General features: G+C 39.8%; 219 protein-coding genes, 9 tRNA genes and 2 pseudogenes. 165 read left to right on the top strand and 65 right to left on the bottom strand.

What is annotated here, in order from left to right; all coding sequences use genetic code 11:
- Positions 1-83: 83 nt before the first annotated feature.
- Entirely contained in the window at positions 84-710 is a 627-nt protein-coding gene (locus OXPF_RS18320) for a TetR/AcrR family transcriptional regulator (protein WP_160317267.1), read from the bottom strand.
- A 785-nt stretch (positions 711-1,495) separates the two neighbouring features.
- On the opposite strand from OXPF_RS18320, the gene OXPF_RS18315 reads away from it, so the two are divergent.
- The 5 genes from OXPF_RS18315 (at position 1,496) to OXPF_RS18295 (ending at position 7,258) form a co-directional block, all read left to right on the top strand.
- Positions 1,496-2,323: a hypothetical protein gene (locus tag OXPF_RS18315; protein WP_054876664.1), complete on the top strand. Its 828-nt coding sequence runs from the start codon at positions 1,496-1,498 to the stop codon at positions 2,321-2,323.
- Positions 2,324-2,355: 32 nt separating this feature from the next.
- Positions 2,356-3,036: a response regulator transcription factor gene (locus OXPF_RS18310; protein WP_054876663.1), complete on the top strand. Its 681-nt coding sequence runs from the start codon at positions 2,356-2,358 to the stop codon at positions 3,034-3,036.
- A gap of 2 nt (positions 3,037-3,038) precedes the next feature.
- Complete coding sequence (locus tag OXPF_RS18305; RefSeq protein WP_054876662.1) at positions 3,039-3,956, top strand: sensor histidine kinase; 918 nt, start codon at positions 3,039-3,041, stop codon at positions 3,954-3,956.
- A 70-nt stretch (positions 3,957-4,026) separates the two neighbouring features.
- Complete coding sequence (locus OXPF_RS18300) at positions 4,027-4,701, top strand: ABC transporter ATP-binding protein (RefSeq protein WP_054876661.1); 675 nt, start codon at positions 4,027-4,029, stop codon at positions 4,699-4,701.
- Positions 4,702-4,705: 4 nt separating this feature from the next.
- Positions 4,706-7,258: an ABC transporter permease gene (locus OXPF_RS18295; RefSeq protein ID WP_054876660.1), complete on the top strand. Its 2,553-nt coding sequence runs from the start codon at positions 4,706-4,708 to the stop codon at positions 7,256-7,258.
- Positions 7,259-7,458: 200 nt separating this feature from the next.
- Here OXPF_RS18295 and OXPF_RS18290 read toward each other — a convergent pair whose 3' ends face one another.
- From OXPF_RS18290 to OXPF_RS18280, 3 genes are read right to left on the bottom strand one after another with little or no spacing between them, the layout of a single operon-like run.
- On the bottom strand, positions 7,459-9,039 hold the full coding sequence (locus OXPF_RS18290; protein WP_054876659.1) for an ABC transporter permease: 1,581 nt from the start codon (positions 9,037-9,039) through the stop codon (positions 7,459-7,461).
- Positions 9,036-9,776, bottom strand: coding sequence for an ABC transporter ATP-binding protein (locus tag OXPF_RS18285; RefSeq protein ID WP_083480034.1), 741 nt, complete (start codon positions 9,774-9,776; stop codon positions 9,036-9,038). The genes OXPF_RS18290 and OXPF_RS18285 overlap by 4 nt, the downstream gene beginning before the upstream one ends.
- A 13-nt stretch (positions 9,777-9,789) precedes the next feature.
- A complete protein-coding gene (locus tag OXPF_RS18280) occupies positions 9,790-10,416 on the bottom strand; it encodes a TetR/AcrR family transcriptional regulator (RefSeq protein WP_054876657.1) in 627 nt (208 codons plus the stop codon).
- Positions 10,417-10,700: 284 nt separating this feature from the next.
- Between OXPF_RS18280 and OXPF_RS22650 the strand changes: the two genes are divergently transcribed.
- Both OXPF_RS22650 and OXPF_RS18275 read left to right on the top strand, forming a co-directional pair.
- Entirely contained in the window at positions 10,701-10,853 is a 153-nt protein-coding gene (locus OXPF_RS22650) for a hypothetical protein (RefSeq protein WP_160317266.1), read from the top strand.
- Positions 10,854-10,882: 29 nt separating this feature from the next.
- Complete coding sequence (locus OXPF_RS18275; protein WP_054876656.1) at positions 10,883-11,791, top strand: AraC family transcriptional regulator; 909 nt, start codon at positions 10,883-10,885, stop codon at positions 11,789-11,791.
- A gap of 435 nt (positions 11,792-12,226) precedes the next feature.
- On the opposite strand, the gene OXPF_RS18270 is transcribed toward OXPF_RS18275, so the two are convergent.
- The 4 genes from OXPF_RS18270 to OXPF_RS18255 all read right to left on the bottom strand — a co-directional run bounded on the left by OXPF_RS18270 (position 12,227) and on the right by OXPF_RS18255 (position 15,490).
- Positions 12,227-12,763: a ClbS/DfsB family four-helix bundle protein gene (locus tag OXPF_RS18270; protein ID WP_054876655.1), complete on the bottom strand. Its 537-nt coding sequence runs from the start codon at positions 12,761-12,763 to the stop codon at positions 12,227-12,229.
- A gap of 183 nt (positions 12,764-12,946) precedes the next feature.
- Positions 12,947-13,849, bottom strand: coding sequence for a helix-turn-helix transcriptional regulator (locus tag OXPF_RS18265; protein ID WP_054876654.1), 903 nt, complete (start codon positions 13,847-13,849; stop codon positions 12,947-12,949).
- A gap of 278 nt (positions 13,850-14,127) precedes the next feature.
- Complete coding sequence (locus OXPF_RS18260) at positions 14,128-15,120, bottom strand: M56 family metallopeptidase (protein ID WP_054876653.1); 993 nt, start codon at positions 15,118-15,120, stop codon at positions 14,128-14,130.
- The gene (locus tag OXPF_RS18255; RefSeq protein WP_054876652.1) at positions 15,110-15,490 is read right to left on the bottom strand and encodes a BlaI/MecI/CopY family transcriptional regulator; all 381 of its coding nucleotides are present in this window, start codon (positions 15,488-15,490) and stop codon (positions 15,110-15,112) included. Before OXPF_RS18255 ends, OXPF_RS18260 begins: the two co-directional genes overlap by 11 nt.
- A 319-nt stretch (positions 15,491-15,809) precedes the next feature.
- On the opposite strand from OXPF_RS18255, the gene OXPF_RS18250 reads away from it, so the two are divergent.
- Together OXPF_RS18250 and OXPF_RS18245 are read left to right on the top strand one after the other, a co-directional pair.
- Positions 15,810-16,358, top strand: a complete 549-nt coding sequence (locus OXPF_RS18250) for an RNA polymerase sigma factor (protein WP_054876651.1) — start codon at positions 15,810-15,812, stop codon at positions 16,356-16,358.
- 109 nt (positions 16,359-16,467) lie between these two features.
- Entirely contained in the window at positions 16,468-17,523 is a 1,056-nt protein-coding gene (locus OXPF_RS18245; RefSeq protein WP_152967801.1) for a DUF4179 domain-containing protein, read from the top strand.
- 229 nt (positions 17,524-17,752) lie between these two features.
- Here OXPF_RS18245 and OXPF_RS18240 read toward each other — a convergent pair whose 3' ends face one another.
- Complete coding sequence (locus OXPF_RS18240; protein WP_054876649.1) at positions 17,753-17,965, bottom strand: TOBE domain-containing protein; 213 nt, start codon at positions 17,963-17,965, stop codon at positions 17,753-17,755.
- An 87-nt stretch (positions 17,966-18,052) separates the two neighbouring features.
- Positions 18,053-18,898, bottom strand: coding sequence for a ModD protein (modD, locus tag OXPF_RS18235; protein WP_054876648.1), 846 nt, complete (start codon positions 18,896-18,898; stop codon positions 18,053-18,055).
- Positions 18,899-19,166: 268 nt separating this feature from the next.
- On the opposite strand from modD, the gene modA reads away from it, so the two are divergent.
- Genes modA through OXPF_RS18220 form a run of 3 tightly spaced genes read left to right on the top strand, consistent with a single transcriptional unit; the run spans position 19,167 to position 21,543 of the window.
- A complete protein-coding gene (gene modA / locus OXPF_RS18230) occupies positions 19,167-19,979 on the top strand; it encodes a molybdate ABC transporter substrate-binding protein (RefSeq protein WP_341442906.1) in 813 nt (270 codons plus the stop codon).
- A gap of 26 nt (positions 19,980-20,005) precedes the next feature.
- Positions 20,006-20,824, top strand: a complete 819-nt coding sequence (locus tag OXPF_RS18225) for an ABC transporter permease (protein ID WP_054876646.1) — start codon at positions 20,006-20,008, stop codon at positions 20,822-20,824.
- The gene (locus tag OXPF_RS18220; protein WP_054876645.1) at positions 20,821-21,543 is read left to right on the top strand and encodes an ATP-binding cassette domain-containing protein; all 723 of its coding nucleotides are present in this window, start codon (positions 20,821-20,823) and stop codon (positions 21,541-21,543) included. The genes OXPF_RS18225 and OXPF_RS18220 overlap by 4 nt, the downstream gene beginning before the upstream one ends.
- Positions 21,544-21,560: 17 nt before the next feature.
- On the opposite strand, the pseudogene OXPF_RS23220 reads toward OXPF_RS18220, so the two are convergent.
- Positions 21,561-21,754, bottom strand: a pseudogene (locus OXPF_RS23220) (ATPase); the annotation flags it as partial.
- A 69-nt stretch (positions 21,755-21,823) separates the two neighbouring features.
- Positions 21,824-22,408 (bottom strand): TetR/AcrR family transcriptional regulator, encoded by a 585-nt coding sequence (locus OXPF_RS18215; RefSeq protein ID WP_054876644.1) that lies wholly within the window; start codon positions 22,406-22,408, stop codon positions 21,824-21,826.
- A gap of 141 nt (positions 22,409-22,549) precedes the next feature.
- Between OXPF_RS18215 and ppsA the strand changes: the two genes are divergently transcribed.
- The 15 genes from ppsA (at position 22,550) to OXPF_RS18140 (ending at position 36,273) form a co-directional block, all read left to right on the top strand.
- Complete coding sequence (gene ppsA, locus OXPF_RS18210) at positions 22,550-25,171, top strand: phosphoenolpyruvate synthase (protein ID WP_054876643.1); 2,622 nt, start codon at positions 22,550-22,552, stop codon at positions 25,169-25,171.
- 400 nt (positions 25,172-25,571) lie between these two features.
- Positions 25,572-25,751 (top strand): hypothetical protein, encoded by a 180-nt coding sequence (locus tag OXPF_RS18205; RefSeq protein WP_160317265.1) that lies wholly within the window; start codon positions 25,572-25,574, stop codon positions 25,749-25,751.
- Between the two features lie 10 nt (positions 25,752-25,761).
- Positions 25,762-26,349, top strand: coding sequence for a Fic family protein (locus OXPF_RS18200; RefSeq protein WP_341442916.1), 588 nt, complete (start codon positions 25,762-25,764; stop codon positions 26,347-26,349).
- 67 nt (positions 26,350-26,416) lie between these two features.
- Positions 26,417-27,271, top strand: a complete 855-nt coding sequence (locus OXPF_RS18195; RefSeq protein ID WP_054876640.1) for a mechanosensitive ion channel family protein — start codon at positions 26,417-26,419, stop codon at positions 27,269-27,271.
- Positions 27,272-27,283: 12 nt separating this feature from the next.
- A complete protein-coding gene (locus OXPF_RS18190) occupies positions 27,284-27,502 on the top strand; it encodes a DUF951 domain-containing protein (RefSeq protein WP_054876639.1) in 219 nt (72 codons plus the stop codon).
- Positions 27,503-27,602: 100 nt separating this feature from the next.
- The gene (rpsF, locus tag OXPF_RS18185) at positions 27,603-27,890 is read left to right on the top strand and encodes a 30S ribosomal protein S6 (protein WP_054876638.1); all 288 of its coding nucleotides are present in this window, start codon (positions 27,603-27,605) and stop codon (positions 27,888-27,890) included.
- Positions 27,891-27,904: 14 nt separating this feature from the next.
- Complete coding sequence (locus OXPF_RS18180; protein WP_054876637.1) at positions 27,905-28,336, top strand: single-stranded DNA-binding protein; 432 nt, start codon at positions 27,905-27,907, stop codon at positions 28,334-28,336.
- A gap of 73 nt (positions 28,337-28,409) precedes the next feature.
- Positions 28,410-28,649 carry a 30S ribosomal protein S18 gene (gene rpsR / locus OXPF_RS18175; protein WP_054876636.1) on the top strand — a complete coding sequence of 80 codons (240 nt, stop codon included), beginning with the start codon at positions 28,410-28,412 and terminating at the stop codon, positions 28,647-28,649.
- 233 nt (positions 28,650-28,882) lie between these two features.
- Positions 28,883-29,203 (top strand): MazG-like family protein, encoded by a 321-nt coding sequence (locus OXPF_RS18170; RefSeq protein ID WP_054876635.1) that lies wholly within the window; start codon positions 28,883-28,885, stop codon positions 29,201-29,203.
- Positions 29,204-29,215: 12 nt separating this feature from the next.
- On the top strand, positions 29,216-30,196 hold the full coding sequence (locus tag OXPF_RS18165; protein WP_054876634.1) for a YybS family protein: 981 nt from the start codon (positions 29,216-29,218) through the stop codon (positions 30,194-30,196).
- Position 30,197: 1 nt separating this feature from the next.
- Positions 30,198-32,204 carry a DHH family phosphoesterase gene (locus OXPF_RS18160; RefSeq protein WP_054876633.1) on the top strand — a complete coding sequence of 669 codons (2,007 nt, stop codon included), beginning with the start codon at positions 30,198-30,200 and terminating at the stop codon, positions 32,202-32,204.
- Positions 32,201-32,647 (top strand): 50S ribosomal protein L9, encoded by a 447-nt coding sequence (gene rplI, locus OXPF_RS18155; protein WP_054876632.1) that lies wholly within the window; start codon positions 32,201-32,203, stop codon positions 32,645-32,647. Before OXPF_RS18160 ends, rplI begins: the two co-directional genes overlap by 4 nt.
- A gap of 16 nt (positions 32,648-32,663) precedes the next feature.
- Entirely contained in the window at positions 32,664-34,580 is a 1,917-nt protein-coding gene (lonC, locus tag OXPF_RS18150) for a Lon family ATP-dependent protease (protein ID WP_423230587.1), read from the top strand.
- Positions 34,580-35,911, top strand: a complete 1,332-nt coding sequence (dnaB, locus tag OXPF_RS18145) for a replicative DNA helicase (RefSeq protein ID WP_054876631.1) — start codon at positions 34,580-34,582, stop codon at positions 35,909-35,911. The genes lonC and dnaB overlap by 1 nt, the downstream gene beginning before the upstream one ends.
- Positions 35,912-36,198: 287 nt before the next feature.
- Positions 36,199-36,273 (top strand) — tRNA-Thr (locus tag OXPF_RS18140).
- A 185-nt stretch (positions 36,274-36,458) separates the two neighbouring features.
- Here the strand turns inward: OXPF_RS18140 and OXPF_RS22645 are convergent.
- Positions 36,459-36,635 carry a hypothetical protein gene (locus OXPF_RS22645; RefSeq protein WP_160317264.1) on the bottom strand — a complete coding sequence of 59 codons (177 nt, stop codon included), beginning with the start codon at positions 36,633-36,635 and terminating at the stop codon, positions 36,459-36,461.
- Between the two features lie 257 nt (positions 36,636-36,892).
- Here OXPF_RS22645 and OXPF_RS18135 point away from each other — a divergent pair, with 257 nt between their 5' ends.
- Together OXPF_RS18135 and OXPF_RS18130 are read left to right on the top strand one after the other, a co-directional pair.
- Positions 36,893-37,510 carry a DUF4143 domain-containing protein gene (locus OXPF_RS18135; protein WP_054876630.1) on the top strand — a complete coding sequence of 206 codons (618 nt, stop codon included), beginning with the start codon at positions 36,893-36,895 and terminating at the stop codon, positions 37,508-37,510.
- 142 nt (positions 37,511-37,652) lie between these two features.
- Positions 37,653-38,033, top strand: a complete 381-nt coding sequence (locus OXPF_RS18130; protein WP_054876629.1) for a pyridoxamine 5'-phosphate oxidase family protein — start codon at positions 37,653-37,655, stop codon at positions 38,031-38,033.
- Between the two features lie 92 nt (positions 38,034-38,125).
- Here the strand turns inward: OXPF_RS18130 and OXPF_RS18125 are convergent, their stop codons facing one another.
- Complete coding sequence (locus tag OXPF_RS18125) at positions 38,126-39,832, bottom strand: flavin monoamine oxidase family protein (RefSeq protein ID WP_054876628.1); 1,707 nt, start codon at positions 39,830-39,832, stop codon at positions 38,126-38,128.
- Positions 39,833-40,453: 621 nt separating this feature from the next.
- Between OXPF_RS18125 and OXPF_RS18120 the strand changes: the two genes are divergently transcribed.
- The 6 genes from OXPF_RS18120 to OXPF_RS18095 all read left to right on the top strand — a co-directional run bounded on the left by OXPF_RS18120 (position 40,454) and on the right by OXPF_RS18095 (position 46,042).
- Positions 40,454-40,939, top strand: a complete 486-nt coding sequence (locus OXPF_RS18120; RefSeq protein WP_054876627.1) for a putative immunity protein — start codon at positions 40,454-40,456, stop codon at positions 40,937-40,939.
- A gap of 96 nt (positions 40,940-41,035) precedes the next feature.
- A complete protein-coding gene (locus OXPF_RS18115) occupies positions 41,036-41,713 on the top strand; it encodes a DUF6273 domain-containing protein (protein WP_201779742.1) in 678 nt (225 codons plus the stop codon).
- A gap of 158 nt (positions 41,714-41,871) precedes the next feature.
- Positions 41,872-42,282: a Fur family transcriptional regulator gene (locus OXPF_RS18110; protein ID WP_054876626.1), complete on the top strand. Its 411-nt coding sequence runs from the start codon at positions 41,872-41,874 to the stop codon at positions 42,280-42,282.
- 35 nt (positions 42,283-42,317) lie between these two features.
- Positions 42,318-44,510 (top strand): catalase/peroxidase HPI, encoded by a 2,193-nt coding sequence (gene katG / locus OXPF_RS18105; RefSeq protein ID WP_054876625.1) that lies wholly within the window; start codon positions 42,318-42,320, stop codon positions 44,508-44,510.
- 119 nt (positions 44,511-44,629) lie between these two features.
- Positions 44,630-45,073 carry a YbaN family protein gene (locus tag OXPF_RS18100; protein WP_152967800.1) on the top strand — a complete coding sequence of 148 codons (444 nt, stop codon included), beginning with the start codon at positions 44,630-44,632 and terminating at the stop codon, positions 45,071-45,073.
- A gap of 27 nt (positions 45,074-45,100) precedes the next feature.
- A complete protein-coding gene (locus tag OXPF_RS18095; protein WP_054876624.1) occupies positions 45,101-46,042 on the top strand; it encodes a DUF1848 domain-containing protein in 942 nt (313 codons plus the stop codon).
- 45 nt (positions 46,043-46,087) lie between these two features.
- Here the strand turns inward: OXPF_RS18095 and OXPF_RS18090 are convergent, their stop codons facing one another.
- From OXPF_RS18090 to OXPF_RS18060, 7 genes are all read right to left on the bottom strand, one after another.
- The gene (locus OXPF_RS18090) at positions 46,088-46,975 is read right to left on the bottom strand and encodes a phosphatase PAP2 family protein (protein WP_054876623.1); all 888 of its coding nucleotides are present in this window, start codon (positions 46,973-46,975) and stop codon (positions 46,088-46,090) included.
- A gap of 209 nt (positions 46,976-47,184) precedes the next feature.
- Positions 47,185-47,952, bottom strand: a complete 768-nt coding sequence (locus tag OXPF_RS18085; RefSeq protein WP_054876622.1) for an ABC transporter permease — start codon at positions 47,950-47,952, stop codon at positions 47,185-47,187.
- Positions 47,953-48,711 carry an ABC transporter ATP-binding protein gene (locus tag OXPF_RS18080; RefSeq protein WP_054876621.1) on the bottom strand — a complete coding sequence of 253 codons (759 nt, stop codon included), beginning with the start codon at positions 48,709-48,711 and terminating at the stop codon, positions 47,953-47,955.
- Positions 48,712-48,725: 14 nt separating this feature from the next.
- Complete coding sequence (locus OXPF_RS18075) at positions 48,726-49,076, bottom strand: DUF1048 domain-containing protein (RefSeq protein WP_054876620.1); 351 nt, start codon at positions 49,074-49,076, stop codon at positions 48,726-48,728.
- 9 nt (positions 49,077-49,085) lie between these two features.
- Complete coding sequence (locus OXPF_RS18070; RefSeq protein ID WP_054876619.1) at positions 49,086-49,433, bottom strand: DUF1048 domain-containing protein; 348 nt, start codon at positions 49,431-49,433, stop codon at positions 49,086-49,088.
- The gene (locus tag OXPF_RS18065) at positions 49,433-49,756 is read right to left on the bottom strand and encodes a PadR family transcriptional regulator (RefSeq protein WP_054876710.1); all 324 of its coding nucleotides are present in this window, start codon (positions 49,754-49,756) and stop codon (positions 49,433-49,435) included. Before OXPF_RS18065 ends, OXPF_RS18070 begins: the two co-directional genes overlap by 1 nt.
- 170 nt (positions 49,757-49,926) lie before the next feature.
- Positions 49,927-50,106 (bottom strand): helix-turn-helix domain-containing protein, encoded by a 180-nt coding sequence (locus OXPF_RS18060; protein WP_054876618.1) that lies wholly within the window; start codon positions 50,104-50,106, stop codon positions 49,927-49,929.
- A 169-nt stretch (positions 50,107-50,275) separates the two neighbouring features.
- Here OXPF_RS18060 and OXPF_RS18055 point away from each other — a divergent pair, with 169 nt between their 5' ends.
- Positions 50,276-50,848 carry a DUF4275 family protein gene (locus tag OXPF_RS18055; protein WP_054876617.1) on the top strand — a complete coding sequence of 191 codons (573 nt, stop codon included), beginning with the start codon at positions 50,276-50,278 and terminating at the stop codon, positions 50,846-50,848.
- 76 nt (positions 50,849-50,924) lie between these two features.
- Positions 50,925-50,996 (top strand): annotated as a pseudogene (locus tag OXPF_RS23675) (SEC-C metal-binding domain-containing protein); the annotation flags it as partial.
- 1,235 nt (positions 50,997-52,231) lie between these two features.
- On the opposite strand, the gene OXPF_RS18045 reads toward OXPF_RS23675, so the two are convergent.
- A complete protein-coding gene (locus tag OXPF_RS18045) occupies positions 52,232-52,444 on the bottom strand; it encodes a cold-shock protein (RefSeq protein ID WP_054876615.1) in 213 nt (70 codons plus the stop codon).
- A gap of 510 nt (positions 52,445-52,954) precedes the next feature.
- On the opposite strand from OXPF_RS18045, the gene OXPF_RS18040 reads away from it, so the two are divergent.
- From OXPF_RS18040 to OXPF_RS17975, 14 genes are all read left to right on the top strand, one after another.
- A complete protein-coding gene (locus OXPF_RS18040; RefSeq protein ID WP_054876614.1) occupies positions 52,955-53,836 on the top strand; it encodes an MBL fold metallo-hydrolase in 882 nt (293 codons plus the stop codon).
- 116 nt (positions 53,837-53,952) lie between these two features.
- A complete protein-coding gene (locus OXPF_RS18035; protein WP_054876613.1) occupies positions 53,953-55,614 on the top strand; it encodes a DUF2207 family protein in 1,662 nt (553 codons plus the stop codon).
- 466 nt (positions 55,615-56,080) lie between these two features.
- A complete protein-coding gene (locus OXPF_RS23435; protein ID WP_278308409.1) occupies positions 56,081-56,215 on the top strand; it encodes a DUF6904 family protein in 135 nt (44 codons plus the stop codon).
- 65 nt (positions 56,216-56,280) lie between these two features.
- Positions 56,281-56,850: a DUF6904 family protein gene (locus tag OXPF_RS18030; RefSeq protein ID WP_054876612.1), complete on the top strand. Its 570-nt coding sequence runs from the start codon at positions 56,281-56,283 to the stop codon at positions 56,848-56,850.
- A gap of 159 nt (positions 56,851-57,009) precedes the next feature.
- On the top strand, positions 57,010-57,210 hold the full coding sequence (locus tag OXPF_RS18025; RefSeq protein ID WP_054876611.1) for a hypothetical protein: 201 nt from the start codon (positions 57,010-57,012) through the stop codon (positions 57,208-57,210).
- Positions 57,211-57,399: 189 nt separating this feature from the next.
- The gene (locus OXPF_RS18020) at positions 57,400-57,876 is read left to right on the top strand and encodes an MGMT family protein (RefSeq protein ID WP_054876610.1); all 477 of its coding nucleotides are present in this window, start codon (positions 57,400-57,402) and stop codon (positions 57,874-57,876) included.
- A 61-nt stretch (positions 57,877-57,937) separates the two neighbouring features.
- Positions 57,938-58,636, top strand: a complete 699-nt coding sequence (locus OXPF_RS18015) for a response regulator transcription factor (RefSeq protein ID WP_054876609.1) — start codon at positions 57,938-57,940, stop codon at positions 58,634-58,636.
- A complete protein-coding gene (locus OXPF_RS18010) occupies positions 58,633-60,036 on the top strand; it encodes a HAMP domain-containing sensor histidine kinase (protein WP_054876608.1) in 1,404 nt (467 codons plus the stop codon). The genes OXPF_RS18015 and OXPF_RS18010 overlap by 4 nt, the downstream gene beginning before the upstream one ends.
- A gap of 98 nt (positions 60,037-60,134) precedes the next feature.
- Positions 60,135-60,710, top strand: coding sequence for a class I SAM-dependent methyltransferase (locus OXPF_RS18005; protein WP_054876607.1), 576 nt, complete (start codon positions 60,135-60,137; stop codon positions 60,708-60,710).
- 23 nt (positions 60,711-60,733) lie between these two features.
- On the top strand, positions 60,734-61,924 hold the full coding sequence (locus OXPF_RS18000; RefSeq protein WP_054876606.1) for an alpha/beta fold hydrolase: 1,191 nt from the start codon (positions 60,734-60,736) through the stop codon (positions 61,922-61,924).
- A gap of 37 nt (positions 61,925-61,961) precedes the next feature.
- Complete coding sequence (locus OXPF_RS17995; RefSeq protein WP_054876605.1) at positions 61,962-62,339, top strand: hypothetical protein; 378 nt, start codon at positions 61,962-61,964, stop codon at positions 62,337-62,339.
- A 73-nt stretch (positions 62,340-62,412) separates the two neighbouring features.
- On the top strand, positions 62,413-63,225 hold the full coding sequence (locus OXPF_RS17990) for a hypothetical protein (protein ID WP_152967799.1): 813 nt from the start codon (positions 62,413-62,415) through the stop codon (positions 63,223-63,225).
- A 297-nt stretch (positions 63,226-63,522) separates the two neighbouring features.
- A complete protein-coding gene (locus OXPF_RS17980; protein WP_054876602.1) occupies positions 63,523-65,247 on the top strand; it encodes a methyl-accepting chemotaxis protein in 1,725 nt (574 codons plus the stop codon).
- A 381-nt stretch (positions 65,248-65,628) separates the two neighbouring features.
- Complete coding sequence (locus OXPF_RS17975; protein WP_054876601.1) at positions 65,629-66,210, top strand: hypothetical protein; 582 nt, start codon at positions 65,629-65,631, stop codon at positions 66,208-66,210.
- Positions 66,211-66,259: 49 nt separating this feature from the next.
- Here the strand turns inward: OXPF_RS17975 and OXPF_RS17970 are convergent, their stop codons facing one another.
- Positions 66,260-67,087: a CPBP family intramembrane glutamic endopeptidase gene (locus OXPF_RS17970; protein ID WP_054876600.1), complete on the bottom strand. Its 828-nt coding sequence runs from the start codon at positions 67,085-67,087 to the stop codon at positions 66,260-66,262.
- Between the two features lie 205 nt (positions 67,088-67,292).
- On the opposite strand from OXPF_RS17970, the gene OXPF_RS17965 reads away from it, so the two are divergent.
- Positions 67,293-69,134 (top strand): DUF5667 domain-containing protein, encoded by a 1,842-nt coding sequence (locus tag OXPF_RS17965; RefSeq protein WP_054876599.1) that lies wholly within the window; start codon positions 67,293-67,295, stop codon positions 69,132-69,134.
- A gap of 75 nt (positions 69,135-69,209) precedes the next feature.
- Here the strand turns inward: OXPF_RS17965 and pgsA are convergent, their stop codons facing one another.
- Entirely contained in the window at positions 69,210-69,728 is a 519-nt protein-coding gene (pgsA, locus tag OXPF_RS17960; RefSeq protein ID WP_054876598.1) for a CDP-diacylglycerol--glycerol-3-phosphate 3-phosphatidyltransferase, read from the bottom strand.
- A 483-nt stretch (positions 69,729-70,211) separates the two neighbouring features.
- On the opposite strand from pgsA, the gene OXPF_RS17955 reads away from it, so the two are divergent.
- The 6 genes from OXPF_RS17955 (at position 70,212) to OXPF_RS17930 (ending at position 73,399) form a co-directional block, all read left to right on the top strand.
- Positions 70,212-71,600 carry an NAD(P)/FAD-dependent oxidoreductase gene (locus OXPF_RS17955; RefSeq protein WP_054876597.1) on the top strand — a complete coding sequence of 463 codons (1,389 nt, stop codon included), beginning with the start codon at positions 70,212-70,214 and terminating at the stop codon, positions 71,598-71,600.
- Between the two features lie 26 nt (positions 71,601-71,626).
- A complete protein-coding gene (locus OXPF_RS17950) occupies positions 71,627-72,898 on the top strand; it encodes an adenylosuccinate synthase (RefSeq protein WP_054876596.1) in 1,272 nt (423 codons plus the stop codon).
- Positions 72,899-73,079: 181 nt separating this feature from the next.
- Positions 73,080-73,154: transfer RNA gene (locus OXPF_RS17945), tRNA-Glu, on the top strand.
- Between the two features lie 5 nt (positions 73,155-73,159).
- Positions 73,160-73,235, top strand: a tRNA-Val gene (locus OXPF_RS17940).
- Positions 73,236-73,240: 5 nt separating this feature from the next.
- Positions 73,241-73,317 (top strand) — tRNA-Asp (locus tag OXPF_RS17935).
- 6 nt (positions 73,318-73,323) lie between these two features.
- Positions 73,324-73,399, top strand: a tRNA-Thr gene (locus OXPF_RS17930).
- A gap of 35 nt (positions 73,400-73,434) precedes the next feature.
- Here OXPF_RS17930 and OXPF_RS17925 read toward each other — a convergent pair.
- The gene (locus OXPF_RS17925) at positions 73,435-74,442 is read right to left on the bottom strand and encodes an ATP-binding protein (RefSeq protein ID WP_054876595.1); all 1,008 of its coding nucleotides are present in this window, start codon (positions 74,440-74,442) and stop codon (positions 73,435-73,437) included.
- Positions 74,435-75,529: a DnaD domain protein gene (locus OXPF_RS17920; protein WP_160317263.1), complete on the bottom strand. Its 1,095-nt coding sequence runs from the start codon at positions 75,527-75,529 to the stop codon at positions 74,435-74,437. Before OXPF_RS17920 ends, OXPF_RS17925 begins: the two co-directional genes overlap by 8 nt.
- Before the next feature lie 251 nt (positions 75,530-75,780).
- Here OXPF_RS17920 and OXPF_RS17915 point away from each other — a divergent pair, with 251 nt between their 5' ends.
- Positions 75,781-76,995, top strand: coding sequence for a M23 family metallopeptidase (locus OXPF_RS17915; RefSeq protein ID WP_054876593.1), 1,215 nt, complete (start codon positions 75,781-75,783; stop codon positions 76,993-76,995).
- A gap of 23 nt (positions 76,996-77,018) precedes the next feature.
- On the opposite strand, the gene OXPF_RS17910 is transcribed toward OXPF_RS17915, so the two are convergent.
- The gene (locus OXPF_RS17910) at positions 77,019-78,233 is read right to left on the bottom strand and encodes a S8 family peptidase (protein ID WP_054876592.1); all 1,215 of its coding nucleotides are present in this window, start codon (positions 78,231-78,233) and stop codon (positions 77,019-77,021) included.
- A 75-nt stretch (positions 78,234-78,308) separates the two neighbouring features.
- On the bottom strand, positions 78,309-79,211 hold the full coding sequence (locus tag OXPF_RS17905) for a selenium metabolism-associated LysR family transcriptional regulator (protein ID WP_054876591.1): 903 nt from the start codon (positions 79,209-79,211) through the stop codon (positions 78,309-78,311).
- 261 nt (positions 79,212-79,472) lie between these two features.
- On the opposite strand from OXPF_RS17905, the gene OXPF_RS17900 reads away from it, so the two are divergent.
- The gene (locus OXPF_RS17900) at positions 79,473-80,747 is read left to right on the top strand and encodes a UDP-N-acetylglucosamine 1-carboxyvinyltransferase (protein WP_054876709.1); all 1,275 of its coding nucleotides are present in this window, start codon (positions 79,473-79,475) and stop codon (positions 80,745-80,747) included.
- Between the two features lie 21 nt (positions 80,748-80,768).
- On the opposite strand, the gene OXPF_RS17895 is transcribed toward OXPF_RS17900, so the two are convergent.
- Positions 80,769-81,317 carry a Fe-S-containing hydro-lyase gene (locus OXPF_RS17895; protein ID WP_054876590.1) on the bottom strand — a complete coding sequence of 183 codons (549 nt, stop codon included), beginning with the start codon at positions 81,315-81,317 and terminating at the stop codon, positions 80,769-80,771.
- Between the two features lie 11 nt (positions 81,318-81,328).
- Complete coding sequence (locus tag OXPF_RS17890) at positions 81,329-82,171, bottom strand: fumarate hydratase (RefSeq protein WP_054876589.1); 843 nt, start codon at positions 82,169-82,171, stop codon at positions 81,329-81,331.
- 183 nt (positions 82,172-82,354) lie between these two features.
- On the opposite strand from OXPF_RS17890, the gene OXPF_RS17885 reads away from it, so the two are divergent.
- The 6 genes from OXPF_RS17885 (at position 82,355) to nifJ (ending at position 90,633) form a co-directional block, all read left to right on the top strand.
- Positions 82,355-83,143: an MBL fold metallo-hydrolase gene (locus OXPF_RS17885; protein WP_054876588.1), complete on the top strand. Its 789-nt coding sequence runs from the start codon at positions 82,355-82,357 to the stop codon at positions 83,141-83,143.
- A gap of 32 nt (positions 83,144-83,175) precedes the next feature.
- Positions 83,176-83,727, top strand: a complete 552-nt coding sequence (locus tag OXPF_RS17880) for a GerMN domain-containing protein (protein WP_054876587.1) — start codon at positions 83,176-83,178, stop codon at positions 83,725-83,727.
- A 25-nt stretch (positions 83,728-83,752) separates the two neighbouring features.
- Positions 83,753-84,232: a 23S rRNA (pseudouridine(1915)-N(3))-methyltransferase RlmH gene (gene rlmH, locus OXPF_RS17875; RefSeq protein ID WP_054876586.1), complete on the top strand. Its 480-nt coding sequence runs from the start codon at positions 83,753-83,755 to the stop codon at positions 84,230-84,232.
- 441 nt (positions 84,233-84,673) lie between these two features.
- Positions 84,674-85,333, top strand: a complete 660-nt coding sequence (locus OXPF_RS17870) for a site-2 protease family protein (RefSeq protein ID WP_083480029.1) — start codon at positions 84,674-84,676, stop codon at positions 85,331-85,333.
- Positions 85,334-85,525: 192 nt separating this feature from the next.
- Positions 85,526-86,869, top strand: coding sequence for a magnesium transporter (gene mgtE / locus OXPF_RS17865; RefSeq protein ID WP_054876585.1), 1,344 nt, complete (start codon positions 85,526-85,528; stop codon positions 86,867-86,869).
- A gap of 251 nt (positions 86,870-87,120) precedes the next feature.
- Positions 87,121-90,633 (top strand): pyruvate:ferredoxin (flavodoxin) oxidoreductase, encoded by a 3,513-nt coding sequence (gene nifJ, locus OXPF_RS17860; protein WP_054876584.1) that lies wholly within the window; start codon positions 87,121-87,123, stop codon positions 90,631-90,633.
- Between the two features lie 36 nt (positions 90,634-90,669).
- Here the strand turns inward: nifJ and OXPF_RS17855 are convergent, their stop codons facing one another.
- On the bottom strand, positions 90,670-91,572 hold the full coding sequence (locus OXPF_RS17855; protein WP_054876583.1) for a radical SAM protein: 903 nt from the start codon (positions 91,570-91,572) through the stop codon (positions 90,670-90,672).
- A gap of 148 nt (positions 91,573-91,720) precedes the next feature.
- Positions 91,721-91,888, bottom strand: coding sequence for a hypothetical protein (locus OXPF_RS22640; protein ID WP_160317262.1), 168 nt, complete (start codon positions 91,886-91,888; stop codon positions 91,721-91,723).
- 216 nt (positions 91,889-92,104) lie between these two features.
- Here OXPF_RS22640 and OXPF_RS17850 point away from each other — a divergent pair, with 216 nt between their 5' ends.
- Positions 92,105-92,413 carry a hypothetical protein gene (locus OXPF_RS17850; RefSeq protein WP_054876582.1) on the top strand — a complete coding sequence of 103 codons (309 nt, stop codon included), beginning with the start codon at positions 92,105-92,107 and terminating at the stop codon, positions 92,411-92,413.
- A gap of 76 nt (positions 92,414-92,489) precedes the next feature.
- Here OXPF_RS17850 and OXPF_RS17845 read toward each other — a convergent pair whose 3' ends face one another.
- Entirely contained in the window at positions 92,490-92,804 is a 315-nt protein-coding gene (locus OXPF_RS17845; protein ID WP_054876581.1) for a YmaF family protein, read from the bottom strand.
- Between the two features lie 91 nt (positions 92,805-92,895).
- Positions 92,896-93,954 (bottom strand): YkvI family membrane protein, encoded by a 1,059-nt coding sequence (locus OXPF_RS17840; RefSeq protein WP_054876580.1) that lies wholly within the window; start codon positions 93,952-93,954, stop codon positions 92,896-92,898.
- Between the two features lie 298 nt (positions 93,955-94,252).
- Here OXPF_RS17840 and galU point away from each other — a divergent pair, with 298 nt between their 5' ends.
- The 5 genes from galU to OXPF_RS17815 all read left to right on the top strand — a co-directional run bounded on the left by galU (position 94,253) and on the right by OXPF_RS17815 (position 99,032).
- On the top strand, positions 94,253-95,131 hold the full coding sequence (galU, locus tag OXPF_RS17835; protein ID WP_054876579.1) for a UTP--glucose-1-phosphate uridylyltransferase GalU: 879 nt from the start codon (positions 94,253-94,255) through the stop codon (positions 95,129-95,131).
- Between the two features lie 110 nt (positions 95,132-95,241).
- The gene (locus tag OXPF_RS17830; protein WP_054876578.1) at positions 95,242-96,252 is read left to right on the top strand and encodes a hypothetical protein; all 1,011 of its coding nucleotides are present in this window, start codon (positions 95,242-95,244) and stop codon (positions 96,250-96,252) included.
- A 178-nt stretch (positions 96,253-96,430) separates the two neighbouring features.
- Positions 96,431-97,681 (top strand): adenosylhomocysteinase, encoded by a 1,251-nt coding sequence (locus OXPF_RS17825; RefSeq protein WP_054876577.1) that lies wholly within the window; start codon positions 96,431-96,433, stop codon positions 97,679-97,681.
- An 11-nt stretch (positions 97,682-97,692) separates the two neighbouring features.
- A complete protein-coding gene (locus OXPF_RS17820; protein WP_054876576.1) occupies positions 97,693-98,145 on the top strand; it encodes a VanZ family protein in 453 nt (150 codons plus the stop codon).
- Between the two features lie 71 nt (positions 98,146-98,216).
- The gene (locus OXPF_RS17815) at positions 98,217-99,032 is read left to right on the top strand and encodes a hypothetical protein (protein WP_054876575.1); all 816 of its coding nucleotides are present in this window, start codon (positions 98,217-98,219) and stop codon (positions 99,030-99,032) included.
- A gap of 23 nt (positions 99,033-99,055) precedes the next feature.
- On the opposite strand, the gene OXPF_RS17810 is transcribed toward OXPF_RS17815, so the two are convergent.
- Positions 99,056-100,360, bottom strand: coding sequence for an anti-sigma factor domain-containing protein (locus tag OXPF_RS17810; protein WP_054876574.1), 1,305 nt, complete (start codon positions 100,358-100,360; stop codon positions 99,056-99,058).
- Positions 100,360-101,073, bottom strand: a complete 714-nt coding sequence (sigI, locus tag OXPF_RS17805; RefSeq protein WP_054876573.1) for an RNA polymerase sigma-I factor — start codon at positions 101,071-101,073, stop codon at positions 100,360-100,362. Before sigI ends, OXPF_RS17810 begins: the two co-directional genes overlap by 1 nt.
- 275 nt (positions 101,074-101,348) lie before the next feature.
- Here sigI and OXPF_RS17800 point away from each other — a divergent pair, with 275 nt between their 5' ends.
- On the top strand, positions 101,349-101,534 hold the full coding sequence (locus OXPF_RS17800) for a hypothetical protein (RefSeq protein WP_054876572.1): 186 nt from the start codon (positions 101,349-101,351) through the stop codon (positions 101,532-101,534).
- Between the two features lie 65 nt (positions 101,535-101,599).
- Here OXPF_RS17800 and OXPF_RS17795 read toward each other — a convergent pair whose 3' ends face one another.
- Together OXPF_RS17795 and OXPF_RS17790 are read right to left on the bottom strand one after the other, a co-directional pair.
- Entirely contained in the window at positions 101,600-102,772 is a 1,173-nt protein-coding gene (locus tag OXPF_RS17795) for a class I SAM-dependent rRNA methyltransferase (RefSeq protein ID WP_054876571.1), read from the bottom strand.
- A 60-nt stretch (positions 102,773-102,832) separates the two neighbouring features.
- Positions 102,833-104,440: a M20/M25/M40 family metallo-hydrolase gene (locus tag OXPF_RS17790; RefSeq protein WP_054876570.1), complete on the bottom strand. Its 1,608-nt coding sequence runs from the start codon at positions 104,438-104,440 to the stop codon at positions 102,833-102,835.
- 131 nt (positions 104,441-104,571) lie between these two features.
- Between OXPF_RS17790 and OXPF_RS22190 the strand changes: the two genes are divergently transcribed.
- The 3 genes from OXPF_RS22190 (at position 104,572) to OXPF_RS17775 (ending at position 106,571) form a co-directional block, all read left to right on the top strand.
- The gene (locus OXPF_RS22190; RefSeq protein ID WP_054876569.1) at positions 104,572-104,895 is read left to right on the top strand and encodes a hypothetical protein; all 324 of its coding nucleotides are present in this window, start codon (positions 104,572-104,574) and stop codon (positions 104,893-104,895) included.
- A 44-nt stretch (positions 104,896-104,939) separates the two neighbouring features.
- Positions 104,940-105,015, top strand: a tRNA-Pro gene (locus tag OXPF_RS17780).
- Positions 105,016-105,188: 173 nt separating this feature from the next.
- The gene (locus OXPF_RS17775; protein ID WP_054876568.1) at positions 105,189-106,571 is read left to right on the top strand and encodes a hypothetical protein; all 1,383 of its coding nucleotides are present in this window, start codon (positions 105,189-105,191) and stop codon (positions 106,569-106,571) included.
- Between the two features lie 340 nt (positions 106,572-106,911).
- On the opposite strand, the gene OXPF_RS17770 is transcribed toward OXPF_RS17775, so the two are convergent.
- From OXPF_RS17770 to OXPF_RS17755, 4 genes are all read right to left on the bottom strand, one after another.
- Entirely contained in the window at positions 106,912-109,494 is a 2,583-nt protein-coding gene (locus tag OXPF_RS17770) for a RyR domain-containing protein (protein WP_054876567.1), read from the bottom strand.
- Between the two features lie 597 nt (positions 109,495-110,091).
- A complete protein-coding gene (locus OXPF_RS17765) occupies positions 110,092-110,727 on the bottom strand; it encodes a DedA family protein (protein ID WP_054876566.1) in 636 nt (211 codons plus the stop codon).
- A gap of 100 nt (positions 110,728-110,827) precedes the next feature.
- Entirely contained in the window at positions 110,828-111,442 is a 615-nt protein-coding gene (locus tag OXPF_RS17760; RefSeq protein WP_054876565.1) for a hypothetical protein, read from the bottom strand.
- Between the two features lie 12 nt (positions 111,443-111,454).
- On the bottom strand, positions 111,455-111,778 hold the full coding sequence (locus OXPF_RS17755; RefSeq protein ID WP_242854452.1) for a PadR family transcriptional regulator: 324 nt from the start codon (positions 111,776-111,778) through the stop codon (positions 111,455-111,457).
- A gap of 196 nt (positions 111,779-111,974) precedes the next feature.
- Here OXPF_RS17755 and OXPF_RS17750 point away from each other — a divergent pair, with 196 nt between their 5' ends.
- The 6 genes from OXPF_RS17750 to OXPF_RS21935 all read left to right on the top strand — a co-directional run bounded on the left by OXPF_RS17750 (position 111,975) and on the right by OXPF_RS21935 (position 121,555).
- A complete protein-coding gene (locus tag OXPF_RS17750; protein ID WP_054876563.1) occupies positions 111,975-113,315 on the top strand; it encodes an FAD-dependent oxidoreductase in 1,341 nt (446 codons plus the stop codon).
- A gap of 79 nt (positions 113,316-113,394) precedes the next feature.
- Positions 113,395-114,216: a MerR family transcriptional regulator gene (locus OXPF_RS17745; protein ID WP_083480026.1), complete on the top strand. Its 822-nt coding sequence runs from the start codon at positions 113,395-113,397 to the stop codon at positions 114,214-114,216.
- A gap of 395 nt (positions 114,217-114,611) precedes the next feature.
- Positions 114,612-116,015, top strand: a complete 1,404-nt coding sequence (locus OXPF_RS17740; protein ID WP_054876561.1) for an MFS transporter — start codon at positions 114,612-114,614, stop codon at positions 116,013-116,015.
- Positions 116,016-116,085: 70 nt separating this feature from the next.
- Positions 116,086-117,327: a glycine/sarcosine/betaine reductase component B subunit gene (locus tag OXPF_RS17735; RefSeq protein WP_054876560.1), complete on the top strand. Its 1,242-nt coding sequence runs from the start codon at positions 116,086-116,088 to the stop codon at positions 117,325-117,327.
- Between the two features lie 35 nt (positions 117,328-117,362).
- Positions 117,363-118,646: a glycine/betaine/sarcosine/D-proline family reductase selenoprotein B gene (locus OXPF_RS17730; RefSeq protein ID WP_242854450.1), complete on the top strand. Its 1,284-nt coding sequence runs from the start codon at positions 117,363-117,365 to the stop codon at positions 118,644-118,646.
- Positions 118,647-119,071: 425 nt separating this feature from the next.
- Positions 119,072-121,555 carry a sensor histidine kinase gene (locus tag OXPF_RS21935; protein WP_083480024.1) on the top strand — a complete coding sequence of 828 codons (2,484 nt, stop codon included), beginning with the start codon at positions 119,072-119,074 and terminating at the stop codon, positions 121,553-121,555.
- A gap of 131 nt (positions 121,556-121,686) precedes the next feature.
- Here OXPF_RS21935 and OXPF_RS17715 read toward each other — a convergent pair whose 3' ends face one another.
- Together OXPF_RS17715 and OXPF_RS17710 are read right to left on the bottom strand one after the other, a co-directional pair.
- Positions 121,687-122,757, bottom strand: coding sequence for a uroporphyrinogen decarboxylase family protein (locus tag OXPF_RS17715; RefSeq protein WP_054876558.1), 1,071 nt, complete (start codon positions 122,755-122,757; stop codon positions 121,687-121,689).
- 56 nt (positions 122,758-122,813) lie between these two features.
- Positions 122,814-123,164: an MFS transporter gene (locus OXPF_RS17710; RefSeq protein WP_054876557.1), complete on the bottom strand. Its 351-nt coding sequence runs from the start codon at positions 123,162-123,164 to the stop codon at positions 122,814-122,816.
- 568 nt (positions 123,165-123,732) lie between these two features.
- Here OXPF_RS17710 and OXPF_RS17705 point away from each other — a divergent pair.
- The 6 genes from OXPF_RS17705 to OXPF_RS17680 all read left to right on the top strand — a co-directional run bounded on the left by OXPF_RS17705 (position 123,733) and on the right by OXPF_RS17680 (position 130,235).
- Positions 123,733-124,827, top strand: coding sequence for a TetR/AcrR family transcriptional regulator (locus OXPF_RS17705; protein WP_054876556.1), 1,095 nt, complete (start codon positions 123,733-123,735; stop codon positions 124,825-124,827).
- Between the two features lie 712 nt (positions 124,828-125,539).
- Positions 125,540-126,913, top strand: coding sequence for an MFS transporter (locus OXPF_RS17700; RefSeq protein WP_054876555.1), 1,374 nt, complete (start codon positions 125,540-125,542; stop codon positions 126,911-126,913).
- 384 nt (positions 126,914-127,297) lie between these two features.
- Entirely contained in the window at positions 127,298-127,636 is a 339-nt protein-coding gene (locus OXPF_RS17695) for a P-II family nitrogen regulator (RefSeq protein WP_054876554.1), read from the top strand.
- A 250-nt stretch (positions 127,637-127,886) separates the two neighbouring features.
- Positions 127,887-129,140 (top strand): ammonium transporter, encoded by a 1,254-nt coding sequence (locus tag OXPF_RS17690; protein ID WP_201779743.1) that lies wholly within the window; start codon positions 127,887-127,889, stop codon positions 129,138-129,140.
- A gap of 91 nt (positions 129,141-129,231) precedes the next feature.
- The gene (locus OXPF_RS17685; RefSeq protein ID WP_152967798.1) at positions 129,232-129,465 is read left to right on the top strand and encodes a hypothetical protein; all 234 of its coding nucleotides are present in this window, start codon (positions 129,232-129,234) and stop codon (positions 129,463-129,465) included.
- 395 nt (positions 129,466-129,860) lie between these two features.
- Entirely contained in the window at positions 129,861-130,235 is a 375-nt protein-coding gene (locus tag OXPF_RS17680; RefSeq protein WP_054876551.1) for a GtrA family protein, read from the top strand.
- Positions 130,236-130,323: 88 nt separating this feature from the next.
- Here OXPF_RS17680 and OXPF_RS17675 read toward each other — a convergent pair whose 3' ends face one another.
- Positions 130,324-130,902 (bottom strand): nitroreductase family protein, encoded by a 579-nt coding sequence (locus tag OXPF_RS17675; protein ID WP_054876550.1) that lies wholly within the window; start codon positions 130,900-130,902, stop codon positions 130,324-130,326.
- 343 nt (positions 130,903-131,245) lie between these two features.
- Between OXPF_RS17675 and gltB the strand changes: the two genes are divergently transcribed.
- A complete protein-coding gene (gene gltB / locus OXPF_RS17670) occupies positions 131,246-135,781 on the top strand; it encodes a glutamate synthase large subunit (protein WP_054876549.1) in 4,536 nt (1,511 codons plus the stop codon).
- Position 135,782: 1 nt separating this feature from the next.
- Positions 135,783-137,201 (top strand): glutamate synthase subunit beta, encoded by a 1,419-nt coding sequence (locus tag OXPF_RS17665; protein WP_054876548.1) that lies wholly within the window; start codon positions 135,783-135,785, stop codon positions 137,199-137,201.
- Positions 137,202-137,245: 44 nt separating this feature from the next.
- On the opposite strand, the gene OXPF_RS17660 is transcribed toward OXPF_RS17665, so the two are convergent.
- Together OXPF_RS17660 and murC are read right to left on the bottom strand one after the other, a co-directional pair.
- A complete protein-coding gene (locus OXPF_RS17660) occupies positions 137,246-139,051 on the bottom strand; it encodes a methyl-accepting chemotaxis protein (RefSeq protein WP_054876547.1) in 1,806 nt (601 codons plus the stop codon).
- Positions 139,052-139,198: 147 nt separating this feature from the next.
- Positions 139,199-140,587 (bottom strand): UDP-N-acetylmuramate--L-alanine ligase, encoded by a 1,389-nt coding sequence (murC, locus tag OXPF_RS17655; RefSeq protein WP_054876706.1) that lies wholly within the window; start codon positions 140,585-140,587, stop codon positions 139,199-139,201.
- 328 nt (positions 140,588-140,915) lie between these two features.
- Here murC and purR point away from each other — a divergent pair, with 328 nt between their 5' ends.
- The 8 genes from purR (at position 140,916) to dltD (ending at position 149,233) form a co-directional block, all read left to right on the top strand.
- Positions 140,916-141,734, top strand: a complete 819-nt coding sequence (gene purR, locus OXPF_RS17650) for a pur operon repressor (protein ID WP_054876546.1) — start codon at positions 140,916-140,918, stop codon at positions 141,732-141,734.
- 115 nt (positions 141,735-141,849) lie between these two features.
- Entirely contained in the window at positions 141,850-142,125 is a 276-nt protein-coding gene (gene spoVG, locus OXPF_RS17645; protein WP_054876545.1) for a septation regulator SpoVG, read from the top strand.
- A gap of 372 nt (positions 142,126-142,497) precedes the next feature.
- Complete coding sequence (glmU, locus tag OXPF_RS17640; protein WP_054876544.1) at positions 142,498-143,874, top strand: bifunctional UDP-N-acetylglucosamine diphosphorylase/glucosamine-1-phosphate N-acetyltransferase GlmU; 1,377 nt, start codon at positions 142,498-142,500, stop codon at positions 143,872-143,874.
- A 46-nt stretch (positions 143,875-143,920) separates the two neighbouring features.
- Positions 143,921-144,871, top strand: coding sequence for a ribose-phosphate diphosphokinase (locus tag OXPF_RS17635; protein ID WP_054876543.1), 951 nt, complete (start codon positions 143,921-143,923; stop codon positions 144,869-144,871).
- A gap of 217 nt (positions 144,872-145,088) precedes the next feature.
- Positions 145,089-146,618 carry a D-alanine--poly(phosphoribitol) ligase subunit DltA gene (dltA, locus tag OXPF_RS17630; RefSeq protein ID WP_054876542.1) on the top strand — a complete coding sequence of 510 codons (1,530 nt, stop codon included), beginning with the start codon at positions 145,089-145,091 and terminating at the stop codon, positions 146,616-146,618.
- Positions 146,615-147,757: a D-alanyl-lipoteichoic acid biosynthesis protein DltB gene (dltB, locus tag OXPF_RS17625; protein ID WP_054876541.1), complete on the top strand. Its 1,143-nt coding sequence runs from the start codon at positions 146,615-146,617 to the stop codon at positions 147,755-147,757. The genes dltA and dltB overlap by 4 nt, the downstream gene beginning before the upstream one ends.
- A 37-nt stretch (positions 147,758-147,794) precedes the next feature.
- The gene (dltC, locus tag OXPF_RS17620) at positions 147,795-148,025 is read left to right on the top strand and encodes a D-alanine--poly(phosphoribitol) ligase subunit DltC (RefSeq protein ID WP_054876540.1); all 231 of its coding nucleotides are present in this window, start codon (positions 147,795-147,797) and stop codon (positions 148,023-148,025) included.
- A 2-nt stretch (positions 148,026-148,027) separates the two neighbouring features.
- The gene (gene dltD / locus OXPF_RS17615) at positions 148,028-149,233 is read left to right on the top strand and encodes a D-alanyl-lipoteichoic acid biosynthesis protein DltD (protein WP_054876539.1); all 1,206 of its coding nucleotides are present in this window, start codon (positions 148,028-148,030) and stop codon (positions 149,231-149,233) included.
- A gap of 321 nt (positions 149,234-149,554) precedes the next feature.
- Here dltD and OXPF_RS17610 read toward each other — a convergent pair whose 3' ends face one another.
- The 4 genes from OXPF_RS17610 to OXPF_RS17595 are packed head-to-tail and all read right to left on the bottom strand — an operon-like array spanning position 149,555 to position 152,153.
- Positions 149,555-150,220: an ABC-2 transporter permease gene (locus OXPF_RS17610; protein WP_054876538.1), complete on the bottom strand. Its 666-nt coding sequence runs from the start codon at positions 150,218-150,220 to the stop codon at positions 149,555-149,557.
- 24 nt (positions 150,221-150,244) lie between these two features.
- Positions 150,245-150,916, bottom strand: coding sequence for an ABC-2 transporter permease (locus OXPF_RS17605; protein ID WP_054876537.1), 672 nt, complete (start codon positions 150,914-150,916; stop codon positions 150,245-150,247).
- Positions 150,916-151,776, bottom strand: a complete 861-nt coding sequence (locus OXPF_RS17600) for an ABC transporter ATP-binding protein (protein WP_054876536.1) — start codon at positions 151,774-151,776, stop codon at positions 150,916-150,918. The genes OXPF_RS17605 and OXPF_RS17600 overlap by 1 nt, the downstream gene beginning before the upstream one ends.
- Positions 151,773-152,153 carry a GntR family transcriptional regulator gene (locus OXPF_RS17595; protein ID WP_054876535.1) on the bottom strand — a complete coding sequence of 127 codons (381 nt, stop codon included), beginning with the start codon at positions 152,151-152,153 and terminating at the stop codon, positions 151,773-151,775. Before OXPF_RS17595 ends, OXPF_RS17600 begins: the two co-directional genes overlap by 4 nt.
- Before the next feature lie 229 nt (positions 152,154-152,382).
- Between OXPF_RS17595 and OXPF_RS17590 the strand changes: the two genes are divergently transcribed.
- The 18 genes from OXPF_RS17590 (at position 152,383) to OXPF_RS17505 (ending at position 169,912) form a co-directional block, all read left to right on the top strand.
- On the top strand, positions 152,383-153,063 hold the full coding sequence (locus tag OXPF_RS17590) for a response regulator transcription factor (protein WP_054876534.1): 681 nt from the start codon (positions 152,383-152,385) through the stop codon (positions 153,061-153,063).
- On the top strand, positions 153,063-154,556 hold the full coding sequence (locus OXPF_RS17585) for a sensor histidine kinase (protein WP_054876533.1): 1,494 nt from the start codon (positions 153,063-153,065) through the stop codon (positions 154,554-154,556). Before OXPF_RS17590 ends, OXPF_RS17585 begins: the two co-directional genes overlap by 1 nt.
- Positions 154,557-154,654: 98 nt before the next feature.
- Positions 154,655-155,953 carry a S1C family serine protease gene (locus OXPF_RS17580; RefSeq protein WP_160317261.1) on the top strand — a complete coding sequence of 433 codons (1,299 nt, stop codon included), beginning with the start codon at positions 154,655-154,657 and terminating at the stop codon, positions 155,951-155,953.
- A 280-nt stretch (positions 155,954-156,233) separates the two neighbouring features.
- Complete coding sequence (locus tag OXPF_RS17575; RefSeq protein WP_054876532.1) at positions 156,234-156,809, top strand: hypothetical protein; 576 nt, start codon at positions 156,234-156,236, stop codon at positions 156,807-156,809.
- 152 nt (positions 156,810-156,961) lie between these two features.
- Positions 156,962-157,549, top strand: a complete 588-nt coding sequence (gene pth, locus OXPF_RS17570; protein ID WP_054876531.1) for an aminoacyl-tRNA hydrolase — start codon at positions 156,962-156,964, stop codon at positions 157,547-157,549.
- Positions 157,550-157,686: 137 nt separating this feature from the next.
- Positions 157,687-161,196: a transcription-repair coupling factor gene (gene mfd, locus OXPF_RS17565; RefSeq protein ID WP_054876530.1), complete on the top strand. Its 3,510-nt coding sequence runs from the start codon at positions 157,687-157,689 to the stop codon at positions 161,194-161,196.
- Positions 161,197-161,297: 101 nt separating this feature from the next.
- Complete coding sequence (locus tag OXPF_RS17560; RefSeq protein WP_054876529.1) at positions 161,298-162,308, top strand: peptidylprolyl isomerase; 1,011 nt, start codon at positions 161,298-161,300, stop codon at positions 162,306-162,308.
- 198 nt (positions 162,309-162,506) lie between these two features.
- On the top strand, positions 162,507-163,064 hold the full coding sequence (spoVT, locus tag OXPF_RS17555) for a stage V sporulation protein T (protein WP_054876528.1): 558 nt from the start codon (positions 162,507-162,509) through the stop codon (positions 163,062-163,064).
- Between the two features lie 99 nt (positions 163,065-163,163).
- Entirely contained in the window at positions 163,164-164,723 is a 1,560-nt protein-coding gene (locus OXPF_RS17550; protein WP_054876527.1) for a putative polysaccharide biosynthesis protein, read from the top strand.
- Between the two features lie 14 nt (positions 164,724-164,737).
- Positions 164,738-166,213, top strand: a complete 1,476-nt coding sequence (gene yabN / locus OXPF_RS17545; RefSeq protein ID WP_054876704.1) for a bifunctional methyltransferase/pyrophosphohydrolase YabN — start codon at positions 164,738-164,740, stop codon at positions 166,211-166,213.
- Between the two features lie 55 nt (positions 166,214-166,268).
- Positions 166,269-166,580 (top strand): HU family DNA-binding protein, encoded by a 312-nt coding sequence (locus OXPF_RS17540; protein WP_160317260.1) that lies wholly within the window; start codon positions 166,269-166,271, stop codon positions 166,578-166,580.
- A 78-nt stretch (positions 166,581-166,658) separates the two neighbouring features.
- Positions 166,659-166,916, top strand: coding sequence for an RNA-binding S4 domain-containing protein (locus OXPF_RS17535; protein ID WP_054876525.1), 258 nt, complete (start codon positions 166,659-166,661; stop codon positions 166,914-166,916).
- Between the two features lie 112 nt (positions 166,917-167,028).
- Positions 167,029-167,358 (top strand): sporulation protein YabP, encoded by a 330-nt coding sequence (gene yabP, locus OXPF_RS17530; protein ID WP_083480023.1) that lies wholly within the window; start codon positions 167,029-167,031, stop codon positions 167,356-167,358.
- Positions 167,359-167,382: 24 nt separating this feature from the next.
- A complete protein-coding gene (gene yabQ, locus OXPF_RS17525) occupies positions 167,383-167,862 on the top strand; it encodes a spore cortex biosynthesis protein YabQ (protein WP_054876524.1) in 480 nt (159 codons plus the stop codon).
- Positions 167,863-167,934: 72 nt separating this feature from the next.
- Positions 167,935-168,210 carry an FtsB family cell division protein gene (locus OXPF_RS17520; RefSeq protein ID WP_054876523.1) on the top strand — a complete coding sequence of 92 codons (276 nt, stop codon included), beginning with the start codon at positions 167,935-167,937 and terminating at the stop codon, positions 168,208-168,210.
- Positions 168,211-168,330: 120 nt separating this feature from the next.
- A complete protein-coding gene (locus OXPF_RS17515) occupies positions 168,331-168,756 on the top strand; it encodes a S1 domain-containing RNA-binding protein (RefSeq protein ID WP_054876522.1) in 426 nt (141 codons plus the stop codon).
- 60 nt (positions 168,757-168,816) lie between these two features.
- Positions 168,817-169,719 carry a Ppx/GppA phosphatase family protein gene (locus OXPF_RS17510; RefSeq protein ID WP_054876521.1) on the top strand — a complete coding sequence of 301 codons (903 nt, stop codon included), beginning with the start codon at positions 168,817-168,819 and terminating at the stop codon, positions 169,717-169,719.
- 104 nt (positions 169,720-169,823) lie between these two features.
- A tRNA-Leu gene (locus OXPF_RS17505) sits at positions 169,824-169,912 on the top strand.
- An 84-nt stretch (positions 169,913-169,996) separates the two neighbouring features.
- Here OXPF_RS17505 and OXPF_RS17500 read toward each other — a convergent pair.
- The 5 genes from OXPF_RS17500 to OXPF_RS17480 all read right to left on the bottom strand — a co-directional run bounded on the left by OXPF_RS17500 (position 169,997) and on the right by OXPF_RS17480 (position 175,162).
- Positions 169,997-171,712, bottom strand: coding sequence for a flavin monoamine oxidase family protein (locus OXPF_RS17500; RefSeq protein ID WP_054876520.1), 1,716 nt, complete (start codon positions 171,710-171,712; stop codon positions 169,997-169,999).
- Between the two features lie 139 nt (positions 171,713-171,851).
- Complete coding sequence (locus OXPF_RS17495; RefSeq protein ID WP_054876519.1) at positions 171,852-173,570, bottom strand: flavin monoamine oxidase family protein; 1,719 nt, start codon at positions 173,568-173,570, stop codon at positions 171,852-171,854.
- Positions 173,571-173,662: 92 nt separating this feature from the next.
- Entirely contained in the window at positions 173,663-174,073 is a 411-nt protein-coding gene (locus OXPF_RS23545) for a CBO0543 family protein (RefSeq protein ID WP_341442912.1), read from the bottom strand.
- A 110-nt stretch (positions 174,074-174,183) separates the two neighbouring features.
- On the bottom strand, positions 174,184-174,414 hold the full coding sequence (locus tag OXPF_RS17485; protein WP_054876517.1) for an aspartyl-phosphate phosphatase Spo0E family protein: 231 nt from the start codon (positions 174,412-174,414) through the stop codon (positions 174,184-174,186).
- Positions 174,415-174,481: 67 nt separating this feature from the next.
- A complete protein-coding gene (locus OXPF_RS17480) occupies positions 174,482-175,162 on the bottom strand; it encodes a GGDEF domain-containing protein (RefSeq protein ID WP_054876516.1) in 681 nt (226 codons plus the stop codon).
- A gap of 167 nt (positions 175,163-175,329) precedes the next feature.
- Between OXPF_RS17480 and OXPF_RS17475 the strand changes: the two genes are divergently transcribed.
- From OXPF_RS17475 to OXPF_RS17465, 3 genes are all read left to right on the top strand, one after another.
- Entirely contained in the window at positions 175,330-175,668 is a 339-nt protein-coding gene (locus tag OXPF_RS17475) for a helix-turn-helix domain-containing protein (protein ID WP_054876515.1), read from the top strand.
- A 301-nt stretch (positions 175,669-175,969) separates the two neighbouring features.
- A tRNA-Met gene (locus OXPF_RS17470) sits at positions 175,970-176,046 on the top strand.
- A gap of 5 nt (positions 176,047-176,051) precedes the next feature.
- A tRNA-Met gene (locus OXPF_RS17465) sits at positions 176,052-176,128 on the top strand.
- 132 nt (positions 176,129-176,260) lie between these two features.
- Here OXPF_RS17465 and OXPF_RS17460 read toward each other — a convergent pair.
- From OXPF_RS17460 to OXPF_RS17445, 6 genes are read right to left on the bottom strand one after another with little or no spacing between them, the layout of a single operon-like run.
- On the bottom strand, positions 176,261-177,079 hold the full coding sequence (locus OXPF_RS17460) for an ArsR/SmtB family transcription factor (RefSeq protein WP_054876514.1): 819 nt from the start codon (positions 177,077-177,079) through the stop codon (positions 176,261-176,263).
- A gap of 35 nt (positions 177,080-177,114) precedes the next feature.
- A complete protein-coding gene (locus tag OXPF_RS22635; protein ID WP_160317259.1) occupies positions 177,115-177,282 on the bottom strand; it encodes a hypothetical protein in 168 nt (55 codons plus the stop codon).
- Between the two features lie 35 nt (positions 177,283-177,317).
- Positions 177,318-178,127 (bottom strand): ABC transporter permease, encoded by an 810-nt coding sequence (locus tag OXPF_RS17455; protein ID WP_054876513.1) that lies wholly within the window; start codon positions 178,125-178,127, stop codon positions 177,318-177,320.
- Positions 178,111-178,818 carry an ABC transporter ATP-binding protein gene (locus OXPF_RS17450; RefSeq protein WP_278308408.1) on the bottom strand — a complete coding sequence of 236 codons (708 nt, stop codon included), beginning with the start codon at positions 178,816-178,818 and terminating at the stop codon, positions 178,111-178,113. The genes OXPF_RS17455 and OXPF_RS17450 overlap by 17 nt, the downstream gene beginning before the upstream one ends.
- Positions 178,800-179,108: an ATP-binding cassette domain-containing protein gene (locus tag OXPF_RS23430; protein ID WP_278308407.1), complete on the bottom strand. Its 309-nt coding sequence runs from the start codon at positions 179,106-179,108 to the stop codon at positions 178,800-178,802. The genes OXPF_RS17450 and OXPF_RS23430 overlap by 19 nt, the downstream gene beginning before the upstream one ends.
- 11 nt (positions 179,109-179,119) lie before the next feature.
- On the bottom strand, positions 179,120-179,932 hold the full coding sequence (locus tag OXPF_RS17445; protein ID WP_054876512.1) for an ABC transporter permease: 813 nt from the start codon (positions 179,930-179,932) through the stop codon (positions 179,120-179,122).
- Between the two features lie 484 nt (positions 179,933-180,416).
- Between OXPF_RS17445 and spoIIE the strand changes: the two genes are divergently transcribed.
- From spoIIE to ftsH, 4 genes are all read left to right on the top strand, one after another.
- Entirely contained in the window at positions 180,417-182,816 is a 2,400-nt protein-coding gene (gene spoIIE / locus OXPF_RS17440; RefSeq protein ID WP_054876511.1) for a stage II sporulation protein E, read from the top strand.
- A gap of 251 nt (positions 182,817-183,067) precedes the next feature.
- The gene (gene tilS / locus OXPF_RS17435) at positions 183,068-184,459 is read left to right on the top strand and encodes a tRNA lysidine(34) synthetase TilS (RefSeq protein WP_054876510.1); all 1,392 of its coding nucleotides are present in this window, start codon (positions 183,068-183,070) and stop codon (positions 184,457-184,459) included.
- Position 184,460: 1 nt separating this feature from the next.
- Positions 184,461-185,003, top strand: a complete 543-nt coding sequence (gene hpt, locus OXPF_RS17430; RefSeq protein WP_054876509.1) for a hypoxanthine phosphoribosyltransferase — start codon at positions 184,461-184,463, stop codon at positions 185,001-185,003.
- A 74-nt stretch (positions 185,004-185,077) separates the two neighbouring features.
- The gene (gene ftsH, locus OXPF_RS17425) at positions 185,078-186,898 is read left to right on the top strand and encodes an ATP-dependent zinc metalloprotease FtsH (protein ID WP_054876508.1); all 1,821 of its coding nucleotides are present in this window, start codon (positions 185,078-185,080) and stop codon (positions 186,896-186,898) included.
- A gap of 56 nt (positions 186,899-186,954) precedes the next feature.
- Here ftsH and coaD read toward each other — a convergent pair whose 3' ends face one another.
- A complete protein-coding gene (gene coaD, locus OXPF_RS17420) occupies positions 186,955-187,458 on the bottom strand; it encodes a pantetheine-phosphate adenylyltransferase (RefSeq protein ID WP_054876507.1) in 504 nt (167 codons plus the stop codon).
- A gap of 330 nt (positions 187,459-187,788) precedes the next feature.
- Here coaD and yqeC point away from each other — a divergent pair, with 330 nt between their 5' ends.
- From yqeC to OXPF_RS22630, 26 genes are all read left to right on the top strand, one after another.
- Entirely contained in the window at positions 187,789-188,535 is a 747-nt protein-coding gene (gene yqeC / locus OXPF_RS17415) for a selenium cofactor biosynthesis protein YqeC (RefSeq protein WP_160317258.1), read from the top strand.
- Between the two features lies 1 nt (position 188,536).
- Positions 188,537-189,139 (top strand): molybdenum cofactor cytidylyltransferase, encoded by a 603-nt coding sequence (gene mocA / locus OXPF_RS17410; protein WP_054876505.1) that lies wholly within the window; start codon positions 188,537-188,539, stop codon positions 189,137-189,139.
- Entirely contained in the window at positions 189,120-189,881 is a 762-nt protein-coding gene (murI, locus tag OXPF_RS17405; protein WP_054876504.1) for a glutamate racemase, read from the top strand. The genes mocA and murI overlap by 20 nt, the downstream gene beginning before the upstream one ends.
- Positions 189,882-189,907: 26 nt before the next feature.
- Complete coding sequence (locus tag OXPF_RS17400; protein ID WP_054876503.1) at positions 189,908-190,489, top strand: DJ-1/PfpI family protein; 582 nt, start codon at positions 189,908-189,910, stop codon at positions 190,487-190,489.
- A 29-nt stretch (positions 190,490-190,518) separates the two neighbouring features.
- A complete protein-coding gene (locus tag OXPF_RS17395; protein WP_054876502.1) occupies positions 190,519-191,034 on the top strand; it encodes a GNAT family N-acetyltransferase in 516 nt (171 codons plus the stop codon).
- A 27-nt stretch (positions 191,035-191,061) separates the two neighbouring features.
- Positions 191,062-192,231: an ArgE/DapE family deacylase gene (locus OXPF_RS17390; protein ID WP_054876501.1), complete on the top strand. Its 1,170-nt coding sequence runs from the start codon at positions 191,062-191,064 to the stop codon at positions 192,229-192,231.
- A gap of 30 nt (positions 192,232-192,261) precedes the next feature.
- Positions 192,262-194,283, top strand: a complete 2,022-nt coding sequence (locus OXPF_RS17385) for a urocanate hydratase (RefSeq protein ID WP_054876500.1) — start codon at positions 192,262-192,264, stop codon at positions 194,281-194,283.
- 15 nt (positions 194,284-194,298) lie between these two features.
- Entirely contained in the window at positions 194,299-195,195 is an 897-nt protein-coding gene (gene ftcD, locus OXPF_RS17380; RefSeq protein WP_054876499.1) for a glutamate formimidoyltransferase, read from the top strand.
- Between the two features lie 10 nt (positions 195,196-195,205).
- A complete protein-coding gene (locus OXPF_RS17375) occupies positions 195,206-195,832 on the top strand; it encodes a cyclodeaminase/cyclohydrolase family protein (protein ID WP_054876498.1) in 627 nt (208 codons plus the stop codon).
- Between the two features lie 11 nt (positions 195,833-195,843).
- Positions 195,844-197,094, top strand: coding sequence for an imidazolonepropionase (gene hutI / locus OXPF_RS17370; RefSeq protein WP_341442846.1), 1,251 nt, complete (start codon positions 195,844-195,846; stop codon positions 197,092-197,094).
- Positions 197,095-197,208: 114 nt separating this feature from the next.
- Complete coding sequence (locus OXPF_RS17365) at positions 197,209-198,744, top strand: carboxyl transferase domain-containing protein (RefSeq protein ID WP_054876701.1); 1,536 nt, start codon at positions 197,209-197,211, stop codon at positions 198,742-198,744.
- A 15-nt stretch (positions 198,745-198,759) separates the two neighbouring features.
- Entirely contained in the window at positions 198,760-199,104 is a 345-nt protein-coding gene (locus tag OXPF_RS17360) for an OadG family protein (RefSeq protein WP_054876497.1), read from the top strand.
- A gap of 13 nt (positions 199,105-199,117) precedes the next feature.
- Positions 199,118-199,543, top strand: a complete 426-nt coding sequence (locus OXPF_RS17355) for a biotin/lipoyl-containing protein (RefSeq protein ID WP_054876496.1) — start codon at positions 199,118-199,120, stop codon at positions 199,541-199,543.
- Positions 199,544-199,689: 146 nt separating this feature from the next.
- Positions 199,690-200,847, top strand: coding sequence for a pyridoxal phosphate-dependent aminotransferase (locus OXPF_RS17350; protein WP_054876495.1), 1,158 nt, complete (start codon positions 199,690-199,692; stop codon positions 200,845-200,847).
- A 190-nt stretch (positions 200,848-201,037) separates the two neighbouring features.
- Entirely contained in the window at positions 201,038-201,706 is a 669-nt protein-coding gene (locus OXPF_RS17345; RefSeq protein WP_054876494.1) for an ABC transporter permease, read from the top strand.
- Between the two features lie 2 nt (positions 201,707-201,708).
- Positions 201,709-202,404, top strand: a complete 696-nt coding sequence (locus OXPF_RS17340) for an ATP-binding cassette domain-containing protein (RefSeq protein ID WP_054876493.1) — start codon at positions 201,709-201,711, stop codon at positions 202,402-202,404.
- Between the two features lie 21 nt (positions 202,405-202,425).
- The gene (locus tag OXPF_RS17335) at positions 202,426-202,914 is read left to right on the top strand and encodes a MogA/MoaB family molybdenum cofactor biosynthesis protein (RefSeq protein ID WP_054876492.1); all 489 of its coding nucleotides are present in this window, start codon (positions 202,426-202,428) and stop codon (positions 202,912-202,914) included.
- An 11-nt stretch (positions 202,915-202,925) separates the two neighbouring features.
- On the top strand, positions 202,926-204,152 hold the full coding sequence (locus OXPF_RS17330; protein ID WP_054876491.1) for a molybdopterin molybdotransferase MoeA: 1,227 nt from the start codon (positions 202,926-202,928) through the stop codon (positions 204,150-204,152).
- 9 nt (positions 204,153-204,161) lie between these two features.
- Complete coding sequence (locus OXPF_RS17325; protein WP_054876490.1) at positions 204,162-206,078, top strand: molybdopterin biosynthesis protein; 1,917 nt, start codon at positions 204,162-204,164, stop codon at positions 206,076-206,078.
- 4 nt (positions 206,079-206,082) lie between these two features.
- Positions 206,083-207,039, top strand: a complete 957-nt coding sequence (gene moaA / locus OXPF_RS17320) for a GTP 3',8-cyclase MoaA (protein ID WP_054876489.1) — start codon at positions 206,083-206,085, stop codon at positions 207,037-207,039.
- Between the two features lies 1 nt (position 207,040).
- Positions 207,041-207,517, top strand: a complete 477-nt coding sequence (moaC, locus tag OXPF_RS17315) for a cyclic pyranopterin monophosphate synthase MoaC (RefSeq protein ID WP_054876488.1) — start codon at positions 207,041-207,043, stop codon at positions 207,515-207,517.
- Between the two features lies 1 nt (position 207,518).
- The gene (locus OXPF_RS17310; protein ID WP_054876487.1) at positions 207,519-207,950 is read left to right on the top strand and encodes an MOSC domain-containing protein; all 432 of its coding nucleotides are present in this window, start codon (positions 207,519-207,521) and stop codon (positions 207,948-207,950) included.
- A 164-nt stretch (positions 207,951-208,114) separates the two neighbouring features.
- Positions 208,115-208,552 (top strand): MarR family winged helix-turn-helix transcriptional regulator, encoded by a 438-nt coding sequence (locus OXPF_RS17305; protein WP_054876486.1) that lies wholly within the window; start codon positions 208,115-208,117, stop codon positions 208,550-208,552.
- 93 nt (positions 208,553-208,645) lie between these two features.
- Positions 208,646-210,025 carry an MATE family efflux transporter gene (locus OXPF_RS17300; protein ID WP_054876485.1) on the top strand — a complete coding sequence of 460 codons (1,380 nt, stop codon included), beginning with the start codon at positions 208,646-208,648 and terminating at the stop codon, positions 210,023-210,025.
- A 284-nt stretch (positions 210,026-210,309) separates the two neighbouring features.
- Positions 210,310-210,978, top strand: coding sequence for a phosphatase PAP2 family protein (locus OXPF_RS17295; RefSeq protein ID WP_054876484.1), 669 nt, complete (start codon positions 210,310-210,312; stop codon positions 210,976-210,978).
- A gap of 30 nt (positions 210,979-211,008) precedes the next feature.
- A complete protein-coding gene (locus OXPF_RS22630) occupies positions 211,009-211,161 on the top strand; it encodes a hypothetical protein (RefSeq protein ID WP_160317257.1) in 153 nt (50 codons plus the stop codon).
- 26 nt (positions 211,162-211,187) lie between these two features.
- On the opposite strand, the gene asnB is transcribed toward OXPF_RS22630, so the two are convergent.
- Positions 211,188-213,029 (bottom strand): asparagine synthase (glutamine-hydrolyzing), encoded by a 1,842-nt coding sequence (asnB, locus tag OXPF_RS17290; RefSeq protein WP_054876483.1) that lies wholly within the window; start codon positions 213,027-213,029, stop codon positions 211,188-211,190.
- Positions 213,030-213,182: 153 nt separating this feature from the next.
- Positions 213,183-214,037: a homocysteine S-methyltransferase family protein gene (locus OXPF_RS17285; RefSeq protein WP_054876482.1), complete on the bottom strand. Its 855-nt coding sequence runs from the start codon at positions 214,035-214,037 to the stop codon at positions 213,183-213,185.
- 182 nt (positions 214,038-214,219) lie between these two features.
- On the opposite strand from OXPF_RS17285, the gene OXPF_RS17280 reads away from it, so the two are divergent.
- From OXPF_RS17280 to OXPF_RS17205, 16 genes are all read left to right on the top strand, one after another.
- Positions 214,220-215,197, top strand: a complete 978-nt coding sequence (locus OXPF_RS17280) for a biotin--[acetyl-CoA-carboxylase] ligase (protein WP_054876481.1) — start codon at positions 214,220-214,222, stop codon at positions 215,195-215,197.
- Between the two features lie 194 nt (positions 215,198-215,391).
- Positions 215,392-216,324 carry an aspartate carbamoyltransferase gene (gene pyrB, locus OXPF_RS17275; protein WP_054876480.1) on the top strand — a complete coding sequence of 311 codons (933 nt, stop codon included), beginning with the start codon at positions 215,392-215,394 and terminating at the stop codon, positions 216,322-216,324.
- On the top strand, positions 216,318-216,740 hold the full coding sequence (locus tag OXPF_RS17270; RefSeq protein ID WP_054876479.1) for an aspartate carbamoyltransferase regulatory subunit: 423 nt from the start codon (positions 216,318-216,320) through the stop codon (positions 216,738-216,740). Before pyrB ends, OXPF_RS17270 begins: the two co-directional genes overlap by 7 nt.
- An 11-nt stretch (positions 216,741-216,751) precedes the next feature.
- Entirely contained in the window at positions 216,752-217,942 is a 1,191-nt protein-coding gene (locus OXPF_RS17265) for a dihydroorotase (RefSeq protein WP_054876478.1), read from the top strand.
- Between the two features lie 2 nt (positions 217,943-217,944).
- Entirely contained in the window at positions 217,945-218,682 is a 738-nt protein-coding gene (locus OXPF_RS17260; RefSeq protein WP_054876477.1) for a dihydroorotate dehydrogenase electron transfer subunit, read from the top strand.
- Positions 218,675-219,571 (top strand): dihydroorotate dehydrogenase, encoded by an 897-nt coding sequence (locus tag OXPF_RS17255; protein ID WP_054876476.1) that lies wholly within the window; start codon positions 218,675-218,677, stop codon positions 219,569-219,571. Before OXPF_RS17260 ends, OXPF_RS17255 begins: the two co-directional genes overlap by 8 nt.
- A gap of 218 nt (positions 219,572-219,789) precedes the next feature.
- Positions 219,790-220,359, top strand: a complete 570-nt coding sequence (locus OXPF_RS17250; RefSeq protein WP_054876475.1) for an ECF transporter S component — start codon at positions 219,790-219,792, stop codon at positions 220,357-220,359.
- Between the two features lie 46 nt (positions 220,360-220,405).
- Positions 220,406-221,185, top strand: coding sequence for a type III pantothenate kinase (locus OXPF_RS17245; protein WP_054876474.1), 780 nt, complete (start codon positions 220,406-220,408; stop codon positions 221,183-221,185).
- Between the two features lie 15 nt (positions 221,186-221,200).
- Entirely contained in the window at positions 221,201-222,172 is a 972-nt protein-coding gene (gene dusB / locus OXPF_RS17240) for a tRNA dihydrouridine synthase DusB (protein WP_054876473.1), read from the top strand.
- A 105-nt stretch (positions 222,173-222,277) separates the two neighbouring features.
- Positions 222,278-223,204, top strand: coding sequence for a hypothetical protein (locus OXPF_RS17235; protein WP_054876472.1), 927 nt, complete (start codon positions 222,278-222,280; stop codon positions 223,202-223,204).
- Between the two features lie 35 nt (positions 223,205-223,239).
- Positions 223,240-224,202: a hypothetical protein gene (locus tag OXPF_RS17230; protein ID WP_054876471.1), complete on the top strand. Its 963-nt coding sequence runs from the start codon at positions 223,240-223,242 to the stop codon at positions 224,200-224,202.
- Between the two features lie 426 nt (positions 224,203-224,628).
- Complete coding sequence (greA, locus tag OXPF_RS17225) at positions 224,629-225,111, top strand: transcription elongation factor GreA (RefSeq protein WP_054876470.1); 483 nt, start codon at positions 224,629-224,631, stop codon at positions 225,109-225,111.
- A 17-nt stretch (positions 225,112-225,128) separates the two neighbouring features.
- Positions 225,129-226,634 (top strand): lysine--tRNA ligase, encoded by a 1,506-nt coding sequence (lysS, locus tag OXPF_RS17220; RefSeq protein WP_054876469.1) that lies wholly within the window; start codon positions 225,129-225,131, stop codon positions 226,632-226,634.
- 121 nt (positions 226,635-226,755) lie between these two features.
- A complete protein-coding gene (locus tag OXPF_RS17215) occupies positions 226,756-227,694 on the top strand; it encodes a transketolase (RefSeq protein ID WP_054876468.1) in 939 nt (312 codons plus the stop codon).
- A gap of 15 nt (positions 227,695-227,709) precedes the next feature.
- Positions 227,710-228,717: a transketolase family protein gene (locus OXPF_RS17210; RefSeq protein WP_054876467.1), complete on the top strand. Its 1,008-nt coding sequence runs from the start codon at positions 227,710-227,712 to the stop codon at positions 228,715-228,717.
- Between the two features lie 28 nt (positions 228,718-228,745).
- Positions 228,746-229,897, top strand: a complete 1,152-nt coding sequence (locus OXPF_RS17205) for a RuBisCO large subunit C-terminal-like domain-containing protein (protein WP_242854449.1) — start codon at positions 228,746-228,748, stop codon at positions 229,895-229,897.
- Positions 229,898-230,686 lie beyond the last annotated feature (789 nt).

Genomic DNA, 230,686 nt, shown 5'->3' with positions numbered 1-230,686 from the left:
ATTAATTGAAATTCACAGATATGACAGAGAAAAGCCTCCGGTGGACAAATTAGCAAAAAACCATATGTTCTTCGCCATATTGATTAACAATAGAACGCCTGCCTGATGATCTCGATATACTTTTCATAGTCGTTCATTAGCTCATCGATTGCCGTATCCTGTATGTCCTGCCCTTTGTAGTTATCTTGCAGCTCCTTTGCACACCCTTCAAAAGCCCATCGAATCAGTTTGATTGTATTTTCGTCTCTGAACTCCGGTTTAAAAAGGTTGATATTGAGATTGTCAAACAGAAAGTTTTCTCTTAGTTGGTAGCCCCGGACTTTCTCTATTTTCTCTAAATTTTCACGGACTTCCGGTGACTTTTCACGTTTTGCTTGAGCGATAAAGTCCGTCATTCCTGGGTGGCGTTTCAGCACTTCCAGTTTTTTAATTCCAAGCTGTTTGAGAATAGAATGTAAATCACCGCTGCTTGTGTCTATTTGGCTCATAATTTCCTTATCCATAATGTCTCGAACATATTTATATAGGTATAGATACAGGTTTTTCTTACTCCCAAAATATCGAAAGAGTATCCCTTTGCTGATTTGCGCTGCAGCCACAATATTGTTTGTGGAAGCATCCGCATATTCCTTATTGGCAAACTCGTTCAATGCTGCGTTTAATATACGCTCTTTTTTATCTTGTCCAAGGTTTTCAAATGTTTCATTCATCAGGCCACCGCTTTCCTCCATTGTTGACCACAATGGTCACTATAATAATAAACTCAAGTGACCATTGTGGTCAATAGTTTTTTAAAAATTTAAAAAAACTCGGTGAGGGGCGAACTTCAGGCCAATCCCGCCTAAGCGACGCTCGCGACAGTGAACGAAACAGGGATAAAGAGGTATAATATGGAGCCTGCGATATAGCGGGTAATAGGCTTTTAATAGGGTTAGTTTATTTTGAATTTTGGCTGTGCAGTCGAACTATAATTGACGTACCGTGGCTTATTTTACTTTTTACATGGACTGTTCTTTGATAATCTATCTGGCAATAGCTATGTCAAGTCAGGTACCGCCTGACGGAGTATACGTGGAAGTTACGCGATAATACCGGTCAAAGAGGCGGTTCGCGTTGTGTTCATCCACTCCTTTTCAATTATACGTAACCTTCACTTCAGCCCAGGGTTAAGTCCGCTGACAGGCTCATCCAAAATCAGAAGAGAGAGGCGGTGTAAAAGTGCCTGTATACAATCCACTTTCCATTAAGGCAGCAACTCAGGAGTTCCAGAAGGGGCAAGAATGCAGCCGATATTCAACCTGCTGAATATCAAAAGAAAGTTTCTACTTAAGGATCCACATATGCTGTATAATTAAGTTATGTCAATATAAAGCTATATAACAAAAGTTATACCGGATTCAACGGAAGTCGTTTGTGCTCCTTATAGCCTGCCTTAAGTGGTTCTAACCTATAGAAGCCCGGCGGTAATTATGGAGTCGAAAAGGAGGACAGCCCAATGAAAAAGCAGTTGATATTTATTACAGTTGTATTTGCCGTATTGGTTCTAGCCGGCTGCAAAGATAGCCAGGGTTCAGAAGGCACAAAAAATTCAAAGGAAAACCAATCCATAGAAGCAGAAAATAAAATAGGCACTCCTGCACTAACGGGAGCAGTGACGGATATACAAGGCGTGGGAGAGCTTGTAACCATAAAGGAGGCAGTGAACAAGGAGGCGGCTGCTCCAAACGGAGATACGGCTCAATATATATATGAGGTACCTGTCATTAACATTAATAAGCCTGGAGCGCAAAAAATAAACAGCATGTTTTCTGATCTGGAAAAGGATATGGAGGAACGTATCGGGAATGGACAGAATATGACCCTTTTCATAGGCTCAAAAGCATTTTTAAATGATGGTATTTTGTCGGTTATTATGGAAATAAAAAACCCCGGACCCTATGGAATACATACAGTTAATTATGATATAGCAACTGACAGGGAGATTGGCACCAAAGAATTACTTGAGAAATATGATTTTGATCCTCAAAATCTCATAGCCGAAATAAACAGGCAAAGGGAAGAAGAGAAAAGCAGACCTGCTGAAAAACGGCGCTTTAACGGAGATGTAATAGATTTATTTACTTATACTATTATAACAAATATCTATACTTTAGAGGAGCATAACGTCAAACAGCAGGAAATAGAGAATAAATCAAAAGAGGAAAAAGAAAGATATGTCATGGAGAACATCGGCAAAATAAAAGCTTATATCAATGGCGGCGGCAAATTTGTGTTTATTCACCGCGGAGTGCTGGAAGATAAGGAACTTGTTGTTGATAACTAAAGAATCATGGGAAGATAACGGCGGAGGTTACTATGAAAAGTATTTTGATTTTGGAAGATGACGAAAATTTAAGCCGGGGCATGGCCTTTACCTTTGAAAAAGACGGCTATATCACCCTTGCGGCAGGCTGCATAACTGAAGGGAAACAGGTGCTTAAGCAGCATAATATTGACCTTGTCATACTGGATTTAGGGCTGCCGGACGGAAACGGCATAGATTTATGCAGGGAAATCAGGACATATTCAAAAATTCCTATCATCATGCTGACGGCCCGGGATCTGGAAACCGACGAGGTGTCCGGCCTCTTAGCCGGCGCCGACGATTATATTACAAAGCCCTTTTCCCTCTCTGTTCTTAAGGCAAGGGTGCAGGCTCTGCTCCGCCGGACCGGGGAGGGAAGCCGCCATGTTATCTATTGCGGCAAATTCAGGCTGGATACCGATCTTTGCAAGCTTTTCAAGGAGGATGAGGAAATCCCCATCAGCGCCACGGAATACAGGCTCCTTTCTTTTTTAATGACAAATGCCGGGCAGGTGCTCTCCAAGGAACAGATATTATCTTCCCTGTGGGACAATGAAGGGAATTTCGTGGATGAAAACACACTGGCCGTCAACATCAGCCGGCTGCGGGCAAAGCTGGAGGGCGACCCGAAAAATCCCCGGACCATTAAAACTATTCACGGCATCGGATACATTTGGACGGGAGGGGTGTAAGGATGGCCCTTGCAGTTACCATTATCATCGCCGTTATTTTATGCTTTCTCACCGTATTTTTCAGTTACCGGTATGTTAAAAAAGCCTTCGATTCCATCGATATGGTTTTAGATTGCGTACTGGAGAAGAAGGCAGAGATTCCCTTTGAAGGGGCAGAAGACAGCCGGCTTTCCAAGGTTACAAATAAAGCCGTAAAAATCATTCAAATGAACACCATGGATATCTCCCAAACCAGGCGGGAGAAGGAAATTATCCAGAGCTTTATATCGGATATGTCCCACCAGATGAAAACTCCTTTGTCCGGCGTTGCCATGTATACCGACCTTCTGCTGGAGGGAAACATCACTGCCGTAGAGCAGCAGGAATTTCTATGGCGCATAAAAAAGGGGACGGAAAAATTGCAATGGATGATGGACAGCCTTGTAAAAATGTCAAGGCTGGAGGTAGGGGCAATTGAATTGTCCCCGGTTACAGCAGGCATCAAGCAAACCATTTCTGAGAGCATAAGCTCCGTTCTGGCGGCGGCGGCCAGGAAAAACATTTCCATTCAGACGGATTATTTTGAGGATGTTCCTTTGCTGCAGGACCGCAAATGGACATGTGAGGCAATAACAAATGTCCTGGAAAACGCCGTCAAATATTCTCCACAGGACGGAGAAATCAATATATCTGTGGAAACCCTGCCTATCTATACAAAAGTCAGCATTACCGATGGCGGTATAGGCATTGACCCTGACGAGTGGAACTCTATTTTCAAGCGCTTTTACCGGGGGCGGAGCGCTAAGGGCGTAGAGGGAGCCGGGTTAGGGCTCTATCTGGCATCCTTGATCCTTCAAAAACAGGGAGGTTATATCCTCGTGGACTCCAGGCCAGGACTGTATACGACTTTCTCAATGTTCTTACAAAACTGTAAGAAATAAACCTTAACCTGTCAGGCGCCTGTAAGAACTAAGGGTTATGATAAGACCATAGAGAAAGGAGGCATATAGTATGCCGGTATTGAAAGTACAGCATTTAAAGAAATATTACGGAAAAGAGCCCAATGTGGTCAGAGCCCTGGATGGCGTTGACCTTGAGATACAGGAAGGTGAATTTGTGGCTGTTGTGGGAACATCCGGATCGGGAAAAAGCACCCTGCTGCATATGCTGGGCGGTTTGGATACGCCCACCAGCGGCAAGGTTACTGTGGCAGGCCGGGATATTTCAGGAATGACCGATGAACAGCTTACCATCTTCCGCCGCAGGAATGTAGGCTTTGTATTTCAGAATTATAACCTTGTTCCAATTCTGAATGTCTATGAAAATATCGTGCTGCCCATTGAACTGGACGGAAACGCCGTAGACCAAGGTTTTGTAGACAGCATAATTGAAACCCTGGGATTAGGAGAGAAAAAAAGCAGCCTGCCTAACAACCTTTCCGGCGGACAACAGCAGCGGGTGGCTATTGCCCGGGCTCTTGCAACAAAGCCGGCCATACTTCTTGCCGACGAACCTACCGGCAACTTGGACAGTAAAACCAGCCAGGACGTTTTAGGGGTCTTGAAAATGACATCCACCAAGTTCCACCAGACCATGGTGATGATAACACATAACGAGCAAATTGCCCAGCTTGCCGACCGGGTGATCCAGATCGAGGACGGCAAAATCGCCACGGAAGGGCGGTGATGGCATGAGGAACAATAACCAGGCTGTCGTAATGAAGCTATCCAAACGAAGCTTTCAGGCCAACAAAAGCCGGAACATATTTGCGCTGGTTGCCATTGTGCTGACCACCGTTCTGATTACGGCGGTGTTCACCATTGGCATCAGCCTCTCCGACGGTATGCAGCAGATGCTGATACACAGTTACGGGCGCAGTACGGAGGTGGATTTTCAATACCTCACCGAGGACGAGGCCCGGCGCGTGGCTGAACACCCGCTGATTAAGGAATACGGCCTGTCAAGGCTTATTACCGTCACGGCTGAGGGAGCCTTCCGCCAGGCCCAGGGAGAAATTCATACGGCAGACGAGAATTTTGCCGGGTTTACCTTTAGCAAGCCGGCGACAGGCCGGCTGCCCCAAGGGGAAAACGAAATTGCCCTAATGAGCTGGATATTAGACGCCATGGGGTTGCCCCGGGAATTGGGGCAGGTGGTGCGCCTGGATTTTGAGGTGGACGGTACCCCTTACAGCATGGATTTTACCGTCTGCGGATTCTGGGACAACGACTTAAACCTTCAGCCCTACGGGATGCTGTATATATCCGACGCTCTGGCAGACAAACTGCTTAAGGGTGTGGATCCGGCGCAAACACGGCTGGGCGGCGGTTATTACGGTGTAACCAAGATTACCGCCAATATACACGGAAAGCTGTCCGAGCTTGAGGAAAATGTCAATACCATCCTCAAAGATACCGGAATTGACGCCGAGGCTGCAGGTGTCCTATTTAACGGGGCTTACGGCAAAAGGGGCGCGGACACGGGAATCATCGCGGCAATGGCAGTTATTATCGCCATTATACTGGTAAGCGGCTATCTTCTCATCTACAATATTTTCTACATTTCAGTTATGCGGGACGTGCGGTTTTACGGCCTTTTAAAAACCATCGGTACTACGCAAAAGCAGCTCATGCGCGTCGTCAACTTTCAGGCGCTGCTGCTCTGCACCACCGGTATTCCTGCAGGCCTTATCTTTGGGTATCTGCTGGGCATAGTGATGATCCCCGTGCTGCTTGGCTTTCTCAGCATCGACTACATGCCGGCGCCCCCAAATCCCTGGATCTTCCTGCTGGGGGCGGCGCTGGCCCTCTTTACGGTTCTTGTAAGCTGCTACGGCCCCGCCAAAAAAGCAGGTAGGGTAACTCCCGTGGAGGCGGTGCGGTATACGGGCGTTGCCGCAGCTCCTGCAAAAAAGACAAAAGGCGGCAGCAGCGGGGCCAAAATATCCCGCATGGCCTGGTCCAATATTTTCCGCAGCAGGAAAAAGGCATCCCTTGTCATCGCTTCCCTGTCTGTGGGGCTGATTTTATTCAACATTGTCTATACTCTGGTTAACAGCTTTGACGTAAACAAGTTTCTGCAAAGCCATATTAACGGTGATTTTCTGATTGCCGACGCGGATTATTTCAGTTTTGCCAGGCCTTATGCGCCAAGCTATACATTAAGCGGAGACTTGCTGGCGGACGTGAAGGAACTGGACGGCGTACAGGAGGTTGCCAAAGTCTATTATGCCAACGGCTTTGCTCCCATAGAGGGAAATATCAAGGACGGCCTTATTAATTCTCAGCGCAGAAGGATTTTGTCTAAGAAGCCTTCCCTGACGGAGCAGGAAGTCGAGGAAATCATTGAAAAGACGGATTTCAGCGCCTACGGGGATTTCATAGACGCCCAGGTTTACGGCTTTGACAGCTATTGGCTGGATAAGCTGGAGGAAAATATGGTCGAAGGAACCTTTGAACGGGAGAAGTTTTTGTCCGGGGATTACCTGCTGCTTGGATTTGACGGTGAAGGCATGGTCCGGGTGGGTGATACCGTCACATTCTCTTTGGAGGGTAAGGACCGAGAAGAACGCAGCTATGAGGTCATGGGCCGGGTGGATTATCATGCACTCAATTCTTTAGGCGCCCATTTTGTTTCCATGCCCGGGTTTTCCGTCTATCTTCCGTCCTCGGAGTTTGAAAGACTTGCAAACCCCGATATCATGTCGGCTACGGTCATCGCGGAGGAAGCCTACATTGACCGCCTTCAGGCAGAAATTGAGCTGCTGCTTGTAGGGCATCCTCAAGTGGACTTTCGTTCCCGGGCTGATTACATTGACGAGATGAAAAGTGACAACCAGCAATTGGCCCTCATCGGCTTTACGCTGTGTACCGTGATTTTACTGATCGGTATGCTGAATTTCGTCAATACCACCATGACCAACATTTTTTCCCGCAAACAGGAGCTTGCCATGCTCCAGAGCGTGGGCATGACCGCCAAACAAGGCAAAAAGATGCTTGTATTGGAAGGCATATACTATATGGCGCTGGTACTGATTGCTTTTGTAACAATAGGCTATATAGTCAGCTACTTTACCGTAAACACCATAACCCAGGGCAGCGCCGCATATACCTATCAATTCACCTCTGCGCCTCTTATGATCTGCTTCCCGGTACTGCTGCTTCTAGCCTGCATACTGCCTATCCGGGTGTATAAAAATATTTCCCGGGAAAGCGTGGTGCAGCGGCTGCGGGAAAACCAATAATACAGGCGGATATGTAGAAAAGGGCGGTTCATGTGAGCCGCCCTTTTCAGCTATTTAGATTTTCAGCATAGTTTCAGCACTTCGGCTAACTTGACCCGAAGTGATCAGCTTTGGTGGTAAGACCTGCTAACAACGCATAAAATTACATGTGGCTCAGTTTAATCAAAGCGAATGATCCTTAGTCGTCCTGCTTTCCAATATTACAGCGCCGCGTCTCTTAGGCGGAACAGGGCAATCCCCGTTCCGGCCAGTATAGTTGTTACAACACACAGCACCAGCGGCGCGGCTGCCGGCTGGACGGCTTTCAGCGGCGTGATCCAGGAGAAAGGCGAAAGGGCGTAGAGTACTTCGGGAATCTGCTGCTGCTCCCAAAAAATCTCCATCAGGACGAACAGGGTGAGCAGGCCGTAGCTGATCCCGGTCATCCACTTCGGCAGTGCGCCGAAGAGCAGCAGCGCGATACCGCCAATGACCCAGATCGCAGGGATCATCCCCGCCATTTCAAAAAAGAGCCGAGAAAGCGCTCCGCTGTCCCCGGTGCCAATTACTGCACCCAGGCCCACGCAGAAGCCGGACACCAGCAGAATGGCCGCCGAGCCGCCGAAAATGTAGGCCATATGACTCAAAACCAGCTTCTCTCGGCGCAGGGGCATGGACAACAGTGTCTCTCCTTTGACCGCTTCCTCCCGGCGCAGAATGCCCGCCGCCATCATCACATAGACGGAGATCAGTATTCCGAAAACGTAGAGCATCAGCGATAAAAACGCCCGATCTATGCCGCCCAGCCGCTCAATCAGTCCGGCTAACGCCTCCGCCGAGCTGACCGCGCTCACCATCAGATAGCTGGCATAGCCCAGCGCTAAGGAAAAGATGGCGTAGAAGCAAAACCAGGCGAGAAACAGCCCCCTTTGGTTGCGCCAGGCAAGGGCGGAAAGACCTCGCAAGCTCGGCTTGGCAAAAGCCCGTCCCGGTCGCTGGGGTACAAGCCCCGCGCCTACATCCCGCCGCGCCGTCAGCCACAAGGACAGCGCCATGAGCGCTGCGCCCAAGGCCAGCGGAATCAGCAGCAGAGGGAACCGTTCGACCGCAAAGGGGCGGATAAGCAGTGGCCACTCCAACGGGTTGAGGAAAGCCAGGAGATTTTCCCCGCCGCTCACGTTCCACAAAATATGCAGGCCGAACAACAGCCCCAACAGGCCAAAGGACATCCCACGGGCCGCCGTGGCGCTCACAAAGAACTGCGCGACTACCCCCGCCACAATCCCCAGCACACAGGAGGCAGCGAAAAAGCCCAGGCAATGAGCCAGTGAGCCAACGAATCCAAGGCCAAGGGCAATCATTGCGAATATGGTCAGTACCGCCGCCATGGCGTTGATTAAGACCATACTCACCAGCGCTGCTGCCAGGGTCGCCAGGCTGCCGGTGACGTTGGCGCCGAGCAATTCCCTCTTGCCCTGTTCCTCTGCCAGCCGGGTATGGCGAATTATATAGACCATGCTGAAAATTCCGCCGACCAGCGCCAAAAACACCTTGGTGCGCCAGGTGACGAAGCCGGCCACCGAGATATCCAGCAGCGGGCCGTGCATGGCCACGGTAAGGGGATCGATGAGGCTGACACCCATCTCTATGAGGGCCTCCTGGGTGGGGAACAGCACCAGCGACGACACTGTGTTAATCGCCACCCACGCCCCAGGTAGCAGCAGCCATACAAGGGTGAAGATGCGGTTTTGCCGCAGGTACAGCCTCATTAGAGAAAGTGTGCCGTGAAAATATCTCTTCACCTTAAGCCCTCCTTTTTAGCATCCTTCTTGTAGTAGTTTAAGAACAGCGCTTCCAATGTGGGTGGTTCCTGTTTATGGATGAGTGCTTTCAGTTCCTCCATGCTGCCCTCTTCGATAACTTTCCCCCCACGGATGACGCCGATCTGGTCGCAGACGGCTTCCACCTCCGAAAGAATGTGGCTGGAGAGAAAGACTGTCTTTCCAGCGTCCCGCGCCTCTTTGATGCACTGCTGGAATACGCCCTCCATCAGGGGATCGAGACCGGTTGTGGGCTCGTCGAGGACAAGCAGCTCCACATCGGACACAAAAGCCGAGATCAGCGCCACTTTCTGGCGGTTGCCTTTGGAATAGGCTTTGCATTTTTTAGTGGGGTCGAGATCAAAGCGGTCGATGAATTGCTCCCGGCGCTCCTTGGAATAGCTCCCCCGCAGCCGGCCAAGAAAATCGATGACCTCGCCGCCGGTCATGTTATCCCAGAGCTGTACGTCGCTGGGCACATAGGCCAGGCGCTTGTGCAGCTCCATCGCATCCTGCCAGGGGTCGCCGCCTAAAAGCTTCACCTGCCCGCCGTTCTTTTTCAGCAAGCCAAGCAAAATGCGGATGGCAGTGGATTTACCTGCTCCGTTGGGGCCGATAAAACCGTAAATACTGCCCTGGGGTACGGAAAGCTCAAGGCCGTTTAAGGCGGCAGTTTTACCGAACCGCTTGATTAAACCATGAATTTTGATAGCAGACATATCTTTTCCCTCCTTACTGTTTGTAAAAGCATTTGCGCAGCACATCCAGGTATTTGTCAAAGTCGGCGTTGAGGGCCTCCACGTTGATGTCCTCAACTTTTTGATCTCCAATCAATTCCAACGAACGGTGGCCGTAGTTTTCTAGCGCCCAGATAATCAAGTCCCGGATTTTGTCCGACGGCACATCCTGCCGGAACAAAGAGATATCCAAGTTGCCCAGCAGGCACTCATATCCATAGCTCATCATCTTCTCAAGCCGCTCTTTCAGTTCGGCGGCGATCTCGGCTGACTTTTCTGTGGTCAGCCGCTTGATAAACTCGAAGATAGGGGGGTAGCGCTGGTAAACCGTTCCTTTTAGCATGGCAGCCCGGCGGTAACGGGTAAGAAGGTCGCCGCCGCAGTGGCCGATTTGCTCGTAGAATTCCCGGCTGACCACCCCGAACACATAGTCGCAGAGGAACAGGAACAAGTCCTTTTTGCTGGCGAAGTAGTGGAACAGCGCCCCCTTTGAGATGCTCGCCGCCTTTACCATCTCATTGGTAGAGGCTAGATCGTAGCCCTTTGTAGCAAACTCCATCAGAGCTGCATTGATGATAACATCCCGCTTTTCTTCCTTTAGGCTGATGAAGTTTTCGTGCATTTTTACCACGTCCTTTTTACAGATTGACCATATTGGTCGGTATCTGCAGTATAGCACAACCGACCGAAGTGGTCAATAATAAAAGGCAAGATTGAGAAAGAATTGACCAGGCATCAAAGTCGTATATATCTCGTATGTTGACCGTCTTTTATGTTGTTCCTCTATAGTTGCTTCCTTATGCACCCTGTCCGCCAGCTACCGATTTGAAGCAGCGCAAAAAGAATGGCTGCAATATAATTGTATTTATAAAAAAGGTACAGGTTGGATACCAGAGGAGGGCAATATTGAAAATGTGTTCGAAGGAAGCTTTGGCTGACTTCCGAAAATTCTTTAATCCTGATATAATAGTTGCAATAATTATGGCTATAACGGGTGCCAAAGAGAAAAAGTGTAAAATAAGAGCAGAGCAGGTCAAGCGCACAAATTGTATTGGGTGATATGCTATCTATAAAAGGAGGTGCATATCATGCACGCATGGGAATCTATACAAAAAACATTGGATTACATTGAAGCAAATATGAGTGAGGAGATTGATATTGAGCAGATTGCGAAAGAATCATCATTATCTGTTTTTTATTATCAGCGCTTGTTCTCACGTCTTGTTAAAAGACCATTTCGAGAATATATAAAGCTGCGCCGATTAGCCCGCGCCTGCGAGTTGCTTGCCGATAAACAACGCCGCATTTTGGATATTGCGCTGGACTGCGGATTTGGAAGCCATGAGACATTTACAAGGGCATTCAAAGAAGCCTACAAAATGACGCCGGAAGAATACCGCGAGCATCCGGTGATGCTTAATCAGTTTGATAAGCCTGACTTATTGTTAAACTACACAATGATTGACGAAGGTGTTCCGCTTATTAGCGATGGCCTTGTGCTGGAGTTTAACCGTAAAACAATCTCTGAGCCAATTCCTTTTATGGGTGTAACAGGAATTATTCCAATTGAGGGGCAAATGCCGCTTGGTGAAGCTACAGGTGTGGATATGCCTGGTGAGGTCTGGAAAAAATTCCACAAAGAAAAACATACCATTCCTCGGGCAAAGGATAGCCGTGAACTGGGAGTTGCTTATCTTGGAGATGTACCTGAAGGGTATTTTACTTACTTTGCTGGTGCGGAAGTGGCACAAGGAGCAGAAGATGCCCGCTTTGTTAATTGGGAACTTCCGGCAAGAGAATATATTGTCTGCGGATTTGAGGCAGAAAACTTTGAACAACTTGTAACCGTAGCTATTAATAAGGCTGTAAAATATAGCGGTCTTTGGCTTGAAAAACACGGATTGACTATGGATGTTTATTCTCCCGAAGTGTACTACGACAGTTCTCCTGACGGGAACTACATGGAATTGTGGATGCCAGTAAAGGAAAAGAAATAACAATGGTTTGGTATTATCGTAATGATGTCAAGTCCGCAATTGTCCGATAATGTGCAATAACCTTATTCTAAAGTTGGAACACGTTATCCATATAATATTAATCTGTTAAAAAGGGGCTGTGGCATTAGTCACTTCAGTGGGTTAAAGCCAGAACAAAAGCACCCCGTTTCCTAATCTATGAACTGCTCCCTTCATGATTAACAGTGTTTTTATATTTCACCGTCTCTCATAAAGGGAGCAGTTCACTATGTGGAGCGAGGTGCTTAATTTCATTATTTTAATATGTTTTGTGGAGACTGCTTTTTATAAGTTTGACTTATGAAACAGCCCTTTTGCTTTGCATAAACATTTACCAACATTCATCTGCTTTTGGGAATATAGGCTTTGTCAACGCCTCTAAGTTGGGCTGAAGCTTCACAACATATTTTCAAGCCATTACCGGCAGGTTTTGATGTGCTTCTTAACCTTTTTCATCGCCCAGTCATAGTGGCTGGAAGTGGCTGAAACGCAATAGCTGCCAAGTGTACTCGTTCCTGTCCACGAAAAATGGTTTTTTGTAAATAATTCTTCATTTGAAAATGATTCAATCATAGCCATTACTGCGGTATGGCTTTCTTTGACCATTTTTTGCGACTGGGCATATGGCGTAGCCTGATGTTTATTCCAAAACCCCACGTTCATTTGGGAATATGTCTTCCAGTTATAGGGCTCCGGCAGAAAGGGCTTTGGTTTCCCGCCCTGATTGGCTTTCACCCAATTTAGCAGCAACTGGTGCCATTCGTAAAGATGGACCAATACGTCCCGCAGATTTTTATCCCGATCCCAGTGTGACTCTTTTTTATTGAAGCCGTTACCGAAATTGAAGGAGGCATTCTGCTCATGGTCCGTCATAGTGTCAATGAGCTGTTCCAGCTTTTCAAACTGTTCCTTTGCCGTTTTAATTAAATCCGGCTTTGTTGCAGGTCTTGACATAGGTTAACCTCCTTCTTAACTTTACTCCCATTTGTGCTTGTTCCGTACATTCCATCTGTACTGCCCGTTGGAAGGGCTTTGGCGATAACTTTATTTCATGGCTGAACCAGCATTTTTAGTGTCTTTGACTGCATATTTATCATACCGCACATAACATGACAACAGTACTTCATGTTATGTGCTCTAATAAAAATCTTTTATCTTCTCGATTTCCCCCAGCAAATTATCCTTTACGCTTTGGGGATCCAAAACCTGAACAGCCCTTCCAAAGGACAGCAAAAATCCATACAGCCAATAATCCTCCGGTAAGTCAACTGATACAAGAAATGTTCCGTCTTCATTTTTTATAACATTTTTTGTATCAAATTCATCATAGACCCTATGGGCCATGTAAGAAGAAAATTTCATTATGATATGGATAAGCGCCTCTGATGAGGCGTCCGGTGTTTCTATGGCAGGCGGTGAAAGTTCCTTGTCCGCAAATGTTTCCGGCATTACTTTAACAGCTGATATTCTGTTAATCTTAAAGGTCCTGTAATCCTGTTTTAAAAGGCAGTAGCCTTGCAAATACCATGCCTTTGATTTAAAAATAAGTTTTAGAGGATATACCATTCTGCTTGTTGTTTCTCCGTAGGTGCTTGAATAGGTAAATTCAATAGCCTGCTTTTTTATAATTGACAGCTTGAGTATCTCAAAGCGTTCCTTATCCCGCTTTGCATTCCCCCAGCGTGAAAAATCAACCTCAATCCAGTTTGTATCTGTTTTATCAAAAAGAGTCCGCAATTTTGAAAGGATATTGCTGACATCAATATGCTCGGTGGATGTCAGGCTTTGCAAGGCAAATAGTATTTGATTTTGTTCTTCCTCTGAAATGGTAGTTTTGTTCAAGACGTAGTTATCCAAAATAGAGATACCCCCGCCTTTACCCTGCACGGTGTATATGGGAATGCCCGCCGCCGACAGTATTTCAATATCACGCAATACTGTTCTGACAGAAACCTCAAAGCGTTCTGCCAGCTCTTTGGCTGTTGTGCTTTTCTTATCCAGTAACAAATACACAATTTCAAAAAGCCTGTTTATCTGCATACAATCACCTCATGGTTAATTATACTACGGTAACATGACAACAGAAAGTCATGTTATAAGCAACTATATTTGAATAAAAAACCAGGATATACTTTTAGGTTAATGTGATAAAACGGCGGTCAAAGATATGGATAAAAAACACCTTAAGGGAAAATCCCTGAAAGGCGCCGAAGAAAAAATGGGCGTAATTACCGCCCGTTAATTTCTGTTGTGATTGTCCTATGTTCTTGAGTCGAAACCTCTTTACAGCAAAAGCCCATGCGACAAACTCCAAATAATCAAAATAATAAAGGCCTAGGCGTATCAGGGCTTTCGCCAAAGGAGAGATTAAATCCGTTCTCTTCCAGTAAAGCTTTTACCGCCGCCTCTAAACCTCCGTTTTTTTCTGATATCTCTGCCGTCCGAAGTAGGCCAATTAATTCCGCGTTACCTTCTTGTTCGAATACGACAATTAATGGCTGCCCCATACTGCTCCATTCTGTAAGCCAGCCTTTTTCATCTATACGCATACCTCCGGCTAATATTACCTTGCTTAAATCCTTCGGCAACAGGCGGTATTCCAGTAGATATACATATATGGTTCTATCGGCAAGATTATCGAATTCATTTACCAGTTCTAAAAACGAAATTTTGCTATCAATTATTTCAACTTCGGAAGTCTGTTCATAATTAAGAATTTCATTATTTATAACCTCCCAGGCAATGGATTCGATACTCGAATTGCCATCGTTTGGGGAACTTTTTTGCATTCCGGAAGCGCCCAAAAGTACAGTAGTGAAGAGGGTTGCTGCAAAGAATACAGAAGAAAATATTAGCACCTTTCGCGTGAAGTTCTTACTTTTCATAATTGCGCCGAGCCGCTCCTTAAGAGCCTTTTTTTCCTCACACATAGTTGTGGATAAAACTGTCTTCGGTGTTTTGGCTTCGGCTACCATTGCAATCAGAGTATCGCCGTAATTCTGCCTGCCAACGGTATCAAGGCACTTTATTACCGCTCCGTCACAAGCCAGTTCACAAGCCCGGTCTATTTCACGGCGCACAAGGTAAACAACGGGGTTAAACCAATGCAACTCGCCCTCCAGTACCGATAGCCACTTTACAATCAGGTCGTGCCGCCGTAAATGAGTGAGCTCGTGAAGAAGAATATTTTGAAGCTGTATTTCAGAATATTCCCTGTCCGGCAGCAGGATAACAGGACGTAACATCCCGATGAGCATGGGTGTGGGTGCAAGAGTATTGCGGTAGAGCCGGGGCATGCGTTCATTTCTCATTTTCTCCCATTTGAAAATATGCTTTGAGCTCGTCAATGTCAGCTTCGGATAATTTACCGCGGTGGCAAAGCGCGGCGACAAAGTTTTTTGCGTTTCCGTCATATAGTTTGTCAATCATGTTCTGCTCTTCAGCCTGAATATATTCCGCCTCGGAAATATTTGGAGTATAATACAGTACATCTTGTTTTTGCGCAGTAATAGCCCCCTTATCTGCAAGGCGGCGTATCAGGATATTGATTGTGGATTTTTCCCAACCTTTTGTATTTTGCAATTCAACGCGGATGTTTGTAAACGATATGGGCTTTTTCTCGCGCCATAGGATTCTCATAATTTCAAGCTCCGCATTGGATATCTTTTCTGCCAAACTCATTTTACTACCTCCGTGTTACAAACGTAATACATTATATGTGTTACGCTTGTAGCACGGATTTGTCAATCTTGTTTTTGATAGTTGATTCTTATGAACCCTGTCCGCCGGCTGCCTATTTGAAGCAGCGCAAAAAGAATGATTGCAATATAATGTATTTATAAAAGAGATACAGGTTGTGTACCGCATTATATGTAATCTGCAATGGAAAACCAATAAAATAATGATAAACAAGCAACGGTTAAAAAATTTATTTAAAAATGAACCATTTGAAATGTGGCGACTATTTACAGGTATACGGGATTTAGAGAGGAGGTCAATATTGAAAATATGGTCCGCAATAAAATTTAGACAACCCCCCCAGCGTTATATGTTTGCGGATCTGGTGGATGAGTACGGCGGTTCGATTTACAAGTTTTGCCGGAGCCTTACTTATTCCAGGGAAGATGCAGACGATTTATTCCAGGAAACATTCTTAAAAGCCTTTGAACAACTGCCAAAACTAAGCGCCTCGGACAATCCGAAGGGTTTCCTCTTTTCTACCACGTTATATATCTGGAAAAGCTGGAAGCGTAAGTATGCCCGCCGTAAAAGGTTGGCCCCAATTGAAAGTCTGGATGATAATAGCGCAGTAGGCGTACATATGGAAGATAGTTTTATGGCACAGGAAGAAGCCCGTATTGTCCGGGAATTGGTTGAGTCCTTGCCGGATAAGTTCAAAATCCCCATTATCCTATACTATACCGTTGAAATGAGCGTGTCAGATATTGCCGCCGCCCTAAAACTTCCAGCGGGTACAGTTAAAAGCAGATTGTTCAAGGCCCGGAAACTTGTTGAGAAAGGATTGGTTGCGATTCATTATGAAAAATAAAAATTATAATGTGGATCTGCTGCTTAAAAATGCTTTGAGCAGCACGGAAATCCCTCCCACGGATTTAGTGCAAAAAGTGAAATATGAGTTGAGCAAGGAGGAACCTATTTTGAGAAAATCTGCTATAAGGCCTTCTTTCAGCGCGGCTGCCGCCGTTGTTATGGCCCTTGTGTTTGTTACCACTACCGCATTTGCGGCCTGGTATTTCCTCTCACCCTCGGATGTGGCAGACAGGTTGGAATCCCCTGTTTTAGCCGAAGCATTCCGCAGTGACGATGCCTTGCTGGTAAATGAAACAAAGTTCAAGGGCGGTTATGATGTGACTTTCCTTGGCATTGTGTCCGGCAAAGGCTTGACTGAATTGGACGGTACGGTGGATACTGCAAAATCCTACGCAGTAGTCGCAATTGCAAAACAGGAAGGCTCCATGCCTGATACAAGTGGCGAGGACTTTGGCAATGTTCCCTTTTTTGTCTCGCCGCTTATCAAAGGCCAAAAGCCTTGGCTTTATAACATTGCCAGTATGAACGGCGGATACTCGGCCTGTGTGGTAGACGGCGTCATGTATCGCTTAATCGACTGCGACAGTCTGGAGATGTTTGCCGACCGGGGACTTGAGCTGATTGTCAGCTCTACTAATTTCTACAGCACCAAAGCCTACAACTATGATGAAGCCACCGGCCTTGTTACTCCAAACCCCGATTTTGACGGAGTCAACCTGGTATTTGATCTTCCCCTTGATCCTGCTAAAGGCGACTTTGAAAAAGCCCGGCAGTATCTTGACACCTTATGGGATGACAAGGAAACGGACGGTAGGAAAGATGCTCTGGAGAAAACAAGCAGCGATGATAAATCCTATGAGCTTTATGAAGATGGAGAAAAAGGTATCGGTATAAGCCAGGTTATGACCTATGAAGAATATAAAGCATGGATGGAGCAAAAGCTTGCCGAAACCCAGGAATTAGTGGATAAAGGTGACTATTCAGCGTCATCAATGGAGCTGGACCGCCGTGATTATGAGGATAAGCTGGAAAAGGTCAGAAAGGGTGCAACGCTTACCATTACAGAGTTTAAGGATGGCAGTTACAGTGTGATAATTACTTATCCTAAAACTGGGGGTTCCATAACCCGGGACGCCGGTGGCAGTATTATTGTCGGCAACTGATTATGCTGTTGTTATTGAAAGCTGGCGGCAACTGCCGCCAGCTTGATGATTTAGTAAGAAGCCTGTATATAAAAGGGAGAGCCTATAGCATATAAAAAGTTTGGCTACGCTCCTCTTTTCATATGTGCTTTATGTATTGGCCATTTTTAAGGGACTAAAGTAATCCCTTAAAAAGCTCTTGACAGCCATTTTTGATGAAAAAAATATGTAAAGAAAAATTTAAATTCTTTTAATCATCGATTCCAACCATTACCGAAGTTGCTTTAATAATGGCGTAAGCTTCTTTGCCCACCTCCAAGTTCAGTTCTTTTACTGCCTCCATTGAAATTGTGGCGCTGATTTTATTGCCCCCGCCTATATCAATAGTAACAATGTCGTTAACAGCCCCTTCTTTTATTGATTCGATTTTGCCTTTGATTTGATTTCTTGCACTGAGTCTCATTAATATCTCATCCTTCCTATGTAATATTCATATTTAGAATGTCAACATAGTAAAGAAATATACATACATTTTAAGCCTTGCATATGCTTATGCCCTCTCGATTTTTGCGCCTATATCTATAGGCTTGGCAGTAAAAAGGCTGGTTGTCACCAGGGCGTCTACTCCCGTAACAGCATAAAGTGCGGCATTAGTTTCATTTATGCCGCCTGAGGCTAAAAGGGTAACTGATGGTGAAATCTCCTGCAATTGAGGCACGCCCTCTGAGAGGACTTCCGGCGGTAGCTTATCAAACTGGATTCCGTCCACACCGGCCTTGCATAAGGCTATGGCTTCCTCCATGCTCTCTGCCTCAACAAATACCTTCTTTTCGCAGGAATGCTCTTTTATTGCAGGTATGCGCTCAATCAACCCATCTATTCCGCCTATAAAGTTCATATGCTGCTTGAATATAAGCACGGTTTCCGATAATCCCAGACGGTGAGGAAAGGCGCCTCCGCACAATACGGCTTTAAGGGTCAGTGCTTTAATACCGGGAAAGCTCTTGCGCGTGGTGACTACCGGCATTTTAGGATTTACAGAATGAACAATATCCACCATCCGTTTTGTTTTTGTGGCGATTGCCGAACAGTTATCAAGAAGGCTCTGACAAATCTTCCAGCCGGCATGCAGTGATCCTGCATTTCCATACCCTTCTAAAAAAAATTCACCCGGTTTAACAACAGTTCCCGAAGGAAAGGAATTTGTCACTTCTACTCCCAGCTTATTCAGGATGCGCACCGCTTCTTCGGTGCCGCAGATTACCGCCTCTTCACGGCAAACATAACGTATAGTGCCTTCTTTGCCGGATATACCTAAAAGATGGGTTGTCAAATCAAAATAGGGCATATCCTCAGAGATTAATCCGTCAAGGAACTCATCCGGTATAAAGACCATGGTTACCACTCCTCTTAATTCGTATTTGTACAATATTTATCACATTTAATTTGATATTTTATCAAGACTTGTTTATCTTTGCTCTCTATACTGTATTATACTAGTATGAACAGTCACAGTAAATAAAAAAAGCCGCGCTGTTAATGTATTTTGTTATGTTGTATAATTTTTTATTATCGATTTGACATTTGAATTTTTGATATTTACATGTTAAAATTAATAAAATATTAACAAAACGTTATAAAACATAACGATTAGGAGGATGTTTATGAAAAAACTGGTCAGGTTGTTGCTTTCTTTAATGTTGGTTTTAAGTCTTATAGGCTGCGGTGCAAAACCGGTGCCTTCCCAATCCACTCCACCGGTTACCGAAACTCCTAAAGTTACAGAAGCTCTAAAAAGTGGACTGGCTGGGCACACATTGTCTATATATTGCGGAGCAGGCATGACCAAGCCCTTTGAAGAAATAGCCAAGCTGTTTCAGGATGAGAGCGGCTGTGCTATGGAAGTTACTTACGGAAATGCCGCACAAATTCAAACCCAGATAAATACATCAAAGGAAGGCGATTTGTTTATAGCCGGCTCTGCCGACGAACTTCAGCCGGTAAAGGATGCGGTTACACAAAGCACGGACCTGGTAAAGCACATACCCGTTCTTGCGGTCAAAAGCGGAAATCCTCTTGGTATCACCGGACTCAATGACCTGGTAAAAGAAGGAGTTCGTGTGGTTCTAGGAGACGCAGAATCAACGCCCATAGGTAAAATTGCAAATAAGGCGCTGACTGACTCAGGAATCCTTGACAAGGTTGACGTTATTGCCAGGACAGCCACAGCGCCGGAAATATTTAACGCATTAAAAATGGATCAGTGCGATGCCATCATTGTCTGGAAGGAAAATGCCGGCGGAGACGGCGTGGAAATAGTTAATACGCCGGATATGGGAAAATATATAAAGACCGTGCCTGCCGCGTCGCTTTCATACAGCGATGATGCCGAAGCACTTTCCGTGTTTTTGGAATTCCTTGACACAGAGGATGCAAAGGCCATATGGACCAAATACGGTTATGAACTTATGAACTAAACTGTTAACAATGGAGGAGGAGCTGGATGAAAAGAAAAAGTACTTTAAACCTGTTTGATATCACGGCAATAATCATTGCGGCAGCCATCGCTTTCTTTATAATATCAGCTCTTTTAACCATAGTCTTAGGAGGAGCGCCTTATTTAAAGAAGGCCCTTTTATCCGATGAGATACGCCATGCAATTTTACTCAGCATTTATACTGCAAGTGTATCAACGGTTATTTGCGTAATCCTTGCCGTTCCGGCAGCATATGCCCTGACAAGAACATCCCTGCCCTTTAAAAAGACCCTTCAAATTATAATAGAGCTTCCTCTGTCCCTTCCCTACCTGGTATTGGGCTTATGCCTCTTAATTGTATTTTCCTCTGATTTCGGAAGGGCTTTAAAGGACTTGGGCCTAAAGGTTGTATTTGATAAAAATGGTATTATTATGGCTCAGATTTTTGTCAATCTTCCCTTTGCCGTGCACTTAATGAGGGCAGCCATTGATTTGGTGGATGCCCGCCTGGAATTTATTGCAGGAAGCTTAGGAGCATCCCGCTTAGAAAGGTTTACTACCATAACCCTTCCCCTGTGCTTATCTTCAGTTCTTATGATGGTTATATTAGTATGGTCCAGAGCTTTAGGGGAGTTTGGAGCAACGCTTATGCTGGTCGGCGTCACCCGCATGAAGACCGAAACGCTGCCGGCCAGCATTTATCTTAACATCTCCACCGGCGATAACGGCATGGCTATGGCAGCAGCAATAATAATCCTAATTATTGCTGCCGTATCGCTTACCATCACAACAGTACTGCGTAAGTATACCGGTATAAAAAGCCGTATAAGTGAGGTGGTCTTATGAGCAGCGTAAGCATTGAACTGCGTAATTTTGCGCTGAAAAAAGGGGATTTCCATCTGGGAGGTATCTCTTTGGAAATCCAAAAACGTGAAATTTTTGCCCTCCTTGGCAAAACCGGATCGGGTAAAACCCTTCTTTTGGAGTCCATAGCCGGGTATTATAAAAATTTTGAAGGTGATATTTTACTTAACGGCACATCGGTTCTCCATACTCCTCTGGAAGAGAGAAAACTTGGTTTTGTATATCAGGATTACGGTTTATTCCCCCATATGACAATAGGACAAAATATCGCCTATGGCCTTAAGATGCGAAAAAAGAACCATAAAGTAATTTCTGAGGAAGTATCCCGCCTGGCGGGATTGCTGTCTATAAGCCATATATTAAGCCAGTATCCCGGAACTGTAAGCGGGGGAGAGAGACAGCGGACGGCTCTTGCAAGAGCTCTTATTCTTTCCCCCGATATTCTCCTTTTGGATGAGCCCTTCTCAGCCCTTGATACGGTGACAAAGCAGTCCCTGTACAGGGAGCTTATCAAAATACATGGGGAATTTAAATGCACCATTATATTTGTCACCCATGATTTTAACGAGGCCCAGCTTCTGGCGGACAGGGTTGGTATTATAGATAAAGGGCGCCTCATGGCGGTGCGTCATAAGGATGCCCTCTTTGATTTATATGAAGATGATGAAGTAAATTTTTTCTTAGGGCTAAAAGAATTATAGCCAATGTTTTAGCATAATCACCTGCTGCTTTTTAAAGCCAGCCTCATTAATTTATCAGCATAGTCTGCCATAAAAAGGGGAATATTCAGTAAATCCCCGTCCAGCTGAGATCATTAAGAGAGAAGCGTATACGCAACTTGACTTTGTCACCGAACCTCTCCTTAAACTTTCTCAGGCTTATACTCTCCGTATTACCCTCAGATTTGACTTCTCAGCCAGTCGGCTCATTTATGGCGAATGGTATTGACCGTGAAGGGGATGATATATCCGATATAAAAAATCAATGATATTTTCCTAACAGTCCGTACAGAAACAATTTCAAAAGGTCTTTTTTATCCTCTGCGCTTTTTTTATAGTAATCGGGTTGGCGCATGATGGAGGCGGATGCAAGAAGAAACTTAAGGAGTGCGTCATCCGAAATAGATGGATCGAGCGCCCCTGCCTTTTTCCCGACCTGGATAAATTTTAGATATATTGATTGTGCCTGAATTGACGCCGCTTCTTCATAAATCTGCTGCAATGCCTTATCTTCCAAAGCTTGCCGGCCGAAACCAGAATGACTTAATTCTAAAATGGCGTTACGCTTTTTCGACATTATTTGTTCAATCTTCTCAGAAAAAGGAATGTCTTTATCCAATAGCTCATCATATTCTTGTACTACCTGTCCGATATAGGAAATAAACGCTTCTTTCGCCAGGTTGCTTTTATCTCCAAAATAATTATAAATCGACACCTGCGAAACACCTGCTTTTGCAGCAATCTCGCTGATGCTTACATCTGTTATGCCTCTTTCGGCGAACAGCTTAGTAGCAATTTGAAGAATGGACTCTTTCTTTAATTTAGTTCTTTTCTCATAACCATTCATAATGACATCACCCGTTATCATTATAGCATTATTTTGAAATATTTTAAATCAAATTTCAAAACACATTGACAATCATATCAGCGAAGTATATTATGAAATATAAAGTAGTATATTTCAAAACTTTGCATGGAGGGATGGAAAATGCATTCGTATGTTATCGGATTTTCCCAAATAGATGAAGCGGGTTTAATGAAGGTTGGTGGTAAGGGATTAAACTTAGGGCTGCTATCGAAAATCATTGAAATCCGGGTTCCGGAAGGATTTTGCGTCACCACTACGGCTTTCCAGGAATCTTTGGCTAATAATACCGAAATCGAAGCGTTGCTGGAAAGCCTGGAAAAGCTGAAATCAATTGACCGGGAACGAATTTCACAAATCAGCGGGAAAATACGGGCTGAGATTGAAAATATTCAACTATCCAAAGATATTGAATCTGCGATTTTGAAAGAACTATCCAATTATGACGAGCAGGAATCTTTTGCAATACGTTCCAGCGCAACGGCGGAGGACCTGCCCAATGCTTCCTTTGCCGGACAGCAGGATACTTATCTGAATATTAGGGGAAAGAAAAAAATTTTGCGGCATGTAATACTGTGCTGGGCATCCCTTTTTACAGACCGCGCGGTGACATATCGAATCCAGAACGGGTTTGAACATCGTAAAGTTTCTCTTTCCGTCGTTGTCCAAAAAATGATTTTTTCCGAGATTTCCGGAATTTTATTTACCGCCGATCCGGTGACTTCCGACAGGCGGACTCTTTCTATCGACGCAGGGCTTGGGCTGGGAGAAGCAATGGTATCCGGCCTTACAAATCCGGATATTTATAAAATACGAGATGAGAAAATCGTCTCGAAAAAGATCGGCATACAGCATTTGGAGATTCGTCCCGCAGAAAACGGAGGCACGCAGCAAAACCAGGTTGATTCAAACAGGCAAAGCAAACAGGTGTTGCCCGATGATCGGATTTTGCAGTTGGCCCGCATAGGGCGAAAAATAGAAGCCTATTTTGGATGCCCTCAGGATATTGAATGGTGCTTTTACCAGAATGAGTTTTATATTGTCCAAAGCCGGGCCATAACAACCTTGTTCCCGATCCCGGAATCTGTGGATTCCCGAAAACCCAGAGTATATATGTCTATTGGACACATTCAGATGATGACGGATGCAATACGGCCTCTTGGTATTTCATTTTTCCAGATGATCTCGGATATTACACTGACAAGATCCGGGGGCAGGCTTTACGCCGATATCACCCATGATTTGTCTTCCGCAGTAGGGCGAAACCGATTGGTTATGGCGACAGGAAAGCAGGATTTGCTGATACAGGGCGCAATCAAACAACTTTTGAATCAAAAAGAGTTTATGGTGTCCCTGCCGAAAGGCAAAAGAAACGTTAAAGGGGGGATTTTTACTCCTGCTTCTATTTTAGCCGCAATCAAAATCAAGCGAAAAAATGATCCGGAGGTTATCGATGAGCTAATCGAAAAATTTGAGTCTGAGCTTAATAGAATTGATCGGCAGTTGTTAAAGCTTTCCGGAAAAGCGGCCTTGGATTTTATAAAGGATGACCGGGGCTCATTGCTGGCAATGGCGTATCATCCCAAAATGTTAGGGCCGATCATCGCGGCCATTCTGGTGAATGATTCGATGAATAAGAATATTGAGGTCTGGCTTGGGGAGAAAAATGCGGCAGATTTGCTCTCCAAATCATTGGAACACAATGTCACCACGGAAATGGGGCTCGCGTTATGTGATTTGGCCGACGTAATCCGGGAGTATCCTCAAGTATTAAAATATTTGTCTGAAATCCCTGACGATAAAGACTTTTTTGAAAAAATGCGTACGCTTCCGGGGGGAAAAGAAGCCGAGAAAGCATTTAAGAATTTCCTTATGAGGTACGGGATGCGCTGTCCCGGTGAAATTGATATTACCAAACCCCGTTTCGAAGAAAAGCCTACGCAGCTGCTGCCTATGCTGTTAAGCAACCTTCGAATTCTAAAACCCGGTGAGCATAAAGCCAGATTTGCAAAGGGTAAAATTGAAGTAAAGGAAAAAGAGGAAGAAATTTTGCATGGTTTGGCGCAATTGCCTAAAGGCAAAAGAAATACAGAAAAGATGCGGACAGACATCCGGTTGCTTCGTAATTTTATCGGATGCCGCGAATATCCCAAATATTACATTGTCCGCCGCTATCAAGTTTACAAAAAGGCATTATTAAAAGAAGCGGACAGGTTGGTAGAAAAAGGGATTTTGCATACCTGTGATGATGTTTTTTATCTTTATTTTGACGAGCTGTACAGAGCAGTTGAAACGGGTCAGGTGGATTACGGCATAATCGAAAAGCGAAAAGGAGATTATGCTAATTTTGAAAAGCTTACTCCCCCCCGCGTAATTACCTCCGACGGTTTTGTTCCATCTTCGAATTTTTCAACAGAAAAATTTCCTGCAAATGCCTTAATGGGTATTCCGGTGTCATCCGGCATTGTGGAAGGGCGCGCACGAATTATTTTATCCGTGGAAGAAGCGGAACTGGAAGTGGGCGATATTTTAATTACCCGGTTTACCGACCCTAGCTGGACTCCGCTTTTTGCGACAATAAAGGGGTTGGTTACCGAGGTGGGCGGTTTTACGACGCACGGCGCGGTTGTTGCAAGAGAATATGGACTTCCGGGAGTTGTCGGAGTGGAAAATGCGACTGATTTAATTAAAGACGGGCAGCGGGTTCGAGTAAATGGAATGGAAGGATATGTGGAGCTGCTGTGAAGGAGCAAATTTATTATGGACGCTGGATAGGTTTCTGGGAGGGGTTTATGGTTTTTCCAGTATTACCGGTCAGCAACTGGAGGGTCAAAGTCGATGCTAAATATGATATAATTTTAATAACAAATACAAGTTATAAAATAGGATGACCGGTAAAGATTATCGACTCCAACTGCCGGAAAGGGGTCATTCACCGTAAATTCTTCAAAAGGAAGGATTATCCTCATTGATAATCGCAAATATGGATATCACGAACCTTTAGATCATCATTCTTTTGCTGACGAAATACACATGGGGCAACACATTGATTGCCTTCAGACAAGTTTAAAATGAGCAAAGTATTTTATAGTACTGTCAGATGGGTCTTATATATATATCGGTTGGAGGTGTTGAAATAATGCGTATGCCAGGGTTAAAGGATCGGACCGGAAGTGAGAACTCAGTAGAAGAAATTTTAGATGAAAAATTGAATAAATCAAAAAAGAAGCTTAAACCTTTGGAAAAAAACATTATTAATATACTCTTATGGGCAACGGGTTTTGTCGCAGCATTTTATATAATCTTTGAATTATTAACAGAATAGAAGGTTTTCCATAAAAATACGTACTCCGGCCAGCACAGAATCAGAAATGATTGCTCTCTTATCTAATCTTGAACAGTATGTTAATAATGATTATGATAATATTGATCCTCTTATGAAATTAGCAATAGTGCATTATCATTTCGAATCCATCCATCCTTTCTATGAAGGCAATGGAAGAACAGGGAGGATAATTAATGTATTATTTCTGGTGTTAAAAGAGCTTTTAGATAGCCCTATTTTGTATTTAAGCAGATTTATTATCCGAAATAAATCTGCTTATTACAGATTGCTTCAGGATATAATGGTTAAGGAGAATTGGGAAGAGTGGATTTTATTTATACTGCAGGGTATAGAAGAGACAGCAAATGAGACTCTAATATTAATAAAGAAGATAAATGGTTTACTGGAAGATACAGCTGAAAAAATCAAGGCGGAGCTTCTTAAAATATATTCAAGGGAATTAGTGGATTTGATATTTTTTGAATTTTATACAAAGATTTCATATATTGAGGATGGACTCGGAGTTTCACGAAAAACTGCGTCAAATTATTTAGCTGCCCTTGAAGAGAATGGTTTTTTAATATCTGAAAGGACCTGAATAAAGGATTGTTTCAAATAGTGAAAGATGCCGGAGTCAGAAAATAAAGTTCGAAAGGAATAATAAAATGGGGCTGGATGAAATAAAGGCTTTCTTCAACGAACAAAATATAGTTGTCAACTACGGCGGCAGAATCCTTAAGCTGCTTATAATATTAATCGGAATGAAAGTCCTTACATACTTTGGGAATATTATAATAGAAAAGTTTATTCAAAATCAAAAACAGCATAAATTAGGGATGAATGAAAGAAAGCTTGATACCTTAAGCGAGCTTTTAAAGAGCATTCTCAGGTATGCATTATATATATTAGGTATAATAAACGGCCTTGATGTACTGGGCTTTCCAATAGGCACACTTTTAGTCGGCGCAGGCTTGGGCGGAGTTGCCATAGGCTTTGGTGCCCAGAGCCTCATAAAGGATATTATAGCCGGTTTTTTCATACTCTTCGAGGATCAGTTTTCCGTGGGAGAATATGTGACCATTGAGAATATGGAGGGCATTGTCGAGGGGGTAGGCCTTCGCATAACAAAAATAAAGGATTTCTCAGGAGACCTTCATATAATACCGAACGGGCTTATAGGAAAGGTAACAAACCACTCCAGGGACAATGCAAGGGCATTGGTGGAATTTGATATAGGCTATGATGTAAATATAGATAAGGCACTATCCGTACTTAATAAGCTTTGTGAGGATATAAAAAATACAAACGAAAATATAATAGAAGGCCCAAGCGTATTAGGAGTTACGGACTTAGGGGAATACGGCGTAAAACTGAAAATTGCAGCCCGTACAAAACCCATGGAGCAATGGGGTGTAGAGAGGGAAATACGCAAAAAAGTTAAGGATGTTTTTGAGGCTGAGAATATAAATATTCCATTCCCCACTCGTGTAATAATAACAAAAAATGGTAATAATTCTTAAGGAGTTGATGTTATGCCGGGCAAATTCTATGTAGGCGACATAGTACAGATGAGAAAACAGCATCCCTGCGGAAGCTTTGAGTGGGAGGTCTTAAGAATAGGGGCGGATTTCAGAATAAAATGTGTATCCTGCGGGAGGCAGGTAATGCTTCCAAGGCCAAAGTTTGAAAAAGGCGTCAAAAAGGTAATAAAAAGCAATGCCCCCATGGAGGAGAACAGTCAACAAATGTAAAAGGTGTTGTATTTATACTGCTGTAGTGATATAATACTTAAATGTGAATCCCTGCTCTGTGAAACACAGGGCCGTTAGTCCAGGGGGAGGAGGTGACAATATGAACAGATATGAAACACTTTTCGTGTTAATCCCTACTCTTGATGAAGAAGGCGTAAAAGCCAATATCGAGAAGTTTAAGGGTGTTATCGAACAGGGTGGTACAGTATCTAATATTGATGAGTGGGGTAAAAGAAGGCTTGCCTATGAAATAAACGATATAGGCGAAGGTTTCTATATACTCATCAATTTCAAAGCTAATCCGGATCTTCCAAAGGAATTGGATAGAATATTCAGGATAAGCGATGCTGTATTAAGACATATAATAATAAACCTTGATGAAAAATAATTGGTGGTGATTATATGAATAAAGTAGTATTAATAGGCAGATTAACTCGTGACCCGGAACTCAGATTTACTGCGGGTAGCGGTACTGCAGTAGCCACCTTTACATTGGCAGTTGACAGGCAGTTTAAAAATAAAGACGGTCAAAAAGAAGCGGATTTCATCAATATAGTGGTCTGGAACAAATTAGCCGAATTAGTTTCTAACTACCTTGTAAAAGGAAGGCAGGTAGCTATTGCCGGCAGGATTCAGACAAGAAGTTATGAGGGAAATGACGGTCAGAAGAGATATGTGACGGAAGTCGTAGCTGAAGACGTGCAGTTCTTAGGTACAAGAGAAGGAACAGGCGGCGGCTCCGGTTCAAAATTCCCATCTGATGATGTTCCCGGCTTTGGCGGAGGAGACAATGATTTTTCCCCTATAGATGGAGACGACGATATTCCATTTTAACGGATAAATTCTCCCGCTCATAAAAAACTTAAGAGGGAGAGATATTCTCTCACACTGAAAAGGAGGGAAAGGGATGTTAAATAAAAGAGGAAACAAAGGCAGAAGGCCTAAGAAAAAAGTTTGTACTTTTTGTGTTGACAAGGTGGAAAGCATCGACTACAAAGATGTAAGTAAGCTTAGAAAATATATATCTGAAAGAGGAAAGATTCTTCCAAGAAGAATTTCCGGTAACTGTGCAAAGCATCAGAGACAGCTGACAATCTCAATAAAAAGAGCGAGAAATATTGCTCTGCTGCCCTTTACCACAGAGTAATAAAACTGAATTTAAATCATATGCAGCCGGGTTTATAACCCGGCTTGCTGTTTTAATTACGGGCAATTAGCATATAATCTCATATGAAGATATATTATGATGTTTATACAACTATTACAGATTTTAAAATGCAGGAATTACAAACCCAATATAGAATATAAGTTAAGGATAAAATTATACAACCGTTATAAATTTTAAATGGTTTTAGCTATATGTATTAGGGGGGCAGCAAAATGAATGACGAATTCGATGTAACAGGTAATATAAAGATCATAGAGTTTTTAAAGACAGAGCTCATAGGTTCCGTGGCAGCCTTATACAGAGTCCTCAACAAAGGCAGTAAAATTACCCAGGATGCCTTGTCAGAATGCCTTGCGGGGATAATCATAATCGCATACATACTTGCCAAAAGATTGGGCATTGAATTTTCTGCCATCGACTTGAAGGTTCAGAATCAGCTTAAAATAGGCATACTTGAAGAGGATGAAATCGAGAAGAATTACAACGATTTATCCCGTCTTTTAGGACACCTTCGAGATAGAAAAAAGGATTAGGAAGTGTTGAAGTTGAAAAATTTGAATACAAGGGCACTGGTTGAAGCCTCGCTGCTTGTCGCGCTGGCAGCAGTGATAATGTTACTTAGCGCCTATGTGCCTTTTTTTATATTGGTAGGGGTTATAATCTGGCCCATACCCATTACCCTTTTAACATTTAAATACGATTTAAAGGTAAGCATTTTATCAATGACAGCGCTTTTAATATTGGTTTCAGGCCTTATAGATCCCTACAGCGCATTTACCATGGGCCTGATGTATGGAATACCGGCAATCGTTCTTGGCTTTTGCCTGAAAAAGAAGTATACGCCCTTTACCACCGTAGTTGCAATGTCAATTACCATGTTCCTTGCATATATTGCAATTATACAGTTTGGTGCAATGCTTATGGGCATGGATGTACTGAAGGAATATTTCACTAGCCTTGAAATGACAAAGGAAATGGCCAGGGAAATGTATATAAAATTCGGGATGGATGCAAGCCAGGTGGACCAGGTATTAGACCAAGGCTTAAATCCGGAGCAGATAAGAATGCTGCTCCCCGGACTGTTCGCCATAACGGCTCTCTTTGGTTCATACATGAATTATTATGTTGTGGGGCAGATATTCAAAAGATTGAGGATAGACATAGTGAGGTTATCCCCCATTGAGGAATGGTATATAGGAAGGAATTTAAGCTTTGGCTTGTTCTTCACCTTTGCCGTAACAGGCATACTTTACTATTTCAAGGTACCCAATTCCGACATGGTATTCAACAGCATGTACATGATTTTTTCCCTCAGTTTTATTGTAAATGGATTGGCTGTTGTGGTATGGTATATAAAAAGCAAGGTTTTATCCAGGAAAATCAGGGCTATAATTTATTGTGGGATGGTTTTATACATACCCTTATTAAGCCAGGTATTTTTAATCGTCGGATTGGTGGACTATCTCTTTGATTTCAGAAAGATAAACCTATCCAGATGGGGCGGGAGGATTCCGCCGGGAGAGTAATATGAATGATTATAACAGAATATTAAAGGTGTTAATGCCCAATACCAAAATCTATCTTATTATCATTGCCGTATATACGAGCATAATATTTTTTTACAATATAAATTTGGGATTAGCAGGCCTTGTAATTTTAGGGGCTTTAATATACTACAACCTTTTAAATCTTAAAGCCAGAAAAAATGAATGGACCAAATATATAGAAAACCTTTCATCAGACCTTGGCCTGGCCACAAAGAATGCAGTTTTAAACCTTCCCCTTCCTTTGATAATTTGCGAAGAGGACGGTACCGTTTTGTGGTATAACAAATGCTTTGGAGATTTATACGTAGATACAGATTTCCTGGGTAAAAAAGTCAACGAATTTGTAAAGGATATAAACTTAAGAAAAATACTGGATAAAAATATTGAATCATTAGATAAAATCCTAATTGAAAACAAGTTCTACTCCGTCCTTATAAACCCCATAAAGGTCAAGGAAGAAAAGAAGGAAGACAAGTATATAGTAATGTTTTACTTCGTTGACAGGACGGATTATTTTAAACTGAAAGAGTTCTACAACCAAAAGAAGGCGGCGGCAGCTTTAATTGAAGTGGATAATTTTGATGAAGTTGTAAAAAACGTTGATGAAGGTAACCGTCCGGAGTTAATTGCTCAGCTAGATAAAAAAATAAACTCCTGGGCGGCGGAAATGAACGCTGCCATAAGGAAATACGATGAAGATAAATATGTGCTCTTCATGGAAGAGAAATATTTAAATATTTTACAGGAAAAAAGATTTGATATCTTAGATGATATAAGAGATATTAACCTTGGCAATAAATTTCCGGCCACGCTTAGCATTGGTGTGGGCAAAAACGGAGACAGCCCTCTGCAGCTGATGGATTTTGCAGCCTCTTCAAAGGATTTGGCATTGGGAAGAGGCGGAGACCAGGCTGTGGTTAAAGACGGGGATAAATTTCTTTTTTACGGAGGAAAGACCAGGGAAGTTGAAAAAAGGACAAAGGTTAAAGCAAGAGTGGTGGCTCATGCCCTGGCAAATTTAATGGACCAGGCAAATGAAGTCATCATAATGGGTCACGATACCCCTGATCTTGATTCTTTAGGGGCCTCTTTGGGACTTTTCAGGGCGGCTAAAAACAGGGGGAAGCCCGCCTATATAATACTGAATAAACCAAATATTTCAATACAAGCCCTGTTAAAACGTTTAGAGGCCATGGCAGAATACAGTAATATATTCATTACAAGCGACCAGGCCCAAAACAGGCTTTCTAAGGGCACGCTGCTTATAATAGTGGATGTCCATATAAAGAGCTTTACCGAATATCCGGATATAGTGGATGCGGTGGAAAAAGTAGTTGTAATTGACCATCATAGGAAAAGCGCCGATTTTATCGATAAGGCTGTATTAACTTACCATGAAACTTATGCATCTTCTGCCAGTGAGCTAGTTACTGAGATTTTGCAGTACATTTCTGATAAAATAGAAATAAACAGTATAGAAGCAGAAGCCCTGATGGCAGGAATTACTGTGGATACCAAGAATTTTTCCTTTAAAACTGGGGTAAGAACCTTTGAAGCGGCATCATTTTTACGCCGCTGGGGCGCCGATACCATGGCCGTCAAGCAGCTTTTGGCCGATGACCTTTTGACCTATACAATGCGCGCCGATGTAGTAAAAAGCGCAAAAATAATAGGCGGCAATATAGCCATAGCAGTCTGCAAGGAAGCAGGGGACAATATATCCTTGGTTGTACCCCAGGCAGCAGATGAGCTTTTAGACATAAAGGGCATAAACGCATCCTTTGTGCTTGCCGTAAACGGCAGGGACATAATGATAAGCGGAAGGTCCTTAGGCGAAATAAACGTTCAGCTTATATTGGAAACACTAGGCGGAGGCGGGCATATGACAGTTGCGGGAGCAAAACTATCCAATGTGTCCTTGGAGCAGGCCGAAGCCATGGTTATAGATGCAATAAAGAAATACCAGGAGGAAGGTGAAGCAAAATGAAAGTAATATTAACCGCAGATATTAAAGGAGTGGGGAAAAAAGGCGAAATAATTAATGCATCCGATGGATACGCCAGAAACTATCTGTTGCCAAAAGGCTTGGCAATGGAAGCTAATGAGGGCAACCTTCAATCCTTGAAAGAAAAAAAGGATTCACAGAAATTCCGCAAGGATACAGAGCTTCAGGAAGCAAAAGAGCTGGCTAAAAAGGTAAATGGGCTTTCGGTTGTTTTCAAGGTTAAAACAGGAGAAAACGGGAGGCTCTTTGGCTCCATCACCAACAAGGACATTTCAGAGCAAATAAAAAAGCAGTATGGATTTGATATAGATAAAAGAAAACTGGTACTTGAAGATACAATAAAAGCAGCAGGAATATACAATTTAGACGTAAAAATATATCCTGAAGTCACTGCCAAACTAAAGGTTGAAGTGGTTGGAGAATAAGAAGGGAGCCAAATTAGTGAAATCTATTTTGCGAAGCTACATTGATGGAGACGAAGCATTTGTTGATAATTCGTTACAGGATAAGGAACAGCTATTAAAACACGTTGAGGTACTTCAGCTGGTTGTAAATAATGTGCTTGGCAAAGAGGCCGTGCAGACAAGAGCAAATAAGCAAGATATTTTGCATTATCTGGAATGCGATGAATTGGAGAAAAAGACATATGCCCTGCAAAAGCTGGTTTTCAATAATAAATCAATCTTTGACATACCCAAGTTAGAGGATATTCCTTCAATATTGGACAAGGTTGAGGAGGAATTATCCAACATAATTGCAAAAAGATATGTGGAAAACAAAATTGAAAAAAGAGTTCAAAGGCACCTGGAAGAAAAACAGGAAAAATATATACAGGAAATAAAGCTTTCCATACTTAAAAAACAGGGCGGCCCTGAAAATGCCGGAACCCTTAAGAAGTACGCAGATCTTGAAGTCCTGGACAGCATAAAGCTTTCCAAATCTTTGATGGAAATGCTGAGGCCAAGTGAAATGAATGAAATAATAGGCCAAGAGAGGGCAATTAAGGCGCTTATATCAAAGGTGTCCTCTCCCTTTCCGCAGCATGTAATTTTATACGGTCCGCCCGGTGTGGGAAAGACGACGGCTGCCAGACTGGCGCTGGAGAAGGCTAAAGAACTTAAATATACGCCCTTTACAAAAAGGTCCAAATTTGTGGAGGTAGATGGGACAACCTTAAGGTGGGACCCAAGGGAAATAACAAACCCACTTTTAGGTTCTGTTCACGATCCCATTTATCAGGGTTCCAAAAGGGAACTGGCCGAAGGCGGAATTCCCGAGCCCAAGCCGGGGCTAGTAACCGAAGCCCACGGAGGAGTGCTCTTTATAGATGAAATAGGAGAACTGGATGAAATGCTTCAAAACAAGCTTTTGAAGGTTTTAGAGGACAAGCGTGTTGAGTTTTCATCAGCTTATTATGATCCCGATGATGAAAATGTGCCCCAATATGTTAAGAAGCTCTTTAACGAAGGAGCTCCGGCGGATTTCGTCCTTATAGGCGCGACAACCCGCCAGCCCCACGAGATAAACCCTGCCCTTCGTTCACGCTGCGCCGAGGTATTTTTTGAGCCCTTATCCAAAGAAGACATTATGGAAATAGTAAAGAATTCTTCAAATAAACTCGAAATAGTTATTGACGATGAAATTCCTGAAATCATAAGTAATTATACTATCCAGGGAAGACGCGCGGTAAACATACTGGCGGATGCCTATGGCTATGTTTTATATGAAAACCGTGACAATGAAGACTTTGGCAAAGTTTATATTTCAAAGGAAAAGCTCTACGATGTATTATCCATCGGAAGGCTGACTCCCTATGCCGAAGACAAGGCCTCTGAAACAAAAGAAACAGGCAAGATATTCGGCCTTGGAGTCAGCGGTTATATAGGCTCCGTCCTGGAAATCGAAGCCGTTGCCTTTAAGGCGGCAAAGGAAGGACAGGGAGTAATCCGGTTTAACGACCAGGCTGGAACCATGGCAAAGGATTCTGTGTTTAACGCAGCTTCAGTTATAAGAAAGCTGACAGGAAAAGATTTAAACGATTACGATATACATGTTAATGTTATTGGAGGCGGAAATGTAGACGGGCCCTCAGCCGGCGCCGCCATGGTGTGCGTAATTTTAAGCGCCATAGAAGGCAGGCCCCTATCCCAGGATATAGCCATAACAGGAGAAATATCCATCCGCGGAAACATAAAGCCCGTAGGCGGCGTCTATGAAAAAATCCACGGCGCCCACCAGGCAGGTATAAAAAAGGTAATAATACCCAAGGATAATCTTAAGGACATACAAAGCGGCATTAAAGGTGTTGAGATTATCGATGTTGACGATATAGAACAGGTTTTAAAGGTGGTATTTTAATGGATATACTTAAGATTCCTCCTAATAATATGGAGGCGGAGCAGTCGGTTATAGGAGCTATGCTCCTTGATAAAAATGCCATATCCTCTGCAGCAGAAATTCTAAGGGGAGAGGATTTTTACAAGGAAGCCCACGGCCGTATATTCGATACCATAATTGAATTATATAACCGTGACGAGCCGGTGGATCTGGTAACGCTGGTTGAAAGCTTAAGGACAAAAGGCATACTTGACGCCATAGGCGGCCTTACCTATCTTTCAAATCTGGCTGCATCTGTTCCTACCACTGCAAATATTAAATATTACGCAAAAATAGTTGAGGAAAAATCAACACTGAGGAATCTTATAAAGACCTCCTCCGAGCTTATGGATAAATGCTATTCCGAAAACGACGAGGTTCCGGCAATTTTGGAGAGCGCCGAAAAGGCTATATTTGATATCTCACAAAAAGCCATGGAACACGACTTTGAGCCCATAAGCAAGGTTTTAGAGAGAAGCTTTGACAATATAGAGAAGCTTTATAAAAGCAAGGGGGAACTGACAGGCGTTCCCACCGGCTTTGTTGACTTAGACCGAAAGACCTCGGGCATGCAAAAGGGTGATATGATACTCGTCGCCGCCAGGCCCAGTATGGGAAAGACGGCTTTTGCAATCAACATAGGCCAGTATGCCGCCACCCGCCATCCCTACAGCGTGGCAATATTCAGCCTTGAAATGTCAAAGGAGCAGCTGGTACAGAGAATGCTGTGCTCCGAGGCAAACATAGACATGCTGAAATTAAGGACAGGTAACTTGGAGGACGAGGACTGGGCAAAATTGGCCCGCTCGGCAGGACCATTAGCCTCAGCCAAGATATTTATAGATGATTCCCCTGGCATTTCCATTACCGAGATGAGGTCAAAGTGCAGAAGGCTGAAAATCGAGCACGGCCTTGACCTTATAATAATAGACTACCTTCAGCTTATGCAGGGCAAAGGAAAGACCGAAAACAGGCAGCAGGAGGTTTCGGAAATTTCCCGCTCACTTAAAGCCCTGGCAAAGGAAATGGAATCCCCGGTAATCGCACTGTCCCAGTTATCCCGTGCCCCCGAAGCAAGGGCAGACCACCGGCCCATGCTGAGTGACTTAAGGGAATCCGGCTCCATAGAGCAGGACGCTGACGTCGTATGCTTTTTATACAGGGATGAATATTATAACAAAGAGACCGACAAGAAAAACATCGCCGAAGTCATCATAGCAAAGCAAAGAAACGGCCCCACCGGCACCGTTGAATTGTTCTTCAACGGACAGTACACCAAATTTTCAAGTTTGGACAGGAGTTTTGGGCATTAGCGTTACGGTGACAACTGTGCGGAACCTTTAGTATAATATAAATATATAGATACAAACATAAAAGAATAGCATCCTTTTATGTTTGTATCTTTTATGCTTATATAACCATAAACTTATTCAAATAGATTTCCCGGGAAATATAGATGAGGCGTCAGAGAATCTTTATTGTCAGTATAAAATCAGCATGAATTTACATATGCTTTCAGGAATGCAGAGGATTGATATTGACTCAGATGAGCGTTTGATTAATAATATATATGTTAGGGTATAAATTTATATATTGATATGCTGGTGTGGCTCAGGGGCAGAGCAGCTCACTCGTAATGAGCAGGCCGTGGGTTCGATTCCCACCACCAGCTCCATGAAAAAGAATCGTTACTAACGATTCTTTTTATACTATGAATAGTGAAATGATTTTTTATCGTATGATAGAATGAATTGTTATTACGGCTCATATATTTTTCTAATTTCGTTAAACCAACTTTTTACTTATAAGCATTAATATCTTTTAAATGTTCTTTCGTCATTTTTTTAGATGCTTTACGATTCAATATAGGCTGTATAGTTTTTTCCTTTGTGCTATATCTTGCATATCCAGTTTTACTTTGTCTTTTAAAAACTGTGAGATATCAAATGTTACCCATTCTGATAAATCTTTGCTGAGTTCTATACCAAATTTTTCATTTATCAAATTAGGATGAATGTAATTTTCCATTTCCCTCATCTTTGTGTTAAGTCCATAACGCCTTCCATCACTTGTAGTGTGATTTCATCTATAAGTTCTTTATATTCAGGTCTGTCGCTATCATATAGATGAAATTCATTTGCGTTTTAATCCTTAAGATAGTCTTTATTAATCCCCATGCAATTAAGTGGCTACCATGTATTGAAATAATGGAGATATTTACTTGTATTAAATCAATGATTTCTTTAAATTTTGAAAAAACTATGTAAATTAAATCACTTATGTCATAATAGTTCATGAAAGTAGGTGACTTTATATGCCGGGGAAAATTGGTTCAAAGGCAGGTATATTTAGACTGGCTTAAAGACTGGAGAGAGCATCAGGTAATTAAGGTTATATCCGGTGTTCGAAGATGCGGCAAATCCACACTGTTTCGTCTTTATATCAACACAGTTGATAAATATCTTAATGCATTGTGCGGCAGTTATATGTTTTATAAAGTGGACCGTTATGATATCAGAAGCAGGCAGCATTTAAAAACAATAGGCAAGTATTATGCCGTGGACAACGGGCTTAGAGAACCAAAGCTCAGCACATCTTCATCCGATATGGGCCATGTTTTGGAGAATATTGTTTTTCTTGAGCTTAAAAGACGGGGCAATAAGGTGACCATAGGAAAGCTGTCACAAAAAGAGGTTGATTTTGTTGCAGAGAGCAAAGATGGAATAACGTACTATCAGGTTTCTGCAAGTGTATTGGATGAAAACACCCGTAGACGCGAGCTTGAACCGCTGCAGAAGATACCGGATTATCATCCTAAGATTCTTATTGCCATGGATGAGATACCACGCTCAGCCAACTATGGCGGCATCCGGCAGTTTCATGTCGTTGACTGGCTCCTTGGAGTGTCTTAAGTTTAATATGCTCGTATGTGTATTAAAGAATATTTTCCCTGCTTGATTAAATATCAGCACTCAAGTACAATAAAGTCAAATCAGAAAGTAAAAACGTCAGGCCCAGTCATGCAAAGAATATAATTTGAAAGGATGCGTTTCAATGAATAAAGCTACAGAAATTTTACAGCAGGCTAAAACTTTCTACATAGCCACCATGGACGGCGATCAGCCCCGTGTCCGACCCTTCGGTGCAGCCGTTGAATTTGATGGCAAAACTTACATATGCATGAACAACACTAAAAAGGTATTCCAGCAGCTTCTTAAAAATCCTAAGGTTGAAATCAGCGGCATGGTCAGCGGAAAATGGTTCCGTATTACCGGTACTCTTGTCCGTGACGACAGGAATGAGGCCAGAGCTGAATTTTTAAAGCTGCGTCCCGTTCAGATGTATGAGGCCGACGACGGTATTTTTGAGGTCTTTTATTTCTCCGAGGTATCTGGAACAATCGAATCCTTCAACGAGCCGAAGGAAACATTTTAACTTTAATACTTCTTCAGAAAGGCTGCTTAAAATGCAGCCCTTTTTAATTCTGCCTTTCTGCCGCAGCCCGCTTTATAAGACAGCATAATTTATTATTTATATCCATAGGCTTTCAGATAGTATGCCAGTGCATTAACGGCAATCATGGCTGAATTAACGGCAGCTTGAATCCATCCATTTGGAGGATAGTATGCTTCTCCGGCAAAATATATCCTGTTTTCATATTCAGGCTTTAACATATCGAATAGAAAAAGTCTCCCCTGTCCGGGTAGGAAATTGACAAATGCTCCTGTAATCCATTGATTTCTGTCCCAATCAATAGTCTTATAATTAATTACCACATTATCAAGGTAATTCTCAGGTAGGCCCTGGGTTAATTCAACTTGCCGTTTTATTAATCTAAAGCGATGAGTCAGAAAATTACCTAACCTTACTGCATCGCTACCAATGTTATATGAAGCTGTAAGTACACCGGGCCTATTAGGATTGCAATTGATATTTATACCAGTCGTATTTTGATGACATTGTGAACGGTCTGACGGATACATAATTGATTGGATAAGCAGATCAGTATTTGAAGTTCCGCCTGTTATCCCCTGCCTTTCCCAAAAACGTTCATTGCATAGGAAAAGTGTCTTTTGAGCATCCACATAATTAACTTCTCTTATTGCCTCCATCATTTCATTCGAGAATGGTGGATGTAAGGACATTTTTCTCAGCGTTGTCAGAGGTATAGTGAAAAATACATAGTCAAATTCTTCATGGTTGATTACAGGATAAGTCTCGGTAAGATACCTTAATATAACCTTTTTATCTTTGTCGGACTTGTAGACCCTCCCAACATAGCATCCCATTTTAAAGGTGACTTTTCCGAGTACATGCCTTGGAAGTTTATATTCTTGGGGGTTATCTGAGGTCAGCGATTTATAGAAGGCAAGCGGGAGGGTTATCATCCCTCCATCTATTTCATAGGTATTTTCAGTAAATACGGCATAGTTTGTTACGAGCTCGGTATAGAAAGAACCTTCTATGAATGCATTAACCGTTGGGCTAAGGCTCGTAATAAGTTCGATTGCAGCGTCACTTAACCCGGCATTTTTTAATCCCTGACGTACAGTTATGGTAACAGTATTGACATATTCAGGAGGAAGCTGGGGACTTACTAATAAAAGCTCTGATCTTAACTCGGGACTTAAACTTTTTAAAGCTTTATATAGCACTCGGTTATAAAGCTCAGGCCATGGAATATTTCTTTCTGATGGGGTGAGGTTAAACATGGGGTAAATCTTTTCCATTATATCCTTAGGGTTATTTCTTGCTCTTATACCTCTTACATGTACAAAGGTATCACCTTTTTCACCGGTGATTTTTGTAGTGTTTAAATTGAATAGATTGATATAATGCCAGACCGCTTCATGAGATGCTGGGATACGCCCTGCTCCGAGCTCACCATAAATTTTCTTGCCTTTGTCAAAATAATGAGTGTATATCCTGCCTCCGATTCTTTCATCTTCCGCTTCAAATATAGTTATATCAAAGCCAAGCTTCCTAAGCTCAAAGGCAGCAGTCAGCCCTGCAACGCCAGCCCCTACGACTGCAACCTTAGTACCTTTATATTGCCCCGGTGTTGCATAAGCTGCTATATCAGGGGGCGGACTTAGGCTTTTGATTATATATTCATAGTCTTCAGGCCTGCCTTCCTTAACCAGTGATTCCTTAACCATTTCATATCTTTGTGCGTCAGTAGGGTTATTAGGGACCTGAAGAGGAGCTTTGGATACCTTGTGAGTAAAATACATATACCATACCTCTAAGAAGTATTTTATATGATTCTATTCTTGGAACATGCTAAACATAACCAAATTCTTTTGACAGTTCTATCGGTTCAGATTATTTCAATATGCTTTTTTCTTGAAGATAATTCTATGAAAATCACTAGTGCTTGAGAATTGGTGAATATCTCTTCATACACAGCGTTGACAAACCAATTTTCTATAACTATTCTTATATCTTTAAAGCTTTAAGAGGAAATAACACTCCGGTATGGCAAATGAGGTATTTATTAAAAATATAATAAAATATAAGTTAATACTGCAGAAAAAATATTGCCCCATCTACTATCAGAAATGTCCAATAGCTTGAATAAATTAATACTTGAGAGTATTAATCAAAATTATCAGAAACCCAGAGAACAGTCTGTCAATAAAGGCAAATCAATAAATAAGCTAAATAATATTAAAATAGAATAAATACTAAATGATAGCTAAAGGCATCAGGACTTAAATTATGATTTTATCTGAAGAAATAGGGGAGCGCGATGAGCGGTTGTTGTCCTCCCTGTCTGAGGTTGAGAGTAATACGAAGGAAATGATTAACTATATAAGTGAATTAATAAACCAAAAATTTAAAGGGGTGCAATTATGAGAGGCGGAAAGAAAGATAGTTATATGGGTGATGTAGGAATAATAAAGAAAATTGATGATATTACTGAGTTAAAAGATGAACTTATTGCTGCGTTTGACAGTAAAAGTCATAGCCATAAGGCTATTTCATGTTACAGCCTGCTGTTAGCACAACATATTTTAGATTTAACCAATATACAACCTTGTGATGCAATTAATGAATGTTTTGATATCAATAGGAAATGGCAGGAAGGAAAAGCAAGGTTCCAGGAGGCAAGGGATGTAGCTGATAAGATACACAAGTTAGCCCGTGAGGAAAAAGACCCCATAAAAGTAAAGGTTTTAAGGGTTATGGGGCAGGTTGCTGCTACTCCTCATGTGAAGAGACATGCTTTAATAGCTTCAGATTATGCAATAACTTTAATTAATTTAATGTATCCAAAAAATTTAGAGGAAGTAAGCAAAGAAAGAAAAATCCAAATAGAATTAATGAAGAGTGTTTAATAAAAAAATCTAGCGTTATAAATTCAGGTTCACCGTGAGATTATGAGTGTAATGACAAGCAAAGATAATTTATATACTATGAAGGAGGAGAATGATTTGCAAATAGTTGAATGTTACCGGAATGCAAAGCCAGGAGAAATCATTACTTTTGGCACTTATCCGCAGACTGCAAGCGGAGCTGATGCAACACCAATAAAATGGCGGGTGCTGCAGAATTCAGGAAATGAGCTGTTTATCTTGAGCGAGGATATTTTAGACTGCAGGCGGTATCACGGCAGGACCATGGATATTACATGGTATGATTGCGTGGATATTACGTGGCATGACTGCGATTTGCGCAAATGGCTCAACGGTGAATTCTATAACACTGCATTTACCGCCGAAGAAAAGAAATTAATAAAAACGGCTCATTGCACGGACAACGGAGAAGACACCCCTGATACGGAGGACAAGGTTTTCCTGCTTAGTGTTAATGAGATAAAGGATACATCTGATAAACAAGGCAAGGATTTGCGGCGTACTGTTGGAACGGACTTTGCTAAATTGAAAAAACCCGATGGATGCAAATTACGTCCGTACGATAAAACAAATAAAAATAACTATATAATCAGAAACGGCGAAGAAGTTGGCTGTGCCTGGTGGTGGCTGCGGACCCAAGGGAATAAACCTTCCCGCGCATATTTTATCGGTACAAATTCCAGTATTCGCAGCTATGGGAATAACAGTATAGCCGGTTATGGCGTGCGCCCTGCCTTAAAAGTCAATCTTAGATGAACCCTGCGGATTATGTGAATATTAAAAAATTAATTTTTTAATATTTTTGATTGATTTGAACATTTTTAATCAGTATAATACAATTATAACAATATCAATTTTGTAATCATTACAAATATATATCAATTCCTTTTATTTGAGTAAAGGATGTGATTCAAATGAAACCCTCATTTGAAGATTTGAAGAAAGAATTAAAGGTTAAAAACATTCAGCTTTCGCATCAAAGATTAAAGGTTTTAGAATATCTGGTTAAAAATCAATGTCATCCTACGGTAGATATGATATTTACAGACTTGCATAAGGACATATCAACACTTTCGAAAACAACGGTTTACAACACATTGAGAATACTGGTGGAGGCGGGTTTGGTAAGAGTGATTAATATTGAGGACAATGAAGCCAGATATGACATTATAGTTGAAAACCATGGACATTTTAAGTGTGAGTGCTGTGGGACAATATATAATTTCAGTATTGATATAGATTCATTGGCATCGGAAGATTTGATCAACTTCAGGATTAATGATAAAAATGTATATTTCAAAGGCGTCTGTCCAAGATGCCTTTAAAATATAAATAAAATAAAATGAAGGGAGACTTAGTTATGGAAGAAATGAAATGTCCGGTTACGGGCAAAACACGAAAAGACATTCCTGCCGGTGGTACTACGAACAAAGAATGGTGGCCGAACCAGCTGAACCTGAAGATTCTTCATCAGAACTCAAGCTTGGGTAATCCCATGGGCGCTGACTTCAATTATGCTGGAGAATTCAAGAAACTTGATCTGGAAGCCGTGAAGAAGGACTTATATGATTTGATGACTGATTCCCAGGAATGGTGGCCCGCCGATTACGGCCACTATGGGCCTCTCTTCATCCGAATGGCGTGGCACAGTGCAGGTACGTACCGTACCGGCGACGGCCGCGGCGGCGGAGGCTCCGGGTCCCAGCGCTTTGCTCCTCTTAACAGCTGGCCGGACAATGTGAATCTGGACAAGGCTCGCCGCTTGCTTTGGCCAATTAAGAAAAAATATGGCAAAAAGATTTCCTGGGCTGACCTTATGATCCTTGCCGGCAACTGCGCTATCGAATCCATGGGATTAAAGACATTCGGTTTCGGCGGCGGCCGCCAGGATATATGGGAGCCAGAAGAAGACATTTACTGGGGAGCCGAGAAGGAGTGGCTTGGTGACAAGCGCTACTCAGGTGACCGGGATCTTGAGAATCCTCTGGCAGCCGTACAGATGGGCTTGATTTATGTTAATCCGGAAGGCCCTAACGGACAACCCAGTGCCATCGCTTCCGGGCGTGACATTCGGGAAACCTTTGCACGTATGGGGATGAACGACGAGGAAACTGTGGCACTTGTCGCAGGTGGACATACTTTTGGCAAATGCCACGGCGCCGGTCCTGCATCCCATGTGGGCAAAGAGCCAGAGGGTGCTAGTATTGAAGAACAGGGACTTGGCTGGAAGAACAGCTTCGGCAGTGGCAAAGGCTCTGATACTATCACCAGCGGAATTGAGGGAGCCTGGACTCCAAACCCTGTAAAGTGGGACAACGGTTATTTCGATATGCTGTTTGGGTACGACTGGGATTTGCGCAAGAGCCCGGCAGGGGCTTGGCAATGGGTTCCCACGGATCCGGCTGCAGCAGATATTGTACCGGATGCCCACGATCCTTCCAAAAGGCATGCACCTATGATGACAACAGCTGACCTGGCTTTAAGGATGGATCCCATTTATAGGCCCATAGCAAAGCGGTTCCATGAAAATCCCGAGGAGTTCGCAGACGCTTTTGCACGTGCGTGGTTTAAGCTGACTCACCGCGACATGGGCCCCCGCTCACGCTATCTTGGCCCGGAGGTTCCTGCGGAAGAACTGATCTGGCAGGATCCGCTACCGGCAGCCGATTATGAATTGATAGATGATAAGGATATTGCGGATCTTAAGGGTAAAATTCTGGGCTCCGGATTATCTGTTTCACAGCTGGTTTCTACAGCCTGGGCTTCAGCGTCCACATTCCGGGGTTCAGATAAGCGCGGCGGAGCCAACGGAGCCCGTATACGTCTTTCACCGCAAAAAGATTGGGAAGTCAACCAGCCGGCTCAGCTAAATACTGTTCTTCAGGCCTTAGAAAAGATCCAGGCGGAGTTCAATAATGCTCAGACAGGCTCAAAGAGGGTTTCACTGGCTGACTTAATCGTCTTGAGCGGATGTGCAGGTATAGAACAAGCTGCAAAGAATGCCGGTCACAATTTGGTGGTTCCCTTTTTGCCCGGACGAACTGATGCAACTAAGGAACAGACCGATGTGAAGTCATTTTCGGTGCTGGAACCTGCTGCAGACGGATTCAGAAACTATCTGAAAACTAAATTTTCCGTACCGGCAGAAGAACTGCTGGTTGACCGTGCGCAGCTATTGACATTGACTGCTCCGGAAATGACGGTTTTGCTTGGGGGCTTAAGGGTTTTGAATATCAATTATGATCAGTCCAAGCATGGCATGTTCACCGACAGGCCGGAGGCTCTCACCAACGACTTCTTCGTCAATTTGCTCGACATGGGCACAGTATGGAAAGCCACTTCTGAGGATGATAACGTGTATGAGGGCCGTGACCGCGTTACAGGTGAGCTTAAGTGGACCGGTACCAGGGTGGATCTGATTTTCGGTTCAAACTCCCAGCTCCGGACCATCGCGGAAGTCTATGCATGCGGCGACTCTTTGGAAAAGTTCCTGCAGGACTTTGTGTCTGCCTGGAATAAGGTGATGAATGCAGACCGTTTCGATCTTGCATAAAATAAACTTTACATCGCGTATTTCGAGAAGCTTGAGGCCCCTCTTGCTTACTCGGCTGAGAGGCAGGTAGGTGAAATAGTCACCTACCTCCTGTTCTATTTTGATAGGAGGTAGCATAGTTGGAATTATATTCGATTAAAAAATACTTACTTGTTTTTCTAGGATCATTATCTTTAGCTCTAGGGGTGGCGGGCATTATTATCCCTTTACTTCCAACCACTCCCCTTCTGCTGCTTGCCTCTTACTGTTATCTGCGAAGCTCCAAAAGGCTGTATAATTGGCTGATCAATCACAAAGTCTTTGGAAAATATATATTGTACTATTTGACTTATAAGGCTATCCCAAAGAAAACGAAAATCACTGCAATTTTTTTTCTTTGGTCAACATTGATTATTTCTATGATCCTTGTATCTTCACTGCATATCAGACTTTTCTTAATTTTGGTCGGAATAGGTGTGACCGTTCATCTTATGATGTTAAAAACACTGAGTCTTGAAGACATTAAAGCGCTTAATGACTTGCATTGTAAGCCTGAAGAACAAACCTCATTAAATGAGGAATAATACTTTGAAGTTTGAAGGAATGATTAGATGATTGTAAGTGCCAGCCGAAGGACCGATATACCTGCATATTATTCCCATTGGTTTTTAAACCGAATTAAAGAGCAATATGTTTTAGTACGCAATCCGATGAATATTCATCAAATAAGCAAAGTCAATTTATCACCTGATGTAGTAGATTGCATTGTTTTTTGGACTAAAAACCCTGAACCGATGATTGATAAACTTGATAAACTAAAAGGTTATAATTTTTATTTTCAGTTTACACTTAATTCATATAGCAATGATATTGAGAAAAACATTCCTTCAAAAAACCGCTGTTTAATTGAAACTTTCAAACGCCTTTCTGCAAAGATTGGCGCTGAAAGGACTATATGGAGGTATGATCCTATTTTTTTAAATCAAAAGTATACAGCTGAGTATCATAGTGAATACTTTGAAAAGTTAGCCAAGCATCTAAGTAATTATACGGAGAAATGCACAATAAGTTTTATGGATTTCTATCCCACAATAAAAAACAATATTGTTTCTCTTGGAATAACCGAAATGACCAAAATGCAGCAATGGGATATTGCGGAACAATTATCGAGAATTGCTTTTAAATATGGCCTTAAGATGGATACATGCTGTGAAGGTATTGATTTAAGTAAATTGGGCATCAGACATGCAAAATGCATAGATGGTGACTTGATATCCCGAATTATTGGGAGTTCTCTAAGTGTTGAAAAAGATAAAAATCAACGGTTAGAGTGCGGATGTGTTTCAAGCATTGATATAGGGTTATATAATACTTGCTGTAATGGATGTAAATATTGCTATGCAAATCACAGCTTAGCTGTATTACAGAAAAATAGGGAAGGGTATGATATGAATTCTCCTCTGCTTTGCAGTCATGCCAGACCCGGCGATATAATCAGTGAAAGAAGTGTAAGGTCATTGAAAGATAATCAGATAAGCTTATTGCCAACCTGATATAATACAGCGCTTTCGTTCTGAAAGCTGCCCGGAATAAAAAGCTTATCCCTGGATGTTAAGCTGATGGTTTGTATCAAAAAATTTTGCGCCGAACATCTTTTTAAACAACAAAGGTGCGGCGACAGTGATCCAGAATCCTATGAGAAAGTAGCGAAGGTAATTTGATGCAAGGTTTTCTCCCAGGACTTCCTTTACAAGCCCTTTTATGGATATCAGCACAGCCATACCGATAATAAACTTAGCAGCCTGCTGCCAGGCGGAACTCTTTGCCTCATAATGAATGTACCGGCAATCCAAAAGGTATCCGATGACAAAACTAGTGAAGGTCCCCGCAATTTTGTAATAGTCGTTGTCCTGTATAAAGACCATTCCCAGCGCCATGGGAATAAACATAAACAGCAGCAGAACTTTCCGGTTCGCCCTATCGGAATAGCTGAATATGAGATTGGCAACGAACGCCCAGGTAATACCCGCAACAGCTCCGACGGCCACGTCCAGAAGCGTATGAACCCCCAGATACATCCTTGACATAGCCATAAAGATAACCAGGGTGCTCCCGGCGGCATAAAGCCATTTTTTTCTGAATGCCGTTCCGATGGCTGCGCTCAAAGCCGATATGCCCTGGGTGTGGCCGCTTGGGAAGGAGTAGCCTGTGGCTGTTTCGGGACGTATGGGAATAATGCCTCTATCCAGGATAAAAGGCCGCGGAAGCTTAAAGGCCTCCTTTAAAGAAAAATTGAATATCCAGGAGGTCAGATATGCAAAGCCGATTGCATAACCGGACTTTTTATTCACACACCATAATATAAGGCATAAAACAGCGATGGCAAAATAGTCCTCTCCCAATACCGTAATAAATGTAAACGCATGGTCCAGCACAGGATTTCTTATGGACTGAATCCATTTGAGCATTTCTAGTAAATATTCCATTGATTTGGACACCTCTCTTTGTATCATTATAAATCCATTATTATTGTAAAGTAAAATTGCGCTGAAAAAACCACCCGAAGGGGTGGGAAAAGAAAATTTTATATGATATTGGTTGATTTTACTCGTAATTTTGAGGAAGCCGATTTTCATAAATGAGATTTAGAAGGAACTTCTATATATTTAAAGTACGATAGCAAAAATGTTGAATTTTACGCCCGTTTTTTATACGCCCTCATCGCAAAAATGTAAGCCACAAGCATAATCCCGATACACCACGCAAGAGCGACCCAAATGTCATTGCTGACAGGCTGACCTGACAGCAACGCGCGGATGGCGTCCACTATTGAAGTAACCGGCTGATTTTCGGCAAAAGCACGGACGACTGGCGGCATCGATTCGGTCGGCACAAATGCCGAACTGATAAACGGCAGAAAGATAAGCGGGTAGGAAAAGGCGCTTGCACCGTCCACCGATTTTGCAGTCAGTCCAGGAATCACCGCAATCCATGTCAGGGCCAGTGTAACAAGCACGAGTATACCGGCTACGGCAAGCCACGAGAGTATCCCTGACGATGAGTGGAAGCCCATAATGAGCGCCACGAGAATGATGACGACAACCGAAATAGCGTTAGATACCAGCGAGGTCAGCACATGCCCCCAAAGAGCAGCCGAGCGCGCAATCGGCATAGAATGAAACCGTTCGAAGATGCCCCGCTGCATGTCCATAAACAGACGGAAAGCCGTATAGGATATGCCGCTTGCAATAGCCATCAGCAGGATGCCGGGCAGCAGGTAATTTACATAGTTATCCGTGCCAGTTTGTATCGCCCCGCCTAAGACATAGACAAACAGCAGCATCATCGCGATCGGCATGATGGTGACCGTGATGATGGTGTCCATGCTGCGGGTAATATGGCGCATGGAGCGTCCAAGCATAACGCCCATATCACTGAAAAAGTGTTTCTTTATCGCTTCCATTTACTTTTCCTCCTTATTGCCGATTACTGCGAGGAATATCTCCTCCAATGTCGGCTGTTTTTCCACATACTCCACCTTTGCAGGCGGGAACAGTTTTTTCAGTTCCTCGAGGGTGCCGCTCACGATAATCTTTCCTTCATGAAGAATGGCAATTCGATCCGCAAGCTGCTCGGCTTCCTCCAGATACTGCGTAGTTAGGAACACCGTCGTACCAGTGTTAGCAAGCTCTTTGACAACCTTCCAGACCTCGATGCGTCCTTCGGGGTCAAGCCCGGTGGTAGGCTCATCAAGAAAAATAAGCTGCGGTTTTCCCACAAGGCTCATGGCGATGTCGAGCCTGCGGCGCATACCGCCCGAATAGGTGGAAACCCTGCGGCTGGCGGCGCCGGTCAGACCGAAGCGGTTCAGTAAATCCTCCGCGACGTCACGGGGATTGTTAAGGTGCCGCAGTTTGGCGATCATGATAAGATTTTCCCGCCCGGTCAATATCTCGTCTACGGCAGCAAATTGTCCGGTCAGGCTGATGGACTGCCGCACATAGTCCGGCTTTGCCGCAACGTCGAAGCCGTTGATGGCGGCAGTTCCGCCATCCTGTTTAAGCAGCGTGGTGAGGATTTTTACAATGGTCGTCTTGCCTGCGCCGTTGGAGCCGAGCAGAGCGAAAATACTGCCTTTTTCCACCTCGAAATCTACGCCCTTTAGAACATGAAGTTTCTTGTAGGACTTATTAAGCCCTTTTACTTCAATCGCTTTTCCCATCTCGATATCCCCCTTTACTTTGTTTTATCCGTAACCTTTTTCATGGCTTTGTTAACTTCTTGGTGAACCGATTCTTGATAGATGTCAGCGTAAGTTTTGGAATCTTTGATTAGATCGTCGCAGAAAGCCGCTACGTCACTGCCCGTCACATCGAGCACGCCTTTTCCCAAGGCCGCTCCCCCTTCAAAAAGATCGATAATTCCCGAGAGCAAACCCGTCCCGTTGGTCAGTTCAACGGGGCCGACCTTAAAGAGATATTTTTGGATCTCTTTATAAACAATCTGATAATCTCGCGGGAGCGCTTTGACACGCGCCATGTGCACACGCCACTCTTTTTTGCCTTCGATGATATCTTGTATTCTCATTTTATCCTCCTATTTTCCTAACTTTTTAGCGACATTATTGTTGAGTTGCTGGCGCCACTTGTCGCGGTAAGACTTTGCCCCTTCCTCACCGGCCAGCGCTGAACAGAAGCCTTTGATATCGTCACCAAAAACCTTTTGTACACTCTGACCATCCGCCGCCGCTTCTTCGAGCAGGCCAAGCACACCGTCAAGAATTGGCATGAGGTTGCGGCCAGTGAAATCCGAGTGGGGCCAAAGATTGGCCTTAATTTTTTCCCATGCCGCTTGATAATCAGCCGGCAGCTTTTTGGCTCGAGATTCAAAGGCTTTCAATTCTTTGGTCATGTCGCCGCCTGTAATCAATTCCCAAAAATTCATTATTTTTTCTCCTTTAACTCGTTAATTTTCGATGATACGAACTCCCACTTTTCCCAGAACTTCCGCAGTTCCTTGCGCCCCGCGTCGTTGAGGGTGAAAAACTTGCGCGGAGGTCCCATATCGGAGGGCTTTTTTTCTATATCCACGAGATTATTTTTCTCAAGCCGCACCAAAATGGTGTAGACAGTTCCATCCACAACATCTGTGAAGCCGAGGGCATTCAAACGCCGCGTGATTTCGTAGCCATAGGTTTCGCCACAGCTTATAATTTCAAGGACGCAGCCCTCAAGCACGCCTTTGAGCATTTCCGTTAGGTTTTCCAGCACAATCACTCCTTGCTATTCTGTATGACTAATATTCTGTACTACTTACTACTGCTATATAGTAACACTAAGTAGTTGGTTTGTCAATAGAGGTTGCTTTGATAATGAATTCCAACTAAAATGCAAAATGCTAACCGGCAACTGTAGCCCTCTGAAACGACTTGAACAACTTAAGATTTTTCACCTCTTGGAAGTTCATCCACTATGACATTAAAATAATCCTGCGAGTTGAGGAAGGAAAGCAACATCCGGCATGACAGGCCATTTTCCCACTTACTTACTGCCTGGGAAGAGAGGCTGGTGTGCTCTGCAAGCTGGTCCTGTATAATGCCCTTCCCAAGCCGAGCCATGATACGGGGCCTACCAGAACATTTATCAATTTGCAATTAGGCGGCTTCAGCAAATTCTAAGCAAGTATACCTGTAGGCACATTTTTTAGGTTGTTCTCTTTACCTTTATAAAATATAATTAGCATAAAGAGTGAGCGTTCACAGTATATGCCAGAGGAAGGGTTGAGTTATGTCAAGAATCTTTAGTGAGATCTTCTGGAAAGAATTTTTTAAAGAAATAGAACGGATTGATGAATTAGAGGACAATGAAGAAAAAGAAATCCGGCATCAGCTGTTGGATGAAGTGACAAACAAGATCAATGATTACAGCAGTCACATTTTTGATTATGAATATTCACAAAAGCGGCAGAAAGTCATAGAAAGAAGCGTGGTCTTTGTCCCCCAGGAAAATCTTCGCATGCTAAAAACCAGATGGAGTAAATTGTTTGCTAAATCTGTGGATGACCAGACAAAAAGTAAAATCCATTATTCACAGTTTAAGTGGCATATTTTTAGCTTTAAAGTAATTTCTTTCCTTGAGAAGGGCGAAGCCAGGAAAGCATTTGACCAATGCCAAGAAAATACAGTGTATGCATTTTACCAGGATAGAGACGAAGCTTTTTTGATAAAAAACCCATCTCTTCTCCAATCGGGGGACTTTGATATGGAGAGTGATATTTACATATTTGATACCATCGAAAAATGGACATATATCCATACCCACGAGGAACAGTGCGGGCCATACTTTTACTGTGTAAAATAAAATTGACATCTTGAAAAGCCATTTTTACAAAAGCTATATACAATATATCCATTTATTATTTAAGGAGGATAAAATGAATAAAATTGGGAGAAACGATTCCTGCCCTTGCGGCAGCGGCAAGAAGTATAAAAAATGCTGTATTGATAAACCATTGCCTGAAACGGCACAATTGGGTGTGAAAGAATACCGGGAAAGCTTCTGGTCCTATGAAGAAGTAAATGAAATGAGCATAGATGAAATCATCAGCAAATTGCTGAGCATGGGCATTGCTTTTGAAAAAGAGGAATTTTTACGGGAAGTAGAAACCTTTTATTCTGCACAACAATTATCTGAGAATTGGTTTGAAACCTTTAATGTAACGGCAAAAGATTGGGATGAGGATTTTCCGTGGATTGCTGCGTGGGTGCTATGGGAGCGGCTGGCGCCTCAAAACATTTTATCGTTGGAGCAAATGAGCGATTTAATTGATAAGGGGTTTGAAAATTTAGCTGAAAATGATTCTAAACCGGCTTGTGATACCTGGCTAACTGTCTGGGACGCAATAAAGTTCAGAATTAAGCCGGAGTTCAAAGACATGGATTATTTGGATGAGCAATACAAAGGAAGCTTCTATGTTTCAAACTTTTGTCAGGATTTGGAGAACGAACTGTATAATGCGGGATTTGATGATCCAGCCTATTTTGAAATGTGTATCGATTATTGCAAAGAGTTCTGCAGCTTTTTTCCGGATGAGGATGAGCTTATCATCCATAATATGAGAAGGACTATTGCCGATTCATATATACAGCTGGACAAAAATGAGGAAGCAAAAAAAGAGCTTGATAGCTTGATAAGCGGTTATCCCGGTAATCCCTGGAGCTATATTGCTTATGGAGACATGTATTGCTTTGGAAAGAATACAATCAAGGATACAAATAAAGCTAAGGAGCTTTATGAGAAGGCGCTTTTATTTGCAGAAAAAGAATATGATAAAAAAGCTATAGTGGAAAGGCTGGAGGATATAAAAGATTAGAACTATATGCCCCAACCACCGGAGCGGGTTCAAATCATCAGCTATAGGATTATTAAAACAAAAGGATGTGAGTATGCAGGCTTGCCTTTTGCTTATTACTGGATTCACAGCCGGAATTACTTATGTTATGATATCAGAAAAAAATATAATAATCCGGCTTATGGAATAAACTATGACGGAAAGTATTTGCTTTAAAAATCGATGAAGACAATGGTGAAGCTGATGAGCGTACTTAATTCAGATATCATCAAAGTAGAGATACCCTGTGGGCGGAAGTCCAGAGAAGGCTTTATTTGTAAAATCCCCTATAATCACTCAGAAAGGAAAAGCGCCAAGCCCATTGGGCTTGACGCTTTTGATATTTATTCTGTTTACGCAGCTTTGACGTTAACAGCACGCAGTTTGCGGCTGTCTTTGGGGTCTTGCTCGATGTCAAAGGTGACCTTGTCGCCTTCGTTGAGGGATTTGTAGCCATTGCTCTGAATTGCGGAGAAATGCACGAACACATCATCGCCACCATTCTCGTTGGTGATGAACCCAAAGCCCTTTTCAGAATTGAACCATTTTACTGTACCGTTATTCATAACTAGTACCTCCAAAATATTATTTGCACTCATAACTGCATATAAAAAATCACATGCTTTTGTAAACCATCAAATGAAATCAATGACTTACAAAAACATGTGAGACAATGCAACACTTAGAATACCTATTAAGTATACCATGCATTTTAAGAAAAAGCAACCCTTATTAATGGTAATAATTTTCTTCACAGCACATTAGGATAAGCAAGCTCTATCTCTTCCAGGCCATCGTCTGCTACATCACCTATCATTCCTGCAGCTCGGACGGCGGTGAGGATATTTGTCTGAACAGGTTCGCCAGTGGCAGTTCAACAATAATCGGCGGTGCATCTATTTTGTGCAAATGGCAAAAAATCAGAATACACATGGTATCTTCAGGATTTTTTATGTTACACTAAAGAAAATGCAGGATAAAATAACAGATAAATAATTAGGTTACCGTATAGTGGATTGAAAATTACTTATATCATTAACAATCACAAAAATTTTCATAACCGGAGGATAAAATTAATGTATGAACTAATTCAGGTAGGTGCAAACAGTTATTATGTTCAGAGCCCGGCAAAGATCGGTATTATTAAGGTAAACGATAGGGATGTATGCCTTGTAGACAGCGGAAGTGATAAAGATGCAGGAAGAAAGGTCAGGCAGATATTGGATGCAAATAGCTGGCGGCTGACAGCAATATATAATACGCATTCTAATGCCGACCACATCGGCGGCAATAAATATCTGCAAAGCCAGACAGGATGCAAAATTTATGCTCCGGGTATCGAATGTGCATTTACAAATCACCCTATCCTGGAGCCGTCCTTTTTGTATGGTGGATTTCCGCCAAAGGATTTAAAGCACAAATTTCTCATGGCCCAGGAAAGCGGCGCAGAATACCTTACACCGGATGTACTCCCAAAAGGTATGAGCATCATTGATCTTCCCGGCCATTTCTTTAATATGGCTGGTTTTAAGGATATGGACAACGTGGTTTATCTGGCAGACTGCTTATCAAGCAAAGAGACTCTGGAAAAATATCAGATTGGATTCATCTACGATGTAGCCTCTTACCTTGACACCTTAGAAATGGTCAAGACTTTAAAAGCAACTATTTTTATCCCTGCCCACGCAGAAGCGACAAGTGACATAGCGCCGCTGGCCCAGCTTAATATTGATAAGATTAACGAAATAGCTGATAAAATACTTGAGGTATGCATCAAGCCCATTATCTTTGAAAGGGTTTTGCAGCAGCTATTTAATGACTATGGCCTGACAATGAATTTTGATCAGTATGTGCTTGTAGGCAGTACAGTCCGCTCATATCTTTCCTGGCTTAAGGATACCGGACGAATGAGAGTAGCTTTTGAAAATGGGCAGCTGCTTTGGGAAACAATAAAGTAAATCACTAAATCAATGTAGAAAAGGGGAAGTTCACGTCTTGCGCATACATATAATTGAAGGGAGTAAAATAACTTTATAAGTAAAATTGTCTGACTATACAAGGAAGGGGAAGGCAAATGAAGTCAAAACAAAAAAGGCTGCTTATTTTTTCTATGCTATTCACAGTACTGCTGGTTCTGAGCACAGCTCGGGTATTTGCGGCAGAGGATGCTATACCTTCCGTTACTGTTGATGCCGTCCTTAATAATGATGGTTCTGCTGTTATAACGGAGATTTGGGAAGTGCGCGGTGTATCCAGCGGTACCGAATATTATAAGGCCCTTAATAACATGGATGGAATGAACGTCCATTCTCTTTTAGTATGGGACGAATCAGGAATGCAATATAAAACTCTTAATAACTGGGAGATAAATCTTTCCAGGGAGGAAAAGGCCGGCACCTGCGGTATTTTGAAAAAATCCGATGGATACGAGCTCTGCTGGGGCATCGGCAGTTACGGCGACCATAAATATACCATTCAATATGTACTGGAAGGCCTGGTAAAAGATTATGGCGACTACGCCGGATTTTATCATCAATTTATATCAGAGCTATCAAGCGCTCCGGAGCGTATCTCCATTAAAATCCGTATGGAGGATACTAATCTGACGGCAGATAACGCACGCATCTGGGGTTATGGCTTTACAGGGGAAGTCGAGATTGGGAACGACGGCAGCCTTAATGCTTTTTCCACCGATGCTCTGGACGGCAGTGACTACGTGAATGTGCTCTGCCGCTTTGACAGAAGCTTGTTTCCATTGGCTTCCGATGCCGATATGGCTTTTGAAAAGCTGCAGCAATCCGCAGAAAATGAAAACTCTAATGCGGCTCTTTATGTGGTTCTTGCTGTTTTAGCGGCGGTTATTATCCTGGCTGCCTTTCTGGTTGCTTTCTTTTCTTCACGGTATAAGCTGGCAGACGGTACAGCAGTGCGGCTTCCCCCGAGAAGGGAAATACGCCCGGAATGGGCGGTACCTTTTAACGGCAGCATTCCGGCCGTATATTTTGCTATGAAATTGCTGCGCAGAGTAATTACATATGAAAAGCTTATGAGCGCCTATCTCATCCGCTGGCAGCAGGCAGGATATATCCGCATCGAAGAGCGTGAAAAAGAGGGAAATATAAAAAAGCCAAAAAAAGAGGAAGCAATTGTTTTCAATCCAGAGAAAAAACCTGATAAGGGCACGGAGCAAACCCTGTATAAAATTTTAACGATTGGCACCGGTGGGGAGGGCATTCTCAGAACCTCCGATATGGAAAAACGGGCGGAAGAGTTATATGGGAAGCTTACCGCTTGGTCGGAAGAAGTAGAGAATGATGGTAAGGAATTACTGATCCGCTCCGGTGCGGCAGAAGATACAAAAGGTGTTATACGGTTTACGGCTTCGGGTTTTGATGAAGCTGTAAAAATTCTTGGATTTCAAAAGTATTTGATGGAAATGAAAGAAGAAAATGAAAACAGCATCCATCAAAGAGAACTTTGGGGAGATTATCTTGTGTTTGCCGCCCTACTCGGTCTGGGAGAGCAGGTTCTTAAAAATATGGAGGTCCTTGATCCTGCATATTTTAATACCTTCGCTGGAACCTATGGCTATAGCGCTTACAGCATGATACACTTTATGACCATGACAAATCATATTTCAAATGCTTCGACGCCGAACACAAGCGGAACCGGTGGCTCTGCAAGCTCTGTAGGCGGCGGCGGTTTTTCCGGCGGCGGCGGAGGCGGAAGCCGATAAAAAGGCAAGGCTTCCGGGTGAAGACTATTGGACTGTTTCATAAGTCAAATTTATAAAAAACGGTCTTTGCAAAACATTAAAATAAATATAAAATTAATCACCTCGCTCCATATAGATTAGGAAACGAGGTGATTTTGTTCTCACTTTAACCCACTGAAGTGACTAATGAAAAGCCCCTTTTTGTTTATTAATAGTGGGAAATATAAGTTTATAAAGCCGGAGAAAGATTGAAGGGCTATATCATCATCCCAAGATTCTGATAAATGGATGAGATACCGCGTCCGGCCAGCTACGATGGCATCCGGAAGTTTCATGTGGTTGACTGGCTCCTTGGAGTATCTTAGGTTTAAGAAAGCAATATGGAAAAAGTTGCTGTCATATATGAATTTTGATATGATTTTTATAAATAATAAAACGTCTGATATGTCTCTAATGCGGAAAACAATAAAATGCAAGGGGAATTGATATGATTAAAATTAATAATACACCAAACCTTACCGGAGTGACGATAAGCGGCGACTTTAACGACTTCTATGATCTTGTCGAGGCATTCCATGATATCACCATACCTGGATTCGGAAAAGCATCGCAGTTATTTTGATATGTCCACTCGCGTACTGGGGCTGTGCTATTGATATAAGGCATGCCTATCAGGGAGACAGAGAGGTGGAATTAGTTGAAAATCATATGGATGAGGATAAAATGAAACGGCATGGAGTCATTACGCCTAAAAGCAATGTATACTACAGCTGCAACTGTTTTTACCCCGAAATTTTTTTTATAATGATTGCTCTAAACGAGCTTATAAAACTGAGGATTATGGATTTGACCAAAACAAAATACTTATACAGAGAAGCCATGGACAGAAAAGTTATCTGGGATGAGACAATTGCAATCCTGCGGCTTTTCCAGGCCGAGTTTGTAAAATGCATCAAAGAAACTTTTTCAGCTCCTGTCTTTTCCCGATGGATGAACCTGCTTAACGCGGACTATATACATATACAGGAAATTGCGGGGCAGTATATTGATTTGCTGAATATCAAGTATATAAATATGACCAGGGAAAAGAGGCTTAAGAACCTGTCCACTATTGTCAGGAGAATAGCGGAATTCAGGTATGACAACGAGCATAATGAAATAAAAGAAGTGGTTATTGAGGTTGCAAAAGAATATAATTGCGAACCGGGAGCAATCAGATTACAGGAGGTTGAGCATCCGGAGAATATAGAATGGTAGCATGGAGCAGTATACCCGGTCAGCTTGCCAAAGAAAACAGAAAGCTCCAGTATAAGCTTATAAAAACCTGGGCAAGAGTATATAGGTATGAACTCCCCTATTGATTGGATGAAGGCGGTGGGAATTATTTATGAATGACTGAAGGTAGCAGAAGGCAAAATGCCATTATCAGCATATGCAGATAATGCATCCTTTAAAATATATATGGTGGATACAGGATTATTGTATTCTAAGTTTGATATTGCTGCCAATGTAATTATAGATGAGCTTGACTTTATAATACAAGACTCTTATGAAACAGGGTGGAAGTTGTTATCTCAGTTAAATAATTTCAAAATAAGTTTCTATGTGAACTGGTAGGGGGTAAGCCCTAAGAGAGCTAGAAATAAATAGATGCATAGAAGGGGGCACGCAAAGGTACCCCGCTTTCTTTTTTTTATTAATCTTTACATGGACATCTAATAAATCGGAGTATATAAAAAATATAAACTGTCTCATTGCATAAAAGAATAGGATACTTTATTCTTTACTCATGGGAGGTGCATTGTTATGGCAAATAAACAAAACAAGGATTTTAATGCCATGCTGAACAATAATAAGGATATGCCCAAAGTGCAAATTATTGCCGATGAAAAAAGCATTGAGAAATATGGCGGGAATAGGATGTATTTTGCCCCGCCTGCTGATTACGATCGGGTAATGAAAAAAGTACCATGGGGAAAGGTAATAACAGTAGGATATATCAGGGATTACTTCGCGAAAGTAAACAATGCGGATTTTACAGATCCAATCACCGCAGGAATTTTTATTTCTATTGTCGCATGGGCAAGCGAGCAAAAGAGCGACGACAAAACGCCATACTGGAGGACCCTTAAGTCGGATGGCGAATTGAATCCCAAGTATCCCGGCGGTATTGAGGCACAAAAGGAAAAGCTGGAGGCAGAAGGACACACCGTTATCCTGCGGGGAAGAAGTGATATCAAATATTATATGAAGGATTACCTGGATAGCCTGTATCAGCTATAACAAACAGCTTGACAATACTCTGTACTGTTATATCAAAAATATGAATGGGAGGCGTGCATAGATGAATATCCTCGTAGCGGAAGATGAAGCGGATATCAGAAACCTGCTAAAAGTAAACCTTGAAGAAAATGATTATACGGTTTTTGCTGCTGAAAATGGCCTTGATGCATGGGATATCATAAAGGCTCAGGAAGTAAATCTGGCTATTCTCGATGTAATGATGCCCATGCTGGATGGCTTTAACCTATTGAGAAAAATCCGTGAAAAAAGCACCATTCCCGTCATCTTCCTGACGGCAAGAGCCGATGATATGGACAAGCTCCTGGGGCTGGGAATGGGTGCGGACGACTATCTGGTAAAGCCCTTTTCCATGAAAGAGCTTATTGCACGGGTGGCAGCACAGCTGAGAAGAAGTAATGAATATACTCTTTCAAAACAGCAGGAGAACAATGTAATAGAATATGGAAGGCTGCGTATTGATAAGGAGGGCTGCTGTGTCTATAAGGACGGCAATCCCATAGGGTTAAACGCCAAGGAATACAAGCTGCTTCTGTATATGGCGGAGAACCCCGAAAGGGTTTTCACAAAAAAACAGCTTTACCATGCGGTATGGGACGAAGACCTTTATTATGATGATAATACCATAATGGTACATATCAGCCATATACGAAATAAAATCGAGATAAACCCACAGGAGCCGGAGTACATAAAAACAATCCGGGGGATTGGCTATAAATTTCATACAGGTGAAACAAGATGAGAAGAAGGCTGTCCAATGAGTTTTTTATGAATTATTTGATGGTATTTCTATTATCACTTCTTGCTGCTGTTTTTGCTTTCCTTATTCTTAACTTTGCAGATAATATCATTTCAAAAACCCTTGTAAAAAACATATACACAGCAAACTCCATTATGCAGTACGACTACGCTAAAATAGACGCATCACCCGTTATTCAAAACAGTGGAGGGATACAGATTATTGATAAAGAGTACCGGGTGGTATATTCCCAAGGCATGGACACCATTAAAAAACAGCAGCTTACAGCCGCTGAGTTCACGGACTTTTTAACAAACAGCAAGAGCAAGGGCATACCTTATAATTACGATATAGCCTTTAATCCTAAGGGAGAATTCTGGCTGGTTGTAACCTTTCCCACGTCAATAAGGCTGGACTTTTCCATTGTATATAACCGGGAAGCTGTGTCTAAGGACATGAAAAATGTGGCGGCTGCTTTTACTCTCGTCTTCCTGTTCTATCTTTTTTTACTTGCCGTTTTTGCCGCTGTTTACTCCAGAGTGACTGCGGTGCAAATCACAAAGCCGCTGCGAAAGCTCATTGAAGGCACAAGACTCCTTAAGGAAGGGGATTATTCCGCCAGAATTGACCTGCGCCTTAAAAACGAATTTGCCGAGCTGCAGGATACCTTTAACGACATGGCGGAAAGAATCGGGCGGGAGATGGCCTTAAGGAAACAGTCCGAGGAGGACCGGCGGAAACTGATTTTGGATATTTCCCACGACCTTAAAAATCCTCTGGCAAGCATTTCAGGCTATGCCGAGCTTTGCATGGAAAATAAGAACCTCACATTAAAGGAGCAGGGCGATTATCTGAAAATTATTCATAACAATAGCCAGAGAGTAAACAAGCTTCTCATGGAGCTGTTTGAGCTGTCAAGGCTTGAAAGCCCCCAATTTTCTATTAAACCTGTCAGGACTGACATATGCGAGTACCTCCGTCAGACATTAGGCGAGCTTTTGCCTTACTTTGAGCAGGCAGGATTTAATTATGCCTTTGATATTCCCGATGAAGCTTGCTATGCAATGGTGGATACGGTGCAGATGAGCCGTGTTTTTCATAACCTTTCGGATAATGCCATCCGGTATAATCCTGAAGGAACTGTAGTTTCTGTAAGCTTATCCAAGGGGTCAGAAGAAATTACCATAGTTTTTGAAGATGATGGAATCGGTATTCCTTCTAATGTATCTGAAAACATTTTCAAGCCTTTTGTAAGGGCGGATGATTCCCGTAACTCCAAGACCGGCGGAACGGGACTGGGGCTTTCCATTGCACAGAAAATTGTGGAAGCCCACGGCGGAAGCCTGACTCTGCGGCCCGATACCAAAGGCTGTTCCTTTAAAATTACAATTGCTGCGATTTAAGGTAGATTTAAGATAGAAATAAGCTGAATTTCAGGTTCATTTGTTACCATGATAATGAACTGAAATTCAGCTTATTTTTTTAAAGGAGTGTGGATATTATGGCGGCGCCAAATTCTCAATTGAGGGAACCTCATCTTTGTGAAATATTTATGACATGGCTGGTCTTTCGTGTTTTTGGAAGAAGCGTTTACAGGGACTTTGCCGGAAGCCTGCCTCTCACCGGCAAGGAAACCGTTCTGGATTTCGGCTGCGGAATGGGAACGGTAGCTTATTTTGTGGCAGAGAGATTACCGGAGGTGAAGCTGACCTGCGTGGACATATCGGAAAGATGGCTGGTTGCTTGTAAAAGGACCCTCAAAAACTATCAAAATGTGTCCTTTTTGCGAGGGGATATTGCCCTTTTGCCGCTTACAGACTTAAGTTTCGATATTATCTACAGCCATTTTGTTTTGCATGACATAGAGGATAGTGAGCTTAAAAGAGTTGTGCCGGTACTTGCAAGGCTCATGAAAGAAAAGGGAAAGTTCATCTTCCGGGAGCCTATGAAGGACATGGAAAAAATACGCTTTATTCAAAGTCTCATGGAGGGCAGCAACCTTTGTAGGGAGAGCAGCCGTATTACCGACATTCCGGCCATGGGCAACGCCCTAGAAAACGTATATAAAAAGGTTTAAGAGAGTTTAAGGAGGATAATAAAATGTTACAGATAATGATTTTTGCAGGGCTTATGTTTATTAATATGGCAGCTGGGATTTTCACATTGGTGCTGGGAATGCTTGGTTTAAAAAACCTCATAAGTAGAACACCAAACAACAGGTTGGTTAACCGCCTGAAAAATTCCGCCGTTTTTTTTATGATTTTATCGTTTGTAAGTCTTGGATTTGTATTTTATACGCAGTTTGCCGCAGGTACTCCTGCAATAAGAGACGAAAAGGGAAGCATCATTAAGGACAGCATTGCAGAAATGAGGAGGATAGAAATTAACGGCAGAAAACAATGGATCAGCATAAGGGGCCATAATAAAAATAACCCGGTGATATTATTTTTAGCCGGAGGCCCCGGCGGAACCCAGATGGCTGCGGTACGGCACGATCTTAAGGAGCTTGAGAAGTACTTTGTTGTGGTAAACTGGGACCAGCCCGGCTCGGGGAAGTCCTATTACGCGGAAAAAGTTTCTGATATCACCCCAAAGACGTATATCGAGGATGGATATGTACTGACGAATTACCTTAGGGAAACCTTTGAACAGCAAAAGATTTTCCTTGTAGGCGAGTCATGGGGCAGTGCCCTTGGTATTTTCCTGATTGACCGCTATCCCAACGCCTATCATGCATTTGTAGGAACGGGGCAGATGGTTGATTTCAAAGAGACGGAACGCATAGATTACCAGAAGGCCATGGAGCTCGCCAAAGCGGCAAAGGATACGGATATTATAAGGAAGCTGGAGCAAAACGGCATACCGCCTTATTACGGAGATGATGTAACCTGGAAAAGCGCTGTTTATATCAACTATCTGAGCGCATATATGTCTTCCGATACCAGGATTCACAACGCAGGCTACAATACCTTCCGGGATATTTTTTCCAGCGAATACGGGTTGATTGATAAGATGAACTATATCAGGGGAATTATAAAAACCTTCAATCATGTGTACCAGCAGCTATACGGCATTGATTTGAGAAAAGACTATGTAAGCTTAAAGGTCCCGGTCTACTTCTTTGAAGGAAGGTATGATATAAACGCCCCCCTGTCACTGGTGGAAGAGTATGTAAATACAATTGATGCCCCTGCAAAGCAAATCGTCTGGTTCGAACATTCAGGCCATAATCCCTGGATAAATGAAAGCGGCAAATTTGTGGAGGAGCTAAAAAAGCTCCTGCCCCGCTGATACCGGCTGCATAACTATCTTATAAGGAGTGTGGGGTATGAAAAGACAAAGTATTTTTACAGTTATACTTTTGTTTGTACTTGCCCTGCACCTTACTGTCTGCGGTAAGGTACAGGGTGTGATAACTGAAGAAGGGGACGAAAATGCGTATTCCATCGAGTTCAGTAAACTGAATACGGAAAAAACACATGAACTTTTGCCGGGGAAAAACTATAAGCTTCAGGTGGAGATAACCCATAAAGGAGGCAATATTAAGCTGGCCATTGAAGGAGAGAAAGGGTATAGGGCTTATACAGGCAACAACCTTACATCATGTATTTTCACGGTAGGAGTTCCTGAATCCGGAAAATACACCGTTACTGTTGGGGGAGAGAATGCCGGCGGAAAGGTAAGAGTATTTGCCATATGTGAATAAAAAGATAATTAAAGGAACAATATATATCAAATTCCCGTCAATAAATAAAAAAAAGATTACAGGAGATATGATTATGAAAAGAATATTAGCTTTATTGATATGTATGATGATGTTTATATCAACTGCGGGATGTGATAAGAAGGGAATGACAGGGGATACCGTAACATTTACAGGTATCATAGAAGAAATTTATGACAATTCCATATTGGTGTCCGTAGTTGAAGATGTGGAATTTGACAAGGCAAGAGTGCAATTTGCATCTGATTTGAAGATTCCCTTTAATTTGATTGTAGGGCAGCAGGTAAAAATAACTATACTCCCCGAAATAAGAGAAAGCTATCCCGTGCAGGTAACGGCTGTGGCTATCGAACTTGATGCGGAGCCTGCCGCACCTGACCCTGCGAAGGCTGATTACAGCGTATCCTTTTACAGGGCTGACAGCTACAAGGATAACGGGTTTGACTTTATAGCATCCAAGGCAAATAACTCAGGATCTTTGGCAATAAGCAGCAGAAAGCATATTCCGGTGATATCCGTGGAAGACAAAGCTTCCCTGGAAGAGTTCGTGAAGGGAGCAAGGGAATATTTTCAGGTAGATACTGCATATGGTGATTCTGAGGCTTTTGCAGGTATCCTTGATAAATATGATGATGAATACTTTGAAAAAAACTACCTGCTCATCCTTTATACACAGGAGCCCAGCGGTTCCATACGCCATAAAATAAAGGATACCTCAATTGACGGAGATACTCTGACCGTTATTGTTGAAGCCATAGTCCCCGAAATGGGTACTGCTGATATGGCAGACTGGTTTATGGTATTGGAGTTTAATAAGGAAGAAATAAAAGGCTGCGAAAAATTCGATGCCTATTATGAATCCAAATAATATTTATAATATTTTTCTATTTATATTCAGCGGGCTGTCAGCCCGTTTATTTTTATTGCTTGTAAGCTTGGACCTTTGTTCCGGAGGAAGCTTTAGGAGCTTGAAAAAAATAATTATAGCAATCTGCTGTATATATCATTTTATAGAAGAAACGATGATGAAGTTTAACAAAATATAATAAATTTAACCAAAAGTTAAATTATATTTGAAATTATGCTAATACTGAGAAGGAATGAAGGCTATTGTGTCGAATATAGAGTTAGAAATTGTCAAAAGTTCTAAAGAGGTGTATGAGATATGTTGAATAATGTAAAAATTAGATCGAAGCTATTGCTGCTTTCTGTTCCTTTGATGGTTATGATTATAGCAGTAGGTGCTATCGGATACTATTTTAATTCCAAGGCAAACGCCCAGGTGGGGGAGATGTATTCCAAAAGACTTGTACCTATATCATGGCTCACGGATATGGAAATCCATGTAAGAGCAAATGAGGCCAGCCTTCTAAAAATAATTACATACAACAATACATCGAATATGGTTGATTTAAATGATGTTTCTGAAGACATAAGCTCTAGGCAATCAAAAATGGAGAGTCTCATAGCCCAGTATCAGTGGGTGGCACAGACCGATTCGGAAAAAGAAATCTTAGAAAGAATAAAGTCGTTTTCATCAATAAACAAGCAAAACTTAGAGAGAATTATAAATCTGGTCAAAAATAATGAATTAGATCAGGCAAAATCCCTTTTTAACTCCTATATACCCATTGCAGAATCCTTTTATCAGGACATATTCAGCTTGAATCAATACTATGTCAATGATGCCGGCAGTGTCTACCATCAGAATGAAACCGACAACAAGGCATCCAGCATGAGCATGCTCATAGTAATTGCGGCGGCTTTGATATTTGCAATAATAGTTACCTTCATTATGTACAAAGCCATAGTACCATCATTGGTTAACATGATAAACTACTGCGGTGTTTTAGCAAAAGGAGACTTCAGCAATAAGATACCAGCCAAGTTCACAAAGTTCAAAGATGAGACCGGGAGGCTTACTGCGGCGGTTTATACAATGCAAAATTCCATAAAGGATATGATAATTGCCGTAAAAGAAAGCTCTGTAAATATCGACGGACAATCTGAGAACCTTTCCGCCATATCCCAGCAGATGTCATCATCGGCGGAAAACATAACCCTTGCAATACAGGATATTGCAAAGGGTACAGGCTCACAGGCATCGGATTTGGTAAATGTAGTTGAAATATTAAACGGATTCGGCGCAAAGCTGGATAATATAGTCAAGCTTATTATAGATGTAGACAGCAATTCAAAAGGTATCAACACCATGGCAAACGAAAGCAATGACAACATGAGAAGCTTATCAAGCTCCGTTAAACAGATGAACGGTACCTTCAAAGTATTCATGGAAAAGATATCGGGACTTGGACAAAGTGTAACTCAGATCAACGAGATTACAAACCTTATTAACAGTATCGCAGAGCAGACAAACCTTTTGGCATTAAATGCATCCATAGAAGCTGCCCGTGCCGGAGAAGCAGGAAGGGGCTTTGCCGTAGTAGCCGATGAAATAAGAAAATTAGCAGAACAGGTTAAAAAGTCTTCAGATAATATCAACCATTTGATTGGTGATATATCCAAGGATACAAAGCAGATGATAAAAACCACGGAAATCATGGATGAGGAGTTAGACAGCCAGATATCGGTAATAGATGTGGCAATGAATTCTTTTGAAAGAATAATACATGCGGTAGGCGCCATTGTACCTAAGATAGCAAATATAAATAACCTGGCTGAAAACATAAATAAAGAGAAAAATACAATATTGGAAGGTGTAGAAGGAGTATCTGCAATTGCAGAGGAAGTATCGGCATCCTCGGAAGAAATAGCCGCGTCCTCACAGGAGATGAGCGCGTCTACCCAGGAGGTAGCATCAGCGGCACAATCCTTAAGCGGCCTGACCAAGGACATGATGGAACAGGTAAATAAATTCAAATTAAAATAAAAATCCGTTATCATATATGGCAATCAAAGATTGTCAGTAGGTTCCGGGAACCTTGTTAATAAGACGAGGGTTAAAAGCCCTCGAAATTGTGCCATTGAATATAGCTTTGTTATATTCAATGGCATTCTTCATTTTTGGGACTTTTATTTAAATTCCCATGAAAGTAATTGTGTTTTATTTAACAAATTACATTATTATCCATGTATAATAAACCGGAGAAAAACGCTAAAAAACCAAGCTAATTTAAAGTTTTCTTAACAAAGTAATAAAATATTACAATATATAGAGCTTTTTCTTGGTACAAAATATATTAAGTGCATGCTATAATATTAAAGTATTTAACAATACATATTTAAAAAAGGAAGTTTAGGAGGAATTGTCATGAAATTTAAGTCAATTGTATTAACTGTTACTTTAGCAGCAACTTTACTTGCGGGTTGCGGATCAAAACCCGCGGAAAACAAGCCTGCTGAAACAACTCCATCACCAACTCAGGCAGCAGAACCTACAAAAACAGCAGACGTTGTAACAACTGCTTCAATAGTGGACAACGCAGATGCATTCGTAAAGGCAATCAGCAAAGATGGTACCTGGATAATTGCTACTCTTAATGATTTAAAAATTGACCAGGAACTAGTTTTAGACGGAGAATTCAAAAACGGTAAAAAAGACGCTAACGGAAACGATGCTATTCAACGTAAAATCGGTCTTTACACTCAGGATGATGACCACAACGTAACAGCAAGATTCACTTTAACAGCTCCAAAATTAACAATCAACAGCCCGGAAGCTAGAATTCAGAGCGGTACATTCGTCGGAGATGTTTATGTAGCAGCTAAGAACTTCCAGTTAGTAGATGCTAAAATAGAAGGAAACCTTTACTTTACAACTGAAGAAGCACAGTCAACATTCAAAATGGATGACAAGAGCTCAGTTACAGGCGTAAAAGAATTAAAGAAATAAGAAATAAATGATATAAAAAAATCAGCACCTTTAAGGAGGTGCTGATTTTTTATATGACAGAATTATTTTTTTTAAGGCCTTTATATATTCGATAGGCAAAGATAGAAGTGATGCTGCCTAAAACTAAAAGTAAAACAATACTTGCTATCAAGGACTCCTTTGAAGAGTTGGCCTGAACATTTGCCAGGCTCTGGCCCGCCTCTTCAAGGTTTTTTGAAGTAAGGTGCAATAGAGTCATCTGGGATGCATTTATGGCAAAATGGGAAGTAATTGAAGCAAATATTGAATTTGCAGCATCCACGAGATAAACAAAAATGAAACCTAATACAAAGGCATATAGTCCCTGCTGAATATTAAGATGAAGCACGGCAAACAAAAGGCCGTTAATGCATGCAGCAATCCACAACTTTTTTCCCCTGTAGCCTGACAGTACAATGCCTCTCATACAAAACTCTTCAAAGAGGGCGGGAAAAAGGGCTGTCAGCATCAGTAAAAAGGGAAAAGATACGCTGCTGTTTATTTCAGCCGTAAAATTTACAAGATAATTGGGGAAGAAAAGGCTTCCTAAGCCCGAAATACCCATAATAAGAGGCTGTATTAAAAATGTTATGGCAAGTACCCTTAATATATCGGGCAGGCTCATAAGTTCCAGACGCAAGGTTTTTCTTACCGGATCTTTTGTTATTAAAAAATATACTATTACGGGAAGCAAAAGAAAACCAAACTGGGATATGAGTAGCGAGGATACTATATCAAGGTTAAAATTTAAATAATGGCCTAAGAGTGCTATCAATATACTTCCGAATATATGAATCGGCACTAATAAAATTGCGAAAAAAGTAGCTTTAAAAGTGGCGGATGTGTTTAACTTGCTCAATAAAATCCCTTCTTTCTGCAGGTTATTAAAATTGCATATATCCATTTTAAACTATTATATGCATTTAAACAATTTTGCATTTTTCTTTTGATGCCCCTCCAAAACCAGATGCTTGTCCGAATAAGTACAAAGAGCAGCACAAGTAAGCAGTTTTTTATAGGATATCCTGTAATAATACTTAAGACACAATTATTTGGAGGTAAAAATGAAGAGAAAATTATCGCTACTATTAACGGCAGTCTTTTTGTCAACATCGGTATTTAATGGAGCATCAGCAGCAGAAAGCGGTACTTTAAAGGCTGCCGCAGGCATAACTCCGGATAGCATGATATATCCGGTGGAGAGGGCTGCGGAAGATATACATTTAGCTTTGATTAGTGACTTAGTTAAAGAAGCGCAGCTTCTTACAGGCATTGCAGGAGAAAGACTTGCAGAAGCTCAGGTAATGATAGAAAAAGGCAATGCAGAAAAGGCAGAGCAAGTGACAAAGGATTATATAGAAACAATGAACAAGATAAACCAAACAGTTCAGACAGCAGTAGATGAAGCAAGCCAGGAAGATGCGGCACAGGCTGAGGCAGCTGAAAAAACAGGAACAGAAGTTGCTGCAGCAAACACTGCAGAGACTGATGACACTGCTTCACAAAATACCTCAGCAGATAATGGAGCAGCCGAGAATACTTCGGCTGGCAGCACGGCAGCAGAAACTACTGCAGCTTCTGACGTAACAACAGCTAAGGCAGAAACTCCGACAGTTACCCCTGCTGAGGATAAAAATGAAACGCTTAATGAAATACTGGATGCAATCCTTGAAAAGAACATAGAGCTTCAGAAGAACAGCATTGACGTTTTGGCATCGGTTTTAGAAAAGCTTCCCGAAAACGCAAAGACAGAAATCACAATGATTCTTGTAAAGCAATCAATACAGACTGAAGCCGTAAAGGAATTCGTCGCTAAGAAAAAAGAATACATCGAAGCTAAAAAGGAAGTGGCAGAATCATTATTGAACTTGAGTCAGGCTTCAAAGTCCGGTGATGAGGCTTTGGTTGAAGCAGCACAGCTATCCTATGAAGCAGCTACGATAACCCTGGGGAACTCCTTGATTGCAAAGAATGAGTCATGGAATGCAAAGAAGGATATCAAAGACAAGATTGAGGCTAAAATCGAAGAAATCAACATTAAAATAACCGATATGGAATCCAGTGAATCAGAAGAGATAACAGCCGATGCTGAAACTCCTGCAGGAGAGGATTCAACGGAGGAAACAGCGAAAAATACTGAAGAATCAGTTGAAGAAGCTGAATTAAAAGCAGAAAATATCAAAGTAATCATAATCAGTTTGCAGGAAGAAGTAAGGAAGAAATTATGCGACCAGCGTAAAGCAGATTATGAAAAATGGATGGCTAAATACAGCAAAGGCAATAAATTATATGAATATCAGAAGGAACAGTTAGGACGGTGGGTGAATCCATATGTTGCCGGTTATATGCCGATGATGCAGATACCGCAGTTCAATCCATACGTATATAACCCATATGCGGCCTCAAACATTGTACAGCCGGATAACACGGATGTGACAGCTGCCGAAGATGATAAAGAAAAAGTAAAAGCTCCCGACCTTAAGGTCGATATAATAGTAAAGGATGAAAAGCTGGCTAAGAAATCAACCGATAAGAAAAATCAGCAGTACGGTAACTGGGTGGCTCCATATAACCCATGGATTACGCCGGCATCAAAGCCTGAATCAAAGACAGAAGATAATAAAAAGTCTAACACTCCTGATTTGGGAGTAAATGTAATAGTAAAAGATGAAAAGTCGGCTAAGAAATCAACTGATAAAAGCAATCAGCAGTACGGAAATTTGGGAACGCAGTACAACCCGTGGGCTGTGCCAACCCCAAAGGCCGAAAATAAGAAGGAAGACGCCAGAGGCAAAGACAGCAAAGCTGACACAGTCTCAGCTCAGAGCAAATCAGTGAAGAATTCCTACGGCCAGCAAGGCTTTGGTTACGGAACGGGAGGCAATGGCAGGAACAGTTGGAAGTAAGATAGTTTAAGAGCTTTGATTAAATAAGTGGGGACACCTCTCCGTCAGGAGAAGTGTCCCTTTCGATTGTCTCTTTTAAGTTTTTTGCCCTGCTTTTTTAAAGCTGAAAAGATATTGATACAGCGCAAAGAGGGCTGCAAACACTGTTATATACATGAATATAAGGCCTAAGGGTCTATTGATAAATTCCAGTGTAAGCACAGAAATGTAAAAAAACACTGTAGCCATTTTGCCGTGGGAGGCTGCCGAAACATAAGTACCTTTTTTCAATAATATAAGGCCGCCTATAACCATAAGTCCCTCTTTTATACCTATTATAAAAGGAACCCAAAAAGGGATAATATCCTTGATAGTAAGGCTTATGAGCACAGTCAAAGCCATCAGCTTATCCGCAAGGGGATCAAGTAAGGTGCCCCATTTTGTCACCATATTGAATTTCCGGGCTATGTATCCGTCCAGTATATCCGTAAAGCCGGCAAATATAAAAATCATGGAAGAAATAAAAGCTGCATTGGGTAAATCAGAAAAAAAGACAAATAAAAAAACGGGAACCAGTATGAAACGCAATGTTGTAAGTAAATTAGGAATATTCATGGTATATTCACCCCGTTATATAACTTCTTAAAAAAATTTTAGCAAAAGGTATATCAAAATACAACTTAATGTTAAAACAGGCATAGTTTAAGATTAGGAAAATTAATCTTTACAGTGTATTAATGCTATAATTCTTATTTGTGATGTTAATATTTTACCCAGTTAATTAAAAAGAAGACATAGTAAATACAGGCATATAAGGTAAAAAACTTGACAATTCAGTGAAATAATTATCAAAATAACCGGGTTTATGTTCAGAAATAAGCGAATATTATTATGACAATATATAATAATATTCGTATTTCGAGTTGACTATGCAATACAGTTCTGCTAATATATATAAGGGCCAGTGTGCTCTTTTTATGGTTTTAGAAGCAGCTTTAATATATGGAGGGAGTTTCTTAAAACTTTGGAAATAATACAGAATGTATGATTTATGAATCATGCAAAACGTAATGCTTCGAAAGGTCTGGAGGTATGGATATGAAATCTGAAATTATAATAGTAGGAGCAGGAGCAAGCGGCGTTTTTTCCGCCTATGAATTGGTTAAGATAAATCCTGAGGCAAAGATTACCGTCATAGAAAAAGGCCATGTACTTGATATGAGAAGGTGCCCCATAGATAATGTGAAGGTAAAATCCTGCATACACTGCAGCGTGTGCAGCATTGTAAACGGTTTTGGAGGAGCCGGCAGTTTATCTGACGGCAAATACAACATAACAAACCATTTTGGCGGAGATTTGCACAAATATGTAGGAGGCAAGGAAGCCTTAGACCTTATGGATTATGTGGATGAAGTTCTTTGCAGCATGGGCGGTGCCGGTGCAAAGCTGTATTCGACGGCCAGCACCGATTTAAAAACCAAGGCTTTAAAATACGACCTGCACTTACTTGACGCCAAGGTAAGGCATTTTGGTACCGACAGGAATGTGATAATCCTTACCAATATGTATAACTATCTTAAAGACAAGGTAAACTTTGTATTTAACTGCGAAGTTTCAGATATAGAGAAAATAGATAATGAGTTTATAGTTAAGACTAAAAATGGCGAATATTATGGCGAGAATTTAATTTTGGCCACCGGCCGTTCAGGTTCAAAGTGGATATCAAAAATTTGCGATAAATTAGGAATAAAGACAGAGAGAAACAGGGTGGACATAGGAGTCCGGGTTGAGCTTCCGGCAGAGGTTTTTGAGCACATAACCCAGGATGTTTATGAAAGCAAAATAGTTTATAGGACAGAAAAATATAACGATCTGGTAAGAACTTTTTGCATGAATCCCCATGGCGTGGTGGTCTCGGAAAATACCAACGGTATTGTAACAGTTAACGGCCACAGCTATTCCGATGAAAGTCTGCATACACAAAACACCAATTTTGCGCTTTTGGTATCCAACAGCTTCACGGAGCCTTTCAAGAACAGCAATGAATATGGTGAATCCATAGCAAAATTAAGCAATATGCTGGGCGGCGGAGTGCTGGTGCAGAGGTTCGGAGATTTGGTCAAGGGCCGCAGAACCAATGATAGAAGGATGGAAAAGAGCTTTACAAAGCCTACTTTAAGTGCTACGCCGGGAGATTTGAGCCTGGTTATACCAAAAAGGCAGCTGGATAATATAATTGAAATGATTTATGCATTGGATAAGATAGCTCCGGGTACGGCAAATGAAGATACATTATTATATGGAGTGGAAGTTAAATTTTATAACTCCAGGGTGGAAGTGGATAACAACTTAGAAACCGACATCAAAGGCTTATATATATTGGGAGACAGTTCGGGAGTGACCCACTCGCTGTCTCAAGCTTCGGCAAGCGGTGTTTATGTAGGCAGGATATTGGCCGACAAGTTAAAAAATAAAATTTTGGGTTAAGATGAAAAAGCAAAGGAGTGGCGCAAATGTCAGGAACAGTAGTTATAGGTGCTCAATGGGGCGATGAAGGAAAGGGAAAAATAACGGATTATCTTGCAGAGCATGCACAGGTGGTTGTAAGATACCAGGGCGGTAATAACGCCGGCCATACGGTGGAAACGGGGGGAAGGCAGTATAAGCTTCACCTTATACCATCGGGAGTATTGTACCCTGAAACTTTAAACATCATAGGAGACGGAGTTATAATAGACCCCCAGGCTCTTTTTGAAGAAATCGAATATCTGGAGAATTTGGGAGTCAAGGTGGATAATCTCTGCATAAGCGACAGGGCTCATATTATAATGCCTTATCACAAGGTATTGGACGGCCTTGCTGAAGAAGGCAGGGGAGATTCAGACATAGGTACCACTAAAAAAGGTATCGGTCCTTGCTATACGGATAAATTCGAAAGAACCGGAATTAGGGTCTGCGACTTTTTAAATAAAGATACCTTCGTCAAGCTGGCAGGGGATAATATAGATTTTAAAAACGCTATTATAACCAAAATATACAATGAAAAGGCATTAAACAAGCAGCAGATAATAGATGAATACCTGATTTTTGCTGACAGAATGAGGCCTTATGTAAAGGATACCACCGATGTCCTTCACAATGAGATTAAAAAGGGCAGCAAGGTATTGTTCGAAGGCGCCCAGGGCACTCTGCTTGATATAGATTACGGAACTTATCCTTACGTTACATCCTCCCACCCAATATCCGGGGGAGTGTGTGTAGGCGCAGGGGTAGGACCTAAGGCCATTGACAAAGTGGTAGGCGTGTGCAAGGCATACACCACAAGGGTAGGAAAGGGTCCCTTTCCAACAGAATTATTCGATGAAATAGGCGACGGAATAAGGGAAAAGGGCAAGGAATACGGCACTACTACAGGAAGAGCAAGGAGATGCGGCTGGCTGGATTTAGTCATATTGAAATATGCAACCAGGCTTTCCAGCATCACAGACATTGCCGTAACTAAAATAGATACCCTTGCAGGACTTAAAAAGATTAAGGTGTGCGTAGGATATGAGCTCGACGGCAAGGTAATTGATTACTTTCCTGCAAGCCTAGAGATACTTGCTAAATGCAAACCGGTATATGAAGAATTCGACGGTTGGGATGAATCCATTGAGAATGCCAGAAGCTATGATGACCTTCCGGAAAATGCAAAGAAGTATTTAAAGAGAATAGAAGAATTTGCAGAGACTAAGATATCGATAGTTTCCGTAGGACCGGGAAGAGACCATACAATAACTGTATAGATATAAGGCGGCCGATGTGCCGCCTTTAATAATATATTATAACCGTAGATTTTCACTGGGTTAAGGGTTTTTATATACCAAAAAGTGCCATAAGAAAAAGTTAATTTAATGTGTTGACAGCAATGATAATTTCTTGTATTATATAAAAGTGCCTTGACGAAGGAAGCAATAAATAAGTCATGGCCCCTTGGTCAAGCGGTTAAGACACCGCCCTTTCACGGCGGTAACAGGGGTTCGAGTCCCCTAGGGGTCACCACATATGGGAGCATAGCTCAGCTGGGAGAGCATCTGCCTTACAAGCAGAGGGTCATAGGTTCGAGCCCTATTGTTCCCACCATATGCGGCCTAGTAGCTCAGTTGGTTAGAGTGCCGGCCTGTCACGCCGGAGGTCGAGGGTTCGAGCCCCTTCTGGGTCGCCAATTATTGCTGGCTTAGCTCAATTGGCAGAGCAGCTGACTTGTAATCAGCAGGTTGAAGGTTCAATTCCTTTAGCCAGCTCCAAATTGTAAATAAAATAAACAGCTCATGTGAGCTGTTTATTTTATTTTTGCCTTCCTTCTCTTAAGTTCCGCAGTCTTGAATCTTATATCCTCTCCGTAAAACTTATATACCGAGAAATGGCCGAAAATTCTTGAGGTTATGCGCTCTGCATATGTATTATATATGTTATCCAGGGAAAAATTCGTGGATATCAAGGTCTTTTTGCCTGATAAAAGCCTTTTGTTTATTATATTGTAAAGCTCCATTTGTGTAAATTCCGTTATGTATTCGGTACCTAAATCATCTATTATAAGTAAATCGCATTCATATATATTGTCTACCTTATCCTTTGCAAGCTCATTGCTAGAGTCAAACATGCCTGTCTTTAATATCTCCATAAGGTTTGAAGCCGTCTGGTACACAACAAGCTTCCCTTTATCGATCAAATCCTTTGCTATGCAGCTTGAAAGAAAAGTTTTGCCAAGGCCTGATTTACCATAAAAAAAGAGATTTTCATCGTTTTTGTCAAAGTCCTGAACGAAGTTTATACAGGCCGCAAATATTCGCTCCATGTTCTTTCTTGGAGTAAGGGGCTCATCCTCAAATCTGTTCTGGGAGTAGTAATCAAATACAAAGGTTTCAAAATTCTCTTTGGGAAGAAGGCTCTTTAAATTTGACTGATCATACAATACATTTATTATCCTCTGCTTCAAGCAGCGGCACTTCTCCGAACCTTTATAGCCAGTATCCTGGCATTCATTACATTCAAAAATCGGTGAATCATAATTCATGGAAAGATTGTTCTGCGACAGTAGCTCCCCTTTTTCCATCTTTAAATCTATGGTTTTTTGCTTTAAATTTTCTAAAAGCACATCAATTGGCGCATCCTTTTTAAAAATGCTCCGGGCAATTTCTATTCCCACCATGGAGAGCTCGTTGTCTATTGCCTGGATGCGGGGGATTTTTTTATAAATATCCTGCTTTCTAAGCTTTGCAGCTTCCTCAGCATAAGCCCTTTTTTTATCGTAATCATTGAATATTTCGGTTATGTATTTATTATTCATCAGGCGTCACCTCTTCTATGCCCAAGAGTTTCTTTTCCAATTCCTTTATATCATATGAGCGCTGATCGTAGCTGTTAAAGGTATTTACAGGAGCTTTGAACTTCATGTTTTTGGACTTCTTCTTGGAATCCGCAGTCTCAACCTCTCTTAAGGTCTTTATTCCCTGCTTTGACCAGTTGGAAAGTATACCGTCTATATAGCTGAAATTAGGCTCATTTATTCTCAATGAGCAAATTTTGCAGGCCTCCAAAACCAGCTCTAGGCTGAAGTTCCAGTTGCTGAACCATTTATCTAAGAATTCTTCCTGGGGCTTCATCAAATCGTGCTCCTTGAGGCCTAAAAAGTCTAAAATCAGGCGGTACTTATTATATTTTTCTTCGTGCTGAGTTATGTATTTTTGGGCGTCTTCAACAGATGCTATATTGGCATCGTGCCAGGCTATGGCCACTTTCTCAAAATACCTGGAATCCACTTTCTTTTTGGATTTGCAGTATTCAATTAAGAGCGTTATCACCTCGGGAGAAAATGAATAATCATCCAGCCAGCTCAAATACATGGAAATTTCCTTGGCAGACATGGTGCGCCCTAAGGACTTTTCAATATTTTGAAACATATCCTTTATTTTTGCATTGTCCATTCTTGAACGTATGTCCTCGGGTGAATAAGTTGCTGCCATACTTACGGATGATTTATTGCTATAGAATACGTCATAAATATTTAAAAACTCAATCTGTAATTCCCCGGAGGATTTTTTGATATTAACCAGGCCCTTTGATTCCCAGTATTCCCAGGCCTTAATTATATCGCTTTCCAAAAGCTCAAGCTTTTGGGATATGAAGTCGCCGGATACCTTATTTCCGTTTATTGCTTCAATAAATCCGCAAAGATACACCTTTACGAAGTTGCCGTCGGCATTTGCCATATATTCATCGATAAAAATATTGGGTATAGGAGTTACCCCTGATTGTCTCATCTGTGCAGTAAATATGTAGTTTGCCATTTTTAAGTACCACGTTCCCTCTCTGATTTTTACAATGCAAAAAGCAATGATTGCAGCAATGTGAAATTGCCTTATATATATATCCAATTGCAATTTTTTTTAAGAACTACATCATTAAAGAAAAAACTTTCTTCATATAATTATAGCAAATTAACAAAGTGGTAACAATAAAAGGTGAATGTTATAAAATCGCTCCCCGTCACTTTTATGCAAATATATGAGTAAAAATAACATAATTTAAAGTCGAACTGGGAGTTAAAAGTAAAAAGGTTTGATTTTTAACAAGCTATAAGGTATATTATTAATGTAACCATGTGATGAAAAAAGGAGGGATGCAAATGATTGATAACAGCACAGAGCATAAAGAAAAAATTCTGGATGTTAAAAGAGCTGTTGCATGTACTCTAGGAGTAGTGTTGATAACTTCATGCGTATATCTTTACAGCCATAATAATGTAGACAAGCCTGTAACATATCTAAGCTCCAATGACGTTATTGTCAATCTTAATACATTACAGGAAATTGAGGAAATAGCAACCTTTTATGCAGTTACTATAAATGGAGAAGAGGTTGGTTATGTAGATAGCGAAGAATCTTATAACGCCGTAGTAGAAGGAATAAAAGCTTACAACAAAGAACAGGAAGAAAGTACGGGTGTAGAGGTTTTAAATATATCCATAAAGGATGAGATAGGCCTAAAGCAGGTTGAAGGTGATAAGTCCAAGGTGATGGATACACAGGCAATGATTGATTTTTTAATTGCCGGAAAAGGCCTTACAATAAAATATGAAGTAAAATCAGGGGACTCCATGTGGAGGATATCCAGAAACAACAATATAAGCATGGATGAAATTGCGGCATTGAACCCGGGGATTGACTTAGAAAAGCTGCAGATAGGACAGACTATAAATCTCGCTGTCAGCGAGCCTTATATAGATATTGAAACCACAGTTAAAGCACAATACGATGAAAAAATACCCTATACTACAAAATACATAGATGATAGCACCCTTTATCGTGGACAAACAGAGGTAAAGGAGGCCGGCAAAAACGGCATCAAGCAAGTGGTTAAAGAGATAACAAAATTAAACGGCAAGGAAGTTGTAAGCAACGTATTAAGCACTGCCGTTATTAAAGAGCCTGCAATTCGCGTCATGTCCAGAGGGACAAAAGCCCTTGTGGGCTCGGGGCAATTTTTATGGCCATTGAATGGTACGTTAACTTCCGGTTTTGGTTCAAGAAGCGGAGGTTACCATAAGGGAATAGATATAGCAGCGCCAATTGGAAGTGGTATTTATGCCTCTGACGGAGGTACGGTAACATTGGCTCAGCGTTATTATGATTACGGGCTGCTTGTAACTATAGATCATGGCAATGGATATACTACATATTATGGTCATTGCAGCAAATTATACGTGAGCAAGGGAGACACCGTGACTAAGGGTCAGAAAATTGCTGCTGTGGGAATGACCGGTTTTACAACAGGGCCCCATGTACACTTTGAAATAAGACAAAACGGAACTGCTAAAAATCCGATGAATTACTTAGACTAAATAAAGGTGCCAATTGGCACCTTTCACTCATTTAAAAGCTTTTTCATATTTATAACTCCATAGCCCTGGGCATTCTTCATATCGTTTATGGTCTGGCAGGAAAGCTTTAATATTCCCTTTAGATCCTTAGAGGTCAGATTAGGAGACTTCTCAAGATAGAGAGCTATGCATCCTGTGGCAACTGCAGCAGAAGCTGAGGTTCCAGTTACAGAGCCATAGGGAATTTCAGGAGAGGGAGGAGAAATTCTCCTGTCCCCTGCGGGTATAAAATTACTGTTTGATGCTAGGGATGTTATTCCAAATCCAGGTGCTGTGATATCAGGCTTGGTATCTCTTTCTTTTTTGCTGCCCCTTCCGGAAAAGTCCGAAATGGACCAGTTTCTGATATTTGAATCCCTGCAATTACAGCAGCCTACAGTTACAGAGGAAGGCTCGATCCCCGGAGTAGTTATGCTGTCGTTTGCCGGGCCTTTGTTTCCGGCTGAAGTTATGACAATTATCCCTGTATCCGAGGCGGCTTTGGCTCCTAAGCACAACGGATCCTCAGTATGGGGTACGATCACATCTGCGCCGAATGGCAGGCATAAAAGCTTTATATTGTACCTTTCCCTGTTTTCTACAACCCATCCCATAGATGATAAAATATCCGAAAAGGAGCCTTCTCCCACGCTGTTGAAGGCTTTTATCATGATCAGGCGGCAGCCCGGTGCTATACCTTTATATTTCCCGTCGGACATGCTTCCGCTGCCTGAAATCAATCCGCACATAAAGGTGCCATGGCCGTTGTCATCATACCATTCATTGATAGAATTTACCATATCTTTAAAATAAGTGACGGCCTTTACAGGCCGGAGGAGGTCTGCATGAGGATATACTCCTGTATCTATGATGGCGGCAGTTACATTTCTGCCAGTTAAATTGTAAGGATTGGAGTTGGTTATACCTACATAATTAATAGTCTTATCCAAAGTCACACGGGCTTTTCTGTCATAGCTTATTGAGAATACCTCGGGAAGTTCGGAGAGCCTATCTATGGTATCCAAGGTGAGCTGGGCTGCTATGGCATTCATAAAACCCAGTTCGTGTTTAATTTTGCCTTTATTTTTTATGAGGCTGGTGATAAATCCTTTAGTAAGGGAAGATTTGAATATGACTATCACAGGCAGAGTCCTCTCTGTCTTTTCCTTTAATTTTAATTTTACTATGGGGTCCAGCTTCTTATGACTGAAGAAAAGCATGTATTATACACTCCTGAACTTTGGGTGGTACTATCATTATATGATTTTAATTTAAAAAGGTTACCCTTTTTTTGCTCAAGAGTTGTATAAGGACAGGGTAAAGGCCTCAAAAGCTTTAGCTTGAGGAGATAAAGTCCGCTTCTCGCATTTTACAAGATAAATCTTTCTTAATAAGGGGAGCTCCTTAATAAAGAAACTCTTTACCATGCCGTAATCAACATATTCCTTTGCCGCATCTTTAGATAATACTGTGACTCCTAAGCCATATTTGACAAGCTGCAGGGCGGTATCTATGCCGTTTACTGTTGATAATACATTTAATTTTGCAATGCTTAACCCGTTATTTTCAAGGGCAGATTCGAATATCTGCCGGGTGGCGGAATTTTTTTCTCTTAAAATGAATTTTTCTGTCAGTATGCTCTTCAATTCTACGCTGTCATCCTTTATCTTGGCATATTTTTCAGTTGCAGGTGTTATAAGTACAAGATTGTCATCTGTAAGCTCGTAATATATAAGGCGGTCATTATCTATGACTTTACCCACTATACCAAGTTCAGCCTCAGAGCGTAAAAGGCTTGATATGACATCATTAGAGCTCATTTCGGAAATTCTGTAATTGACCTGGGGAAATTTTTTTGTGAAGCCTCCCATGATTTCGGGCAGCACGGAGCGGGTGGGGGTGGTGCTGGAGGCAAGAAACAACTCGCCTTCTATTTTTTTATAAAACTCGGCGATGGATTGAAAAGCCTGGTTTCTGGTATTATACATATTTATCGCGTAGTCATAAAAGAGTATGCCTGCGGGAGTCAGCTGAACATCTTTGCCGTATCTGTCAAAAAGCACAACATCAAGCTCGTTCTCTAAGGAATTAATATGAGTGCTTATTGTTGGCTGTGAAAGAAATACGGCCTCAGCAGCCTTGGAAAAACTTCTATATTTTGCCACGTTTATAAATGCCTCAATTTGTTTAAAATCCAAGATATCACTCCTTACTTTTGTTGCAGGGCAATTTTCATGGGAAATGAATCCTTGATTCATTATAACATAGATAATATTAATTTTTCCTATAATATATATTATAGAATTCAATAATAATATTTTTTATACAGATGTTAAAATATGCTATATTATTATTGTAATAAGGCTATTAAAAACATTGATAAAGAGTGATATAATAGTTAACGGGATATTAGGGGAAGTTCAGTTTTTGTTCATATTTTGTGAGGACGGGTGAAAGAATTGGAGAAATTTCTGATAGAAGGCGGAAATCAATTACAGGGAAGAATTGTAATTGGTGGTGCAAAGAACGCTGCGGTAGCACTGCTTCCGGCTGCCATAATGGCTGATGACAGCATTTGCACAATAGACAATTTACCTAATATAAATGATGTAAAAGTTCTTGCCGAAATAATCAAGGAATTAGGCGGCAAGGTGGATGAGAGCGACAACCAGACGTTGTCAATAGATAGCAAAGGTATTACTACATATAAAGCAATATCTGAAAACGTCAAAAAAATGAGGGCATCATACTATCTTCTTGGAGCCATGCTGGGGAAGTTTGGACATGCAGAAGTTATTTACCCCGGAGGCTGCAATATAGGTGTACGGCCTATTGATCAGCATATAAAAGGCTTTCAGGCATTAGGGGCAAAGGTTAAAACTGAGCATGGCATTATCAAGGTATATGCCGACAGGCTTGTAGGCACTTCTATATATCTGGATGTGGTAAGCGTGGGAGCCACCATTAACATAATGCTTGCAGCCTGCAGGGCAGAAGGAACAACGGAGATAGAAAACGCTGCCAAAGAGCCTCATATAGTAGATGTAGCCAATTTTCTAAACAGTATGGGGGCAAATATAAGAGGTGCAGGAACTGATGTAATCAAAATTAAAGGTGTCAGGGAATTAAAAGGATGTACATACAGCGTTATACCTGATCAGATAGAAGCAGGCACTTTCATGATAGCCGCAGCGGCAACAGGCGGCGACGTAACCATAGAAAATGTAATTCCCAAGCACTTAGAGTCCATCACGGCTAAGCTCATGGAAATGGGCGTGGAAGTTTTAGAGGACTTGGATAATATAAGAGTCAGAGGCGTGAAAAAGTCAAGGGGAATAAATTTAAAAACCCTGCCTTATCCCGGATTTCCTACGGATTTGCAGCAGCCCATGACTGCCGTACTTTCAGTTGCTGAAGGAAGAAGTATTGTAACCGAGAGTATATATGAAGCCAGATTCAAGCATGTTGACGAATTAAAACGCATGGGTGCCAATATAAAGGTAGAGGGTAGGGCAGCCATTATAGACGGTATAGACAGATTATCGGGAGCATCGGTAAAAGCCAGCGATTTAAGAGCGGGAGCCGCTCTCATGATAGCCGGCCTTATAGCTGAAGGGAATACCGAAATAAGCGACATAAAGCATATAGACAGAGGATATGAATATATAGAAGAAAAATTAAATTCCCTGGGGGCTAACATAAAAAGAATAAAATCCGAAGGGGAAGAAGATTAAAATTAAGGTAGTGCGGCTGCACTACCTTTTGTATTTCTTTATGCCTTCTACATATAAATTATTGCCCTTTGTATCAATGGCTACAATTGTGGGGAGGTTCTCAACATAAAGCCTGTATATGGCTTCTGTGCCTAAATCCTCAAAGGCCACAACGGAGGATTCCTTAACGCATTTTGCTATGAGTGATCCTGCGCCCCCAACGGCGGCGAGATAAATGGAGCTGTTTTTGATCATTGCATCTACAACTTCCTTTGAGCGAAAGCCCTTCCCTATCATAACCTTTAGTCCCATATCAAGAAGAAGAGGGGTATATTTGTCCACCCTTCCGCTGGTAGTGGGGCCGCAGGGGCCGATTATGTGCCCCGGCTTTGCAGGACAGGGTCCAACGTAATATATGGCCTGATTTTTTAATTCCACAGGAAGGGGTTTGTTCTCTGAAGCAAGTTCATAAAGCCTTTTGTGGGCGGCATCCCTTCCGGTATATATGTAACCTTTTAAGAGTACGCTGTCTCCAATATTAACGGAGGACAAATCATAATCAAAAGGGGAGCTTAATATATGCTGTGCCATTTTAATTCCTCCTATAATATTATTTCTTTGTGCCTTGAGGCATGGCATTGTATATTGACTGCCACCGGCATTCCGGCAATATGAGTGGGGTAGGACAATATACTTACACCAAGGCAGGTAACTCTGCCGCCAAGGCCCTGAGGCCCTATTCCTAAATTGTTTACCTCATTCAATATTTCCTTTTCCAATAAAGCTAGATTGGGATCGGGATTTTCTTCATCCAAATTCCTCAAAAGGGCTTGCTTTGAGAGCAACGCACATTTTTCAAAAGTACCTCCCAATCCTATACCAAGAATTATGGGCGGACATGGATTGGAGCCTGCATTATTTACAGTTTCAAAGACAAAATCTTTAATACCTTTGATTCCGTCCGAGGGCTTTAACATTTTAATTGCACTCATATTTTCGCTTCCAAAGCCCTTCGGGGCAAAGGTAATTTTAAGCTTATCCCCGGGGACAATAGAAGTATGTATGATAGCGGGGGTGTTGTCCATGGTATTTATTCTGTCTATGCCGGATAAGACTACGGATTTTCTCAAATAACCCTTGGTATAGCCCCTTCTTACGCCTTCATTTATCGCATCATAAAGATAGCCGCTGGTAATGTGTATATCCTGTCCCAATTCCAAAAAAAATACTGCCATGCCGGTATCCTGGCAAATGGGAGTGACATCTCTTCTTGAAATTTCTATATTTTCAATGAGCTGGTGCAAAATTCCCAATCCTGAAGGGGATTCTTCCATATCCATGGCTTTTTTCAAAGAATTATATACGTCATCACCTATATTGCAGCAGGCATCTATGCATAGCTTTTCAACTTCACTTGTTATGGTATCTATATGTATTTCCTTCATGATAACCTCCTGTTTAGGTTATATTTTTAAAAATAAAGGCTCTTCTTTCATAGTTTATGTAATTATTATAGTGACTAGCAGCTTAAAATGGAAGTTTTATTAATATATTAGGACTAAAAATCAGGATTTAATTTGTAAAATAGCTTTCTTAATTATATAATAAAAGGTACAGGAGGGGACATAATGTGGTTTTGTTCACTATTCAGCGGCAGCAGCGGAAACTGTCTGTACATAGGTTCCGATAGGACCCACATTTTAATAGATGCAGGCCTTAGCGGAAAGAAAATAGTCAAATCTTTAGGGGAGATAGGGGTATCTCCAAAAGATATACAAGCCTTGCTTATAACCCACGAGCATGTGGACCATACTAAGGGAGCAGGCGTATTGTCAAGAATGTTTAATATACCAATTTATGCTAATACTAATACATGGAAGGAAATGGGCGGTATTATCGGTAAAGTAAAGGAAGAGAACATGAGGGTTATAGATTCGGAAGGGGAATTTGAAATAGGGGATATAAACGTTAAATCCTATAAAACACCTCATGATGCCGTGGATCCCGTTGGATACAGCTTTTTTAAAGATGGAAAAAAGGTAAGCATAGCAACGGATATAGGACATATGAGTACAAACGTATTTAACAACATAAAGAATTCCGACCTTTTGTTGCTGGAATCCAACCATGATACGGAGATGTTGAAATTCGGACCCTACCCTTATATATTAAAGAGACGAATATTAAGTGATATAGGGCATTTATCAAATGATGATGCGGGAGAGTCCATATTAAAGCTTATGGGAAATAAATTCATGACCATAATCTTAGGCCATTTAAGCCAGCAGAATAATTATCCCGAGCTTGCATTAAAGACTGTGCTTTCGGTATTGGAGGACAATAAAGTAAACGCAGACCGTGATTTGAAAATAGATATAGCACATAGAGATACTGTAGGCACGTTCTTTGAAATATAGATTAATATATTAATTTAAAAGAGGTGATCTTAATGAGAAAATTCAGCAATGTAATTGTCATTACATTATGCATTGCAATGGTTTTTTTATTAAGCAGTTGTTCTATGTTTAAAAAAAATACCGAAAAGAAGGAAATGCAGATTAAAAATGCATATCTTCCCAGTGAAAGCAACGTCGATGTGGTGGAGTTTGAGCTTTATTTTGGCAGCCCGGATTTAAAATCCACAAAGGCAGAGACCAGATCGGTTAAAAGAGACGAGCTATTAGGAGCCGTTCTCTTAAATGAATTCATAAAGGGACCGGCTATAAAGAGCTCCCTCAAGCCTCTTTTGCCGGAGGATACAAAGGTTTTAAGCTTCAGCATAAGAGACGGCGTAGGGTATATAAACTTCAGCGGAGATATATTAAATAAGATTGATGTTACAGAAGAGCAGGAGAAAAGCATTGTGGAGGGCATTGTCAAAACTATGTGCCAGCTGTCGGAGATTAAAAAGGTTCAGCTGATGTTTGACAATGAAAAGAAGGATACCTTATCGGGCAGTGTGGATATATCTGGGCCTTTGTCACCCAGCAACTTTAAATGATTTTTAGTTTTAAGAAGGTATTACTTTGAACATCACTATAATTACTGTAGGAAAATTAAAGGAAAAATATTTAAAAGACGGCATAAACGAGTATTCAAAAAGGCTGTCAAGGTTTTGCAGGCTTGATATAATAGAGATAAATGATGAAAAAGCTCCCGATAATTTAAGCCAGAGGGAAGCTTTGCTGGTAAAAAGTAAAGAGGGAGACGCAATAGACAAATATTTAAAGGACAATACATATAAAATTGCTCTTTACATAGAAGGAAAGATGCTGTCGTCGGAGGAATTTGCAAAAACAATTGAAGATCTGAGAATTAAGGGCACAAGCAGCATAGCATTTATTATCGGAGGCTCTCTTGGGCTGTCGGAGGGCATAATAAGTAAATGCGACATGAAGCTGTCCTTTTCCAAAATGACCTTTCCTCATCAATTAATGAGACTTATTTTGTTAGAGCAGATATACAGAGGCTTTAAAATTATTTCCGGGGAAACCTATCATAAATAACTAAGGTTTCGTATGTCAGTTATATCAATGAATATATATGGTCAGCATATGTTTATGAACACAAATAAAATTAATTTTATTTAACAATTTTAAGTTCCCTCAGACTGGTGTTTAGGGAATTTTTTTCTGATATCGCCTTATAAACTTTTATTGACTACAGCACAACTTTAGTCTGTACATACAGTATAGAATTCATAATGTATTACAAGGCTTTGATAAAGCAAAGCTAAAATAAGAATTTATTTTTGAAATCAATAATATTGGAAATATAATTTTAAATTGAAGCATGCTGAATTCTGTCACTGCCTATATAGATTTAATAAGCGGAGTAGCTGATAAAGAATTATATGAAAAGGGAGCCGGAACTGAAAAAGTTAAATATAAAAATGGATAAACAATAATTCCGGTAATAAGCCGGAGGTGATCATCAGGAGGTTTACAATGTTTGATAATGCTTATTTAATGGATAGACTGCTAAGCGGGATACTGACCCTGCCGGCTATACTCATAGGCTTGACCTTTCATGAGTTCGCCCATGCATACTGGGCTAATAAATTCGGGGACCCTACTCCCGAAAGGCAAGGAAGGCTTACATTGAACCCCTTTGCTCATATAGATTTATGGGGGCTTTTAATGTTTTTGTTTGCCGGATTCGGGTGGGCAAAGCCGGTTCAAACAAGTCCCTCCCACTATCAGGGAGATATAAGAAAAAAGGATATCATAGTTTCGGCAGCCGGCCCCTTCGCCAATCTTTTTGTAGCAGTTGTCTTTGCTGCAATGATTTGGTTATTTAACATGATGGTCATAGAAGATGCTTTAAACTCCTTGAATACAAGCATATTATATATAATTTTGTACAGGATAGTATGGATAAACTGTATACTGTTTATCTTTAATCTGATACCCATACCGCCTTTAGACGGGTTTCATATTTTATCCAATCTGCTCCCCTATCATGTTTTCAGGTTTGTTTACACGGCAGAAAAGTACGGATATATTATACTCATGATATTTATACTTTCGCCCTTTTCTGACTTGATAATAGGCAATGGAGCATCGGCAATATATGGAGCAATAATGTCATTGCTTAAGCTGACCTAAAGTATTATAATCTAAATAGTCATATTTAGCCCTTAGTTTTGAGCTAAAGGGCTTTTTTTATATTTGCGAGGTGGTATGTGAATGGATTCAGGCCCTAGTCATAATAAATTTAAAAAAATAAATAATAATGAAGAGGCAGGAATCATTCATAGCTGATGTTAGATTATGCCTCTTTAGCTGAGGAGGTATAATATGCCATTTGAAATTGCTGAAGATGAACTAATTGAAATTTTACTTAAATCCTCAAGGGAAGAAATCGCTTTATTATTAGAAGACGTCCATCCTGAAGATTTGCTGGATGTCATAAGGCAATATGGTGGTGATAAATCCGAAATTTTAAAGAAGCTTCCTGAAGAAATGCTGGTAAACCTGGTAGACCAGGCGGAGGATGAGGAAAAGGTTGAGCTTTTAAACCTTCTTCCTGAGGAAAATAAGGAACTGGTTATAAATGAAATGTCCTCTGACGAATTGGTAGACCTGCTTGGTTCGGTGACTCCCGACGAGGCTCTGGATATATTGGATAAGATAGATGATGAAGAAGCATTGGAGGTTAAGGAACTTTTAAGCTATGAATCGGATTCCGCCGGCGGTATAATGGCTACGGAGTTTATATCCGTAAAGGAGGCCATGACAATAGGCGAGACTTTGAGCTATCTACAAAAAGAAGCCCCCGATGCTGAGACGGCTTATTATATATATGTAGTTGATGAGGAGGAGCATTTAAAAGGTGTTGTGTCCTTAAGGGATATAGTAATAAACAGGTTTGACGTAAAAGTTTCCGAGATTATGCATGAGAATATCATAAGAGTGCCTGTCACAATGGACCAGGAGGAGGCAGGCCATCTCTTTGAAAAGTATGGTTTTATGACTATGCCTGTCGTGGATGAAAATGATGTGATGCTTGGAATAATCACTGTAGACGATATCATGGAGGTATTGAGGGATGAGAATACCGAGGATATTTACCGCCTGGCAGGTCTTCAGGAAGGCGAGATAGTTACCGGTTCTGTTTCTGAATCGGTAAAAAAGAGGCTGCCCTGGCTTTTTGTCAATCTTTGTACTGCCCTTTTGGCGGCATACACAGTCAGTTTATTTGAAGGAACCATAAATAAAGTAGTTACTTTAGCTGCATTCATGCCCATTGTGGCAGGAATGGGGGGCAACACGGGAACCCAGACTCTCACATTGATTGTAAGGGGAATTGCACTGGGAGAGTTGACCTATGAAAATTCAGTACGGGTGCTCATAAAAGAAATTATGGTAGGTATAAGCATGGGTGTTTCCGTAGGCATAGCTGCCTCCCTTTTAGGCTATTTCTGGGAGGGCAATGCCGTGTTTGGCCTGGTAATCGGATGTGCCATGCTTCTTAACATGACAGTAGCCACCTTTGCCGGTTTCATGGTGCCCATGGCATTGAAAAAACTGAACATAGACCCGGCATTGGCATCGTCAGTATTCGTCACCACCGCCACCGACGTTCTAGGCTTTTTCTTCTTCTTAGGCTTAGCCACAGCATGTATATCCTATCTGATATAAAGACGGAGAAAAGGGACGGTTCACTCCAAACTGTTGTTTAAACCTTAACTTTTGATGAACCATCCCCAACATCCTAGCCTCTGTTATATAAAAATATGTACTGTTATAATACTATTTTGATATCTTCAAACTGAGGTATACATTCTAAACTTGGTTTGTGATATAATGTACCGAGATAAAGTGTAAAATTGTACATATTGTACCCTTATGTAGGGATACAAACTAAAATGGAATTTGGGAGGAGAGTTTATATGGCAAAAGTCATGAAGTCAATGGACGGTAATGGGGCAGCTTCTCACGTAGCATATGCATTTACTGATGTAGCTGCTATATATCCTATAACCCCGTCTTCAAACATGGCTGAAAATGTGGATGATTGGTCAGCTCATGGAAAGAAAAATGTATTCGGTCAGACTGTAAAGGTTGTTGAGATGCAGTCCGAGGCAGGAGCGGCAGGAGCTGTTCACGGTTCATTATCGGCGGGCGCATTAACTACGACATTTACGGCATCACAAGGTCTTTTATTAATGATACCCAATATGTATAAAATAGCAGGCGAGCTGCTTCCCGGGGTATTTCACGTAAGTGCCCGTGCCGTCGCTGGACATGCCTTGTCCATCTTTGGTGACCACTCAGACGTTATGGCATGCAGACAGACAGGTTTTGCACTTCTTGCGTCCGGCAGTGTGCAGGAAGTTATAGATATAGGCGGTATAGCTCATCTTGCAGCTATTAAGGCAAAGGTTCCATTTTTGCATTTTTTTGACGGATTCAGGACTTCCCATGAAATACAAAAAATCGAGACCATGGATTATGAAGACTTAAAAAGGCTCATTGATTATGATGCATTGAATGATTTCAGGAGCAGATCAATAAACCCTGAGCATCCCGTGGTAAAAGGAACAGCACAAAATCCTGATATATTCTTCCAAGCAAAGGAAGCCTCAAATAAATTCTATGACGCAATACCCGACATAGTTGAAAACTATATGAGAGAAATTCAAAAGATCACAGGAAGGGAATATCATCCCTTCAATTATTACGGAGATCCAGATGCTGAAAACATCATAGTTGCCATGGGTTCGGTATGCGATACAATTGAAGAGGTCATAGATTATTTAATGGCAAAGGGAGAAAAGGTGGGAGTATTAAAAGTACATCTATACAGGCCTTTCTCAGCTAAGTATTTCTTCAATGTCCTTCCAAAGTCGGTAAAGAAAATAGCTGTTTTGGACAGATGCAAAGAGCCCGGCTCATTAGGCGAACCCTTATATGAAGATGTCCGCACATTATTCTTTGACCACGATGTAAAACCCGTTATTGTAGGCGGACGCTACGGCTTAGGTTCAAAGGATACAACTCCTGCCCAGGTAATTTCTATATTTGAAAATTTAAAAGAAAAAGCTCCTAAAAACAGATTCACTGTAGGCATAGTTGATGACGTTACCAACCTCTCATTACCTGTAGGTGATAATATAAATACAACTCCGGCAGGCACAATACAGTGCAAATTCTGGGGACTTGGCTCCGACGGCACTGTCGGCGCAAACAAAAGCGCCATAAAAATAATAGGCGACAATACCGACATGTATGCACAGGCATATTTTGCCTATGATTCAAAAAAATCCGGCGGTGTCACCATATCCCACTTAAGATTCGGAAGTAAGGAAATCAAATCTCCTTATCTTATTAATCAGGCGGATTTCATAGCCTGCCATAACCAGTCTTACGTGTATAACTATAATGTTTTGGAAGGCCTTAAAAAAGGCGGCATATTCCTCTTAAATACAATCTGGACACCCGAGGAATTAGAGGAAAAGCTTCCTTCATACATGAAAAAATTCATAGCTCAAAATGATATAAACTTCTATACGCTTAATGCTGTAAAAATTGCTTCAGAAGTAGGTCTTGGCGGAAGGATAAACATGATAATGCAATCTGCCTTCTTTAAGCTTGCCAATGTTATACCTGTTGATGAAGCGCTGCAGCATATGAAAAACGACGTTGTAAAAATGTACGGCAAAAAAGGTGACAATGTAGTTAAAATGAACCATCAAGCCATTGATCTTGGCGTTAATGCACTTACTAAAATAGATGTACCTCAATCTTGGGTAAATAGCGCTGCAGTTGACGAAGCAGCTGCAGCAAAAGAAATTCCAGCATTTATTAAAGACGTAGTTATTCCAATGAACAGACAGGAAGGCGACAAACTGCCTGTAAGCGCTTTTGTCGGAAGAGAAGACGGGCATTTCCCAATGGGAACATCAGCCTATGAAAAACGCGGTATTGCAGTGGATGTCCCCTGCTGGGATAAGGATAACTGCATACAGTGCAACCAGTGCTCCTATGTATGTCCTCATGCAGCCATAAGGCCTTTCCTTTTAGATGCTGATGAAGCTTCAAGGGCACCAAAGGACTTTGAAACCATCGAAGCTAAGGGATTAAAGGAGAAGGGACTGCAGTTCAGAATTCAGGTAAGTCCCCTTGATTGCGCCGGCTGCGGAAGTTGTGCCAATGTATGTCCTGCAAAGCAAAAAGCCCTTGTCTTAAAGCCCCTTGAAGAACAGGCGGAGGTTCAGGGCAGCAATTGGGATTTTGCAATGACTGTTAAGGCAAAGGAAAAAGTGGCCGAGGTTGGAACCGTTAAAGGAAGCCAGTTTGTAAAGCCGCTGTTGGAATTCTCAGGTGCTTGTGCCGGTTGCGGTGAGACTCCCTATGCCAAGCTTGTAACCCAGTTATTCGGAGACAGGATGATGATAGCAAACGCTACAGGCTGTTCCTCCATATGGGGAGCCAGCGCACCTTCAACTCCTTATACCGTAAATGCAGAAGGCAAAGGCCCGGCCTGGGCGAACTCATTGTTTGAAGACAATGCCGAATACGGATACGGAATGTTCTTAGGCGTCAAGCAGATGAGAGAAAGGCTCGCTGACCTTGCAAAAGAAGCCTTAAACCTTAATGTATCCGATGAATTAAAGGCTGCATTAAACGAATGGCTGTCAGGGGTGAACAATGGATTGGAATCAAAGGCAGCGACAAAAAAACTGCTTCCGTTGCTTGAAAAATATAAAGATTTAAACGTTATAAAAGAGATAATGGATAAGAAAGATTATTTAGTAAAGAAATCCCAGTGGATATTCGGCGGAGACGGCTGGGCATACGATATCGGCTACGGTGGATTGGACCATGTATTAGCTTCCGGTGAAAATGTCAATATACTTGTATTTGATACCGAAGTCTATTCAAATACCGGCGGACAGTCATCAAAATCCACACCTACAGCTGCCATTGCTAAATTCGCAGCTTCGGGCAAAAAGGTCAAGAAGAAGGATTTAGGCGCCATTGCCATGACATATGGGTACGTATATGTTGCACAGGTTGCAATGGGTGCAAACATGAACCAGACCATAAAGGCATTGGCCGAAGCCGAAGCCTATGACGGCCCTTCAATTGTAATTGCCTATGCTCCATGTATCAACCACGGATTAAAGGTAGGTATGGGCAAGAGCATAGAAGAAGAAAAGAAAGCTGTTGAATCGGGATACTGGCATCTTTACAGATATAATCCCAATTTGACCGAAGAGGGCAAAAACCCCTTCAGCTTTGATAGCAAAGAACCAACAGCATCTTTCAGAGACTTCCTTATGGGTGAAGTTCGTTATTCATCCCTTCTTAAGGAATTCCCCGATGCAGCCGAAGCTTTATTTGCAAAGGCTGAAAAGGATGCAAAAGACAGATACGAATATTATAAGAAGTTAATCTAAATAAAAAAGCGAGAAAGACTTAAGGATTTCTCGCTTTCATATTCCTTCAAAATCAAATTCCGGCGTATATATATTATCGGCCGAGTCCATATCCTGTATAAAACCGTTGACTAAGCCTAATGAAAGGCAATAATCAACAAGCCAGTCATAGGATTTTTGAGAGACCTTTTTATTTATTTCGGGAAACTCACCGGCTCTGTGCATGGGCACATACTGGCACATCAAGCTTATATAAATATCATGGGGCAAATTATCTGCAATCCAGTCAAGGATTATTCTGGATTCTGAAAGCTGTCCCGGGAGAAGCAAATGGCGTATCATAAGGCCTCTTTTTATGAGGTCTCCGCTGAATTCCGGACTCCCTACCTGCCTGTACATTTCGAGAAGTCCTTGGGAGGCATGGTGAAAATAGTTGGGAGCATTGGAATATTTGATTGCATATTTATCCGAATAATATTTAATATCCGGAAGGTACACATCTACAAGGCCATCAAGATATTTAAGCATATCCTTGTTTTCATAGCCGTTGGAATTGTATATTACAGGGATTAAAAGGCCATTGCTCTTGGAAAGTTCAAGGCTTTTAACTATCTGTGGCATATATTGTACGGGAGATACTAAATTTATATTGTCAGCCCCCTGGCTTTGAAGCTTTAAAAATATATCTGCCAATTGTTCTGAAGTGATAATCTTACCCTTATCCTGCTGGCTTATATCGAAATTTTGGCAAAATACACAGGAAAGATTGCAGCCGGAAAAAAAGACAGCTCCCGAACCATTGCCGCCGCTTATAATGGGTTCTTCCCATTTATGCAGCATGGCCTTTGCTGCTTTAATATCCGCCCCTGCTCTGCAATATCCTAAGTTTCCTTTTAATCTGTCAGTATTACATTTCCTGGGACATAATTTACATTGTGATAATAGCTCTGGTATTTCCATGCTCTGCACCCTCTTATGGAATTTCATAGAAATATAAGGTATATTCGATTACAGACAAAGTTTTGAAATATAATATATTTTGGAAAATAAGTGGATAATAAATCATAATGTGGATAATTCTGGGGATTGTGTGTATAATTCCATCAAATTATAAGAATGCCATGAAATTAAAGCCGTAATTAAGCACAGACAGAATAAACCAAAGGGCAACACCAAGTATTACCAACTTTATAAGGCAGCCTGTGACTTTAAAAAAAATCTTCAAGGCAATTATAAAGACTACAAGTGCAACTATAAGTGATACTATCTGATCCATTGCATTGACCTCCTTTTTTTTAACAGTATAATTATATTATAATAATTAGTCCATAGAAGTTAAATAAATATTAATTCATGAATGAATTACATTTGAGTCATTTACTTGTCTAAGTATAAGCGTAAACTAAAAATGTTGTCTATAAATATATGTAGTACGTAAAAAACAATCAGTATATAATTATTGCAATAGAATATGTGCTGGGAGGTTTAATGGATGGCTGATTTTAAGGCATACATTAAAGATGAAGAAATAATGTTTGATGGTCCTGAGGATAAAATCGAGACCTTTTCACAATTCTTAGAGGAGATGGAAGATGCAACTGACACAGCTGCTTGCGACTGCACATCTAACGATAAGGTGAGACAGGTGATAGAAAGTTATTTTCCCGATTATGTGGATGAAATTATGGAATTATTAGAAGACAATGACGGGGTGTGCGACTGCGAAATAGGCAGTTCATCCATGGCTCAAAACAGCGTAATAAAAAAGCTGGGGCATTATATGGATATACAGGAATTATAGCGAAGAGGCGGGACAGTTCATTCCAGTTACTCATTTATGCTTAAAGAATTATTGGAATGAACTGTCCCCTATACTATTACTCATTATCTTCAATATCCGTTATGCCTCTGTAGTAATGGGAGTGGTCATCATCTATGGAAGTGACGCCATAAAAATAATGATAGTGGCCGTAGCCGCAGGCCGCGGGAATTGCCGGCCCGGTATAATAGCATATCTTGTGTCTGTGATGCTCACTTTTGGAAGTCTCCCCTTCAAAGAAATGTATATGATTATATGAATCCCCGTTGAACAGGGGCTTTTGAGTTTCTAAATCCTTAATTTTATGTCCATGGTCACAAAAAAATTCCGCGTTCCCATTCATATAATGCTCATGCTTGCTGTAATCTGACATAAAACCATCTCCTCATAATGGGTTTTCTACAATATAATATGCATGGGATGCAGTAATGTGTAATATGCGGAATATTCTATATAAGAATTTTTTATTTTTTATTATAAAAATTTTTAAAATACAGCCTGATAAGACAAATTATATAAAAAGTGCTTACAAAACCAAAAGCCGGATACAGCAATTTTATTAGGTTTTCAAAGCCTAATTTGGTAAAGGGAAAGGCAGCCGCCAATATCAAGACCACAGACAGTTTATAATTTATATTAAAATTATAATTCATCTTTTTTGCAATACTGTATACGTTGGCCACCTCCGTCGAGAACATTTCAAACCATATGACAACTGAAAGAGCAGTTGATACAACTACTCCGAATTTTTTTGCGGTGTAGAGCATGGGTATTGAAAAATTAAAAATATGGGGAATGTTTAATATAAGGACGATATTTATCGTAAAGGTTAAAACCATGAGGAGAAATGCCCCCATTATAACTCCTGAAAAAACCTTAGGAGATTTTTTTATGTCCTTTGTTATGGGAGCCAAAACTCCCGTGGCGAAGAGCAAATTAAAGGATGTATAGAGGATAGTTGATACAAGCCAGTTATTCTTCATAATAGGAGCATGTATAACATCATATACTATGCTGTAGGATACCGACCTATTTATGATGGATAATACGGCAATTACGGTAATTATGACTATCATACAGGGAACGATGATTGAGTTTATAAAAATAAGCCCGTCTGTTGAGTAAAATACTATTACAGCAGTGAATATGGCCATAGCCAAAACTCCTGCAATATGAGGAAGTCCTAAATGCTCAAGGAAAATGGAGCCGCTCCCTGCAAGTATTATGCATGTACCACCGAAAATAAAAAACGTGGTTAAAAAATCTATTACACTTCCTAAAGTTTTGCCGCAGCATAAATAAATAAGGTCCCTGTATGTAACGGAGTTGAATTTATATGCTATTTCCATGGTCATAACGCCGATGATGATATAAAGCATTCCGCAAAGCAGTATTCCAGCTATGCTCCACGCGCCGTATTTAGTAAAAAACTGAACTATTTCCTGGCCGGATGCCAGCCCGGCCCCTACTACGGTGCCGACGAAAACAAAGGCGATTTTTAAAGAATCAATTATATTTTTCATTAAACCTCTCTTAAATAAAAATAATCTAATAATATATTACAATTGAGTATGGAAAATTATGTATTAATTGATTATTATAATATTATCACACTAAAAACTGATAAATTCTAAAAAGGTTTTCGACAATCAACGTGAAATTACTTATTTACAGACTTAAGGGTATAATAAAATTTGGTATATATGTGATATAATGATTTCAAATGGAATAGCCATTTGAAATGATATTGACATAAATTTTATGCAGTAAATTCTGACATGAATTTTGTGCGGTAAAATTCATGAATTATGGAGGGGCAAAATGAAAGTTAAAAAAGCGGTCATACCTGCAGCAGGATTAGGCACAAGATTTCTTCCGGCGACAAAAGCACAGCCCAAGGAAATGCTTCCTATAGTTGATAAACCCACAATACAGTACATAATTGAAGAAGCGGTAGCTTCCGGAGTTGAGGAAATACTCATTATAACCGGAAGAAATAAAAGGGCTATAGAAGACCATTTTGACAAGTCCATTGAGCTTGAAATGGAGCTAAAAACCAAGAAAAAGGATGATTTATTAGGGCTTGTTGAGAAGATATCCAACATGGCAAATATATATTATATAAGGCAAAAAGAGCCAAGGGGGTTAGGACATGCAGTTTTGTGCGCCAAAAATTTCGTTGGCAACGAACCCTTCGCAGTCATGCTGGGAGATGACGTTGTAGACTCCGAAGTGCCTTGTTTAAAACAGATGATTAACATATATAATGAATATAAGACTACAGTTTTGGGAGTCCAAGAAGTAAAAAGAGAAGATGTGAATAAATACGGAATAGTTGCACCCAGGCCCATCGAAGAAAGGGTTTATAAGGTAAAGGATTTGGTGGAAAAGCCAGAGGTTGAGGATGCTCCTTCAAACATTGCAATACTCGGAAGATACATAATAACGCCTCAGATATTCGATATACTGGAAAACACAAAGCCTGGGGCAGGAGGAGAAATACAGCTTACGGATGCATTGAAGGAGCTTTTAAAAAATGAAGCAATGTATGCATATAATTTCTCCGGCCGTAGATACGATGTAGGAGATAAATTGGGATTTTTGCAGGCTACCGTTGAATTTGCCTTAAAAAGGGAAGATTTGAAGGAAGACTTTATAAAATATCTCAATAACCTGAGACATATAAAAGAAGAAATTTAAGAATAATATAAAGAGAGGGACTTTATATAAAAATAAAGTTCCTCTTATGATTTTGTCTTTTGGTTTTATTTTTTTATATGGTGGAATAATAGCTTTAAGGAGGGAGCCATATGAAAAAATTTCTTCACATAATAATTTCATTTTTATTGATATTATGCCTTATATCCTGCACTCAGCGAAAGGCTCAGCCCAAGGATGAGGACAATGCAGCACAAAAAACAGAAGAGAAGGAGGATAAACCCGATAAAAAGGAAGGTGAAATCCTTCTTCATAATTATGCGAGGGCTTTGATATTAAAGGATGAAAAAATAGTTCAGTTTTATACCGATGGAATGAAACAAAGCAGAGCTAATTTTTCTCCTTCATCCAATCCACATCCAAACGGATATATAATAGATTCTGTTGAAGAAAAAGAGGGTAAGCTTGAAGGCAAGATGGTAATAACCGTCGTTTATACAGGCCAGCCTTATTTCTCCTCCGATGAAAGCAAAGTTACTATTGTAAAAGAAAAAGGGATGTATTTAATAGATAAAATAGAAAAATCAAAAACCGTTGAGCTGATTGAAAAGGGCAATATACTACATTTGATTGAGGAAGGAGCTATAAAGGGTACTGAAATTTTAAGGATTGACGAACTGCCCAGGTTTGCAGTTCCACAGGGGGCATCACCGGATCATAAATACAATATAGGCAATGAAAAATTCGGGCCGGTGGCATTGGATGCAAAAATGAAGATGGCGGCAGTTTCAACTGTGGGGGAATACCCAGCTCTTCTCATAGTCGATATAGAAAAAAAGCAGGTAAAACCCATAGATATTTATTTTGAAGGCAATGTTGAGACAATCAGCTGGAGCCAGGACGGAAAATATTTAGCTTCAGAGAATTCCAATAAGGACGGAAGAAGGTTCTTAAACATTTATGACGTTGAAAAGGAAAAAATGGTGGATGACCCTATGAAGGATGCCTTCAAATCACAAATTTTCTCCGTAAACAACCCTTATTGGATATCTGGAAGCGACCTCATATTTAACATAGAAGGTACCAATCTTTCCCTGGATGAGCAGAAAAAGGCAGGAGCTTATAAATTCGATGTGAAAAATGTAAGCCTTACCAAATTTTAAACATTTCATATGAAACCTTAGTAAAAAATATTCATACTAAGGTTTTAATATTTATTATGGCTTTTATGTGATATTATGCTAATATAGAGGGCATAAATTAATGGGGCATTGACATATAAATCGATCTGTTAATAAACTATAATATAAAGGGTATTAATTAATAAGGAGAGAAATGTATATGAAACCAAGTATTATAAGGGACATTAAAAAATCTGAGTCAGGCCATAGAAAAATTGAATGGGTAAAAGGCTACATGCCTGTACTTTCTGCCATAGAGCAGGAATTTTTATCTGAAAAGCCTTTTTTAAATAAGAGAATTGTAATGTCTATACATCTTGAGGCAAAAACAGCTTATCTTGCAAAGGTATTAAAGTCAGGGGGAGCTGAAGTGTCTATAACGGGAAGCAATCCCCTATCCACCCAGGATGATGTTGCTGCAGCATTAGTTGAAGATGGTCTTAATGTTTACAGCTGGTATAACTCCACAGATGAGGAATATAACGAGCATTTAAACGCAGCCCTTGATATAAATCCCCATATTGTTATTGACGACGGAGGAGATCTGGTCCATTTGCTTCACAGCACAAGAAAGGACCTTATAAAGGATGTTATAGGAGGCTGTGAAGAAACAACTACAGGTGTATTAAGGCTTAGGTCCCGTGAGAGGGAAGGCTTACTGAGCTTTCCTATGATATCCGTTAATGATGCCTTTTGCAAATACCTTTTCGATAACAGATACGGAACAGGCCAGTCGGTATGGGACGGCATTATGAGGACTACCAATTTAATCGTAGCAGGAAAAAACGTTGTGGTCTTAGGATATGGATGGTGCGGAAAAGGTGTGGCAATGAAAGCCAAGGGCTTAGGTGCCAATGTAATAGTTTGTGAGGTGGATCCCATAAAGGCAATTGAAGCTTATATGGACGGCTTCAGAGTTATGCCTTCCATTGAAGCAGCAAAGATAGGAGATATGTTTGTTACTGTGACAGGCTGCAGTAAAGTCCTGACGGAAGAGCATTATGCGGTTATGAAAAACGGGGCGGTAATGGCTAATGCCGGACATTTTGACGTTGAAGTATGGAAGCCGGATTTAGAGGCCGCAGCTACGGAAAAAAAGGTCATGAGAAACAATATCATGGGATATGTCATGGGAGACGGAAGGATATTAAATCTTTTAGCTGAAGGAAGATTGGTTAATCTGGCAGCGGGAGACGGACATCCGGCTGAAATAATGGATATGAGCTTTGCATTGCAGGCCTTATGCGCAAAGCACATAAATGAAAAGAGTGCAGCTCTTCGAAATAAAGTTTACAATGTGCCTGATGAGATTGATAAAAAGGTCGCTTATATGAAATTAAAGGCCATGAATATAGGCATTGACAGCCTTACAAAAGAGCAGGAAGAATACCTGAAGGGCTGGGGAGAATAAAAACAATTGCTATGAAAATCAATAGGTATTTGATTTTAACAATAATATGGATGATAATAATATTTCTTTTCTCGGCACAAAGAGGAGAAATATCCGACATGAACAACTCCTTTTTAATTGAGGTGCTCCTGAAACTGGGTATGGCTGATTTTTTAAATATCATATCCCTGGATAAAGCAAATATTATTATAAGAAAGTCTGCCCATTTTTTTGAGTATCTCATATTAGGTGCTTTGATTTTTAAAACTTTAAAAAGCTATTGCCTTAAAAATTTAAGCCTTATTACCTTATGCTCAGGAGTTTTATATGCCGCATCCGATGAAATTCATCAATATTTCGTATCGGGAAGGACGGCGGCATTGAAGGATGTATTAATTGATTCCTTAGGGTTAGCCGCCGGGATAATGGTCATTAAAATTATAGAAAGATTTAAAGGAAATCATGGAAGAACCATTGTGCTATGAGCTTATTTAATGTCATAGTGAAAAGTTAAGCCTCATATATATAAATTAAAATCATAAGGGGGCTCCCTTAAATGAAAAGATTCCTGATTTTATTTATTATAGCAGCTTATCTTTTCACAGCCTGCAAGCCGGACAAGTATAATGAAGTAAATGACCAGCAAAGAATTGAATTTTTATCCCAATATAATATAACAATTGATGCCAAACGCCCTTACTACAGTTCCGATGTTACAGTTCCAAAGGTTTTGGATACAACCTGGAAGATAAGAGATATTTTTGCTAAGGACTTATTTAATACTGGAATTTCAAAACTTGGTGGCAGAAAAGGCAAATTATACAGCTACCCTGTAGAAAAGCTGCCATATGATGTTACTAAAAGAACGGCCGTTGAGACAAAGGCTTATATAATTTGTATAGATGGGGATATAATATGCTCCTATATTGATTTTATATCAGAGCTTCAGGCTACCCCGCCCGTATCTTTAAGGGGTAAGTCCTTGGTTGATATTTCAGGAGTTGAATGGGGTAAATGGAAAAGCGAAATTGACAGCGATGATGACAAAAGGTTGGTAATATGGCAGTATTATGAGGCGTTAAGGCTTGGGAACTACGAAAATGCCTATCTCTTTATATATGATAAAGAAAATATAACAATAGAGGACTTTACTCAAGCTGCGGCGGCAAATGCACTTCCTATTATCGACTTTTTGGATATGCAGCAGCATAAAGAGCCTGCAGGGGATGAATGCTACTTTCTGGTTAATGCTATGATAGGCAATCCAAAGAGCGGAGAAAAAAAGAGATATGAGATATTAATCGATTTGAAAAAAGATGCAGAGGGAAAAGAATACAGCGGATGGAAAATCTATAAAACTAAAATAAAGTAAGGATGGGTTTTGCCCATCCTACTCTATCTTTTTGATCTGATTTTGTTATTATCCTGACCGTAATTTTTGGTATTATAGTTATTGTTGTCATATATATTATTATATTTTGGCGTGTCGGTCTTTAAAGTATTCGGCACATTGTAGTTTGGCATATATCCCGGCATGTTTGGCCATGTGTTTTTAGGTGCCTCAGCCGGCTTGTAAAAGTTCAATGGCGACTGGTATGTGCTTTTGTCATTTTTATTATTGTTGTTGCTGTCCTTGGTTCTGCTGTTTTTGCTGTTGCTATTATCCTTTTTATTGTTATTATTGATTTTGGTGTCTTTCTTTTCATCCTGCATGGTTTTCTTAGCATCATTACTTTCGGTCTTCTTGTCAATCTGGTTATCCTTTTTATCCGTCGATTTTGAATCGGCTTCCTTTTTATCAGTCGGGTACATGCCCCAGCCATAGAAGGGATATCTGTTATTGTCATAAAATTTTCCGTAAGGATTCTGATTACTATATGAACCTGAGCTGGAATATTTGCTGTAATCCCGATTATATGGATTATATTTGTTAACTTGAGCTTTATTATCTGCAATCCTTGGAACCGCAGTAATATCTGCTTTATCCTGTATGTTTTTGCCTTGAACCTGATTTGCTGTTTTTGCATCAGCTTTAACGTTTGAATCAATAGCTTTCGCAGGTGTTGGTGACGGTTTTTTCGAAGCTGTGCTTTGATTTTTAGTTTCGTTAGAGCTTTTTCTTTCAGTATTGGTCACTTTTATCGATGCGTCAAGATTAACCTTAGATGCCGCATTTTCAGCACATTGAGCCAGTTTTTCCTCAGAAATGTTCACTTTATTGTCTTTTACTTTAATGAGGCTTATTTCTATATTTGTTACCTCTTCATTTCCTATATATCCTTTATCCTTCGCTCCGGTTATGACACTGTCCAAAGCTTCGGTTATATCTTTGTTCTTAATGTCTATATGTGTTAAAAGTTCTGCTGCATCGTCATTTAATGCAATTACCTCCTGAACCTTGTTGAATCTGTTAATTCCCATTTCAATGCTGGGATTCATGTCTACATCGATATATGCTACAGTAGCATATGCTTCTTTAAAATACACAAATGGAGTAAATACAAGAAAAAGTGCGGCCGCAAGGCTTGCGAATTTGATTAAATTAAACTTTCTGGTGGTAATGACTGCTGATGTGATTTCTTCGCCTGTTTTAAAAGGAGAGATGGGCTTTTTAACTTTGAGGAATTCCCCATCCCTGGTCATTATTATTGCATCGCTGCTGCTTACATCCATTACTATTCCTGTTGCAACCCTCCCCATTATATCACCACCCTTTCATTTCCAAAGTCAATATATTCTTTAAGATATAAATATTCATCAGAGCTTGCTATAATAAGCAAGGCTATTAAATATCTCCTCCACTGCTCCAAAAACTTTCTTTTAACTCCGGTAAGTTCGATCACCTCTTTAATTGAGAGCATTTTATTCTTCTTAAGATAGCGTATTATTTCTTTGTTTTGCCCGCATTTTGCAGCTATTTCAAACAGCATTTTTCTGGTGTCTCTGTGTTTGGGACAGCTGACGGTTAAATCGGCCATGGATAATCCATATTGAGACAACTCTTCATTAAAAAGCCTGATCTCGATTCCTCTCTCCTCTGCTGCGTTGGTTATGGAATACCTGTCTTGCGCCTCCTTTGCCTCGATGAGATTTAAGTGTTCGTCATCCATGGCACTCAAGGACAGGCTGGACGCGTTATTCTTTCGAAAAAAATCGATCAACCGGCTTCTCATAAGCATTATGCAGAAAGAAGTGAACTCAGTACCTCTATTAGGATCATAACTGTCTATCGCTTCATTAAAAGCCATCAAGGCTATGCTAAGCTCATCATCGTTGGACCAGTCAAGATTGCGTTTGCATATGTATGAAGCTATACGCCGAATGAAACCCTTATTTGAATCTATAAAATCATCTCTTAAGCCATCATAGCCCTGCTTAATCATGATTAATGTATTTATATCAATAGAGTCCATTGTTTTACCTCCTGCTGTACAAAATAATACGCAAACTTATGTATTTTTTGTAGGGTAAAATGAAAAGATATTAATAGCATGTTTTAATTATAAGTTAGCTGTATTATGGTGTCATTAGACAAAATATTACATCGCAATATAATTCATTATTGCAAAATGATTGCATTGCAATCATTATATCATAAAAGTTACTCCGTAACTTTAAACCTGAATATGCTGCTAAGGCAGCATATAACGAAAACAGAATAAACAAATTGAGATGGTGAAGGGATAATATGCAGAACACTAAAAAAGTAGTAGTGAACTTCAGACAGGAAAAAATAAAGCTTATGCTAAAACACGCAGTTTCAAAGGTAAAGCAAAGCATGCAAATTATCTTCGGCAGCAACAGTAAGCCCGTGAAAAATAAGAACAAGAATATGAAAAAATATAACGGAGTAAAGGGACACAAAAAAGGGTGAAATCACCCTTTTATATTTTTATGGACAATCTGTTTACCCTAAACAAATATTACCTGGGAAATAATTTATAGTATTTGAAGAACTATAAACTTTAAATAATGGGTTTCCCCCGAGCTCCACAGTATGGGATGGTCTTTGGCCTGAGAGCGGTATTCTACCTGCCTTAAAGTTTTTCTTGCATCTGTCGCCGCATCAAAAATCACTTGGCGGAATAAATCGGGAGTCATATGCTGACTGCAGGAAGCTGTAACTAAAAAGCCTCCCTTTTTTATGATTTTCATAGCCCGCAAATTTATATCCTTATATCCTCTGTAAGCCCCTTCGATAGCAGCCCTGCTTTTTGTAAAGGCGGGAGGATCAAGGATGACAACATCATATTTCTCGTTGTTTTCCTGAAGTTCTCTTAGCTTGTCAAAGGCATTCACTGCTTCAAATTTGCATACATCCGAAAGATTGTTAAGCTCTGCGTTTTTCCTGGCGAAGTCAACGGCATGCTCTGAAATATCAATGCCAAGGACCTCTTTTGCACCATAGAAGCCTGCATGCAATGAAAAAGAGCCGGTATGGCAAAAGCAGTCTAAAACCTTGGCGCCTTTTACTATGTCCTTAATAGCTGCACGGTTTTCTTTCTGGTCCAAAAAATACCCCGTCTTTTGTCCATTTTCAATATCAACGTAAAAATTTACTCCATTTTCATTTATTTTTACCATGGTATCAAAGGCTTCGGACAAAAACCCCTTTTTCATTTCAAGGCCTTCTAATTGCCTTACAGGGACATCGTTTCTCTCATATATGCCTTTTGGCTTAATTATCTCATTTAAAATTTTTATGATGGTATCCTTATGTAGGTCAATGCCTAAAGCCAGGGTTTGAACAACCAGACAATCGCCGAACTTATCCACTATAAGGGCAGGAAGCAAATCCGCCTCGGCAAAAACCACCCTGCAGCAATTTATATCCGACACTTTCTTTCTGTATTCCCAGGCAGAAGATATCCTTCTTCTGAAAAAATCCTCGTCTATTTCTTCGTTTTTATCTCTGGTTAAGATTCTCACCAGTATCTGGCTTTTAGGATTTATGTAGCCTTTGCCTATAAACCTTCCCTTGAAATTTACAACTTCAACTATGCCTCCCGGTACATATTCACCTTCAATAGCATTCACTTCATTTGCATAAACCCAAGGGTGGCCGCTCTCAATCCTTTTTTGCCTACCCTTATCTATAATTACTTTTGCCATAAATTCTCCTCCAAAGATTTACAAAAGAAATATTTTCTTTTTAGAATATTATACCCACTTCTATTTTAAAAACTCTTTGACTGCACATAAAACAAGGTGGGGAGTTACCTTAAACGAATAAGGCATATTAAGCCTTTCAGTATATTTGTGGACATCTTTACCCATTACCCCTATATTTATTCCGCCGATATTGATATTATTAAGGGCGGTTATAGGAAGGGTATAGGATACATCCATTACAGGCATATTTGATTTTAAGGTGAAGTAGTTGTACGGATTATCAAATCCCAAATAGCTTAAATCGCACAGCCCGGGGAAAAAGTCCCTGTGGATGAGATCTTCGCTAAACTCTTCATTGGACATATCTATAAGCTTTTTGCTTATATCCAATATGTTTTTGAAATCATTATCTGCCTTTCTATGAGGATAATAGGGCGGGGCTAAGGATACTACAATGACTGGCCGGAGCTCCGGAATGCATTTTAGCATGTCAGAAATTATATGAGACGTCATATCCCTTGTATCCATTCCCGTATCTTTATATTTTTCCTTTATGATTTCAACGCTTATTCCCTTTTTTTCAATCATACTTAAAAGTTCTTCATAGAATAATATGGTAGGCTTTATATTTAAACCTGCCTTTTTGTGTTTAGTCAGCTCTGCGTATTTTATTTCATGTGACTGCATCTTTTCTATGCTTAATTCAAAAGCCTTATGGCATAGGGCTTTCACCTTCGACAGCACCTCTTCAGGCGTAGAGTTAAGGGTAAAATAATTATAATAAGCATAGGAAAAATTAGGTGTTGAAACCGAATACAAGGATTTTAAATCCTGCTGCTTTAAGCATACGGGGGGAGGGGCGGTATACCCTTCATAAGTATCGCAAAGATCTAAATTTGCCTCCATAAGGGAAGTTGTCATGGAGCTCAATAAACTTGCGCTTATGCCGTTAAAGGGCTCGCCGCAGTGAGTCTCCAGTCCCGCAAAGAAAATAAAGGGCAGAAGCTTTCCTATGGTGCCTGTATATATGTATTTGTTATCATCATCGGGATGCTCGGGGAAATATGGCTCGCAATTTATGACACCTTTAATTTCATAACCTTCATCCTTTAACTCTGACAGATAATTTACGGCGGAGAGCATTCCAGCAGAGGAATTCTCCTCATCAGGCACCGTCAGCAATAAAATGCCGCCGTCAAGCTCTATGTTATTTTCATAAAGATATCTCATAATCTCAATATGTATGGCAAGGCCGCATTTCATGTCCATGGTACCCCGGCCAAAGAGCCAGTCATCTGTGTCTAAATCATCCTTGGCTTTTTGGGGCAATGCCTCATATTTAAGCCTGTCTGTATATTCAAGAGGGGTGTAGGCATATTCTTTTAAATTGCCGAATTCCTCAATGCCTACCACATCAAAATGGCTTAAAAGCACAGTCAGTTTTTTGGAATTCCCCATTTTTAACATGGCAGTTATATATTTTCTTTCAAAGGGATCATTTTTTATATCATGGAGAATAAGGTTTTCATTATGCTTTTTAAAATATCCTATCTCGGAGATTATGGAGTAAATCTCCCGGGCGGCTAAAGTTTCTTCAACGGTTCCCGAGGTACTTTTAATATTACACAGCCGATTGAGCGTATTTAATATATTTGATGATAAGTCCATGGCTTTTCCTCCCTGTAAAAAAGAATACATAAACATCTGTTTATGGGAAAAATATAAGTTAAGGCGATATTTACGATTGCCTATATAATTATAAACTACATTGTGTAAATATAAAACAGGAGGAATTTTATATGTGGAAATTCTGGCAGCTAGGACTTTTATATCTTGCGGTGATAGCCATATCATACCTGATATTCAGGTATACATTAAGCGGTGAGTGGAGGCATAACATATGGGAAAAATATGTTCATTCATTTTCCATGTTTGTGATGATACTCTTTGTTGTAACGGCAGCCGTAAATATCGGCACCTATTTAATACTCTTTAGAATGGGCTACAAGCACTATGTAAATATAGTAGCTCCCGCACTGGCCTCAGTCATCATAGGCTTTACCATTGCCAGCGTCCCTCAAAGAGGCGTGGGCGATAAATCCACGGGAAAGATAAGTAAATAAGGCATTGAAAACTGCAATCAAAAGCATTATAATATAATGGTATTCGGGGTGTGGCGCAGATGGTAGCGCGCTTGGTTCGGGACCAAGAGGCCGCAGGTTCAAATCCTGTCACTCCGACCATTTTATGCCGTCAACTTTTGTCGACGGCTTTTTGCTTTTTTATACGGAATTGCTGGTGGCAAGTCCTATAAGAGCCTCCTGAGGGAAATAATGAGTGACAGGTTCAAGGAAGATTGGTATAATTAGTAAATAAAATTATTAATATGCTGTGCTATACAGAAGAAGGGAACAATATGCGCAAAGCACTAGTTGATAATGCCACCCTTACAGCACTCCAAAGGCTAAGTGGAGATATTTTAGTAAAAAATAAATACGATCTAGATGGAGATATTCTTGCAATGGAAAGCCTGCTTCAGGCCATTCTATTTTTTGACGAAGTGTATTATTTAGATGATTACAAATCTGAATTCAAGCAGAATCGACACGAACATTTTTCTGGACTTCAGCCTATCCAAATAGATGAAGAAACTCAGAATATTTTCTCACAGGAAACTCTGCAACAGGTACAATCAATTGTTCCACATGTGACCGCTGGTTCGTTTACAGATGGTGACTTTAGACCGTTTTTCGATATGTTAAAAATGAACATATGGTATGTTTGGAATATACAGTCCAGTGTTTTCTATTTAACACAAAAGCTATTGGCTGATGCGAGTGGTGTGGAAATAAACAAGTATAGTGCGTTATCTGCAATGATCTTCTCTGAGCTGAAAGACAATACCCAACGTGATGAAATTCCTGATAAACGACCTGTTTTATTAGGCTCTGATGGGAATCCAATTACGAGTCAAGATAAAATAACTAAGCAGGTGACTACTTTCTTCGCTGGATTAAATTGGTTAGCATATCGCTCAATTTATTATACCATCATTTCTAATCAGTTTGGTTTGGATTTGTTCCTACACCCTATACGTCAAGCCTTTCAAGTAAACTATCTCAGAAAAACTTGTCTGCCAGGCTCGTTGCAATTTCGTCCACTTATTGATGCCCTGACAAACACAACCACAAATACTATGGCTCAGATTTATTGCGCAATAAATCCATCTATTTCTTCTTACCCCATTCCGATCTTTTCTGCGTATATTTCTTCAAAAAGTTTGCATACGGGTATTAACGCGTTGGATATAGCCTATCATATTCGAGAAGAAAATATGTTTGTTGAAGCGCGTAGGCAACTCGACACACTTGAGCAGTTGTACATTGACGGACGCGAGAAAAAGTTTTTGCGTGAGGTAAATCAGCTTCAAAGAGACTTATTTAATCAAATGCGTCGTATTCGAGAAAAATATAATGTATCTACCCCGCAAGGATCTCTTGTGACAAATATGATTTCCTTCTGGGACACATCATGTTTATTAACGGGCTTACCTAATCTTGGAGGAGATACGGGTATTGCAAATATTATTTCTTTAATACATGATATTCGCCCACGTGGTGGCTTTGCTGCTGTATATAAATCAATTCTGTCAGACTTGACAAATATACAAATGCTGGGTCACTTTCATGAACTGATTACTAGAAATGTACATTATGATCGGGAGGCTCAGTATCATCCCATAAAGGTGCAGGACCCGGCATATAAGAAAGCACATAGTTGGTGGAGTATGCCTATGTAATTCTCTATGCAATAAGTAATACTGCTTGCTGATTGCCTGTAAACCATTGATATTACTGTGATTTTCCAAGTTCTATAATTACACTTCGACCATTTTATTTGTAGAAGTGGCTTTCAAAAAAGCTCTTTTGTTTATTAAAAGAACAGGAGAATGTCAAAAACGTACCGGCGGAATTTTCCGTTTCATTCTTGATAACTTTTGATTATTACTGCATTGTTTATAAAGTAAATATTAATAAACCGCGCATAGGATTAATAGAACTAAAGCTATTAATTATAAGAAATTTGAAGTAATATTTAATCTGAATAGCTCTTTTTTAGCATTCTCATGAACGGCCGGCTTATACAGCTTTTTCACACTGGCATAAAAACTTCAAATGCTCTATTTTGAAGTTGGAATTCGCCAGCACCTCAGGCCACGCTGCGACCATCCGGACCATGCCGCTTTTTTTCTCGTTGGGCAATTCGTCAAAGGGTACCAGATGGGGGTCGGTGCGCTCACTATCATCCCGGATGGCGCCATATTTCCAGCCGGTCTCTTTTCTCTTGGTGCACCAGCGACTATGTTCATAAGCTGCCAGAACGGCCAGTTCTCTTTCGGTAAATTCAATCTTTTTGGGCTGTTCTTTAATGGAAATGACATCGTAATGAATTTTCAGCAGAGCATTGGGAATGCTCTTTGCCTGATCCCGGTAGAAACTTTTGCGCTCTTCGCTTAAGACTTCCCAGGGCTTCGCATAATCAGAAACAATCTTCGGATTGTTTTTATTGTTTTCACTGTATTTTTCATGAATGTCCATAGCGAGGTTTTCGATTTTCTCACTGAAAAATGCATCGTGCATCAAATGGCGCAAGAACTGCTCTTCATCCACATGCAGCTTTAACTGCTCCTGAGAAGGAAGATGAGATTGCTCCCATTTCTTTGCATGTGTCAGCATACTCATTTCCAGTATGGCTTCCATAGACCTGGATTCATGCTTGTATCTGGGGACCTTAAGGAGAGCCCTTAATACTCCGGTGTCTATCTGTGCTTCTTCCGTTTCATTTATAAGATGGGGTGCCTTAAGCTCCAGTAATGAACGCAGCAGCATGGCTCTCCGTATGATGTACAGTTGGTCCTGATTTTCATCCGTTTGATTGGGTCCCAATATATTCACATAGCCTCTTAATCGGCTCACAAAATCCGGACCTTTGGCGCTTTTAAACTCTTTTGCAAACTGTTTCTGTTCCGTTTCATCCGTCAGGTCTTCGCCGCAGAATTCCCTATAGGTACTGCTTGTTCCGCCCACAAAGACAAAAATGGATTTGCCTATAGGGCGGAGGGAATCACCTTCTCTGAATACCCCATCCTGCATGGGCGCTAAAAAGTATTTGAGCCACCCAAGTTTACCTTCCAGGTTTGCGTCAAATTCGTCAAAAAAGATTAAAGGCACTTTTCCTTCTAAAGACAGGTCCCGCACTTTATGGAAAGCACTGTTCAAATCTGCCGGACTGCTAAGCTGGGATAGGTTAAAGTTTAATTTCCTTATCAGGGTTGGCGCAATATTTTCCGCCACCTCGGTTATCCCGAAGGATTTTCCGGAACCCGGAGTTCCGAAAACAGCGATGGATAGGGGGTGGACCGTATTTCTTGCGGAAATGTACTCCCACATCAGGTTCTTTATGCTCCTATAGCTTTCGATTTCCGTCCTGTCCACTGTCTTAAGCTTTCCAAACTGGGCAATGGGCATGTATTTCAATACTTTTTTTTCTCCGAATTTAACAATATTATGGGCTATTTCTTCTAAGTTGGCGGAGCTCTTATCCTTCAGGATGTACCAGCAGGAATAGCAGTTTTTATTGAAATATCTGGGTATTTTAACATCCTGAACATGCTCCCTGAATATAAAATCATTTTCTGTCTCAACAAATACGGCGGCATTGGGGAAGGATAAGCTGTCGATGCTTCTTCCGAAGCCTTTGATAAAGTATTTCTGTGCGGCCACCATTCCTTCTTTTATACCCTCTCCGATGGATTTAACCAGTCCATTCCTGCTGCATATTTGAGGAATGATCCTCCGGGCCAGACCAGCCACAAAGCAGGAGGTAAGTCCGTACATTTTGCCTTGGATTTCTTTTATCAGACCGCCCTCAAATTCATAAGGAAGAAAGTACAAACGGGACTCTGCTTCTTTCTGGTTGGTATAATAGATTGCGCCTTCCAGTCCAAAGGGGACGACAAGATGTCGGCAGCCTGCCAGAAAAGCAAGGTTTGGATTATTTTCCATCTGCCAGACAAAATCCCGTGCTGTCCTTTCCCAGGAGAGGCTTTTGCTGATATTCACACCCTTGGCACGCAAATCATCACTGTTTATGACAACAATAGTATTTTCAATATGATGGGATTCTAAATGCTTCCAAAGAGCGTTGGAACTGATGGGATTATTCATTTTGTAAATGACCACAGGCGACTTTCCGGAGGCCCTAATAGCCAGAGGCCAGTAGTCACTGCCCGCATTAAAACCATTATTTTCATCATCGATGATGACCATGTCCGCATTTTCGTCATCATCGATAATGGGGAGAAGTTTTGGTGTGCCTGCAGAAGGCCCGGTGAATCCGAGGAAGCGCCTTACCCGGTATACCTTGTCATTACTTTTTCCGTCTGCCGATACAGGAAATAAGTCCAGTTCTGCAGTAGAGCGGAGAAACTCACCGGATGAAAAGGAGCCGGGCTCTTGCAGCCGGGGAGATAATATTGACGCTCCCGTAGCCAAAGCTACAAGCTCGGATAGAAGCAGTGATTCTCCCGGCTTTAATAAGCTGTGTACATTCAAGTGGGTTTGCCAGTTGAATCCCTGGCTGTTCTGCGGGTCTGTAATCCATTGAAGCACGCTGATACATATATCTCCCGATACAACGATTTTTACATCTTTATTTCTCAAGGTTTCCACCCCCTTTTTTAGTTTTACACTGAAGTTATACTTTACTATATACACTGACCTTTGCTGGATATCGCCTAAGTCATATGGATCCGGTAGAATATAAAAGCTATTTTAACAGGATAAAGAGAAAAAGAATTATAAAAATTAAACATAAGAGGGACATTTTAAGATCAGTCATCTTATGCTGAGGAGGTGTATTGGATTATACTTATCTATGGTTAAATCGAATACGTCATTCAGCTAATCCTTTAGTATGTTCATAATAGGTATAGTCACAGTCAGGCTGAGCAGAGTTAAAATCAATACCGTTCATCTCTGTTTCGCATAGGATTTAAAATTTTTATAAAAGATTAATGGATTTTATGATAAGCTCTTTGTTGTAAATATCAAATGTTCTATTGGCTATAGATATAGCAACTTTGTTTTTTACAAATTATTACTTATAAATATATGGATATAATGTTATCATTGCACAATCTATTAAACAAGTAGGCACTATTAAGTACTATAGTATCTAAAAGTATACTTAAAATGATGCGATTTTAATATAACCATGTTTGAATGCAAGTTTTCTGTATCTACTCACAATAACCAGCCTTACTTATCACCCTGAAGCTTCGATGTATTCAAAAAACGCTTTTTAATGAAGAGCGTCCCTACTACCATTGCCGTCAACATAAAGACAGTTAAAGTTATCATAGCGTAAATATCAACATAACCAACAATTGTTTCCCAGGCGTTCCCCGCAATTCTTCCGAGAAAGACTAACACGACGTTCCAGATAAAAGTGCCGATAACTGTTAAGCTAAAAAAGGGGCACAATTGCATTTTTGCTACTCCTGCCGGTATGGATATCAAGCTGCGTACGATAGGGACAAACCGGCAAAAGAAAACCGCCTTGTTTCCATGTTTGGAGAACCATCTTTCAGCTTTTCTTACATCTTCTTTTTTGAGACGTAAGAGCTTCCCCAATCTGCTGTCAATCAACCGTGCAAGGCGTTCAGCGCTGAGTATACGCCCGATTATATACAAAATAATTGCTCCCGCCACCGAGCCAATTGTCGCCGATATTATAACGCCCCAAACATTCATGTTGGTATACGTTGTCAAAAATCCGCCAAAGGTCAAAATAACCTCGGATGGTATAGGTGGGAAAATGTTTTCTATAGTTATCAATAAAAAAACGCCGATGTATCCAAATTGATTGATAATATCCAAAATAATTTCCTGCATTGTATGCTCCTTTGCTAAACATTGTTTTTTACGTAATATTATTAAGTACATGCTTAAAATAAAAGGTAATCTTTTAAACGAAAAGTTACCTTTCCGTATTTTACTTTTTTGCAATCATTACGTCCATCAGCTTATAGATAAAGAATAGACATATAAATGCGGCACTGAACAACATAAGCATAAAACTCACCGCCAGTATAATAAACGGTAGGGATACAATCAAGTCAATACACTGTATGACTATGATAAGCCCGGCAAAGATTGATACATAGCCCAATAAATAGTAGTGTATCGGAGTTTCAAATATATTGCCTTGCCATTGTGTAAACTCCTTCACTTGAAAATGACTGATAGCTGTCCTTACAGCTTCTTCATGTGTACTGCCGTTTTCCTCTAAATCCTTGACAAAATCGTTAATATACTCTGTTAGGTCAGCCTTTTCCTCATTGTTCATGGTGAGCCCTCGGATAAAGACCTCTATATTGTCGTGCCTTTTGTATATTGCGCTTATTTTCAAGTGGCCTACATAATTCAATATGCTCCATAACAGGGCAACAAGAAAAACTGCGCCATAAATCACAATTTCAATCCTTGTGAAAGCGTAAGGGTATGCTCGATTGAAATACAGGGCAAGAATGAACCCCAACATCGAAATCAAAAGCAGCCACGGATATTTTATATCGGTGAGGCTGTAAATCTTTTTTATCTTGTTCATATAAAAACCTCCCTAAATGAACTTATCTACGAGACTCACGGTTTGTCTCCAGTCAGAAGTCAGCTGCGCTAATTGCTCGCTGCCCAAATCAGTGATTTTGAAATATCTGCGCCTGCCACCGCCTGTTTCAGTTCCCCAATAGGCCTCGATTACGTTTTGTTTTTCAAGCCTTTTCAGTGCAAGATACATAGTTGCTTCCAGTATTTCAAATAAATCACCTGATTTTGTTTTGATAATTTTTGATATTTCGTATCCATAGCTATCTTGCTCCTTGAGGACGCTCAGGATAAGAATATCTATTGTGCCTTTCAGCATTTCTTTATTCAAAACTCTCACCACCAAAATGTACTAAACAATATTAAATACTAAACGCTTATTAGTATACGTTGTCTACTTAATATTGTCAAGTACTTAATTTTTTTTTTAATGCTGATTATCACGAAGATTGTGATTAATTTTGACATAAATATTAGCTAAGAATGTGGTACAATTATGTATAGTTGGAAAAATAATCAATAAGGGGGTTTTGTATATGACAAAAACAATATTTGAACCTGCATCTCAAATACCTGTTTTTGATGAAGCCGACATACTGGTTGTCGGAGGAGGTCCGGCAGGAACTGCAGCAGCCATTTCAGCTGCAAGAAATGGTGCGAGGGTAATATTGTCGGAGAGGTATGGATACCTTGGAGGACAAGTAACAGGCGGGCATGTATCTATGATACCCAATATTGACAATGGAACAGGAGTTCAGATTACCGGAATACTGCAGGAGTGGATGGATAGATTAGGCAAGCTTCCTGACGGGCTTTATGGACCAAGTAAAAAAGATGCCGGAAGCAGCGATCCCGAACTGATTAAGCAGTGGTCAGGCTATATGGGGACAGTTTGGAACAATAAGATTTGCTATGGAACCTATGTTGATCCTGAACTTCTTAAGATCGTCCTGAACGATATGGTCGAAGAATCTAATGTAATTGTATACTTCCACTGCTGGGCTGCTAAAGCATATATGGAAGACGGTCAGCTTAAGGGCGTTTTCTTCGAAAGCAAGGAAGGAAGAAAGGCAGTATTAGCCAAAGTTATTATTGATGCAACAGGAGAAGGGGATATATTTGCATCTGCAGGGGCAGAGTTCGATGACAGTATAGATCCTGCCATAAGAAACTCAAATTTGAGTCTGTGCTTCAGAATTGCAAATATTGACCATAAAAAATATCTGAATTATATAAAGGACAATCGTCAAGATTGGGCTGAAAAAATGAACCAGATTCTTAAAATGGCAGGATTCAGGATGGCGCTGATCCCAAGTAACCGAAATGACAATGTATGGGTCAACAACTGGACATTCGGGAAAAATGGCATGAAGGTGAAGGATTTGACCTTTGTGGAGATTGAAGTCAGAAAGCAAATTGTTAAAGTAATCGAATTCCTTAATAAGGAAATGCCTGGCTATGAAAACGGGTATCTTATGGATGTAGCTCCTCAAATAGGTGTAAGGTACAGCAGAAGATTGAAAGGGCTATACCAGATAAGTTTTGATGATCTGAAGCAGGGAAAAACCTATGATGATGTTGTAGCAATCACTCCTGCACAGCATGTCTTCAATGCGCCAGGCGAGGAAATACCTATGCAGATACCCTATCGCGCATTGGTACCTGAAAAACTGGATAACTTAATAGCCGCCGGGAGATGCTTGTCGGCAGACGTATATGCCCACAACTGGATTAATCTCATTCCACCGTGCACTGCTATAGGTGAGGCTGCCGGCGCAGCAGCATATGTTGCCGTCAATTCCAACATTCAGCCTAGAAATGCAGATGTTAAAACAGTTCAGAATATATTAAAGAAACAAGGATTTTATTTGCCTTGATTAAAGGCTAGTTCCGAAAGGTGATGGATATGAGAAAATACCGAAAATGATTAAACAATAGTTTCAGCAGGTGCTGGATATGAAGAAGTATCGCATAGGGGACATGTCGCGAATGGCCAGCATGCCCAAGCATGTAATCAGGTTCTACGAGACACAGGGAATAGTAAACCCAAAGCAACAGAGTGAGAATAACTACAGGTACTATGAATACTATGATACTTGTTCTCTCTTGAGATCCAGGCTTTACCGGAGTCTGGGTTTTTCACTACACAAATCAGCTGAGCTAATCGGTAAATGCAGCCATGATGAGCTGCATAAGCAGCTTGAAAGGAGAAGCGTTGAGATTGAAGAAGAGATATCAAGGCTTCAGTGTCAGCAAAGCAGGCTCAAGGAAATGCTGGACCGTTCCGGCAGTGTGGAAGACTGTCTGGGAGAATACAGGATTATCGAGAGGCCGGGCTTTTATTGGATAGGGGGAGGAAATAAAGAAGATCTTTCTATAGAGAGCGCCAGTGAAAAAATATACAGGAGCTGGATGGAAAAGATGCCTTCTACATATTTTTTATGTGTGATTCCTATTGAAGCCATGCTGCAACAAACTGAATTTAATTATAGCTATGGTGTGGCATTAAAAGAAGAAAACATCAAGTATTCAGAAGTTGAGAATATACCTCAGGTAAAATACTTTCCGGCTTGCAGAGCTTTATATGGAGTTATAGAGAAAAAGCACAACAGCGGTTCATTTACCATAGAATATTTTAAAAAGTTGCTTGACTACATTTATATGAATAAACTGAAAATTGAAGGCCCTCTGCTGATTGAGCTTATAGAAATCATTTTTGAAAGAGGGATGAAAATTTACAGGTTCGGTATAAGCATTCCTGTCCGCAACATTACTTAAAGAATGAAATTGCATAAAAAAGTCTCTGCATATATAGGGAACCAAATTTTTAAATTAGCTCATGCATATGAAAATTTGGTTCCCTTAAGGTTTTTAAGCTTCGAATAAATTAAATTCTAAGCTTTAAAAACCTATATTTACAGAGGCTTAATCTTTTGAAATGCTATTGACCTTAAGGTTACATTAAACCTTATACTTATATTGGTATAAAAAAACAAATTAGTTATAAAAAGGAATAAGTCATTATGCCAGCTTGAGAGCATTAACAGTAACGATGGAAGAATTTTATAAGGAAAAGTATTTAATATTCTTAATGGTTTTAATTAATCCTTCATTATGAGTAATATGTAATGTTATATATTACTAAAATATTATGGTAAACAGGAGGAATTCTTATGAAAAAACCCTTAAGTAAGTCTCTGAAAACATTTTATGGAGTCGGAGATTTAGGCTTTTCCCTCATGACCAGCGTAGGTGTGTACCTGCAAACTTACTTTCTAACCGACGTTGCAGGGTTTAATCTTGCACTGGTTGCCTTAATCATTTCTATCCCTAATACTTTTGATGCAATATTCTCCGGTGTATATGGTGCAGTTATTGATACCGTTAAACCCATGAGATGGGGCAAATTGCGTTCGTGGCTTATTGTTTTGCCCCCGCTTGTTGTATTATTTATGACCCTGCAGTATACAAAGATAGGGACCGATAATATAGCAGCCATAATTATCATAGTAAGTGCTGTTATATCAAAGCCGCTGCTTAACACTCCATGGGTGGCCAATCTGGCCCTCCTCCCGCTGCTGGCCAATAATACCCAGGAAAAAGTACTGCTTTCTTCCAGAAGAATGTTTTGGTCAAGCATTTCCAGGTTATTTTTCTCCTATATAAGCACACCTCTGGCTTTATTCGTTGGCACTGTAACCGGGAATCTGGTCTTTGGCTATACGGTTCTTCAATTTCTCATGGCAGTCAGCATGTGGGCCGGCTATTTAATTACTTTTAAAATGACAGAAGGATATGAAGAACTCCCTGTTAAAGGCGCAGAAGCTCAACAGACAAAGACTGCAGTTAAGAAGAAAGAAAGAGCATCACTTAGTGATATTTTGAAAAACTTATTCCAAAATCCTCCGCTGTTAGTCCTTTTGCTTGCTGATTACGGCAGGAATATTGCAGCCTTTATAATGGCCGGGTCTATTGCTTATTACTATACTTATGTAGCTCAAAATATGGCCCTTATGCCCTTACATATGCTCATCACATCTATCGCATCAATTTTAGGTACACTTGCTTCACCTGCGGTAAGCAAAAGAATTAATAATACACGTACAATGACAATCACCGGGACACTTATATCAGGCTGTTTATATTTAATTGCAAGGTTTGTTGGGCTACAAACTTCCTTGTTTATTGCCGTCTTTGCATGTTCCTCATTCATTGTCGGAATAACAGGCTCATCAAACGTTGCCCTGTACAGCGATACAATTGTTTATGGCGAATGGAAAACCGGGCAAAACACGGCAGGATTCATTATGGGCCTTATGAACTTTCCTTTAAAGGTAGGAAAAATGACAAATGGAATTATAATGGCTGCTGCTCTTGCATCCATCGGATTTGTTGCAAAAATGACACCGACGCCGGCGTTAAAGGCTGGAATCATCAATATTATGACTTTGATACCGGCTGCGGGATTATTATTTACCGGTTTAGTACTGCTTTTAGGATTCAAACTAACTGAAGCAAGGGTAAAGCAAATGCAGGATGAAATAAACGCAAGAAAGAATGAGGCAATAGCTCACTAAGACGATTTATGCCGCTCATTTATATAAATCTTGGTTAATATGAATTTTGAAAGAGGAGGTACTATAAACAGTGAAACTTGAACGTCTTTATGTAGATATCGATAATGTTGCCTTTGACAATAGGTCGTATATCGACGGGCACACACTGCATGTCAGCAAGGATGAGCTTGAAAAGGTCGTAAGCAGTGAAGCCTTTTCAAAGGTTGAAATCAGCATTGCGGTACCCGGCACAAATACCCGCATTATCAACATAGGAGATATTGTGCAGCCCACCATTAAGCTGGACGACGAGGGCGACACCTTCCCCGGCGTCATCGGCAAGATGCGCACCGTTGGCAGAGGCAGGAGCCTGATGCTTCGAAATATCGCGGTTTCGGAGGTGGTGGAGATGCCGGTGGATATCCCCAGCATACTGGACCTGTCAAAGGTTACTGTGGAGGCAGCGTATATAGCCGGCTACTACCATGTTACCATTGATGCCTTCCCTGCGGAAGGAATTTCCAGAACTGTGTATCTGGGCAGTCTGCATACAGCATCCAAGAAGCTAGCCAGGCATCTGGCCGGGCTAGCCAAAGCTTGTACACCTGATGAGACGGAGGAATTTACCTTAGAGCGCCATAATCTTGAGGGACTTCCGAAGATTGCCTACCTGTGCGATGTGTTCTGCCACAGGCCATATACGGATGCTTTAGTCTACGGTGAGACCATGGGAGAATCCCTCCCGATTATCCTACATCCCAATGAAATCATAGACGGGGCAGTCTTAAACAGAGATTATGACAACTCCACCAATGCCGATCCCACCTATGTATGGCAAAATCACCCGATTATTTTTGAACTCTATCGCCGTCATGGTATTGACGTAAACTTTGTGGGAGTGGTTTTAAACAATGTCCATCATACAGTGGAGAGTAAGCTGCGTAACGCCACCATGGCAGCTTCAATGGTGCATAATCAGCTGAAGGCTGAAGGCTGCATCATTACTAAAGAAGGCGGAGGCCACCCCCAGATCGATGTGGGCCTGGCCGCCGACGTACTGGAAGGAGAGTATGGAATTAAGACGACTTTGGTGCTGCTTGGATTATCTAACGAGACCAACGCTCAAGTAATCTTCAAGTCGAAATATACTGATGCAATTGTTTCCACCGGAGCCGCCGTTGTATTGTCCCTGCCCGCGGCCGACCAGGTCATTGGTTCAAGCCCGGATACAAGGTACGGCAATCCCCTCGGCCCGATGACCATTGCATTAAGGTCAATGCATGGAGCTCAGAGCCAGATGGGCTGGACAAGGTATGGAGCTCAAAGGATATGATTTAATATATTTTAAAATAAAGGAGGCAAACACAGATGGCTGAAAAACTGAGAGTTGTCCATTATATCAATCAGTTTTTTGCCCAGATTGGAGGCGAAGAATCTGCCAGTATGGGTATTCAGACTGAGGATAAGCCGATAGGCCCCGGAATTAGTCTGCAGGCCGCACTGAGAGACCGTGCAGAAATCGTTGGCACAATTATTTGCGGAGATAACTATATTGCGGAAAACATCAAGACTGTAACACAAGAGGTTCTTAAAGTAATCGAAGGCTTCAAGCCTGATATGTTCTTTGCCGGACCTGCATTTAATGCCGGCCGCTACGGCATTGCATGCGGCTCCCTTTGCAAAGCTGTAAAAAAGAAGCTCGGCATTCCCGCTGTAACAGCTATGTTTGATGAAAACCCGGGCAGGGAAATCTATGCTCCGGACATTTTTATCCTGAGGTCAGGCAATAATGCCAGAAAGATGGCTGAAGAAATCAAGAAGATGGTGGACTTTGCATATAAGCTTTATGACGGCACCTTAGAGCGTGATCCTGAAAAAGAAGGATTCTTTGAGCGAGGATGGATGGTTGCTAAAAAGTACGATTATATGGCCTCAAAGAGAGCTGTAGACATGCTCATAAATAAGGTACAAGGACGTCCTTTCAAAACCGAAATCCCCATGCCTGTAAATGAAAAGATACCATCACCGGTTCCCATCGCTGACCTGTCAAAAGCCACAATCATGTTTGCTACAGACGGAGCATTGTGTACCAAGGAAAACACTGAAAGAATGCCGTCAGCCGGATCTAATGTATATCATGCCTATAACGTAGATGGCAAGAAAACCCTTTCCAGTGAGGAATATACCTGTGTCCACGGCGGATTTGACAGGACCTACGCAATCGAGAACCCGAACCGTCTTGTCCCCCTTGACGCTATGCGTGCCCTTGAAGAAGAAGGTATCACAAAATTCCATAATGAAGTCCTTTCCTGCGCAGGCTTGGCAGGCAGCCTTTCAAACGGTATGAATATAGGAAAAAGTATGGTTGAGTACATCAAAAACCACAATATTGATGCCGTTATACTAACCTCCACATGAGGAACGTCCACCCGCTGCGGTGCAGTGATAATAAGAGAGCTTGAAAAGGCCGGAATTCCTACAATACACTGGTGCAATATGACTCCGGTGTCAAAAGCTTTTGGTACAAACCGTATTATGGAAGCCAGGAGCATAAAATACCCCTTCGGCAATCCGGAAATCCCGCCGGAGCTGGAGAGAGCAGAGCGCATAAAACAGCTTAAGTCAGCAGTTACCCGCCTGACCCAGCCATAATCGGCACCACCCGTAAACCCGATTGCTTTTAAGAGATAGATGACTAAGTAAAATAATTCATACACGTTTATTTAGGGATCAAAAGACCATAGGTTTAAATCCTGTCACTATGATCATTGATAAAGCGGATTTATAAAAATGTAAATCCGTTTATTTTTGTTTTTTAACCCAAATTCGCCCTCATTCTTTTTTGAAGTAGAAAATGTTATGAAGAAATAAAAGTCTTAATCAATTTCTATAGTATGAAAATATAGAATAATTTACCATTATGGCAGGAATATCAAAATGGCCGTAGAATATAATTTATTATTTTACTATGGCAATGGGAAATTATCGGCCATGAAAAAACATTAAATTCAGGGCAAAGTGGTATAATTATAGGCGCCTCTGCTCTAATGATAGTACATCTTTGAGGAGGAATTGTTTTGATAGAAAGAGACCGTGACAAAGAGGAGCTTATAAATGAACTGATTCAACTCAGAAAACGCAATCAGGAATTGGAATTGTTCTTGAGAGAAAAATCTGCTGTCGCTCCCTTATTTTCTATTAAATTCCATGAAGAAAAAAGATTTAAAGCAATTTTGGATGCTATTCCCTTATCAATAGTTTTAGTTGATGCAGCAGATAGGAAATTTTTATATGTTAACAGGCGTGGCATGGAACTCTACGGTTCTGACTATATAGGGTATGATTTGGATTCATTTATTGCTAAAGTTAATGCTCAAAAGTCAGATGATATGTCCTGCCCACTGGAAGATATACCTGTAAGTCCATTAAAGTATGGGGAGATAGTACGCAATTCAGAAATGACCATTAAAAGTGAAGAGGATAAGCATATACCCATACTTGTTAGTTCTTCCCCTTTATATGATTCTTCAGGAGTTATAACCCATTTCATTGTAATATTTGAAGATATTAGTGAACGCAGGTGGTTTGAAGAAAGCCTTGAGGTTCGCAGCCAGAAGATTAATGTGACTCTGGACGGAATACAATATAATTGTTATGTGCGCGATTATGATTGGAGTTTTGCTTATGCCGGCAAACAATTTACCTTGGAATACGCCAAGAAGACTGATTGCTCTTCGAAGGATAGAGTTATCCCACTAAACATCGGACATAAGAAACTGGAGGAGGAATTAAAGCAGCAAAAAGATCTTCTTGAGGCTGTCATTGAAAACATGAATGATGTTATTATCATTTATGACAAGGCGGGCAGTGTTATCTACATAAATGCTGAGGCCCGTAAACAATATCCTCACATAAGTATTGGCACCAAAGTAAATGATGTTCATAATGGGATGCAATATTTTGATTTGGATAATAACCCTATACTTGTAGAAAATTTGCCTACAAGAAGGGTACTCAGAGGTGAGAAAATAAGGAATGAAAGGGTTATTGGCAAGCTCCCTGGCAAGACTGTGATTGTAGAGGTTAATGCCGTTCCTATTTTTAATGGCAAAAATAATTTGATATCGGCAGTAGTTTCCCACCGTGACGTTTCTAAAATGGTAGAATGCGAAGAAAAGTTAAAAGAACAAAACAAACAACTTGAAGGAGAGTTGGCGGATACCAGCCTTTTGCAAGGTATAAGTATGGAGCTTCTCTGTGAAGGTAATATTCAGTTATTATATGAGAGGATTATCGATGCCGCAATGCAAATTATGCGCTCTGAATATGCCAGCCTGCAGATGCTCCACATTGAACATGACAACGGATGTAGACTTGAGCTCTTAGCCTTTCGAGGATTTAATCCACAAGCTGCAAAATTTTGGGAATGGGTATATGCCGAATCAGGTTCTACTTGTGGTGAGGCTTTACGAACAGGGAACCGTGTCATCACATCCAATGTGAAGGAATGTGGCTTTATGCAAGGCACGGAAGACCAGGTTATATGCTTCCAGACAGGAATTAATGCTGTCCAGACGACTCCCTTATATTCCAGAAGCGGCAGGATGGTAGGGATGATTTCTACCCACTGGCGCGAACCTCATTATCCGACAGAAAGGGAGCTTAAGCTTCTTGATGTGTTGGCACGACAGGCAGCAGATATAATGGAACAAAAGTATTATCAGGAAAAGCTTTTAAAAGCAGAGCGTGAAAAAAATGAAGCTCTTGAAAAGGCAATAGAGATGAAGGATGAATTTTTGTCTCTTGTTTCCCATGAGTTCAGGACTCCTCTTAATGTGATTAATACAGCTATACAGGCTTTGAATTCTGTTTATGCTAATGAGATGACAGAAAAAATTAAAGAGTATATAGGGACCATTAAGAAGAATGTAAACAGGCAGTTAAGACTGGTTAACAACCTTCTTGATATTACCCGTGCCAATGCAGGACGTATTAAGATAAATAAAAAGAATTTAGATATAGTTTTCCTTACAAAAGCTATTACTGAATCGGTATATGAGTTTGCATCATATAAGGGAGTCAGGGTAACATTCGTATCTGCATTGTCGAAGAAGATGATAGGCATAGATGACGAGAAATATGAGAGGATTATTCTAAATCTTCTTTCCAATGCTATTAAATTCACCCCAGAGGGTAAGTCTATTGTTGTGAATTTACATTCTTCAAAAGGTAACGTATGTATTGAGGTAAAAGATAATGGAATAGGCATACCGCCTAATAAAATAGGTGTAATATTTGAAAGGTTTGGGCAGGTTGATAGTTCGCTGTCAAGACAAGCGGAAGGTACGGGTATAGGTCTGTCACTTGTAAAGAAGTTTGTTGAAGCCTTAAATGGGAGCATATCAGTTAAAAGCAAGATAGGCAAAGGCAGTACATTTACAATCTTACTTCCTAATGAAACAGTAGCAGAGGAACAAGATGAAAAGCCAATACATGATTTGATGATGGATAACCGGCTTGTGCAAATAACTAATATCGAGTTTTCTGATATTTATTCATAATAAACTACATAATATATGCACCAGCTCAGCACGCCGACTATGAGCTGCAGCTTCAAATCCTGTCGCTGTGATCATTGAATAAAAAAAGAGAGGATTGTTTTGAAGAAAAAATCCTCTCTTTTTTATTTTAATTATTCTCCGCTGAATTTTATTCTGGATAGCTTATAAGCTTCTTCCCTGAATGCAGGAGTTATGGTAGCCATACGATGTAAGAAACATGGTTTATCAGGGTTGCAGAATTTTTCAACAAAATTTGCTGCTGCTTCCCTCTGTTCTGCTTCAGTAGCATCAGGACTCAATGGATTGGGAAGAACTCCAAGAATTATCTTATCGCCGTATTGCTCATAAAGCATTTGAGTATCATTCATCGGCTGTCCGCTCCATGAATCCCATCCTGCTGCTATCATATTGGGAACCTGTCTTTCAATTTTTCCGCAGCTGTGTAAGTCAGCAAATAGTCCCTTTGAGTGAATATGATCGGTAACTTTTCTCATATAAGGAACGATCATTTCTGCACATGTGTCAGGGGAGAAGAAGGTATTGCTCTGCCCGCCCCAGTCATCATGCATGTTGATTCCGTCTACTCCGGGGAATTTTTCGATGTATTTGTCGATGATTTTTATATATAAATCAGAAAGCTTGTCAAAGAGAGCTTTTACTGCATCTTTTTGATCATCGTCAATAAGTGCAACGACTGCCTTGTCGAAATCCATAAAGGAAATAAGTCTTTCAAACCATCCGTTTAATATACTGGGAACATTGAATACCTCAGAAGAAAGATTTACATTCTTGGCGCTTTTTTCCCAATCCCAGCTGTCTATGTCCGGCCATACCAATTTTTCTTCCCATTCATTAGCATCACTTAAGAGGGGCGCACCCGGTTTTACCATGGAGCCGCCTGCTACGGGTACATATACCCATTCAATACCAAACATATCTTTCCCGCCGCCTTCTTCAACGGGCTGTCTTGTGTCCTCAAAAGCAAAGGCTCTGGCAACGTTATCTGGATTACATGTTGGTGTGATTGTTCTTGTTTCAACATTAGTAATAAGCCAGACTGGTTTCCTTTTTAATGTTGCAATGTAAGCTTCTTTTCTGGATACCGGAAAGTCATACAATGGTGTGGAAGGTCCGCCAACTATCAAACTTGGCATTTCACCTACGGTTTTTAATTCTTTTTCATCAAACTTTGGAATTGTCATTCCTTTCACTCCTCTTTTAATATTATTATTTGTGATAAGTAATTCTTATTGATTTTTTAAGCTAATTGCTCCTTCATCTTCCTCATTGTTTCGGCATTCGCCGTTGCGTATTTTGCCGCATCAGCATCGGCTATCTTATATCCAAAGAGCATTATAAGTCCTGCCAATGCATATGAGGCTGCGGGAATTCCCCATAAAATCCACATGAAATTATTTATAAATTCCGGGGTAACTGTCATGACGGCTGCATACCCTATAACTGCAAGGCCAAAACCGGATATGGCTCCGCTCAATGCAAAGCCGGTTTTAGCAGGTATGGTGTACAATCCCGTTGTGGTAGCGCGATAATCTTTTCCTGTTTTATAGAACCCATACTCACCTGAGCTCTTTGCAAAGAGGCAATACATATACAGCTTATGCAGAAGTAAACAATCCAACTACTGAATTACTAGCTTGGCCATTTTTAAAATTGCTTCCCTCATTTCAGAACAAATACTATAAATTTTTCTATTGTGTATTTTACCTATTGTCAAGCTTGCTTGGCTTCTTATTAAGTTTTTATATGCGGCATAACAATAACTCCCCCTGCTTTTTTTATTTTTAAAAATACCGGTACAGCATTTTTAAATTCAAAATTTAATAATAGGTAGAAGGAATTTAATATGGGATAGTGGTTTTAAATTTTGCGATGAACATATAGCCTCAGAATAAATTTGAGATAAAATGAAATAAAGTAATTATTAAATATAGTGATTTGATGTTAGGCTGCAGACGATAATAAGAATAGTAGAATAAAGTTTTTAAAATTTGGTATTAATTGGATTGTATTTTGTAATTCAATGTCATTTTAATTAAAAGGATATCATGGAATAATAACGTGGTCAAATATTTTTTTGAACATGTTGCATACTATTATATTACTTGTTGTTCCATGATAATTCATGTGATATTCTTGAACAGGAGGTGAAGTGATCAATGGAACACGGAAAAAAGCAAAAAATACTGGAGGTATCAAGGAAACTATTTTATGAAGAAGGTTACGGCAACACTACCGTAAGACAAATTGCGGAAGCTGCCGGGGTTTCAACTTCAGTCTTGTTCCATTATTTTAAAAATAAGAGAGATGTTTTAGTTCATATAGTCAGGGAGTTTAGAGACAACAGAAGAAAGGTTGTGGAGTTAGTAGGCGACGACTTATCACAGTTTGAAAAAAGAATCCTTAGGTTAAAGCTTATTCTTTACCCCATGCTGAATGACCATAAGCTGCTGCGGCTTCATGTTGATGAAATAAACGAGAAAATTATTGAAAATACCGGAAATGCTCCCGGCTTTATGAAAGACCTTTATATAGATAAAACTGATTATCTGGATGAAACATACAATTACGATGAACTATTAAAATATAGATATTATTATTATTTAGGCTCTGTAAATGAAATAACTTTAAAGTTTTATAACGGAAGTACGCCATTTAATAAGATAAATATAGATCATCACATCATCTCTTGCTTTAATATGTTCTTTAATATACCAATAAGCGAAATTGTCAGCTCAATAAAACGTGTAGAGAGGGTTATGAATCTCATATCTTTTGATGGATTCGGCTATAGGGTACTAAACGATGAAATATCCGAATATATTGGGGCAGGTAAAAAGCTTGCTAGCTATGACTTTTCCAAGGTTGTTTTTATAAATGATATCGTTTTTTCTGATGTTGATGATGCAGCGGCGAAGAATAAGGAATGGCTCAAAGAAAATTATGATAAAGCAATAATCCTAGTAAAATATTATGGATTAATTAACCCGGTAGATATAAAAGGAATTCAGCACAGCATAGACGACTTTGATAAGCAAGTTATAAATTCTTACCTTCTTCTTAAAGATAATTTTGCGGCTGATTATTTTGTAACAGGTTTTATTGACAACAGCAAGGCAAAAGTAGAAGAGGGAATAATAAATCAATTTGAAAAGTATGGAGTGGATGCATTGAAAACTTTATACAATATAACTATATGTCATGCTGACAATCATAATGTAATTGCGCAGTGCGCCTTTATATTTTATAAATAAATATAACCGAATTGTGTACAAAGATAACAAATGAATATAAAGAGCAGGAAACTCAGAAATTCGCACTAAACCACTAGATTTTCGTATCTAAATATGAGGATGGGAGTGGTTTTTGCTATTTTCTAACGAGGATTTATAGATGAATGTAAGAAGATGATTTAAAAACCTTCTGATGCAGGGGGGAGCACTTCCGGGTAATCAGCCTTCTACATTATGGGAATGATGGTAATCCAACGCAAAGACCATAGTATTTTTTTATAATTTATAGCATTTTATTGACTTGACGAAGCACATGTATTACAATATAAACATAAATTCTACCATGTAAACATTTCTGCAATATAATTACTAATAAACGTATTATTAAATTTTTATTATATATAGTAAATATTCGATAAATTGTTTAAAAAGATTACCAGTAATTTATATATCATAAGACACACCTTGATTAATAGTACTCGCGTTTTGTATAAAGTAAAATCCCATTGATTTTTGTAAAAATATGATGGCTCATTTATTGATTTATAGACTGTTTGATTTTATTATTTCGACAGGATTTTTAAAATAGTGACTTTGGAGTAAAACTTTTAAAATAAGGGTTTTACTCTTAAAATCTAATAAAGTTTTCAAAGGAGGCGGTATTTGTAAGAGGGGGAACTATTTTAAAAAGGAATTATTTAATACTATTAAAAGGGTTAAGGAGGAAAATCAGATGAGCTCAGTAACTAATATCAATGCAGAAGTTCAATTCGAAGAAGTCAGCAATAAGGAAGTCGGGGCATATGGTTTAGGCTATTTCGGTTATAACCTTGGTTCAGCTGGACTTATGACTTATTTAACATTTTTCTACACAGATTATATGAAAATCCCCGCTGCAAGTGTGGCAATGATTTTATTAGTATCCCGTTTCTTGGACGGTGCCACAGACCTTTTTCTTGGAGTCCTTATAGACAGGACAACCTCAAAATATGGTAAAGCCAGGCCATGGCTTTTATGGATGGCCCTTCCGGCTGCAATATCGGTATCTTTGCTTTATTATGTACCTAATATATCAACCAGCGGTAAAGTCGTTTACGCATTTATAACTTATAACGCTGTTGCATTTTTTTATTTAACATGTATGGCATTGCCGATGCAGGCATTAGTTGCCCTTATTACACCGGATCCTAAGAGACGTTTAACTATAAGCACTGTAGGTTCAATATTCAATACTTTAGCTGCTGTGGTTATAAACCTTTATGCTAAACCCATTATGGCAGCATTAGGCGGCGAAGCTAAAGGCATGTTCTGGTTCTTTACTATAATGGCATTTGCAGGAGTCGGCTTAATGCTTCTATGTTTTGCATTTACAAAGGAAAGAGCGGAGAGAAGACAGTATGCGAAAGTTCCATTGGGAGTTGGAGTTAAAGCTCTTTTTGCAAATAAATATTGGTGGAATATCACTCTTATTCAGATAATGACTTCATTGGTTCCTTCGGCTTGGGGCGCAACAGTGTACTATACAAACTATATTACAGGTAATGCAGGATTGGTTGGACCTATCATGTCACTTATGTGGGGCGGTATAACAATTGGCATATTTATGTTTATACCTGTTACAAGAAAATTAGGCAAGAGAAATGCAGGACTTATAGGTATGGCTCTTCAGGTTTTAGGCTCAGTAGTTCTTTGGTTCGCACCGGCATCAGTTGGTATGCTTTGGTTCTCAACTGTATTAAGGTCAATAGGGCCTGCTGCTATGATAGCTGCATCTAATGCTATGCGTGCTGATACAGTTGAATACGGTGAATGGAAGACTGGCGTCAGAAACGAAGGTATGATATACAGCGGAGCCAGCTTTGGCGGTAAGGTTGGAAGCGGTATCGGCGGAGCTATACTTGCTGCGTTACTGGCAAGCGGTGGTTATGTAGGAGGAGCTGCAACTCAGACTCCTGAAGCTATTGAAGCTATCAAAGCTGCATTCATTATTTTGCCCGGTGTTGGTTCAACACTTATAATGGTAATGCTCGCATTCTTTGATCTGGAAAAATTCATTCCTCAGATCAATAAAGATTTGAAGGAAAGAAGAGCAAAAGCTGCAGTATAATTTATAGAGAATTTGTGGCCGGAACTTCTGCAATGGAGCTTTCGGCTTTTTATTGTACGTCCAGGATAGAAGCAATCTGTCGCTTTGTCAGATTTATTGCAACTACCTTTAGCAATTGCAATTGCATTTACTTTGTCAATTGAGGATAAAATTTTATAGAAAAATTAAACAAAAATATGCTTGCATTGTATAAGTGCCTGTGATATACTTTATAAAAAATAATAGAAAGCATTAATTCTCAAGAGGGCAAAGGCGTTCTCAAAAATTTTATTTTTGAGTGCGCCTTGAATTTTTTTGAGAATCAAGTGTAAACTCCGGCAATGAAGTCTGATGTTTATACACTGGACTGAATGCCTATGGATATATGAAGGGGGGTGGGCAGTATTGAAGAAACTCGAAATAATTATACGTCCGGATAAAATAGATGAACTTAAAGATGCTTTGTATGATGTAGGTGTGAAGGGTATGACGGTTACAGGGGTTATGGGCAGCGGTAACCAGAAGGGAAGCAAGACATTTTACCGAGGAACGGAAGTAAATGTTAGTTTACTCCACAAGTTCAAAATCGAAATCATTTTAGGTGATAATTTAGTTGATGTAGTAATCGATAAGGTATTAAGTACAGTTAAGACCGGGAATATAGGTGACGGAAAGATATTTATATATAATGTAGAAGACGCGATAAGAATCAGGACAGGTGAAAAAGGTGAAAAAGCAATCTAAAATGATGTCAGGCAATGGGGTCTGGTGTTTATTGACACTGGACTCTTTTTTATTTGTTAACGTACTCATAATTTAAAATTTATACTTTAACATATGTCACACTAATTCCAAACTTTATCATGTGACAATTATAATAAAAGCTCCAAAATTTAAAATTTAAATTTATATAATAATCAAGGAAGGATGATAAAAGATGAAATTGAAAAGAGTTTTGGTTTTTTTAGCTTTAATCATGATGCTCACTTATACAATGGCATTTGCATCTGAACCTACTGCTGCAGAATTAAAAACATCAATAGACACAGCATGGACTTTGGTGGCAGGATTCTTGGTATTCTTCATGCAGGCAGGTTTTGCAATGGTTGAAACCGGTTTTACAAGAGCAAAGAATGCAAGTAACATCATAATGAAAAATCTTATGGACTTTGCAATCGGCTCAGTAATATTCTACGTAATTGGTTTCAATATAATGTTTGGCAGTGATGTTGCAGGTCTTTTCGGATGGTCAGGTGTTATAGGAATAGGAAATATGGATCATCTTGGCCTTGGGATATCCATAGAGGCCTTCGTAATATTCCAGACAGTGTTTGCAGCAACAGCTGCAACAATAGTATCCGGTGCTATGGCTGAAAGAACTAAATTCATAGCATATGTCATATACAGCGCCGTTATAAGCTTGTTTATATATCCTATAGTAGGCCACTGGATTTGGGGCGGCGGCTGGATAGCACAGCTTGGATTTATCGATTTTGCAGGTTCAACTGTTGTTCACTCAGTAGGTGGTTGGTCAGCATTAATGGGCGCAGCCATAATAGGTCCTAGAATAGGAAAATACGGCAAGAATGGTGAAGTAAACGCCATACCCGGACACAGCATAACCTTGGGTGCTCTTGGTGTATTCATACTCTGGTTCGGATGGTTTGGATTTAACCCCGGCAGTACTTTAGGTGCAACAGCAGATGTTGGCAGAATAGCAATGACAACAAACTTGGCAGCTGCAGCTGCAGCTTGTGTAGTTATGATAATAACATGGTTCAAATATGGCAAACCTGATGTAAGCATGACTCTTAACGGTGCCTTGGCTGGATTGGTTGCTATAACAGCAGGCTGTGCAGCAGTAAGTATGTGGGGTGCTATAGCAATAGGAATAATCGCTGGATTTGTAATCGTATATGGTGTTGAATTTGTCGATAAAGTGTTGAAAATAGATGATCCGGTTGGTGCCATAGGCGTTCACGGCTTATGCGGAGCCACAGGTACAATTCTTGTAGGATTGTTCGCAGTAGACGGAGGGCTTTTATACGGCGGCGGTTTGAAACTCCTCGGAGTTCAGGCTATTGGCGTATTGGCTGTAGCAGCCTGGACATTTGCAACAACATTTGTACTCTTCAAGGTTCTTAAAGCAACTGTTGGCTTAAGAGTTGACGAAGAAGATGAAGTTAAGGGTCTTGATATCGGCGAACATGCAACTCAGGCTTATGCCGACTTCATGATAAAAGCTTAATAAAAGTTATAAGGCTTCGGTGAGCATTACCGGAGCTTTTTTATTTGGGGGGATATACTATATCCATGATATGTATATCGGAGGGATAATTTTGCTTGAAACAATAGAAGAATTCACCGCCAAAGCCATAGGCATTGATATTTCCAACAATACTGTAAAGGCTGTTGAAGAAAGCCTGGGTATATATGTAGACATACCGGCAGATGAGATACTTCATAAGAATAAAGAAGAAATAACCGATGTTTGGGAAAATCCAAAGGATGTATCCGAAATTATCAAGTATCGTGCATCAAAGCTTTGGATCATCTGTTTAAGCCGGATATAATTATTTCGCAGCCATTTGATCTATTCAGATGGTATCAGAAGTAAAATTCACAGGTTACTAAAATTGAAATAGTTCCTTTTGGAGATTTTGACATCAACGAAGCCAATATAATGGGAAATTATTTGTATTACACAAAGGAATGACGGTTTATTAAATGATGGCTATCATGGCGGAGAGATTTATAGAATAAACCTTCATAATTTTCGAATAGAGTATTGCTGTGATATTGGAGATTATAACTTTATGGATTCCAAGCGGTAACAGAGAACTAATGGGTTGATTAAAATAGCATAAATTACGGAGCGTAAATTTCTTGAACTATATAATTAATAAACATATCCCTGCCTACAAAAATTATCTTTGGTAATAATATCTTTGAAGGCGGTGAATAGTATATGCTTAAAATTGCACAGATTAATTTAGGAAAATATTTTATGATATCCTGTTTTGCAAGTATTTTGGATTTTAGCCTTGCTTATTTTCTTTATAAAGTTATCGGCATAAATTATATTATTTCCAGCAACTTTGGGTTAATAACAGGGTTTGTATTTCAGTACTTTGCAGGCATGAAATATGTCTTTCAAACAAACAGAGATATCCATTCTTTCATTATATATATGGCTACATTTGCCATGGGAGTATTTATTGCAAACAGCACTTTGTGGCTTGGTTTTGATGTGATGGAATTATCTTTTATAATATCAAAGACATTATCCATGGGGATGCCTTTTTTTATTACATATTTTATAAGAAAAAGATTTTTAAGGTAAGGATTAGGGCATTAAAGCAAACAATCCGCAGCACTTTTTTATTAAGCTGCGGACTTATAATATGCACCCGGTTTGAGCACAGCCTATATTACTTTACCATTATAAGAACATCGTCAAGGCAGCGTTTCGGAACATGGAGCACGCCGCTTTCATCCTTATAATATTTGATTGAGCCGTCTTCACCTACTTTTACAACTTCAGGGGATTCAGCAGGGTAGCCTAGGGCGATGAGCGAATGGATTATATATTTATCGGGAATCTCAAGAGTATTTTTTATTATTTCCTTATTGATGGCGCCTAACCAGCAGGAAGCAATTCCTTCTTCATAGGCAGTTAAAAGTATGGTTTGTATTGCAGCGCCGGCGTCGTTATCATAATTTGTATTCTTAATCTCGCTGTCTACAAGGGGAACGATATATGCAACTGGGCGCTCATTTTCCTGGGGGTTGTGTGTAGGCCTTATGTATCCTGCCCAGGAAGTAGCGGTAAAGATAATATCCGTTAATGTTTTTTCAGTTACTATTATGTACTTTAAAGCTTGAAGATTGGCACCCTGGGGAGACAGCCTTGCCGCATCCACAAATTTTTTTAATATATCCGCTTGTATTCTGTCCTGCTTAAATTTTCTTACAGTCCTTCTTTTAGTTGCTGCTTCATAAACATTCATCAATAACACCTCAATCTTTTTTATTTAGTATACCATACTTTTTAAACCCCAAGGGAAATTGCATTATATATTATAGTTTAATAATTTTTAATAAAATTATAAGAAAAGCTTTATATCAATTGCATATGAAAAATTTTGTTCTTGCATTATTTTTTAAAAATCATGACTATTCTATATTTTCAGAAAATATTCAACAAACTAATTATTACAAGGTTTCAGCCTTATGTTAAACAAAGTAGGTTATGGAATAATCTGATAAAATAAACTGCAAGATTTGTCTTGCAAAATTTCATTTTCATACTATAATTATTAGTAACACTTTTTTAGTACTGGAGGAATGGTTATGGAAATGCGTTCAGGATTTCCTTCGAAGCAGGGAATGTACGACTCTCAATTTGAAAAGGATAGCTGTGGTGTGGGCTTTGTAGCCAGCATTAAAGGTGATAAAACACATGAAATAGTAAAAAAAGCCTTAAATGTGCTTGTTAATTTAACACATAGAGGAGCAGTAGGTTCAGATCCAAATACAGGAGACGGAGCCGGAATAATGGTGCAGATACCTGACGAATTTTTCAGGATAAACTGTGACAATATAGGTATTACACTTCCTAAACCAGGAGAATACGGGGTAGGAATGGTTTTCCTTCCTAGGGAACCTGCCCTTCGTACGCAATGTGAGGGTATTCTGGAGAGAGCCATCGAAGAAGAGGGACAAAATGTTTTAGGCTGGAGAGATGTGCCAGTAGATAGCAGAGTTATAGGTGAAACGGCGAAGGGTACTGAGCCTACCATAAGACAGGTTTTTGTAGAGAATAACTGCAAAGATCAGGAAGAGTTCGAAAGAAAGCTTTACATTATAAGAAGAATTGCTGAAAACGAAGTGATGAAGCTTGTCAAAAGGAGCGCGGAATATTTCTATATCTGTAGTCTTTCAAGCAGGACTATAGTTTATAAGGGACTTCTCTTGGCAGGCCAGATAAAAAGCTATTACGTAGATTTGGATGATATAAACTTTAAAAGCGCCATAGCTGTTGTTCATCAAAGGTACAGTACAAATACATTCCCTACATGGGATTTGGCGCAGCCCTTCAGGTTCCTTGCCCATAATGGTGAGATAAATACGATAATGGGTAACAGGAACTGGATGCATGCCAGGGAGGGTGTTTTAAAATCCGATATTTTCGGTGATGATTTGAAAAAATTATTTCCGATCATAAGGCCAAACGGAAGTGACTCGGCATCCTTGGATAATATGTTTGAGCTTCTCGTGAACGATGGAAGAAGCCTTGCCCATTCTATGATGATGCTGATTCCCGAGGCATGGCATAGAAACATTTCCATGGAGGATTACAAGCGTGCATTTTATGAATATCACGCATCCATGATTGAGCCTTGGGATGGTCCGGCTGCAATAGCTTTTACAGACGGTATACAGGTAGGAGCAACTTTGGATAGAAATGGACTAAGGCCGGCCAGGTTTGCCATAACCAAAAACGGTCTGTGCATACTTGCATCGGAAACCGGAGTGCTTGATTTAAACCCTGAGGAAATAGAGCACAAGGGTAAATTAAAGCCCGGAAGGATGCTTTTAATCGACACCAAAATCGGACAAGTCATTAAGGATGAAGACCTTAAAAAGTCAATATCATTAAGCAGCCCTTACGCAGAAATGATAGAGAAGAATAAAATAGTTTTAGATGATTATCCTGCTGTTCCTGAGGATGTACAAATAAATCCGGAAAGGCTCAAAGAAAAACAGGCGGCATTTGGTTACAGCTTAGAAGATGTAAATATTTTAATAAAAAGTATGGCACGGGATGGTAAGGAGCCGGTAGGTTCCATGGGCAACGACACCCCTCTTGCCGTTCTTTCCAGTAAAAATCAGATGCTTTTTTCATATTTCAAGCAGCTGTTTGCACAGGTTACCAACCCTCCTATAGACCCTATAAGAGAAGAACTTGTTATGTCTCTTGTCAATTTCATAGGACCTCAGGAAAATGTGCTTAACAAGAACTTTTCAGATAACCCCTTTGTGGAAATGGATAGGCCGATTTTGAGCAATATTGAAATGGGAAAAATCAAAAACTTCAAGAATAAGAACTTCAAGACTGCTGTAATCCCTATAACGTTTAAATATGATACAGGGGTTGAGGGTTTTAAACAAGCTCTTGATAAAATATGCTCCAGGGCATCAAAGAGGATTCAGGAAGGCTATAATGTTCTGGTTTTAAGTGATAAGAAAATAGATTCATATGATGTAGCCATTCCAAGCCTTCTTGCCTTATCGGCAGTGCAGCATCATCTTATCAGAGAAAAGACCAGAACCAAGGTGTCCCTAGTGGTCGAAACAGGAGAAGCAAGAGAAATAATGGATTTTGCCCTTTTACTGGGTTATGGAGCTACGGCGGTTAATCCATATCTTGCTTTCGAGACCATTGATGAAATAGTGAAGGAAAAAGAATTAGATAAGATTGCGTCAGAAATTGCCAAAGCAAACTACATCAATTCAGTATGCAAAGGCCTGCTGAAGATATTGTCAAAAATGGGTATCTGTACCTTGGAGAGCTATCACGGAGCCCAGATATTCGAAGCCATAGGTTTATCACAGGAATTTATTGATGAATACTTTGAAGGAACGCCTTCAAGAATAGGTGGTATAGGCATTGATGTCATTGCCAAGGAAACCTTGGACAGACACAGGGATGCATTCAATAATATAAGAAACCCATTAGCTGAGCTTAAGGCCGGCGGACAGTATGCCTGGAGAAAGGACGGAGAAGCTCATCTTTTCAACCCGGAATCAATTTATAAGCTTCAGCATGCTGTAAGAACAGGAAGCTATGAAAAGTATAAAGAATATGCAAAGCTCATAAATGAGCAGGGCGAAACTCTTTATACCATCAGAGGACTGTTCAAGTTTAAGAATAAAAACTCTATATCCATAGATGAAGTAGAACCGGTGAGCGAAATTGTAAAGAGATTTTGTACCGGTGCCATGTCCTTTGGTTCCTTAAGTAAAGAGGTCCATGAAACCATGGCAGTAGCAATGAACAGATTGGGCAGCAGAAGCAACTCCGGTGAAGGCGGAGAAGACAGCGAAAGATATAAGACTGATTCAAATGGAGACAGCAGGAGAAGTGCCATAAAGCAGGTGGCATCAGCTCGTTTTGGTGTAACCACCGAATATCTTATGAATGCCGATGAGCTGCAGATAAAAATGGCACAGGGAGCAAAGCCGGGTGAAGGCGGACAACTGCCGGGTCAAAAGGTTGATATAAACATTGCTAAGGTAAGGCATTCGGTACCGGGCATTGACCTTATTTCACCGCCGCCTCATCATGATATATATTCAATTGAGGATTTGTCACAGCTGATATTTGACTTAAAGAGCGTCAATCCGTCGGCAAGAATAAGCGTTAAGCTGGTGTCTGAAGTAGGTGTTGGCACAGTTGCCGCAGGAGTTGCAAAAGCACATGCAGATATGATTTTAATCAGCGGATATGACGGAGGAACAGGAGCATCGCCTTTGTCTTCCATAAAGCATACGGGTATCCCCTGGGAGCTTGGTTTATCCGAAGCTCATCAGGTTTTGGTTCTGAATAATTTAAGAAGCAGAGTAAGGCTTCAGACAGACGGTCAGTTAAAAACAGGAAGGGATGTAGCCATAGCAGCTTTGCTTGGTGCGGAAGAGTTTGGTTTTGCGACGGGAGCATTGGTTTCCTTAGGATGTACAATGCTTAGAAAATGTCATTTGGGAACCTGTGAAATGGGCATCGCAACCCAGGATCCCGAGCTTAGGAAGAATTTTAAAGGAAAGCCTGAACACCTTATAAACTTCTTTACCTTCATAGCTATGGAAGCCAGAGAAATCATGGCCGAGCTTGGCTTCAGGTCCATGAATGAAATGATAGGAAGAGTTGATAAACTAGAAGCTAATAAGGAAATTAGCCATTGGAAGGCAAAAGACCTTGATTTGTCAGCCATTCTTTATAAACCGGACGTTCCAAAACGCATAAAGACCTATTGCGTGACAAGCCAGGATCACGGACTTAATAAATCCATGGATTACAGGCTTATTCAAGCGGCAAAACATGCCATTGAAGAAGGCAAGCCGGTGAGAGGAAGCTTTGAAATAAGAAATGTAAACAGAACCGTAGGCTCAATGCTAAGCGGTGAAATCGCTGGCAAATACGGACAGGAAGGTCTCCCTGATGATACCATTGTATTTAAATTCAAAGGTTCTGCAGGACAGAGCTTCGGTGCTTTTGCTGTAAAGGGCGTAACCCTTGTACTTGAAGGGGATGCAAATGACTATGTTGGGAAGGGATTATCCGGAGGGAAGCTTATTTTAAAGGTCCCGGAAGGTAGCACCTTTAAGCAGGATGAAAACTTTATAGCAGGAAACACCCTTCTATACGGTGCTACCAGCGGGAAAATGTTTGTAAACGGTATGGTAGGAGAGAGATTTGCAATAAGAAACAGCGGCGTTTCAGCTGTTGTAGAAGGCGTAGGGGACCACTGCTGTGAATATATGACAGGCGGAACCGTTGTTGTAATAGGAAAGACCGGCAAGAATTTTGCAGCCGGAATGAGCGGCGGTATAGCCTATGTATTGGATGAAGAGGGCAACTTTAAAAATAGATACAACGGTGAACTTGTTGAAATAGAAGATGTAACCTGTGAAGAAGATACAGATGAACTTTACAGCCTTATAAAAGAGCATTTTGAGGCAACAGGCAGTGAAAAGGCTAAAAAAATATTGAATGACTGGGATAAATATGTCCTCAAGTTTAAAAAAGTAATTCCCACGGCATACAAGACTTTACTTGCAAAATTAAAGAGTGAAAAAGCTGTGGAAGTTATGAAGGTAGGTGCCTGATATGGGAAAGACAACGGGGTTTAAAGAATACCAAAGGCAGACGCCGGCATTAAGAACGGTGGAGGTTAGAATAAAGGATTACAAGGAAGTATATGAGAAAATGCCTGAAGAGGATTTGATAAATCAGGCAGCCAGATGCATGGATTGCGGCACTCCATTTTGTAATTGGGGATGTCCCATTGGAAACCTGATTCCTGATTTTAATAATCTTGTTTATATGGGGCAGTGGGAGAAGGCATATAAAAGGTTGTCCCTTACAAATCCCTTTCCCGAATTCACAGGCCGTGTATGTCCGGCTCTTTGCGAAGGCTCCTGCACTCTCGGGATAAACAGGGAGTCGGCCACGGTCCATAACGTGGAATTGGCTATCATTGAAAAAGCCTTTGAAGAAGGCTTCGTAAAACCTATCTCCCCGAGGGTGAGGACCGGCAAAAGCGTGGCTGTTGTGGGATCAGGACCGGCAGGATTGACTGCTGCTGTGAAATTAAATTCAATGGGTCATACCATAACTGTCTTTGAAAAAGATGACCAGGTTGGCGGTTTGCTAAGGTATGGCATACCGGATTTTAAACTGGAAAAGCATATCGTTGACAGAAGGGTCAAAATCATGGAAGAAGAAGGCATAACATTTAAAGTCAATACAAATATAGGCGTGGACATAAGCCACGATACTCTAACTTCGGAATTTGACGCTGTTGTCTTAACAGGAGGATCTACAGTTCCTGTAGACATGTCAGTTGAGGGCAGAGATTTAGAAGGAGTCCATTTTGCCCTAGATTATCTTATTGAACAGAATAAAAAAGTGGCGGGAAAGACCATTGACGGTCCGGGAATAGATGCAAAAGGAAAAGTTGTAATAGTAATAGGCGGAGGAGATACTGCTTCCGATTGCATAGGTACTGCCATAAGGCAGGGGGCAAAAGCAGTGCATCAATATATAAGAAAGCCCATGCCTCCTGAAGACAGGGATGAAACCATGCCCTGGCCAACCTATCCAAATACATTGAAAACAACTACTTCTCATGAAGAAGGCTGTATAAGGGAATGGTGCACCATAACCAAGAAAATAGAAGGCAAGGATGGCAATGTAAGCTCTGTCCGCAAGGTAAGGCTTGATTGGGAAAATGTAAACGGCAAATTGGTTTCCAAAGAAGTTCCGGGTACAGAAGAATCTGTAAAAGCAGATATGGTTTTAATCTGCATGGGTTTTGCCCATCCGGAGCATAAAGGAATTGTGGAGGCCCTTCAATTGAAACTGGATCCTAGGGGGAATGTATACACAGATGAAAAATATATGACCTCCCAAAAAGGAGTATTTGCCGCAGGAGACATGAGAACGGGGCAATCCTTGGTAGTCCGTTCGATATATGATGGCAAGATGGCTGCAAAATGCGTGGATGAATACCTTATGAATGATTAAAAATTTAGTTATAAAAACCACCTCGGAAAACCGAGGTGGTTTTGCTATATAGCATATTTGGAAATATCGTCGTTAAATTCTTTGGTAATTTGCTTGAAATGGGATATGTTCTCAAGTATATTTTTAATTTCCTCGGTATAACTGGATACATTTGCGCTGACTTCCTGTGAAGAAGCTGAGTTTTCCTGTGCAATGGCAGCTAAAGATTCTATTCTCTCGCAGACGCTGCTTATCTTCTTTGTTTCACTGCTTAAAAGGTTTATGGTATCTATCATGGTATGTGAAACAAGCTTGATTGATTCTACGGAACTTGCACTGTCCTTCACTACATCATTTAAACGGCTGCTTTCATTGTCGATGATATTGAACTGAAGCTCTATATTTTTTATGAGGTTATCTATCTGCACAACAAATTCCTTAAGGTTGCTGCCAATTTCATCAACAGCGGATTGAGACTGCTCAGCCAGCTTTCTCACTTCTTCAGCTACGACACTGAAGCCTTTTCCGGCTTCTCCGGCGCGGGCAGCTTCGATTGATGCATTTAATGCCAAAAGGTTTGTCTGGTTGGATATTGAAGAGACAATGGATATTATATTTGTTATATCCTTAATTCTTGTCTGAATGACATTTCCATTATCTTTTATCTCCTGGGATTTTTTCAATATTTCAATTAAATTCGACGCTGCACTGTTTACATGACCGAAGCTTGTGTTTATATCCGAAACTGACTTTTCCAACTCTTCCTTATTGATATTTTCTCTGCCAACAACCATTTTTAACTGATTGATATTTTCACTCAGCATGGTCACGGACTTTTCTGTCTCCTGGGCTTGTTCAACGGCACCGTCGGCAACCTGTTCCACAACCTGGGATATTTCTGTTGATGTAGAATTCATTCTGTTAACTATTGTCTCAACGTCGTTTTCAAAATTTGTCATCTCATCCGTAAGGCCTTTAAAACCTACAAAGTCCTTTCTTATGAGCTCTTTATACTCCAGTATTTTTTTATGGAGGCTCTCAAAATAGTCTCCTGTTTTTATATTTAAGGCTTCCTCGTATTTATTTTTAAGAAGGTCCTCTATCTCTTTGGTTATATATTTTTTAGGCTTCAATAGTATCGTTGATGACAGCAATGCACCTAAAAATATCCCTCCTAAGGAAATGATGAAATTAAAGGGCAAATTATTAAACAGCAGGGAAGATGTCGCGATAAAGGGAGATGAAATTAATAAGGTCAATATGGATAATTTCAATTCCACAGATTTAATAAAGCCAAATGAAAGAACTGTATTTACAGGAAATTTTTTAAGATCATAGATATCCTTTTCAAACTTAAGCTTAAGCCGGGTGCTGTCTTCGCTTTTGTCCAGAACTGTAATTTCAATCTTCTCTTTATAATACTCGGAGGAACCCTTGATAAGCCCTTCTAAATAATCGAACATTTTCCTCTTTGACTGATAAAAGAATACAGCCTCCCTCTTTGATATGGGAGTAAGTTTGACAATGGGCGGATTGGCTCCTGGTATTCTTTTTGAGACGATCGCGTGGACGTCGTACATTGACTTTAAAAACTGATATAAATTATCATGCTTGAAAAAGGCAGGAAAGTCCTTTAAAAAAGAATTTACATTATCCTGTCCTATTTGATTCCATACCTCTTTTATTGTAAGCTTTTTTTCATTGGCGATGTAGGAAACCAGTTTAACCGCATCAGCATCGGGAATATCTTCAACGGGGTTGAAAATTCTGTTTTTATCCCAGCCTATGCTATTCATTGCAGAATCTACTATTGCGTGTCCCCAAGTTTTTCTGCAGGTTTTTATCCAGGTTGAAACTACGGTACCTTTCATGAATATTTCCTCCTATAAAGAATAATAGGGATAGTTAATTAATAATATATATCGGCTGAAAATGTCATAAATTTATAGGAGAATTGCGGGTTTACGAAAAAAAGTATGATTTGGACTGAATTCTTTGTTAATTAAAAAATCCGGCTGTCATTGGCCGGATTTTTCAAGAAAAAGCATACCTGTTTTATAAACATCTCCTGCTCCCATGGTTATTATAACATCACCCTCAGCAGTATTATCTTTAAGATAGGTGACGATATCATCAAAGGACTTGATGTATTTTGCATTGACTCCCTGGGATACTATCATATCAGCTAATTTAGAGGAATTAATCTCCCCTGTGTCCAGTTCTCTTGCAGCATATATATCCGTTAATATAAGTTCGTCGGCATCATTAAAGGCACAAGAAAACTCATCCAGCAATTTAATAGTCCTGCTGTAGGTATGGGGCTGAAACACACACCATATTTTTTTATGAGGATAATTTTTTGCAGCCGCCAGGGTTGCTTTAATCTCAGTAGGATGATGGGCATAGTCATCTATTACAACAACGCCGCATTTTTCGCCTATCTTTTCAAATCTTCTGTGGGTTCCGTAAAACTCCAGAAAGCTATTCTGAATGGTTTCGATATCGATGTCGAATATCCTTGCACAAGCAATAGCGCTTAAGCTATTGTATACATTGTGCTTTCCGGGGACGTTAAGCTTAAAAGGGCCAAATAATTGCCCCTTAAAATATGCATCAAAGGATCCGCAGCCCTTTTCGTCGTACTCGATGTTCTTAGCAACCCAGTCAGCGCCTTCGCTGAAACCAAAGGTAATAAGCCTCGCATCTATGGATTGGCAGGCTTTCAACGAATTTTCATCGTCCTTATTTACGATAATATAGCCGTCTTTGGGTACAAGTTTTGCAAATTTAGTAAAAGCATCTATTATGTGATTTATATCCTTGTAATAATCCAGGTGGTCGGAATCTACATTAAGTATTATGCCTACATATGGGTAAAGACTTAAAAAGCTTTCTACGTATTCACAGGCTTCGGTAATAAAATAAGGGCTTTTGCCCGGCCGCACATTTCCGCCTATGGCATCTAATTCTCCGCCTACCATTATTGTTGGGTCTAATTCTGCATTTTTCATTATAATGGATATCAAAGAGGTGGTGGTGGTTTTGCCATGGGTGCCGGAAACAGCCACGCTGTATTTGTATTGCTTCATTATCTGGCCTAAAAACTCAGCCCTGTCAACTATTTTTATACCCTTTGCCTTTCCTTCAATAAGCTCGGGATTATCCCACTTTACCGCTGCTGTATATACTATTAAATCCGCATCTTTAACATTTTGACTATCATGGCCTATATTAATTTTAGCGCCTTTCTTAGCCAGCCTGTCTGTGATGCTTGATTTGTTTGCATCAGAACCTGACACTTTATATCCATGGTGAAGGAGCGTTTCTGCCAATCCGCTCATGCTGATACCGCCGATTCCTATGAAATGAACCTTGAGGTTCTTATCTCTCTCAATGTCAAAATCCATCACTGTATACACTCCTTTTAAAGGTCTATAATTTGATTGGCATAAATGTACTATTAAAGATTATATACCATAATATGCATTTTTAAAACCAGGATATTAAACCATGATTTATCTGACTATTATTATATTCGACAAGGGGTAATGTTGCTAATAAAGAGTTAAAAGCATAGCAGATAAATTGGCATTGAATAAAATATGATATTGATGTAAAATAGTGAATTATAAAGTATGATTTATTAAAAAATGTTCGTTCTTATTTGAAAATAAGGCTGATATACCGGAAAATAATGCAATGAAAGAGTACTTCATGAAATAAAGGAGTGGTCATATGGATAAACTCCATAGAAATGAAAGGATTGGAGCGCTCATAAAGATATTGAGCGATAATCCAAATAAAATTTTTACCCTTAATTATTTTACGGATTTATTCAATGCTGCCAAGTCCACCATAAGTGAGGATATAGTTATCGTAAAAAAGATAATGGAAAAATTCTCTTTCGGTGAAGTTGAAACAATTTCAGGGGCTGCGGGCGGAGTAAAATATACCCCTGTATCAAGCATGAATAATGCTAAAAAATTTGTAAAAGAACTGTGCACAAAGCTTATGAGCCCTGAAAGGATAATACCCGGGGGTTTTATTTATATGACGGATGTTATATATTCACCTGATACCGTTGCCGTAATTGGTGAAATACTTGCTACCCAGTTTGTGAGTTTAGAGCCTGATTATGTGCTTACGGTTGAAACCAAGGGCATACCTGTGGCATTGATGACTGCTAGAGCACTTAACATCCCTCTTTTAATAGTCAGAAGAGACAGCAAGGTTACCGAAGGCTCCACCGTAAGTATAAATTATGTATCCGGCTCAACCCGCCGTATACAAACCATGTCCCTTTCCAAAAGGTCAATAAAGAAAAATACAAAAAGCATATTTATAGATGATTTTATGAAGGCAGGCGGAACGGCCCACGGAATAATAGAGCTTATGAAGGAATTTGAAAATGAAGTTGTCGGAATAGGAGTTCTTATAGAAACTAAAGAACCCCGGCATAAACTGGTAAACAGCTACGTTTCTCTTTTAACTCTTGATGAAGTTGATGAAGAAAAAGGCAAAATAAATATTCAGCCATCAAGATTGTTCATATAAATCATTTAAAATCAATAAAAAAAATTAATTTTATATTAAAAATTAGTTTTTTTTGCAGGAAAAATAAAAAATTTAGAGAAATATACTCTAGAGCAACCGGGAAGGTGGTGAGAGTATGCTAATTACCGATGTAAGAATCAGAAAAATAACTGCTGAGGGGAAAATGAAGGCTATAGTCTCGGTAACCCTTGATAATGAATTTGTCGTTCATGATATCAAGGTTATTGATGGCCAGAACGGACTTTTCATAGCCATGCCCAGCCGCAAGACTCCTGATGGAGAGTTTAAAGATATCGCCCATCCGATTAATACCATCACTCGAGAAAAGATTCAAACTGCCATTCTGAGTGAATATGAAAAAGTAATGTCAGAAGAAGCAAAAGGAGCGTAAAAGGAGTCTATGGAGGGCTCCTTTTTCCTTTGTGCAATTTTATATAAAACTTATTTTCTATAAAATTCTATGTTTATTAATAAAATTACATTGTTAATTTTAATACCATTCCGATAATTTTTCAAGTGTTTTTAAAAATCACGACAAAAATATATAGATAAAATATATACATAATGGATAATATCGAATGCATAGGATTTTTTAGCAGATTTCTTTTGGTTTTAATCAAGCTTTAAAAAATTCTTTTTTTATTTGTAAGGCTTTTGTTTAATAGGGATAAAATCATTGAATTGTTATATCTAATACCATATAATAAATAAGGACAATTTTTAAGAAAATTTTTGTATATAAACACATAAAGAGGTGTTTTTTTTGAAGGATATTTGTGCTGTTATACTTGCTGCAGGCGAAGGTAAAAGAATGAAATCCAAACATTCCAAGGTTACTCACAAGCTTTGCGGGAAGGCTATTATAGAGCATGTAATACATTCGGTAAAAGCTGCTGGAATAGATGATGTTATAGTTGTTGTGGGGCATAAAGCAGATGAGGTTAAAGGCTCAATCAAGGATGATGTCAAATTCGCATTGCAGGATATTCAATTAGGAACAGGCCATGCCGTTATGTGTGCTGAGAGCTTTATAAGCCGCGATTCTTCAGTAACTTTAATTTTGACAGGAGATACTCCCATAATCACAAAGGAAACAATTTCGAATCTTGTAAAATATCATATTGAAAATGAATTTTGTGCAAGCATATTGACAGCCGATTTTGATAATCCCACAGGCTACGGAAGAATTGTCAGGGATATTACAGGCAATGTTCAGAAAATTACAGAGCAAAGGGATGCAAACGAGGAAGAATTAAAGATAAAGGAAATCAACTCCGGTATATATTGTTTTATTTCGGAAAAACTTGTTAATGCATTGAAAAAAATCAGTAATAATAATACACAGGGTGAATATTATCTTACTGACGTAATTGAGATATTAAAATCTGAAAATCAACCAATAGGTGCTTTTAAAACATCAGACAACCATGAGATAATGGGGATCAACTCAAGGCAGCAATTGGCAGAAGCAGTTTTAATGATGAGAAAGCGCAAAATAAATAAGCTTATGGAAGATGGAGTTACTATTGTTGACCCTGATTCTGTCTATATAGATGCCGATGTTTCAATTGGCATGGATACAATTATCTATCCTAATTCCATAATAGAAGGAAAAACCGTGATAGGGGAAGACTGTATTATAGGACCCAATTCACGGATTGTAAACTGTGTTGTACATGATGGAGTTGAAATTAACAATTCGGTAGCATTAGGCAGTGAGATAAAGTCCAATACCCATATAGGGCCCTTTGCTTATATAAGGCCGGAATGCGTTATTGGACAGGATGTTAAAATAGGAGATTTTGTTGAGGTTAAAAAATCGGTTATCGGAGACGGTACTAAAGCATCCCACCTCTCATATATAGGGGATTCTGAAGTGGGTAAAAACGTAAATATAGGGTGCGGGACAGTAACTGTAAATTATGATGGAAGGAATAAACATAAGACTATAATAGGCGACAATGTGTTTGTTGGCTGTAATGCCAACCTTGTTGCGCCTGTAAAAATAAATGATAATTCATATGTTGCAGCCGGTTCTACAATAACCGACGAAGTGCCGGAAGGTGCTTTGGCAATAGCCAGAGAAAAGCAGACAAACAAAGAAGGCTGGGTAGAAAGAAAAGGAGCAGGCAGAAAGTAGCATATGGGGCTGAACATTGTCCCAAACTTTAAAGGAGGATTTCTTAATGATAACCCATGGTAAGAACATTAAAATTTTTACGGCAAATTCAAATCCAGGCCTTGCAAAGGAAATTGCCGATTTACTGGGAGTACCTGTAGGCAATTCAGAGGTTTATAGATTCAGTGATGGAGAAATAGCAATGAATATCAACGAGACGGTGAGAGGTTCCGATGTCTTCATCGTACAATCAACAAACAATCCGGTAAATGACTATCTGATGGAGCTTTTGATTATGATAGATGCATTTAAAAGGGCATCAGCTGGCAGGATTACAGCTGTAATTCCTTATTACGGCTACGCAAGGCAGGACAGAAAGGCAAAAGCAAGGGATCCAATCACGGCTAAACTGGTTGCGGACTTAATAACTACAGCGGGAGCTGACAGAGCGTTAACCATGGATTTACATGCAGCTCAGATACAGGGATATTTCAATATACCAGTGGATCATCTTCTGGGTGTGCCAATTCTTGCAAAATATTATATGTCAAAGAACCTTGATGATATAGTAGTTGTTTCCCCCGACCTTGGAAGTGTGACAAGGGCCAGAAAATTTGCCGACAGGCTTCATGCACCTATTGCCATCATAGACAAGCGGAGGCCAAAGGCTAATGTGGCTGAAATAATGAATATTATAGGTGATGTAAAAGGGAAAACCGCCATTTTAGTAGATGATATGATAGATACAGCCGGAACCATAGTGTTGGGTGCAAAATCATTGAAGGAAATGGGAGCCAAGGAAGTTTTGGCCTGCTGTACTCATGCCGTAATGTCCGGCCCGGCAGTTGAACGGCTTAAGGATTCTGTTATATCAGAGCTGGTAGTTTTAAATACCATAAACCTTCCTGAAGAAAAGAAATTTGACAGGCTTAAGGTATTATCCGTTGCCCCGGTATTTGCAGAAGCTATAAAAAGAATATATGAAGATCTCTCGGTCAGCAAGCTTTTTGAGGATTGATATTTCTTACTGAAACTAATTATATTATTAAAGGGTATGCAAAATGCATACCCTTTAAATTGTCTCTGTAAGATACGTATGCTATGGGTATAGTAAATATATTGTCGTTTTGTAGGAGGTTTTTCTGTATTATTTTGGCAATATATAATAAAGAGTTGTACCATCTACCATTAGATGATAGAATTTTTATGTATAATCAGTGTGGAGGTTTATTGCTGTGAGCTTGATAGATATAATTAATTCCCATGGTAAAAGCAGAAAAAATATTGCAGCACATACCTATAGAGACAGCATCATTACATATGGGGAACTAAAAGAAATGTCGGATTCCCTGGCTGGTTATCTTATTGAAAAGTATGGCTATGATGACACACCTATTATTGTATATGGGCATAAACAGAAGGAGATGCTGGTATGCTTTTTAGCATGTGTAAAAGCAGGACATGCCTACATACCTATTGACAGTTCTCTTCCTTATGAGCGCATTAAAGATATAATCGACAGCTCAGGGGCAAAGATGATTTTTAGTATAGGCGATCTTTTTCATATCCCCCCGGATGTAAGCATTATATATCTGAATGAAATACATGAGCTTATAAATAGATACAGCACTTATCATCCGGAAAAATGCTATGCCGTTAAAGAAGATAATGTATATTACATTATTTATACATCGGGGAGCACAGGAAAACCAAAGGGTGTTCAAATTACGCTTTCAAACCTCAATAGCTTTGTAAAGTGGGGCTTAAGCTTGTTAAGGCAGGTTGAAAACAGTGATCTTATATTTTTGAATCAGGCACCTTTTTCCTTTGATTTATCCATTATGGATTTATATTTGTCTCTTGCATCGGGGTCTACATTGTTCTCTGTTGACAAGGAAATGATTGCAAATCCTAAAGAGCTCTTTTCATACCTTAATAAGTCCCAGGCGGATATTTGGGTGTCAACGCCCTCCTTTGCCGACATGTGCCTTGCTGATAAAAGCTTTAACAGATTCTTAATGCCAAAGCTTAAAGTCATGATGTTTTGCGGCGAGGTATTGAACAACGGCAGTGTGAGAAAAATTCATGAAAGGTTCTGCGGTGTTAAGGTTATAAATACCTATGGGCCTACTGAAGCCACAGTGGCCGTAACATCCGTTGAAATTACAAAGGAAGTTTTGGATGCCTTTGATCCGTTGCCCGTTGGATATGTCAAAAGTGACTGTCATATAATAATAGCTGACAGTGAGGGCAGGGAAGTTGAAATGGGTGAAAAGGGAGAGATAGTAATAGCAGGGGAAAGCGTGAGCATAGGCTATTATAAAAATCCGGAAATTACAGAAAAGGTATTTTTTAAAAGGGCGATTGAGGGAAAAGAATTAAGGTGCTACCGCACAGGAGATGAAGGGTATATAAAGAATAATAACCTTCATTACAGCGGCAGAATAGATTTTCAGGTAAAATTAAACGGCTACAGGATAGAGCTTGAAGATATTGAAAGCAATTTAAGAAAAATAGATTTTATAGAAAATGCAGTGGTGCTTCCAGTTTTGAAGGAGCAAAAAATACAGTACCTGACTGCTGCCGTAGCCTTAAACAGGATGGTAGAAGCGACAGAATTTAAAACGGGGCTTTTAATAAAAAATGAGCTTAAGAAATTTATTCCGGAGTATATGATACCCAGAAAGATAGTGATAAGGGAGTCTCTTCCCATGACTGCAAACGGAAAAATCAACAGGAAGGCTTTAATGGAGGAGATTAAATGATTCCATACAGCGGCTTATATTTTTTCTATATATTATCGATTGCTTTCATACCCTTGATTTTATTGGGGCTTAAAGGAAAACCCATAAAAAAATATGGAATGATTATGAATCTCTTTATGCTTCTTCTCCTCTTCGGAGGATCAAAAATACAGACTGTATGCCTTGTGTTATTTTATTCAGGGCAGCTTGTGCTGATAAGAGGATACATTTATTTAAGACGTAAATATGAATCCATATGGCTTATGAGAATTTTGGTGGCTTTATCCATATTGCCCCTGGTCCTTGTCAAAGCAAGTCCCTATTTTACATCCTGGACAATTGGTTTTTTAGGCATATCCTATGTTACCTTTAAAAGCGTCCAGATGATCATTGAAATTCATGACGGTCTTATCAAGGAATTTAGCATATGGGATTTTACCTATTTTCTGCTATTCTTTCCCTCAATAAGCTCAGGGCCTATAGACAGGTCAAGAAGGTTTATGGAGGATATAAACAAAACCTTTACAAAGGATGAATATAAAAGGTACTTAGATGAGGGCATAAGGAAAATATTTTACGGAGCTGCTTACAAATTTATCTTCTCCGCCCTCATATCGACTTACTGGATGGCTAAAATACCCGAGGCAAAAAGCATATTAAATACAATCAACTATATGTATGCATACAGCTTGTATTTATTTTTCGACTTTGCAGGCTACAGCCTGCTTGCCGTAGGCACCAGCCATATTTTAGGAGTAAATACTCCCGAGAATTTTGATAAACCCTTTATAAGCAAGGATATAAAGGATTTTTGGAACAGGTGGCACATTTCCCTCTCCTTTTGGTTCAGGGATTTTATATACACAAGATTTGTAATGAGAGCTTTGAAGAAAAAATGGTTTAAGAGCAGATATACGGCTTCCTACATAGGGTATATAATCACCATGGGAGTCATGGGTATATGGCATGGCACCGAAATTCACTATATATTGTATGGTCTTTATCATGCATTGCTTATCATATCCACGGATTTTTTTCAGAGAAAAAGCTCCTGGTATAAGAAAAATAAAAATAATGAAGGCTTTAACTATCTCTCAACAGCTGTCACCTTTAACCTGGTGTGCTTTGGGTTTTTGATATTTTCGGGATATCTGTTTTAGGGATACAGGTTAACTTTATAAACGGAGGTAAATAATCATGGAAAATAAAGTACTAAATATGCTGGAAGAAATTTGCGGAACTGATGAAGTTAAAAATGACAGGGATATCAATTTATTTGAGTCCGGGCTTTTAGATTCTCTCGGAATTACCGAGCTTTTAATCCGGATAGAAGAGGAGCTTGGCATTGAGATTGCTCCTACAGATGTGGAAAGAGAAGAAATTGAAACTCCCAATAAGCTAATTGGCTACCTTAACAAGAGGAGATAAAGATGGGCAAAATAACGAGAATAATATGTGCTGTTCTCTGTTTTTGTATAATAGCCGGCATTTTTTTATATTCCATTGATGCTTTTTATGGCAGGAGTATTTCGGGTGTATATTATGACCAGATAGGTGATATATACGGAAGCACTGTGAAAAATCAGGGTATGATCTTACAAAAAAGCTCTGTTAAAAGAGATGATAACCTTCTTATTTTCGGATCTTCAGAATTAGGTTCTATGCAAAAACCCTTTTATCCCGTGGATTTTTTCGCTGCCAAGAAGGATGGCTTTCAGGTCAACCTGATCGGAAGAGGATATTCTCAAAGCATTATACATGCTATAAATATAGGAGCATTAGGTCAGGATATGAAGTCTAAAAAAATGGTATTGATTATATCGCCCCAGTGGTTTACCAAGGCTGGTTTAGGTTCTGAAGAGTTTAATATGAATTTTTCTGAGCTTCAGTTTTATTCCTTTATGTTCAATGATGAAATAGATAAGGAGCTGAAATTATCTGTAGCAAAGAGGATAAGCAGTTTGGCAGGGGGAAATAATGAATTTGGCAATATAAAAGCCTTTGGGACCCTGTATTCAATGGATAATATGTTTTCCAAAGGGCTGCTGACAATTTTAATGCCCTATTACAAATTCAAATATCATCTCCTTTCTATAAAAGACAAAATAAAAAGCAGCCAGCTTTTAAACTTATACAGCGCTAAAGATGAGGTGCTGTTAAAAAGAAGTACGGAGTTTGACTGGGAAGCAGAAAAGAAAAGGGCAGAAGAAGCAGGTATTAAAGAAGCAAGCAACAATGAATTTTCAATAGAAAACAGCTATTATGACACTTATATAAAGAATAAGCTGTCAGATTATAAGAACTCATACATTGGTCAGTCATATCTGGAATCACCGGAATATGAGGATTTAAGGCTTCTTTTTGATATAGTAAAATCTCTGGGGATTGAGCCCTTAATAATAAGCGTGCCCGTTCACGGAGAATGGTATGATTACTGCGGCTTTGATAAAGATGACAGACTAGGTTATTATGAAAAATTAAGGAATCTGGTTTCGGAATATGGCTTTGATATGGCGGATTTCTCCCAGTACGAATATGAGGACTATTTCCTTAAGGACATAATGCATCTTGGCTGGAAAGGGTGGGTGTATGTCAATGAAGCAATTGATAAATTTTATCACGGAAACCAGCAGTAAAATAAGGCATAATACTAATCTTAAGCTTTTACTATATATACTCATAGCACTCGGTACAATTATAATATTTTTATTTTCGGGATCGGATAAAACAAACTATATATACAACCAGTTCTAATAAAAAAGGGGTTGTTTCATAAGTCAAATTTATAAAAAACGGTCTCCACAAGACATATAAAATTAAGCACCTCGCTCCACATAGATTAGGAAACGAGGAGCTTTTGTTCTCACTTTAATCCACTTAAGTGACTAATAACACTGCCTCCTTATTTGTGTATAACTGCCATATTATAAATATTATAAGAATCAGGGCAGAGGAAACTATAAATCCTTTCTGCTATACACATAAATTGATATATTCAGGGATATGAGCATCAGGCCTAGTAAAAGTGCGGCCGCAAAAGCATAAAAGTAAAAGTCCGGATTATTTGTTATAATTAATAAAAGCTTATTTAGCATTGAATTGCCGGTATTTTTATCGGCCAGTGCAATTAAATTGATAGGCCCGAACAGGAAAATCAAGTAAAGCACCATGTTAAGCATCCTCACCTTTATCGCCCCGAATTTAAAGTACATCGGGTAATATATGGAATACATGAGGATAATGCATGCAAAAATCATAAAAATATCATTAATGACCATGTTTTGCAAGGGTATTTGAGGCAGCAGCATTTTTACGAGCATTCCGGCAAAGACGGTCATTATTATGCCGATAAATATAAATACCAGTACCGACATATATTTTGCCAGGACTATATCTTTCCTGGATACCGGCAGGCTGTTCAGTGTAATTTCACAGCCGTTTTTGTCATCATAGGTATTTGAATACATAACAAAGAGGTATGCAATGCCTATGGAACCAAATATATATGCTCCTCTTGATGTGAATGAGTTTGTTATTCCTACTACTGCAAAAAGAGCATACAGCACGGAATACAGAAAGGTTTTCTTTTGTATCAGTATATCCTTAAAAATTAGATTAAGCATTATAATCCTCCTTGTAAGACAAATTTAGAATTCTCTGCTGCGGTACACTTTAATTGATACTATTACGGAAGCCAGCATGATTGACGATAAAAGCAGGACAATGGTTGTTACAAGCAGCCATGCTGTATCTAAATTAAAATAATTAAAAAAACCGGGCATTGCAGCATATCCGAACTCCTCCGCAAGTACCTGGCGTATACCTGATATGAGGGCCGACCCGCCGAAGGTGAGTATATAAAGTATCATATTAAATATCCTTGATTTCACATAGCCGAATTTAAAATATATGGGGAGATAAATTGAAGACATAATTATAATTCCGGCATATATAACAGCAATATCCGTAAGGCTTATCAAACCAATTTTAAGGGGCAGACCTGAAACGTTTAAAATTATACCTGCACATGACATTATCAGCACGGCGATTATTGAGAATGCAAATACCGAGAGATATCTAGAAACAACTATTCCCTTCCTGCTTACAGGAAGGCTGTTTAAAAGCATGTCTGCCCTGTATTTTTCATCATATGCAAAAGCACCGGATAAAAGGATGAATACTACTGCGGCAGAACCCACGATATATGCGCCGTTTCCATGTGTCCCCTGAAAGGAAACAATCATAATGGCCGTTAAAAATAAGATGGTTGGAAGGCTCCTTTTTTGAATAACAATATCCTTAATGATCAGGTTTAACATTATCTTACCCCCTTGACCGTATAGACCATAATATCGTCCAGTGAAGGCTTTTCAATAAGCACATTGTTTTTAAACAGGCTTTTTATTTTTTTTGTATTATTTGTGAGCCCTTCAAATCCAAAAGAACTTTCCCTTATCCCTATGAATTCTTTTTTTATATCACTGTCCAGCAGTTCCTTTCCGCCTTTGACCACACCGTAGGTCTCAAGTATTTTATCCTTTGTTTCCGAAAAGATAATTCTTCCATCATTAATAAATGTTATATAATCTGCGACTTTTTCGAGATCGGTTGTAATATGGGTGGAAAAGAATATTGCCTTGTTTTCATCCTGCATTAATGAATACAGTATATCAAGTATCTCGCTTCTGAATATTGGATCCAGCCCCGATGTCGGTTCATCCATAAGGATTAACTCTGCGCCATGGGATAATGCAAGGGCCAAGGAAAATTTCATCTTCATGCCCTTTGAGAAATCTTTTATCTTCTTTTTGGGGGGTAGGTCAAATTCCTTAAGATACCTCACAAATGCCTTATCATCCCAGCCTTTGTAAAAAGGTGCAATTATATTTTTCATTTCCGTAACTGAGAGTTCATCATAAAAGTGGCTTTCGTCATACACAAAACCTATCCGCTCTTTAATTTCTTTTTCATGGGATATATTATCTAGCCCAAAAATCTCTATTTTTCCGTCATCCTTTTTTATAAGATTCATAATGAGCTTTATTGTCGTGCTTTTTCCTGCTCCGTTTGGTCCGATGAATCCCATTATATATCCTTTTTCCAGGTTGAAGCTTATATCTTGAAGGGTGAAGTCCTTATATTTCTTCCTTAAATTTTTGACTGATAAAATATTGCTCATAATCTTTCCTCCTCATATAAAATACTCAGCATTTTTTTAAGATCATTAAGGCTCAAATTTAAATCCCTGGCTTCGCATACTGCCTGTGCCAGGCTCTCTTCTATCATTTTTAGTCTTTTCTCCCGTATTAATTCCTTGTTCTGGCCGGATATAAAGGAACCTTTCCCTGGCACTGTTTCTATAAAGCCGTCTCTTTCAAGTTCTTCGTATGCTCTTTTAGTCGTAATTACACTTATTTGAAGCTCCTGTGCCAGGCTCCTTATGGAAGGCAGATTATCACCGGCAGAAAGATCTCCCTTAATGATGAGACTTTTAATTTGTCTTTCTATCTGCTCATATATAGCTTCCTGGGATGAATTCGAAATAATAATGTTCATAAGAGTCTCCTCTGTATATACTGTATATAGTGTATATACACAGTATATACTTGCGGATATCTTTTGTCAACATGTCATTCCAATATTCAAATACTTAATGAAAGGTTCTTTAAGCTTGCTCTCCTCATCTTAGAGTGTAATTCCCTGAAAGCCATCAAATAACTTTGCTTTTGATTTTTTAATATTAAAGTATATAATATAAATAAATGTTGCTTACGGAGGTTGAGATATGGAAAATCAAAGTAAAGTACTTCTTGTAGACGATGATAGGAATATATCCGAGCTCATAAAGATGTATCTTGAAAAAGAGGGTTATGAATGCACTCAGGTCTATAACGGCAAAGAAGCCATAGACAATATAGATCAGAATTTTGAACTTATAATACTTGATATAATGCTGCCCATTATAAACGGCTGGGATGTATTGAAAGAAATAAGAAAAAAATACGCTACTCCTGTAATAATGCTGACTGCCAAAGGTGAAACCTTTGACAAGGTATTGGGATTGGAACTGGGAGCCGATGACTATATGGTAAAGCCCTTTGATCCTAAGGAACTATCGGCAAGAGTTAAAGCTGTATTAAGAAGATATAAGTCCTTGGAAGCTGCCAAGGTTTTGAATTTTGACAAACTCATCATAGATATGGACAAATTCCAGATAATCTTGAAGGGAAATATAGTGGAGATGCCTCCGAAGGAATTGGAGCTTTTGTATTTTCTTGCATCTAACCCTAATAAGGTGTATACCAGGGAACAGCTGTTAAATGAGATATGGGGTTATGATTTCGTAGGGGATTCAAGGACCGTTGACGTCCATGTTAAAAGGCTCAGGGAAAAGATTGATACCGATGATGTGAATTGGAGTCTTAAAACTGTATGGGGAGTAGGGTATAAGTTCGAGGTGAAATAATGGCAAAAGACAATGAGAATGCATCTTTTTTTGGAAGGCTCTCGGGTAATTTTAATGTGAAGCTATTAAAAAACAGCCTTTATTCAAAGCTTATTACAGCATATTTTGCAGTTATCTTAATAAGCTTTATACTGCTGGCTGTTCTTTTGTCTTTTTGGTTCGAAAGATATTACTACAAGCAAAGAAGCCAGGCTCTTCTTTCAGAATCGGCTGTATTTAACGGCATGATGGAAGCTTTCTATAAAGGTGAAAAGGATCAGGATAATCTCAACCAGGAATTAAAGTCACTGGAAATATTGTTGAATACAAGAATATGGTTTGTAGACAGGTATACCCTTATCATAGCCAGCTCCAACAAGGATGAAAACGACCAGGTGGGAGTTGTGCTGCAGCAGATAAGCGCCGATGAAATACATCAAGTTTTAAGGGGAAGCACCATTGCAAAGGAGGGGGTATTTGAAGACCAGTTCAACACCCCTACTTTAACCGTTGCATTTCCCTTGATAATAAACGAGCGGATAATAGGTGCAGCGGTTATGAATTCTCCTCTTTATGAAATAAATGAGGCCATGAAAGAGGTATATAATTTTATTTGGGTTTCCGCAATAATAGCGGTTATCATATCCACCTTTATAATATACTACCTTACTCAAAATATAATAATAAGGCCCCTCTATAATATAAACAAAATAGCAAGGGATATATCAAGAGGGGAATTTGAAAAAAGAGTTGCCATATATTCAAAGGATGAAATAGGGGAGCTGGCCGAATCCTTTAATTATATGGCCGACAGCCTTCAGAACTTGGAAGCCATGAGAAGGGAATTTATAGCCAATATATCTCATGAATTGAGATCCCCCATAACATCCATAAGAGGATTCATACAGGGAATATTGGATGGAACTATACCAAAAGACAAACAAAGGGTATATCTTGACATAGCCCTGAATGAATCCAAAAGACTGACAAGACTTATATCTGACATATTGGATCTTTCAAGGCTGGAATCGGGAGAATTCTCATTAAAGCTTGATAATTTTGATATAAATGAAGTCATAAGGATAAATATAATAAGGCTGGAAAATGAAATAGACAATAAAAAATTGAATGTAGATGTGACGCTATATGGCGAAGAGCTTTATGTCATAGGGGATAGGGATAGGATAGGCCAGGTGGTTTCCAATCTTGTTGATAATGCCATAAAATTTACCGGAGAAGGAGGAAAGATAGGCATATCAACCAGGATAGAAGGCAAAAAGGCTCATATAACCATAAGTGACACCGGTGTGGGAATACCCAGCCACGAGTTAAAGCTTATATGGGATAGATTCCATATGGCGGATAAGTCAAGAACCGATAAAAGAGGTACGGGTTTAGGACTTTCAATAGTAAGGCAGATAATTAAACAGCATGACGAGAAAATATGGGTGGAGTCAAAGGAAGGCGAGGGAGCGACTTTTCACTTTACCTTAAAGCTGGCACAAAGTATATAATAATTTTACACTTTGTTCATATATTATTAAAAATACTTACATATAATTGAATTATGGCAAATTATATATTATTGTCGAATAATCGAGGAGTAAAAAATATGGACAATTACATGGATAATGAAAATATGGACAAACTTGAAAGCCAAGACGGTTCTGATATATCTCCTGATCCACATGAGGACGGGGAAGAAGAATTCATAGCAAACCATGAGGAAAGCATTGATGAGTATCCTCTTCAAAGGAACGGAAGCATAAATATACAAAATGTTCCCGTCAGAAAGAGGAGATTTAAAAACTTAGCGCCATTTATAGCATCCATGCTTGTATCTGCAATTTTAGGCGGTATTGCCGGAGGAGCTTTTGTCAATTATATGTTTGATAGGCAGCCCCTGACAACCCCTTTGACATCTTCTATAAATCAGGAAATACCAAAGACGGTAAATTACGAGCCGCCCAGCAGCCTTATTGCAAAGATAGCTGAAGAGGTAGGACCTGCCATTGTAGGTATAAGTACAACGGGGGTGGCGCAAAATATTTTCGGACAGAGCAAGGTGACAGGCACAGGCTCAGGGATAATTTTTGACAGAAAAGGTTATATAATAACCAACCAGCATGTAATAGACGGCGGGAAAGAAGTAACGGTAACCCTTGCCGGGGGAGAAAAAAGCTTTAAAGCCCAGGTTATTGGCTCGGATGCCAGAAGCGACCTTGCCGTACTTAAAATAGAAGCGGATAACCTGCCGACTGCAAAATTGGGTGATTCGGACAAGGTAAGAGTAGGCGACCTTGCAATAGCCATCGGAAATCCTTTAGGTGAGGAATATGCCGGCACCGTGACATCGGGAATAATAAGTGCAACAAACAGGAAAATGAGCATAAACGACGGTGAATATGACAGAAGATATAAACTGATACAGACAGATGCGGCCATAAATCCAGGAAATTCTGGAGGAGCCTTAATAAATGAAAGCGGAGAAGTAATAGGCATAAACACCATAAAATTTATCGATGCGGATGTGGAAGGTATGGGGTTTGCTATCCCTGTAAATGAAGCAAAGCCCATAATCGATGAGCTTATGCAGAACGGATATATATCAAGAGCCCAATTAGGAGTTGTGGTAGTTACCATAACAGAGGATATTGCAAAGGAATATAACCAGCCTGTAGGAGCGGGAATAGAAGAGGTGACAAGCGGCGGTGCGGCTGAAGCTGCCGGCTTTAAGCCAAAGGATATTATAACGGAAGTCAATGGCGTTAAGATTAAAAGCAACGAGGATTTAATATCCGAGCTTGAAAAATACAAACCCGGAAACTCCATAAATGTTACAGTGTGGAGGGAGGGCAAGTACATGACTATAGCCGTTACCCTTGGTGAGCAAAGGAGACAGACAAGCTAAAAGTACTAAAAGCTGTGTAGTTGGAACAATCCAAAGACACAGCTTTTTTTATAGCGCATCTTGTATTTTATATTAAAATTCGTTCTCTATAATGCGATAAATCTATAGAAATTTCACTGTGTTTTTATTCCGGATGATTCAAATCAAAAAAGTTTTAAAATAAATATGTAGAATAAATAAGCTAAATGTCATTGGGAATTTTTTACAATTGAACATCCTTGTAATATAATATTTTTAAGTTTCATAAGCTAATATTTTAATTACAAAGGTGGAATTGAGGATGAAGGAAATTAAAAAGGCTTTAGCAATTCTTAAAAGTGCAGTATTCATATTATTTTTAGCTATATCAGTTATTTTAACTGCATCTATTGTAAATTCTAAAAATGAGTTTTCCACACCAAGAATAGGCCCCATATACCTTTTATCATCGGAATATGCAGTTGACGGCAATGCCGGGAAAATCATAGTTATACATGATACCGGGACAGAAAACTCAAAAGAAAATTATATTGCGGCCTATACCCATTCCGGTGGAATAGCATTTAAAAATGTGGAAGGTTATAAAAGTAATTTGATTTTGATGGAGGGAGATCCCGGAGGCTTCAACATAATAGGAAGAAGGATTATGACTATACCTTATTTAGGGTACCTCTTAAACTTTGCGTCTACCCAATTGGGGCTGGCAGCCATCATGTTTGCTGATTTACTTATAGTCTTAAGTTTTGTATCCTTACCCTTAATGGATATTTTTAAAAATTCCAGCAAGCATAAAAAAGCTATAATAAGAAAAAGAAAAAGAAGAAATGAAAGGTATATGGAAGAAGGCAGATTAAGGAAAAGAAGCGCAGTGGTATAAAGCCACTGCTTTTTTAGATGGGCTGTAACTTGCACTTTATAGAAATATAAAAAAATAGTATTATATATATGAACTTAGAAGGAATATTTGAAATATCTATAGATTTACGGCTTTGATGAATTTAGCTTAACTTAAGGCAAGGAGAGATATTAATGTACATTATAGCGGGATTAGGAAACCCGGGTAAAGATTATGAGAATACAAGACATAATGCAGGCTTTGATGTATTGGATTATCTGGCATACAAGAATAATATCAATATAACTAAATCCAAGTTTAAGGCGTTGTGTGGCGAAGGTTTTATTGAAAATAACAAGGTTCTTTTGATAAAACCCCAGACATATATGAATGCCAGCGGTGAAAGTCTGTTTGATGCAATAAACTTTTATAATGAAGAAATTAAAAACTTAATTGTGGTATATGATGATACAAGTATACCCTTAGGAAGACTCAGAATAAGACCTTCAGGAAGTGACGGAGGTCATAACGGAATGAAATCCATTATATATATGCTGGAGGATGATGCTTTCCCCCGGGTGAGGGTAGGTATAGGCGCTCCTAAATATAATATGATAGACTATGTGCTGGGAAGGTTTTCGAAGGAAGAGAGAATGATTATAGACGACGTAATTAAGATATGTGCCGACTCCATTTATGAAATCATAAATTTTGGTGTGCAGGAGTCCATGAACAAGTACAACAGCTATAAACATCCCTCCCTTATTGAGGATGAAGAATAAATATTTTGAAGTATCATTGAATAAGGTATAATGATTTGTGTTAAGAATATCTGATATAAATAATTCTAATCTCTAAAACCTAAGGACTTAAGTCCTTGGGTTAATGTTGTATTGCCGCAAGGATAGGAAGTGTTTAAATGCTGGGTTTAATAAAACCTTTTGAAGAGATAAATGAATACAAAAGCCTTCTTTTAAATATCAGAAAGAATGCAGGGCCAGTGGCCGTTTACGGACTTTCGGAGTCTCAGAGAAGCCATATGGCGTATTCCCTGTTCCATAATATAAAAAGGCCTTTGATATTCATTACTTATAATGATCTGGAAGCTAAAAAGGTTTACGAGGATTTATTGCTATTTACCGATAATGTATGCTTTCTGCCTTCCAAGGAGGTTCTGCTTTACGATGTGGATGCAATAAGCAGGGATATTGTAAGTGAAAGACTAAAGGTTATTAAAGATCTTATTAATAATGACCATTTGATTGTTGTGACTTCCGTTGATAATATAGCCAAGAAATATGTTAATCCCAATATCTTTAAAAAATACACTTTAGAGCTTAATGTGGGGGATACCATCGATCTGATGGACCTTACGGAAACCTTCATAATTTCAGGCTATGAAAGAGTGGACATAGTGGAAGGAAAAGGCCAGTTCAGCATAAGAGGAGGTATAATAGACTTTTATTCTTTGACAAATAAAGCTCCATACAGAATAGAGCTTTTTGATGATGAGATAGATTCCATAAGGGAGTTTGATATCTTAACTCAAAGATCTACAGACAAGGTTGATTGTGCACAAATTTTCCCTGCAAGGGAGACCATTATTGAAAAAGATGCTGTAAATCTTGCCGTTGAAAAAATAAACCGTGAATATGAAAAAAGGGTTTCGGTTAAAAGAAGTAAAAAAGAAAGGGAATACGATGACCGTATCAAAGAAAAAGTAAAGCATGTTTTAGAAAAGCTTAAGGAGGCAATTTATTTTGAAGGCATAGACAGTTTCCTGCCCTATTTTTATAATAGGTTTTTTAGCATATTCAATTATTTTAAATTAACGCCTCTGGTAGTTGTTGATGAGCCTTCAAGGGTATTGCAGAGAATGAACATTCTGTCCTTTGAGTTCCAGGAATTATTCGAGAATCTTTTATCAAAGGGCGAAGTGCTGCCTTCCCAGGGAGAGCTTTTATACACCAAGGAAGATGCATTGGGCATGTTAAATGAATATGGAGTTGTGACACTTAATGTTTTGCCTAAACTGACTGAGGAGTTCAATCCCGTATGTGGTATAAGCTTTACTGCCGTCACCATGCATCCTTTTCACGGACAGATAGAAATTCTCATTGAAAATTTAGAGAAATGGAAAAGGCAAAAATACAAAACAGTCATTCTCTCCGGTACCCCTGCAAAAGGACAAAGATTGGTCGAAACATTAAAGGAAAAGGGTATTGAATCGGTATATTATGATGTTCTCCCGGAAAATTTGGTGGAAGGCCAGATTATGATAACCAGAGGAGCATTAAACAGGGGCTTTGAATATCCGATTATGAGCCTGGCAGTAATATCCGACCGGGAAATTTTCGGGGAAGCAAAGCATAAGAGAAGGGCAGTTATAAAAAAGGGTGTATCCCAAATAAAAAGTTTTACCGACCTTAAGTTAGGAGACTATGTAGTCCATGTCAACCATGGCATAGGCTCTTTTCAAGGCGTAAAGCAGCTGGTTGTGGAAGGCATTAAAAAGGATTACCTGGATTTGAGGTATGCTTCCGGCGATAAGCTGTATGTTCCCGTAGATCAGCTCGACATGGTGCAGAAATATATCGGAGCGGAAGGAAAGCCACCAAAGATACACAAATTAGGCGGGACCGATTGGGTAAAAGCAAAGGCAAGAGTAAAGGAATCCATTAAAGCCATGGCCGATGATTTAGTCAAGCTCTATGCTCTAAGACAGGAGGTAATAGGCCATTCCTTTCCCAAGGATACTCCGTGGCAGAAGCAGTTTGAAGAGGAATTTCCCTATGAAGAAACTCCCGACCAGCTGACGGCAATTGAGGATATAAAGAAAGACATGGAAAGGTCTAAACCCATGGACAGGCTCTTATGCGGGGATGTGGGCTATGGAAAAACCGAGGTGGCAATACGTGCTGCATTTAAGGCTGTCATGGATGGAAAGCAGGTGGCCTTTTTAGTGCCTACAACAATCTTAGCAGAGCAGCATTATAATAATTTCGTCGAAAGGTTTACCGACTTTCCTGTAAAAATCGATATGATAAGCAGATTCAGAACCCCGGCCCAGCAGAAAAAGACCCTTCTGGCATTAAAGGAAGGGAGGGTTGACATGCTTGTGGGCACTCACAGGCTGCTGCAAAAGGATGTTAAATTTAGAGATTTGGGACTTTTAATAGTGGATGAGGAGCAAAGGTTCGGAGTCACACACAAAGAGGCCATAAAGTCCTTGAAAAAAAACGTGGATGTATTGACCTTATCGGCCACTCCTATTCCTCGAACACTCCATATGTCTCTCTTAGGAGTAAGGGATATGAGTGTAATTGAAACTCCTCCCGAAGAGCGGTATCCCATTCAGACCTATGTGGTGGAATACAATGAACAGCTGATTCGGGATGCCATAGTAAGGGAATTGACAAGGGGTGGCCAGACATACTTCGTATATAACAGAGTGGAAACCATAAGGGATATGTATGCAAAATTAAGCGTACTGGTTCCAGAGGCAAAAATAGCCATAGGGCATGGGCAGATGAGCGAGCATGAGCTTGAAAATGTCATGATAAGCTTTTTAAAAGGTGAATATGACGTCTTGCTGAGCACCACTATTATAGAGACAGGTCTTGATATTCCAAATGTAAATACACTGATAGTCTATGATTCTGACAGGATGGGACTATCCCAGCTTTATCAGCTGAGGGGCAGAGTAGGAAGGTCCAACAGGCTGGCCTTTGCTTATTTCACCTATAAGAGGGATAAAATTTTAGCCGAGGTGGCAGAAAAAAGGCTGCGGGCAATAAAAGAATTCACAGAGTTAGGGTCCGGCTTTAAAATAGCAATGAGGGATTTGGAAATAAGAGGAGCAGGGAACCTGTTAGGCCCCGAACAGCACGGACACATGGATACAGTGGGCTATGACATGTACTGCAGATTATTGGAAGAAGCCATTCACGAAGTCAAGGGCGAAAACGTAAAACAATCCGTGGAAACCTCTATTGATTTGAGTATTAATGCCTATATTGACAGTTCCTTTATTGGGGATGAGACACAAAAGATAGAAATTTACAAGAGAATAGCATCCATAAGGGATTTAAAGGATATGTACGATATACAGGAAGAGGTGGAGGACAGGTTCGGGAATATCCCCGAATCTTTAGATAATCTTTTAAGGATTGCATATATAAAAGCCCTGGCATCCAATGGAGGGATAGTAAATATTAATCAGAAGGGAAATATAATTAACATATATTTCGGCAATGGGGACTCATTAAAGCCTGAGGTGGTAATGAAGCTTATAGAAAGCTACGGCAAACTGATAACTTTTAATGCCACAAAGGCTCCGTATTTTACAGTAAGGCTGACGGATATGAAGAATTCAGATATTCTGGCCCTCTTAAAGGATATACTGGAAGTCATTAATAGTTTGCAGTAACAGGATAATTTGTATTATAATATATTGTAGTTTTGTTAAAGATATAAATACTTGTATGAAATAGCGTGATGCTTTGAAGAGCAAAGGAAAGAGGGATTATATTGAATCGATTAAAGAATAAAGTAATATCTATGGCTTTGATTTTTAGCTTAGGAATTTCCGCCTCAGGGTGCGGTCTTATAGAAAAAAGTCCGGAAGCCATAGCAAAACAAAGGGTTGCAAAGATAGGAGATGAATATATAACAAGAGGCGAACTGGATGAGATGTTCACTCCCATGCTGGAACAACTTAAAGCTAGCCCCCAATATGGCGCTGATTATCTTGAAAGTGCCGAAGGCAAAGAACTTTTAAAGTCTCAAAAGACGGAGACTTTGGATGGAATGATTGAGCAGAAGCTTTTTGAGCAAAAGTCAAAGGAATTGAATCTCTTTAAGGATGAAAATGAGATAAGTGAAGGAATAAAAACAAGCAGGGATAACCTGGTTACAGCATACGGCTCTGAGGAAGAGCTCAATAAAAAATTGGAAGAAGCCAAGATTTCCAATGAATTATTCGATAAAATATTAAGAGGTCAGGTTATATCCCAGAAGGTTACCGAGCATATCATAAAGGATGTTACCGTTTCTGATGAGGCAGTTCAAAAATATTACGATGAAAACAAGGCTTCAATGACAGAGCAGCCCAATACCATGAATGTATCCCACATACTTTTAAAGACTGAAGAAGATGCAAAGGCTGTAAAACAAAGGCTTTTAAACGGTGAAGATTTTGCAACCGTGGCAAAGGAAAAGTCGACTGAAGAAGCAGCGCAGCAAACGGGCGGAGACTTAGGAGAGATAATGTATAACGACCCAAATTACGATCAGGACTTTGTAAAAGCCGCCATGGCCCTTAAAGAGGGTGAAATCAGCGATCCGGTTTTAACTCAGTTTGGATACCATATAATAAAAGTAACTAAGAAAACAGAATATCCCATCCAGGAATTCGATGCCGTCAAAGACAGCATTAAATATCAGCTGGTTTATGATGAACAGTATAAAGTATACAGCGATGCCTTGTCAGAATGGAGAGAAAAAGCCGGAGTAGAAGTATATGAAGATAAAATAGTATAATCGACGAATAAACAGGTTAATACCTGTTTATTTTTTTGCTTTGGTTCTAGTATATTTTTAGTATCTTTGAAAAAAATAAAGATAAGCTTATAAAATTTAGATTATTTTTAAAGCGGTTTACAGAATATGAATAAAATGTATATCGCGGTAGAATAATAAAATTACAAAGCTTATATATAGGTCAAAGGAGGGACAGTAATGAAGGCTACAGGCATTGTTAGAAGAATAGATGACCTAGGAAGGGTTGTAATTCCAAAAGAGATAAGGCGAACACTTAGAATACGAGAAGGTGATCCTCTTGAGATATTTACCGACCGAGAAGGAGGGGTAATTCTCAAGAAATATTCCCCCATCGGAGAATTAAGTGATTTTGCTAAAGAATATGCAGAATCATTGCAGCAATCCATAGGCCATACAGTATGTATTTCTGATAAAGACACTATTATTGCAGTGACAGGTGCTCCTAAAAAAGAGTACATGGAGAAAAGAGTCAGCGAAGACATAGAAAGGGTTATGGAAGAGAGGAGAACTATACTTAGAAAAGGCAAGAATGAAGGAAAGGGCTTTGCCGTATCTTCAGACGAAGAAGACGGGTCTAAGTATTCTGCACAGGTTATAGCGCCTATCATAGCAGAAGGAGATCCTATAGGCGCCGTAATTATATTTTCAAAAGATGCTGAGGTTATGATGGGCGATCTGGAAAGCAAATTAGCAGAGACGGCAGCAGGTTTCCTGGGAAAACAGATGGAACAATAGTTTAAAAAGCAGCATAGCTGCTTTTTTTCTTTTGTTGTCATAAAGTATGTAATGATGGAATAGCATTTTTTGAAAAGGGTTTTTTGGGGGGATGAAAGCATGTCAAAAAAACAAAGTTTCATCACAGGGGCTTTGGTTCTTGGGGTTTCGGGAGTAGCTGCAAAAGCTCTGGGTATATTCTTCAGATGGCCGGTTACCATGTTAATCGGAGATGAAGGCATAGGAATTTATCAGCTTTCTTATCCTATTTATATGTTTATAATAGGTATAATGTCGGGTTTTCCTGTCGCGATATCCAGCATGGTATCTCAAAGGGTGGCGGTAGGAAACAGGTTTGGAGCTTACAGGGTGTTTAGGATATCCCTTTATATACTGGCCTTATTGGGTTTTTTTTCGTCACTCATTCTGTATTTCGGTGCTCCTCACATTATAAGAGCCCTCCGTTGGGGGAAGGAGGCCTATTATTCTCTGGCAGCTGTGGCTTTTGCCCCTGCCTTTGTAGCAATAATGAACTGCTACAGGGGATATTTTCAAGGGCTTCAGATGATGACACTGCCTGCTATATCCCAAATAGTAGAACAATTAGGAAGAGTAGTGATAGGAGTCAGCCTTACATATTACTTTCTTCCCTTGGGAGTGGGTTTTGGTGCTGCAGGTGCATCCTTAGGTGCCGGTGCCGGTGCAATATTAGGTTGTAGCATACTGATATTCGGATTTTTAAGGGATAAAAATGATCTTATTCCATCGGAAAAAAACAGCAAGGAAAGTGTTGTAAAAGTAATAAAGATTATATTATTTACTGCTTTTCCCATATCTCTGGGGATGACGGTGAATTCCGTCATGTCCCTTATAGATTCCATTGTGGTTCCGGGGCAGCTGCTTTCTGCCGGCTTCAGCAGCAAGATAGCTACAGAGCTTTACGGACAGCTGGCAGGAAAGGCCCATGTGCTTATAAATGTGCCTTTGACTTTATCTACGGCATTGAGTATATCACTGGTGCCTGCCATATCTGAAGTGAGGGCGCTAAAGAGCTTTGAGAGAGTCAAAAAAAGGTCGGAAAGCGCTTTTAAAGCTGCTGTTATTTTGGGGCTTCCGTCCACAGTAGGCTTATTCTTGCTGTCAGATCCCGTTCTTCATCTTGTTTTTCCAGGAAAAAGTGAAGGCGCTTTAATACTTCAAATATTATCAGCCAGTATCATTTTCATAATAATAGCTCAGACCATGGTAAGCATACTTCAGGGCTGCGGAAAAGTGTTCACCCCCGTTAAAAATATCGCCTTAGGCTCGCTGATAAAATTTATTGTATGTTACATATTAACGGGCATGCCGGCAATAAACATAAAGGGTGCCGCCATTTCATCAGTTATCGGACATATGGTTGCAGCCCTTTTAAGCTATAGAGATGCCGCCAAGTGCGCATATTTCTCCTTTGACATAGATAAAATGCTCTTAAGGCCAATGCTCTCGGCCATTGTTATGGGGATAGGAGTTTATTTTACATACCATAAATTCATAGCATACACCGGCAGTAATGGTTTATCTACCATAACATCAGTAATAATTGGTATAATAGTATATATAATCATGATAGTATTGACGGGATGTGTATCCTTGAAGGATATTGTAAATTATATAAAGGAAAGGAAACAAAGGAAATAGAGAGGGGAATACAGATGGGTAATATTACAATAGTAGGATTGGGGCCGGGCTCTTTTGATGACCTTACCTTAAGAGCGGTTAGGGAAATGGAGAATGCCAAGGCCATGTTTTTAAGGACCAGGAAACATCCTACAGTAGAATATATTGAAAAATTAGGTCTTATTTTTAAAAGCTTTGATGAAGAATATGATACTCTTTCTACCTTCGAAGATGTCTATATGAATATAGCTCAAAAAATAATAGAAGCGGCAAGAATAGAAGATGTGGTATATGCCGTTCCCGGACACCCACTGGTTGCTGAGGACACGGTACAGCGCATATTAAAAATTTCGGAGGATGAGGGGATAAAGGTTTCCATTGTAAGTTCCGTAAGCTTTATTGATGCGGTGATAGGTTCTTTATCCATTGACCCCATTGAAGGCCTCAAAGTATTGGATGGCCTTCAGATAAAGGAGCAAAAATTAGATACGGCGTCACACAACATAATTACTCAGGTATATAACAGAAGAGTGGCCTCAGATGTAAAGCTTAAGCTTATGGAACAATATGAGGATGAAACCCAAGTGATACTTATAAAAGCAGCGGGTGTTCCAGGGCTAGAGCGGATAGAGCCTATGCCTTTATATGAAATAGACAGGGCGGAATGGGTGGACTATCTAACAAGTCTTTATGTTCCTCCCATAAATAAGAAAAAAAGATATGAATTTGAGGATTTGATATCTGTAATGGAAAGGCTCAGAGGGGAGGATGGCTGCCCCTGGGATAAAGAGCAGACTCATGAATCCTTAAAGCAGTACCTTATTGAAGAAAGCTATGAAGTCTTAGAAGCCATCGATGAGGGGGATATAGATAAATTCTGCGAGGAATTGGGAGACGTCTTATTACAGGTTGTTTTTCATGCCAGCATAGCCATGGATAGGGGAGATTTTGACATAACGGATGTGACAGACAGGATTACAGATAAGATGATAAAAAGGCATACACATATATTCGGCAGTGATATATGCGATACTCCCGATCAAGTGGTGGATAACTGGGAAGAGATTAAGAAGAAAGAGCAGGGTTTTAATACAGTAACTGATACCCTAAGGCATGTACCTAAAAATCTGCCCGCCTTAATGAGAAGCTACAAGGTTCAGGATAAAGCCGCAAGAGTGGGCTTTGACTGGGATAGTGTCGAAGGGGCCTTACTTAAGGTAAATGAAGAAATTCGGGAGTTTCTTGATGTATATAAATCAGAAAATTATGGTAAGATAGAAGAAGAGCTTGGAGATCTGCTTTTTGCTGTTGTCAATGTATGTCGGTTCCAAAATGTGATGCCGGAATTCGCCCTTAACGGGACGACGGAGAAGTTTATTAAGAGGTTTAGCTACATAGAAAGGGAAGCAATTTCTCAAGGTAAAAAAATGGAGAAAATGACCTTAGAGGAGATGGATGCGCTGTGGAATGCGGCTAAAATGAATAATTTTTTAAAAAGTGATAAAAACTAATGGTTAAAAAGAAGGATTTTTCAAGTTTATGAAGAATATGCTATTCTGTAGTTGAATGTACTTCAACCAACGTATTTTAGGAGGGAAAACGATGAACAAAGCTGATTTAATCACAAGTATAGCTGAAAAAAGTGGATTAACCAAAAAAGATGCTGAAAAAGCTCTAAAAGCTCTTATAGACAGTGTAGAGGAAGCATTGGAAAAAGGTGAAAAAATCCAGTTAGTTGGATTCGGAACATTTGAGGTAAGAACAAGGGGAGAAAGAAAAGGCAGAAATCCAAGGACAATGGAAGAAATAGCTATTCCGGCTTCAAAAGTTCCAGTATTTAAAGCAGGTAAGGAATTCAAAGATAGGGTAAATAAATAGTTTGATAAAAAATCAGGTTTAGGCCTGATTTTTTATTAATGATGCGCTTTGGCGCAGTCTAATGTTAAGGAGGATGACATGAGACTGGACAAATATCTTAAAGTATCCAGAATAATAAAAAGAAGAACTGTAGCAAAGGAAGCCTGCGATACTGGCCGGGTATCCATTAACGGAAAAGTCGCAAAGCCGGGTACGGAAGTAAATGTAAATGATATAATCGAAATACGGTTTGGGAACAGGATGCTGAAGGCAGAAATACTTGATGTAGCTGAAAACGTAAAAAAAGAAGGAGCAGCGGCCATGTACAGAGTAGTGGAGGGTGAAGACACTTTTTAAGTGTCTCTTTTTTATGTCCATTAATTGAAAAATGGGACTTAGGTTACTTTTATCATAATTAATAAATTTCTTTCATATAATTCAATAGATTATTTCCGGGAGGTCAACTCAGATGGATGAAAGAAATAGAGTGAAACCAGAATTAAAGCCCCAGAGTTCGAGGATTTTAAAGGGAGACAGAAAACATAGCTATTCTTTAGAAAACAGAGAAAAAATGGTGCTTTCAGGAGTACTTAATGTTGAAAGTTTCAATGAAGGAGAAATAATGTTAGAAACAGAATTAGGCATGCTCTCCATAAAGGGATCGGCATTGCATATGAGCAAGCTCAATTTAGAAACAGGGGATTTGCTTATTAACGGCAGCATCGATTCATGTGTCTATAGTGAAAAGCAGGATTTTAAAACCAAAGGAGCGGGAATTTTAAGCAAATTATTCAAGTAGCCTTAACTTTAGGAGGACTTTTAGATGATATCCACAGTTGAAGCTCAGTTTACATCTTTAATAATTTCTGTTTTTGCCGGGCTTTCCGTAGGAATTTTATTTGACATATACAGGACTATTAATTATTATGCCAGGCCATCAAAAGCCTTTCTTTATTTTATGGACTTGCTGTTTTGGGTTGTGACTGCCAGTGTAGTTTTTATAATACTTCTTAACGCGGATTTTGCAGATCTTCGAATATATACTTTCTTTGGGATGACTTTAGGCATAGTGGTATATATCAAGCTTTTTTCTTCATACATATTAAAATTTTTTAGATTTCTTATATATTCAATTTCCAAGCTTATAAGGATACTCATAATTACCATAAAGCTGCCATTCAAGCTTTTATACAGCGTAGCCTGGGGACCTATGAACTATATAGGGACATCCCTTATCGTTGCCTGCAAAAACATATATGCTTATGCATTCAGAATCATTAAAAAGATAAATACTAAAAAATAGAGAAATCGTGAAGGAATTTATGTAGATATATAGAATTTAACAATGTAACAAACTTCACGAGGGATGGATATTATGAAGAAGAGAAGATTTAAAGTCAGATTTGTAATGATTTTAGCCATAATATGTTATTTCGGATACATACTCTTTGATCAACAGGCTATGATGGTAAAGTATAAAAAAGAAATAGAGCAATTAAATGCTGAAAAGATGAGTATTGAGGAAACCAATGCCAATCTTCAGGATGAGATAGATTTTGCCCAGACCAAGGAATATAAAGAGCGAATGGCAAGGGAGAAAATGGGCCTTATTATGCCCGGAGAAAAAACTTACGTTATCAAGGAGGAGTGATGTTTACAGACGGACTGATGTGCACTGTTTGTGAACAGCTTGACACTATTTTTAGGTTATTATATAATTACATCATTAATGAAGATATTTTTTATGTTTTTAAGGAGGAATTCTTTCTTTATGACCCTGAAGGTAGGTAGTATCGTAGAGGGAACTGTTGTAAACATTACAAATTTCGGAGCATTTATCGAGCTCATTGGCGGAAAAACAGGTCTTGTGCATATTTCAGAGGTTTCCAACACCTTTGTCAAGGATATACGCAATTTCTTGAAGGAAAGAGACAAGGTAAAGGTAAAAGTGATTTCCGTAGAAGATGATGGTAAAGTAAGTCTCTCTATTAAACAAGCGCAGGATAAAAATGATAAAAAATCTTTAAGGCCTATAGAAATTGATTGGGATAAGGAAAGAAGCAAATCAATTCCTCTGTCCTTCGAGGATAGGCTGTCAAAGTTTATGAAAGACAGCGAAGAGCGTTTCCAGGATATCAAAAAGAATCAGGATGCCAAAAGAGGCGGAGGTTATAGCAGGAGAGGTTCATCATATTAAAATAAGCGCAATAGGCATTTCACAAACGGTGAAGTGCTTTAGTTTTTTGGAGGGAAATAAATGTTACTCGGAGCAATGGATATCGGAACTAATTCAACCAGGCTTCTTATAGCCGATGTAGATGGGGAAGTAAAAAGAATAGAAAAGCATACTATCATAACGAGATTGGGCAAAATGGTGGACCAAAGCAAACGTTTAGGTCAAGAGGGCATTGATAAAAATATAAATGCCCTATTAAGGTTTAAGGAGTTATGCTTATCTTATGGCATAAGAGATGTATATGCTATTGCCACCAGTGCCGTAAGAGATGCGTCGAACAGGTATGAATTTATCAGCGCCGTAAAGAGAGAGACGGGCATTGATATAGAAGTAATATCTGGTGAGAAAGAAGCACAGTTGGGTTTTTTAGGGGCCTCCTCCGTAGTCAAAGAAGGCTATTGTCTTATATGCGACATAGGGGGAGGGAGTACGGAGCTGATACTAGGATTGGATGGCAAGGTAATTAAAGGGCAAAGTATTGATATAGGTTCCGTAAGGATAACTGAAAGATTTTCAGGTCTGAATACATCGGAAGATAACATAAAAAATGCCTATGAATATATAAAAGCCATCGTCAATAGCGCGGTAGATGATATTAAAACAATTAAAAACATAAGTCTCGTAGGTATAGGAGGCACCGTAACAACCCTTGCAGCCATAGATATGGGACTGACAACATACGATATAGACAGGGTACATGAGTATAAGCTTAATAAGAATAGGGTCGATGCCATTTTTTCGCGATTTATAAGCTTAAGTCTGGAGGAAAGATATAATATTCCAGGTCTTCAAAGAGAAAGAGCCGATGTAATACCCATGGGTACTTTGATACTTAAAACAGTCATGGAAGTAACTAATTTATACTCAATTACAGTGAGCGAAAAGGACAATCTTGACGGATTGCTTATTGATAGGTGCATTTAGTGGATATATGTGGAATAACTAGCATAAAAAATATGTGATAATTACTATTGACGATGGTAAGCATATATACTATAATAGATTTTGTCGCAAGAACAAATAGACGTGCCGGAGTGGCGGAACAGGCAGACGCACAGGACTTAAAATCCTGCGATCTTTACCGATCGTACCGGTTCGATTCCGGTCTCCGGCACCAAACATAAATATACGGCTTTGAACGGTTTTGAATCGATCTAAGCCGTATATTTATGTTTTCAGATAAGTACCACCTTCAGCAATTTCATCTTTGATATTTATGAATTATGCCATAATATGCAATGTCTTTAGCTGCAATCATGCCGCTTTGCAGTGCCCCCTGAAGCCATCCGTTTTTCGGTGAAGTGTGTTCTCCGGCGAAAAACACTCTGTTTCCATATTCGGGGATTGTAGATATATATAAAAAGTCTCGTTGCTGACCCGGAAGGAAAAACTGGAATGCACCGAAGAAATACGGCTCACTGGACCAGTTAATGGTCTTGAATCCGGAAACTATTTTATTAAAGTCTAAAGACCACCGCGGCAGCCCGTGGACCTTTTCAACTTTGTTCCTCAGATAAAGATATTTTTCCATCGGTAAAAAGTTGCCCAGAGAATCAGCGTCCTGTCCTATATTATATGAAGCTATAAGCACACCCGGCTCACCGGGAGAACAGCCGGGGCTGCTTTGCGAGCAGAGCGCATGGTCCTGGGGGTATATAATCATCTGAATTATTTCATCGGTATAAGAGGAACCTCTGTAAATGCCCAATCTCTCCCAGAACCGTTCCCTGCAGAGGAAAAGTGTTCTCTGGGCATCCTGATAATACACCTGCTTAATTGCCTGCATCTTCCTAGGAGTAAAGACCGGGGAAATATCCATTGGCCTTAGTGTCGGATAAGGTGCCGCACAAAGAACATAATCAAAATCTTCGAAAATATCTTCTGGAACAGTTGTGCGCATGTACCGTATAGCTACTTTTCCATTTGAGGCCGATTTAAAAATTCCGGTTACAATAAATCCACCCTTCCAATTGACACTCCCTAGAGCATCCTGTGGTATGCCCGGATATTCTGAAGGATTTGGAGATGTCAGTGAATTATAAAATGCCAGAGGAAGATTCAGCATCCCTCCGGATATCCTGTATGGATTCATATAATCCAGCGAATATTCACTATGCAGCTCAGCTGCATAACTGTTGTCCAGTAATGCCCCTACGGTAGGCATGACGCTTGTAATCATATTAACTGCGTCAAGGCTCAAACCATATTGCTGCATAGCCTGGCGGATACTGATATCCTGCAGGGCCTCCAACCTATAATCATACCTTGGTAATGTCATGAGCAGTTGTTTTCTCACTTCAGGGGGCAGATTGGACAGGTAGTGTTTTGTAACCTGATCATATAGCTCCGGCCATTGAGTATTAGTTTCCTCAACGGTTAAATTGAAGAGAGGATAAATTTGATGGCGTACATTTTGCCCTTTATTATCAGCCCTTACTCTTACTTCCCTAACATATATAAAACTATTGGAGTTCTCTGAAATTATCGGTAATGTATCCAATTTGAAGAGGTTGATGTAGTGCCATACTGTTTCATGGGATGCAGGTATTCTTCCTGCTCCGAGTTCCCCGTACAGCTTTTTTCCGTTATCAAAATAATAAGTGTATATCCTTCCGCCGACCCTTTCAGTTATGGGTTCAAAGACGGTAATATCAAAGCCGAGTTTCCGCAGTTCAAAGGCGGCGGCCATGCCTGCAAGACCACCACCGATTATACCTACTTTGATGGCCTTAAATTCTCCAGGACTTATAGAACGGGTTATATCTTGAGGTGGGCGTAAGAGCCCTACAATGTTTTCGTAATCCTCGGGCCTTCCGGCTTCAACGAGGGAGTTGTAAATAATTTTATGTCTTTGTTCATCTGTTGGATTTTTAGGCAAAGGAACTGGCTGAGGGCCATTTGTAGGAGTTGAATGCATATAAAAGGCTCCTGAATAAAAATAATACTGATATTTTATTATATTACCGGTATCATGCAAGCATGATAACTTATGGTATCCATTAAAAAGATGATTGAACATTTGCCATATGCCTTTGACTAATTCTATTTTAGCGGAGTCACTTTTGATGTTTACGGATTATAGAATAGCAGGCAACGTCATTTGCAGCGGACATGCCGGTTTGCAGCGCTCCCTGTATCCATGCATTTTTAGTGGAAACTTGCTCACCTGCAAAAAATACTCTGTTATTGAATTCGGGAACTGATGATGGATATAAAAGCTCAGTCTTCAGTCCCGGTAAGAGCGCCCGGAAAGCGCCTTTTGCATAGTATTCCTGGAACCAGTCTACTGTTTTATGATCCAGTACAATGCTTTCCAAATATTTTTCCGGGAGCCCATGAACCCGCTCTACATCTTCACGGACAAATCTATATCGGCTGGAGACGTGGGCATGGCCCAATCTAATGGCATCCTGGCCAACATTATATGATGCTGTCAGCACACCTGGTTCAGAAAAACTATTGGCGCTATTTTGCATATTGGGAGTATGGTCTTGAGGATATGATATTATTTGACTGATTCCATCGGTGTAAGATGAACCTCCAAAAATACCCTGCTTTTCCCAGAACCTTTCCTTACAGAGGAAAAGGGTCTTTTGGGCATCGAGATTAACCACATTCTTTATAGCCTCCATTTTTCCTTCGCTAAACTGAGGCTGGATATCCACCAGCCTTAATTGGGACATAGTGATAGCACAAATAACATAGTCAAAGGTTTCAAATGAATCTTCATAATGAGTATAGGAAGGGAAAGCCCTGTGTTTAACAACAACCTTTCCGTCGGTGCCTGACTTGTAAAGGCCATAGACCGCATGCCCTCTTTTCCAGGTTATCCTTCCAAGGGCGCTTTGGGGTATTCCGGGGTATTCCGGAGGGTTGGGTGAAGATAGGGAACTATAAAATGCCAGCGGGAGATTTGCCATTCCCCCATCTATGCGGTACAGGTTAAAATAATCCATAGTATAGTCATCATTTAAGGTTCCTTCGAAGCTATTGTCAATTGTGGACCCTGTAATGGGCATAACGCTTGTAATCAGATTTATAGCAGCGCTGCTCAGTCCATATAAGTTTAATGCCTGGCGGATACTCATGTTAATGATATTTTCAAAACGTACATCGTATCTCGGCAATATCATAAGAAACTGCTTTCTTATTTCAGGGGTCAGATTTGACAGATAATATCTGGAAACCTTATAATAAAGTTCTGGCCAAGGGGTGTTTGCTTCCTTTGAAGGTAAGTTAAACAATGGATAGATACTATGGAATATATTTTGCCCCTCAAGGTCGTTCCTCACCCTTATATTTCTCACATAGGTAAAGGTATTGGGGTCTGCATTAATGTAAGGTATGGTATTTAATTTAAAAAGATTGATATAGTGCCATGTAGTTTCGTGGGATATAGGTATTCTGGTGGCGCCAAATTCTCCATACAATCGTTTTTCCTTATCAAAATAGTAAGTGTATACTCTTCCTCCAATCCGATCGGCAACAGGGTCAAAAATGGTAATATCATATCCAAGCTTCCGGAGTTCAAATGCAGCAGACATACCTGCAAGGCCGGCCCCTATAATACCTACCTTTCTGCCTTTGAATTCTCCGGGATTTGCATAGCGTGTTATATCCTGAGATGGGGACAAAAGGCCTATGATATTTGTATAATCATCATTCCTGCCGGCTTTATTAAGGGATGTTCTCAGCATATCATGTCTTTGTTCATCAGTGGGGTTATTAGGGTTAGGTGCGGGGGTTTCAGGTAGAATCTTTGGATATTGGTACATATGTAAAAACTCCATAAAAGTACTGACATTCTATTATACTGACAAATCTGAATAAATATGAAAATTCCGTAAAAGAACACTTAATTGCTGTCTTATAGTTTAAAGAACCACACATAAAATTTTCTCGAAGCAAAAAACGTTATATATAAGGTAATCCAGGTTAAATACCATGACCAATGTATATACTTAATAAGATTTGTGTATTTTTCAATAAATATCTCAATTACAGTTATTGCCGTACAATAATATAAATAATATATGAATTGTTTTAGCAAAGTTTTCTTTCCAGGATAGTGAAGGTTGAAAACAACACAAATTACAGGATAAACAAAATATTCAAATGTAAAACTTGTTTTATTTGCATATTTGAATATTTCAACCGGATATTCAATCAAATCGTATTCTACAACCAATAACCCCAATATCCATGTCATCAATTGTTTAAAGAGAAAAATTAGCCAAGCATGGCGGATTCTATTTTCTGGGACAAAAAATAATAACATCAATGAAGCTATAATCCATGAAGATGCTAATATAATTGACTCTTTGCCCATATTACTATGTCATCTCCTGATAAAGCGCTAGGGTGAAATTACTTACTAGGTTGATCAGTTTAAACCACCTGTTTCCTGCAATAGAGAGTATCCTCTGTACTGCTCTGTAATGTGTAAAACTCTACGATGGTTTTGTCTAATTCCTGGCTTATTTCCAATACTAAGGGATTGTCTAAATTTCCATTGCTTATGAGAGAATTTAATTGACGCTTTAGAATATCTACTTTTTCAGCAATTGTAATCATATCGTCAATTCCTTTCATCCATCTTTCAGGAAATAGTAAAACCATTATACCCTGTAAATCCTTAAGCACCGGTTGACTTAGGAAAGATATTGTCTTTATATACCCAGCTCAGCTACTTCAACAGAAGCTGCCCTTTCATGCTTACTACTCTGTTTTTCTTCTCTTTAGCTTTATATAATGCTTGGTCTGCCATAGCTACAAACTTATCCATATCCATATCAATTTCCGTACAGGTAATACCGATGCAAATTGTAACTTTACAGGGAAAACTATGATTTTCAACTACACTCCTTATACGTTCAGCATATGCTTTTGCCCCTTCACAGTCAGTATCAGGCAGTATGATCGCAAATTCCTCACCGCCCCATCTTACAACAATGTCTTTCGCCCTTGCGTGTGTCTTGAAAATGCTTGCAAGCTCTGCTAAAACCCTGTCACCTTCAACGTGTCCATAAGTATCGTTAATATTTTTAAAATTGTCCACGTCAATAACTGCAAGAGATACAGATGATTTAACCTTTTTCAAGCGTCCCATTTCATGTGCAAGCCTGTTGTAAAAATAACGCCTGTTCTTTAAGCCCGTTAATGAGTCGCTGTTGGAGCGGTCATGCAGCTTTTTAATTAACAGTCCGAACATCAACCCTGAAAGTGTCTGAGTGAATATGACAGTTGCCCATAACAACAAGTCTGCGTCTGGCGGCAAGTATTTAACGGCCATGTAAATAAATAAACTAAAAATAAAGCCTGATGCCGATATAATAGCAGGGGCTGATTTGTAGAAACACCATCTCATCCATGGCACCCCACTTTATACATTTTTGGCTTTCCAATTACTACAAGTATAAGGAAAAGTTTTGCAAAAGTCAACGGTTATAACCGTCATAAAAGTTAAATTGTCCATTATGACTGGTTGCACCGATAGCATAAACAGGATAATTTTTCTTGTAAGGGGTGACAAAAATGAATGACATTGTAAAATTAGTAGGTGAAAGAATACGTAATTTACGGAATGAACGAAACTGGAGTCAGGAAGAACTGGCACATAGGGCAAATATGCACCGTTCCCATTTAGGGGAAATTGAGCGTGGTGAAACAAGTGTGACTGTTGAAAGTATAGCTAAGATCGCGGGCGCTTTTGAAATGACCCTTGAGGAGGTCTTCAAACATTTGCAGCCTTCCTTTGAAAACAAGGATAACACCACATTGACCCTTTTAATGAACAGGATCAATAATTTAAGTACTGACAATCAAAAGACCATGCTTGATCTTATAGACCTTCTTCAGCATTGGAAAGCATAGTATTCTATTCAAAAGGGCCTGTATACTCAAGATGTAGGTCTTTTTAATGCTGTAGATACTGTCTGCCTACATGTACGGGGGAGGCCACTCATATTATGCATGGAATAAGTTCAGAATGCACATGATATTTATAAGAGTCCTTGGATGGACCGATTAAATGCGTTAAAGGCAGCTGATAAAACGGCAAAATTTACTTTAAAAAAATTTCCTAAAGACCTTGAAAGTGCATGAATATGATGCTATACTATTTCTTGTCGTAACTTAGGATGCATTATAAATTAATCTATAAAAAAGTTTTTATCGCGGGGTAGAGCAGTTTGGTAGCTCGTCGGGCTCATAACCCGGAGGCCGTGGGTTCAAATCCCTCCCCCGCAACCATTTGTGGCGGCGTAGCTTAGTTGGCTAGAGCATTCGGTTCATACCCGAAGGGTCGTAGGTTCGAGTCCCACCGCCGCTACCAGAAAAAAGCAGTGAAATCCATTGATTTCACTGCTTTTTTCAATTATATTCGTCCTTGCGTATCAATTATATTCGCTGGGTGAATGATATCATGATATCGCCTGCGGCAATAATATCTGCTGCCGACGCTGATTTACCCCATATATTCATATATCGCCCATGGGATTTTGTCAATGGCTGATGTGTTCAAATAATAATAGATATAGTTGCCGCTTCGCTCCTTATACAGGACTCCTGCTTCATAAAGCAGCTTCAAATGTTTTGATACGCATGCCTCGGTGAGCTTTAATTCGGCTGCAAGGCTCTGGGTCGTCTCTCTTTGTTTAAAAATCCTCCTTAGAATTTTCAGCCTTGTTTCATCGGAAAGCGCTTTTACGACGCGGAGTAAATCCCTCGGTACCGATTCCTCACCTTTATTCAGGTGCATCCTGATTGTAAACTGCACCATATCCTGTTCATAATCCATGAGTAAATGAGGATCGATATAGGAGCTTATTCGCACCACAATTCTGCTGAAACTGGTAAAAGGTACCGTGAACAGTTTGTATTTATGAAATAAAAAGGCATCATTAGTAATTTCAATCCGATTATGCAGCTTTGCTATATATTTCAATATGCCTGAATGCCTGCATTGTTCCGATTCTCGCCGGAGATTCCTTACAAGTAAGGGTTCAACATAACGGATTTCTTTTTCAAAGCAGGTAAAGTAATATTCTTTCAATACGCCGGTTATCTTACTTTTCACTTTCTCATCGGTGCACTCGGTTATGTTGTTGTATTTGGCATAAGCTTCGTGGAAGCTGGTCAAGGGCAAGTCCTCCAGGAAGTTTATTGCAGCTATAATGTTGAAATCATCGCATGCTTCATAACAGTTACAAAGATCCATAATAACGCACCATTCTTCTGTTTTCCCGCCCAATTCCACAATATCGGTTTTAAGCTTCGATGGCATGCGGGAAAGCAGCAGCTGTGCCCATTCCAGGCGTTCTAAATGATGCTCAGTTTTACAAGAACATGAAGGCTGCACAGCATTTCAAAAAGAGGGGAGTATGTAAAATCAATATGCCAATTGTTTTCATTAACTGAATTAACGATCATTCTGCCACCTGCTTCGTTTTTTACCATTATATCATGAACTTTATCGTGTAAATTCATATGAAATGGATGCTGCAAGTATTAATTATGGTATACTAAAAAAGCGACATGTTTCCGGTCTTTTTTGCATGCCTTTCTCCCAGCAGCAAACATACGCCCGAAATAAGAAATAATACCAGAATAATGCATGTGCTGGTTCCAATGAAAGTCCTTAAATCATAAATACTCTCGCTATTTAAAAAGACACCGCGCATGGCTTCAACGGCATAAGTCAGTGGGAATATCAGGCTGATCATTTTTGCCCACAGCGGAAAAAGCACAGTAGGTATTTTCACACCTGAAAAAATCTCCATTGGTTCTTCCAAAATTGTAAAAAGAAAGCCTGTATCCCTTGAGAACAGGAATAATGAATTTAAAAATAGTCCCCAACTAACTGCCATCAGCATCATCAAAGCAGCTGCAGCTAAAGCTGCCGGAATATTTAAGTTCAAATCATGCTGCTTAAGAAACAATATACCTCCTGCAAAAACTGCCATCACCCAAACGCTTTCAAAAACCGACGACAGCGCGTTGCCCAGGATGATACTCATCCGGTTGACAGGTGTGAGATAAATCAGTTCCAGCGTACCCGACTCCCTTTCAAATGAAAAAAACCATGCCGATTGAACCAGAGATCTGAAAAAACTCATACATAAATAACCAATTAATATAAACAAAATAAGGTTTTCTTCGTTTAAATAAGGTATTTGGGCATTTTCAATGGAGAAGGGCTTAAAACTATAATATGCCGAAACAAAGCTTATAAGCGGCCAAAGGGACAAGGGCACATAAATCATTTTGCTGTGGAAGTAATTCTTGTGCTGCTTGATGGCTTCCGCAGTTACCGATTTAAGAAATCTTTTCATTGTTCCATGCCCCCTTCGAAAGCTTAATGATGGCATCTTCAAGCTTTGGGGCCTCTTCATACAGCTGTTTTATTACCAGCTTATGCTGTATGCACGCAGCAGACACACAGCCTGCCATGTCCTGAGACGATGTAATTATATAGCTGCCCTGTACTTGATTCATCTTAACCTCGGCACCTGGATCCAAAGTCCGACAGGCCTTGCTTATAAGCTGAAGGGCATCATCTTTCTCTGTATCCAATTTCAGCATCAATGTTTTGGTGCTCATTCCGTATCGGGCAAGTTCACTTGTAGTCCCTTCAGCCAACACAAATCCATTGTTTAAAATATATACATAATCACACAGCTCTTCAATTTCAGCCATATAATGAGAGGTTAAAAGGATTCCTTTACATTCAGTTTCAGCTATATTTTTTACATGAGTTCTTAACTCTCTGGAAATAACAGAATCCAAACCCAGCGTGGGCTCGTCCATAAAAATGTAATCCGGGTCGTTAATAAGCCCCCTTGCTATTTGGAGCCGCTGCTTCATGCCCTTTGAATAATTTTCCACAGGTATGTCCTGTTTTTCTTCAATCCCAACCAATTTCATCAAATAATCGATGCGCTTGTTTAAAAGCTTATTATCTATTCCATATAACTGCCCGAAATACCATAGGTTTTCCTTTCCCGTTAAACGCCAGTAAAGCATCCTCTCACCCCCGCCACCATATTGATTTTCTTTTTTACTTCCATAGGATTTTTGACGGCATCGATGCCATCTACCGAAATAGTTCCAGAGGTAGGTAAAAGCAATGTTGATAGCATTTTTATACTCGTCGTCTTACCGGCGCCGTTTACACCCAACAACCCGACGATTTTACCTCTTTTAAGCTCCATGTTCAGCTCCTTTACGGCTTCAATGGTGGTTTTTTCCGACTTTAAAAAGCCTTTCCTTATTTTGGTTTCATAAGTCTTTTTCAGATTTTCAGCAATAATCATTCTTTTGACTCCTATCCGTGTATTTTTTCCAGAGCTATCAATTCTATTTTCCGTAACAACTGAAAACCGATGAGGGTATAAAACGTGCTAATCGAAACCAGATAAAGCAACCGTTCAAATTGCATTTCAATACTGTTGCCCAGCAATACAGCATTACGAATTAGGATAACGGCATCTGTCACCGGAATCAGTTTCGCAATACATTGGGCCCAATCTGGAAGGTATTGGATAGGAAAGGTAATGCCGCATAAAAGAAAGATCAAGGCAAACAGTGTGTTTTGAGAGATATAGGTATCACGGGAATATAACATTACACAGGCTAACAGTATGGAAATCGAGAAGAAAGCATACAGGCTGACAATAAAGGAGAATAAGAAAGATAGTAAGTTGAAATTAGAAAACCGCAGTCCGAAAGGGATGCTTAAAAGCACCATGATCAAAACTTCGCCGCTGGTTGTCAGGACCTGCTGAAGCATATTTCCTAAAAAGTATTGAACTCGCTTAAAGGGTGCCATCATGAGGCTTTCCAATGTGCCTTCCCGTAACTCAGTAATCAGGCTCCTGCTGACATTCAGAGCGGTTCTGACGACATATAAATATACTGCTGTTCCAACGATAACAAAGCTCATATAATCGGTTGTTCCTGTAAGATTAGCAAAGCTGACTTTGGTATTGCCTCTAAAAAAGAGATGGTACATAAAAAATGTGTAAATGGCCGTATAAAGTCCCGTAAGGAGGTTCCCCACAAAGAAATGCTTGGGGTATGCCCTGAGCTGGATAATGAAATTCCGCTTGAAGGTTGCGGTGAGTACTGCTAAATCCATAAAAAACCCCTTTCTGATTAACTGATTAGTTAATTACTTAGTGCTTTGCTTTAAGGCAGCAACATTATAAGCAGAGAAGGGGTGGGTGTCAATATGGTTGTATAATCCATTCATTATCCTCACAAAAAAATCCGATGTAATTGTTACAAAGCTTGTATTTACAGGCTTTTTTATCACTTTATCTTTATAGTGATTGCTTTTTAAAAAGCCTCTATAGCGACAAACAAAAGGTGTCTATAATCTTTTAAAAACAATTTAAGTCTTTTCCATAGGCAGTATCACCAAAATATTCCTTAAGAAAGTGTTTTCTCATCCTTAATTAATCATAAACACAAGTCGAATTAGACAGATGTTTTTGTCAATCTATAATTATACGTCGCATGATTATTGAATATTCCGCTTATATTATTACAAATTATCCCAAAACGCCGTGCTATAATAGCCTTACCTAAAAAACCAAGAGGAAAAGGATTGGGGTGGTACAATGGTTGAAAAGGCATTAAATGCCGTGGAGCAAAATTCATACAATGTAAAACACGGCAGGCAGTATTTAATGGGCCGAATAAAGGAAATAGCTCTGGAAGGAACATTTATGCTTTCCGTTATGGGATTCATAATAGGAAGGGCATCAATATTAAATATGCTGTCCCCCTTCGGAGTAGCCTTTATAGTTTCAGTTGCATTAATTGCCGGTAATAAAAATGTTGCTGTAATAGGGACAAGCATTATTGCCGGAATAATGACCAGGGAGGTGGGATATGAAACCATACAGTCAATAGTAAGCATAATGCTTAGCTTTGTGGCTATTAAATTGCTGGGCTATAAAGACAGGGTCAATACATTAAAGGCAGGGGTTGTTGCTTTCACAATCAATTTTGCAGTATCCTTGCTCATGAACTTATTGACTAACGGTACATTTATATTATATGACACCTTAATGGGGTTATTTAATTCCACAATAATTATGGCTCTTGTATACATATATAATTTTGCACTTCCCATAATCATGGATAAAAAGAGCCGAAAAGTCCTTTCCAACGAAGAAATGATTTGTATAGCCATATTGTGTGCCATTTTAATATCAGGGTTATCAGACATTTATATAATGGGAGTTTCCTTTAAAGTCGTGATGTCTGTTTTGATAGTTATTTTGGCTGCTTATGGTCAGGGGGTAGGGGTGGGCGCGGCAATCGGAACTACGGTGGGGCTAATAACATGCATATCGGCTGATCAGGTGCCGGTTATAATAGGAACATATGCATTTTGCGGCCTTCTTTCAGGATTGTTTAAGGATACCGGCAAAGTCGGAGTTGCATTAGGCTTTATAATGGCCGATTTGATAATTTTGTTCTATTTAGGAGGAGAGCAGTGGATTATAGGGTATAAGGAACTGGCCTCAGGAATAATACTCTTCATTCTTCTGCCTTCATCAATAGTAGAAAAATTCATCCCGTTTATGGATGCATCGGCAAAAAGCCGTTTGGAACAACAATCCTACATAAAGAGAATGAGAGACCTTGTGAAATTTAAAATTTCTAGAATGAACGATGCGATAATTGAGCTCTCCAAAGCTATGGAGGAAAATGAAAGCAGCGAGAAAATCAGGCAGAACAGCGAAATGAACTCTCTGGTAAGTTCTATAGTTGATAAGACCTGTGCAGACTGTGATGCAAGAAATATATGCTGGAACAGGGATTTCTACAGGACCTATCAGAACATATTTGATATGCTGGATGTGGTTTCGGCAGACGGAAAGGTGGATTTTGAGAACGCTCCCGAGGAGTTAAAGAAAAAATGTTTAAGGCTGGGACAATTGGTTAAAACAACGAACTATATGTTCGATATATATAAAATGAATTACAAGTGGAGATTGAAGGCAAGAGAAGGCAGAAAAGTTGTAGGCGAGCAGCTTGTGGGTGTATCCAAAGTATTGAATGATTTATCAGAAGAAATAAGGCAGGATATGTATTTCCACAAGGATGTCGAAGAAGAGCTGGCAGTAGCTCTTGACAAGGAAGGCCTCCAGTTTAATGACATTGTAGTTATGAAGGACAATGCAAACAAATATCAGGTTAACCTTTATAAAAAAGCATGTTTGGGAAGGAGGGAGTGTATAAAGGACATAAGTCCTGCAGTCTCAAAGGTGCTTAAAAAGAAAATGAGAAGAGATAAGACCTCCTGTATTATTAATGAGGGAAGCAATGTTTGTTATTTCAAGCTTGTGGAAGCAGTGAAATATCAGATATCCACCGGAATGGCAAGAGAAATCAAAGATAAAGGGGGAATATCCGGAGATAATTATTCATTTATAGAGCTTGATGACGGAAAGTATATGATGGCTTTAAGCGACGGTATGGGGACGGGTCCCACGGCGGCAGTGGAGAGCAACTGCGCAATAACTCTGCTGGAAAAATATCTTGAAGCAGGTTTTGATAAATCTACCGCTTTAAAAGCCATAAATACTGCCATATCTCTAAAGTCTCTGGATGAAGATTATGCCACCGTTGATTTAGCCATTGCCGATTTATATACCGGCCAGGTGGAAATTATCAAGATAGGGGCTGCATCTACTTATATAAAAAGAACCGATGGTTCTATTGAGAGGATCAACTCTACCAGCCTGCCAATAGGGATATTAAGCAGCGTGGATATGGAGTCGCAAACTACAAAACTGTCTCATGGAGATTTGATAATAATGGTCACAGACGGCGTTGAGCAGTCCTTGGGTGACGAATATGGGCCTGTTTCGGCCATAGAATCCATTGAGAGCAGAAATCCGCAGCAGTTTGCGGAGGAATTGCTTAATATTGCAAAGAACAGGTCAGGCAACGATATAAAGGATGATATGACAGTGCTTGTATCAAAAATATGGGAGGTTATGTGAGAAAATATTGACGTCAAAGCTTAATGTGTAAACTTATATAATTGAATAATTTTTTAATATTTGAGCTTCTGAAGAAAAAACTTCGGAGGCTTTTTTATTGATAGCCTGTTTAAGTTTCTTAACTGCTTATACCGAATAGATTATAATTATTAAGGATAAAATCCACATAAGAACATGTTTACAAGTCGGTCATTAAAATATATTATATTTTTAGATTAAGGGTTATATTTTGTAAAAGGCATGGTATTCATATGCTTAAAGGCGTTCTTAAAACAATTGAAAAATATAATATGCTAAATAAAGGCGACAGGATAGTTGCGGCTGTATCGGGAGGTCCGGATTCCATGGCCCTCCTTCATATATTGTATACATTAAAGGATAAATATAATTTATATATTCATGGCGCCCACTTAAACCATATGTTAAGAGGCGAAGAAGCCGACCAAGATTGCGAGTATGTGAAGGAATTTTGCCGCAAGCGCTCCATACCTCTTAGTATAGGCTTTGAGGATGTTGAATTAATGGCAAAAAAACAGGGTATTTCTCTTGAAGAAGCAGGCAGGGTAGCCAGATACAAGCTATTTGATGATGTGGCAAAGGAAATAAAAGCTTCAAAAATTGCATTGGCTCATAATATGAATGATCAGGCTGAAACTGTATTTATGAGGATTATGAGAGGTACGGGATTAGATGGTTTAGGAGGAATCAAGCCCGTAAGGGATGGAATATTTATAAGGCCTCTTTTGTTTACTTTAAGAGAGGACATAGAAAAATATTGCCGGGAGCATGACATAAATCCAAGAACTGACAGTACAAATTTAGAACCCCTATATCTTCGGAATAAGCTGAGGCTTCAGTTAATACCATATATAAGAGAAAACTACAGCAGCAATATAGAGTCCCTCATAAGCTCCATGGCAGAGCTTTTAAGAGAGGACAGTGAGTTTTTAGAAGAGCATGTCAAAAATATATATAATGAAATATGCACTCAAAATGAGGGAAAGGTATCTATAAATATAGACAGCCTTAAAGAACAGCATTCTTCAGTTAAAAAAAGGATCATAAGAAAGGCAATTGAAAATGTAAAAGGAAATCTCAATGCCATAGAAAGCAAGCATATTGAACTTCTGCTTTCGATTATACATAATGGGATGACAGGGGCGGCCGTAGAACTTCCCGGCGGAATTAAAGGCATCATAAGCTATAAACTTTTAAATATTATAAAATATACAGGAGAAACTAATATAAAGTTCCGCTATGAGATCAACATTCCGGGATTAACACGTATAGATGAAACCGGGGATATAATGGAAGCTCAGACTGAGGAATATAAACTCTCCTTGCATAATGAGAAGGACTATTTAAAATATTTTGATTATGATAAAATAAAAGAAAATTTGGTTCTGCGCACCCGGGAAGAGGGGGATTTCATTACACCGGCAGGCATGAAGGGAACAAAAAAGCTTAAGGAATTCTTCATAGACCAAAAGATTCCGAGAGATATAAGGGACAGAATACCTGTCGTAGCCTGGGGAAAAGAGATAATCTGGGTGGTAGGATACAGAGTAAGTGAAAATTATAAAATAACAAAAAAGACTGAAAATGTATTAAGACTTGAGTTTAAGCAATGTAGGGGGAGATAAAATGATACGCGATGTACAGGAAATACTATTATCCAAGGAACAGATACAGGAGAGGGTAAAGGAATTAGGAGAACAAATCACGAAGGAATACGCGGGTAAGGAACCCATGTTAATCGGTGTACTTAAAGGTTCGGTGCCCTTTATGGCAGATTTAATAAAGGAGATATCAGTACCCTGCACCATTGATTTTATGGCGGTTTCAAGCTATGGTGCATCCACTCAATCTTCGGGTATTGTAAGAATTTTAAAGGATCTTGACTCAAATATTAAAAATAAAGATATCATAATTGTAGAAGATATAATAGACACAGGGTATACCTTGAAGTATTTGATTGAAAACCTTATGTCAAGAAAGCCTGCAAGCATAAAGGTATGCTGTCTTCTTGACAAACCTGACAGGAGAAAGGTGGCGCTGGATATTAATTATAGGGGCTTTACCATTCCTGACGCCTTTGTGGTGGGATATGGCCTTGATTATGCGGAAAAATACAGGAATCTTCCCTATATAGGAATACTCAAAAGGGAAGTATATCAAACGCCTTAAGTATTATTGTAATTGAATTACTGTTATGCTAGAATTAGGTGTAAAACAAACTGCAATTGGAAAGGGGGCTAGACATGAGGAAAATGTTTAGAAGCGCCAGTTTATGGATTTTAATAATATTAATAGTATTTCTTGCCGCGAATGTGTTAGGCGGCAATAATAAACCACAATCAGAAATGACAAAAGGCGAAGTAATTGCTTATGTTAAGCAAAATCAGGTAGAAAAGCTTGATATATATGAAACCAAGGTTACAGGTACTCTGAAATCCGGAGAAGAATTTAATGTTCTTGTGCTGGATGGCAGGGATTTTTATAAAGAAGTTCAGGAAATCAAAGCCCAATACAATATACCCGATAGCGCACTTAAGGTTGCGGAATTCCCGACCCAGCCGCTGCCTTTCTGGGTTTCTATGCTGCCTACAGCCATTCTGGTGGTACTTATAGTTGCATTCTGGTTTATATTCCTTCAGCAATCTCAGGGAGGAAACGGAGGACGGGGAGTGATGTCTTTCGGAAAAAGCAGAGCCAGAATGGTGACCAGTGACAAGAAGAGGGTTACCTTTGATGACGTAGCCGGTGCAGATGAAGAAAAAGGTGAATTGGAAGAAATCGTTGATTTCTTAAAGCAGCCCAGAAGATATATAGAGTTGGGTGCCAGAATACCAAAGGGAGTTCTTTTGGTAGGACCTCCCGGAACAGGTAAAACCCTTTTGGCCAAAGCTGTTGCAGGCGAAGCAGGAGTTCCGTTTTTCAGCATAAGCGGCTCCGACTTTGTTGAAATGTTTGTCGGTGTTGGTGCATCAAGGGTCAGAGATTTATTTGAGCAGGCAAAAAAGAATTCACCCAGCATAGTATTCATAGATGAAATTGATGCCGTAGGAAGGCAAAGAGGAGCCGGCCTTGGCGGAGGACATGATGAAAGAGAACAGACACTGAACCAGCTCTTAGTTGAAATGGATGGTTTTGGAGTCAATGAAGGCGTAATAATAATTGCTGCCACCAACAGGCCCGATATACTTGATCCGGCGCTACTTCGTCCCGGAAGGTTTGACAGGCAGATACTGGTAGGAGTTCCCGATATAAAAGGCCGTGAAGAAATATTGAAAGTCCATTCAAAAGGAAAGCCATTGGCTGAAGAAGTTAATTTATCCACCCTTGCAAAACGTACTCCGGGTTTTACAGGAGCAGACCTGGAAAATCTGATGAATGAAGCCGCCTTATTATCTGTAAGAAGGGGTAAAAAGAGTATTGGCATGCAAGAGCTGGAGGAGTCCATAACAAGGGTATTAGCCGGCCCTGAAAAGAAGAGCAGGGTAATGAGCGAGAAAGAAAGAAAGCTGACTGCCTTCCATGAGGCAGGCCATGCTGTTGTAATGAAGCTTCTTCCAAATGCCGATCCTGTACATCAGGTGAGCATAATACCGAGGGGGAGAGCAGGAGGATACACATTATCCCTTCCCCAGGAAGATAAGCATTATGCTTCAAAGTTGGAAATTACCGATGAAATCGTAGGCTTGCTTGGAGGCCGTGCAGCCGAAAAGCTGGTTTTGGATGATATAAGCACAGGTGCCACAAACGATATTGACAGAGCCACCGGCTTAGCCAGAAAGATGGTTACCGAGTTTGGCATGAGCGACAGATTAGGTCCTATGACCTTTGGAAGTGCCCATGACGAGGTATTCTTAGGCCGCGATTTTACAAGAAGCAGAAATTACAGCGAAGAAGTAGCTGCACAAATCGATAAGGAAATAAGGGTAATAATCGAAGATGCTTATCATAAGGCAGAGACTTTATTAAAAGAAAATATCAACAGGCTTCACAGAGTTGCCGAGGCTTTGCTTGAAAGAGAAAAGCTGGAAGCCGATGAATTCGAAGAAGTATTTAATATGGCATAAAGAAGGAGTGAAAGTATGAGCTTAAGCTTATATTTTCACTCCTTTAATTTTATTTATCATAGGACTTGAAAGGTGCGAAGTTTAATGCTGTTGCTGTCTTTTATTGCCTGCAAAACAGGAAGGGGAACGTAGGCAGATATATCACGGCCATATTTATAAAGCTCCATTACCATGGAGGAGCTTACATGGCTCAAATACCCCGCTCTTATATAAATAGTCTTTAAGCCTAAGGACTCATTGACTTTGGCTATACTTTCTTCATACTCGTAATCCATTCCATTTCTTATGCCCCTGATAAGATAAGCTGTACCCTCTTCTATTGCCAAATCTGCAATCAAACCCTGAAATCGTCTTACAATAACCTGGTTATCGAATCGGCATCCTTTTATCACCTGGTTCATTGCATTAAACATCAATGAGGAATCAATTCTTCGGTTTTTAAACGAGTTTTCAGCCAGGGCAACAATTGTTTTATCGAAAATGTTTGTGGCTTCCCTTATAACGCTAAGATGTCCGATCGTAAAGGGGTCAAAGGAGCCGGCATAAATTGCAGTTGTCATGATAATTTCCTCCGATGAATCGTTAAATTTTTGACATACACAAATTATAACCTAATAAAGGGTATATATCAACTAAGTGAAGCCAATAGGGCTGATTAATGATAAAATTTATGTAAAATTGCAGGGGCATTTAATATTTACTGCAAAATTTATAGTTAATATATGTGGAATGATGATAAAATATAATAAGGAGAAACCTTGGTACATATGGCACTTTGCTGTAATGACGCACTAAAATATCAGAGTTTTTTCAATACAATTTCAGCAAATTTAATATATCGAAAATTTATAAGAAAGGATGCAATTTAAGGATTGTATTTTTTAAAAAAGATGGATATAAAAGAAGCTTTTGATATAAAGGAGAAAGAAGTGGTGTCATTTGTGGGAGCTGGAGGGAAGACTTCTCTTATCAAGCTTCTTGCTGAAGAGTTGAAAAGTGAAAAAGCAAGGACGGTTATTACAACTACTACTTATATGTATGCAGAAAAAAGCGTGATAGCTGATGGCAGTTATGACAGGCTTTTCTTATTATTAAAGTCCCTTCCTGAAAGTATATTTCCTATTATGGCAGGAAAAGAAATTAATAATGAGGGGAAATTGAAGGGAGTATCCTGTGATTTTATAGATAGGTTGAATAATTCCGGGCATTTTACATATATACTTTCAGAATGTGACGGTTCCAAGAAAAAACCCTTTAAAGCCTTTGCAATCCATGAACCGGTAGTGCCTGAATGTACCAGCATATATATAGCTGTAGCAGGCTTAGACTGTCTAAATAAACCTTTAAATGATGATAATGTGCACAGGCCGAAGATAATTTGTGATATAGCTGAAAGAAAGATGGAAGAATTGATAGATGAGGATATTTATGTAAGTGTGTTTACTCACAGTGAGGGACTATTCAGAGCCAGCAGGAAGGGATTTAAAAACATAACGGTTTTAAATAAGGCAGATACACCCTCTCTTGTAAACATAGGAATAAATATAGGAAATAAGATACTGGACAAAAATTTGGTTATTAATAGTATTGTCATATGCGGCAATTACGGGGAAGTCAGGAAAGTATTGAGGAGATAATATGGTAACTGGTATTGTACTTTCAGCGGGTATGGGAAAAAGGATGGGGAGGCAAAAGCTTTTACTGCCCTTCAAAGGACATACTATTTTAGAAGAAATAATTAAAAATGCAAAAGCTTCAAAGCTTAAAAATATATTGATTATATATGGTGAACCGCAAAATGAGTTTGAAATATTATGCAAAAGATTAGGTGTTGCGGGAATATATAATGAAAATTATAGAAATGGACAGAGCCAGTCGGTAATTTGCGGCGTAAAAAATTCACAGGAAAACAGTTCATACATGTTTCTTTTAGGAGATCAGCCCTTTGTAAACAGAGACATTATAAATAAAATCTTAGATGAACATACAATTAACGCGGATAAGATAATTATACCCCTATATGATGGTGAAAGAGGAAATCCTGTACTGTTTCCAAACTGCTTAAAGGATGAATTCGTGAATTTGAAAGGTGATATCGGAGGCAGAGAAGTTATAAAGATGAATGAAACTATGGTAAGGGAAATTCATATAAATTCAAGAAAAGCTGGTTTTGATATAGATACCCAGAATGACTATGAGCTGGCGAAGGAGATGGCGAAAGATGAAGATAGGAGTTTTTGATTCAGGACATGGCGGAGTTACTGTCTTAAGAGAGGCATTGCTTATGCTTCCTCAAGAGGATTATATATATTTTGCCGACACATTGCATGTACCCTATGGTGAAAAGTCCAAGGAAGAATTAAAGGAATATATAATGGATGCCGTTGATTTCTTAAGAAATAAAGGTATTAAAGCCCTCATTGTAGCATGCAATACGGCAACAAGCGTTGCCATTAAAGAATTAAGACAGAAGTATGACTTTCCTATCATTGGAATGGAGCCGGCAGTAAAGCCGGCAATACAAAACGGGGGCGGAAAAAGGGTGATGGTTTTTGCAACTCCTCTCACTTTAAAAGAGGAGAAATTTCATCACCTTATAACTCAGGTGGATAAAAATAATATAGTGGATTATCTGGCTCTGCCTGAACTTGTAACTTTTGCAGAAAACCTTGAATTCAGTGAAGGTGCTATCATACCTTATTTGAGGGAGAAGTTATCTATATTCGATATATCCCAATACAGCACCGTAGTTTTAGGATGCACCCATTTTCCTTTATTTAAAGACAGTTTTGAAAAGGTATTTTCACAGGCCACAAAGATCATCGACGGATCTCATGGCACAGTAAAGCGCCTCATAGACGTGCTGGAGGAAAATAATATTATGGGTGGAGGCAACGGTAAAATAGAGTATTATTCATCAGGCGGCAGTAAAGAAGATGCCCATAAGTTTTCAAACTGTTTAATAAGAGCTACCAGTATATAAATACTAAGATTTTAGGGGGTTATTTTATGCGTAACGTCGGTATATTTCTCTTTGATGATATGGAGCTTTTGGATTTTGCCGGACCTTATGAAGTTTTTTCTGTAGCAAATGAATTAAAGGGTTATGCACTTTTAAACGTATTTACCATAACCCATGACGGGAAACAGGTTAGAACCATAAACGGATTAAAGGTTGTACCTGATTATAATTTCGAAAATCACCCTCCTATTGATATACTTGTGATTCCGGGAGGAAACGGAAGCAGGGCTTTATTGGAAAAGCCCCATGTCCTTGACTGGATAAAGAAAGCCTATGAATGCTCTCTATTAACAATGTCTGTTTGCTCAGGAGCCAGGCTATTAGGAAAGATAGGGCTTTTGGATGATATACAATCAACAACCCATCATGAGGTCTTTGAGGATTTAAGGAGTATTGCTCCAAAAGCTATAATCATAGAAAATGCAAGATTTATTGATAATGGCAGGATTATGACTTCCGGGGGCATATCCGCCGGTATAGATTTATCACTTCATGTAGTTGAAAAACTTTTCGGACGTGAGATTTCCAATAAGACCAAAGTATATATGGAATACGGTGAATGGAAATAAAATGCTTATATTAAAGGGGGTAATAGGTTATGGACAGAAACTTTAAAATAAATATCCGCCCTGTAAGAATTGAGGACGAGCTATTTATAAACGAGATGAGGACAATGGATGGCGTCAGGGAAAATATATTGGCCTTATTTACCGAGAGGGTAACAAGCACACGCAGTTTTTTAGAAAATCTTTCACAAAATGAGCATTCCCTTGTGGCGGAAATAGATGAAGGCCAAAATAAAAAAGTAGTCGGTATGATAGGCCTCCATGTAAACGGTTCTCCCAGGATGAGGCATTCCGCCGGTATAGGCATAATGGTTCATACAAATTATCAGGGAAAGGGCATAGGCAAAGCCCTTTTTGAAAAAGTAATAGGCCTTGCGGATAACTGGTTAATGCTGAACCGCCTTGAGCTCAGTGTTTTTACTGACAATGAGAAGGCCATAAATCTTTATAAAAAGTTTGGTTTTGAAATTGAAGGTTGTAAAAAATGCGCCATAATAAGAAATGGAAAGTATGAAGATGAATATATTATGGCCCGGCTGAGGTTTTAAATAAACATAAAAGCAAAGGAGAGAGCTATGTATAATATTTCTATTGATGAAAAAGAATTGTTACAGGTATTAAAAGACATGATAAGTATTGAATCCGTCAATCCATCTTTATGCCCGGGAGGTGCCGGAGAAGCTAAAATCGCAGAGTATATAGGGAACTATCTTAAAAGTATAGGACTTGACGTAAAATATCAGGAGATAAATAAAGGACGGGTCAATGTCATAGGTATACTTAAAGGCAGCGGCGGAGGTAAAAGCCTTATGTTAAACGGTCATACAGATACCGTAAGCATAGAAGGAATGGATATAGAGCCTCTTAATCCTGTGTATAAGGACGGGAAGGTGTACGGCAGAGGGTCAATAGACATGAAAGGCGGCTTGGCCTCAATGATAGGAGCAGCCAAAGCCTTAATTAACGGTAATATTAAACTTAAAGGAGATGTTTATTTTACCTTTGTAGCCGATGAGGAGTATGAAAGCATAGGCACCGAGGAAATAGTTAAAGAATATAAAGCAGATGGGGCTGTTGTTTGCGAGCCTACGGATTTAAAGGTATGTGTTGCCCATAAAGGCTTTGCATGGATTAAGATTGAAATCTTCGGAAAAGCCGCACATGGGAGCATTCCTCAATATGGAGTAGATGCAATCCTTAAAGCCGGAAAGATTTTAAGTGAAATAGATAAGCTCAGTGAAAGCCTTTTAAACAGTAAAAAGCATAAACTTTTAGGGACGCCGTCAGTGCATTGCTCCATTATAAAAGGAGGCACCGAACTTAGCACTTATCCCTATTATTGTACAATTGAGATAGAGAGAAGGACAATACCCGGTGAGAGCTATGAAACGGTAAATGAGGAGATTAAAAATATCCTTGATAAAATAGCTTCAGGAGATACGGATTTTAAATGCAAATATGAAATATTCTTTCACAGGCCTCCCCTTGAGGTATCACTGGAGGAGCCGGTGGTAAAAGTCCTTATGGAGGTTGCTGGTGACATATATAAAAAAGAGCCGGGAATAATGGGGATGAGCGGCTGGCTGGATTCCTCAATACTTGATAAAGCAAGTATACCAGCGGTAATATTCGGTCCTTCAGGAGAAGGCCTTCATGCGGCTACAGAGTACGTTGATTTTGCTTCAGTGGTGGATACCTCAAAGGTATTGGCTAATACCATAATCAAATTTTGCGGCAGTGTGTAATCACAATACTATTTCAGGGAGGATTTTATTATGATGAACAACATAGATATCTCAAAGGCTATGTCAGTTAAGCTTGATAGTTTACTGCCCCCTATGCCAAAACTTGCAGAGGGAATAAGAAGGGCGCCGGACAGGGGATTTACCCTTAATAAGGGGCAAACTGTAACAGCTCTAAAGAACGCACTGCGGTACATACCAGAAGAACTTCATGAAAAAATAGCCCCTGAGTTTTTAGAAGAGCTGAAAACCAGAGGCCGGATATATGGCTATAGATTCCGTCCGGAGGGAAGAATTTACGGAAAGCCTATTGATGAGTATAAGGGAAACTGTATAGAAGGGAAAGCCTTTCAGGTTATGATGGACAACAACCTTGATTTTGATGTGGCCCTATATCCCTATGAGCTTGTTACATACGGCGAAACAGGACAGGTATGTCAGAACTGGATGCAATACAATCTTATAAAAAAATACCTTGAGATAATGACGGATCACCAAACCCTTGTAGTTGAATCAGGACATCCATTGGGACTATTCAGGTCAAAACCCGAGGCTCCCAGGGTTATAATTACAAATGCCATGATGGTGGGGATGTTTGATAATTTTGAATCCTGGCATATTGCAGAACAGATGGGTGTTGCAAATTACGGGCAGATGACGGCAGGGGGCTGGATGTATATAGGTCCCCAGGGAATAGTCCATGGAACCTTTAATACTATACTCAATGCAGGGAGAAAGAAATTGGGAATAGCTCCCGACGAGGATTTAAGGGGGCATTTGTTTGTAACCTCGGGGTTGGGCGGAATGAGCGGCGCCCAGCCAAAAGCCATAGAAATTGCAAAGGGTGTAGGCATAATTGCAGAGGTTGATTATTCCAGAATAAAGACGAGGTTTGACCAGGGGTGGGTAACCAAGATAACGGATGATTTAGATGAAGCATTTAAGCTGGCCTTTGAATATATGAAGAAAAAAGAAGCCATTTCAATTGCCTATCATGGAAATATAGTGGACCTTTTAGAATATGCAGTAAATAAAAACATACATATAGAGCTTTTATCCGATCAGACCTCCTGCCATGCAGTTTATGAAGGAGGATACTGCCCCCAGGGTTTATCCTTTGAAGACAGGACAAAGCTTTTAAAAAGCGACAGGAAAAAATTCAAAGAGTGTGCAGATGAATCCTTAAAGAATCATTACGAGTTTATAAAGATTCTTGTCGACAGGGGCACATACTTTTTTGATTATGGCAACAGCTTCATGAAGGCGGTATATGATGCCGGAGTTAAGGAAATTGCAAAAAACGGAGTTGATGAAAGGGACGGATTTATCTTCCCATCATATGTTGAGGATATAATGGGTCCGGAGCTTTTCGATTTCGGATACGGGCCTTTCAGATGGGTGTGCTTAAGCGGGAAGCACGAAGACCTGATAAGTACGGATAAGGCAGCCATGGATTGCATTGATGCGGGCAGGAGAGGACAGGACAGGGATAATTATATATGGATAAGAGACGCTGAAAAGAACAAGCTGGTGGTGGGAACCCAGGCCAGGATCCTTTATCAGGATGCAGAAGGCAGGATGAAGATAGCCTTGAAATTCAACGAAATGGTGAGAAAGGGAGAAATAGGCCCTGTTATGCTTGGGAGAGATCATCACGATGTCAGCGGCACCGATTCGCCCTTCAGGGAAACTGCCAATATTAAGGACGGGAGCAATGTAATGGCAGACATGGCTGTACAGTGCTTTGCAGGAAATGGTGCAAGGGGCATGAGCCTTATAGCCCTTCATAACGGCGGGGGAGTAGGTATAGGAAAAGCCATAAACGGAGGTTTCGGATTGGTCCTTGACGGAAGCACAAGGGTAGATGAAATAATAAAATCAGCTGTTGTATGGGATGTAATGGGAGGCGTGGCAAGAAGAGCATGGGCACGAAATGAAAATTCTATAACAACAAGCCTGGAGTACAATAAAAATAACAAGGATACCGATAATATAACCCTTCCTTTTATACCAAGGGAAGGCTTGGTAGAGGATTTGGTGCAGGAAATATTTTAATGGGGTGGATTTACAATGGCAAAAATTATTGAGTGTGTACCCAATTTCAGTGAAGGAAGAAATAAGGAAGTTATCGAGGCCATCGTTGATGAAGTAAGGAAGGCCAAAGGGGTAAAGCTTCTTGATTACTCCTGGGATTATGACCATAACAGGACGGTGGTCACTTTTGTAGGAGGTCCTGACGATGTGAAGGCTGCCGCCTTCAATCTGGCTAAAAAGGCCTCGGAGCTTATCGATATGTCCATACACCAGGGTGGACATCCCAGGATGGGAGCAACGGATGTAGTTCCTTTCATACCCGTATCGGAGGTAACTGTTGATGAATGCGTTGAAATTGCAAAAGAAGTTGGAAAAAGAATAGGAGAAGAACTTAATATCCCCGTATATTTATATGAGGATGCAGCAACAAAGCCTGACAGGCAGAATCTTGCCGATGTAAGGAAGGGACAGTATGAAGGATTTTTTGAAAAGATAAAAAAAGGAGAATGGAAGCCGGATTTCGGCCCTCAAATTATGAATGTAAAATCCGGCGCCACGGCGGTGGGAGTAAGAGTCCCACTTATCGCATACAATATAAATTTAGGAACCAATGATATATCAATTGCAGATAAAATAGCAAAGGCAATAAGGTATATAGGCGGCGGATTAAGATATGTAAAGGCCATGGGAGTAAAGCTTCAGGAGAGGAATATTGTCCAGGTGTCTATGAACATAGTAAATTACGAAAAAACGTCCATATACAGGGCTTTTGAAATGGTGAAAATGGAGGCTCAAAGATACGGAGTTCCTGTATTGGGCAGCGAGCTTGTTGGATTAGCCCCTATGAAGGCATTATTGGATTGCGCCGAATATTACCTTCAGCTTGAGAATTTCAACATAGATCAGATACTTGAGAAAAGAATAGAAAATTAGGAGTGGTTAAATGTTAATAAACATGACCTTAAGTGAGTTCATAGACGAAACTGCGTCAAATTCCCCCGCCCCGGGAGGCGGAAGTGCTTCTGCCCTAGCCGGTGCCTTGGGCGCGTCCCTTTCCTCAATGGTGGCGGAACTGTCCATGGGAAAGGAAATGGACGAAGGCACAAAGAACAAGGCAAAAGGGACCATAAGAATATGCAAGGATTTGATTAGAGAGTTAAAGGAGGGGGTGGATAAGGACACTCAGGCCTTTAACAGGGTTATGGATGCTTTTAAGATGCCAAAGGCAACGGAGGATGAAAAAAATAAAAGGTCGGAGGCTATACAGGAAGCAATGAAGGAAGCTGCCGAGCTTCCATATGAGACCGCCCTTTTATGCATAGATGTGATGAATGTGGCTTTGGATATGCTGAAAGCAGGGAATAAAAACGCCGCCAGTGATGCGGCTGTCTCAGGATTTATGGGATATGCGGCATTAAATGGGGCTGTGTATAATATAAAAATAAATTTAAACAGCATAAAGGACACGGAATACGCAAATGAAATGAGGGCACAAGCACAAGGACTTATAAAAGAAGGAGATTTGCTCCTTGAAAAAATAAAGTCAGCAGCTAAAGAAACTATAGGTTAGGGGGTGCTTGATTGAGTATTGTAATAAAGAATATAAATGAGCTTGTAACACTTTCGGGTAATGCTCCAAGGTGCGGCAGCGAAATGTCCGAGGTTGAGATAATTGAAAATGGATGGATACTAATTGAAGATGATTATATAAAAGACTTAGGACAAGGGGATGTAAAGGTTAGTGATAACACAAAGATCATAGACGCCAAAGACAAAACCGTGACACCGGGCCTTATCGACCCCCACACCCACCTTATACACGGGGGCTCAAGAGAGCATGAGCTCGAAATGAAGCTTATGGGAGTACCTTACATTGATATACTTAAAAAAGGCGGAGGCATATTAAGCACCGTTAAAGCTACCAGGGCAATGAGCAAAGAGGAGCTCAAAAAAAAGGTTAAGAAAAGTATGGATAAAATGCTTCTTCACGGCACCACAACCTGTGAATCAAAATCCGGCTACGGTCTTAATTTTGAAGATGAGGTAAAATGCTTGGAGCTCATTAGAGAGTTAAAAGGTGATCATCCACTGACTCTTGTTCCCACCTACATGGGAGCCCATGCAGTGCCTTTGGAATACAGGGATACAAGAGAAAAATACATAGAGCTTATGATTGATAAGGTAATACCCTATATAGCCCAGCAAGGATTGGCGGAATTTATCGATTGTTTTTGTGAGGAAGGGGTATTTTCAATAGAAGAATCTAGAAGGATACTAAATTGCGGCAAGAACTATGGATTGAAAATTAAAATTCACGGAGACGAAATAGAACCCATGGGAGGGACTGAGCTTGCCGCAGAGCTTAACGCAGTATCAGCAGAGCACCTTTTGGCAACTTCGGAAAAGGGCATGATTGCCATGCAGCGTAAAGGAGTTATGCCTGTGCTTTTACCGGCAACTTCCTTTTATCTCATGCTTAATAAATATGCAGATGCTAAAAGGATGATGGAATTAAACTTGCCCATAGCACTGGCAACGGATTACAATCCGGGAACCTGTCCGACGGAATCCCTGCAGACGGTTATGACCTTTGCCTGCTTCGGGATGAAATTAACTCCAAAAGAAATTATAACAGCCATGACCATAAATGCAGCCTGTGCTATTGGAAAACAGGATACCATAGGAAGCATAGCACCGGGGAAGAAAGCAGACATAGTAATTTTTGATGCGCCAAATCTCAATTATTTTATTTATCATTTTGGCATAAATCATGTGGATAGTGTGATTAAAAATGGCAGAGTGGTTGTTGATAACAAGAAACTGGTATATTAAAAATCAAATATATTAATGAATTAATAAGGGTAAATAAAGCAATTGTTATTTATCCTTATTTTTTATTTGTGCACTAATAAATTACAGCACAGGAGGAAAAATAAAATGGGGAGGATGGGTATGAGTAAAGTTGAAGAATTGGCAGCAGTGAAAGAAAAAATTCAGGAGGGCGGTGGACAGACTGAACTAGATAAGCAGCATGGAAGGGGCAAGCTCTCAGCCCGGGAAAGGATAGAATACCTTTTTGACAAGGACAGCTTTATTGAGGTTGATTCTTTAGTAAAGCTTAAAAGCTATGGCGTGGCAAAGGCAGCCGCAGAAGGTGTAATAACAGGCTATGGAACCATTGAGGGCCGCCTTAGTTTCATATATTCCCAGGATTTTACCGTTTTAGAAGGCTCCCTTGGTGAAATGCATGCCCAAAAAATATGCAAGATAATGGATATGGCGGCAAAGATGGGTGCACCGGTCATAGGCATTATTGATTCTAACGGTGCAAGAATACAGGAAGGAATAGACGCATTGGCAGGTTACGGTGAAATATTTTTTAAAAACACCAGGCTTTCAGGTGTAGTGCCTCAGATATCCATAATCCTGGGCCCTTGCGCCGGATGTGCTGCATACTCTCCGGCATTGACGGATTTTACATTCATGGTGAATGGTATAAGCCATATGTTTTTAACGGGACCCCAAATTATAAAAGCTGTTACAGGTGAAGAAATATCCATAGAGAACTTAGGCGGGGCACAGGTTCACAACAGTATTTCAGGGGCAGCTCATTTCATATCTCAAAATGAAAAGGAATGTTTGGATAAGGTAAAAGAGCTTTTAGGTTATCTGCCTTCAAATAATTTGGAAAGCCCGCCTTTAATTAAGAATAATGATGATTTAAACAGGATGGTACCTGAATTTGATAGATTTATGCCGAATGATATCACCGAGGCTTATGATATGAGAGACATAATAAAGAGAATAGTCGATGAAGAAAAATTTTTAGAAGTGCAGCCTTATTTTGCTTTTAACATAATAACAGGTTATGGCAGGATAAACGGAAAAACCATAGGTATTGTTGGAAATCAGCCGGCTAAAATGGGAGGATGTATAGATATAGATGCCTCGGATAAGTCCGCGCGATTTATAAGGATATGCGATGCTTTCAATATCCCTGTTTTAACTTTTGTGGATGCACATGGATTTCTTCCAGGTGTAAAACAAGAGCAGGGAGGAATTATAAGGCATGGTGCAAAAATGCTTTATGCTTATTCACAAGCAACAGTGCCCAAGGTCACTCTCATAGTGGGAAAGGCGTACGGAGGAGCATACATTGCCATGGGCAGCAAAGAGCTGGGGGCGGATATTGTATATGCATGGCCCGGTGTTAAAATCGCTGTTATGGCACCTGAGGCGGCGGCAAATATAATATTTAAGGAAGAGATCGAGGAATCTTCTGACTGGGAGGCAGCAAGGCAGGAAAAGATTAAAGAATACAGCGATGAATTTGCATCTCCATATATTGCTGCAGAGAAAGGCTATGTAGATGATATAATTACACCTTCAGAATCAAGGCAAAGGCTGGCAGCAGCCTTTGAAATGCTGCAGAATAAAAGAGAAGCAGGTCTTCCTAAAAAGCATGGGAATTTTCCCGTGTAAAAAAGGAGCATTAATATGCTTGAAAAGCTGGAGTTTTTAGTAAGTATAATATTAATTTCCATGACAATAGTTTCTGTGGTCTTAATATTACTGAGCTCTTTGATACGTATGCAAAAGTATTTTTTTAAAAGCTTCGATTATGGAGCAAGTGAGAAAAAAAATGAAGAAAAGGATACAAATAAACCTGCACTTGGCAATACAAAGGAGGATGAACTGGCTGCTGTTATAACATCGGCAATAGCTGCAGTTTTAGGGGAACCTGCTTCAAGCATAGTGGTAAAATCCATAAGACAGGTTCAGCCTATACCGTCAGCCTGGATAGTGTCGGCAAGGCAGGAGCAGGTATCAAGATTACGATGAAAAGAGGATTTTTATGAGGAAGTTTAATATAAAAGTAAACGGTAAGGCTTATGAAGTGGAAGTAGAGGAAGTAAGCGGGAGTATGAACAGTATTCGTGAAGCTATACATCCTCAAGCGGCTTTGTCTTCGGAAATAGCAGCAAACATCATTGAGATTCCAAAGATGGAAGACAAAGCTGCTCCGGCAGTTACCGCGGCACCGCCGGCCCAGGTGACGGATAAAGCCGGACAGTCTATAAAAAGCCCCATGCCAGGGACCATTTTGTCTGTTAACGTAAATTCCGGAGATCTGGTAAGCAAGGGTCAGGTAATTTTTATACTTGAAGCTATGAAGATGGAAAATGAAATAATGGCGCCTACGGCTGGAAAAATTGCAGAGATTAAAGTGTCAAAAGGCTCATCAGTCAATGCTGGCGATACTCTTGCCATAATACAATAGTAAATTTCTTTTATAAAAAGCAATGAGATTGACTCAATAATGAACAAATGTTATATTTTAGTAACAGACATATTGGGTCAAATTTTTGTATGCTTGTTTTTAGGACAAGCTATATGCCTAATACTTAAAAACTATGGAGGTATTATATGAATTACATATCAAGAATAGCCCTTAATCTCAAATCTTCTTCCATCAGAAATATGTACAATATGGCAAATACTATGGAAAATGTGGTGAGCTTTGCCATAGGAGAACCGGATTTTACAACAGCAGCAAATATAATTGAGGCTTCAAACAAAGCTTTAATGGACGGTCAGACACATTATACAACAAATGCAGGAATATTGCCTTTAAGACAAGCTATTGCTAATAAGCTAAGAAATAAAAACAATGTGAATGTAAAACCTGATGATGTTATTATAACTGCCGGAGGAATGGAAGCATTAATGCTTTGCATGATGACCATACTTGACCCCGGTGATGAAGTAATTGTGACCGACCCATTCTGGTCAAACCATCCTTCCCAAATAATCATGTGCGGGGCTATACCAAAGTTCGTAAAGGTATATGAAGAAGACGGATTCGTGTATAATCCTGATAATATTAAAAATGCAATAAATAAAAATACCAAAGCCCTTCTTATAAATTCACCCTCCAATCCGACGGGCGGGGTGGCAGATGAAGAGGTATTAAAAGAAATTGCAAAAATAGCCATAGAAAATGACCTCATCGTAATTTCCGATGAAGTATATCAGCATCTTGTTTACGACGATGCCAAATTCATGAGCATAGCAGCTTTCCCTGGAATGAAGGAAAGGACAGTGATAATTGACAGCTTTTCAAAAACCTATGCCATGACAGGCTGGAGGATTGGATATGCGGCAGGGGCCAGTCAAATAATTCAATACATGACAAAGCTTCAGGAAAATGTGGTGTCCTGCGTCAATACGCCATCACAGTATGCTGCAATAGAAGCCTTGGAAGGCCCCCAGGATTATCTTCATTACATGCTTTCCAAATATACTGAAAGAAGAAAGCTGGTAGTTGAGGGGATTAACAGTATTGACAGATTATCCTGTATCAAACCTAAAGGAGCTTTTTATGCCTTTATGAATATAAAGGAAACCCATCTTAGCTCCGAGGAATTTGCTGTAACCCTTTTAAAGAACAAAGGAGTTGTCGTCGTTCCCGGCTCGGGATTCGGAGAGGCAGGAGAAGGTTACGTCAGGGTTTCCTATGCCACATCCGAGGAAAATATAATTGAAGGCTTAAAAAGGATAAAATCCTTTGTGGAATGCTTGTGATAAATAAGACAATTAGAGTATTTACATAAGAAACAGCGTGGTATATTATATAAATATATAAAACTCATTTTAAAAATTAATTATTTTCTTATAAAGCGTTACTGGAGAAGGCTTTTTGGAATCTCCCCTCATAGGAAGTATGAAAGGAGATTTTTTATGACAAAGCTTTTTACTTATACAGGTGATTTTAATGAGTGATTTTATCAGAGATTTTTTTATTAATTACAGTGACCTATATTCCGTAATCCTTATGTCCATGTTTGTATCTTTAACATCTACATTTATTGCTTCTCTTGCAGGACTTGCTTTGGGAATACCGACAGCCTTAAATGAATTCAAATGTAAAAAAGCCATATTAAGGATTGCAAATACTCTGATGAGCCTTCCGCCGGTTCTCATGGGACTTATAGTATATATGCTGTTATCCAGAAGAGGACCTTTAGGCAGCCTTAGCCTTTTATTTACGCCAACTGCTATGATAATTGCCCAGACTCTTCTGGTATTGCCTATAATTTTTTCGCTGACTGTATCAACAATATCCAAGGCAGGCAGGGAAGTTGAAAAAACATGTATTTCTCTTGGTGCGGGAAAATTTGATACATTTTTAACCATCATGAAGGAATGCAGGATTCAGCTTTTATCCATTATTACATCTGGATTTGGAAGAGCGGTATCCGAGGTGGGCGCAGTTATGATGGTTGGAGGTAACATTAAGGGATTTACCAGAGTCATGACAACCTATATAGCATTGGAAACGGGAAAAGGAAATTTTAATGAGGCTATATTTATAGGTATTGTACTTCTTGGAATATCTTTTATGGTGAATTCCATACTGTTTAAGTTCCGGGAAGGAGAATAATAATGGATATATATGTAGAGAATGCTTATAAGGAATATGGCAAAAGAAGGGTAATGGATGTTGAAGACCTGAAATTTGAAGAGGGAAATATATATGCATTGCTGGGACTTAACGGCAGCGGGAAAAGCACTCTTTTAGAATGTATTTCCGGCGTTAACAGGTTAAGCGGAGGCTCGATATATTATAATACTACCCGGAATATGGAGGATGTAAAGAACAACATTTCTATAATGATGCAAAAACCCTATCTTTTTAATTTATCCGTTATGGATAATATTAAAAGCGGGCTTAAATACAGGAAATTCAGCCGGAAACAGATTGATGATACAGTAGATAAGTACTTCTCATATTTTAATATCGAGGATTTGCTGGATAAAAACGGGAAGAGGTTATCGGGGGGTGAAAGTGCCAAAGTAGCACTTTTAAGGACAGCTGTTTTAGAAACGGAAGTCACCCTATTGGATGAACCTACCGCCAGTATGGATATTGAAAGCACTCTGACGGCTGAAAAACTTATTGCGGATATGGCTGAAAAAGGACGTTTGGTGATCATGGTTACCCATGACCTTAATCAAGCTAAAAGAATAGCAAGCAAAGTAGTATTTATGGACAGGGGGAAGGTCATAGAGGCAGGAGATAAAACAAAGGTTTTGAATAATCCTGACCATAGATTGATAAAGCTTATTTTGAATATATAGGGAAAATGATGGAGGGATAGTATGATTAAAACAGCTATTTTAACCATGAGTGATAAAGGCTCAAAAGGCGAAAGGATAGATGTGACAGGCCCGTCAATAAGAAGCGCCATAGAAAATAATGGCTTTGTAATAGAGTATTATAAAATTATTCCCGATGAGCTTGAAATGATTGTGGATGAATTAAAATATCTTTGTGATGAATTAAAGGTGGATTTGGTATTTACAAATGGAGGGACAGGATTTTCACAAAGAGACGTAACGCCTGAAGCCACACAGATGGTCATACAAAAATATGTACCTGGAATAGGCGAAGCCATGAGGCTTAAGTCATTGGAGATTACACCTAAAGCTATGTTATCAAGAGCCATTGCAGGGATAAGAAATAAGACGTTAATAGTCAATCTTCCGGGAAGCCCTAAAGCTGCAATTGAAAATCTGGAGGTCATAATGCCTGCCCTCCCTCATGGTATTGAAATACTGATAGGTACCGGAGGCGAGTGCGCCAGGTAGGAGGATTTGATATGGAGTTTTTCAATGTAGTAACAGTTTCAGATGCGAGAATGATAATAGATGATAATTTTAATATAAAAATAGGATATGAAATTGTTAACCTTGATGAATGTACGGGAAGGATATTATATGAGGATGTAATCTCTAAAGAGGATGTGCCGGCATTCAAGAGGTCTGCCGTAGACGGATATGCAGTTTTTTCAAAGGATGTATTTGGAGCAAGTGAATCCATTCCTTCCATGATGAATTTAAAAGGTGAAGTTTTAATGGGGCAGGTACCTGTTGAGAGAATAGAATTTCCGGGGGACTGCGTTTATGTTCCTACGGGGGGCATGCTGCCTTATGGCGCAAATAGCGTTGTAATGATGGAATATACTGAAAGGCTTGATGAGAGCACATTGCTTATAAGTAATCCGGCGGCACCCGGCGAAAATATAATTGATGCTGGTGAAGATATTAAAACAGGTGAAGTGGCAATAAAAAAGGGGACCAGATTAAGACCCTATGAAGTTGGAGTTTTATCAAGCCTTGGCTTTTTAAATATCAAAGTCTCCAGAAAGCCAAAGGTGGCAATAATTTCTACCGGAGATGAGATAGTAAAAGCTGATGGCATTCCGAAGCCCGGGCAGGTCAGGGATATAAATACCCATCTTCTGTATTCACTGATTATGGAGGATAGCGGAGAACCGGTTGTTTATGGGCTTATAAAGGATGAATTCAGCCTTCTTAAAAATACTGTGGAGAAGGCGCTGAGTGAATGTGATGCTGTGATAATATCCGGCGGCAGTTCGGTAGGAAAAAAGGATGAGACTGTAAATGTCATAAACTCCTTTGAAGGACCGGGAGTATTGATACACGGGATTTCCGTCAAGCCCGGCAAACCTACAATAGTAGGCAAGGTCAGGGATAAAATCATTTTCGGCCTTCCCGGCCATCCCCTTGCCTGTGCCGTTATGCACAGGGTTATAGTAAGCCATTATTTAAACAGCCTTACAGGGCACAAACTTTTGGAATATCCGGTAACCTGTACATTTAATATAAACTATCATAAGGCCAAGGGCCGTGAGGAATATTTACCCGTTATGCTTGATTATGACGGAGATAAAATTAAGGCCACGCCCGTTTTTGGCAAATCGGGGCTTATGACGGGGTTTTCAAAGGCCTGGGGTTATATAAGGATAGAGAAAAACCAGGAAGGCATAAAGGAAGGTCAGGTTGTTTATGCCTATAAATTCTAAGGCGGTGGGATTTTGCAGAATGTGTATTTATCCAACTATGAATTAAATGAAGCAATAGATACCTATTTTGAAAGATTAGGTACCATTAATAAGTCAACGGAAAAAATAAATACCTGGGATGGATTGGGCAGGGTAACTGCACAGCCTGTATACTCTTTAATTTCTTCCCCCCACTATAATTCCTCTGCCATGGATGGAATAGCAACTTTAAGCGAGAAAACCTTCGGTGCCTCGGAGAGAAATCACATAGAGCTTATTGAAAATAAGGATTATGTAGTCGTTGACACGGGAGACCCAATACCAAAGGAATTTGATTGTGTCATAATGGTTGAGGATTTAATAAGAACAGGCAAAAACAAGGTTAAAATATATAATGCCGCCATTCCCTGGCAGAATATAAGGCCTATTGGGGAAGATATAGTGGAAAGCCAGCTGATTGTCCCAACCAATCATAAAATAAGACCTGTTGATATAGGCGCCATGATTGCCGGCGGAGTCAATGAAATTTCAGTTTATAAGAAGCCCATGGTAGGTATCATACCCACGGGAACGGAGCTTGTAGAACCGGGGGCACCTTTAAAAGTGGGGGATATTATAGATTTCAATTCCAGAGTTTTCATGTCCCAGGTGGATGAATGGGGCGGAATTCCTAAAAGATATGAAATTGTCAAAGACGATTATGATGAAATAAAGTCAGCCGTAAAACGGGCATCAAAGGAATGCGATATAGTTTTAATAAACGCAGGTTCTTCGGCGGGCAGGGAAGATTATACTTCTTCGGCAATCAGCGATTTAGGGGACCTTATTATTCACGGAGTGGCCATAAAGCCGGGGAAACCTGTAATGATGGGGATTGTAAATAATAAACCAATAATCGGGATACCCGGATATCCTGTATCGGCCTATTTTATTATGGATATTATAGCAAAAAGACTCATTAACGAGTATTTATCATATAAAGCACAGATGCCGTCAACAGTTATGGCAACTCTCACGCGAAGGGTCATGTCCTCCCTTAAATATCATGAATTCGTAAGAATGAAATTAGGATACATAGGTGACAAGTTCGTAGCTGCACCTTTAAGCCGGGGTGCCGGTGCTACAATGTCCCTTGTAAAGGCTGACGGAGTTTTGGAAATTCCTCAGCATGTGGAAGGCCTAGAGGCTGGAACAGAAGTAAAAATAAGCCTTATGACAAAGGTATCGGATATAAAAAACACCATAGTGTGTATTGGGAGCCACGATCCTATAATAGATACCCTGTCGGATATGCTTCATAAAAACACCGGAAAATATTTCTTATCCTCTGCCCATGTCGGCAGTATGGGTGGGATTACGGCCCTTAAGAATGAAGAAACCCATATAGCGCCCATCCACCTTCTGGATATGGATACGGGTGAATACAATATATCTTATATTAAAAAATATATTCCTGATAAGGATATATGCATTATAAAATGTGTTAAAAGAATTCAAGGTTTTATGGTCAGGAAAGAAAATCCTCTGAATATAAAGGATTTCACAGCCCTGCAGGATAAGTCAATAAGATTTGTAAACAGACAAAGAGGTTCGGGAACCAGGCTTCTTCTTGACTATAATCTTAAGAAGCTTAATATAGAGCCAAGGAATATCACGGGCTATCAAAGAGAGGAATTTACTCATTTAGCTGTAGCTGCCGCTGTAGCCAATGACGATGCGGATTGCGGTTTGGGGGTATATTCAGCTGCCATATTAATGGGTCTTGATTTCATACCTGTTTGCAATGAGGAATACGATATAGCCATATCTCAAGAATATATGGAGCAGCCTATGATAAAGGAATTATTAAGTGTATTAAAAAGCCGGGAATTCTTTGACAAGCTGGATGAGCTCGGCGGTTATGATTATAGCGAAGCCGGTAAGATTATAGACGTGGAGAGGGGTTGATTTTATGCAGGACAGTCATGGAAGGATTATTGACTACTTAAGGGTATCTTTAACAGACAGATGCAATTTAAGATGTATATATTGTATGCCGGAAGAAGGTGTACCCAAAAAATGTCATGAAGAAATCCTGCGATTCGAGGAAGTTTTAAAGATTATCAATGCCCATGCAAGCCTGGGGATTAAAAAAGTAAGGTTTACCGGCGGGGAACCTTTGATATTAAAGGGCGTAGATAACCTCATTTATAATACTTCAAAGATACCTTCGATAGAGGATATTTCCATTACCACAAATGGTATATTGCTTTATGATATGGCAGATGACCTTAAAAAAGCAGGCTTAAAAAGGGTAAACATAAGCCTTGATACCTTAAAGGAAGACAAGTACAGGCAAATCACCCGGGGCGGTGATATTAAAAAGGTACTCTCAGCCATAGAAAAATGCATGAGCTTAGGGTTACTTCCTGTAAAGCTTAATGTCGTAGCCATAAAAGGAGTAAATGATGATGAAACCGCCGACTTTATAAGACTTACAAGGGAGATGCCAATTTCCGTAAGATTTATTGAACTCATGCCCATAGGTGAAGGCGCCAAATTATATGAAGAAGGGGCATTGGGCTCCGAGGAAATTATAGAAAGCTTTCCCGGACTTATACCGTTAGAGGATTTAAGCGGAACAGCAAAACTATTCAAACTTGAAAATGCAAAGGGAACTGTAGGCTTTATAAGCCCATTAAGCTGTAAATTCTGCAACAGCTGCAATAAAATAAGGCTTACAGCATCCGGAACCATCAAACCATGCCTTCATTCGGAGGATGAAATAGATATAAAATCCTATGTTAATGATGAAGCACTTTTAACTTCCGTAATCAGGGATGCAATTTTAAGCAAACCCCAGGAGCATCATATGGAGACGGAACATATAAGCAGAAGTCAAAAGATGATGTACCAGATAGGAGGCTAATATGGAATTTACTCACCTTAATAAAGAAGGCCGGGCAAGGATGGTGGATGTATCCGGCAAGGATGATACCTTAAGAGAAGCTATAGCTGCTGGCTTCATATATATGAAAAAGGAAACCTTAGACAGGGTAGCCGAGGGTACCATAAAAAAAGGAGATGTGTTATCCGTAGCCCAGGTGGGAGGTATAATGGGTGCTAAAAACACCCCCAATATAATACCTATGTGCCATCCTATTATGATTACCGGATGTGATATAAAATTCAATATAAGTCATGAGCATCAAAGGATTGAAATAACCGCAACGGTAAAAAATGTAGGACAAACCGGGGTTGAAATGGAGGCACTGACTGCGGTGAGTGTTGCAGCATTAACCATTTATGATATGTGCAAGGCAATAGACAAGGAAATGGTAATATCTGATATTATGCTCATTAAAAAAAGCGGCGGAAAATCAGGATTATTTGAAAGGAAGGGTTAAGATGGCAAAGGTTTTGGCTGTGAACATAAGCGAAAAAAAGGGAGTTCCAAAGGAGCCCATAGAAAAGGGTTATTTTGAAGTGGACCATGGCCTTGTAGGAGATGCCCATGCAGGAAAATGGCACAGGCAGGTGAGCCTTTTAGGTCAGGAGAGCATTGACAAGACCAAGCTTATTGAAGTGGAAGGCTTTTGTGTAGGCAAGTTTGCTGAAAATCTCACTACTGAAGGAATAATTCTATATGAGCTTCCCATAGGTACAAGGCTTAAAATCGGTGAAACACTCATGGAGGTAACTCAGATAGGCAAGGAATGTCATTTGGGCTGTGCCATTCGTGAGCTTGTAGGAGACTGTGTAATGCCCAGGGAAGGCATATTTACAAAGGTTATAACTCCAGGCTGGATAAAGCCGGGAGATGAAATTGAAATAGTATAGGTTTTTTAAGGGGTAGATTCTAAAAGGAATCTACCCCTGATGTTATAATATATATAGCTAGCTCCGATAACCTTAAATAATTCAATAGGGTACAGATAATTCTCATTGACAAAGCTAAAAAGAAAAGAGTATAATGTTAGCAGACTAACAATTGGAGGTATGATATGGGCCCTAAGAATTTTATTGGCTTTGAAATAAGGACGCTTTCCAACTTGATAAAGCGGAGGGGAGAGAGTTCTAAAGTTATAGGAGAAGCTGACAAAATTACCGGGATGCACGGCTGGGTAATAGGTTACCTGTACGATAACCTTAGAAAAGGTGATGTTTTTCAGCGGGATTTGGAAGCGGAGTTTTCTATCCGGCGCCCAACAGCCACAGGTATTTTGCAGCTGATGGAGAAGAACGGCTTGATTGAAAGGGTACCGGTAGATTATGATGCAAGGCTTAAGAAATTAGTTCTTACTCCAAAAGCTATTGCAATACATGAAAAGGTAGACATGGAGATTAATCTTATAGAAGAAGAGATGACAAAAGGACTGACAAAGGAGGAGATAAATAGCTTTTTATCAATTTTAAGAAAAATTAAAAAGAATATGGAATAAAAGCTGTCATTGTTTAGACGGCTTATTATATAAGTATAATGTTAGTATCCTTACAGTTAATACACTAACAATTGAAGAAAGGAATGTATTATTTTGAATGAAGAAAAAAGAATGAATCCGAAACAAGAGCGAACCTTAATTATGGAATCCATGCCTGTGAATAAAGCCATATGGACTTTAGCAATACCTACCATGATAGCTTCATTGATTCAAGTTATTTATAACATGACAGATACTTTTTTTATAGGTAAGCTGAATAACCCCAATATGATAGCCGCAATTTCCTTAACTATGCCGATTTTTATGATCGTTCAGGCATTTGGCAATGTATTTGCAATTGGCGGGGCTTCACTGATATCCAGGTTATTGGGAAAAGGAGAAAAGGAAAATGCCAGCCAAGCGGGTGCAGTTGCCTTTTGGTCTGCTTTATGTCTCTGTATTATTATGTCCTCCATAGGATTTATATTTGTGGAACCGATATTAAAGTTCTGTGGTGCAAGTAGCAATACTATTGTGTTTGCAAAAGAATATTTAGTGATTATGCTTTTTGGAGGTCCGTTCATTGGAATGCAAATGGCACTTGGGGGGTTGCTGAGGTCTGAGGGTGCCACCAGAGAATCAATGATTGGAATGATGACTGGTGCTATATTGAATATGGTATTGGATCCGATATTTATTTTAGTATTAAATACAGGAGTTGCCGGGGCAGCTTATGCAACTGTTATCGGGAATATATTTGGTTTTGCATACTATATAGCATTCTATATAAAGAAACGTAGTATGATATCCATTTCTCCGAAATATTTTAGTTTTAATAGTAAGGTATATGGAGAAATATTTAAAATAGGAATACCTGCATCAATCGGTATGATTCTTATGAGCATAGGTTTTACCATTTCGAATGTTTTTGCAGCTAGTTTTGGTGACGATGTTGTAGCCGCCAATGGAGTAATTAATCGCGTTACCAGTATTTCAATTATGCTCACTATGGCCTTAGCTCAGGGTTGTCAGCCTCTTATGGGCTACAGTTATGGCGCCAGAAAATATGACCGTCTGTTGGAAACAATAAAAAGAGCCCTCGTTATCGGAACTATTATGTCTACTTCATTTGCCATCCTCTTTTTCATATTTTCCAGCGTATGGATTAGGGTGTTTATAAATGATGCAGTTGTTATAGATTTGGGAGTAAGAATAATTAGGGCATTTGTATGGGCTATGCCTTTTTTGGGGATTCAAATGATATTAATGACTATGTTTCAGGCACTTGGCAAAACAGTAGAATCCCTGATTATATCCCTTGGCAGGCAAGGTTTGTTCTTTATCCCGGCACTTATCATTCTCAGTTCATTATGGGGATTTGACGGTTTTATCTATGCCCAGCCTTCTTCAGATATTTTAACCACAATACTTTCTTTGACGCTATTTTTGGCCATGAGGAAAAAGCTTCATATTACTTCTAAAGAGGTATCATAAAAAACTACTGTGCATAATTTATAGCCAATGAAATTCTTCATTACTTTAAATGTTTTAAGACGGCAAAATAAAAATTCAGAAATCTCTCCCATCAATTTTAAATATTCAGGTAGTAAACTGCCTGGTTTATTTCATACTTCTTAACTATATGCTAAGCATTCTGTTTATTGTGATATCAAGAGATGCCACGATAACGCATTGGTAGATTTTATAAACTTATAATGCTATACTATCATATATATTAAATGCTATATAAATTTCATAGCATGGGGGGAGAGGTACTTTTGAGGGGTATGCAGCTATTTTTATCACAGCACAAGCATTTTTATCTGTTGCTTTTATTAATACCTTATTTAATATTGTTCAAATACATCGAGGCTACAATTGTACCTAAATATATAATCCATATAGGCTTGGATGATAAGATACCCTTTATAAAAGAATTCATCATTCCCTATTTGATGTGGTTTGGGTATATGTTCTACGGAGTCATTTTTTTAGGTATTCATTCCAAATGGGATTTTTATAAATTGTTTGTTTTCGTGGCAGGGGGCATGTTCTTATGCTTAATACTTTATATAGTTTTCCCCAACGCCCAGGATTTAAGGCCAAAAGCATTGGGAGATGATATTTTCTCAAATTTGATAAAGCTTATGTATATGGTTGACACTCCCACAAACGTATGCCCCAGTATCCATGTCTTTGACACAATTGCCGTGGATATAGCCTTAAGAAAGTCGGAGCATTTTCGTAAAATAAAATACGGGAGAACAGTCTCTACAATTATATCCGTATCTATTTGTCTTTCTACTGTGTTTATCAAACAGCATTCGGCGCTGGATGCCATATATGCAGTTATAATGGTAATAATTTTTTATATTCCTATTTATATAATTTGGGAATCAAAAATAAAAGCATATCCTTCAAAAGAAGCTCTAAAGGAAGCAAGCTAGTTAAGGTGGCTGCTGAGTTAGAATAACGTAATGAGCATTGTAAGAGTTCTGAACAAGTTCTTGGTGACACTGCCACAGAAAATGCTTAGAGTTTTTGATTGTTTGAGCGAAGGAAGTTTAAAAACTCTTGTATTTTCAAGGCAGGGAGCCTTAGAACTTGCAGAATTCGAACATGGCGAATGAAGGATTCTAACTCAGCAGCCACATACTTATACTAGCTTAACTTTATATTCTTTCATCCATTCATTGATTTGTATAAAATAAGCGATTTGCTGAGGCCCCCGGAGCAGTTGGCCGTACCATGGCCTGACATGGTAGGAGCCGTCGGAGTTTATAATGTCATTAAGCTTATTTTTATCAATGAGCTGAAGTATCGGAGAAGTGCTGTCGTTAATTATATTGTTTGCCCAGTCTTTTACTATCTTTGTATATAAAGGATGATGAGTCTTGGGATAGGGGCTCTTTTTTCTTTCCACTATATCATCGGGAAGAATACCTTTAAGTACCATTCTTAAAAGTCCCTTTTCCCTTCCATTATACAATTTTATGCTGCGCGGAATATTGAAGGAATATTCAACAATCCTGTAGTCTGCATAGGGTACTCTTACCTCAAGGCTGTTTGACATGCTCATGCGGTCTTTTCTGTTTAAGAGGGTTAACATGAACCATTTCATATTGAGGTAGAAAAGCTCTCTCATCCGCCTGTCTTCCTTCGAGTCGTCGTCAAGGAAAGGAACTGCTTTTATACTTTCTTCATATTTTGAAGCCACATAATCCTCTATAGGAAGATGACTCAGTTCCGGTGATAAAATATCCTTTCTTAAGTCGAGGGACTTAGACCAGGGAAATGTAGTGGAATAAAAATCTTCATCCCTTGTATACCAGGGGTACCCGCCAAAAATTTCATCGGCGCATTCACCTGATAATGCCACAGTAGATTGTTTTCTCACCTCTTTGCAAAAGAGGTAAAGAGAAGAATCAATATCGGCATAACCAGGCAGGTCGTTGGCACGGACGGCATCTACCAATGCGTAAGCCAATTCATCAGTATTTATGATTATGTTTTGATGGTTGCTTGCTATGAATTGGGACATGCGCTCAGCATAAACTCTATCGGAATTCGGCTCAAAATCATTGGATTTAAAATAAAGCTCATTGTCCTTGTAGTCGATAGAAAATGTATTTAATATTCCACGGTTTTGTTTTTTGAAGTAATTTGCAGCTACCGCAGATATGGCGCTGGAATCAAGGCCGCCGGATAAAAAGGTACACACCGGAACATCTGATACAAGCTGCCGTTCAATTGCATCCACTACTAAAGACCTGGTATGCTCAACTGTTGTATCAAGGTCCTCGGTATGGGGTGCGCATTTAAGTTTCCAGTATTCTTTTGAACGAAGGCCGTCTTTGTCATAAATCATAAAATTGCCGGGGCATACCTCGTAAATATCTTTAAAAACCCCGCTTCCTAATGACCTTGCCGGACCTAAACCAAAAATCTCGCACAGTCCATTCTCGTCAATCAGGGGTTCTACCTGTGGGTGTGCAAGGAGAGTCTTAATTTCTGAAGCAAAGATAAAGGAACTGCCTTTTTGAGTATAGAATAAAGGCTTTACTCCCAAGGGATCTCTTGCAAGAAAAAGTCGATTTTTCTTATCATCCCATACCCCAAAGGCATATATTCCGTTTAAGTAATCAACGCAGCTTTCTCCCCATTCAATATAAGAAACCAAAAGCACTTCGGTATCGGAATAGGAATTGAAGCTATGTCCTTTTGATTTAAGCTCTGCTCTTAATTCTTCGGTATTATATAATTCTCCGTTATAAACAAGTGTATAGGTGCTGCCTTCTATATCCCTGGTCATGGGCTGAGCACCGCCTTCGGGGTCAACGACTACAAGACGCCTGTGGCCAAGCAAAACGTTTTTAGTTGTGTAATATCCCGTAGCATCAGGACCTCTTTTTCCCAATGTTAAAGTCATTTTTTCAATGGTTTCCTTATAGCCCGTCAAATTTTCTTTGAGGTTTATCCACCCTGCAATGCCGCACATAATGGTCATCTCCTCTTACTGATTTTCATTTTCAACTAATCTATCATATGAAAAACAATTGAAAAGGTGATATTAAAGGGGTAATTTATGCCTTCATATCTGAAGATAAAAAAATGCCTGGCTTCAAGTTGAAACCAGGTTTATTTCAAAATATTATAAACCGGACAAAGAGGATTTTATTGCCTTGATAAAATCCGGAGTGGTGCCGCAGCACCCTCCCAATATTTTTACGCCTTTTTTCTTCATTGTAACAATATACTCGGCAAATTCTTCGGGAGTTATGGCATATATTGCCTTGCCGTCGACAATTTTTGGAAGACCGGCATTGGGCTGAACCATAACAGGAACCTCGGATAAAGAAAGCATTTCATAAACTATGGGAAGCATATCCTTAGGACCTAATGAACAGTTTATGCCCAGTGCATCTACACCTGACTTTTGCATGGCTTCAACTATTGATTTTACATCATGGCCTACCAGTGTTTTGCCGTTAGCTTCAAAAGTAAAAGTACATATTACCGGAAGCTTGGTATTTTTTTTGGCTGCCAAAACAGCGCACTCTGCTTCATCTAAACTTGAGAAAGTTTCCATTAGTATCAGGTCGGCGCCTTCATCTTCTCCGGGGAGTATTGCGTCGGTAAATATCTTATATGCCCGATCTTTAGTTAATTCTCCTATTGGATCCATGAATTCACCCGTAGGGCCCACATCTAAGGCTACCAGTTTATCCTTGGCTGCCGACCGTGCAATTTTAACGCCTGCACGTACCAGACTTTCAACGCTGTATTCACAGCCTTTCAATCTTATTTCATTGGCGCCGAAGGTATTTGTCGTTACGGCATGGCTTCCTGCATCGATATATTGTTTGTGTATGCTTTCTATAAGATCGGGATTGGTAATATTCAGAGCCTCGGGATGCTCGCCTAATTTAAGGCCTCTTTGTAAAAGCATGGAACCCATGGCCCCGTCAAATAGAAGGTATGGTTTGTTTAAAATATCCAGACTCATTTTTTCAGCTCCTTTATCTAAACTATATTAATATTTGAAAACATAAGTTTTAATATCATTACAAAACTTTTTATTTTACTGTTACAGTGCTAGAATATTATTTATAGTATACATCAGAAGATTTCCGATGAAAAGTATTGGAAATACTCTATTATATAAACATAGGATGAGGCGGTGCCATTATGAAAGAAAAAATACTTGAAATAATAAAAGAAAGCATGGATTTTGTTTCGGGAGAAGAGATAAGCAAATCCCTTGGGGTGTCCAGAGCTGCCATATGGAAGCATATGAAGGCATTAAAAGAAGAAGGCTATATAATAGAAGCTGTTTCGAAAAAAGGATACAAGCTTTTAAAATCGCCGGATTTACTAACGCCTAAAGAGGTGTTGCCCTTGATTAATACCCGCTTCATAGGACGTGAAATTATATATTTTGATGTGACGGACAGCACCAACAATGTAGCCCGCCAATATGCAATGGAGGGTTTCAGTGAAGGGCTTGTGGTTATAGCCGAGGAGCAGACTAAAGGTAAAGGAAGATTGGGAAGGCCATGGGAAACAAAAAGCCGTCAATCCATAGCTTTTTCAGTTGTTTTAAGGCCTTTTATAAAACCCCAGGATGCACCGGGCATAACCATTGTTTTAGGGACTGCTGTCTGCAGAGCTTTAAGGAACATAACATCATTAAAGGCGGGTATAAAATGGCCTAATGATGTAATAATAAATGGGAAAAAAGTATGCGGTATTTTGACCGAAATGAGCTCCGAAGCCGATGCAGTAAATTACATAATCGCAGGTGTGGGTATTAATGTAAATACTTCTGATTTTCCCGAGGAGCTAAAAAATATTGCTACTTCCCTTAAAATCGAGGGAAAAAAGGAATATGAACGGAGAGTCTTATTAGCAGAGGTTTTATATCAGCTTGAAAGTTTATATAAGGATTTTAAAGAACAAGGTTTAAAAAATATTCTGGAGGAGTTTAAAAGCTATTCCGTCACGCTGAACAAAAGGGTTAAAGCAGCTTCCATAAAAGGGACCATTGAAGGATTAGCCTGTGACATAACCGGAGAAGGTCTTCTGGTAATCAGGCTTGATAACGGAGAAGAGAGAAAAATCGTGTCAGGAGACGTTTCGGTGAGAGGATTAGGTACATATGTGTGATTGGTCAATTGACTTTAAAGCCAATCCATGCTACTATTAAAAAAAACCTTTAAGCTGGTCCCGAGAGGCCGGGAAGGATGAACATAAATGATATACATTATATCAGGTCTTTTTATGCCTTCCCATAGCGGAAGGCTTTTTTGATGATGTAACCTTTAAATTAGTCCAGAGAGTCTAAAAAGGAGGAGAAAACTGTGTTAAAAGGAAGGCATTTAATAGACCCCATGGATTTTACAGTTGAAGAGATGGCGCAAGTTTTTGATCTGGCGGATAAAATTATAGAGGACCAGAGAAAATACGCCGATGTTTGCAAAGGGAAGCTCCTTGCGACCCTTTTTTACGAACCAAGTACCAGGACCAGATTCAGCTTTGAAGCTGCAATGCTTCGCCTTGGCGGTCAAGTGATTGGTTTTTCGGAACCTGGCTCCAGTTCGGTATCAAAAGGAGAGAGTATAGCCGATACCATACGTACGGTGGCATGCTATACCGATATAGCCGTTATGAGGCATCCTAAGGAAGGTGCACCGAAGGTAGCGTCCATGCATTCGGATATACCTGTTATAAATGCAGGTGACGGGGGGCATCAGCATCCTACCCAGACCTTGACGGATCTTTTGACCATAAGATCTGAAAAAAGAAGATTGACGGATCTTACCATAGGCCTTTGCGGGGATTTGAAATTCGGAAGGACTGTACACTCTCTGATAAAAGCAATGTCAAGGTACAGCAACAATAAATTTATATTGATATCACCGGATGAGCTTAAAATACCTGAATATATAAAAGAAATAATTCTTCAGAAAAACAATGTGGAATTTTTAGAATGCAAAAATTTAGAAAGCGTCATAGGAGACCTTGATATATTGTATATGACAAGGGTCCAGCGTGAGAGATTTGCCAATGAGGATGATTACTTAAGGCTTAAGGACAGCTATATATTAGACTGTGAAAAGATGAAAAAGGCAAACCCTGAGATGATGGTGCTGCATCCGCTGCCCAGGGTAAACGAAATTTCCTATGAAGTGGACAACGATAAAAGAGCGTATTATTTCAAACAGGCTAAATACGGCATGTTTGTAAGGATGGCATTGATTGCAAAATTATTGGGGGTGGATGAATTATGCTAACCATAAACAGTATAACCAACGGCATTGTTATCGACCATATAAAAGCAGGACTTGGAATGAAAATATTCAATTATTTAGGCTTGGACAAAACCGATTATACCGTGGCTCTTTTAATGAATGTCCCTAGCCAGAAGCTGGGGAGGAAAGACATAATAAAGATTGAAAACGCCATAGATTTTGATTTTACTGTATTAGGACTTATTGACCCAGATATCACAATAGACGTCATTGAAGGAGAGAAGATAAAAGAAAAGATTAAGGTACAGCCTCCTTCAAATGTAAAGGATATGCTGAAGTGCAAAAATCCAAGATGTGTAACTTCTGTAGAGAGCAATATAACGAATGGTTTTTACCTTGTAGATGCCTCCAAGGGAGAATACAGGTGTGAATACTGCGATGAAATTTACAAGCTTTAGGAGGCGGATACATGGAAGTCCTTATTAAGAATGGAAGGATAGTTGACTGCTCCCAGGATTTTATCGGCGATGTTTATATTAAAGACGGAATTATAAATGAAATTGGAAAAAACTTAAACAAGGATTGTGAAACAATAAATGGGGAAGGGCTGTTGCTCCTTCCCTCCTTTATAGATTTACATGCCCACATGAGAGACCCGGGGCTTACCTATAAGGAAGATTTGCTCTCAGGAAGCAAAGCTGCTGTAAGAGGCGGATACACGGCAGTAAATTTAATGGCCAACACAAATCCTGTAGTAAGCACCATGGAAACTGTGAACTATGTATTAAATAAAGCGCAGCAAATAGGACTGGTTGATATTTTTCAGGCTGTTTCAATTACAAAAGATTTTAACGGTGTTGATATAGACCACCTGGACAGAATTGATTCTTCGGTAAAGGTAATTTCCGACGATGGGAAAGGGGTGTTAAACGACAGTGTAATGTATAAAGCCATGATAAAAGCTAAAGAAAAGGGCTTTGTAATACTGTCCCATGCAGAAAACAGCGACATGACCCCCCATGATACCAGAATGGCAGAGGATTTGATGACCATAAGGGATTTGTATCTTGCAAGACATACGGGATGCCATCTTCATATGGCTCATGTCAGCACCAAAGAATCAATGGAAGAAATCATAAGGGCGAAAAAGATGGGTTATAGCATTACCTGCGAAGTGTCACCCCACCATCTTGCACTGACGGATGATATCGATTATCGGGTAAATCCTCCCTTGAGAAAAAAAGAGGATGTTGACTGTTTGATTTACGCATTAAGAGAGGGATGGGCAGATGCAATTGCGACAGACCATGCACCCCACAGCATTGAAGATAAAAAAAAGGGCTCACCGGGAATTTCAGGCATAGAGACAGCCTTTTCATTTTCTTTTACAAAGCTTGTTAAGAAAGGACATATAAGTCTTAATAAGCTGAGTGAAGTAATGTCAAAAAAACCTTCGAGAATTCTTGGCCTTAACAAAGGTGAAATAAAAATAGGATATGACGGAGATGTGGTCCTAGTGGATATCGATAATATGTATAAGGTGCAGGCAGATGAATTTCAATCCAAGGGTAAAAATACTCCAATCGACGGGATGGAGCTTTACGGCATAGTAATAAGGACAATTAAGGGCGGAAAAACTGTCTATAGTCTGGAGGGATAAAGATGATATCCTATCATAAATACAGTGTTTGTGAAAATGAAATTGTTTCAAAAGGCATATACAAGCTGTCTGTTAAAGGAAGCTTTGAAGGCAAGCCAGGGCAGTTTTATATGCTGAGGGCATGGGGGACTGAGCCCATACTTTCAAGGCCCATAAGCATACACGATAAAATTAAGGATAAAATATCCTTTTTATATGAGGTAAAAGGCAGGGGCACAGTACAATTTAGCAGCCTTGATACAGGGGATGAAATTGAGCTTTTAGGGCCTTTGGGCAATGGTTTTGATTTATCAGGATTAAAGGGTAAAGTGGCACTGGTAGCCGGAGGAATAGGTGTTGCTCCCATGTTTTATACAGCCAAAGAATTAAAGGGTGTAAGCTTGGATTTATATGCAGGCTTCAGGGACGATACTTATATAATAGAAGATTTTAGGAAGTATGTTGACAGCATAAAATTTTCAACAGATACTGGAAAGTCTGGCCATAAGGGTTTTATAACGGATATCTTTGACCCAAGTGTATATTCTTCCGTCCTTTGTTGCGGCCCTGAAATTATGATGAAAAAAGTGGTTGAAATGTGTAATGCAGGGGATGTGCCTGTGTACATTTCCATGGAGAAGCATATGGCCTGCGGAATAGGAGCATGCCTGGTATGTGCCTGCAAGACTAGAGAAGGTAATAAAAGGGCGTGCAAGGATGGCCCGGTTTTTAACGGAAAGGATGTGCTCTTTGATGCTTAATGTTAATATTTGCGGAATAGAGTTTAAAAATCCCCTTATTGCCGCGTCAGGTACCTTCGGATTCGGGCGGGAATACAAGGAACTCTTTGATATATCCCGCTTAGGGGGTATTTCATCAAAGGGGCTTACTTTAAATAAAAAAGAAGGCAATAACGGACTAAGGATATATGAGACATCAAGCGGAATATTAAACAGCGTGGGCCTGCAAAACCCGGGGGTCGACGGGTTTATAAAAGATGAGCTTCCATTTATGAAAAGCCTTGACACTGTTGTCATAGCCAACCTTGGCGGAGGAACAATAGAAGAATATATAAAGGGGATTGAAAAGCTGAATGATACCGATGTGGATATGGTTGAGCTTAATATTTCCTGCCCCAATGTTAAAAGCGGAGGTATGGCCTTTGGCATAAAATGTGCCGATGCCTTTGATATAGTTTCAAAGGTAAGGGATATATGTAAAAAACCTCTCATGGTAAAGCTTTCTCCCAATGCAGAGGATATAGTTAAAATGGCAATAACCTGCGTTGAGGCGGGGGCAGATGTACTTTCTCTGGTAAATACCTTTAAAGCCATGGCCATTGATATTAAAAGAAGAAAGCCGGTATTTGACAACATTACGGCCGGACTCTCAGGACCTTCCATTAAACCTATTGCCCTTAGGATGGTATATGAGGTGGCAGGAGCAGTTGATGTTCCCGTTGTAGGAGTGGGCGGCATTATATCTTCCCAGGATGCTCTGGAATTTATAATGGCAGGAGCAGCTGCAGTGCAGGTAGGAAGCGGCAACTTCATAAAGCCTGATATTTGTATTGATATTATCGACGGGATAGAAAAATTCATGATTGGAGAAAATATAAAAAGTTTAGGCGAGATAAGAGGAATTATATAATTATAAGCTCTTAGAGTATATAGTTTTTGTAATATTTTGTTAACTATTCTCTTTTGAAATCCATATAGCTCATTGAGGCTATAGCATATTTAAAAAAACAAGATTTTATGGTAACATAGACTTGTAAAGCCGGCATCAAAAATTGAGCCGGACTACAAAAAATTTATTTATTAATTTGTCCGGTATCTTAAAAAGAACTGGAACAGGAGGTTTTAAAAATGAAAAATGCAGTAAATGCTACCAGTCAGTCTTCCTTCAACACGAGGAAATTGACAACTATAGCCTTGCTTGGTGCTATAGCAGCAGTAATGAGTCTGACTCCTTTTGGATTCATACAGGTAGGAGTTATACGAATCACATTTATGCACATACCCGTTATAGTCGCTGCCATATTGGAGGGACCTCTTGCCGGAGCGGCAGTAGGCCTGATATTTGGAGTAGCCAGTCTTGTAAGCAATCTTTCCACTCCCCTTGCCCCGGTATTTCTCAATCCGATGGTATCAATTGTGCCCAGAATACTGATAGGCGTGCTTTCAGCCTATATATACAGGGCATCAAAAAGTTCAATTTTAGCTGCTGTTGTAGGTACAGCCACCAACACTGTGGGAGTACTTGGAATGATTTATTTAGTGGCAGCGCAGCAGTTTGCCAATATCAGGGGAATAACCATGGATAATTTAGGGAAGGTGCTTTTAGGCGTTGCAGCCACTAACGGTTTAGCCGAGATTGCAGTTGCTGTTGTGTTAATTGCAGCAATAGTGAAGGCATTGAACAGAACCAGAAAATGATGTAAGGCAGACTTTTGTCTGCCTTAATTAATATGGAGGAAAAATTATGTTGTTTGTAATTGATGTTGGCAATACTAATATTGTATTGGGCATTTTAGAAGGTAATAAGCTTTTAAAAGATTGGAGGATGTCTACGAATATACCTAGAACCTCCGATGAATTCGGTATTACGGTTAAGTCTCTCTTTGAAAGCAGCGGGTATAGTATGGACATGATAGATGGGGTTATAATATCCTCCGTTGTTCCCAATATTATGTATTCTTTTGAACATATGATAAAGAAATATTTTGATATTGACCCTGTTGTGGTAGGGCCCGGGGTAAAGACGGGTATAAATATTAAATATGATAACCCCAAGGAAGTGGGAGCGGACAGAATTGTAAATGCCGTGGCAGCCCATGAAATATATGGAGGTCCTTTGATTATAATAGACTTTGGTACGGCTACCACATTTTGCGCTGTTACTGCAGGCGGCGATTACTTAGGGGGAGCCATAGTGCCCGGTATAATAATATCCAGTGAGGCTTTATTTTCAAGAGCCGCCAAGCTTCCAAGGATAGAGCTTGTAAAGCCACATTCAATTATATGCAAGAATACGGTACAGAGCATGCAATCGGGTATAATATACGGATATGCAGGCCAGGTTGAATATATAGTGAAGAAAATGAAGGAAGAGATGAAAAAATACGATGAAAAAGAGCCTTATGTCGTAGCAACAGGAGGGTTATCAAGGCTTATTGCATCGATAACCTCATCTATAAATGAAGTAAACGGGTATCTGACGTTAGAAGGATTGAGGATAATATACGAAAAAAACAAGGAATAGGCCCGGTGAATTTATATGAAGATAGGCAGTATTGAATTTGAAAATAATGTTTTTTTAGCCCCCATGGCGGGTGTTACAGATAAACCCTTCAGAGTCATATGTAAAGAGCTGGGCTGCGGTTTTGTATATACTGAGATGGTAAGTTCAAAAGGGCTTTATTATAACAGCTCAAAGACCCATCTCATGCTGGATATCCATGAGAAAGAGGCGCCTGCAGGAGTTCAGCTTTTCGGCTCCGACCCCGGAATAATGGGCGAGATGGCAGGCCTGGTGAGCAGGGATGAGCGGGTGAGTATAATTGATATTAATATGGGCTGCCCGGCACCTAAGATTGTAAAAAATTGTGAAGGTTCTGCCCTTATGAAGGATACGGACCTTGCATCACGAATAATTAAAAGCGTGGTTAAAGGTTCAAAGGTACCCGTAACCGTTAAATTCAGAAAGGGCTGGGATGATAATAGCATAAATGCCGTCGAATTTGCAATTATGGCAGAGGAGAGCGGGGCCAGTGCCGTAACTGTTCATGGAAGGACAAGAGCCCAGATGTATGAAGGCCATGCAGACTGGAATATAATAAAGGAAGTAAAAAAGGCTGTTAAAATTCCTGTCATAGGAAATGGGGATGTTTTTTCACCTCAGGCGGCTAAAGGACTTTTAGAAGAAACTCTCTGTGACGGAATATTGATTGCCAGGGGGGCTATGGGTAACCCCTGGATTTTTAGACGGACAATACATTATCTGAAAACCGGTGATTTAATTCCTGAGCCGTCTCCTTCCGAAAGAATTCAGACGGCAGTAGATCATATAAATATGATGGTGGATTATAAAGGCGAGGTTAACGGGATTAAAGAAATGAGAAAGCATGTGGCCTGGTATATTAAAGGCCTGAAAAATTCCACCGATGTCAAAAACATGGTGAATACTATAAATGCACAAAAAGAAATGGTTGATGTTCTGGAAAGATATAAAATGGCATTTGAGAATTAAGTTTTTTATACTCCCATGTTTAAGGGAGTATTTTTTTTATATAAAATGGCAATAAGTTAATTATACTTGGATTTAATTATTATGAGTTCCTGGGAGGAAGGACACATGAAAAGAGTTGTTTCGGTAAGCCTGGGTTCATCTGCAAGGGACCACAGGGTTATAGCTAATATAATGAACGAAGAATTTGAAATAGAAAGAATAGGGACAAACGGCAGTATGGAAAAGGCCATAAAATTGATAGAGCAACTGGATGGCAAAGTTGCTGCTTTTGGCATGGGCGGTATTGATTTATACTTAAACAGCGGAAATAAAAGATATATTATAAAGGATGCAAAGCCTATAAATGCAGCGGCAAAAATATCTCCCATACTGGACGGAAGTTTTGTAAAGAATACCCTGGAGAGAAAAGTAATAAAATATATAAGGGATAAGGGAATTGTTGATTTTAAAAACAAGAATGTACTTTTGGTATGCGGTCTTGACAGATTTGGAATGGCAGAAGCTATTACACAGGAAGGAGCGCTTTTAACCTTTGGAGATTTGATATTTTCCATTGGATTGGATTACCCTATACATTCCATAAAGGCATTGCAGCTTATTGCCGGCATACTTGCACCTATTATATGCAGAATGCCTTTTGAAATGATATATCCTACCGGGGAAAAGCAGCATGAAAAAAATTATAAATATACGAAATACTTTCATGAGAATGAAATAATCGCGGGAGATTTCCTGTATATAAAAAGATATATGCCGGATGATATGAAGGATAAGATCGTAATTACAAATACGGTAACGGCTAAGGATATAGAAGAACTTAACAAAAGCGGAGTTAAGCTTTTAATCACTACTACACCTGAGCTTGACGGACGGTCCTTTGGGACCAATGTAATTGAAGCGGTACTTACGGCAATATCGGGTAAGAAGCCGGGGGATATTAAGGAAGAAGAGTTTGACAACCTAATTGATATGGCTGGGTTTATACCCAGAGTTGAGCATTTTGGAAAGTATGAAGAGCAGGCTTTTAAATAAAGTGAATTTAAGGAATATCAAGAGCAGGTGATGACTTGGGAAAATTCAGCATTTTATCTTTAGCAACGGAAGATGAATTTTCTGAAAGGTATAGAACCTTGAATATCATGGGAAAGAAGATGAAGGATTTTTTACTGCCCCGCATGCCGGGATATATAGCAGGGACAATAACTGACTTCGGAGTGGAGGGTTTTAATGTCTCAGGCTGCAGAATATGCATGCCGCCATACAAATGCGATAAGGATGGTATAAGAAAGATCCTTAGAAAGGCCAGAACTTTTGGGGGAGATATTCTGGTATTGGAGCCGGAAGTTTCAAAGATATCCTTGGAGAAGGCATCTAATATGATAGTTTCCAAAGGGACATTTTATACGCCCTATACATTTATAAATGCAGTTAAATCCGTTGCATCCTTGATGGGCATTGATTTTATGCGCAGCAACATAGTTATTGCAGATGCCTATACCGAGGGGGGCATTATAATCACTGAGCTTTTACTGAACGAGGTATTATATCTTACATTATGCACCGTAAATAGGGATAAGCTTTTAATGAAACTTACGGAATATATCAGAAAAAGCGGGCTCTCCCCTGCAGTTGCCGGAAATTACAAAAAGGCCATGGTTAACTGTGACATACTTATATACGCGGGAGGTGCGGATATAAGGGAGCTTATAAGCTATTCAAACAGGAAGATTCTAATTGCAAACCTGACGGGAGAAGGTATAAGGGTTGACAAGGATGTATTAGCGATTGATGACGTTCTTTTAAAAGGCAGCAATAAATCTGCAATAAACGGAGAAGAGGATATGAGGTATTTTACATCCAGGGTATGGGAAGGGGCTCTTTTAACTAAGGTTGACGGCATTCCTAAACACCCGGATTTTAAATTCTCCACACAATTGGGTAAAATGGCAGAAAAGCTGGGAATAGGCATGAAGGCTGTAATAAGCAAAGGAAAAACGCTGGATAGGGAAGACATTTACAAATATAGATAATGTTATCTAATTAATCCGTGCAATCCTTCGAGTGTATTTATTGGTAAAGGTATAAAATTATTGACAATTAATTTCCTGTGTTTTATAATAACAGCAATGAATTTAAAAGGACATCATGCAAGCACTGTAAAGATGATTCTTTACAGTGCTTGCTATAATTATGCTTTAACCATAATAAAACAATATTGGTCATCTCCGTAAAATTTAATGTAATACGCATTGAAATCGGCTTTTGTCAATGGCTTGCATGCTGTGTTGGTGATGTAATGTAATTGAATAAATTTAAAATATATGCATATATTAACCGCATATGAAATAGTTTTAGTATTAAGAAAGAACGGGATGCGTTTCTTTACCTTTCAAGTCTATATAATAATATAGGCTTGTTCTATAAATACTATTATTGTGTCAAAAGGGGAGAATAAAATGGGCGAAACAGGAAAACAGGTGGTTCTGACATACGAAGGAGTTAAAAAGCTGGAAGAGGAATTGGAATACCTGAAAACGGTTAAGAGAAAAGAGATAACTCAAAAGATAAAAACCGCTCTGTCTTTTGGTGACTTAAGTGAAAACTCGGAATATGATGAGGCAAAGAACGATCAGGCCTTTGTAGAAGGAAGAATCGCGCTTCTTGAAAATATGCTGAAATCAGCAAAAGTCATAGATGAAGACGATATTACTACGGACAAGGTAAATGTGGGTTGTACCGTAAAGGTTAAAGATGTTGAATTCGATGATGATATAGAATATACAATTGTAGGTTCTGCAGAAGCAGACCCGGGCAAGCTTAAAATATCCAACGAATCTCCCGTAGGCAGAGGCCTTATGGGCAAAAAGGTGGGAGACGAAGTTGAAATAAGCGTCCCTGACGGGATTATCAAATACGTGATTTTAGAAATTAAGAAGTAATATGGGGGTTTAGTTCCATGTCAAACGAAGAAGTAAATTTTGCGGCACTTGAAGAAGAGTATAATGAATTAATAAAGCAAAGAAGGCAAAAATTAAGCGATCTTCAGGCAAAGGGAGATGATCCCTTTGATACGTACACTTATGATGTAACTCATTCCTCGAAACAGATAAAGAATGGGTTTGATACTCTCGAAGGTGCCGAGGTGTCTGTTGCAGGAAGGCTGCTCTCAAAAAGGGTCCAGGGGAAAGCTGGTTTTTCAGACCTTTATGACAGATATGGCAAAATTCAGCTTTATTTAAAGATAAATGATTTAGGGGAAGAAAAATTAAAATTCTTTAAAACTTTAGATATTGGAGATATTATCGGTGTTAAGGGTGTGGTATTTAAAACCCACGCCGGCGAAATATCCATCCATGTAAAAGATTTTACCCTTTTAACGAAATCCCTGATGACTCTTCCGGAAAAATGGCACGGCTTGAAGGATCCGGATTTAAGATACAGGCAAAGATACGTGGATTTGATAATCAATCAGGAAGTAAGGGAAACCTTCTTGAAAAGAACTGAAATAATTAAATCCATAAGGCGCTTTTTAGACAACAGGGATTATATAGAAGTGGAGACGCCTATACTTTCTGCAATTGCAGGAGGCGCCGCTGCAAGGCCTTTTATAACACATCACAATACATTGGATATAGATATGTATCTTAGAATAGCAACGGAGTTGTATTTAAAAAGGCTTATAGTAGGCGGTTTTGAAAGGGTATATGAAATAGGAAAAAACTTCAGAAATGAAGGTATGGATATAAGGCATAATCCTGAATTCACAATGATAGAGCTGTATGAAGCATATGCGGATTACAACGATATGATGGAATTGACAGAAAACATGCTGGCTCAAGTGTGCCTGGATGTTTTAGGGACTACAAAGGTTGTCTATCAGGGTACAGAAATTGATTTTAAACCGCCCTGGAGAAGACTTACAATGATGGATGCTGTGAAGGAATACGCAGGAATAGACTTCAATGGAGTAAAGAGTGATGAAGAGGCAAGAGAAATTGCTAAAAATCATAAATTGGATCTTAAAAAGAAGCTTCAGGATTGCACAAAGGGAGATATTTTAAACGCCCTCTTTGAGGAGTATGCGGAAAGCAAGCTTATACAGCCTACTTTTCTCCTGGATTATCCAGTTGAAATATCGCCTCTTACAAAGAAGAAGAGAGGGAATCCCGAGCTGACCGAAAGGTTCGAAGCTTTCATCTACGGAAGGGAAATTGCAAATGCCTATTCGGAGCTCAATGACCCTATAGTTCAAAAAGAAAGATTCCTTCAGCAGATAAGGGAAAGAGAATTAGGCGATGATGAAGCATACATGATGGATGATGATTTTATCAATTGCCTTGAAATAGGTATGCCGCCTACAGGAGGATTGGGAATAGGAGTAGACAGGATAGTAATGTTTTTGACTGACTCTTATTCAATAAGAGATGTAATATTATTTCCGACAATGAAACCCAGAGACTAAATAAAAGCCGGCCTTATGGCCGGCTTAATTTATATGAATGACTCATTGCTTTTGAAGGATAATTATGTTAGTGTTTGAATAGAAAAATTTGATATATATCTAAAGAAGGGTATGGTATCTGGTGTTTGAAGGTAAAAAAAATAAGCCTGTTTCATGGCAGGATGAAGTGTATAAAGCGGCAAATAAAATAAGAGAACTTGTTATGGAGCATACCATAAAGAATAAGGGAGGATATATAAGCCAGGCCTGTTCATCGGCTGAGATATTTGCCACCCTTTACTTAAGGATAATGAATCTGGAAAAGCTTGATAAGCCCCTTATACCCGGGAGGTTTCAGGGGACTCCGGGACAGGGGAAAGACCGTATAAGCGGTTCAATATATAACGGGGCAAAGGGACCTTTCTATGACAGATTTATATTATCGCCTACCCATTATTCCCTTGTGCTCTACGCTGCGCTTATTGCTGCAGGGCGTATGGATCCAGATGGGCTTTTAGAGTTTAATAAGGATGGCAGTGTAGTGGAAATGATAGGAGCCGAGCATTCTCCGGGAATGGAAGTTATGACCGGCTCACTAGGTCAGGGAATAAGCCAGGGAGCAGGAATAGCCCTGGCGAGAAAACTAAAAGGAGAGACCGGGAGAGTAGTGCTCTTCATGTCTGACGGCGAATGCCAGTCGGGGCAATTCTGGGAAGCGGTTCAGGCAGCTTCATTTCATAAGCTGGATAATATGCTATTCTATGTGGATGTGAACGGTTATCAGTGCGACGGAAAAATGGAGGATGTTATGAATATAGAACCCTTCGACAAAAGGCTGGAGTCTTTCGGAGCCCGGGTTTTTCGGGTTGACGGGCATGATGTGGAGGCCCTTAGTGCGTTGGGGAATCTTAAGCCTGACGGAAGGCCTACATTTATATTGTGCGATACCGATGCCACAAGAGGAATAGATATACTTAAAAAAAGAGGTTCTAAAATGCACTATGTCAGGTTTGTTTCAGAAGATGAAAGAGAAGAGTACAGGCTGGCTTTTGAGAAAATAAAAAGCTCTGATGCATTGTAAACCGGAGGTTATAATATGGAGATATTATCTAAAGTTCATGCGAAAAACCTTATCAGGTGGGCGAAAAATAAACCTAAAGTGCTGGTTCTTTCAGCTGATTTGACAAGTTCCGTTGAGATTGACTTATTCAGAGATACATACCCTGAGCGCTTTTTTTCCATGGGTATTGCAGAGCAAAATATGTTAAGCTTTGCAGGCGGATTGGCTAGGGAAGGATTTATTCCCTTTGTACATACCTTTGGGGTTTTCATATACAGAAGGGCTTATGATCAGATTGCGATGTCCGTTGCTTATCCCAATCTTCCCGTAAAGATGTTTGGGTTTTTACCCGGAGTGATGACACCGGGGGGAGCTACCCACCAGGCTATAGAGGATATTTCGGTAATGCGCTCCCTCCCTAATATGACTATACTTGAATGCGGTGATGTCACAGATGTGGAATCGGTTTTGGATGTGGCGCATTCAATAGACGGTCCCGTTTATATAAGGATTCTGAGAGGCGAGATACCCAGGCTCTTTGAAAGCAACGAGCCTATGGTTTTCAATAAGGCAAGGACGCTCTGTGAAGGAAATGATATAGTAGTGCTTTCAAGCGGTATATGCACCGAAGAAGCCCTTCGTGCCGTACAGGCATTAAAAGCAAAAGGGATATCAATTAAGCATATGCATATTTCCACCCTTAAGCCTTTTAATGATCCTCCGGTAATAGAAGCAATAGAAAAATCAAAATACGGTGTTATAACAATAGAAAATCATTCAGTCGTGGGCGGTCTTGGAACTATTATTGCAGAAGAAATAGCCAAGGCAGGTATAGGTAAAAAGCTCGTTAAGGTAGGTCTTAGGGATACTTTTGTTCATGGCGCAAGCAAGCAATATTTAATGAAAGAATACGGGATTGATGCCATGGCCCTTATATATGAGGTAGAAAAGCTATTGGGGGCAAAATTTGATATAAAAGAGGAAGAGCTTTCTAAAGCTTTTGTAGCTGCGGTTCACAGTGATGCCAAAGCAGAGGCCTTGTAAATTTACTTAAAGCATGGAGGAAAGATTAGTGTTTTTTAATGGTATTTCTGACTATAAATTATCGGGTGAAAGATTTGCTGTTGAATACAGGATTTACGGAAATGAAAGTGAGGCCTATGCAAAGGCAAAGGATATATGCATTGAACAGACGGTGGAATTTCCTGAGGAACTGGTGCCGGAAGGTTTTATACGGGATTTTATTGTAGGAAAGATAGAATACTTTAAACCCTATGATGATAATTCCTTTAAGGTAAAAATAAGCTTTTGCATAGAAAGTGCCGCAGGAGAACTTACTCAGCTTTTAAACGTCATTTTCGGAAACATAAGCATAAAGCCGGAAATTAAGGTGGAAAACATAGAATTGCCTCAATCAATATTGTCTTTATTTAAAGGGCCCAGGTTCGGAAGGGAAGGGATAAGAAAGCTCTTAAAAATTGAAAAACGCCCCATATTGTTCACAGCCTTAAAGCCTATGGGAATTTCAGCAAAGGATATGGCTGAGCTTGCCTATAAATTTGCATTGGGGGGAATCGATATAATTAAAGATGACCACGGGATTTCCAATCAGCCCTTTTCCCCTTTTGAAGAACGAGTTAAGCTATGCACTGAGGCCGTCAGAGCAGCCAATATAAAGACAGGGAATAATGCAATTTATGTCCCTAATATAACTGCTCCATATGAAGAGGTGATGGGAAGGGCCGAATTTTCTAAGAAAATTGGCGCGGGGGGCCTTTTGATTTCGCCGGGGTTATCGGGTTATGATATAATGAGGCAAATTGCCTGTGATGATAATATAAGACTTCCCATATTCAGCCATCCGGCTTTCCAAGGTACATATGTTATGGGAAGGGAAGGAATATCTCATGGAGTGCTGTTCGGACAAATAGCAAGGCTGGCAGGGGCAGACGGTACAATCTATCCTAACTTTGGAGGCCGGTTCTCCTTCACCCGTGAAGAGTGCGAAGATATATCAAGAAGAACAGAAGAGCCTATGGGGGATATAAAATCCATATTTCCCTGTCCGGCAGGTGGAATGAGTCTATCCAGTATACCTGAATCTTTAAAAGTATACGGTAATGATGTTATATTCCTGGTAGGGAGCGGACTTTTTAAAAATGGACCTGATATTATAGAGAGCAGCCGCTATTTTCGTGATATTATTGATAAGCATTATGTTTAATCGATAGGCATAAATTATCCTTAAAACAAAGACAAAAGCAATAGAACTCCTTTTAAAAAAATTATTCTAATTTCATCAACGAACGGATATCAGATGGAAGATACGAAAACGCTTCCGGGTCACTGAATAAGTGGTCCGAAAGCGTTAATATCTTCTTAGTTGCTGTATTATTTTCTTGATAAAAATTTTATAATGCGAAACAACAAAAATATAATAACTATTATTAATACAATAATAAGTAATTCTACTGCACCTATACTTTTATTCATTTTAATTACCTTTCATTTTAGCATGGCCTACTATGACTATAATTAACCTTGATATTATTTGAATAACCCGCTTAACTGTATTATATATTTATATATTACTTTGTGTCAAGTGTTTCCAATGTAAGAAAATATGCACAGGCGCAGAAGCAATAATTTTTAAGAAGTTCTTAACTAAATTACATTATCCGGGGGGGACCTCTTCTAGGCATAAATCGTCCTTTGCCAATACATAAAAAAACCAAAAAGGATTTTGAAAAAAGCGATTGACATCAAAAATAAAAGGTGATAAGATAGTTATTGTCGCTGGTTAAGCGACGATTCAATGGTCCTTGAAAATTGAACAGTGTGAGAGATTGTGTGAAGCGTTTCAGGTAAGACTGAAACAACCCAAATTAATTATCATGGATAATGAGTTATCTTCGATAATTAGTCACAATATCTTTTGAGAAACCTAGAACAGTAATTAATAGCTAGTTAAGTCTAGCTAGGAAATAAACTTAACATGAGAGTTTGATCCTGG

Source organism: Oxobacter pfennigii, from assembly GCF_001317355.1.
GTDB classification, from domain to species: domain Bacteria; phylum Bacillota; class Clostridia; order Clostridiales; family Oxobacteraceae; genus Oxobacter; species Oxobacter pfennigii.
Note: the sequence above shows the minus strand (reverse complement) of the source record. Positions and strands in the feature narration are given on the sequence as shown.

Excerpts from the sequence above, each read along its gene's own strand:
- nifJ (WP_054876584.1), top strand. The coding sequence starts at position 87,121 with ATGGCAAAAGTCATGAAGTCAATGGACGGTAATGGGGCAGCTTCTCAC.
- OXPF_RS17515 (WP_054876522.1), top strand. The coding sequence starts at position 168,331 with ATGACCCTGAAGGTAGGTAGTATCGTAGAGGGAACTGTTGTAAACATT.
- OXPF_RS17955 (WP_054876597.1), top strand. The coding sequence starts at position 70,212 with ATGAAATCTGAAATTATAATAGTAGGAGCAGGAGCAAGCGGCGTTTTT.
- OXPF_RS17355 (WP_054876496.1), top strand. The coding sequence starts at position 199,118 with ATGAGGAAGTTTAATATAAAAGTAAACGGTAAGGCTTATGAAGTGGAA.
- coaD (WP_054876507.1), bottom strand. The coding sequence starts at position 187,458 with ATGACAACTGCAATTTATGCCGGCTCCTTTGACCCCTTTACGATCGGA.
- asnB (WP_054876483.1), bottom strand. The coding sequence starts at position 213,029 with ATGTGCGGCATTGCAGGGTGGATAAACCTCAAAGAAAATTTGACGGGC.
- OXPF_RS17915 (WP_054876593.1), top strand. The coding sequence starts at position 75,781 with ATGATTGATAACAGCACAGAGCATAAAGAAAAAATTCTGGATGTTAAA.
- OXPF_RS17270 (WP_054876479.1), top strand. The coding sequence starts at position 216,318 with ATGCTAACCATAAACAGTATAACCAACGGCATTGTTATCGACCATATA.
- OXPF_RS18160 (WP_054876633.1), top strand. The coding sequence starts at position 30,198 with ATGAATGATTATAACAGAATATTAAAGGTGTTAATGCCCAATACCAAA.
- OXPF_RS17950 (WP_054876596.1), top strand. The coding sequence starts at position 71,627 with ATGTCAGGAACAGTAGTTATAGGTGCTCAATGGGGCGATGAAGGAAAG.
- OXPF_RS18240 (WP_054876649.1), bottom strand. The coding sequence starts at position 17,965 with ATGAGACTCAGTGCAAGAAATCAAATCAAAGGCAAAATCGAATCAATA.
- OXPF_RS17375 (WP_054876498.1), top strand. The coding sequence starts at position 195,206 with ATGTTAATAAACATGACCTTAAGTGAGTTCATAGACGAAACTGCGTCA.
- OXPF_RS23545 (WP_341442912.1), bottom strand. The coding sequence starts at position 174,073 with ATGTTATTATTTTTTGTCCCAGAAAATAGAATCCGCCATGCTTGGCTA.
- OXPF_RS17890 (WP_054876589.1), bottom strand. The coding sequence starts at position 82,171 with ATGAAGGAAATACATATAGATACCATAACAAGTGAAGTTGAAAAGCTA.
- OXPF_RS18020 (WP_054876610.1), top strand. The coding sequence starts at position 57,400 with ATGGCAAATAAACAAAACAAGGATTTTAATGCCATGCTGAACAATAAT.
- OXPF_RS17705 (WP_054876556.1), top strand. The coding sequence starts at position 123,733 with ATGGAACACGGAAAAAAGCAAAAAATACTGGAGGTATCAAGGAAACTA.
- OXPF_RS18130 (WP_054876629.1), top strand. The coding sequence starts at position 37,653 with ATGAATAAAGCTACAGAAATTTTACAGCAGGCTAAAACTTTCTACATA.
- OXPF_RS17395 (WP_054876502.1), top strand. The coding sequence starts at position 190,519 with ATGGACAGAAACTTTAAAATAAATATCCGCCCTGTAAGAATTGAGGAC.
- OXPF_RS18220 (WP_054876645.1), top strand. The coding sequence starts at position 20,821 with ATGAGCAGCGTAAGCATTGAACTGCGTAATTTTGCGCTGAAAAAAGGG.
- pgsA (WP_054876598.1), bottom strand. The coding sequence starts at position 69,728 with ATGAATATTCCTAATTTACTTACAACATTGCGTTTCATACTGGTTCCC.
- dltC (WP_054876540.1), top strand. The coding sequence starts at position 147,795 with ATGGAAAATAAAGTACTAAATATGCTGGAAGAAATTTGCGGAACTGAT.
- OXPF_RS18225 (WP_054876646.1), top strand. The coding sequence starts at position 20,006 with ATGAAAAGAAAAAGTACTTTAAACCTGTTTGATATCACGGCAATAATC.
- lysS (WP_054876469.1), top strand. The coding sequence starts at position 225,129 with ATGTCAAACGAAGAAGTAAATTTTGCGGCACTTGAAGAAGAGTATAAT.
- OXPF_RS17965 (WP_054876599.1), top strand. The coding sequence starts at position 67,293 with ATGAAGAGAAAATTATCGCTACTATTAACGGCAGTCTTTTTGTCAACA.
- katG (WP_054876625.1), top strand. The coding sequence starts at position 42,318 with ATGGAAGAAATGAAATGTCCGGTTACGGGCAAAACACGAAAAGACATT.
- OXPF_RS17825 (WP_054876577.1), top strand. The coding sequence starts at position 96,431 with ATGAAACCAAGTATTATAAGGGACATTAAAAAATCTGAGTCAGGCCAT.
- OXPF_RS22630 (WP_160317257.1), top strand. The coding sequence starts at position 211,009 with ATGAGCATTGTAAGAGTTCTGAACAAGTTCTTGGTGACACTGCCACAG.
- OXPF_RS17475 (WP_054876515.1), top strand. The coding sequence starts at position 175,330 with ATGAATGACATTGTAAAATTAGTAGGTGAAAGAATACGTAATTTACGG.
- gltB (WP_054876549.1), top strand. The coding sequence starts at position 131,246 with ATGGAAATGCGTTCAGGATTTCCTTCGAAGCAGGGAATGTACGACTCT.
- OXPF_RS17760 (WP_054876565.1), bottom strand. The coding sequence starts at position 111,442 with ATGAACAAGATAAAAAAGATTTACAGCCTCACCGATATAAAATATCCG.
- OXPF_RS18045 (WP_054876615.1), bottom strand. The coding sequence starts at position 52,444 with ATGAATAACGGTACAGTAAAATGGTTCAATTCTGAAAAGGGCTTTGGG.
- OXPF_RS17480 (WP_054876516.1), bottom strand. The coding sequence starts at position 175,162 with ATGAGATGGTGTTTCTACAAATCAGCCCCTGCTATTATATCGGCATCA.
- OXPF_RS18070 (WP_054876619.1), bottom strand. The coding sequence starts at position 49,433 with ATGAATTTTTGGGAATTGATTACAGGCGGCGACATGACCAAAGAATTG.
- OXPF_RS17345 (WP_054876494.1), top strand. The coding sequence starts at position 201,038 with ATGAGTGATTTTATCAGAGATTTTTTTATTAATTACAGTGACCTATAT.
- dltD (WP_054876539.1), top strand. The coding sequence starts at position 148,028 with ATGGGCAAAATAACGAGAATAATATGTGCTGTTCTCTGTTTTTGTATA.
- purR (WP_054876546.1), top strand. The coding sequence starts at position 140,916 with ATGGATAAACTCCATAGAAATGAAAGGATTGGAGCGCTCATAAAGATA.
- OXPF_RS17745 (WP_083480026.1), top strand. The coding sequence starts at position 113,395 with ATGAAGAAGTATCGCATAGGGGACATGTCGCGAATGGCCAGCATGCCC.
- OXPF_RS17660 (WP_054876547.1), bottom strand. The coding sequence starts at position 139,051 with ATGAAAGGTACCGTAGTTTCAACCTGGATAAAAACCTGCAGAAAAACT.
- OXPF_RS18215 (WP_054876644.1), bottom strand. The coding sequence starts at position 22,408 with ATGAATGGTTATGAGAAAAGAACTAAATTAAAGAAAGAGTCCATTCTT.
- OXPF_RS17870 (WP_083480029.1), top strand. The coding sequence starts at position 84,674 with ATGTTTGATAATGCTTATTTAATGGATAGACTGCTAAGCGGGATACTG.
- OXPF_RS17840 (WP_054876580.1), bottom strand. The coding sequence starts at position 93,954 with ATGAAAAATATAATTGATTCTTTAAAAATCGCCTTTGTTTTCGTCGGC.
- OXPF_RS17250 (WP_054876475.1), top strand. The coding sequence starts at position 219,790 with ATGAAAAATGCAGTAAATGCTACCAGTCAGTCTTCCTTCAACACGAGG.
- OXPF_RS17350 (WP_054876495.1), top strand. The coding sequence starts at position 199,690 with ATGAATTACATATCAAGAATAGCCCTTAATCTCAAATCTTCTTCCATC.
- OXPF_RS18285 (WP_083480034.1), bottom strand. The coding sequence starts at position 9,776 with ATGTCTGCTATCAAAATTCATGGTTTAATCAAGCGGTTCGGTAAAACT.
- OXPF_RS17800 (WP_054876572.1), top strand. The coding sequence starts at position 101,349 with ATGCAGAACACTAAAAAAGTAGTAGTGAACTTCAGACAGGAAAAAATA.
- OXPF_RS17990 (WP_152967799.1), top strand. The coding sequence starts at position 62,413 with ATGAAAAGAATATTAGCTTTATTGATATGTATGATGATGTTTATATCA.
- yabQ (WP_054876524.1), top strand. The coding sequence starts at position 167,383 with ATGATATCCACAGTTGAAGCTCAGTTTACATCTTTAATAATTTCTGTT.
- OXPF_RS18010 (WP_054876608.1), top strand. The coding sequence starts at position 58,633 with ATGAGAAGAAGGCTGTCCAATGAGTTTTTTATGAATTATTTGATGGTA.
- pth (WP_054876531.1), top strand. The coding sequence starts at position 156,962 with ATGTACATTATAGCGGGATTAGGAAACCCGGGTAAAGATTATGAGAAT.
- OXPF_RS18315 (WP_054876664.1), top strand. The coding sequence starts at position 1,496 with ATGAAAAAGCAGTTGATATTTATTACAGTTGTATTTGCCGTATTGGTT.
- OXPF_RS17495 (WP_054876519.1), bottom strand. The coding sequence starts at position 173,570 with ATGTACCAATATCCAAAGATTCTACCTGAAACCCCCGCACCTAACCCT.
- OXPF_RS17775 (WP_054876568.1), top strand. The coding sequence starts at position 105,189 with ATGCGCAAAGCACTAGTTGATAATGCCACCCTTACAGCACTCCAAAGG.
- OXPF_RS22635 (WP_160317259.1), bottom strand. The coding sequence starts at position 177,282 with ATGAATTTACACGATAAAGTTCATGATATAATGGTAAAAAACGAAGCA.
- OXPF_RS17600 (WP_054876536.1), bottom strand. The coding sequence starts at position 151,776 with ATGAGCAATATTTTATCAGTCAAAAATTTAAGGAAGAAATATAAGGAC.
- OXPF_RS18275 (WP_054876656.1), top strand. The coding sequence starts at position 10,883 with ATGCACGCATGGGAATCTATACAAAAAACATTGGATTACATTGAAGCA.
- OXPF_RS23435 (WP_278308409.1), top strand. The coding sequence starts at position 56,081 with ATGATTAAAATTAATAATACACCAAACCTTACCGGAGTGACGATAAGC.
- OXPF_RS17635 (WP_054876543.1), top strand. The coding sequence starts at position 143,921 with ATGATAACCCATGGTAAGAACATTAAAATTTTTACGGCAAATTCAAAT.
- OXPF_RS17895 (WP_054876590.1), bottom strand. The coding sequence starts at position 81,317 with ATGGCACAGCATATATTAAGCTCCCCTTTTGATTATGATTTGTCCTCC.
- spoIIE (WP_054876511.1), top strand. The coding sequence starts at position 180,417 with ATGGTTGAAAAGGCATTAAATGCCGTGGAGCAAAATTCATACAATGTA.
- OXPF_RS17580 (WP_160317261.1), top strand. The coding sequence starts at position 154,655 with ATGGACAATTACATGGATAATGAAAATATGGACAAACTTGAAAGCCAA.
- OXPF_RS22645 (WP_160317264.1), bottom strand. The coding sequence starts at position 36,635 with ATGAGGGAAATGGAAAATTACATTCATCCTAATTTGATAAATGAAAAA.
- OXPF_RS17765 (WP_054876566.1), bottom strand. The coding sequence starts at position 110,727 with ATGCAGGAAATTATTTTGGATATTATCAATCAATTTGGATACATCGGC.
- OXPF_RS17510 (WP_054876521.1), top strand. The coding sequence starts at position 168,817 with ATGTTACTCGGAGCAATGGATATCGGAACTAATTCAACCAGGCTTCTT.
- OXPF_RS18305 (WP_054876662.1), top strand. The coding sequence starts at position 3,039 with ATGGCCCTTGCAGTTACCATTATCATCGCCGTTATTTTATGCTTTCTC.
- OXPF_RS17575 (WP_054876532.1), top strand. The coding sequence starts at position 156,234 with ATGAAGGAAATTAAAAAGGCTTTAGCAATTCTTAAAAGTGCAGTATTC.
- OXPF_RS17595 (WP_054876535.1), bottom strand. The coding sequence starts at position 152,153 with ATGAACATTATTATTTCGAATTCATCCCAGGAAGCTATATATGAGCAG.
- OXPF_RS18120 (WP_054876627.1), top strand. The coding sequence starts at position 40,454 with ATGAGAGGCGGAAAGAAAGATAGTTATATGGGTGATGTAGGAATAATA.
- hpt (WP_054876509.1), top strand. The coding sequence starts at position 184,461 with ATGATACGCGATGTACAGGAAATACTATTATCCAAGGAACAGATACAG.
- OXPF_RS17285 (WP_054876482.1), bottom strand. The coding sequence starts at position 214,037 with ATGAGTCTGGATATTTTAAACAAACCATACCTTCTATTTGACGGGGCC.
- OXPF_RS17845 (WP_054876581.1), bottom strand. The coding sequence starts at position 92,804 with ATGTCAGATTACAGCAAGCATGAGCATTATATGAATGGGAACGCGGAA.
- OXPF_RS18180 (WP_054876637.1), top strand. The coding sequence starts at position 27,905 with ATGAATAAAGTAGTATTAATAGGCAGATTAACTCGTGACCCGGAACTC.
- OXPF_RS17605 (WP_054876537.1), bottom strand. The coding sequence starts at position 150,916 with ATGTTAAACCTGATCATTAAGGATATTGTTATTCAAAAAAGGAGCCTT.
- OXPF_RS17305 (WP_054876486.1), top strand. The coding sequence starts at position 208,115 with ATGGGCCCTAAGAATTTTATTGGCTTTGAAATAAGGACGCTTTCCAAC.
- OXPF_RS17245 (WP_054876474.1), top strand. The coding sequence starts at position 220,406 with ATGTTGTTTGTAATTGATGTTGGCAATACTAATATTGTATTGGGCATT.
- spoVG (WP_054876545.1), top strand. The coding sequence starts at position 141,850 with ATGCTAATTACCGATGTAAGAATCAGAAAAATAACTGCTGAGGGGAAA.
- rpsF (WP_054876638.1), top strand. The coding sequence starts at position 27,603 with ATGAACAGATATGAAACACTTTTCGTGTTAATCCCTACTCTTGATGAA.
- OXPF_RS18090 (WP_054876623.1), bottom strand. The coding sequence starts at position 46,975 with ATGGAATATTTACTAGAAATGCTCAAATGGATTCAGTCCATAAGAAAT.
- moaA (WP_054876489.1), top strand. The coding sequence starts at position 206,083 with ATGCAGGACAGTCATGGAAGGATTATTGACTACTTAAGGGTATCTTTA.
- dusB (WP_054876473.1), top strand. The coding sequence starts at position 221,201 with ATGAAGATAGGCAGTATTGAATTTGAAAATAATGTTTTTTTAGCCCCC.
- spoVT (WP_054876528.1), top strand. The coding sequence starts at position 162,507 with ATGAAGGCTACAGGCATTGTTAGAAGAATAGATGACCTAGGAAGGGTT.
- OXPF_RS17445 (WP_054876512.1), bottom strand. The coding sequence starts at position 179,932 with ATGGATTTAGCAGTACTCACCGCAACCTTCAAGCGGAATTTCATTATC.
- OXPF_RS17450 (WP_278308408.1), bottom strand. The coding sequence starts at position 178,818 with ATGCTTTACTGGCGTTTAACGGGAAAGGAAAACCTATGGTATTTCGGG.
- OXPF_RS17455 (WP_054876513.1), bottom strand. The coding sequence starts at position 178,127 with ATGAAAAGATTTCTTAAATCGGTAACTGCGGAAGCCATCAAGCAGCAC.
- OXPF_RS17330 (WP_054876491.1), top strand. The coding sequence starts at position 202,926 with ATGGAGTTTTTCAATGTAGTAACAGTTTCAGATGCGAGAATGATAATA.
- OXPF_RS22640 (WP_160317262.1), bottom strand. The coding sequence starts at position 91,888 with ATGGATCAGATAGTATCACTTATAGTTGCACTTGTAGTCTTTATAATT.
- OXPF_RS17540 (WP_160317260.1), top strand. The coding sequence starts at position 166,269 with ATGTACTTCAACCAACGTATTTTAGGAGGGAAAACGATGAACAAAGCT.
- OXPF_RS18005 (WP_054876607.1), top strand. The coding sequence starts at position 60,135 with ATGGCGGCGCCAAATTCTCAATTGAGGGAACCTCATCTTTGTGAAATA.
- OXPF_RS17925 (WP_054876595.1), bottom strand. The coding sequence starts at position 74,442 with ATGAATAATAAATACATAACCGAAATATTCAATGATTACGATAAAAAA.
- yabN (WP_054876704.1), top strand. The coding sequence starts at position 164,738 with ATGGGTAATATTACAATAGTAGGATTGGGGCCGGGCTCTTTTGATGAC.
- OXPF_RS18025 (WP_054876611.1), top strand. The coding sequence starts at position 57,010 with ATGCCATTATCAGCATATGCAGATAATGCATCCTTTAAAATATATATG.
- OXPF_RS18300 (WP_054876661.1), top strand. The coding sequence starts at position 4,027 with ATGCCGGTATTGAAAGTACAGCATTTAAAGAAATATTACGGAAAAGAG.
- OXPF_RS18205 (WP_160317265.1), top strand. The coding sequence starts at position 25,572 with ATGCCAGGGTTAAAGGATCGGACCGGAAGTGAGAACTCAGTAGAAGAA.
- OXPF_RS17485 (WP_054876517.1), bottom strand. The coding sequence starts at position 174,414 with ATGGTTTTACTATTTCCTGAAAGATGGATGAAAGGAATTGACGATATG.
- mfd (WP_054876530.1), top strand. The coding sequence starts at position 157,687 with ATGCTGGGTTTAATAAAACCTTTTGAAGAGATAAATGAATACAAAAGC.
- rpsR (WP_054876636.1), top strand. The coding sequence starts at position 28,410 with ATGTTAAATAAAAGAGGAAACAAAGGCAGAAGGCCTAAGAAAAAAGTT.
- OXPF_RS17210 (WP_054876467.1), top strand. The coding sequence starts at position 227,710 with ATGGAGATATTATCTAAAGTTCATGCGAAAAACCTTATCAGGTGGGCG.
- OXPF_RS18000 (WP_054876606.1), top strand. The coding sequence starts at position 60,734 with ATGTTACAGATAATGATTTTTGCAGGGCTTATGTTTATTAATATGGCA.
- murI (WP_054876504.1), top strand. The coding sequence starts at position 189,120 with ATGAAGATAGGAGTTTTTGATTCAGGACATGGCGGAGTTACTGTCTTA.
- OXPF_RS18255 (WP_054876652.1), bottom strand. The coding sequence starts at position 15,490 with ATGAGTTTGGCAGAAAAGATATCCAATGCGGAGCTTGAAATTATGAGA.
- OXPF_RS18055 (WP_054876617.1), top strand. The coding sequence starts at position 50,276 with ATGTCAAGAATCTTTAGTGAGATCTTCTGGAAAGAATTTTTTAAAGAA.
- yqeC (WP_160317258.1), top strand. The coding sequence starts at position 187,789 with ATGGATATAAAAGAAGCTTTTGATATAAAGGAGAAAGAAGTGGTGTCA.
- greA (WP_054876470.1), top strand. The coding sequence starts at position 224,629 with ATGGGCGAAACAGGAAAACAGGTGGTTCTGACATACGAAGGAGTTAAA.
- OXPF_RS17690 (WP_201779743.1), top strand. The coding sequence starts at position 127,887 with ATGGCATTTGCATCTGAACCTACTGCTGCAGAATTAAAAACATCAATA.
- OXPF_RS18265 (WP_054876654.1), bottom strand. The coding sequence starts at position 13,849 with ATGCAGATAAACAGGCTTTTTGAAATTGTGTATTTGTTACTGGATAAG.
- dltB (WP_054876541.1), top strand. The coding sequence starts at position 146,615 with ATGATTCCATACAGCGGCTTATATTTTTTCTATATATTATCGATTGCT.
- OXPF_RS17265 (WP_054876478.1), top strand. The coding sequence starts at position 216,752 with ATGGAAGTCCTTATTAAGAATGGAAGGATAGTTGACTGCTCCCAGGAT.
- OXPF_RS18190 (WP_054876639.1), top strand. The coding sequence starts at position 27,284 with ATGCCGGGCAAATTCTATGTAGGCGACATAGTACAGATGAGAAAACAG.
- OXPF_RS17820 (WP_054876576.1), top strand. The coding sequence starts at position 97,693 with ATGAAAATCAATAGGTATTTGATTTTAACAATAATATGGATGATAATA.
- OXPF_RS17610 (WP_054876538.1), bottom strand. The coding sequence starts at position 150,220 with ATGCTTAATCTAATTTTTAAGGATATACTGATACAAAAGAAAACCTTT.
- OXPF_RS17830 (WP_054876578.1), top strand. The coding sequence starts at position 95,242 with ATGAAAAAATTTCTTCACATAATAATTTCATTTTTATTGATATTATGC.
- OXPF_RS17810 (WP_054876574.1), bottom strand. The coding sequence starts at position 100,360 with ATGGGGAGGGTTGCAACAGGAATAGTAATGGATGTAAGCAGCAGCGAT.
- OXPF_RS18015 (WP_054876609.1), top strand. The coding sequence starts at position 57,938 with ATGAATATCCTCGTAGCGGAAGATGAAGCGGATATCAGAAACCTGCTA.
- OXPF_RS18040 (WP_054876614.1), top strand. The coding sequence starts at position 52,955 with ATGTATGAACTAATTCAGGTAGGTGCAAACAGTTATTATGTTCAGAGC.
- OXPF_RS17520 (WP_054876523.1), top strand. The coding sequence starts at position 167,935 with ATGAAGAAGAGAAGATTTAAAGTCAGATTTGTAATGATTTTAGCCATA.
- dnaB (WP_054876631.1), top strand. The coding sequence starts at position 34,580 with ATGGATATACTTAAGATTCCTCCTAATAATATGGAGGCGGAGCAGTCG.
- OXPF_RS18135 (WP_054876630.1), top strand. The coding sequence starts at position 36,893 with ATGAAAGTAGGTGACTTTATATGCCGGGGAAAATTGGTTCAAAGGCAG.
- sigI (WP_054876573.1), bottom strand. The coding sequence starts at position 101,073 with ATGGACTCTATTGATATAAATACATTAATCATGATTAAGCAGGGCTAT.
- OXPF_RS17680 (WP_054876551.1), top strand. The coding sequence starts at position 129,861 with ATGCTTAAAATTGCACAGATTAATTTAGGAAAATATTTTATGATATCC.
- OXPF_RS17790 (WP_054876570.1), bottom strand. The coding sequence starts at position 104,440 with ATGGACTTATCATCAAATATATTAAATACGCTCAATCGGCTGTGTAAT.
- OXPF_RS18260 (WP_054876653.1), bottom strand. The coding sequence starts at position 15,120 with ATGAGAAATGAACGCATGCCCCGGCTCTACCGCAATACTCTTGCACCC.
- OXPF_RS17850 (WP_054876582.1), top strand. The coding sequence starts at position 92,105 with ATGGCTGATTTTAAGGCATACATTAAAGATGAAGAAATAATGTTTGAT.
- OXPF_RS17400 (WP_054876503.1), top strand. The coding sequence starts at position 189,908 with ATGCGTAACGTCGGTATATTTCTCTTTGATGATATGGAGCTTTTGGAT.
- OXPF_RS18060 (WP_054876618.1), bottom strand. The coding sequence starts at position 50,106 with ATGGCTCGGCTTGGGAAGGGCATTATACAGGACCAGCTTGCAGAGCAC.
- modD (WP_054876648.1), bottom strand. The coding sequence starts at position 18,898 with ATGGTCTTTATACCGGATGAGTTCCTTGACGGATTAATCTCTGAGGAT.
- yabP (WP_083480023.1), top strand. The coding sequence starts at position 167,029 with ATGGATGAAAGAAATAGAGTGAAACCAGAATTAAAGCCCCAGAGTTCG.
- OXPF_RS17585 (WP_054876533.1), top strand. The coding sequence starts at position 153,063 with ATGGCAAAAGACAATGAGAATGCATCTTTTTTTGGAAGGCTCTCGGGT.
- OXPF_RS17385 (WP_054876500.1), top strand. The coding sequence starts at position 192,262 with ATGATGAACAACATAGATATCTCAAAGGCTATGTCAGTTAAGCTTGAT.
- OXPF_RS18035 (WP_054876613.1), top strand. The coding sequence starts at position 53,953 with ATGAAGTCAAAACAAAAAAGGCTGCTTATTTTTTCTATGCTATTCACA.
- OXPF_RS17710 (WP_054876557.1), bottom strand. The coding sequence starts at position 123,164 with ATGTATTGCCTCTTTGCAAAGAGCTCAGGTGAGTATGGGTTCTATAAA.
- ftcD (WP_054876499.1), top strand. The coding sequence starts at position 194,299 with ATGGCAAAAATTATTGAGTGTGTACCCAATTTCAGTGAAGGAAGAAAT.
- mgtE (WP_054876585.1), top strand. The coding sequence starts at position 85,526 with ATGCCATTTGAAATTGCTGAAGATGAACTAATTGAAATTTTACTTAAA.
- OXPF_RS17390 (WP_054876501.1), top strand. The coding sequence starts at position 191,062 with ATGTATAATATTTCTATTGATGAAAAAGAATTGTTACAGGTATTAAAA.
- ppsA (WP_054876643.1), top strand. The coding sequence starts at position 22,550 with ATGCATTCGTATGTTATCGGATTTTCCCAAATAGATGAAGCGGGTTTA.
- OXPF_RS17460 (WP_054876514.1), bottom strand. The coding sequence starts at position 177,079 with ATGCCATCGAAGCTTAAAACCGATATTGTGGAATTGGGCGGGAAAACA.
- OXPF_RS18080 (WP_054876621.1), bottom strand. The coding sequence starts at position 48,711 with ATGGGAAAAGCGATTGAAGTAAAAGGGCTTAATAAGTCCTACAAGAAA.
- OXPF_RS18085 (WP_054876622.1), bottom strand. The coding sequence starts at position 47,952 with ATGGAAGCGATAAAGAAACACTTTTTCAGTGATATGGGCGTTATGCTT.
- rplI (WP_054876632.1), top strand. The coding sequence starts at position 32,201 with ATGAAAGTAATATTAACCGCAGATATTAAAGGAGTGGGGAAAAAAGGC.
- moaC (WP_054876488.1), top strand. The coding sequence starts at position 207,041 with ATGGAATTTACTCACCTTAATAAAGAAGGCCGGGCAAGGATGGTGGAT.
- OXPF_RS17675 (WP_054876550.1), bottom strand. The coding sequence starts at position 130,902 with ATGAATGTTTATGAAGCAGCAACTAAAAGAAGGACTGTAAGAAAATTT.
- OXPF_RS17365 (WP_054876701.1), top strand. The coding sequence starts at position 197,209 with ATGGGTATGAGTAAAGTTGAAGAATTGGCAGCAGTGAAAGAAAAAATT.
- OXPF_RS17280 (WP_054876481.1), top strand. The coding sequence starts at position 214,220 with ATGAAAGAAAAAATACTTGAAATAATAAAAGAAAGCATGGATTTTGTT.
- OXPF_RS18095 (WP_054876624.1), top strand. The coding sequence starts at position 45,101 with ATGATTGTAAGTGCCAGCCGAAGGACCGATATACCTGCATATTATTCC.
- OXPF_RS17995 (WP_054876605.1), top strand. The coding sequence starts at position 61,962 with ATGAAAAGACAAAGTATTTTTACAGTTATACTTTTGTTTGTACTTGCC.
- ftsH (WP_054876508.1), top strand. The coding sequence starts at position 185,078 with ATGAGGAAAATGTTTAGAAGCGCCAGTTTATGGATTTTAATAATATTA.
- OXPF_RS17260 (WP_054876477.1), top strand. The coding sequence starts at position 217,945 with ATGATATCCTATCATAAATACAGTGTTTGTGAAAATGAAATTGTTTCA.
- OXPF_RS17910 (WP_054876592.1), bottom strand. The coding sequence starts at position 78,233 with ATGCTTTTCTTCAGTCATAAGAAGCTGGACCCCATAGTAAAATTAAAA.
- modA (WP_341442906.1), top strand. The coding sequence starts at position 19,167 with ATGAAAAAACTGGTCAGGTTGTTGCTTTCTTTAATGTTGGTTTTAAGT.
- OXPF_RS17740 (WP_054876561.1), top strand. The coding sequence starts at position 114,612 with ATGAAAAAACCCTTAAGTAAGTCTCTGAAAACATTTTATGGAGTCGGA.
- OXPF_RS18320 (WP_160317267.1), bottom strand. The coding sequence starts at position 710 with ATGAATGAAACATTTGAAAACCTTGGACAAGATAAAAAAGAGCGTATA.
- OXPF_RS18195 (WP_054876640.1), top strand. The coding sequence starts at position 26,417 with ATGGGGCTGGATGAAATAAAGGCTTTCTTCAACGAACAAAATATAGTT.
- OXPF_RS17980 (WP_054876602.1), top strand. The coding sequence starts at position 63,523 with ATGTTGAATAATGTAAAAATTAGATCGAAGCTATTGCTGCTTTCTGTT.
- OXPF_RS17855 (WP_054876583.1), bottom strand. The coding sequence starts at position 91,572 with ATGGAAATACCAGAGCTATTATCACAATGTAAATTATGTCCCAGGAAA.
- OXPF_RS17815 (WP_054876575.1), top strand. The coding sequence starts at position 98,217 with ATGAAAAGATTCCTGATTTTATTTATTATAGCAGCTTATCTTTTCACA.
- OXPF_RS18270 (WP_054876655.1), bottom strand. The coding sequence starts at position 12,763 with ATGTCAAGACCTGCAACAAAGCCGGATTTAATTAAAACGGCAAAGGAA.
- OXPF_RS17500 (WP_054876520.1), bottom strand. The coding sequence starts at position 171,712 with ATGCATTCAACTCCTACAAATGGCCCTCAGCCAGTTCCTTTGCCTAAA.
- OXPF_RS18125 (WP_054876628.1), bottom strand. The coding sequence starts at position 39,832 with ATGTATTTTACTCACAAGGTATCCAAAGCTCCTCTTCAGGTCCCTAAT.
- OXPF_RS17535 (WP_054876525.1), top strand. The coding sequence starts at position 166,659 with ATGAGACTGGACAAATATCTTAAAGTATCCAGAATAATAAAAAGAAGA.
- mocA (WP_054876505.1), top strand. The coding sequence starts at position 188,537 with ATGGTAACTGGTATTGTACTTTCAGCGGGTATGGGAAAAAGGATGGGG.
- murC (WP_054876706.1), bottom strand. The coding sequence starts at position 140,587 with ATGGATTTTGACATTGAGAGAGATAAGAACCTCAAGGTTCATTTCATA.
- OXPF_RS18280 (WP_054876657.1), bottom strand. The coding sequence starts at position 10,416 with ATGCACGAAAACTTCATCAGCCTAAAGGAAGAAAAGCGGGATGTTATC.
- OXPF_RS17750 (WP_054876563.1), top strand. The coding sequence starts at position 111,975 with ATGACAAAAACAATATTTGAACCTGCATCTCAAATACCTGTTTTTGAT.
- tilS (WP_054876510.1), top strand. The coding sequence starts at position 183,068 with ATGCTTAAAGGCGTTCTTAAAACAATTGAAAAATATAATATGCTAAAT.
- OXPF_RS17310 (WP_054876487.1), top strand. The coding sequence starts at position 207,519 with ATGGCAAAGGTTTTGGCTGTGAACATAAGCGAAAAAAAGGGAGTTCCA.
- OXPF_RS23430 (WP_278308407.1), bottom strand. The coding sequence starts at position 179,108 with ATGATTATTGCTGAAAATCTGAAAAAGACTTATGAAACCAAAATAAGG.
- OXPF_RS17665 (WP_054876548.1), top strand. The coding sequence starts at position 135,783 with ATGGGAAAGACAACGGGGTTTAAAGAATACCAAAGGCAGACGCCGGCA.
- OXPF_RS17795 (WP_054876571.1), bottom strand. The coding sequence starts at position 102,772 with ATGGCAAAAGTAATTATAGATAAGGGTAGGCAAAAAAGGATTGAGAGC.
- OXPF_RS17550 (WP_054876527.1), top strand. The coding sequence starts at position 163,164 with ATGTCAAAAAAACAAAGTTTCATCACAGGGGCTTTGGTTCTTGGGGTT.
- OXPF_RS22190 (WP_054876569.1), top strand. The coding sequence starts at position 104,572 with ATGTGGAAATTCTGGCAGCTAGGACTTTTATATCTTGCGGTGATAGCC.
- OXPF_RS17885 (WP_054876588.1), top strand. The coding sequence starts at position 82,355 with ATGTGGTTTTGTTCACTATTCAGCGGCAGCAGCGGAAACTGTCTGTAC.
- OXPF_RS18110 (WP_054876626.1), top strand. The coding sequence starts at position 41,872 with ATGAAACCCTCATTTGAAGATTTGAAGAAAGAATTAAAGGTTAAAAAC.
- OXPF_RS17255 (WP_054876476.1), top strand. The coding sequence starts at position 218,675 with ATGCTTAATGTTAATATTTGCGGAATAGAGTTTAAAAATCCCCTTATT.
- OXPF_RS17975 (WP_054876601.1), top strand. The coding sequence starts at position 65,629 with ATGAAATTTAAGTCAATTGTATTAACTGTTACTTTAGCAGCAACTTTA.
- OXPF_RS17360 (WP_054876497.1), top strand. The coding sequence starts at position 198,760 with ATGCTTGAAAAGCTGGAGTTTTTAGTAAGTATAATATTAATTTCCATG.
- OXPF_RS18170 (WP_054876635.1), top strand. The coding sequence starts at position 28,883 with ATGAATGACGAATTCGATGTAACAGGTAATATAAAGATCATAGAGTTT.
- OXPF_RS17700 (WP_054876555.1), top strand. The coding sequence starts at position 125,540 with ATGAGCTCAGTAACTAATATCAATGCAGAAGTTCAATTCGAAGAAGTC.
- OXPF_RS17715 (WP_054876558.1), bottom strand. The coding sequence starts at position 122,757 with ATGACAATTCCAAAGTTTGATGAAAAAGAATTAAAAACCGTAGGTGAA.
- OXPF_RS18295 (WP_054876660.1), top strand. The coding sequence starts at position 4,706 with ATGAGGAACAATAACCAGGCTGTCGTAATGAAGCTATCCAAACGAAGC.
- galU (WP_054876579.1), top strand. The coding sequence starts at position 94,253 with ATGAAAGTTAAAAAAGCGGTCATACCTGCAGCAGGATTAGGCACAAGA.
- OXPF_RS17880 (WP_054876587.1), top strand. The coding sequence starts at position 83,176 with ATGAGAAAATTCAGCAATGTAATTGTCATTACATTATGCATTGCAATG.
- OXPF_RS18310 (WP_054876663.1), top strand. The coding sequence starts at position 2,356 with ATGAAAAGTATTTTGATTTTGGAAGATGACGAAAATTTAAGCCGGGGC.
- OXPF_RS17590 (WP_054876534.1), top strand. The coding sequence starts at position 152,383 with ATGGAAAATCAAAGTAAAGTACTTCTTGTAGACGATGATAGGAATATA.
- OXPF_RS17340 (WP_054876493.1), top strand. The coding sequence starts at position 201,709 with ATGGATATATATGTAGAGAATGCTTATAAGGAATATGGCAAAAGAAGG.
- OXPF_RS18075 (WP_054876620.1), bottom strand. The coding sequence starts at position 49,076 with ATGAGAATACAAGATATCATCGAAGGCAAAAAAGAGTGGCGTGTGCAC.
- OXPF_RS17335 (WP_054876492.1), top strand. The coding sequence starts at position 202,426 with ATGATTAAAACAGCTATTTTAACCATGAGTGATAAAGGCTCAAAAGGC.
- OXPF_RS17235 (WP_054876472.1), top strand. The coding sequence starts at position 222,278 with ATGAAAAGAGTTGTTTCGGTAAGCCTGGGTTCATCTGCAAGGGACCAC.